The sequence below is a fragment of the Vibrio agarivorans genome (assembly GCF_030409635.1).
GTDB lineage: Bacteria > Pseudomonadota > Gammaproteobacteria > Enterobacterales > Vibrionaceae > Vibrio > Vibrio agarivorans.
The window spans coordinates 576,715-807,400 of record NZ_JAUFQF010000001.1; the positions used below are offsets into that span (position 1 = coordinate 576,715).

Consider the following 230,686-nt stretch of genomic DNA (forward strand, 5'->3'; position numbering starts at 1 on the left):
TCACTTTCGAGTTTTGAATCAATACGCCCAACAAGGTGTAGATTATCCATGATCTGTGTTGAACCCTCTAAACCCATCGTCAAAGGGCTTAATCCGCTGCGCGCTTCGATATAGTTGTAGCTAAAATTGTTTTGCGCGACAGCAGCAGAAGATGCAGCAATGAGACTCGCAGCCACGATTACGGCTTTTGGCTTAAAGTTGAACATGGTTTAAAGTCACTCCTATGGACAATATTTTGACGAACTTGATAAATCAAAAGAATGCAAATTATACGCCAGTAAACCATAATGAAAACCAATTAATTGTCATCGCTAGGTTATCAAGCCTAACAATGGTGATAGACTATTGATAAAACGTACATATTCACCTTTAACGGACTAAACATGACCAACCAAACTGCTGATTCAAGCCACTATTCCTGTCTAATGGTACAGGGAACCACATCTGATGCTGGAAAAAGTGTTCTTGTGGCAGGACTTTGCCGAGTGCTTAAACGTCAAGAAATAAATGTTGCGCCGTTTAAGCCACAAAATATGGCACTCAACAGCGCAGTGACTCCCGAAGGCGGCGAAATAGGTCGTGCACAAGCGGTTCAAGCCAAAGCGGCACAATTAGAACCACATGTTGATATGAACCCGATACTGCTAAAACCTTGCACTGATACCGGAGCTCAGGTGATTGTCCAAGGCAAAGCGGTAGGCAGTATGCAAGCGATTGGTTTTAAAGATTACAAAGCATTCACCTTGCCTAAAGTGCTAGAGTCGTTTAACCGTTTAAAGCAAAGCTATGATTGTGTGGTCGTGGAGGGCGCTGGTAGCCCTGCAGAAGTGAATCTGCGTGAAAATGACATTGCGAATATGGGTTTTGCAGAAGAAGCTGATGTGCCGGTCATTATCATCGCTGACATTGATAAGGGTGGGGTGTTTGCCCATTTATACGGTACGCTTGCGTTATTGTCTGAATCAGAACAAGCACGCGTTAAAGGTTTCGTGATCAATCGGTTTAGAGGTGATATCGGTTTGCTTGAACCAGGGTTAGACTGGTTAGAGGAAAAGACCGGCAAGCCAATATTGGGTGTGCTTCCTTATATTCACGGTTTTAATTTAGAAGCGGAAGATGCGATCGTCACTCAGCCTGACACAAAACAGAAACAACGAATCAAAGTTGTCGTGCCGGTTTTTCCCCGTATAAGCAACCACACCGACTTCGACCCATTAAGACTGCACCCTGATATCGATTTTCAATATGTCGGTAAGGGTGAATCGCTCCAAGGGGCTGACTTGATCATCTTGCCCGGTACAAAATCTGTTCGTTCTGACCTCAGCTATCTAAAACAACAAGGTTGGGAGTCCGACATCAAACGCCATCTACGTTATGGTGGTAAGGTCATTGGAATTTGCGGTGGCTATCAAATGCTAGGGCAATCGATTGACGATCCGTTTGGCATTGAAGGTGAAGCTGGCGAGAGTCAAGCGCTTGGTTTGCTTGAACAATCAACCGAACTCAAGCAAGAAAAGACACTTACCAATGTGAAAGGTCAATTAGAGCTTAACGGTGACAGTGTCACTGTGTCGGGGTATGAAATCCATGTCGGAGATACATCAGAATTAAACTCTGCACCAATTGTGCTCGACGACGGCAGACGAGATGGTGCGATTAGTCAAGATAACCAAGTTTTCGGAACCTACTTACACGGTCTATTTGATCAGCCTAAAGTTACCGAAACCCTAATCAAGTGGGCAACGGGGGAGTCAATCACCTCAGTTGACCATCAATCAGTGCAAGAGCATGCCATTAATCAAATAGCCGACGCGATTGAAGCGCACCTCGACTTATCAATCATCTGGCCTCACCTGAGTGCGAAAACAAGCACCACAGACAAGGAGAACAGTGTTGCTGACAGAATATGAAGTTCAGGCGCTAATCCTTAGCCTCAAAGTCGCAAGTTACGCATTAGTTTGGTTAATTCCTATTGGGATTAGTCTTGCATGGATGTTGAGCCGCAAGCAGTTTTTCGGCAAAGCGATTGTTGATAGCATTATCCATTTACCGTTAGTTCTGCCACCCGTTGTGATTGGATATTTACTGCTAATTACTATGGGACGGCAAGGCGCAGTCGGGGGATGGCTACTCAAGCATTTCAATATTGTGTTCAGTTTTGATTGGAAAGGTGCGGTATTGGCGTGTATCGTGGTTGCGTTGCCGTTGATGGTTCGCTCTATCCGCCTCAGCCTCGACAATATCGATAGAAAAATTGAGTTTGCAGCGGCAACACTCGGCGCATCGCCGTTTAAGGTCTTTTTTACTATCACAATGCCGTTAATGCTTCCGGGTATTATTACCGGTTCGATGTTGGCTTTTGCCCGCAGCCTCGGTGAGTTTGGTGCCACCATCAGTTTTGTCTCTAACATTCCTGGAGAAACACAAACACTGCCTTTAGCCATGTATAGCTTTATTGAAACCCCCGGTGCAGAAGTAGAAGCTGCACGTCTGTGTGCCATTTCCATTGCTATCGCATTGCTCTCTTTGTTGATTTCTGAGTTCATGCAACGCTATTCGTCAAAAAGGCTCGGGGTTTAGAGTATGAGTAACTTCATCATTAGCGCTCAAAAGTCCCTAGGTGACACCTATTTCGATATCGATTTGGCGCTGCCTAATCGCGGTATCACTGCCATATTTGGACGCTCAGGTGCGGGTAAAACTACCTTGATCAATATGATTGCAGGCCTCGTCAAACCGGAACAAGGTCATATTGCGATTAATGACAAGGTGCTGTTTGATCATCAAACCCAAACTCACCTACCGATTCACAAACGAAGAGTAGGGTATGTATTTCAAGACTCTAGGTTATTCCCGCACTATACAGTGCAAGGTAATTTAAAATATGGCGCTCAAGCTATTTCAGCGGCTGAACTCGAAGAGGTTTGTCAGCTACTTGATATCAAGCACTTACTGAAGCGTTATCCGAGAGAGTTATCTGGAGGCGAAAAACAACGCGTTGCGATCGGTAGAGCGTTGCTTTCACAGCCGGATTTACTACTCATGGATGAACCGCTCGCTTCTCTTGACCTACCAAGAAAACGTGAGGTCATGCCTTATCTTGAGCAACTAGCCGATAAAGTCGATATCCCAATACTATATGTGACTCATAGTCTGTCAGAAATCGTTCGTTTAGCGCAGCATATTGTGATGCTCGATAATGGCAGTGTTATCGAAAGTGGTGAGTTGACCCAAGTGTGGCAGTCTCATGCGATGCGTCCATGGCAGTCCTTTACTGAGCAAAGTTCTTTGTTTGAAGCGCAAGTCGTTGAACATAACCCGCGTTATGGCTTAACTCAAGTATTGCTCGGCGACAACTACACGCTGTGGACGCAACACTACGACGCTAAGCCAGGTTCTAAATTGAGAGTACAGATTCGTGCTAGCGACGTATCTCTAACGCTCTCGCAGCCGACCGACTCTTCAATACGTAATATTCTCAAAACGTTTGTTGTATCCATTGAACACTGTCAACAAGCGCCTGACCGTCAGAGTGTGATTGTAGAGTTGGGAATAGGGCCTAATCAGACATTAAGTGCCAGCATTACGCGTTGGGCATTAGATGAGCTAGAGCTAAAGCAGGGGATGGAAGTGTTCGCGCAAATAAAAGGGGTAAGTATCAGTCAGCGAGATATCTCGCACTCACACTTACCCCAATAGAATACAATAACAACAGTTATTGGCACTGGTTAAACCAAAGAGGGTTATTCTCTTTTTGGTTTAATTAGCGTGCAAAAACTTCTTTAAAGTCTTTCTTTAGAAGTGGGTCACGGCGCGCTTTCTTCATCTGCTTGCACATATCTTTAACACACTTCATTAGTACATCGTTTAGCAGTTCAGCACGGTAAGCTTCTTGCTGCTCTTCAGTCATATCTTTAGGAAGGTCGAGTGTTGGGAACTCTTCCATCAGGTTAACACCCGCGAATGCTTGGCTTACCGATACCAATGCGTGAAACTGCTCGAAATTATCGACAATATTTTGCGCACTTGCTGGTAACTCATTCCATGATTCACGTACTGCTTCTTCAGACACTTCGTGAATAGACACCACCATGTTGTGCATGCCTTCTGGCACTTCATCGAATTCGATAACTTGACGAAGTTCCGCTGAAACAGTGGAAAGATCAACTTTAGGTACTTCTTGCTCGTTAGTTTGAGTATCAGACATATTCATACTTCTATATCGGTTTAAATCATCGCTCATCCTATGTGTTCAAGGGAAAAAGTCAACAAATAGCCGCATTAAGTTGGATATTGAAAATATCTTTCATATACTCGTTACAAAGTGGAGTAATTTATTGCTAAATCGTTCATTTGCTTAATGTATCCACCGACCAGTCAATAGTGAGTAGTTTGTATGATGGAAAACAACGCTTCAATGCGGATCTTATTAGTTGATGACGTTCAGCTTGACCGAATGCAACTCGCCATTCGCCTTAAGCAACAAGGTCACAACGTTGAAGCGGTATCTAGTGGACGAGAAGCGCTGCAGGTCTTTTGTGATTTCGACCCTGAATTGATACTTCTAGATATCACCATGCCCGAGATGGATGGGTTTGAAGTGGCTAGACGTATTCGAGAGCAGGACAATGATTGGCGACCTATCATTTTCTTGAGCAGCCACGAAGAGCCTCACTTTATTGCAAAAGCCATCGATGCAGGAGGGGATGACTACCTGATCAAACCTGTAGATCGGGTCGTTCTTAATGCCAAACTCACCGCGATGCAAAGAATAGCCATGATGCGTCGTGAGCTTCAATCAACTTCCTCTGAGCTTGAAAGAGTGAATTACCGGCTGTTAAAACAGGTCAATGAAGATGGATTAACCAAGCTATTTAACCGTCGATTTATGGACGAACAGCTGCAAAAAGTGGTCAATTTTCATGGCCGTCATGATATTCCATTTGCGTTGATATTGTTTGATGTTGACCATTTTAAACCTTTCAACGATAACTATGGCCACATTGAGGGCGATAAGTGTCTTATTCGTATCTCTGATGCGATTAACAACCTATTCACTCGTACCGAGGAATACGTGGGCCGATATGGTGGCGAAGAATTTGTGGTGCTATTAGCGAATACTGATGTACCGAAGCTTGCCAGGGCGTGTGAGAGAATACACCAGGCCATTTCTGGTTTAGATATCGCAAATAATGGCAGTTTAGTCAGTGATAGAGTGACAGTGTCACAGGGTGCGTTCTCATTCGCTCCAAGTGGTGATGAGACGATTGACTCACTCTACGAACGTGCCGATAAGTTACTGTATCAAGCTAAAAAAACGGGCCGTGCTCGCTACGTTATTGAGACTTTAGAAAATCAACTCGTAGAAGTGAAATAGGCACCTCGGTATAAGTAGGTCACGAAACAGGAGGCTTGGCGATTTCGACGCGGTTACGACCCTTTTTCTTAGCCTTATATAGCGCCTCATCTGCAGCTTTGATCACGTCAACGGGTTTTCTCGCACACGTAGAGTCTGCAACACCAATACTAATGGTAACTTTTACCATATCAGACTTGGCCTTTTTCGACTTTCTCTGTTTAGAGCCTACCTTATCATCCGTCGGGCGACTGTCTGCATCGCGAAGTTTCATTTCATAGTTAGCAATGTCTTCGCGCAGATCATCTAGATACTCATAGGTTTGATTGGCATACTTGCGATTGTAGAGTACGGTAAACTCCTCACCGCCATAGCGATACACCTTGGCGTTACCTTTCACACGCGTCATACGACTCGCTACCAGTTTAAGTACATCATCACCTGTGTCGTGGCCATAAGTATCATTAAAGGATTTAAAATGATCGATATCGAGCATCGCAATGGAGTAGCGGCGACCGAGCTGCTTCATGTCCATCTCGAGCGCATGACGCCCCGGGATGCCAGTTAGACCATCATTAAAGGCCAGTTGATAACTCGAAGAAGCAATGTAAAACAGAAGGAAGATACCAGCAATTGAAAACAATGTGCTAGAGATATAAGGCACGTGGAAAAAAATAAACGCTGCACTTGTCATTAAAATAGAGCTGTAAACAATCGCATCAACATTACGGTTATTATGTATAACTAGCATGGCTGTCGAGCCGATCAACGCCAATTGGTACATTAACAACAAGAACGGTAATCGAGAAAGTTGGTCGACAGAAAAAAGAAACTCTTCGCTGATGTCTTCAAAGCCACCCTCATAGAAGTGGGTTAAGATTAAATAACACCAGAATACAAACATACTTACAAGGCCAGCGTAAACCATGAATGAAACACTGGTTACGCGTGAATCTGAGAATACGTAAATCATTAAGCATGCAACAGGTAACAAGAAACTCAATAAAGAGAGTTCCAAAAGCGTAGTTCCTGACGTTAATGGTGATTGCAGCCGAACTTGTATCACGTAATAAGCCACTAGCATCGCGGTAGCGATCATCGCACTTCGACTCTGTTTGAAAGCGTGCGCAATAGCAATAGCAGAAATGAACAAGACGTAGGGTAAGTTGATAGCGACGTCAAGGTTTGCGCTGGTTGCTTGAATGATGCTGCTCATAGAAAATGAAACAAGCGTCAAGAAAAAGATTGGCAACCCAATCTTAAACCAGCTCGACGAAATAAAAGAGGACGACATAAATGTACTACTTTGCCAACAACTTAACGACATAATTCGAACGGGATAGGATACGGATATTTACTAATATGCCAAGTGATTTCATTAATTTATGGTACTTAGGTAATCAATTATTGAAGCTCTCTATACTTAACGACTGCAATTTAAGTTACATTAATCAAAATAATCATAATTTTAGCTTTTATATCACGGCTCAACCTCACTAAATTATATCGTACGGCGTAATAAGGATATCTCATGAAAATCAGTGTTGATGTACATAACTATATGGAAACCTTGGTTGGGAAAGCGTTTGTTCAAATGGAGTTAGACCAACGATTTAATGACGACCAGCTGGCTGACATCGCTTGTATCGCATTAGGTCAGCTCAAGCCACTCTACATTCGCCATGATATCGATTTTTTGTCTGCACTAGCAGAAGAGCGCTTGCTTGCTTTAACTACGAGTACACAAGTGGCGATTAATAACGCAATCGAGTTCATTATCAATGATCGCCGTCTAGAAAGAGACGCTTCAGATCTACCTGTGCAATACGTTTCGCGTTATGCTGATGACGAACAAGAACTCGAATGGTTTGAAAAACCGATATGGTCTCAAGCCAAAGTAAAAGCGTAGGAGCAGTATTGTGGGATTTTTTTCTCGTTTGTTTGGCGGCAAGTCTTCGTCTGAAGAGCCTGTTGCTGTAGAAGCCTTTGAATATAAGGGATTCAACATTTATCAAGAGCCAGTGAAAGAAAGTGGTCAATACCGTATCGCAGGTCGTATTACCAAAGATTTTGACGGCGAAATCAAAGAGCATCGTTTCATCCGTTCAGACGTTGTCGCAAGCAAAGATGACGCTAATGAGTTGATGCTGAACAAAGCAAAAATGTTCATCGATCAAATGGGCGATAACATTTTTAGCTAGACTCGATAACCTTTGATTATTATCAATTTAAAAAAGAGCTATCAGCCGTTATGCTGATAGCTCTTTTTCTTTCTGCATGAGTAAACCATTGTCAGCACAAGGTATTTTAATTCTGTGGTTAGACCTCTAACTTTAACACTTTTGGTTATAAAGGTTTCATCACTATCGATTATGATGCTTATGATGTTAAAAATCGTGTAGTAGATAGATTGAATAGAGCTCCACCAAGGATTTGTAAGAGCAGATCATCTATCCGACTTTTCGCTGTTGAGTCGTTGGTAGAGTTCACAACAATAATGCAATAAGTTAAGGAATAGCTAAATGCAGATAGGTGTACCTAGAGAAACACTCGCGGGCGAGTCGCGAGTCGCTGCTTCACCTAAGTCGGTGGAACAGTTGATCAAACTAGGCTTTGATGTCGTGGTAGAGTCTGGAGCAGGTGTGTTAGCCAGCTTTGAAGATTCGGCATTTGAAGCGTCAGGCGCTAGCATCTCTTCTAAAGAGAATGTCTGGAACTCGGAGATCATTCTCAAAGTCAACGCTCCAATCGTTGATGCTGAGCGAGATATTGATGAATTTTCTCAACTTAATGAGGGAGCGACCCTCATCAGTTTTATTTGGCCGGCACAAAACCCAGAGTTAATGGAACAACTTGCGAGCAAGAACATTAACGTATTGGCAATGGATTCAGTGCCTCGTATCTCCCGTGCTCAAGCGCTCGACGCGCTCTCTTCAATGGCTAACATAGCAGGTTATCGCGCTGTTGTTGAAGCCGCGCACGAGTTTGGTCGCTTCTTCACTGGTCAAATAACCGCTGCTGGTAAAGTACCACCCGCAAAAGTGTTCGTTGCTGGTGCGGGTGTCGCAGGCCTCGCCGCCATTGGTGCCGCTGGTAGCCTCGGTGCTATCGTTCGAGCTTTTGATGTTCGCCCAGAAGTGGCCGAGCAAGTGGAGTCGATGGGCGCTGAGTTTCTTACGCTAGACTACCAAGAAAATTCAGGTTCTGGTGACGGCTACGCTAAAGAGATGTCTGACGAGTTCAATAAGAAAGCAGCTGAGCTTTACGCTGAACAAGCGAAAGATGTCGACATCATCATTACTACTGCACTGATACCGGGTAAACCAGCTCCAAAGCTTGTCACCAAAGAGATGGTCGATAGTATGAAAGCGGGTAGTGTTATTGTCGATCTCGCTGCTGCAAACGGCGGTAACTGTGAGTACACCGTTGCTGACCAGGTGATAACCACTGAAAACGGCGTCAAAATCATCGGTTACACCGATATGGTTGGACGACTACCAACTCAATCTTCACAGCTCTATGCAACGAACTTGGTTAACCTACTTAAACTATTGTGCAAAGAGAAAGATGGCAACATCAATATCGACTTTGAAGACGTTGTACAACGTGGCGTGACAGTGGTTAAAGAAGGTGAAATCACCTGGCCAGCGCCACCAATTCAAGTATCAGCGCAACCAGAAGTAAAAGCAGAACCTGTACAGCCAAAAGCCGAAGCGAAAACTGAAGAACCAACATCCCCAGTCAAAAAACTGGTCGCTATTGGTGCAGGTTTAGCGGCATTCGGTTGGATTGCTTCCGTAGCACCAGCTGCTTTCCTTACCCATTTCACGGTCTTTGTTCTTGCGTGCATCATCGGTTACTACGTGGTTTGGAATGTGACTCACGCACTACATACTCCACTGATGTCAGTAACCAACGCCATATCAGGCATCATCATTGTTGGTGCGCTGCTACAAATCGGGCAGGGGAATGGTGTCGTGTCTTTCTTAGCCTTTATCGCGGTTCTTATCGCCAGTATCAACATCTTCGGTGGCTTCACCGTGACCAAGCGTATGCTTGAGATGTTCCGTAAAGATCAATAAGTGGGGAGCAAAAAATGTCTGCAGGACTAGTACAAGCGGCATATTTAGTTGCCGCGATATGTTTCATTTGGAGTTTGAAGGGACTTTCAAACCAGGAATCAGCACGCCAAGGTAACTACTTCGGCATTGCAGGTATGGCGATCGCATTGATCGCAACGATCTTTAGCCCTGATGCACAAGGCTTTGGGTGGATCATCGTCGCAATGGTGATCGGTGGTGCGATCGGTATCTTCTATGCGCGTAAAGTTGAAATGACTGAAATGCCAGAGTTGGTCGCGATTCTTCACAGCTTTGTTGGTATGGCCGCGGTTTTGGTGGGTTACAACAGCTACATCGAGCCACCAGCGCCAATTTCACTTGATTTAGCGGAACAACACGCTGAGCACGTGATCCACTTAGTTGAGGTTTTCCTTGGCGTATTCATTGGTGCAGTCACATTCACAGGTTCAGTCGTTGCGTTTGGTAAGTTACGTGGTGTGATCTCTTCATCACCATTAAACCTGCCACATAAACACAAAATGAACCTTGCTGCGATCGTTGTTTCAACGCTTCTAATGATCTACTTCGTTAAAGCAGATGGTAGCATGTTTGCGCTATTGGTAATGACCGCGATTGCACTGGTATTCGGCTACCACTTGGTTGCGTCTATTGGCGGTGCTGATATGCCAGTCGTAGTGTCTATGCTGAACTCGTATTCAGGTTGGGCGGCTGCCGCAGCAGGCTTTATGCTTGCTAACGACCTACTGATCGTAACCGGTGCGCTGGTTGGTTCATCAGGTGCGATTCTGTCTTACATCATGTGTAAAGCCATGAACCGTTCTTTTGTCAGTGTTATCGCGGGTGGCTTTGGTCAAGAAGTCCAAGTGTCTTCAGACGTTGAGTATGGTGAGCACACTGAGATTACAGCAGAAGAAGTTGCTGAAATGTTGAAAGACTCGAAGTCGGTTATCATCACTCCAGGGTATGGTATGGCGGTTGCACAAGCGCAATACCCAGTACATGAAATCACTGAAAAGCTGCGTGCAAAAGGGGTTGATGTTCGCTTCGGTATTCACCCAGTAGCGGGGCGTCTGCCAGGTCATATGAACGTGCTGCTTGCTGAGGCAAAAGTGCCATACGATATCGTGTTGGAAATGGATGAGCTAAACGATGACTTCCCTGAAACGGATACTGTTTTGGTTATCGGTGCAAATGACACCGTAAACCCAGCAGCGTTGGAAGATCCAAACAGCCCAATCGCTGGCATGCCGGTACTTGAAGTTTGGAATGCGAAAAACGTTATCGTATTCAAGCGTTCTATGAACACGGGCTACGCAGGGGTGCAAAACCCACTGTTCTTTAAAGAGAACACATCAATGCTATTTGGTGATGCGAAAGACAGTGTAGACGCTATTTCTAAAGCGATTTAATCCAAATTAGATGCGCGTTAAACAAACAGCCCGCTATATTCAGCGGGCTGTTATATTATTTACAGATTGAGTTAGAAAATACCTTTCTTCTTCACTTTTTTTACATTACTCATTCTCTCACTCACGCCAGGTGACGGTTTAATTTCTGTCACTGACGCCGTTTGCTCGTTGGTAACAGTAATTTTTGATTCAGCAATCAACGTTTCAATAAGCTGAGTCTGTTGTTCCACTAAGCTTCGTAGAGCACTGAGCTCTGCTTCCATCGCGACTTGTTGGGGTGCGATAGAGTCTGCAACAGTCTGAATAAATCCTTGGCCATCAAACTGTGGTTGACTACTAACGTTTGAGTTAGCTGTACAAAAGCTATCTAACTTCTCTATCGCCATAGCCAAACGGTCACTATCCCCAGTATCAACAGAGGCGCTTGACGGACAAGGGCGCTTAATGACCTGATGCGCTTCAAGTATAGAGTTAAGCGTTTTGTTGTTGATAGTATCTTTGCTCAAACCAGACGCGAGCGCCTTTGCGAGTTCAGGTTTCAATTGGTGCAGATAAAGGCCACTAAGATAAATATCTTTATGGATATGGATCTGATTATGCAGTTGAACAGCAGCGCTTGGGTCTTGAGCAAATTGCTTTTGCTGCTTAGCCCATTTCTGCATGATTTTATAAGCAAAATAATCAGACTCGTTCTGCGTTGGGTCTAGAAAGACAGAATAACTGACTTTCTTTAACGTACTATCCATTGACTACATCTGCCGCGTCCAATGGCTGGTCTTCATCAGCAAAGTATAGGCAAAGCTCTTCAGCCAAAGCAGCTTGCGCTTGCTCTACTAATACAACGCGTTCACCTAGTGTTTCGTAAGCACTTTTCAGTGCAGGGTAGATCAACGGCGCACCGCCACCGACAACGTAAACACGGTTAGGGTTTTTGGCAAACTTCTTAGCTTCGTTGGCAACTTGTGCACCGAGCTCTTCAATTTTAGCCTCGATTTTCTCTTTTACGGTGCCAATTTTGCTTTCGTCATTGACGACATCACAGATAAACTGATCATCGTTACGACGTTTAATCAGCTCATTTGCTACAAGATAACTTGAGTCACTGTCTGCAAAGGATAAAGCTTTACGCGCTGAGTCAGTGACCATGGATACGCCAATTTCATTGTTTCCATAAATAGCAGAAACATCATCAAACTCGCCGACAACAACTCCCATATCAAGGGTTGTGCCACCAATATCGATGACCAAAGAACGAGTAAACTCATTGCAGTTTGAGTTTACAAGTGTGGACAACACTGCCGGCAAGCTCTCTGGCATGACTTCTACATCAACAATCTCGAACGTCTCACCCTTGTTCAGGGTAATATCACGCATTAAGTGCTGACGCTTACGTTCGATGTTGATTTCGTTCTTTTGACAGTCCTCCGGGTTGTAGTATTCGGTAATCGGCAACGTGACGACTAATGTGACTGCCTGCGGTTTAATGTCTGTTTGTAGAAGCGCATGATGCACGGCTAATAAGTTGAGATCGTCATACTGGTAATCAACATGCGTGGTTTCAAGCGCCTTATCTGATGTCGCATCGTAAGTGTATTTTGTTTCACCAATACTGTAGTTAAAGATCTTTTTGTCTTTACGCAGTGCAGCGCTTTTCCAGTTTTTACGAAATGAGTTTGGTGACACAATGGTTTTTATTTCACCATCCTGAAGCCATGCCACTTTGACATTGGTCGAACCATCATCAACGGCAATCTTCAATTTACGCATAGTCATTTTGAACCTTTGTACATTCGGTTAATCACAATCTTTCTGTGATTCAAAACCAACTATTTGCACAAAGCAAAAGACCTGTAAGAAAATGGGCTCAAGATTAAAAACACAAAATAAAGGTATATAAACATTTAAGTTTTGCAAAATGCCATTTGCTATCAGGGAGTTAATTGAACGCAACACGGTGAGTGCAATACACAAAAATGCTTTACACTCTTAACCTAGGAGAAGAGTGGATTCTCTTTTAAATTGACATACATTTCACACGCAAAAGTGTATTAATCTGCTGAAAGCCGATATAGTTACGTCACTTAAACTCAATTTATTATGCCGTGCTGTTACGAACTATTACCTTAATTATCGCTAGCGTTGTTAGCTTCAACGCGTTCTCTAACTCGCTACCAGAGCGATTAGAAGAGTTTACTGCGATGTTCGACCTCAGCCAAACTGCTGCTTCTTATGACATTCGAATCATTCAAAGTGAATTTCCTAATCGTTTGATTGATCCGGATTATATGTTGCCCCAAACATCCTCATATCCGTTAAAAGACATTCAAAAGCTTTACCGACTCTCTGAGTCTTGCCGCGGGCCTTTACCATTAAGCCCGCTCGTTACAGAACCGTTAGTCTTTGTTCGTGCATTGTGTAAAGGCAATCAGCTGAGTGAACGCTGGTTTGCACGCTCTAGCTTGATTCACCCTGGTGGTGGCAGCTACGCATTTCGTTACTCTAAAGAGTACCCAGAGTATTACTTACAGCTAGAACGTTATATGCATATCAAAGAGCGTCCACTCGCGCATCCAGATACGCTCCTTGGTCGCATCCAAGCCATGAATCATACAGTGGTTCACGCGTTAATTCGTGGTGCCTCTATGATGGTGGAAGAAGATGAACTTTGGCTAAAAAAAGGGGACATTTATTATGTCTTTGAGCCAGCACTCTGGAAGGCAAATGCTGAAAAGGTGGGACTAACCCATAAAGTGACTGATGGTCGCGGCGAGTGCTTAGTTCAGCGCGGTAACATCTGTTGGGAGCAAAAAGACCATAGCGATATCTTACGTGGAGTCATGATTGGCCTTGGTATCGCTAACATCCTCCTGGTACTAGGGTGGTTATATTACCGTTGGGACAGTAAGCGGAAAGAGATGCGCAGTCGCATGCTTATTTTGCAAATCCTAACACATGAACTAAGAACACCAATCGCAAGCCTTTCACTGACAGTAGAGGGCTTTAGACGTGAATTTGAGAACTTACCTGAGTCGGTCTATGATGAGTTTCGCCGCTTATGCCAAGACTCTCGACGCTTACGCCAACTTGCCGAGGCGAGTAAAGATTATCTGCAATCAGACTATCAACCGCTGGCGACAGAGTGGGTGCCTTCTGTCGAAGAGTGGTTGACGTACAAGCTCGAAGAGGAGTTCTCACAACCTATTGAACTTACGCTCAACCAAGACGTAGCTGCTAAACTGAACGTATATTGGCTTGGAAGCTGTATTGATAATTTGATACGCAACGCACTGAAGTATGGTGTGGCGCCTGTTAGGCTAGATGTAGAGTCGACCGATTTGGGGCTCACCATCCGAGTGATTGACCAAGGTCAACTCTCTAGCAAAGACTGGAGCCATGTCAGAAAACCGTTTGTTAGCCAGGCAGGTCTTGGCTTGGGGCTGACAATTGTTGAGTCCATGGTGGCTAGAATGGGCGGTTCTATGAAGCTAATCGGTCCACCGACGACATTTATACTGGAGATACCTTGTGAAACAGACACTGCTTCTCGTTGAAGATGATAAAAACCTAGCTGACGGTCTTTTAGTTAGCCTAGAGCAGGCGGGGTATGATTGCCTTCACTCTGAAACGATCGCAGACGTTGCCCCTTTGTGGGAGCAAGCCGATCTGGTTATCCTTGACCGTCAATTACCTGATGGTGATTCTATCTCGATGCTTCCGGAGTGGAAGCAGATAAAGAATGTTCCTGTCATTGCCCTTACGGCACTAGTGACAGTGAAAGATAAAGTAACGGGCCTTGATGCTGGTGCTGATGACTATCTGACGAAACCTTTTGCCGAAGCCGAGTTATTTGCTCGTATTCGCGCTCAGCTGCGTGCTCCAGACTCTTCGGGTCAAGACGACAGCATCGTCACCACTGAATGCTTGAGCATCGATAAAAACACCCGTGAAGTGACGTACAAAAACGAACTGATTACCTTAACTCGTACCGAATTTGATCTTCTGTTGTTCTTGGCAAGCAATATCGGCCGAGTGTTCACTCGTGATGAACTTCTTGACCATGTTTGGGGTTATAACCATTTCCCAACAACACGAACCGTTGATACCCACGTCCTGCAGCTTCGACAAAAGCTACCTGGCTTGGAAATAGAGACGCTTCGCGGCGTAGGGTACAAGCTAAAAGCATGATCCGACCGCTGATTTTGATAGGGGCGCTAGCAACCGCGCCCATTTCACAAGCAAATAACTGGTTTGAAGAAACGACTCCGCTAAGTCAGGCACACCAACACCTACTCAAAGGCTCGCTTCCAGAGATGTACGCCGTCATGGTTGAGGTGTTACAGCGTAACCAGAGCCCGGCCACTAAAGAGCATATTAATGACCTCTTAGTTCAATCGTTTGATACAGACTGTGGCCAATCACTGCAAAACGACCCATTACCTAACTGGTTACGTAACGTTTCTATAAAACGTACCAGTATTCAAAGCCCGGGCCGAGAGTCTTATCGCTTGTTTGTGGATGTAGCATCCACTCAACCGTTGAAAGATATTTCACTCGAACGATGGATTAACTCAAACATTGCGGCCGATACCGTGTTCAATGAGATTAATGACAAAAAACAGCGCAGCTCACAAACCGTTGATTATCGAAAAACATACAACCTAAACAGCCGCTTACCAATGGGGCTCTACCACCTAAATGTGCTGACCAAAGACAATCAAAGCTATTCAACATGGGTCATCATCGAAGAATACAAAGCGAAACAGATCGTACGTTGGTCAGCCAAAGATCAATGGAGTATTGAAAAGAACGAACTACTTAATAAATTTTGCCCATTGCCAAAGCTTTCAGTGCGTGTCTACAACTATCAAGAAGAACAATATAAAGAGATTTGGGGGCGAACTTACCAAGCAAATTATCCAACCAAACTGGATAAAATGAGTATCCCACCTGATCGCTACGTACTCTCAGTAGCGTTAGATAGCCAGCGCTGGCAAGGTCCGATAATGATTGAACAATCTCAGATTATCACCAAAACCTATGACGTTTCTGGCGATGAGGAGCAAATTGAAGAAGAGTAGGTGACTAAAGCGATATTTTTCTAAAGGTCTGTTTCTTCAAGCCGATACATTCCGTGTATTAATATATTCAACGGAAATGACCTATGAAAACGTCAACACTGCGCCTACTTCCCATCTCATTATTGATTGCGTCTGCAACAACCTCTGCGGGGAACTTCGCTATTGATGCGAGAGGCGACGCCATGGGCGGCGTGGGTGTTGTTTCGGGTGATTTTCTAACGGCACCATTTTATAACCCTGCTTTAACCGCCATCTATCGACGAAATGATAACGTGGGCATGTTGCTTCCTAGTGTTGGCATTACCTACAACGACCAACACAACATGCTTGACGATATAGATCGAGCCGCTTCCGCACTTAAAAACAACGACCTGACGGAAGCAGGAATCGTAGCGCAAGATCTAAAAGACGATAACGCGAGTGTCACGATTGGCGCGGCTGCCGCGTTTGCGATCCCAAATCGTTACGTTTCAATGAATGCCTACGCAAAACTATACACAGAAAGCTTTGCTGAAGCCTTTGTTCCTGATCGCGCAAATAGTTTGGTGCAACTAAGGGACACCGAAATCAAAGGTGCGGCTCTTGGCGTTGCTGAAGGTGGTTTGTCAATTGCAAAATACATGACCATTCTTGGACATCACTGGTCATTTGGCGCAACACCAAAGCTGCAGCGAATCTATACGTACAGCTATAGCGCTTCAGTGGAAGACTTTAGTTTCTCCGATATAAGAGACGATGGCTCTGCAGAAAACCAGTTCAACTTTGACTTAGGCGCACTTTGGTTTTATGGACCACTGCGTGTAGGTGTGACTGGAAAGAATATGATTTCAAACGACTACACCACTAGCGATGGTGCATTTACTTATAAAATGCGCCCACAATACACGCTTGGAACAGGATTGATCGCTGATTTTTGGCAAGTAAGCGTAGACTATGATCTCAATGAAGCGGAAAAATTTGATGCGGTAAACGACAACACGCAAATGGTTCGTTTGGGTGCGGAAGTCGATCTTATGCGTCAATTTAAGTTTCGTGGTGGTTATTACAAAAACTTAGCTTCCAGTGAAGATGAGGGCACTTTGACTGCGGGTCTTGGTATTTCGCCTTTAAACATCACACAAATGGACATCGGTGTGAGTTATACAAACGAAAATGCAATGGGTGTTTACCTAAACTTTTTGAGCTCGTACTAGCGTGACAATGTCACACTAATATCAGCCATTTATTTTACTGTAATTATCGCTATAATGCCTCGTATTCAGATACGGGGCATTTTTTATGTTTGATCAATTACCTCCATTAAGTCACGAAGACCAACAGAAAGCAGTCGAGAAAATCCAAAAGCTCATGGAGCAGGGGATTAGTACTGCACAGGCGATTAAAATCGTTGCTGATGAAATTCGTCAAGAGTTTGAAAATAGCAAAGGCGAGTAAACACAAGGTAGCGTGCATCTAGTAAGCACTCACTAGAAACCAGCTATTAAGCTGGTTTTTTTTGTGTCCCAAACCAACTTAATTGCTTGCGAAAAATATCTTACATCATGTTTTTTGTTATAGTAATTTCAAGAAACAACCAATAAAAACAACAACTTAGTTAAGATTTATATTCTATCAACATTAGGTGTTGTGAACGCTTGTAATTTAATTACATCACGTAAATCACCTTGTCACGTTCGGTTGGCATGATCTAGCACAATGCTCTGTTATGCAACGTTGTCACCAACATAGCCTTCACAGACATGTGCAGAAATAACTTAACTTGTTATCGGTAGTTACCACGTCACGTACAAGTCAGTAGATATGACGAGATATGTTTGAGATCACACTTATTTGATATGAGTTTGAGTGGCTAAAGGTGGTATTGTATTATTATTAAACTTGATTTTAATAATTTAACTAATTTGATAAGGCTCTTTATGGACATCTGGATGCGTTATGCGCGAGCAATTTTTGCTATCTATGTGATCCTAATGGGGTCAGCCCTCACCATCATGTTAAGTGATGATGAAAGCAATGAAGCTCGTATCGAGTTGCCATCTCAAACTGAAAACTATGTCGTTCGTGACACCAATGGCTATATTGTTCACGCAAACTAGTGGCTGAAGTCCCAAGAAAGCACAGGGCCGTGCTGATTCACATCGTACAGAAAAGAAAAAACCAGCCACGAAAGGTTTGTGGCTGGGACTTATAAGTGTGAACAATGATATTCACAAACAACGTCAGTTGGCTAGGTGACCCTCGGCTTATTAAGGGTCAGTTATGTGACTGCACGTAGTGTGCCAGAACTGTCTATTCCTTTTTTATCAAACACTTAATTCCTCATTGTGCTTAGAAATGCCGCTACAACCTCAGTTGCACATAAACAAGGCGCATTTTCTTCTGAAAATTATACTCACATTGCGAATTCTCTCGCAAAATGCAACAAAATAAACATATGGGTAAGGATTACAAAGCGCAAAGCCGACTAAACACAGCTGCTAAATCCCCAAACAGTATGCAACCTTAGTGCGTATTATATGTGTTATGTTAAATGACTTATTTCTGATACATAGGTTGATACTGATGTACTACTCGTCTCCACTATCACACTATTAAATCTACTCGAAACACACACCATTAAACATAATGGCTATTTACCATAAAATAGCTAATATTTACTTAATTATCAGTAGATTAATTAAGCCAACATTAGCTCTGCTACAAACAAAAATGCAGCGTCTGAACTTCAGTACGCTGCATTTTTTAAGCTGTTACTGATTAACCGCCGGCTAATTTAACTTTCATGCCTTTCTTTTCAAGGTGAGCTTTAATCTTGTCGCGGTTGTCGCCCTGGATTTCAATGTTGCCATCTTTAATTGCGCCACCACAGCCACACACTTTTTTAAGCTCTGCAGCTAGAAGCTTGAGTGGCGCATCATCAAGGTCTAAGCCTGTTACGATGCACACGCCTTTGCCTTTACGGCCTTTTGTTTCTCGTTGAATTCTTACAACGCCATCACCTTTAGGACGCTCTACTTTTTTTTCTTCTGGTTTAATACGGCCAGTTTCCGTTGAATACACTAGAGTCATATCTATTTCTTTGTTTGCAGTGCAGCTTGCTGTTTCTTCAGCGCCAGCATTGTCGTTTCAATATGTTTTTGGATTGCAGATTTGCCACCTTTTAATAAGCGGCCGTTAAACATGCAATACCACGCGTTAGGTTCACCCGTGTCGTTTTGAATTTTGAACCCGTGAAAGTTTTCAATCATGCCTTTGCCTGCTTGACGCTTGGATTCAAACGAAGCAAACTCTGAAGGTTCAATGATTGAAGCCGTTTCGCAAAACCAATCAACACTCTTTCTTATACCCGTTAAGCTACCATTTAAAACTCGATTCTTAATTTGAACCTGCCACTGGTCTTTTTCACGACTTACAAGCTTAAGGTTAAAGCCTCTATAATTGTTCAACGCCATACTGTACCGCTTTATTATTATGGGTCACTCGAAATGCACGACAATTATTGCCAGTTTCGAGTTTTAATTAACTTCTCAGAAGCCTTATACCAATCTCAATGGCTAATGTGAAGCCCCAAGCAACATAAATATGAGGTAGATGTTACGCTGATGAGACTAAAACAATAATTAATAATGACAGGTTATTAAGAATCAATCGTTTATATATTCGGTGCTAAGTCAGACTCAATACAGCTTGTTAAAAAGTCTGAGAATGCGACACCTGAATGTTCCACCATTTTAGGGAACATCGATATAGGCGTCATTCCCGGGAATGTGTTCACTTCGTTAAGGTAGATCTCGTTGTCTTCTGTTAGGAAGAAATCGATTCGAGATAAATGGCGAAGGCCCATATGAGTAAACACTGTCGCAGAATAAGCTTTGATAGCGTCAATTTGCTCTTGCGTTAGATCTTTTGCTTCTACTTCTGTGGTTGAGTGGCTATCAGAGCCATATTTCTCTTCGTAAGTATAGAAGACGTCACTTGGCGCGATAACTTCACCCGGTGTTGTGATCACAAGCTCACCTTTATATTGGTAAGCAGCAACTTCAAGCTCACGAGGTGTTACCGCCTTTTCAACTAATACCTGGTTAGAATAGCCGAAGGCATCCGTTACTGCTTTTGTTACGTCACCTTTGGTCGTGACTTTATAACAGCCGATTGATGACCCTTGGCATGCTGCTTTAACAAATACCTTGCCCCATTTATCGAAAGCTTCTTCAGCACGTTGAACAGACAGAGCATTGTTTTCAGTAAGAAATACGTAAGGCGTGTTAGGTACACCCAGCGCGTCATACCATAACTTAGACGTGATTTTATTAAAGCTGTTTGTACTCGCCTCAGCGCCACATCCTAAGAAAGGAATGTTGGCCATAGAAAGTAGTGATTGAATGTCTCCGGTTTCTCCAGGGTATCCATGGATACATGGAACGACATAATCAACATCCCAGCATTGATTCTCGCCAACAAGCGTCTTGTTCGCGGTATCAAGATAGACTACATCGCCTGCTTCGTTTAGCCAAACGCCATCCTTGATTTCAACCGTGCAGATCTTGTAACGACCCGCTTGAGCAAGTTGAGATTTCAAGTAACCTGCTGATACTAGCGATACCTCGTGCTCTGATGAATCTCCACCACACAGGAGTAAAATTGTTTTCTGTTCAGTCATAGTTTTATAGGTTCGATGCTATTGTGAATTCATAATAATAGGATTTGTATCCAAACGGTATGTCAGACTAAGTTAAATCTACAATGAACTGCGTTAAGCGGTCAGATGTTCACCACCCTCACCTACTTTTCTAGTCCACCGTTGAAACAACAAAGGGCCCTTAGGCCCTTTGTAAAAAGTCTTCGACGACTAGTTTAATTTGTTCAGTGTCGGATAAGCAGAGTTCTTTATCTCATCGATGCTCTTAACAAATGGTTTTAGAGAACGAATATTGCTTGGTAACTGGCTCACTGCTTGAGCGGCCTCTTTTCGCGATGCGTAATCACCATACAACACTGTGTACCATTTTGTACCATTGACAACTTTATAGTTCTCCCAAACTGGCTGACCAGAGGTTGGTAGTTGACGTGCGAACTCATCTACCTTGGCTTGTGTGCCGACAGCTGCAACTTGAATAGTAAAGCCATATCGTGGGTTCATCGCTTTTTGTTTTTCACTAGGTGGTGCGATGACAACCGGTTTCTTTTGTTGTTCCGGCTGCATTTTAACGACTTTTTTCTGCTCTTGTTGTGCAGGAGACATTTTCACGACGCGTTCTTCTTGTACTGTCGCTTCAACCTCAGCAATCGTGGCTTCTTTTGATACTGTGTAATCCTCTTTGAATGACTCAGACTTCACATCGGTCACGTAACTGTCTGATGCACACGCCGCCAATAAAGAGGTCAAACAAATAAGAAGAATTTTTTTCATGGGAGAACTCGAGTTTATATCCTTTAAAGTGTCCTAATCATGCCCCTGTAAAGAGAGAGAATCAAGGAAACTATCTTATTAAATAACAATAGATTGTGAACTAAGACACATTGCCAGCTGCAAGCATAGCAGCCTTACTCGTTAACGCTTATTCTTCATACAAGCTACAGGTTCTGACTGAGGTTATTATGCGTTCGATCGACTGTTTATTGCGACCACAAACGATTGCGGTAATTGGAGCTTCAAATACTCCGGGACGCGCGGGTTATATCGTGATGAGTAACCTGTTGTCCTCTGGATTTAAAGGGGTGATATTGCCTGTTTCCAATAAGCACAAATCTGTTCAAGGTGTGCTTGCTTACCGCTCTGTGGATGACCTTCCGTTTGAGCCTGACCTTGCCATTATGTGCACCAATAACAAAACTAATCTCCAACTTGTGCCAAGCCTCGCAACCAAAGGTACTAAGTGCATGGTGATCTTAGCAACTAGTTTTGATGATAACGATTCTGAACTCACTGCCTCACTTAAAGCACAGACGCAGCAACATGGTATTCGCGTACTTGGCCCAAATAGCCTCGGTATCATCATGCCTTGGCTGGGAGTGAATGCCTCGTTTTCGCCTATTCCAGCTCAGCGCGGGTCTATCGCGTTTATTTCACAGTCAGCTGGTATTTGTACCACGATTTTGGACTGGGCAAATGCACAGTCTATTGGGTTTTCTGCCTTTATTTCATTAGGTAATGGGTCTGATATTGGCTTTGATGAACTCCTCGATGCGTTATCCATTGATAGTAAAACACAAGCCATTATTCTCTATATCGACTCTATCTCTGATGCCCGTCGGTTTATCTCTGCGGCACGAGCTGCATCAAGAAACCGTAGAATTCTAGTGTTAAAAGGTGGCAAAACACCGCAAGGTCTTGAAATAGCGAAAGCCCACAATCAGGGGCATATATCTTTAGATATCATCTACGATTCGGCAATAAAGCGTTCTGGCATGTTAAGAGTGAATAGTACTCACGAACTCTTTGCTGCGGTAGAAACTCTCACTCATCCTACACCACTGCGCGGCGAACGCTTGATGATCGTCACTAATGGTGGCGGCCCATCAATTATGGCCACTGACAAGTTAATACAGCTAGGTGGAAAACTTGCAGCGATCACTGACAATGAGATCGTTAATCGTATAAAAGCAATTGTTCCCGGCTGGGAAGGTTCAAATCCTATTGATATCCATGGTGATGCAACAATCAACCGCTATAAAGGCGTTATCGAAGTTCTGATTGATAGCAAAGAAATTGATGCACTACTGATCATGCACAGCCCTTCTGCTGTATCAGACAGTCAAGAAACCGCAAAAGCCATCATTGACTTACTACAAAGCAATAAACAGAAAATCCAACGGCTCAACATTTTCACTAACTGGACAGGCGAGTTAACTGCAAAGCCGGCGAGAGCTCTATTCAGTCAAGCAAAAATACCGACCTACCGAACGCCTGAGAGCGCAGTGACTGCTTTCATGCACTTGGTGGAGTATCGGCGTAATCAAAAGCAGTTGATGGAAACGCCCACATCAATTGAGATGCGCAGCAATGTCTCTTTGCAACAAGCGCGTGAGTGGTTCACTCAAAAGATTGGCGACAAACAGCAAATCGCACTTGATAGTTACCATTTAGGTTCGCTATTTGGCTATTACAACCTCTCGATGCTGGATACCTGGATAGCCTCGGATCCGAGTGAAGCCACACATATTGCCGAGAAAATTGGCTACCCGGTAGCAGTCAAACTTCATTCGCCCGATATTCCACATAAATCTGATGTACAAGGTGTGATGCTGTCTTTGAGAACTGCCGAAGAGGTATATAGCGCCACAAATGCAATACTCGATCGGGTTCAACTCTCCTTCCCTTCAGCGCGAGTTGATGGCGTACTCGTCCAAGCAATGGCCAACTCGGCTGGCGTTGAAGAGATAAGAGTAAAAGTACATACTGATAAAGTATTTGGCCCCGTATTACTCATGGGCCAAGGCGGTTCAGAATGGGATCCGACCACAGACTCAGTATGTGCGTTACCTCCTCTAAATAGTGCTCTCGCACGCTACTTCATCATTCGAGCTATCAAGGCAGGGGTTGTTCGGCTACAAAAACGACCTGAACCGTTTGATATTATGGCGTTCGCAAACTTTCTAGCGACACTCTCACAAATGGTGGTAGACAACCCAGAGCTACATGCACTGGATATTCATCCAGTAATGGTAAAAGGAAGCACTATCACAATAGTTGATGCCGATATAGTACTGAAACAAAATAGCGAGTTAGCTTCACAAAGACTCGCTATCACACCTTACCCGACACAGCTCGAAAAAATGATCACCTTAAAAGATGGGCGAAAAGTCCTAATGCGTCCTATCAAACCAGAAGATGAACCTAAACACGCAGCGTTTATCCATAAAGTTTCAAAAGAAGATCTTTATAAGCGCTTTTTCACCGATGTCGGTGAGTTTAACCATGAATCTCTGGCTGCATTTACTCAAATAGATTACGACCGAGAGATGGCGTTTGTCGTTGAAGAGCCAAACGGCGATATTCTGGGGGTTGCAAGAGCAATGATCACGCCGGATAACAGTGACGCAGAGTTTGCGGTGCTTATCCGATCAGACCAAAAAGGTTTGGGCCTGGGTAAAGTGCTCATGACCAACATCATTAACTATTGTCGCCAAAGAAACACAAAACAAATCAGTGGTATGACGATGCCAACCAATCAAGGTATGCTCAATTTAGCAAAGCGACTTGGTTTTGCCATCTCCATTGATTTTGAAGATGGCACGGCTGATATGGTATTAATACTGGAATAAGCTACTTCATATTCCAGTTCTTGCTCATATATTTGATTACCCAAGATTTCGCTTTACCAAGCTGATTTCTACGCCAAGCCATCACGATATCGAGCGGTTGCGAGGCTGCTCCATCAATCATTTTTAACTTCCCTTGCGCCACTAAATCTCGAGCAATGTGCTCAGGTAGCGTACCTATCCCTAAACCCGCGTTCAGTGCTTCCACCTTACCGGCGAAGTTGGTCACTGTTAAGCGTGATTGCTTGTCCAGCACGTTGATACTCATTGTTGGCTGATCCCGCGCCGTGTCAGAGATCGCGATCACTCTATGTTTTAGGCGTGTTTCTTCGTTAAATTCGGTCGTGCGTTTATGGATTGAATGATTTGGAGCGGCAACCCAAATCATAGACATTTGACCAATTTTCTCGACTTTTAAATCATGAGAAGTTGTGTCTACTTGAGGGCATATTAGGATGTCACAACGATCCGCATTTAAAGATTCCCAACACCCAGCCAAGATCTCTTCCTGCAGCTTAATTCTCGTTTGACTCTCTTTCTCAAGGGCTTCAACCAATGGAAAGAAGGTAGATACGGGAATGATGCCATCAAATGCGATGGTTAAATCTAATTCCCAGCCATTGGCGATAATATTCGCTTCTTCAACCATGCTGCCAGCGAGCTCCAACATAAGGCGACCACGGTTTAGGATCAGTTTACCCGCCTGAGTAAACGCCGCTTTATGGCCCGAACGATCGAATATCGTGATATCAAGATCTTGTTCCAGCTTTTGGATCTGATAACTCAATGATGATGGCGCACGATCAAGCTCATTGGCTGCCGCGGCAAAGCTGCCACGACGATCAATCGCATCTAAAATACTCAGTGCTTCTAATGTAATTGGGCTACTCAATCTGAATTCCTTTTTTGCTTAAGCGAGAAACACACTACTTGCTATCTAACTCTGGGCGTACCCAAACATTTGAAAAATCGAACCAACCTAACGCATTACACTGCGCATTTTGCAATGAGCCACACTGCTCTTGATTCACACCGAGCCAACAGTGAAAGAGAGGGACGATTTGATTTTGTTCAATCAACGCTTTGCCAAGTTGATGCGCAGGGAAAGCAGATTTACTATCAAGACGCCAGGTTGATACAAGTGCTTTCCATTCAGAAAAACGTTCATCGCTACTCAATCGCTGTATATCACCAGAATCTAACAACCAACCTGCCAGCGCATCATCTCGATGGTTTGCTATGCCCATGGGTTTAATCCAGATATCGATACTTTCTATATTGTCAGGCTCAATATCATAAGCAATAAACTCGACCCTTAACCCATCCTGTTTTAGTCGACTCTCAAGCGCTTTGACTAAGTCAGGATACGTTGGGTGCCTATTGTGATAAGCAATTGTGACGGTTTGATAGTTGGGTTGCGTTATTGAGTCATCGCAATTGGTATGGTGAAGCCAACCTGGCTTTAAGCCATGAGCTGGAAGAATACCTAGCTTTGTGACAATGTCACTTGGAAGTTCTCGAAACAAACTCAACGCATTAAATTTATTGGAAAAATAATTTGCCCACTGCGGGTCTTTTGCTAAACCCGAGCGTTGGTTCAACAACAGATATATACAGCCAGGGTCAAGTTCAACGCCCTGCTCCATTTGACCTGTCTGGGGTTGCATTGGGTTAGAAACACTTGGGTAAATCAAGCTTGAGTGCGCTTCATCAATCACCCAAACTTCAACCACATCTACAAGCGCTCGGTACCCAAAATAACCATCAAAGGCATGTAGAACTAGCTTTTGGTCATCATTTCTAACCACTTTGTATGGTCCTGTTCCAACCGGGACAAGATCGAATTGTTCTTCGCGTTCAGATTTGGTCGGAAGGATCTTCGCGCAAGTCTCTGCTAGTAGTAAAGGCAGGCGTCGGTCAGCAAAGTTGAGAATAATATCGACGACCAGTGGTGATGGCGATTCAATTCGCTCAATAGTGTCGAATAGCGGACGTTGCTTTAAGTTTTCGAGGCTATCTATGACATGCTGCGCGGATAAGACGGTGCCATTGTGAAAACGGACATTTGGCCGAAGGTAAAAACGCCACACTCGCTCATCAATCATCTCCCATGTGTGAGATAAGTCTGGGCTGAGCTGATCTTTATCATCTAACTTAGTAAGGCCACTAAAAATCTGATGAGCGATGTGCTGCTCAGAGCGACGCATTGGCATTCGTGGGTTAAGCATAGACAAGGGACGATAGTACGGTAAACGAATGACCTGTTCACCCTCTCGATGCTGAACACCAAGATAACCCTCAATTACCTGCGCAAGTTTTGCTGAATCATTGTTCATCGCCCCAAGGGCATGTTCAAACTTACCTTCTTCAAGATACCTCAAGGCCATGTTTTGACTGACGTCGCTGCGACTACGCTTAAAGTTAAGTTGAGATAGCTTTCCTCGCCCCGGCGCCGGCTGCCACTCAATCCAGCCTTCTTCGTCCATACGATTTAGCACGATGCGCGCGTTGCGCCGAGTACAAAATAAGATCTCAGTGATATCTTCGATACGTACCTGAGTGTCTTGACCATCAAAATGCTCAAATAGGGTTTCAAATTGCACTCTTAAACGGGGGCTACTCATCTTATTTGTCTGTTCTTCTTCTGATGGTCTAATTTCGGTGTTTAACCGCGATGGTTAATCGACTCGTGCAGATCAAGCGCTGCTGTTCGTCAACTATTTTGATGTCCCAAACCTGTGTAGTACGCCCCAAGTGAATTGGACTTGCCGTGCCAGTGACGACACCTTGACGTTTCGCGCGAACATGATTGGCATTGATATCTAAGCCTACACAATAACTTGGCTCTTCAACACAAAAATTAGCAGCTAATGAACCTAAGGTTTCGGCAAGCACGACTGATGCGCCGCCATGTAACATACCTAATGGCTGGTGGGTAAAGGCGCACACGGGCATTGTCGCGCTGATCGAGTTCTCCGTTACCTCGGTGTAAACAATTTGAAGATGCTCAATCAAAGTGTTTTTAGAGGATTGATTAAGTGTATCTAGGCTAATCGGCCTTTTCCAAATTGTTGCTGGCGAGTCATCACTCGCTAGGTGTTTGATTGGCATAGAACTTGTCCATTTATCTACCATTAGCCATAATGTTAAGAGAAGTTATTACCATATATCAATACGGAGATTGATAATGTCGAACTGGGGTCGCCTTTCTGTTGTTGCGTCTGGCTTAATTCTCGCCGCTTGTAGCTCGTCACCTACAGGCCGTAACCAACTCATTCTTTTTTCTGATTCTGACATGAGCTCGCTTGGTGCTCAGTCTTTCGAGCAAATGAAACAAGAGCAAAAAGTGAGTACGGACAAAGCCGTCAATGCTTATGTCCAATGTGTATCTGACGCTGTTACTGCTCAAGTTCCACCTCAGCCTGATTTCGATGAATGGGAAGTGGTGGTATTTGATAGTGATCAGGTGAACGCCTTTGCGCTACCTGGTGGTAAAATTGGTGTTTATACTGGTTTGCTTAATGTCGCCATCGACCAAGACCAACTGGCAACCGTCATCGGGCATGAAATAGCCCACGTTTTGGCCGATCACAGTAATGAACGTTTGTCTCAGGCACAGCTTGCTAATGTGGGGATGCAAGTGACAGACATTGCGTTAGCTTCGTCGGGTGCCGCTCAATATCGCTCGGCTGCGATGGCAGCACTAGGTCTCGGTGTACAATATGGGGTGATCTTGCCTTATGGTCGAACCCAAGAATCTGAAGCTGACATTCTCGGTTTAGATCTAATGGCCCAAGCGGGGTTCAATCCCAATGCCAGTGTCGCACTCTGGATGAATATGGCCGCGGCTTCGAATGGTGCTCAGCCTCCTGAGTTACTCTCGACTCACCCTTCTCACGATACACGCATTAACGATCTTGAGGAGCAGATCCCACGAGTTCCGAAAGCGAAGGCAGCGAGACCAAATTGTAAAGCACCTAGTTAAGACACTTTTCGTTACATCTAAGTTAAGGCGCTGTAATGGAACAGGTTAAATCACAGTGACAGCGTCACTAACAGCCCATTTTCCAGCAAGGAAACGACAACTTTCCTCGGCAAAACCCCTTAATGTCAGCTATAATCCCTGCCTAAATTGAATGTTAGGTAAATTGAATATGTCTATTGAAGCAACTCTACTAGAACGCTGCGATTCTAAATGTGAACTTTGCGCAGCAGAAACCTCTCTAACGGCATACGCTGTGCCACCTGAGTCATTGGTGACAGTAGACTATGCAGCAATGCTATGTGATAAGTGCTTGGCTGAGATTGAAGATCCAAAAGATATCAATCACTGGCGTTGTCTAACAGACAGCATGTGGAGCCAAGTGCCTCAAGTACAAGTGCTTGCATGGCGTCAACTGACTCGCCTGAACGCTGAATCTTGGGCTCAAGATGCTCTAGACATGATGTACATGGAAGAAGACACCCAGACTTGGGCAATGAAAGGCATGTCTGCAGATGACAAACCGTTCGACTGTAACGGCGTTGAACTTAAGAAAGGTGACGACGTAACAGTAATCAAAGATCTTCCAGTAAAAGGTACAAACCAAGTTATCAAACAAGGTACAGTTATCCGTGGCATTAGCATCGGCAGCGACCCTAAACTGGTTTCAGGCAAAGCTAACGGCGGTCAATCTATGTATGTTATCGCTGAGTACTGTCGTAAGAAGTAAACACACCTGTTAACGCTGAATAACACAACCGCAAGTTTGTAACGCCCTCTACAGGGGTAAGCGCTCTTGTAAAAAGCCCCGATATGTCTATTGATATATCGGGGCTTTTGTTTTGAACCCGCAGACAGATAATAATCCAAGACCGCTAAAAACTAAAAAGCCAGCCTTAGAATAACTAAGGCTGGCTTTCAGCAATTCGTATGATGCGATTAACGGTATAAACCGATATCTTTTTGCATGTGGCTAGACATGTCGCTCGAGTAGTAAGTACGAGGCGTATTGTCTACAAACAAAATATCAAGTAAGTGTGCAATCAATCCTTTGAAGCTAACCGAGTAGGTTTTTTTGTCCATAGAGGTTGGTACTACGATAGTGTCGATGTGCATTGCCTGTGCCATAACTAATCTCTCTATATTTAAATTCGGTAACTTTGTTAACACGAATAATAGGTGATTAATTGCACTGATTAAAATGACAAAAATTCGACTTTCAGATTAGTTTAACTAATGTTTTTATATTGTTAACTAGCATTGTGCACACTAAGCATTGAAGGGTGTTATTTATGCAAATAGACCTAATTATTACGAATAAAGAATCTAGTTTACGGGTTTAGCACAGCCACTTTAACAAGTTAGCAACCGTGATTTTTATGGCACTTTTGTGCTATTGCGTTAGTTTAGTTAACCTATAAACAAAAAAACCTGTGCATTTTAAGCACTGGTTTTCCCTAATCACGTGTGTGATGTATCAAGATTCTTGTTCAGCATACACCTTACACTGCTTGATCGCTTTGTCTAACAACTCAAGAGCGGTTTGATCGCACTTAGGCAACTGCGCATCAGTGGTAGCAAGTGGTATAACGCGCTCCCCCCACTTCACGACTCCTGCTCCCCAGGTTAAACCGGCTCCAAACGCCGCTAAAAGTAGCGTATTGTTCGGTTGCACTTTACCCTGCTCTACTGCTTCACACAGTGCGATAGGAATCGTAGCTGCAGAAGTGTTGCCATAACGGTGAATGTTTACGAATGCTTTTTCCTGCGGAATTCCTGACAAATCACATAAGGTTTGAATAATACGAACGTTGGCTTGGTGCGGTATGACAACGTCGATATCATCTTTGGTCATCCCAGAAGTGCCAAGAACTTCTGTAGCTGCAGCGCCCATTCCTTTTACCGCTCGTTTGAAAATTTCTTTACCGACAAACTCAAAACTCCAATGGCCGTTATCCGCGGAAAAGCGATCCATTGACGTACCAAATTTAGGTACCGCCAAAATGTCACGCCCTTTGGCATCACAACCAATCTTGGCCTTCTGTAAACCGACGCAATTATCCGTTTTGGAAACCACGACTGCACCGGCGCCATCACCAAATAAAACAGCGGTATCGCGCTTGGTCCAATCGATAAAGAAGGATAGACGTTCAGCACCAATGATAACGGCATGGTTATAGTTACCTGCTTGAATCATTCGAGTAGCGGTTTCTAAGCCATACAGAAAGCCTGTGCAGGCAGCATTAAGGTCAAACGCTGCAGCAGTCGGAATTGATAGGTTTTGTGCCACTCTCGACGCGGTATTTGGAATCAGTGAGTCAGGAGAGCAAGTGGCCACAATGATTAAGTCGACATCTTGTGCGCTAATACCTGCGCACGCAAGGGCTTGCTGCGCTGCGACTGTCGCAAGGTCTGATGTGTTTACGTGACTGATTCGACGAGACTCAATGCCAGTTCGGCTGCGGATCCACTCATCGGAAGTTTCCATAAAGGTGCTTAAATCGTCATTTGATAAAGCGGCGGGTGGCAGACATTTACCCCACCCAGTGATCTCTGCATACTGCATAATCCAATAGTTCCTGCTTATTGTTCTAATCGATTATTTCAATCGTTAGCTCATTGATTATTTGCTTAAAATCTCTAGGCTATAAGCTAACTGGTATGAACGTACTCAAGTCGTTCTCCGTTAAAGATAAGTATATACACAACAAAGAATAAATTGCATGACGTATCCTCTGTTTTAAACGAGCAGAGACGTTTACTGCACAATAAGAGAGAAAGCTATGTCAACGTTCAACACTCGATGCCCTCACTGTAATGGCGTTAACCGCGTACCTGAAGAAAAACTCAACGCGCAAGCAAAGTGCGGCCGCTGCCAACAACCTCTGCTTGACGGTCGCCCTATCGAAGGGACAAGCGATAACTTTGATGCACTGTTAAAAAGTGAACAAACCGTCGTAGTCGACTTCTGGGCACCTTGGTGCGGTCCATGTGTTAACTTCGCTCCAGTCTTCGAAAAAGTTGCTAATGAACAGGGCTCTCAAGCTCGCTTCATTAAAGTCGATACCGAAGCCCAAAAAGCTCTCGCAGCGCAGTACGGAATACGCAGCATCCCAACCATTATGGTATTTAGAAATGGGGAAAGAGTGAATATGATCAATGGTGCATTGCCAAAGGTTCAGTTTGAACAATGGCTTGCTCAGTCATAATCGGCATAGAGCGAGTGATGTCACGCAGGCAAAAATCGTGATGATAAGCAGTCGAAAGGCTGCTTTTTACGTTCTAGGTTTCCTAAAGACACCGGCTTTCAAACACGAAAAAGCCCCAGCAAGAATGCTGAGGCTTCAAATAGAATGGAGGCGCGTCCCGGAGTCGAACCGAGGTCCACGGATTTGCAATCCGCTGCATAGCCACTCTGCCAACACGCCTTTGTGATTAACATGAGTTAATACGAATTGTTGATGGTGCCCCGGGCCGGACTTGAACCGGCACAACGCGAACGTCGAGGGATTTTAAATCCCTTGTGTCTACCAATTCCACCACCAGGGCAACGCAAAACTTGTTTGCGATGGTTAACACCATCTTTGATACCGACCTTTAATGAGTCACTATCATAAAACTTGTGGCGACACTTTTGATTCTCTTGATATACAAAAGAAGGTGTCTCCTGAACCTGAATAAGGTTTCACTATATCAACTGAATCTCAGTTGAAAATGGAGGCGCGTCCCGGAGTCGAACCGAGGTCCACGGATTTGCAATCCGCTGCATAGCCACTCTGCCAACACGCCTTCGTGATTAACTTGAGCTAATCAAATTGTTGATGGTGCCCCGGGCCGGACTTGAACCGGCACAACGCGAACGTCGAGGGATTTTAAATCCCTTGTGTCTACCAATTCCACCACCAGGGCAACGCAATAATGCGATGGTAACACCACCTGTCTCGACGACCTTTGCCGTGAGAACGAGGCGTACTTTAACGGATTGAGTTTACACGTCAACAATAAATTTTAAATAATAGAATCAAGTGATTGAAAGCACATCAATCTGATCGTTATCCCCGCACTTTGGTGCTTTTTAACGCTTATTCATGTAGTAAGTCTTAATGAAATTTATCTGTCATCTAGAATTCATAGACTGGATCTAACAATTAATCATCTCAATAAGTCAATGAAACCACTCAAGCGCTATCAGTATGAACGCTACGCCGTGCTCTGCAATCTTGCTTATCCACGAGTTTTTAAGCAAACACGTTATGGCTTTGACCCAAATGGCCAACGGATCATTAAAAACCAATTTGGTAAGACTATGGTTCGTGTGTTGTGGAGTAAACAGAGTAATGAGGTGGTTGTCGTAATTAAAGGTTCGCATAGCATTACTGATTGGCTATTGAATTTCGCGCTCTGGACAAGAAGTTGTCACAACATAGGTTTGAACTATCGTATTCATGCCGGATTCTATCATCTACTCTTTCAAGAAAGCGCGCCCTCAAGAAATGAAGATAAATTGGGTGCTACCGTATTTGAGCGATTAGAAACCTGCCTTGTGCCACTCATAGAACAAGGTAAACGGATAGCAATCACTGGACACTCTTCAGGCGGCGCTATTGGCTGTGTGTTTGCTGACTATTTCGAACAAAGATACCCAAAATCGATAAAACGCATCGTGACTTTTGGCCAACCTGCGATTGGTAACTGGCAATTCAAACATCGCTATAGGCTCGGGCACAAGACTTATCGTATTTGTTGCGACTTAGACATTGTCACCTTCATGCCCCCACTGCCCTTGGTATATTGGCATACAGGTAAAATGCTTTGGCTTTACAACGGCAAAATATATGAAAACACACCGGGTGTCATACGATTTTGGCGTTCATTAATGAGTTGGATCATTCGTCCTTTTTCGTATCACTTAATGAGTAAATACATAAGAAACAAAGATTTTTTTGATGAAAGGTAGAGCTTACGTTTTAAAAACACGTTTACAATGAATGTAGATAAGAGCTGGAAAGAAATTCCAAAAGAATGGAGGCGCGTCCCGGAGTCGAACCGAGGTCCACGGATTTGCAATCCGCTGCATAGCCACTCTGCCAACACGCCTCATTTGATTTGCCATCGCTCTCCGCATTGAACTAAATGTTCATTGCCTCTTGCGATGGCGCACACTTTACCTTGCTGAAGTTTTCAGTCAATGGTTTTTTTGTCGATTTTGTTTAGATGCCTAAATACGAAACAATGTGCGACAAAATCCACCAATATTGATTCGTATCACACCAAATTTTCTCTTCGTTACGTTAATGACGCTTGGTGAAGCGCTCTAACATGGATGGTGAATAGTGCCAACAGTGGTCAAACATTTCGGTCAGCTCTGGGTTTCCATACTTCGACACACAAACGGCATGGAATCGATATTGACGACCCTTCAATTCATCCACTTGCTTTTGCAACTCTTTCGATTGCGTTGGCGAAATAAAGTCAGAGAGTACGAGAACATCGGCATTGCGGTAACGCTCTGTCTGAAGCATTTCCATAGAACTGATTAACGCCTGCTCTAAGTCTGTGCCTCCGAAAAAGGTATAACTGAGAAAGTCAGCGACTTCTTGCAAACCATCTTGCTTGGTAAGTTCGTAAGTAATCTGTTCAGTCGAGTAAAGCATGACAAAACAATCGCGACCTTCAGCAAGCGCAATCTGCATCAGTGCATAAGCCATCGCTTTTACGCTCTTCTCGGGAAAGCCTTTCATAGAACCCGATGCATCGACACATAAAATGAATGGCCCTTTCTCAATCTCACCAGACTTGTGCTCTGGCTTCTGTGCAACCACTTTACGGATCGTGCGTGATTTACCTTTAACTCGATAATTCATTAAACGCTTGTCGACTAAGTGCTTGTAGAACACGACTTCCAACTCAGGATGTGCTAAAAACATCGTTTCGTTTGGCAACATGCGGTTAAGATCATTACTCTGGTGGATACCTACAATGTCATCTGCAACTTCGTCACTGTTCTCTTCCACCACCTGAAGCTGTTCATCTGGCACCTTAGTTAAGCTTGGATCATCCACTTCACCCGCCATTCGGCCGAGCTGTGTGGCAATCTCTTGGATCTTTGGATGCTTCTTAAGAAACTCCGCATAACTCTTTAGGTGAGTAACATCACTACGCTTCAAGCGAGCCGAGGCCATATCCCATAAACGGCCCATACTTTCCTCATCGCCCTCTTGAGTAATGCCGTCCATTTCTTGAATCGTCTCGATACGATGATAGAGGTCATTCAGTACTTTTTCTTTGTTCGTTTCAAGCTCGGTAACTTGAGCCTGCTTTATCGAAGTTTTTAAATGTTGATACCATTGATCACAGAAGAAATGGGGAAACATCGGGTTATGCTGGCTTTTGTTGTCATTCAGCATTTTGCGTGCTTTAACGTAAAATGCCGAGTGCCACTCAAGTTTCTTAACAATATCTTCAATGTGTTCAAAGAAGTAGGCTTCGTCCCAATGAATGACTTCTTGATACAAAGCCAACTCTTGCTTGAATCGGTCGGTCTCGCACACACGGGTGATGCGTTTTTTAACCGTACCGCGCCACTTCAAAAGATGATTTTTGACTGAGGTGGAAACCCCACGGTTTTCCGCCATCATCATGACTTGGGAGCGTGCCATTAAATCGTTGATCGCGGTGTCGATTATTCCCGATTCCGCGACAGCTATTGCGAGGTTTACACTGTCTGCTCCTAGCATACTGCCACCTTAACTGAAGTATTCTTTAAGTGCATTGACTCGAGCCACTGTGTTCTCACACTCATGACTAAAGGCTTCTGCTTGCTCGGTTATCGTCTGAAGACCGGACTCCATACCCAGTAAGATATCTTGGTCTAAGAAGTTATGAGGTAACGCGCCATGGAAATCAGAGCTTACTCGACGTAAGTGATGTTCCATGTCTTTGACCTGCTGACTGATTTCAGCACTACGTTCCACCCAGTTTTCATAACTCTCTTGTTTCAATGCAGAATCGGTCGCTAGACCAACAAGTACTGAGCGGTTCGCCAAATCTTTGATCACCAAACGTTCGTCTGCATCAAGATCAAATCGCAATTTCGTCACCTGCGACTTCTGATTTACATAACCAAATATGTCCCCAGAGCCCTCTTTAACCAGTTTCTCTAGATCATTTTTCGGCACATATACCCACTTGGTATCGCCCTTGTCTACATCTGACACTGACATATTGCTTTGTAGCAGAACCAGTTTCACTAAGTTGCCAATGACACCAACTTTATACAGTTTTGCGTCACGCAGGTTGTACGACATACCCGCTTTTTTAAGCAAACCCGAAGCCGCTTCGTGATTTAACGTCATGCTAAGTTGTTCATTCACTGCCGTTTGAATTTCATCAAGATCTTCACGACAACTTGTAATCTGTAGCTCAACTTCGCGCTGATCAAACGTGTTGTTTAACGCAAAATCTCGAATGATCTGACGAACAACATCACGAGAGCCGGGACTGTTCCACAAACAGTCTTCGAGTAACAGCAGATCAAGCGGGTTAATAGAGTCACGCCCGTTAAAGAAAGCACTGGCTTTAAGCAGTTTTACCGCTTTTTTCCAACGACGATCAGAGACATACATCTCTTCATCACCCAGTTTTTGTGCCTCAGGTGACTCTTCAATCATTGTTTTAAGCGCGTATAGCTTGTCAAAGGTACGTTCATCAAGTGGAATGTCTTCAAGTGCCGATAACCATGAGTGGTACTCTTCATCGGTAATCGCCAGGCCCTCTGGTAACTTAACTTCTTGAGGCGTTCCTACCGTTAGCATTGAACGAAAATTGTGTTTGTTCTGAATTCGGTCTACAAAGATGCGCACTAACATACGGTCGTAGAGAGCATCGAGTCCGCTGTCTTCGTCTGGGAGTTCGTTTGAAGCAGAAATTAGCAGGCGCATTGGTACGCGTTCAACTTCACTGCCATTCTTGAAAGTCTTTTCATTCACTACCGTCAATAGTGTATTAAGAATGGCAGGGCCCGCTTTCCAAATTTCATCAAGGAATACTACTTGGGACGTCGGAAGGTAGCCTTGAGTCAACCGGACGTATTTACCGTTGTCTTTTAACTCTTGGATGCTTAGAGGACCAAACACCTCTTCGGGTGTAGAGAAACGCGTCATGAGATATTCAAAGTAGCTTGAATCTTCGAATGCTTGAATTAGTCGTTTAGCAATAAGACTTTTTGCGATGCCTGGGGGGCCTAAAAGGAACACGCTCTCGCCTGATAATGCAGCGAGCAAACACATTTTGATCGTGCGCTCGCGCTCATAAACACCGTCCGAAAGTGCTTTAGCAAGCTTATTGATTCGCTCTGACAGCAATGCCTTGTTTGCATGAGATGTAGATACTGACTTCAACATCTAGGTTCCTTTTTAAGGTTCTGTTTTCACTTTAATTATAGTTAACATTATATATACATTTGCAACCAAGTAATTACAACTTTAGTGTTAGCTTCAGACAAGTGTGAAGAGGAGTAAGAATAGATCCGTGAGGCACGAACAAAACTGACGTCTCAAAGCACGGTAATACTTGGCGTACAAAGGCAATACCTGTCTGTGTTATAGCATTGTGCTGCCGTTTGTGTGCTAGTAAAACTTTGATTGAGAAAATGAAAGGTTGATATTGCTGATATTGAACGTAATTGTTGAATTAATCGTCATTTGATATTCAAATGATTGATGAAAGGTAGGTTTCTCACTTTTGCGCTTTTCTCCATTGTCATTAGAGGATAGATTGAACACGTCATCATAGCAGTAAGAGTTCATACGGACATGAGTCAACTCATTCATCAGTGGAAATCGATTCGATTAGAAGAAGAGAAAGTTACTCTTCCCAACGGTAAGACGATCACTCACACGACTATTCAGCATCCTGGTGCGGCAGTCATTTTGCCTATCACCCCTTCTGGTGAGATCGTTTTGGTCGATCAATACCGACCTTCATTAAAAAAATGGTTACTGGAATTGCCTGCAGGCACACTCGAGATTGGAGAGTGTCCACTTGAATGTGCCGAACGCGAGCTGAAAGAAGAGACGGGGTATGTCGCTAAGAAGTTAGTCGAACTCGGGCAAGTCACGCCATTGGCTGGCTTTTGTGATGAGATTCAACATCTGTTTGTCGCGATCGATGTTGAGAAGAAAAGTGATGCCGATTTAGATGATGATGAGGTTATAAGTGTTACAGTCAAATCGCTCCAAGAGATTCAAACTGCGATAGTCGCTAACGAACTGTCGGATGCCAAAACCATAGCGTGTATTAGTAAAGCGCAGTTGTGTGGGTATCTTTCTTAGTCATCTCTTTGAATTTACATGAAAACGCCCGCTAAATGCGGGCGTTTGCTCAATCGATGGTGACGAATTAGAACGTCACGTTTAGACCGATGAAGTGGATGCGGCCGTCGAATTGGCCTTTAACAGACACAATACCCGCCACTTGCCGATCTATATCAGTCGTACCTAAGTCTGCATATTCATAGAACATATCAAAATCGTAGCCGTTCCAATGTGTCGCTGCACCCACAGAATATCGCCACTGCTCTCCTACTGGTACATCAACCCATTGCAGAGATGCATCGTTTTGTGGTGAGCTCTCATAGGAAACCCCCGCTTTTAGGCGCCAGTCAGAGTTAAGCCGATAATCAGCACCAAAGGCCAGTTTCCACACATCACTCCAATCACGCTGAATACTTTGGTTTAGTTCGGCATTACAATCCACTCTAGGGCAGTTATCAACCTTGATATCAAGTGGTAATTTGTCCCACTCACTCCAACGGTGCCATTGGAAGCTCGCTAACAAATCAAGATCATTTTGAACTCCCCAACGCGCGCTCAAATCAATAATTGCTGGCATTGCAACTTCTGTATTGACACCCGTTATGCGTGAAACATCACTAATCTTTGAACTAGCATCGGCATTCAAATCGTGCTCTACTTTCGAACGGAAACTAAAACCAAAGTCCAGGTCTTCACTATGGCGGTACATCACACCCATATTAAAACCAAGTGCCCAGTCAGACTCTTGATCGATAGACAACGCTGAAGTTTCTTGCTCAAACGTTACGTAGTTAATCTGAGCACCCATACCCCAAGACCACTGGTCGTTAACCTTGAAAGAAAGCGCAGGGTTAATCTGAAGCATCATCAGCGTTGTGCTCTCTAGTAAACCTGATGCCGCCCAGCTCGGTCCATAATCGAGACTAGAGCCGCCAGCCGCGCCAAAGCCAACACCAAAAAACACATCTTCATTTAACTGACGAGTATGAAAAGCTGCTAGTGATGGTTGATATGATTGTGTTGAGCCATTATCTGAACCTTCAAGATCTTCATAGGCCAATTTCAAGTCAAAACCTAGCGCATTGATCGTGGTTTTGCTTTCTCCCATGAACGACATAGTCGCTGGGTTAGTCCACATCGCAGCAGCAGAACGAGTATGTACGCCATCACCTGCACCGGTTGTACCCGCATTCGCGACAACCGCTTCTTGTAGAAGAATACCACTAGCCTGCACAGGCGCAGCCATAGCAATCGCTAAAGCCAGAGTTGAGAGAGTGCAAAGTTTAGAAGGAGAGAAAGATGGATGAGCTGCACTTTTAGAATTTTGATTTCGCATATATCGACCTGTTTGACGAACGTTACCTTGATACCTTTCCCTGTGTGTCTAAAGCAACCGAATCGTTATTCACATTAATTTGAGTCGGATTATGCATTATCTAATTATTCCATATGGAATAGTTACTATTCCTTTTGTACGAATTACTTGTAAGCGTTGTCCCAAAAACCCATAACTCCTTTAGCTACAGATAACATAAACGGCTCATGTACGGGTCATTATTTTGGCATATGTTTGTTATTTGACTTTCGGCGCTTAAACTCTCGTTTTTAACGGTCTGTTACCTTCTTTATTATCTATTTGTCGACAATAGCGTACTTTTTAGTAGTATCTGACAAAAGGGAATTTAACATTATTCAATCCCAAATACCTAAGTTTGGGACATTCCTCCATAAGTTTATTGACGTCAGAGCTCATTTATTTTGAAAAATCAAATACTCACAATATTGACTATCGGTTTTATCAGCTGCTTTTATAGCGTGCAACCTGCGCAAGCCTCTGCCGAGGAAGTCGCTTCAGCAAATACTGAGCTAAATGGCAATACCCTCACACTAGGCGCTATCACAAATAACCCCAAGAAATATTTTGATAGGCTTCATCCACTGAGCCAATACTTAGAAAGTAAACTCGATGGCAGTGGCATCGAACAGGTCTCTATTTTACTCGCTCCTGATTTACCCACGATGCAAACCTATCTAAACAATGGACAAGTTGATGTCATAAGTGAATCGATTTTAAGCGCAATTAAGCTAGATAATGTCGATATGTCACTCCTGCGTTGGAAAAGTGGCATGCGAGAGTATCGTCCGCTACTGATTAGTCACAAAGACTCTGGGATTGAAAGCATTCACGATCTTGTCGGTGAAAGTATTGCGTTTGAAGATCCTAAATCCACCAGTGCTTATCTGATTCCCATGCTGTACTTTACAGAGCATGGCTTTGATATGGTGGAGAAGGAAAATATTCATCAAGGTAATTTGCCAGGCCACATAAACTACCTATTTGCCACTGAGGCTTACTCGACTTCAGAGCAAAATTTGGCAATCTGGTCTTCTAGACAACTTGTTGGAGTCGCAGCCATTGCCAATAAAGATTGGGTCAACAACAAAAAGTTTCCTAAGCATATTCGAGATGATCTGCACATTATCTATGAGTTTGAGCCGATTCCACGCGCCCTCACCCTACTTCGTTCAGATCTCGATTCGGATGTTAAACAGCGATTAACCCAAATATTGATGGAAGCTAAAGATGATCCAGCAAGTTTTGAGGCATTGAGAGCCTTCAAAAAGACGTCTCAGTTTTCTCTGCTATCTACTCAAGAACGTCAAATGATTGAACACATCCAGCATCAATATGAAGCACTGCCAGAGACGCAGGAGGATGAGCATGAGAATTAATATCTTCACAAAACTCCTGTCGATATTATTCCTGTCGATATCAATGGTTGTTGGCATGTTTATTTTTGTCGCACATTCGTTAAACAATGACTTTATCAATCGAGTGTATGATGAAGTGGAATTTGTACTAACGGAAAACTCGACAGACTTTCTTCTCACTCATGCAGAAAAAAACATGGAATACCTGCAAGGTGAGATCATCAATTATATGTATTTCTCTGACGCTGACAGAATATTAGGTGAAGTAACAAAGTTTATCAGCGACTCCTCGACTGACGCGATTTATGTCAGAGACGCCAATGGTGACCTGCTCGCAAAGATGAGTAAGTACGAAGATAAAAATGAATTGCGCATTTTTGAAGAAGCCGATGAGCTACTCGCGATTCATAACGACGCATATATCCAAATTGATAAGAAAATCGCTTTAGCTCAACGCTTTTTCATTTATGACGAACCTGTAGGGTCAGTCATCATCGTTTCAAATCAAGAATACTATGCGAGTGAAATTGGCACTTCACTTGAGATTATTCAGTCGCTATCATCAATGCAACGCGATAAACACCTTTATCAGTTTGCCGTTGTAATCCTACTATCTACCGTATTATTTCTCTTTTGCGCTGGCGCATTGCTGACTCGACTTCTTGACCCTATTCGCCGCCTGCGTCAAGACATTAATAATTTTGGAGAAAAGACCGACAACTCGGCTCCTTTTGAAGATTACCCCAATGATGAGATTGGCGACCTAGCACACAGCTTTAAGATGATGCGTGATAAAGTAAGCAAACGCGAAAATGAAATTGTTCGTCTTGCTCAGTTTGATCCTCTTACCAACTTATACAATCGTAACTTTCTAATCAGTCACTTTGAGAGTCTAATTACTGATACCGACTGTCAGGTGATCTGTCTTTACATGGATCTGGATAATTTTAAAGAGATCAACGACACCTTTGGGCATGACGAAGGGGATTTGCTAATACAAGAAGTCGCTGGCCACCTTGCTATGCTTCGGATCAAGGAATATGATGACCCGACGCTGGCGAAGTGCTTTAAAGAGTGTATGACACTCTCCCGTCTCGGCGGCGACGAGTTTGTTCTACTTATTCAGATTGATGACATGGGCATTGGTGCCTACTCCCTCGGTTTTCAAATTGCACAACAGGTGACCAGTTTATTTAGAAATAAGCTATTGAGTTACAATGTAACATCATCTATGGGTCTATCACTCTTCCCAATGGACGGTAACTCCGTTGATGAACTATTAAAGAAAGCCGATATCGCTATGTATAGCGCGAAGGCAAAAGGAAAAGGTCGTTTTGAGTTCTTTAATGAAGAGATGAGCAGCGCACTTGCTCGTGAAAAAACCGTAGAGCAACTCTTAATTAAAGCGCTAGAGGAAGAAGGCACACCTCAATTTCACATGGTCTATCAGCCTCAATATCATTTACGTTCTGATAAACTGGTGGGCGTGGAATCTTTGGTTCGTTGGGTACACCCACAACAAGGCTTCATTTCTCCTGCTGAGTTCATACCTATTGCAGAGCGTAAAGGCCTAATTGAGAAACTCGGTAAGGTCACCGTTAGATTAATCATGCAAGACATGAAGCAGTGGCGTCAATTTGGCTGGGCTCTGCCGGTTTCATGGAACCTCTCAACTGTCGAGTTACTTAAAACCGATATCGTTGATTTCCTTATTGAGCAACTTAATTCAGCCGATATTCCTAGAGACCTGTTTAATATTGAGATCACTGAAACTGCATTGGTTACAGATTTAGAGCGAGCAAAAACTCAGATTGATATGCTGAGAAACAATCAGTTTAAAGTCTGGTTAGACGATTTTGGTACTGGCTACTCTTCCCTATCGATTCTTGGTGAGGTTGAGATTGATGGTTTGAAGATTGACCGCTCATTTGTCAGTGCTATAGGAGAAGGTGAAACCAGTAAGACGCTGGTGGTGGATGCGTTGGTGCAACTGACTAATACCTTTGATATCTATATTGTTGCGGAAGGTATCGAGACGCAATATCAGCTCGACTATTTGAAAGCGACACGCTGTCATTTTGGCCAGGGCTACCTCTATTCAAAACCCGTCACTGCTGACATTATTCTTAATCAATACACTGACCAAGCCGCTAAACTTAAATCGCACGCTTGTTAATATTTAGACAAACACAAAAATGGCCTCAAACGAGGCCATTTTTTAGCGATTCAACTTGTTTTCCATTCAATCAATGAACCAATAACTAAGCTCATGAGAAAACACTAACCATTCGGATAAATAAACTTAATCTCAACACGACGGTTGCACTGCTTACCCGCAGATGACGCGTTACTACAACGAGGCATGCTCTCACCGAATGCTCGGGTATATATCGCCTGTTGTTCAACTTTCTGCCCCAACAGCGCCTTCTCTACTGATTCTGCTCGGCGCTGTGCAAGTTGATCGTTATAACCACTGACACCTTGGTTATCTGTGTGGCCATCAATCACCACTTCAATCTCTGGGCTGCCTGCAAGGTAACGGCCTAGGCTATCAAGCCAGCGACGCGACTCCGCATCAATGCGCGAAGAATCTGTATCAAACTGGATCACTGGCTCAAGTTGAATCAAAGAGTAATCACCCGGAATAACACGGTATTGGATGCCCATTTGGCGGAGAAATGTCTCTAACTCTAAAGCATGTGGCATCGACGCTTGTGGTTGAGCAGGCACATTAGAATAAGTCGCAACGAGTCTTCTCGGTGGATCACCCCACTCCGGATGCTTAACCTCGAGATCATTTTGTGGTGCTGTATCCAGCATGTTGCCCCCTATATACATAGGGTCAGAAGTGAAGCTACCACATCCAGTTAATGCGAATGCGCACAATATCGCGATCTTTTTCATTCAGCCACCAGCTCAACGTTATCCAATGTCTAACCATACCATTTACCGTTATCCTAAATAGTATCGACCAAAACCGTTTATACTTAAGTAGAAATTGCTATTTAATTCCCGTGCACCTTTGCTGTGGTACGGTGTATGATATGAACGCTTCAAAATCAAACTATTAGAGCAAAACTATGACCCTAAAAACGATTAAGTTAAGTCTGATCACCCTACTTTCATCTGTGCTTGTCCTTACAGGTTGCAGCGAAGAAGTTTCCACCCCAACCGCTGGAAAAGAATACCAAGAACTCGCAGAGCCATTAGAAGGTCTAGCGCCTGTCACCGAGATCTTTTCACTTACTTGCGGCCACTGTCGTTCAATTGAACAGTTTATTCCAGAGCTTGAGCAAGCGACAGAACAAAGCATTGGTAAAGTTCACGTAACTTTTAACGAAAGTGCCCAAATTGCAGCAATGATTTACTACACCGCTGTTATGCAAAGTGATGAACCACTCTCACATGAGACAATGGATTCACTGTTCGCTGCAGTGCAAATGATGGGACAAGTCTCTCAAGAAGAGCAAAAAGCGGCCATAGAAGCTGTTTTTACAGACAACAGCTGGTCTAGCCCGTACCAAATCGACGATCAGCAGCAAAGCGAAATGCTAGAACTTTTCCAAGAAGCAGACGACATTAGCATTAAAGGCCGTATCAACAGCGTTCCTACTTTTATCGTTAACGGTCAGTACCAAGTGAACGTTTCTGCGCATGAAGACATTCAAAGCATCGCAAACACTATTAACTATCTATTAAATAAGGAGTAATCTCACAATGTCGAAAACGATTATTGCGGTCATTATCCTCGGTATTAGCCTTTTTCTTTTATACCGCAACATGCAGAACTCAAAAGCGGCTGATTTGAATCAAGCCAAAGGACAAGCGTTCCTTGAGACAAACAAACAGAAAGACGGAGTCTTAACTACAGAGTCCGGCTTACAATACGAAATTGTTCATAAGAGTGAATCTGGTGAAAAGCCAACACCCGACAAGCGTGTGAAAGTGCATTACCACGGTACATTGATTGATGGTACTGTATTTGATAGTTCAATAGATCGAGGCACACCGATCGATTTCGGTGTAACACAAGTCATCAAGGGCTGGCAAGAAGGTCTGCAGCTAATGGATAAAGGCGATAAATACCGCTTTTATATTCCTGCTCAACTGGGTTACGGAAACAGAGGGACAGGTCCTATCCCTGCTGCGTCAGTACTAATTTTCGATGTTGAGCTTATTGATATTCTTTAATCACTAAACTCGAAATCAAATCATGGGGCGGGATGAAAACTCACTCGCTCCCCTTCCACCATATAGCAATCCATACCTGCGGCATGCGCAGCCTGTTTACCCAACTCAGTATCTTCAAACACCACACAACGCGTTGGCTCACAATTTAGATTTTGTGCTGCAAGAATAAAGGTATCGGGGTTCGGCTTGTGACGCTCTACATCATTTGCAGTGACGACAGTTTCAAACAAATGTTCTAGGCCTGCTGCGCTAACTAAAGCATCCGCATTAATGCGTTGACTACCAGTGCCTATCGCCAATGGACGTTTGCCATGTAGAGCATTAACGATATCCAAGGTCACTTTAATTGGCGTGCCCTTATCTTCTATCGCACGGAAACTGTCCATCTTGAAGCCAGATACTTCTGTAGGGTCAAGTTTCAAGTTTTGTGTTTTGTTGATTTCTACTACGATCTTAGGGCTAGGCATACCGCCTAACGAGTGGAACCAAGCTTGATCGAATTCAAAGTTGAATGTTTTTGCAGTCAACCCCCATGCTTCTAGATGGGCAGGCATGGTATCTAATAAAGTACCGTCCATATCAAAAATCAGACCTTGGTACTTTTCGAGTTCTTTATAAATACTAATCATTGTGTGTCTTTATCACTTACTTTCATGAAATCAAGTCAACCTATCATGACGATATTACGCTTTAACTATATGAGCAATTTTTCGTAGCTTTATAGGCTATTTAATCTGCTTTTTGTTTCGACACTGCTCGAGTGTAAATATATAATTACAGCATATTGTAAACTGTGCTTGACCTTTACCTGGTTTGTGCCAAAATTGCGCCCTAATTTTAATACACGCTGTATCGTATTTTTTACAATGACTCATTCTCGACTTTTAGGCAGTAGCCTAATCATTGCTGGCACAACGATTGGTGCTGGTATGCTCGCTCTCCCCCTAGCTTCCGCTGCAATTGGTTTTCAATACTCACTATTGCTTATGATCTTCTTTTGGGCACTGATGACCTATAGCGCTTTATTGCTCGTTGAGGCTCACCAATACGCCGATCATGATGCGACCCTACATACACTAGCAACCAAGTTACTGGGCAAAAATGCGAAATGGTTGGTTGGCTTTTTTATGTGTTTTCTGTTTTATGCACTGTGTTCCGCCTATGTCGCAGGAGGCGGGAGCCAACTCAATGAGCGCATTCAGCAATGGTTTGGCCTTACACTCTCTAATGGTGCAACCAGCCTAATCTTTACACTTATCATCAGCAGTATTGTTTATCTCGGTACGATTGCGGTCGACAAGGTAAACCGTGTGCTATTCACCGCCAAGATCATTGCACTGATTGCGGTACTATTTCTTCTCTCGCCAAGCGTGAGCCGAACCTTTCTCGCAAGCCAGCCATTAGAAACTGGATTACTGCTTGCTGCGATGCCAGTCGTTTTCACCTCATTCGGCTTTCACGGCTCTATTCCAGCATTAGTTCGCTATCTAAATGGTGATACAAAAACACTGAAACATGCCATTATCGTTGGCTCATCAATTCCGTTACTCATTTATGTCTTCTGGCAACTCGTGACGCTAGGAAATCTTGAACAAGAAGTGATGGTTGCAAACCCTTCACTTGGTGCGTTGCTGCAATCCCTTTCTCTGCTAGTACAAAGCCCTGCTTTAGCGCAGATTGTCGGTGTATTTGCCGATCTTGCACTCGCGACTTCATTTTTGGGTGTCAGCTTGGGGTTGTTTGAATTTGTCGGTGATGCAACCCGTCGTAATCAAAGCGAGCAACATCGCGCAATCATTGGAGCAATGACTTTTGTGCCGCCCCTGCTATTTGCTGTGTTCTATCCGCAAGGCTTTATCATGGCGTTGGGCTATGCGGCGCTTGCCCTAGCTGCACTGGCGTTGTTTATACCAGTTCTTCTCGTCATTAAGGCACGCAAGACTTCGACAGAGCCTGGTTTCTATCAAGTTAGTGGTGGTAATACGGGTTTGGTGGCCGTTACTTTATCTGGCCTAATGATCGTCGGTGTGCAACTCAGCATCACTCTTGGATTGCTGCCAAGCGTAGGTTAAGGTCAAGGCTTTTTGCGGTAAAATGCTAAACCCCATTTCCCTCAGCAAAGAGCCTCAATCTATCATTGTGTATCTTTCACGATATCTATATTCTAGCTATTTACATTTCCTTACTTAATAAGTTGTTATTTCGATGAATTTTGCGGTTTTAAGTGTGTTCATTCCCACCTTCTTTTTTGTTTCTGTAACGCCGGGTATGTGTATGACACTCGCACTAACGCTCGGAATGAGTATTGGCTATCGTCGTACTCTATGGATGATGGTTGGAGAGCTCATTGGCGTTGCCTTGGTTTCTATCGCAGCCGTGCTAGGTATAGCCGCGATTATGCTCAACTATCCGTGGCTATTCGTTGGCTTTAAATTTATTGGTGGGACGTATCTGGCCTATCTTGGTGTGCAAATGTGGCGCTCCAAAGGCAAGTTAGCACTCTCTGCCGATGCAAAAGAAATCGAAGCAGGAAATGATTGGGACTTGGTTGTTCAAGGCTTTGTCACCGCAATTGCAAACCCAAAAGGTTGGGCATTCATGATCTCCCTACTCCCTCCGTTTGTTGATCAGTCTTCTCCTTTGACGCCACAACTTATTGTATTGGTCTCAATCATCTTGGTTTGTGAGTTTGCCTGTATGACGCTATATGCGACAGGCGGTAAAGGGCTGAAACGATTATTAGGAAAAAGGGAAAACGTCAAACTGCTTAACCGAATTGCGGGTAGTTTAATGATGGGTGTCGGTATCTGGCTATACCTAACTTAGTTTGAATAGAACTGGTCTGTATAGAGCTAGTCTATATAGAAGTAAGCGAACGAAATGAAAAATGCCCGAATCTATAGTCGATTCGGGCATTTTATCGTTATGTACAATTAAGGCGTGTTAAGCGTCTGGATAACCATTCGGGTTATTAGACTGCCAGCGCCAAGTGTCTGCTGTCATCTCTTCGAGTGTACGTTCTGCTTTCCACTCTAGTTCAAGCATCGCTTTGGCTGGATCGGCCCAACACTCGGCAATATCACCAGGGCGACGCTCTACCAACTTGTAAGGGATCGCTTTCTGACTTGCTGCTTCGAACGCTTTAACCATTTCTAGAACACTTGAACCATTACCTGTACCTAGGTTGTAAACGTGTAGACCTTGCTTGCGACCTACTTTCTGAAGGGCAGCAATATGGCCATCAGATAAATCCATCACGTGGATATAATCACGAACACCCGTACCATCTTTCGTTGGGTAATCACTACCAAATACTGAAAGGAACTCACGACGACCAACCGCCACTTGTGACACAAACGGCATCAAGTTATTTGGGATACCCTGCGGATCTTCACCTAACTCACCTGTTGGGTGTGAGCCGACAGGGTTGAAGTAACGCAGCAATGTGATACTCCAATCAGGATTCGCTGCTTGGAAGTCCGTTAAACACTCTTCCACCATCAGCTTGCTGCGGCCATATGGGTTGGTTGCACTGGTTGGGAAGTCTTCAGTAATTGGCACAGAGGCAGGATCGCCATAAACCGTCGCTGAAGAACTAAATACAATGCTCTTTACGCCCGCTTCACGCATCGCGTCCACTAGCACCAATGTACCATTTACGTTGTTGTCGTAATACTCTAGAGGTTTTGCTACCGACTCTCCAACCGCTTTAAGGCCAGCAAAATGAATCACGGCTTCAACATCATGCGCTTTTATTGTCTCAACAAGCAGCGCTTTATCACGGATATCACCGTGAACAAACGTTGGCTTTACACCTGCCACTTTTTCGATGCGTTCGAGAACAGAAGACTTACTGTTGTATAGATTATCAACAATCACTGGCGTCATGCCGGCTTCAATCATTTGAATACAGGTGTGGCTACCGATATAGCCCATACCACCCGTTACTAAAACATTCATTTATCCTAGCCTCTAGATGTTTTTCATTGTTAGGGCAAAAGTTTAAACCATTGTCTAATCAATGTCTTTAGCCGGGGGGTCTATAATTGTAAAGCAGCCTTTGCCTGCACTTTTCGCCTGATACATTGCCGTATCGGCAAGCTTCATTACCTCGTTAGAAGTGACTTGAGGTGTATTAGACCAATACCCGCCAATACTCACCCCAACCTGCAAAGTACTGCCTTTATAACTCACTGGCTCAGAGAGATGATCTATCAGTTTTTCTGCTCGTTTAACGAGTTGTTCACGAAGACAAGAGCGCAACACAATAATAAACTCATCACCCGCTAAACGTACCACAAGATCTTCACTGCGAACTTGGCTCTGAAGCCGCTTAGCTACGACTTTCAACACTTCATCACCAGCATCATGACCAAATTGGTCATTCACCTCTTTAAACCCATCTAGGTCAGCGTACAAAAGTGCATAGGGTTTAAACTCACTCTCACCCTGCAACTGTTCAAGCGCTGTGTATAAGCTTGCGCGATTGGCAAGACCCGTCAGAACATCATGGTGCGCAAGATAGCTTAAACGCTCCATCTCTTTGGTCTCCGACAAATCCGTAATCATCACCAACCATTCCGATTCTTGATTCGATTGCTCACTGTAGATTTTGGCAACTTTAACCAATAAGGGCATGTCACGCCCATCTTTGTGCGCCTCAATCACTTCACCATGCCAGTGTCCTTGACGCTCCACTGCAACACGAATCGTCTTAGCTAAGTCATAATAGGTGTTTTTACTCACCAAATTGTTAAGGGGAATTCCGATTAGCTCAGTGACAGTGTAACCAAGAGTCTTCTCAATCGCAGGGTTAGCGGTCTTGATATTGAAGTCTTCATCCAGTACTAAGATCGCATCTTTGATGTTTTCAAAGACACCAGCCGCCAACTTGAGTTGCTTCATTGCAGATTCAAACTCGGTAACATCCTCAATTGCAAGAAGCACCTGACCTGGCTTAGTGAGGCGGCGACTCGATACTTGGACTAAGATAGGTTCGCCTTGAGCATTGGTCGCTTGAAAGTGGCGATCATCGATTTGTGTCCCATTTTCAATAAGCTCCATCAGCGTTGACTCTTGCCAAATACGAATCACGGAGAACAGAGACTGACCGACGACTGATGATTGTTCGACTTTGAATACACTGACACACTCTTGATTGTGCAAAATCACTTTACCTTCTTGGCTCACCACGATGAGTGCATGCTGCACCGTTTGGATCACCTCATTAGCAAAGTACTTCTCATGCTCAAGTCGGTCTAAAGTATGCGCGACTTGCTCATCACGTCGGCCTAACCGATAGATCATGGTATTAAACGCAGAAACCAACTGACCAAGCTCATCATTTGAAGGCACTTTTAGCCGCGCAACTGTCATGCGCTCCTCGATATGATCTTGAATCGACTGGTTTAATGCCGTAATCGGCGTCACGATTCGTCGTTCGATGAACTTATAGAAAATAAACCCACATATCACGAGCATAACCAGTTCAAAAAGGCCCTTGTTAAGTGCTTTCCTATTGAGCTCGCCGATATAACTTTTCGCTGCAATGACATGCAGTCGTCCCAGTACCTCATCGCCAGACGTCACGGGAACAAAAACATGAATGTGATGAGAATCTGCAATCGTCCCTGCTTGTTGTTGAAGACTATGTTCATGGATCATAGCGGCGTTAAGGTGGCGTTCCTCTTTTTCATACTGAGCAAAGACAAGCCCATTCACATCGCTTAACTGAGCAATGTCAACATCAGAGTCAGCATTAAAGGCACTTAGCGTTTCATCGGCAGAAATACGATCATCAAACGCCATTGCCGCTGACAAGTTAAAGGCAACGCCCTTGGAGAAGACCGTAACGCGCTCAATAAGATTTTGTTCGTAGCTATTGTAGTTTAGGTATAGATCGTACAAACGTGCGATAGAAAATAGTACGCCCAAAAAAAGGATGACGGGCAGCAATAATTTACCTTGTAGAGATCGATATAGCTTCATTTTCGACCTCCTTCAATATCTGAGATTCGTAACAGCTGCGATGAGATAGTGTAGTCTCCCAGGTTGTCTAGATTGACCTTTGGACGAATCGCACCATTCTTTAGCGGCAATGCAATTGCACCACCCTGCTGCAGAAACACACCATGACTGCCAATAGTAACGGTTCTATCAGTAAGGTTAGAGAAATCTGCTTCATTGTCAAAATAGGCTATATCGCACTGCTCACTGGTTTCGCTACCTAATCGAATGCTAGTGACAGTCGTAGCAACTTGCTCTAACGCTTGGTAAATATTGCTATTATCAATGACACAAAACAGCAAATTAGGTTCTAGTGGCGGCTCATTCCAGTAGATAAAATTGGCAATTCTATACAGGTAAACCGCTTTTAGTTCATCACTACTGACCGCAGCTTCTGCCGACTCACTCAAGACTAACCCACCGATTAACATGCAGGCTAACAATGAAAGTCTGTACATACGTTGTAGCTTAGAACTCATGTGACACCCTCACATACAGCAGCTCTTCATTGACATGTTCATAGTATTGGAACTCACTCGATTTGTACCCTTGGTCCTTTCCTATATTTTGAGCGACGAATTCGATGGTTGGCGCGTGAGCATGTTTTTGCCACGCTAAACGAACATCAACTGCCGCGAAGTCTGGTATCTCCCAATGATAATCGCCATAGAGAGATTCGGCGTTATCGACATAAGTGATGCTTTGGGCTTTGACTATCGAATCTAACTGCCATTGTGAGTTTATGTTCCATAATAGTTGGATATTCCCATGATGCTGCGCATCTAACTGGCTATAGATATCTGACTCACCTTGCTCGTTCTCAGCCGACACAGAGAGGTAAGTATAAGCGCCATAAATTGATAGGTTATCAAATATTGCATAGCGAGCACCCAATTCCACACCATGCGTGTCTGCCGTGTAATTATCATTAATTTGATAGTAGGCAATTTGGTCGTAGCAGGTTTGACTTAAACACGCATAACCGCGAGCATTGTCATAACGGCTGAAAAATACCGTCCCATCAAATTCAACGGCTTGGTTTACATATCGATAGCCGACTTCACCAGTCCAAACACTTTCTGTATCTAAGTCGCCATTTGGAAGCGAGATATCGGCGACATAGTCGCCTTGATACTCATAACTGTTGATATATGCGGTATAGGTATCCATATACGATGGCGAAACAACCGCTCTTCCGACACCCGCCCATACCGACTGTTGACTATCAATGGTATAAATCCCACGAGCTTGTGGCGAAAGCTCGAAGCTATCGGTGTGTTGAAAATACTCGGCTTTCACACCCACTACGCTGGTAAGCGAAGGAGTCCAGTGAAATTGAGATTGAACATAAGCGTTGAAGATACTGTCTCTGTCAGACTTTACCGTTGATACACGTAAATACTCAGGCAATGCGGTGGGATCAAGTTCGGAGAGCAAGTAGTCAAACTCCACTTGTACCGCTCGATAACCACCACCAAACATAATGTTGTGCTGTTCATTCATTTGATAGCTGAAAGCGGCATCCAAATCCAAACTCTGGTAATCACCAGGGGCATCAAGCGCCTCGTCACTGTTTGTTTGCCCCCAGACTTTATATTTGGCTTCTAATTGCTGGTTAATTTGAGTCGCATAATCGAACTGTACATAGGCCGTGTACGCGTCAATCTCGATGGGGGTTTGGGATACACTATCTGGGAATCCATCAGGTGTGAGATGAAAAGTCGTAAATGACTGATCGAAACTGCGCTGTGTGCCGCCAAAGTGGAACTGCCAAGTATCTGAGCTCGCGGTTGTGCCTTGAAGTTTAATTCCCGCGGTATACTGATCGACTTGATGGTCGGTATTACCAACTAAAGGACTGGTTCGGCGATTTTTATAGAACGCGCGACCAGTAACGTCATCATTGAGCCTTAAACCTTGTCTAACCGCGATATTATAGTCATCACCTCGAGCGTAAGTTCCTGATAGCAAGGTTCCTTGGGTTTCTTCACTGTCTTTGGTGATGATGTTGACAACGGCATTGACCGCATTGCCACCCCAAATAGCACCGCCGGGGCCACGCAGGACTTCGATGCGCTCGATGTCTTCTAATACATAATCGATATCAGGCCAATAAACACCGCCGTAGGTTGGACTAAATAAGCTACGCCCATCCATCATAACCAGCATTTTATTGTGCAAGCCATGATGGAAACCCCTAGCCGAAACGATGATCTCTGACTCGCTAAATTTGGTCACATTGATGCCTGGCGCCAATGCAAGCGCCTCCGCAATGGTTCTAACACCACTGCGAATAATTCTCTCATTATCGATTACGTAGATACTTGCGGGCACATCATTCAATTGTTGAGCGAACTTGGATGCAGTTTCGACCTCAACCTGAACCAATGACAGCTCTTCCAAAGAGAGCTGCATGAGGTGCTCAAGACTGCTCGCTTTGGCTATAACCTCTCCTGAGAGAGCTGACAAACTAAAGACCCCTAACCAAAAGGACTTCATACCACTTCCTTGTCGTGACTTTGAACTGAAGTTCCATTCCAAAAACGCAACGCACATCTCATTTATGAGACAAATAAATCATACATATCGGTACATTTTGGAACACAGTTCATGTTTTTATAGTATATGGTTCTGGATTTTACGGCGTATTTACTATGAAAACACAATCACTCACCTATCTGGTGAAGTAGATCACTGTTTTTTAACTTTCAAGATCCTTTCCAAAGATCTTTGCATAGATCACACTTATGCGATAGTTACATGGTATAAATTGAGTCTACGTTCGACTGCATTCACGCAGTAATAATGAAAAGGATGAGCAGCGATGGAAAGCAACAAGTTACTCTTAAATTGCGATATGGGTGAGAGTTTCGGGTTATGGACAATGGGGCAAGACGCACAAGTGATGCCTTACATTGATCTTACTAACATCGCCTGCGGCTTCCACGCCTCTGATCCTCAAGTCATGGTAAGCACCATTCAGTTAGCGCTGCAGTATGAGGTTAAGATTGGAGCACACCCAAGTTATCCCGATTTACAGGGTTTTGGCCGCCGTTCAATTCCGATGTCTATCGATGAGATTATTAACCTGACCATCTATCAAATAGGCGCATTGCAGGCTCTTGCCCAATCCCAAGGCACGAAAATACATTATGTGAAGCCACATGGCGCACTTTATAACGATATGATGCGTGATATGTCTATTTTCGAAGGGCTGTGCGAAGCGGTTTCTCAGTTTCACGTCCCCTTGATGGTTTTAGCCGTTCCTGACAGAGATAGGCTTCTTGATATTGCCGATGAATACGACGTGCCACTGCTCTTTGAAGCTTTCATCGACCGAAGCTATCTCGCAAATGGCTCACTAGCCGCGCGAAGTGTCAAAGGGGCTGTTCTAAAAAACAGTGAAGATGTCATTCATCAAGCAAAGCAAATCATTCGCTACCAAAAAGTCACCACGTTAGATGGCGAAACACTGCCCATCGAGGCTGACACTCTGTGTATCCATGGAGACAACCCTATCGCTGTCGAAATCGCGCAGCAACTTCATTCACTTCTTGCTAAATAGGCCAAGATCATGACTAAAACTATTGAGTTTGATTGGCAACTTGTATCAGAGACATCGCTACATATTCACTTTGATGCGCCTTTATCAAGAACGCTGTCACAAACCATTGGTACCATCGCACAAGTTCTGCTTTCTCAACATAACGACAGCATCATGAATGTGACGCCATCGCATAATACGTTACTCATTGACTATCTGCCCTATCGAATTTCCCCTAAGGTTCTGATCTTGTCTATCGACTCTGCGATTCGCCATACATCAAGCACTCAAACTTACAAAACCCATGAAGTGGTTCTTCCTGCCTACTACCACCCAGAAGTGGGGTTAGACATTCATCAATATGAAGACAAAGGGCTATCGCTTACTCAGTTGATCGAAAGTCATACTCAAGCTTCTTATTACGTTTCTGCGCTTGGGTTCGCTCCTGGCTTTGCTTTTCTTGCTGGTTTACCTAAAGAGCTAACATTACCAAGACTCGCAACACCGCGCGTTCACGTGCCAAAAGGCGCTATTGCTATCGCTGATCAATATAGCGCCGTGTACCCAGATGACAGCCCTGGTGGCTGGAATCTGATTGGCCGCTGTCCGTTGGCAATGTTTCAACCTCAAGCACAACCTATCACTCCATTTAGTATTGGTGGCCAAGTTCGATTTACATCGATTTCAAGAAAGCAATTCTTGGATCTAGGAGGAGCACTCTCTTCCGATACTCCCCATTCAAATTCGCAGTGTTAGAAGGACATTTCAATGAGTCTATTGGTCAAAAAAGCCCACCAAGGCGTTCTGCTACAAGATTTCGGGCGTTTCGGGCTAACGCACTGGGGGATCACGACTGGAGGACCGGTCGATGCGTATGCTTACAGCTGGGTCAATCGACTGTTAAACAATCGCGCAAACAGTTCAGTAATAGAAATCACGCTCGGTCAAACAGAGATCTTTGTTCAACATTCCGCTTGGTTTGCGATTGGTGGGGGCAATCTCGATGCGCAGCTAGATGGGCACCATATCGAAAACTGGTCGAGCTTTTATGCTCGTCGCGGACAAACCCTAAGATTTAATCGACCTAAGAACGGGCTCAGAGCGTACTTGGGTGTAACGGGTGGATTTGAAGTACCACAGACACTATCGAGTTGCTCAACGGTAAGCCGAGATAGATTGGGAGGGCTAAACGGAGACGGTCAACATTTGAAAAGTGGAGATACGCTCAACTTCGCTTACCCGAATAGTCAACAAAGCTCGCAGCGTCAGTTTGTCTCTTTTCGTTTTATACCCGACTATGAGCGTCCTATCTTCCTAAGGGTTATCCAAGGTTATCAATCTAACCAGTTTGAAAAATCGGCTATGAGTGAATTCTATAATAATGAATACACGGTAAGTAAAGACAGCAATCGAATGGGATATCGTTTTGAAGGTGCAGAGATCGCTTCCCCGAGCCAAGGTATATTAAGTGAAGGGCTCGCGATTGGATCGATTCAGATTACGCCTAAAGGGCTTCCTATCGTGATGATGGCAGATCACCAAACCATTGGTGGGTATCCCAAAATCGGTTGTGTATCGCAGGTGGATTTACCAAGGCTTGCACAGGCGAAACCCGGTCAAAAGGTCTACTTTCAACCGGGTAATTTACAAGAGTTGCAGGACGCGTGGTGTCGTTGGGCGCTATTTTTTGGCTACTAGCACGAACTAAAGCATGCTAAGAAAATTTACAAGGATTGACCGAAATACTGCGCAAGAGCTTGTGGGTAATTTCGTTCAGATGCTACCTGCATTGCTTTTGCTTCGATGTCTTTGGCTTGCAAAGATAAAGTAACTGGATGAAGTTCTTCAATCGTTTTGCTCTGATAGGTATCTACATCAGCCACTAAACTCCATTCAGAGACAAGTGCAACCACACCTTCTAACGCAGATGACCCTTTCACGATCTCCATGCGAGCATAATTATCACCAGCAAAACTCACATCTGCTGCCCTCAGTGTGTCATCGTTACCCGGGATCTGCTGCGCACCGAATAATGGAGTCCCCTCGCACGTTGCCTGAGAAAAGGTAGGAACCATTTTTGCGACATACTCTATCGCACTCGATGTTCTGGTTTCCATCACGTCTTTTTCCCAGCCTTTGTCTAATTTATTCGCAAGCTGTTGCGGTAACTGTGGCTGTGACGAATCAGAAGTGGAAGACACTAAACCGCCCTCAAACAACGTGATCGACTTCGTCATTCCATGCAATTGAAAAACATTGTCTGCATAAGGGGTTAGCTGTGCCATACCGTTTGGTGTGCCACGTTCACCATGAAAAATAACTTCAGGCCAAGTGTATTGGTTACTTTCCCAGCGTGTCACGTAAGCGGCTTTAAACTCAACTAAACGCTCTCTCGGTGCTTGCACCATATCGTCGATGTCGCCAGTCTTATAACCCGATGCATTTATCAAATATTCTGCTTTCACTTCATGTAAAGCGCCGTCTTTATTGTACTGAACTACCCAGCCGCAATCTGCTTTGTATAAATCAACAACTTCGCTGTTCAAATCCATCTTACAGTGGTCTAACTTTTCTAGCGCTAACATCGCCGTAGCCCCTAAACGAAACACACTCCAACCGTGTTCTTGCACTGCAACAATAGGATACTTAACATCATCTAGGTTGACTGAGTTAGCAAACGGAATAAGCCACTCATCAAAAGAGTTGAGATTTGTTGACTGCGTTTTTCCAACCAACTTGAGTAAATCGGCTTTTTCATACAACTTGTAATAGTCACGCGGCTCACCAAGCACTTGGTTTTTATCATCGAGATCCACTAATGACTGATAGGCAGACTGAATTTGCTCTAGGCGAGGGATAAGATCGTCAGGTGTACCCGGATCGCTGTGAGGAATCGCGATAACAGTCGGTCGATGGTTTAAGGTGTGTGGAAATAGTCGAACGGTGTCGATAGATTGCTTAAGAAGCTCTATGCACTGCTCTGTTGATATTTCTCTGTACAAATTTCCACCAGCGTGTAAATGACAGATTGGAGGCCCACTGACCAAGCTCGGCCCTTTTTCGATCAAGGTCACATTTACGCCGATTTCTGCTAAATGCAATGCAGCAGTTGAGCCCGCGACACCACCACCGATTATGGCTACTGATTTACCAGTCATTTAATGCCCTATGTTTATTCTATTGGTGCACCGCAATCGTGCACCTAAGGTACTGAAGTGACGAGATTATACCGTCACTTTCCTATCAAAAAAAACAACAAATAATGCTTGACTACTTAATTGCGGTTTTATGATTTTTTCATGTTGTGAGTATCTTAAAACGCTGTGTGTCCGATGATAAAACCGCTCGGTTACATTTTAAGTTATTCACAGGCTGAGTTATCCAAAACTTTATCCACCGTTTTTGTGGATAACTACCCTTTGCGCAACGGGACAAGAATTCGTCGCATGCCGCCCTGCACCACAATAGCTAAAGTCAGCATGGTCAACAGCGGCAGTGTCAACCACACCCAATAGTGAATTTGCGGAGACAGGTTGAAACCAAAATTCATTACGCCCGCTACCACCGATTCTGCCCCTATTGTCGCGACTAAGCTCGCTACCAATGCCATCACGCCATACTCAATCCAGAGCGTGTTTTTTAAACGCTTACCACTTGCGCCCAGTGTACGATATAGCTTCATTTCTGACTGTCGTTCCACCAAACTTAGGTTGAGTAGTGTATAAATGAGCAACAACCCTGCCACTCCCGCTAGCCCCGCTAATAAAGTAATGGCCCACACTATCTGACCAACAAGAGATTGGATCTTTTCTCCCATCACTCGTATGTCCATCAAGCTCACTGTAGGATGGTTACGCGACAACTCTGTAAACAGATCATCATCTTGATCACTCAAACGGAAACTGACTAGGTATGTTGAGGGAATGGACGCCATGACGTCAGGTGTAAAGATAAAATAGAAGTTCGGTTTCATATCACGCCACTCGACATGACGAATCGAGTTAACGGTTGCCGTAAAGGTGTGCGAGTTAATCACAAAAGTCAGTTCATCACCTATTTGAATCGACAATGCCTCGGCGACTTGTTCTTCTACAGAAACACCCTTTGACTCTGTCCACTCGCCTTCCAATACATCGTTATAATCCGGCAGCGCCTCAGCCCAAGTGAAGTTGAGCTCACGACGAACGGCATCCGTATCGCTGCCCTGTTTTTGAACTTCCTTGGCATCCACGTCATTGACTAAAGAGAGACGACCACGAATGATTGGAAACGCTTCAGAGCGGTCAATTCCAGCTGCATCCAACGTGCCTAGATAAGTCGCCTTTTCATACTCCGCAATATTTAATGCGAACGCATTGGGCGCATCTGCCGGTAGCGTTCTCTGCCAATCAGACAAAAGGTCTGTGCGAACCAACCATAGTATCGCGAGCAACATCACCGAAAAAGCCAAACACCCAAACTGCAAGCCGGTAGCTATCTTATTGCGGTTAATGCGACTGAGTGCCAACTTATACGCTGGTTTTGCAGATAAGCCCTGTGCAATAGCCACCAGACCGACACTCACAAGCCCGAGCAGTACCACGAGCCCTACCAAGCCTAACAGGATAAACCACACGAGTTTATTACCAGAATATGCCATCAAAAACGGAACGATTGGAACAAACACTAACAGCCAACGACTCGCTTTATCTGATTCAGCAGTCTGAGCGATCACTTGGCTAGCTTTGGTATCAAGTAAACGAAGTAGCGGTATACCCATCGCAGGAATAGCGATAAGCGTACAAGTTAAAAAGGCGGTGATAAATGGTCTAAGGCCATAACTTGGTAATGGCGACGGTAGTAACTCTGCTAAGGAGAATCGTAGCCCGTACTCTAATAGCATCCCAAGCCCTGTACCAAACAAAAGTGAGAGCAGCGCAAGAATGGCTATTTGAATCCCCAGCCAACGACGTAACCACTGCTTGGTCGCCCCCATACTTTTGAGCATCGACACAAGCTGTTGTCGGGTGCTCACGTAATGCTGACAGGTAAGAACCAATGTGGTTGCTGCCATTAATATCACCACAACAACAGTGAGTGACAGAAACTGCTCAGTATTGGCGAAGACATCATTGGTGCGACTACCAGAGTCAACAGTACGCCAACGCTCACTAGGTGTCAGTTCAACCGATGCCTGCAACTCATCCAAAACGGTTGTTGGCGCATCAATAAACAGTTTGTAACGGACACGACTTCCCGGTTGAATGGCTCCAGTTTCTTCAATGCCATCTGCATGCATTAACGCCGCTGGCATTTGCTGGAAAGGATTGAAACTAAGCCCAGGAAACTCTGTAATTCGTCCAGAGACGGAAAGCTCACTGTCGCCTATCGCCAGTAAATCGCCCTCTTTGATGTCTAGCAAAGCAAAAAGACGTTCATCCAACCACAGCTCACCTGGCTTGACTTGATTTGTCACGCCCTGCTGAGAAGTTAGTGTCAAACTACCCTGCAGTGGATAGCCATCGCCAACAGCGTTAACTGAAACAAGCTGCATTTGAGAATCACTGAACGCCATTGTTGCAAAGCGTGTCAATTTCGCAGTAGTTACGTTTGATTGTGCTTGCAGAGACTTCGTTACATCCTCCGGTAAAGGGTTGGATGATTCAAATACAAGATCAGCGGTCAGTGCATCTTTACCTTGTTTAATGATCACTTGTTCGAGTCGCGAACTTAGGGCGGTAAGCGCAAAAACACTCGCGAAAATTAGCGTCAGTGCCAGAGCGATGATCCACAGCTGTCCACTTCTCACTTCACGCCAACACCATTGGGCAATACGTTGCTGAGCCGCTCTCGGCTGCACAGATCTGTGTCCGGTGTTAGGCATGGTTTTCTCCTACCACTTTTCCTGCCGCAAGCTGAATGGTTCGATCACAACGAGCAGCCAGTGATGGATCATGCGTCACCATCACCAAGGTCGTACCGTGTTTACTGTTAAGCTCAAAAAGGAGTTCAACGACACGCTCTGCCGTGACTTGGTCTAGGTTGCCTGTCGGTTCATCAGCAAACAATACTTCTGGCTCAATCATAAAGGCTCTTGCCAACGCAACGCGCTGTTGCTCTCCACCTGAGAGTTCATTCGGCGTATGGTGGGTACGATTTGCTAATCCTACTTGCTCTAGCAGCGTTCTTGCACGTTGTTCGTCCACATCCATACCTTTAAGCAAGCAAGGTAGAGTAACGTTCTCTAATGCAGTCATACTTGGAATAAGAAGAAAGCTCTGAAAAACGAAGCCAACAGAGTGGCTGCGTAAAGCTGCTCGCTGCTCTTCATCTAAATCCTCTAGCGTTTTTCCTAGTAACTCTATCGAGCCCGACGTTGGCGTATCAAGGCCAGCAAGCAAGCTCATCAAGGTCGATTTCCCTGCGCCACTGGATCCAATGATGGCAACCGACTCCCCCTTGTTGATCGTCAATGAGACATCATCAAGAATTGTTAATTGCTCTTGTTTAGTTGAAACGATATGGTTGAGTGAATTGGCTTTAATTACGGACAATGACATGATTAAACGGTTTTCCTTGTTGTTTTCACTACTGCTTTCTTTCTCGGTTTCGGCTCAGACTTTATTAGTATTGGGAGATAGCCTCAGTGCAGGATACCAAATGTCTGCTGAAGAAGCTTGGCCTTCTCTTATTCCAGACGAATTTGCTAAGCGCGAACAAACCGTTACGGTTATCAATGCCAGCGTTTCAGGCGATACCTCCGGAAACGGCTTAGCCAAGCTCCCGGCTCTCTTACAAGAGCACCAACCAACCAGTGTGCTTATCGAGTTGGGTGCCAATGACGGCCTAAGAGGCTTTCCACCTAACGTTCTCAAAACTAATCTGAGCCAAATGATTGCTCAGATTGAAGCGTCTGGCGCGAAAGCTATCGTGATGCAAATCCGCGTACCACCGAATTATGGCAAGCGCTACCAAACCCTGTTTGAAGATGTCTATCCACAAATCACTAAGGAGACAGGTACACCCCTGATTCCATTTTTCCTTGAGCAAGTGATCCTCAACCAAGACTGGATGATGTCTGATGGACTGCATCCAAAGCCTGTCGCACAACCGTGGATAGCCGAGTTTGTTGCCACGCAACTAGAGCCCTTTTTTCCACTTTAATGCCCTAGCTCAAAAAAAAGCGGTTTTGACTGCGTTACAGTGGAGGAGTTTACTTCGCACAACAAAGGAAGTGCTCTAAATGATTATTGAACCAACGATTCAAGGGGTTGTCGCACGTTCAGCTCACCCTTACGGCTGCGAACAGTCTGTTCTACAGCAGATTGAGTACGTAAAGAAAGCCTCTCCGATCAAAACAGATGCTAAACGCGTTCTGATTTTAGGAGCGTCTTCTGGCTTTGGTCTTGCCGCTCGCATCGCGTTGGCTTTTGGAGGTCCACAGGCAGATACCATTGGCGTGTCTTTTGAACGTGGCCCTTCAGAGAAAGGCACAGGCAGTGCTGGATGGTATAACAACCACTACTTCAAGCAGCACGCCGAAAATGAAGGTAGAATCGCCATCAACATTACTGGTGACGCTTTCTCCCCTGATGTACGTTTACAGGTAATTGAAGCGATAGAAACCTACTTTGAGGGCGAAGTCGATTTGATCATCTACAGCCTCGCAACTGGTGTCCGTCCAGATTACTCAAGTGATGAGCCGAGCCAGTGGCGCAGCGTTATTAAACCTATCGGCCAATCGGTAGAGGGAGCGATCGTTTCTCTTGAAACTGATGAATGGCAACCTCAAACTCTTGAGCCTGCAAGCGATCAAGAAGCGGCAGACACCATTAAAGTAATGGGCGGTGAAGATTGGGAAAGCTGGATTGATACGCTGATCAACGCAGAATCTATCGCTCAAGGTTGTCAAACGATAGCGTTCTCTTACGTTGGTTCGGAACTCACGCACCCTATTTATCTCGATGGTACACTTGGCCAAGCTAAGATCGACCTTCATCAAACTAGCCACGCTTTGAACCTAAAACTCGCAAACTTTGATGGTCATGCCTATGCGACAGTGTGTAAGGCACTCGTGACAAAAGCCAGTGTCTTTATTCCTGCCTTCACGCCATACATCCTCGCTCTCTATAAAGTGATGAAAGAAAAAGACATGCATGAAGGTTGTATTGAGCAGATGCACCGATTATTTACTGAGCAACTGTTCTCTCCGACAGGCACCCATGTTGACGGTGAACGCTTAGTTCGAATCGATGATCGAGAGCTTGATCCTCAAGTGCAAAAAGAAGTGGCAGCACTGATAGAACAAATGAATGCTGATAACTTCCAGCAGCTGGGTGATTACTCTGGCTACAAACAGGAGTTTCTTCAACTCAACGGATTTGGCTTCCCACATGTGGATTACAGCCAAGACGTCGATTTTGCTCAATTTTCAACAGAGTCAGAAGTTGCGTAAGTGTGATACGCAATTATAAACCTACCCAATGGCGCTCTCTCGAAGCGCCATTTTTGTATCTGCACGATTTTCAGTTCATTAAGTATTTAAGTTTGTGGCCCAAATCTTCGTCTAAACCTGTGTCTCATTTATGGTATTAATTTTATAAATCGTAAGAAGTGCGCAAATATCACAGAGCGTACCGAGCAAACAAACTACAATAACAACAATATATTAGCGGTCGTGTTAAGGACATACACCCCTTCAACCCAAGGATGAGTTCATGTCAAAGGTCAATACATCAGAGTTGGTTATTCCACTCAATATTCAGTCTAATTGGCAAAATATCGTCAATCTAGCCGCTGAGATGATGGGAGTACCATCTGCATTAATCATGCGGATTCACCCTGACAATATTGAAGTATTTTCTGCCAACGACAACAAGGTTCACTCGTACAGCAAAGGCGACTCAGAATCACTTGGCCAAGGGCTATATTGTGAGAATGTCATCGATACTCAGCAGCCTTTACTGGTACCGAACTGTTTCAAAGATGCCTTTTGGAGCAACAATCCGGATATTGCTTTAGGCATGGTTGCCTATTTCGGGCTGCCGATCAACTGGCCTAACGGTGACCCCTTCGGCACCTTGTGTGTACTAGACACCAAAGAGAATCCGCTTACAGATGTCTATCAACGTCTACTGAGCGCTTTTAAAGACTGCGTTGAATCTCAGCTAGCCACACTCTTTCAGCATCAGGCGTTGAAATCCACGCATCAAGCACTTCAAACCCGGGTCTCGAATCGAGCCCAGAACATTGCCGATTTAAACTATTCTCTCAGTATTGAGATTAGCAAAAGACAACAAGCCGAGCGTCAAGTTGAATACCAAAAACTGCATGACATTGGGACCGGCTTTCTTAATAGAAAAGCATTGGAACAGCGACTAAACAACGCGCTATCGACTCAAGAAGAGAACCGCGAGTCGATGCTTGCTGTGGTGCATATCGCCTTTGGTAATGGACGACGTTTACAAACTAAATATGGATATGCTCCGTGGGATGATGCGCTTATCGAATTCAGGCAACGCTTGAATGAGCTTTCATCACATGTCACCGTTACTGGGCGCCCCACTTCGAGTGAACTAGTGATCATCATTAAAGATGTCCATAACGAAAGTGAGTTGCAGAGGTTAAGTCAGCATATTGCTGATATAAGTATGCAAAAAGCCATCATCGGTGAAGAGTCAGTCCACCTGCATGCGCACATCGGTGTTGCGACATCACGAGAAACACTCACTGCTTCAGAACTTCTCACCTTTGCCTCTGAAGCGGCGCTTTCAAGTCGCGATTCTGGGCATAAATTCAGTTTCTACCAAAGCTCACATTCTGAGCCTGCCTTATATCTCAACAAGCAAGAGAGTTATCTATTACAGGCCGTCAGAAATGACGACCTACTGCTCTACTTTCAACCCAAGGTTGATCCTGAAACAAGGCGCTGGACTGGCGCTGAAGCACTGTTAAGATGGAAGCACCCTGTGCTTGGTGATATTTCGAACGAAGGGTTAATTAAGCTAGCAGAACAAAATGGACTGATATTTGAAGTAGGTAATTTTGTCTTGCGAACCGCCATCGAAAAAGCGGCACATTGGGCAAGCCTAGTTGACGACTTTTCTATTGCAATTAACGTGTCATCGGTGCAACTTAAAAACCCCAATTTTTCCCAGCAGGTTGAAGATCTGATTGAGTGTTATAACGTTCCCCCGCAATGTATAGAACTAGAAATCACCGAAGGCGGACTCATATCAGACGAAGTGCTTGCACAAGAAACGTTATACAAACTCAAACAGATTGGCGTGACATTGTCACTTGATGATTTCGGGACAGGCTACGCATCCTTTAGTTATCTGAAGAAATACCCGTTTGATGGCATCAAAGTCGACAAAGTATTCCTTCATCAAATTGACGAGAACCAACAAGACAAAGAGATTGTGCGCTCTATTATTCATGTAGCCAAAAAACTCGAACTCACCGTCACCGTGGAAGGCGTTGAAACACTGGCGCACGAAGAGTTTGTGACGACTGAGGGCGGTGATATTGGCCAAGGTTATTTTTATGGAAAGCCAATGCCGTGTGATGAATTTGAGTTTTATTTGACGAATCAGAGCCCTACTCCTAACAATCCCCGACAAATCGAGCTCTGACCCTTTACTCAACGCGCGGTGGTTCCTATAATCGCGCCTCTATTTTTCAAGCGAATATTCAGTTATGGACCAGTTAACGGCAACACTAAAGAAAATTGAGCGTCAGAATTACCGAGCGTATCAGCAAATTAAAGGCGACTACGACTTTAAAGACTTCACGCTGCACATTGACCATGTACAAGGTGATTCTCACGCGTCAGCGTCTCGAGTGCGTGCCATTCGTCCTTGGTCGGTAACTGGCCTTGAGGATTTGCGTGACAAGCCACAGAGCTATCAGATTGCGGCTCGCGACTTCATAGCGCGTCAATTTGCTTACTATGCAAAGCAAGAGAACGACATCGATATCGCCCTAACGGGTCAAACCGTTCTCGACTCTACTGCTGTTCTGTTTACCGATGAAGGTATAGAACTGCGCTTTCGTGTCAACTTACCTGCTGAAGGCCGCACGATTCTCGGTAAACGTGCAATCAACATGCTGACATTCCACCTGCCTAAGTTCATTCGTAAAGCCACGCTAGAGCGTGAACTTGAAATGGATAAGCTTCACCAGCACTGTCAGGTGATTGAAGACCAAGAAGCGATTCGTGCGCAACTGAAAGAGAAAGGCTTAATTGCCTTTGTTGCAAATGGTAGTGTGCTTCCTCGCTTTGCGGGTAACAGCGACCTGCCTATGCGTGATGCTGTCGAATTTAAAGCGCCAGCATCATTAGAAGTTACACTCAACTCACCACACAAAGGTGATATTGTCGGTTTAGGCATTCCAAAGGGGATCACACTGATTGTCGGTGGTGGTTTCCACGGTAAATCTACTCTACTCAATGCGGTAGAGCGCTCTATCTACAACCATATCTTGGGTGATGGCCGTGAATATGTCGTGACTGATCGTGACGCAGTTAAGATCAAAGCAGAAGATGGTCGCTGCGTTCATAACTTGAACCTATCCAACTACATTAACCATTTGCCAATGGGCAAAGATACTGCAGACTTTTCCACTCAAGATGCATCAGGCTCAACATCGCAAGCCGCATGGCTTCAAGAGTCTATTGAGGCGGGAGCATCTGCAATGTTGATTGATGAAGACACCTCAGCGACTAACTTCTTGATCCGTGACGAACGTATGCAAGCGTTGGTAAGCAAAGGCGATGAGCCGATTACCCCATTGGTAGACCGTATCGGTCAACTTAGTGAGTCGCTCGGCATTTCATCAATTATTGTTATGGGGGGCTCGGGTGATTACCTCGATGTTGCCGATACTGTTATTCAGATGCATGACTATCAAGCACAAGACTTAACAGAAAAAGCACAGCAAGTCATTGCTCAACACCCAAGTCAACGTGTCAACGAAAGCGAGTCTGAACTTGCGACCTTCAAACCACGTAGCTGTAGTCGTCTGGCACTGCAAAAAACGCTTGCGGATGGAAAATATCGTATTACTGCAAAAGGCACTGACAGCTTGCGCTTTGGCAAAGAGTTTATCGATATTACTGCACTAGAGCAACTTGAGTCTGGCAATGAAGTAAACGCGATTGGTTGGTTGATGATGCAACTCGCTCAACTTCCTGGTTGGTCAAACCTACCAGCAAAAGAGATGGCTGATGCCCTGCAAGGCGATTGGTATAAAGCCATGCCGATTCAAGGCGATATTGCAAAACCACGTATCGTTGATGCAATGGCGACGTTAAACCGTCTGCGCAAGGCACAATTTAAAGCGTAACTCTGCACCTAGCGTGTCCAAAACTCCATTAGAAATAAAGCGGCTCAATGCCGCTTTATTTATGCCATTATTTACGCCACCCTAAGCCCTAAGAATGTTCCAAGCCTCACACAGCGTTCGGAAGGTATCAGCATCGCCCCTTTCCCTGTCGGGGTGCCACTTCAACGCTAACGATCGCCAACGTTTTCTGATCATATGTGGCGTCGCTTGATCATCTAAGTCGAACAATCTTAACGCGTGCTGCCTATTCTCTACTGACGCCACTTTTTCATTGCCAATATATCGACTATATCGACGCCAAAACTCATTCAATAAACGCTTAACTTCCCCTTCTTCCGCTTCGTAATGTGACCAATCGGTATAATATTCACGCAAGGGATCCGCTGTATCGATGACACACTCACTAGTGACAATTGTTAGTTGAATATCCATCGCTTGAACTTGAAGCCATTTCTCAGGATACAAAATTGCCTGCAACTGGTAGAGTGCGTTCATCATGAGAAAATTACGCTTAAAAAGATCTTTCTCACTACACTCATCAAGCACAGGCATGAGTGCCTGTTGCTGTAACTCTCCCGCCAGCGTATGCACCTTCCAATCCTGTGGTTTGTTCTTAAGGATCTCGAAGATAGGCCAAATCAGCGGGTTCTCGATGTCAGGGCTGTTCTGCAGTAAAGCGTCATTCGTCAAAATCCATCTCTCTTACTAGTTATATTTACGTACTCGTTATCTCTACTTAGTATCCATCTCAATTTAGTCTTTGACAAAAAGCTAGCAAACAATTCGGTTCTTTGACTATAAGTATAGGAAAAATAATATGTTGGTCACTCATTATGTGTGTCTTCAATCTTTATCTACCTCATACAAAATATGGATTTACATAGAATTTAGAAAGAAACATTTGATTTTGAACAGTGTACAAAATACAATTCTGCTCAGAAAGACATCACATTCATGGAGTTGAGAATGCAAAGTAAATTTCCGACAACACTCAAATTGTTAACCTTCCTATACTCATTCGTCTTTATCTTCAGTGCTTGGGAGCCTGCTTCGCGTGCGGTATGGGTAGCTGAAATCATCCCAGTGGTTGCCGTGCTTGCTATCGTATGGTTGATATCAAAAAACACACCCTTGAGTAAGACTGCTTATGTCTTCCTGTTCATTTGGATGTTCATGCATACCATCGGATCCAAATACACATTCGCAGAGGTCCCATTCGATTGGTTTAATAACCTCATTGGATCAGAACGAAATCATTTTGACCGTGTCGCTCACTTCTCGATTGGCTTCTTCGCCTATCCTATTGCAGAGCTCCTGATCCGCAAGCGAGTTTGCGCGCCATTTTGGGCAGGACTATTTGGTCTACTCGCCATGATCAGTGTGGCTGGATTGTATGAAATCATTGAATGGTGGTATGCCGAATTGGCAGGCGGTGATGAAGGTATCGCTTTTCTCGGATCACAAGGTGATATATGGGATGCGCAAAAAGACATGCTCATGGACACACTAGGTGCCCTGTTCTCACTCGGTGTGATGGCTATTCAGCGCCCTGAGTTTGTGCGTCAAGCCAGACTAAATAGGGGTTAAGGCCGTCTACAAAAGATACCATCACGATCTGAGGTACATCGTAGTTGTGCTGCTGGAGGATCGCCGCCTCTACTTTGTCGTAGAGTGCTAGGCGCGTTTTAATGATCAACAAGGACTCTTTATCATTACAAATCTCGTCTTGCCAAACATAATGGCTATCAATGGCCAGCACTTGAATACATCCTGCAAGTTGCTGGGTGAGTAAATTATCGATGATAACCTGCTCATCACCCGGAGCAACGGTGGTGAGCACCATGCCATACTCACTACTCATCTTTACAACTCCACATCCGTCACTTGAATGCCTTGAGCCTGTAACTTTGCAGATAAGCTCATAACAAAATCATTGATATTGACTTGAGAATCACAAGAAACATCAGAAATTAAACAGCCATCCTCAGTTTTTGTTACTAACGCTGCCGCGACTGGTGCCCCATCTGCAAAAGCAAGATAGAGTTCACAAGGTGATGAATAGATGATTTGAGATAGAAATTCTAAGATAAGATCTTGGTCGTCTTGAGAAGGCCAACGTTTCGCCTGTAATAGTGAAAACATGACGGTCAAACGATGAAAATCGACAACAAAGATGTCATCTGCACTCATCGTTACGGCACCCTCTATTTCATCGAGTGCATAAACCACAGCGTTATTATAACGACTGAAGTACAGTTCGCAGCCTTTAAGACTCTCTTTGGTAGGGTAATCCACCTCGACTTGGTTATGTAACCAGTCATTCTTTGTCACGACAATCGCTGGGACGGTGTCCATTCTATTGATGGTCCTTGTATTGTTCTAGTTGCCATAAAGGATACTCATCAAACCGCCGTGCCTCAAGGCAATTTGGTGTAAACGTTACAAAACATAGGCTACACTGAAGAAAAACAGGTAACGGAACGTAACTTAATGAAAAATTTAGTAGTTATTTTAACCGTTATATTGGAATTTAACTTCGGTTGAGCGCTTTACCAAGAAGAAGGAACAACAATGAAAAAACGACTTTTGGCCATAGGATTCGCCGCACTACTCGCGGGGTGTGGTGGTGACAACGTAGGTGATGTATCGCTAGGCATCTTTACACTTAAAGACATAAAAATTAGTTCACTTCAGGATGAAGTTGTGACCGGCGTGACCTGTCATATTGCTTCAATTGAAGCAAATCTTAGCTTGTCAGATCCAAGTGATAGCTCCATATCTTGTCGTCAAACTGGTGATATCACACCTGAGATGATTGCTAAGATTGATAAAACCTCCTCAGGCGAAGTAGTGTTTAAAAAGTCAAAAAGTATCTTCTTTAAAACCATGAAAGTTCGACGCATCTACGATCCGAAGAATCAAACGCTGCTCTACCTTTCATACACAACAAAAGAAACAGAAGGCAGTTTCAAGCACAGCTTGTCAACTGTCCCTTTATGGGGCACGCAAGCCTACGGTGCAGTAAACGAAGAAACGAAGTAATCTTTTCGCTCGGAATAGTCTAAACTTTACTCTATTCCGAGTGTTACCTTGCAAATTTTGCAACGCGCTCAAATATTTTGTGATATTATTCACAACCCGTTTTCTACTACCTCCTGTATTATGAAATTCCCAGGCCAACGCAAATCAAAGCACTACTTCCCTACTCAAGCTCGCGATCCACTCATGAGTCAAATGCATGATGACAAAGCGAAGCTACACCGCCCTACCATTGTCGGTGTTGGGCAAACCATCGTAGATATTGAAGCGCAAGTGGATGACTCTTTCCTCGACAAATACAACTTGAGTAAAGGCCACTCGCTGGTCGTAAAACAGGAAGTTGCAGACGCTCTTTATAAAGAGCTAGTAGATCGCGAACTGATTACACACCAATTCCCTGGTGACACTATCGGTAACACACTGCACAACTACTCTGTACTAGCCGATAGCAAGTCCGTTCTGCTCGGTGTCATGTCTAAAAACATTGAAGTAGGCTCATACGCATACCGTTATTTATGTCGCACCTCTTCGCGTATGAACCTCAACCACCTGCAAACCGTTGATGGCCCGATCGGCCGATGCTACACACTGATCACTTCTTGTGGTGAACGTACGTTTGCTATCAGTGAAGGCCATATGAACCAACTTGAGCCATCAAGCGTTCCTGAATCTGTGTTTGAAAAAGCATCAGCACTTGTTGTGTCTTCTTACCTAATGCGCGGTAAACCAGAAGACCCAATGCCAAAAGCTGTGGCACGTGCAGTAGAACTAGCAAAATCTTACAACGTTCCTGTTGTTCTTACCCTCGGTACTAAGTATGTTATTGAAGGTAATGAAGAGTTCTGGCAAAACTACATTCGTGACAATGTCACTATTCTTGCTATGAATGAAGAAGAAGGTGAAGCGCTCACTGGTGAGAAAGATCCTCTTCTTGCTGCTGATAAAGCACTTGAGTGGGTTGACCTTGTACTCTGCACTGCTGGCCCAGTAGGCTTGTATATGGCAGGTTACACTGATGAAGTACATAAGCGCGAAACCGATCACCCACTGCTTCCGGGTAAAATTGCTGAATTCAACAAGTTCGAGTTCAGTCGTGCTATGCGTAAATCTGATTGTAAGAAGCCAATGAAAGCTTATTCGCATATTGGCCCTTATTTGGGCGGCCCATTAGAGATTAAGAATACCAATGGCGCGGGTGATGCTGCTTTATCTGCTCTTTTGCATGATATGGCTGCAAACTCTTACCACCTTAACAATGTGCCAAACTCTTCAAAACATGAAGCACCGTTTTTGACCTACTCTTCGCTGTCACAGATTTGTAAATACGCAAACCGTGTAAGCTACGAGGTGTTAACACAGCACTCTCCACGCTTAACTCGCAACCTTCCAGAGCGAGAGGACAGCTTAGAAGAAGCTTACTGGGATCGTTAATAATGAAAACTGAATTTCAATACCCGATTGGTGTCTCTGGACAGCCTTGGGGTGATGAAGAGAAAAAAGCGTGGCTAGATAGCCGCGCTGTTCAACGTTTATACCAAGAAGAAGTCGTACCAAAGATTCAAGCGTTGGCCGACCAATTCGAAATCAACCAATATGGTGCTCTGAGCTATGACGCAGATCGCTTTCCTCTGTTTTGCTTAAAGAGTAAAAACTGGGATGAAGCTAAGCCAATCGTGGTTGTCACTGGCGGCGTGCATGGATACGAGACTAGTGGTGTACATGGCGCGCTCCTCTTTGCTGAGCAACACGCTGCAGTCTATGAAGATAAGTTTAATTTCATCATTGCGCCATGTGTGAGCCCTTGGGGCTATGAAGTAATCAATCGCTGGAATCCTAATGCGATTGACCCTAACCGTTCTTTCTACCAAGACTCTCCTGCCGAAGAATCTGCAGCGCTAAGATCCTTGGTAAAAGATCTCGATGTGTTAGCACACTTTGACCTGCACGAAACGACAGACTCAGATGAAACTGAGTTTCGTCCTGCACTTGCGGCACGTGACGGTAAAGCTTACATCGAAGGCATGATTCCAGATGGTTTCTACACTGTGGGGGATACTCTTAACCCGCAACCTGAATTCCAAAAAGCAATCATCGATTCGGTACGTAAGGTAACTCACATCGCACCTGCAGACGATAATGGTCAAATCATTGGTGCAGACGTTGTACAAGATGGTGTGATTCTTTACCCAATGGTCGAGCTAGGTCTGTGTGGTGGTGTTACAAACTGCCAATACGGTACAACAACGGAAGTCTACCCTGACAGCGCAAAAGTGACTGACGACGAGTGCAATCGTGCACAGGTTGCTGCGATTGTTGGTGGTTTGGATTATCTACTGAACCTATAGTATTTCCTATTGTAGGGTTCTCGATAATATGTACGTGAACTCATAATTGAACGGCTTAGCCTCCTTTGCTAAGCCGTTAGTTTAATCATCTATCCATTATCTGTTCATCACAACAGCCGTAAACTAAGCAACAATAGCTCGTCAGTTCCTCCGAACGTCGAATCATCGTACAGTTCACTGTAAACGAGAGCGTAATGTTGTTTTCAAGTTAGTTGGAAAATGGCTTATTTCACTCAAATTTCAACTGATAGATCTCTTCCCTTGTTTCAATAATGCTATCTAAAATGAGCTCTTTAACGTAGGTTAAGCGATGGTCAAACTTGCTCCATAGCGCAAAAGGAATACGGAAATCATCTTTAAGATTTGATACTTCGACTAGTTGAATGTTGGTTGCATCTTTATACAAATAGTTGACCGTTTTCGGCAATATCCCCCATCCTAAACCATCATTGATTAATTGAATCATTAGCTCCATGTCATTTATAACTTCGTAGTTTGATGAATAGAGCAACTTGCTTTTATTCACACCATCTAGGTGCTCCTTGTAGATAAACTGACGCATATTGCGCAATGCTTCAAAGCGTTGTTTCGGCTCAATTTTGAACAACGTATGGTGTCTTGAAGCCATAATATGAAAGTTCAAATGAGTCAAAAAAACACGCTCGAGCCTGCCTACAGCCTCTCTTTCGTCAACATCTACAATTGCAAATTGTACAATGTCTTGCTCAAGCATCTTGCTCACTTGTTGAGTATCAACACGCTCAAAGTTAACCAACAACTGAGGATCGTAGCTTTCTATTTGAACGCGCAGTTTACTTAAGACGACTTTAGGCAATAACCCACTGTATGCAATAGTAATGCGATTTAACTCATTAAACGTTAAAGAACGTGCGACATGTTCAAAAGACTTCGCCTGCTCTACCGTTTGTTTTGCATAAAAATAAAGCTGCTTTGCCTGCTCTGTTTGAATGAGTTGTCTGTTTGCTCGCTCAAACAGCAACAGACCGAGTGTCTCCTCCAAAAATGCGATTATTTGCGCTACTGAGGTCCTATGTTTACCTAATTCTTTACTCGCGGCACTAAACGAATTGTGATGACACACTGAAATAAAAGTTTGGAGCTGTTCTATCGTAATCTTCATTGTCGGTCCTATAACGAGTAAAAAATGCTAGTCCTGTGGCCAGAGTTTACTGGGTGATTTTAATCAGTAGTATAACCGACAGTTAACCCAACAAATGTAACAAAAGATTTCGACAGTATGGGATTTAGTACATTTAGACACAGTTGAGCAGATGATAATAAATCATAAATTATTGAATTTTAGACAATCTCCCTCAACCTCGACTAAATGTATGTATGGGTAACGCATACCTAGCCGATGTCTTACCTTGTTTTGTTTTGTTTATTATTTATACCAACTCAACAAACAAGGCTAAAAAAAATGAAAGTATCAACTATCACAACCGCTGTAGTATCTATCACTGCCGGACTTGCTACGCATGCTTTTGCCGAAAATACAAACCCACAAGATATGTTAAAACAATACCTCTCGGTACCAGGAGCTACGGTAACGATGCCAGTTTCTGCTACCAAAGATGGCTTCAGTCATGATTTTGCGTTCGATGCTCACAAAAAATTTAATAACTTTCATTATCAAATGGGGGGCGATCACGCGCTCTATTACAACGCAAGACTGAGCGAGTTTTTGGGCACTGCTATCGCTGAACCATCTTCTAATACCAAGAATCTTGAAGTCGACATCAATAGCGATATTGGTGATGTCACCTTTAACACTATAAATAGTGGCGTACTCAAACTTGATGATTACGTACAGCATGAACATCATCGCGTGCAAGGCGTAATGATGATACACCATGGTAAGATCGTATATCAGGCATACCCAGGTATGAACCCTAACGATAACCATGTTTGGATGTCAGCGGCAAAATCTACCGTCGGCCTGGTGATTGCTCAGCTAGTAGATGAAGGGAAAGTTAATCTAGATACTTCAATCGTCGAGTATGTTCCCGAACTGAAAGGCACTAACTGGGATCAAGTCAGCGTTAAAAATGCCCTCAACATGGCAACAGGCCTGAAACTCGAAGAAACACTCGATTCAATACTAGACCCACAGTCTATCATCGTTCGCTTTTTCTCTGCTGAGTTCGGCCAACCCGTACCAGGCGGAACTGATGTTGAAGGTTGGCTAGATGTTGTGAAAGATGCTGAAAAAATCGAAGGTGAAAAACCGGGTGAGGTTAACCGTTATAGCTCAGCAACTACTACAGTTTTGAACTACATGGTTGAAAAAATCGAGAATAAGCCATGGACAGACGTATTTGAAGATAGAGTGTGGAGTCACCTTGGTGCGAGTCATGGTATCCAATTTCACTTAACTCCAGAGGGTACTGCCGTTGCTCATGGCCTTGTGTCATCTACTCTAGAAGACATGGCCAAGTTTGGCACCCTATTTACACCGAGTTGGAACAAAGTCGCTGATGAACAGGTAGTCACTCCAACACAGCTTGAAATTATGTATCAAAACGCGAATCCGGTAGAGGTTTTCCAGAAAGGCTCAAAAGCAGAAGGTTTTAAAGCCGACTTTGTTGACAGTCCTTTAAGCAATACCTTCCAATTTGACGCGGTATTTGGAGATGGCGCTTTGTATAAACATGGAAATCTTGGCCAAGGTATATACATTGACCCTAAACGTGATTTCGTTGGCGTTTACTTCTCAAGCAATCCTTATGTTGCGCCTTACGGTGAGGACAAAATGATGGGCTATATCCGTGAAGCCGCTAAAGTCGCTGCTGGAAAATAAGCTTCTCTTTCGCTAAGCGAGTTCTTTACTGTTTATGCACACAGGGCACCCCAAGGGTGCCCATTTTCGTTGATAACACCACAAAAACTAACAAGCTAATACTCAACGAGCTCCCTCTTTCGAATTAAACCTTTGTAGTGGCATAGTTAATTTGGCCACCTGATTAGAGGTGTTAGAATGCACCTCGTACACAACAGGTGAAACTATGACAAAACGTACAAGAAGAACTTTTAGTCCCGAATTTAAGCTAGAGGCCGCTCAGTTAGTCACTGACCAGGGCTATACCGTTGTTGAAGCAGCGAATGCGATGAACGTAAGCAAGTCAGCTATGGACAAGTGGGTGAGACAACTCAAGCAAGAGAGGCAAGGTGTCACGCCAAAAGCTTCACCGCTCACCCCCGAACAGATCGAGATCCGTGAGCTTAAAAAGCGGATTGCTGAGCTGGAAGAGCACAATGAAATCATAAAAAAGGCTACTGCTCTGTTGATGTCGGACTCACTGAACAATTCTCGATAATCGAGAAACTCAAACAGAGCTACAGCGTAGCCAAGCTGTGTAAAGTGTTCGGTATCCATCGAAGCAGTTTTAAGTATTGGTGTAAGAAGCCCAAGACTCAATCTGAAGAAGATGTTCGTCTACGAGCCCTAGTTCAAGAAGCTCACAGCGTTAGTAACGGCTCAGCCGGTGCTAGAACTATTGCGAGTATCATAACGAACTCGGGCATCAAGTTCTCTCGCTACAGAGCCACTAAACTGATGAAAAAGCTTGGGCTAGTTAGCCGACAACTTCCCAAACACCGCTACAGCAAAGCAGCTCAGGAGCACATTGAAATCCCAAATCATTTAGATAGACAGTTCGCTGTGACTGCGCCTAATCAGGTCTGGGTTGGTGACGTGACCTATGTGTGGGCTGGAAATCGTTGGAGTTATCTTGCCGTTGTAATCGACCTCTTTGCACGTAAGCCAATCGGTTGGGCGATGTCATTTTCACCCGATAGCCAACTGACAGGAAAAGCACTTAAGATGGCCTATGAGTCACGCGGTAAGCCCTCTAATGTGTTATTTCACAGCGATCAAGGCAGTCACTATACGAGTCGTAAGTACCGCCAAACGCTCTGGCGATATCAGATAAAACAGAGTCTATCTCGACGAGGAAATTGCTGGGATAACAGTCCAATGGAGCGCTTCTTTAGAAGCCTAAAAACTGAGTGGGTGCCAGCTTGTGGCTACAGTAGTTTATCCGAAGCTTGGAAGAGCATTGTTGGCTACATCATTAGATATTACAGCCAAATCAGACCGCACCAGTACAATGGTGGCCTAACACCGAATGAATCGGAGAGGCAGTGCTGGGAAACTTATAAAGCGGTGGCCAATTTTAGTTGACCACTACACAACGCCTACTGCTACCTATGTGCAAAAGACAGAGCTTACAATGGGCTAATTTATTTGACACTAGATAAGGTGTTACACACAACTTAGTATCTTTTTCAGATAGATAAGAGTGCCCTCTCGAGTTCTCTATTTATAGAAATAGAGAACTCGAAACTAAATTGCTAAGGACGTAATTATGAAGTGGTTTATAGCTAGTCTCTACGCTATCCTACTTTGGCTATTGCTTGTTCGTTTTGCAATCGTTTTATAACAATACAATTTGTCGTTTTTATAGCGACTACTTAGTCTGTTATCTGATTACCTTGCAGTATCAATCGCCATTTTAATATAAATATCACGCAGCTTAGTGGCTAGCGTGCCAGGTTTGCCCGAGCCAATCGTTTTGCCATCGATACTCACCACCGGCCAAATGAAGGTAGTTGCTGAGCTCACGAACGCCTCTTTCGCTTCGTAGGCTTCTTCGATAGTAAACTCGCGCTCTTCAATTTCAATATCAAAATCCTTCGCGAGTTGAAGTAACGATGCGCGGGTAATCCCATGGAGAATATCATTGCTCAGCGGACGGGTAACGACCTTATCATCAGCAGTTACAATGTAAGCATTACTTGATCCGCCTTCGGTAACCAATCCATTTTCTAGCAGCCACACATCATCACAGCCAGATTGCTTGGCGATTTGTTTCGCCAAACATGCAGGTAACAAACTGGTGGTCTTTATATCTCTGCGCTTCCAACGTAAGTCATCCATTGAAAGGATCTTAATTCCTTTCTGAGCATAGCTACTGTTGATTAAAGCGCGTTCTTGTGTGAAAAGTACTAGTGTTGGTTCAATATCGTCACTGTATGAAAAATCACGGTCGCCTTCACACCCTCGCGTCAACTGTAGATACACACCACCTTCGATAAGGCTGTTTTTCTCAATCAGAGTCTTTTGAATCTCGGTTAACTCTTCTGACGTAACAGGTAGCTTAATCCCAAGCTCACGACATGAACGCTCTAAACGCTCTAAGTGACCATGGTTATCAATCAATAATCCTTCCAATACCGCAGTCACTTCATAGACAGCATCAGCGAACAAAAAGCCTCGGTCAAAGACTGAAATTTTTGCCTCACTCTCAGAGACATACTCTCCGTTAATATAAACAGTTCTTTCCATTTTTTATCCCCAAAGGTTACTAGTGAAAGGCAACATTTCGTTGTCAGTAAATACAAATCCATCTTCAATGTCTTCACTAAGAAGCAACGGGCCATCAAGATCAACAATGTCGACCCCTTGCGCCACGACAAACGCCGGAGCCATGCTTAAAGATGAGGAGAGCATACAACCCACCATTACTTTAAGCCCGCTTTGCTCCGCTTGCTCTTTCAATAACAGGCCTTCTGTTAATCCGCCTGTTTTATCAATTTTTATGTTAATCATGTCATACCGGCCGGCAATCTTTGAAAGTGTCTCTCTGTCGTGGCATGACTCATCTGCACAGATTGGTATCGGCCTCGGTAAAATTGACAACGCCTCATCGTCATTCGCTGGGAAAGGTTGTTCTATCATCGCGATATCGAGCTCAATCAATTCAGGTAATATCCGCTGATACAGTTCAGGTGTCCAAGCTTCGTTAGCATCAATGATGATTTTCGAGTCAGGCGCTCCCTTGCGAACGGCTTTTAGCCTTTCGATATCATCCTCACCACCTAGTTTAACCTTGAGTAATGGACGGAATGCATTTTGTGATGCGGCTTTTTCCATCGCCTTAGGAGAATCAATTGAGATAGTAAACGCAGTTTCTACCGGTTTTGGTGTGATATCGAGTAGTTGCCAAACTGAACAACCTTTTAGCTTGCACTCTAAGTCCCACATCGCACAATCTATAGCATTTCTGGCAGCAGCGGAAGGCAGAACTTTCTGTAATTCATCGCGACTCATTCCAGACTCAAGCTTCGGTATTAGCTCAGTCAGTTCCGCTTCTACACTTTCTACTGATTCACCATAACGAGCATAGGGTACACACTCACCTCGCCCAACAAACCCTTCTGATTCCAGTTCAACAACCACGGTATCCGCCTGAGTTTTACTGCCACGTGAGATAGTAAAACTCCCTCGAATAGGCCAAGAATTCCTATAGACCTGTGCTTTCATTATTCACCCTTCAATTGCTCAACCAATCGTGAAACGCCTTGACGGAATGGATCGACAACCGGCAAGTTAACTTCAGTTTCCAGCATATCCATGTATGACATCGCTTCTTGCTCATCCATCGCGCTAGTGTTGACAGAGATACCAATACAGCAGACATCAGGGTTTGTTAAGCGAGCGGCAGTTAAATTTGCGTCAATACATGTCTGAATATCAGGAAGTGAATAAGTCGGCAGGCCACGCATGTGCTCTCTTGTAGGCTCGTGACACAATACCAGTGCATCCGGTTGTGACCCATGAATAAGTCCCATCGTTACACCAGCAAAAGAAGCATGAAATAGAGAGCCCTGCCCTTCAATCACGTCCCAATGTTCCGGACTGTTATCAGGTGAGATTTCTTCGATTGCACCTGCTATAAAGTCAGCGACAACACAATCAACACTAACTCCATCACCTGTTATCAAGATGCCAGTTTGCCCTGTTGCTCTGAAGTCTGCATCAATTCCTTGGCTTTGCATCTCTTTTTCTATTGCAAGTGAGGTATACATTTTTCCGACCGAACAGTCAGTACCAACAGTGAGTAGACGTTTTCCTAAACGCTTAACACCACTCGCAACAGGGTATTGTTGTGTTGGGTAGCGCACATCAAATAGTGAACAGTCATTCTTTTCAGCAGCCGCAACAAGTGCTGGCACGTCAACGAGTTTATTGTGCAGACCGGAGGCGATATCCATCCCAGCGTCTAAAGCTTCCAATAGAACATCAATCCACGCCTCAGAGATAATTCCCCCGCGGTTTGCTACACCAATTACCAAAGTCTTTGCACCAAGCTCCACAGCCTGCTTGATGGATAGATCTTTCAGTCCTGTGTCAGCGTTACAGTTTTCTAATCTAAACTGCCCTAAACAGAACTCAGGACGCCAAGTTTTAATTCCTTGCGCAACTTTTGCCGCTAGTGGATCTGCAGCATCGCCAAGAAAAAGCAAATAAGGTTGTTCCATTTTCATAAGTTAGTCCTTTAGTCCAATTTGTTCCTTACATGGTTAGCAAGAATAGTGACAACTTTATATTTCTACGTGGTTTTTTATGTCACTTAGGCGCGTATCACCTCATCTGTCATCTATGAAATATTGAAAATTGACGAACTTATTACCATAGAAAAAACAAATCACAGTTTATCTAACTCACAACGCATAGGAATGAATAAAAATTAAACACATTATCTCGTTACATATTGAAACAAATCACAAATAACTTCATGGGATATTTAACTAGATGACACTTACTTATTGGACACTACAACCACATAAGTGAAGTTTATAACGAATATTTGACCATTTAAGCGCAACATGCTGGTGCAATATGCCCCAAAATCTACCAACGATTACTGTTAAGTTGCCTAAATAGTACATCAATCAACATATGCAGTTGATTAATAGAGCTTTTAACTAGATAACTTACTTAGCATACTTTTTGCTAGCTGGTTCCTATACGATGATATTGATAACAGGACGCTATCATGCAAACCCCAACGGCACGGATCAATCTAAATGCAATCAAGCATAATTATTCAGTACTCAAGGAACTCAGTGGCAATCAAAAACTCATTGCTGTTATTAAAGGTAATGCCTATGGACATGACGCAAATGAAGTTGCACATGCCCTTCCCAATGCAGATGCTTTCGCCGTGGCACGAATAGAAGAAGCCATTAATTTGAGACGTTCGGGAATAGAGCAACCAATTCTGCTATTAGAGGGATGCTTCTGTCATAAAGAACTACTCAAAGCTTCTCAATTTAATCTAGACACGGTTGTTCACAGCCATAATCAATTAGAAGATATAGAGCGTTTTCCTTTACCTAGTCCAATCAAGGTATGGCTAAAGGTAGATACCGGTATGCATCGACTCGGTGTTCAACCTCAAGATGTTGAACACTATATGCGACGTTTAGAAGCTTTTGATTACGTGGCTGAAGATATCCATTTTCTTAGTCATTTGAGCTGTGCTGACAACCCGTCAAGTGACAAAACAGCATCCCAGATATCCGTATTTAGTTCAGCATTAGAAAACGTTAATGGCCTAAAAAGCCTGGCTAATTCGGCTGGTATTTTACTTTGGCCAAATTCTCAGTTCGATGTGGCTCGTGCCGGAATCGCCCTTTTCGGCATCTCTCCCCAAATAACGCGTACAGGTAAAGATTTTGGCTTAATACCTGCGATGACCTTTGAAACCTCATTGATCTCTAAACGTGACCATCAAAAGGGTCAAGCCGTGGGCTATGGTGAAACATGGGTGGCATCACAAGATACAACGCTCGGTGTTATCGCTGTAGGGTATGGTGATGGTTATCCTAGGTCTGGTTCAAATAACGCTTATGTATACATTAACGGAAGATTAGCGCCAGTCGTTGGCCGAGTTTCAATGGATATGATTGTTGTTGATTTAGGCCCTAAGTCCAAAGATCAGTGCGGTGATATCGTCGAGTTATGGGGCAACAACCTCCCTATCGAGCACGTTGCTAAATCTGCTCAAGCGATACCATATGAACTGACCATACAACTCACGTCACGAGTGAGTAAAGAACACTGCTTTGAGTCAATATACTAAGATTTGATGTGAGCTTCATTTACACTCAGAGGGGATATGTGATGATTCAACGAAAATTCAATGTCTTAAATATGGTAATCACACACAACTTCCGCCACGTCACTCAACCAATACGTTAACATTATGCGCCTCGGTGAGTATCAATAATGAAGGCATGACTTTGATTACAAATGAAGAAATTCAATACTGCACAAAATGCAATGATCAAACAAAACATATCGTGGTGTTAGTTCGTGATGAACCAAAACTAAAGCATAAGCTACTAGACTTCTTTATCGGTTTTGTTCGCAGCAGCGCTGTTGGCGGCTTTCACGCGTCAATGGACGACTTTTCTCGACATGCGGTTTGCGAAAAGTGTGGCAATAAAGTCATCAATGACAACATGACTTAGGTTTTCGTTTAAGCTAGCCAACATGCTATATTACACCGCGATAGATCTACCAAGACCAGTGATGTTCCCTCACTGGTCTTGGGCAGGTAAACGCGTACGGTAGTACCATGTATCGATCTTAAACCGAGACTATGAGCTTGTTGCTTCGATACATTCACAACCTAAAAATCAGATTGCCACCAAATCTCTTACATCTACCCAACGGTCATTTTTACGAATAATATCAATAATTAATTGATAGCGACATCCATCCTCAAAGGTTTGGTAGGGTTCAACCTCGACACCATTAAGATCGTTAACCAATTGAGTTGCTAAGTGTGTCCAGCTTCGTTGTGTTTCACACTCAATATTGGGCAGTTGATCATCTATCTCTTTGGGCAAAGCGACCTCTGTCCACTCACCACCTTTCCATACTGACAAAGGCCCACTGCCATAGTGGCCTTTAATATAAATTGAACCTTGAGTCCCATGAAAAACAATATGGTCATCAGAGAAACGGGGAGTTAGACCACCATGCTTGAATAGAACTGAGACAGGTTGAGCTGCAGGTGTTCTACTTTCTATTTGCGCGAGTACAGTATAAGACCATTCAACATCGCAATCACGCCACTCCAGTGAAGGGTCATCAATATCCTTTGGAATGAAGTTTCGGCGCTCGGTAAAATTATGAATGCCCTCAACAACCGGCGCTTTTGGCATATCGTTACGGACTTCACCATTGATCGAAAGAATGTTATCGCCAACCACTGAAGTAACAATAGACAACAGGTGAGTAAAGTTATTGTTCAGTCGGCCACCGCCCGCTTCTGAACGATGAGACCACCCAAACGGGATATTGCGGTCGAGGTTAAAGTGAGAAATGCACTCAACCTCTGTAGGTTCACCTATCACGCCTTCAGCAACCAACTTCTTCGCATGCATTATCTCTGGCATGTAGCGGAAACTCGAAGCAAAGGCAGTTTTGATTCCTCTCTCTTTCGCAAGTTGGTAGATCTCTTGTGCCGTTTCCCCACTTTCGGTCAATGGTTTATCACAAAAAACATGACAACCAAATTGAATAGCCTGCTTGATCGCCTCTACGTGAGCACCACCAGGCGTGGCAATAGAGACAATATCAGGTTTGCACAACTCCAGCGCAAGCTCCCAATCGGTCCCACTGTAGGGTATTGCCATCTTGTCAGCGACTTCTTTAACTACATGCTCGGTTCGACCAACAATCCCAACGACTTCCGCGCCAGCATCTCTAAATGCCTTTGCATGACCTTGGCCTGCGAAGCCGGTGCCAAATACTAATACTGTTTTCTTCATGTCGAGTTCCAAATCTAATTTTTTCAATACGTTATGGTTCTTCAGTTTTTAACTGATATAGATGTTTATATTCACACTATTACCAATGCCAAAGCGTGCCATCTTCTAAACGACTTACCGGAAGGTATGAGCGTTTGTAGGTATATTGTTCCGCTGCTTTTTCATCAAACTCGACACCAAGCCCTGGCGCATCGCTGACGAGAATCATGCCATTTTCGAGTTTCATGTCATGTTTGAAGATTGACTGGCACGCCTCATTACCAAACCCAACAAATTCTTGAATACCAAAATTGTGTGTTGAGATATTGAGGTGCATGTGAGCAGCAAAGCAGATTGGTGACAAATCAGGAGCCCCATGAGGTGCAGTACGGACGTTATAGACCGCAGCAAAATCAGCGATTTTCTTCATGCCGGTAATACCACCCGCGTGCGTTGCAGCGGTACGTACATAGTCAATCCACTGATTTTGAATAAGATCTTTACAATCCCAAATCGTGTTATAAGTTTCACCTAACGCGAGCGGCGTCGTCGTATGATGGCGAATCAGTTTGTAGTTTTCTTGATTTTCTGCGATTGAAGCATCCTCTAGGAACAGTAGATTGTAAGGTTCAAGCATCTTTCCTAGTTTTGCAGACTCGATCGGAGTCAGTCGGCTATGGGTGTCGTGTAAAAACTCAGCTCTGTCACCAAAACGTGCTTTCGCTTGTGCAAATAGCTCTGGAACCAACTTAAAGTACTTGCTGGTTGACCATTGCTGCTCTGGCGGTAGTGGTCGATTACCCTGTAACTCGAAGTAATCCTTTTTATCACCAAGCACACCATAAGTTTCTGATAGCCCAGGGATAGCAGATTGAAGACGCACCGCCTTAAACCCCTGCTCAATACACTGCTCAGCCTTGTCTAATGTATCTTCAATCGTTTCACCATTGGCGTGCGCATACAAACCAACCCCGTCACGACATTTTCCGCCAAGAAGTTGATACACCGGAAGCCCTGCGACTTTGCCCTTGATATCCCAGAGTGCCATATCAATAGCGGCAATCGCTGCCATCGTAATCGGTCCACGACGCCAATACACGCCCATGTAGAGGTATTGCCAAATGTCTTCGATACCGTGAGCATCACGTCCTATCAAACAAGGTTTTACATGCTCCTCTAAATACGTCGCAACCGCCAGCTCTCTGCCATTGACTGTGGCATCCCCTAACCCATACACACCTTGATCTGTGATGACTTTTACCGTCACAAAGTTTCGGCCTGGGTTGGTTACAAAGATTTTGATGTCTTCAATTTTCATGGTTTTTCTCTCAAATTAGTTTGTCACCAAATCGAATACTAAAACGGCTTTAGTAAATCGATTTGGTAAATCGGTTTACTTGCTATATTCTAGCTCTACCGATACAATGTCAACGATCCAAATTTGATCCTGTTAACATTTTTAAGAAGCCTGAATGAAGAAAGTAAGAATTGTCGATGTGGCGACACTCGCGGGAGTTTCAAAAAGTACCGTTTCTCAATACCTAAACGGACGTTTTGGCCATATGTCTGCTGATACAAAACAAAAAATCAAATCAGCGATCGAGACACTTAACTATGTGCCTAACCCTATCGCTCGAAGCTTAAAAGTAGAAAAAACCAAAACAATTGGCGTTGTGGTTCGTGATGTGGCCGGATATAACACCAGTCGCGTTCTGCGTGGAATCGATGATTACTGTAAAAAACACAACTACAACGTATTGATCCACAATAGTGATTTTGATGCCGAAGCCGAAAAACGTGCCCTTCTCTCTTTAAAGCAGATGTGTGTTGATGGCATCATCATCACCTCATCAGGGCTCAACGGTGAATTGATCAATCAGTTAGTACAAGAAAAATTGCCTGTGGTTCAATTCCAGTTGGAGTACCCCGACTGCCAAAGCCATCTGGTATTGTCTGACTATCACCAAGCCTCTTATGAGGCTACAGAGTACTTGATCAAGCTTGGCCACCGAAAAATCGCCTTCTTCACACAAGATTTTGGCTCAAGCAATTCGCGCAAAGCCCGCTATCAGGGCTATGCTGATGCACTCACACAGCATGGTATCAAACTCGACGACCATCTCATCCAACTCTGGGACAGAGAGAACGGTTTCCAGCAATCACCTGTTGACCTTATTCGTAGTGATAATGCACCCACGGCAATATTCACCCAGCACTTAGCCATTACAACTGAACTACTGTTGGCCTTTAACACAGAAAAGGTGCAAATTCCCAATGAAGTTTCCGTGTTAGGCTTCGATGAAATCCCTATGGTTGAATTGTTCAAAGTGCCAGTAACGACAATAAGGCAAGATGCCTATCAAATTGGCTCATCAACTGCACAACTCGCCTTGGAAGCGATTAATGGTAAACATTCTGAATTGCAGCGAGTGATCGTACCGTGCTCGCTCGTTGAGAGGGACTCTTGCGCGAAAGTTTGAAATTTTGCAACGGTACAATGAGAGCTGTACCTAAGGGGGGCGCTTAAAGTAAAAAATGCCTGATAACGCAGCTCTGCTAACGTTAGGCAGTGCCAACTGTGAAAGTTCTGGATAATTGTGAGTTACAATCTAGAGATAATTCTGGCTTTTCGAATTACTTCTAGTATTGCAACCATACTGCCAATCCACATGTTTCTGGCCAAATTCCCATACCCACTATAGGCAACAACGTGTGTTGCTAGTACTTTTATTTTTTCAGTCCTGATTTGTCGTTGAACGCCCGCGTTACCAGATTATCAATTTCACGGCATCGTTTTACCTCTGGGTAATGTTGGGCTAGGATAGCAACGGCAGAGACTAGCGAGCATATAGATATAAATAATAATACGTACATTGTTTACACCTTATTGGGAGGCTAAGTGGCCAATGAGGTTAATAAATCAGCCACCTTTTCGGCAACAAAGCCCTAGCCAAAAGAAGAACAACCCCGAAGGGATGGTTTTAAATTAAGAATACGACAGCCAGTATTAAAAAAGACCAAGGCAGGCACAAAGCACTGCGTCGTTTTACTTCAACATTACAACAAACGATTCTTATACTGCTCTGGCGTTTGTCCGGAATACTTTTTAAACATACTTATAAACGGGCTTGCCTGGTTATAGCCCAGAGTGAGAGCCACCTCTTTGACCGAGTGCCCTTTTCGTAATAATTCCATCGAATACAGATAACGCACACGTAAGCGCCACTCAGTAAAACTCATTCCGAGTTCGGTTTGGCAGTGTCTTGCTAAGGTACGCTCTGTGGTATGCACTTTGTCAGCCCATTGAGCGAGTGACGTGTCATCGGTTGGATTCTCTTCGACGTGCGCTAAAATTTTCGCCAAATACTTATGGTCAGTGCTTGGAAGGAAGTGATGCTCAACATCGCTCGATGCGAGTTGATCTAATAGCACTTGAACCAAGCGTTGATCTTGTTCTGATTCAGCTATGTTGATACCACGTTGACGAAAGTCTTCAATTATCGCCGACACAATTGGAGTCACTTTCAATAGGCTGGTTTGCTCAGGCAAAACCTCTGCGAGCATTGGCGATATATTAAGAGAGCAATATTCAAGAGGCTTACGATTATAACTGCAATGACGAACACCAGCCGGTACCCAAATAGCAAGATGGGGCGGAGCGAGAAAACGCGTGTCCTCAGCATCCATTTCGAGGATACCACCACTAATGAGCTGGATTTGCCCCCAAGCGTGGGAATGCACGCGCGTTTCCGTATTAGACAGAAACGCTTCGAAGTTCATAAAGACATCGGAGGGTGCCTCATCAATTCCTAAAGAGGGATGAAGGTTTCGTGCATTCTTTTTCATTTCAGTCCTTGGCGTAAGGCATTATCGCTAATCCAGTACGCAAGATAACGCTTCTTATCGTCTTTGATAAGAAAAAACCATACACTCTCTATTGTTTGCTTACTCTGTCACCGCCTGTGTTGCGCGCTTTTTATTACGATTGACGCGAATTGCAATACCGATAAACGCGGCAAACATCAGTGCCATACTCGACATCAGAAAGTACTTCGTAATCACTTCTTGATATTCAGCCACCATCGGGCGCTGCATAACCCAACTACCCACACACAACAGGGTAAGAATCCACGTAAACGCGCTCGTCAGGCTGATGATCGCCGTACGCATCATACTGAGCTTTGAAACCCCCATTAGCATTGGTGTCACAATACGAACAAACGGAATGAAACGCGAAACAAACAAAGATAGGAATCCGTAACGTTCAAGCAGCTCGGTTGCTCTTGGTAGAGTATCATCCGGTAGGGTTGATTCTACTTTTGACATAAAGCGCGTACCGCTCAGCCAGCGACCTTGGAAATAGGCTATCACACTGCCAGAGCCCGCAGCTACGGACAGCACCACCAGCGCCATATTGAAGTCAATCGCACCGATACCGACAAGTCCACCAACAAATAGTACTAGACCATCACCAGGCAAAGGCAAGAATACAAAGCTAGATTCTAAAAACAAGATAAGCGCTAACAACAACAATATTGCATGCAACGAATCGAATTCCAAAAGTGTATCGAAGTCTTGGACTAAGATGGCCGTTAACATATCTAACACTGTGTATCTCCCAGAATAAACGTGTAACTTAGGGGCAAGTTGAATACCTAATGTCTACACGAGGCTGCCATATCACGACAGAATGATGTGTGGTTATCATAGAGAAAAACCGTGAGTAGCACGTTTGTTAATTTGTAACTAGCTGTGATTTATGGTGAGTAAGGCTTACAAAGCGCAATTTCTTATGCTTTCAACCAGTTCCAACACACCAAACGGTAAATTGTCTGACTAAAACGCACCACGTCTGATTGGAGATACCTGTATTTATTAAGACCTGACAGACTAGCGCCATAATTCAGTCAACAACGTCTTTCGTGGTGGTGCCTTAATGATTTACTTTCTCCCTCTCATCACAGTTTTAATTTGGGGCGGTAATTCTATCGTCAACAAACTTGCAGCCTCTGCTATTGAGCCGAGCGCCATGAGCTTTTATCGCTGGTTTGTAGCGATGCTGATCCTAACGCCATTTTGCCTACCGCAGGTCATCAAACAGTGGTCTGTTATTCGCACAAATTTACCTAAGCTCGCTACACTCGCCTTTTTGGGCATGGTATTAAATCAGTCATTAGGGTACTACGCGGGATTAACCACCACCGCTTCAAACATGGCGTTAATCACCTCTCTTGTGCCGCTGATTAGTGTTTTCCTGAGCTTACCCTTATTGGGCAAGCCTGTTTCGCCACTGAGTGTCATTGGTGGGGTTCTATCACTATTTGGGTTGGCGTTTATGCTCGGTGAGGGTGACGTGTTGTTTTTTACTACACAAGCAGTCACACAAGGTGATGCTTTGATGGTATTAGCTGCGGTGGTTTATGGCACATACTGCGTATTGCTTAAACGCTGGCAGATGCCATTCAGTAACTGGACCATGATCTACACACAAGGTGTATTAGCGGTATTCATGCTAACGCCACTCTGGCTTTCAAGTGAACAACTGCTGCCCACCAAAGCATCACTGCCTCTGATCGCCTACGCAGGTATTCTGGCCTCTATTTTTACGCCGTGGATGTGGGTCAAATCGATCAATCGTATTGGGGCGGATTCAACCGCTATGTTTATGAACTTATTGCCTGTTTTTGCCATGATCTTAGCGGCGACATTTTTGGGAGAAAAGATCCATCACTTCCATATAATGGGGGGCACGCTTGTGATTGGTGGTGTATTGCTAGCACAAGTTAAACCCAATCGCTGGCTCACCGCTTATCGTCAGCGCAGCCAGCGAATCATTTAGCTCTCGTCTAGCTCATAATCTCAATGTCCGTCTCTGGCACGCAGCAGCATGCCAGAGCATACCCTTGCTCTTTCTCATGTTCAGTAATGGCAGGTGCATTGGGTTGTTTTACTTCTCCAGAAGTCACTTTCACCTTACACGCACCACATAAACCCGAGCGACAACTACTGCGCATCTTCACACCTTGAGCTTCTGCTTGATTCAGTAAAGGCTCTTGGTTGTTCCCCTGAATCTCAACACCGTCAACGATAAGAGTGACTGACTTACTTTCAACGGTCTGTTTCTCTTGGTCTACATAGAAGTGTGGCTCTTGATGCTCTAATACCTCAATCACACTCCCCGCTTCAATCACGCCTTCATTCAGTGCACGAACATTTTGACCAAAAAACACTTGCCCAAACTCATTAGCTCTAAATTTCGCCAGCGTATTCAATGGCTCACGATTTTCACGCTTCTTGCCCGTGGTGGTTTCAACCGTTGTCAGGATACAGCGCTCACACGGTTTCATGATCTCAAATTCGACCTCACCAATTTTAAAGCGCTTCCAACTGTCTTCTGCAAACGGCTCTGTGCCTGATACAACAATGTTTGGCCTAAACTGTGCCATTTTGTGTCGCTCGGTACTTCTGCCATTCAGCTCGTCAAGTGACGCCTGTGAAATAATCAGTAGCGGATAGCCATCAGCAAAGCTAACGCTATGACCTAACTTTTCTCGCATTCGATTAGAATCTTCACCCGTAAATAGAAGCTCAACATCCATATCTAACAGTTCACTAAACCACTCATCTGCCCCCTCGTCTACCGTATAGGCAGTAAACGAGTCACTCCATACTACTGCTTCTGTCGGCGTCATTTTGAATTGGCTATAGTCTAGGTGAAAACTTGGTTTACCCGGGTAGCTCAACACTAACCCTTTTGCCGTTAACGCCGCCTTAACCAGCACCAATTGAGGAAACTTTCTCGCAGTCACCATCACCCCATCAGAAGACGCGAGCATCAAACGTCGATCAAAAGCTAAGCCTTGCTTTTCTACCCAAGCACTTGATAACTCAATGCCTCGGATAGACTTGATCGGATAAACATGAATGCCAGAAAGCGTCGCTGTGGTTTGCTGTTGAGTGGTCATAGTAGTTCCATTGATTACAGTGTTTTACAAACGCTAACACCAACCTATGACTATCTCAATACAAGTCAATAATATCTATGCCAATTGCTTGAACTATAGTCAGACTGTTGCTAAGCCTTTATAGAAGATTACTTTTATGGAGCTTTGGAATGGAAAACAATAAGTTACTCATGATCATCATCTGTGTCTTGCTGCCGCCACTTGGCGTGTTTATCAAGTTTGGTTTAGGCAGTCAGTTTATTATTAATCTCATCTTAACCTTGCTGTTCTTCGTTCCGGGTATGGTGCATGCACTTTGGCTGGTTCTAAAATAACCGTTAGTTCTAAATCGTTGGGTTTGGTTTGAAAATAAGCATTTAGACATGAATTGTTTGTCTCTTTAGCGCTTTTCCTCTATCATCCTGTCGCCTAAACGTAACCGTTTGCGTTTGGGCGCTAAACCAACTTATATGCGGTGGGAGCGCTTTATGACTACGATTACGATTACACGTCCAGATGACTGGCATGTTCACCTACGTGACGGTGAAGTATTAAAAGATACGGTTCGCGATATCAGCCGCTACAATGGCCGCGCACTGATTATGCCAAACACTATCCCACCAGTAACTGACACTGAAATGGCACTTGCTTACCGTGAGCGCATCATGGCAGAGCAACCAAGTGAACAGTTCGAGCCACTTATGGCGCTTTACCTAACTGACAACACGACACCTGATGAAATTCGCAAAGCGAAAGCAACAGGCAAAGTGGTTGCAGCTAAACTTTATCCTGCAGGTGCGACGACTAACTCTGATTCAGGCGTTACGTCAGCGCAAAAAATCTACCCTGTTCTTCAAGCAATGCAAGAAGTGGGTATGCTTCTACTTGTACACGGTGAAGTAACGACACACGATGTTGATATCTTTGACCGTGAAAAGCAGTTCCTTGATACGGTTCTAGCGCCAATCGTTAACGACTTCCCTAACCTGAAGATCGTACTTGAGCACATTACAACAGCAGACGCTGCTGAGTTTGTAAACAATGCGAATGAGAATGTCGCGGCAACGATTACTGCGCACCACTTGATGTATAACCGCAACCACATGCTGGTTGGCGGCATCAAGCCTCACTTCTACTGCCTACCTATCCTTAAGCGTAACACCCACCAGCAAGCGCTTGTTGCGGCAGCAACGAGTGGAAGCAAGAAGTTCTTCTTAGGAACGGATTCTGCACCACACGCTAAAGGTATGAAAGAAGCCGCTTGTGGTTGTGCAGGTTCATACACTGCGCACGCAGCACTAGAGCTTTACGCTGAAGTGTTCGAGCAAGAAGGTAAAATTGAAAACCTAGAAGCCTTCGCGAGCCACAACGGCCCTGACTTCTACGGCATTGAGCGAAACAGTGACACGGTAACACTTACTAAGCAAGCTTGGCCAGTAGCTGAGTCTATGCCTTTTGGTAATGATGTTGTCGTTCCAATCCGTGCAGGTGAAGAGATTCAGTGGACGGTTAAGTAATCGCTATAACGTTTACAATTAATAGAGTCAAAAGGCTAAGAATTTCTTAGCCTTTTTTTATGCGATTTATTCAATAAATAAAAGCGCTTAACAAAAAAAGAGTGACCTAAAAAGGTCACTCTTACGGGAATCTATTCAATTCACTCTATATCGGAATATCGGCCTCGTTAACGCCAAACACCCCATTCGCCAGTCGTGCCAGGCTCCTCACCTTGAGTCCACCACTGCGCTGTCCAGCTTTGGCCATTGTAGTTCACTTTATCACCTTGGATGTAAGTCGCTGATGGATTCCAGTCACCTTCTGCTGGTGGTGGTGTCACGCTGCCTTCACCTTCTACTGTAAAGGTGTAAACCGTTGATGCGCTACCTTCACTGTTGAATACGCTTAAGCGGAACGTCAGTTCATGGTCTTGTTGAGCACTCAATTGCTCAGTATCAATGAACAATTCGTTGTAGTTACCCACCGAGTACTCAACATGCTCACCGCTCAATTGAACCCATTCAACAGAATTGAAGTCGCCCTTTGAGTTATTAGGGTGAAGAACAATCAGTTCACCATGTTCAATCTTAGCTTCAACTAAATTAGCGAGCGTCATGGCAGAGACAACCGGCTCTAAATCGTTAGGTGCTTCATCTTTGATGATAGAAAACTCACCATAACCTACACCGTCGCGAGAGTTAAAGTAGTTCGAGTGAAGTTCATCTCGGAAGAACATATAGTGAGACATCTCTTCATGCCAGTCACCGATATATACATCATTATCATGAACCGCTTCATAGTAACCATTAATATCACCAGCAAGTAATCTATGCCATGCATCTGCATTATCTTCAGATACCGTTACTGAAAAGGTGTTATGAAGATGGCCTTCAGAGCTAAACACATCGTATTTTACCGTGTCGCCAATCTCTGGAGTCGTTAACTCTACATCTAAAGGTACGAATCGCGCACCTTTTACCAAATAAGGCTCATCTGGGTCTACTGGTGGAGGTGTACCACCATCACCAGTGATTGTAATATCACTACAATTATAGAACCCTTCACCAGCTGGGTCATCTCTCTGCCATCGTGTATACAAAATAGCATCACCTGAACGGTCCGATGGAATCGTTACATTCATACGATAGAAATCTTGATCATCAGCCAAAATATTGCCCGCTTCAGCGATCAGCTCTAAGTCACTCCATTTCAAAGGCTGACTGACATCCACACCCTCTTTGGTAAGGTAAATCTCCCAAAATGATGGATTGTGCTTAGCCGTTGCTTTGAACACATATTCAAAACTACCTGGATTCAGTTCGGTACGTGTCCATTCAGTATGCCCGATGTCTAAGCCACGTTTCTGGTTGTCGTTAGCCGAACAAAGTGTTCCATCAGGAATCGACTCTTTTACCACTTCAAAGTCGTTATACAAAGGGGCAGGAATATTGATCGCAACCTCATGATATTGCGTCATTGGGTACCCACCAGAAATATTGTATACCTCTTCACACGCTTCACTTTCGTGGTTCCCCCCCCAAAAAGTACCGTTATTACAGATACTTTGACGTGCTTCAGGGTAATACGCATAGCCGTGAGCATGGGCTACATTTGGAGCGATCATCCAAACTGCTGTGATGAATGCTGAAAGATGAGTTTTCTTCATTTTTATTATGTCCTACAAAGAGTATTGACCATGCTAGTTGTTAGCTGGTCACTTCAAAGAGGCTAGATTTAATAGTTATTTCTTAAGGAGTTAAACCCCTTGTTCGTGATATGCGTTCCACAATGTTGCAAGCATATGTGAGCTGTGCCACGTAAATTTTCGATTAATTGAATCCACCTAGGTTATAAAACAAACAGACGTATTAACAAAGTGATATCACCGCTTAAAAACCATACGTCTATTATTTGAAGTCCTTTTCTATGAAATTAAATTATACAATCAAAAAAGGGCTCATTAATGAGCCCTTGCTTTTGTTCAACTTAGATTAAAAATCCCATGTTGAGTTAATGAATATCCGTCTTCCAGGTTCGACAAAATAGTCAATGTAGTTGTCAGATTCATCCGGTAAGTAGACATCAAACATGTTGCTGATCCCAACATTGATTCGCCACTGTGAATTAATTTGATGATTACTGGTTAAATCAACCACAGAGTAACCAGGTAAAGATTGTGCAGAAGTCTGGCCACGAGCAGTACGCTCTTGTTCTCCGATATAACGCCAGCTTGGAACTAACTCCCATTTCTCTGTCGCCTCCCAACGCACTGTGGCGTTGGTGGTCCAGCGAGGCCGCTCCTCTAAACGAGTATCCTGAGTTTTGTCTTTGGCATCGAGGAAAGTTGTATTACCGCTGATTGATAATGTCGGCATGATTTGCCAGTTCACATTGGCTTCAATGCCTTGCATGCGCGCCTCATCAATGTTTTGATATTGATGTACCGCCCTATTCTCTCCACTACAGTTTTCAATACATGACAGTTCAATCAAGTTAGTCACATCATTGTGGAATGCTGTCACACCGACGCTCCAGGTGTCTGCGATATATTGACCCGAGATTTCGAATGCTGCGTTCTCTTCTGGTTTTAGATCGCTGTTTCCTCGGACGACCTGAGGATGGCCAGGATCATCATTAACAAAGTTATCTGACATTTGAGTGAGGTTTGGTGCACTAAAGCCCTCTCCGTAGCCACCTTTAAATACCCAATTGTTATTTGGTTGAAACACCAGATATGCACGAGGAGTAAAATGTGTACCAAAAGTCTCGTGATGGTCAATTCGGCCACCAAGTAACAAGTCCCAATGCTGGTTAAGTGCTATTTCATCCTGAGCAAACACTGCCCCTTGAGAAGCATCTTCAGAACTGTTTGAACCAAAGCCAGGTGTTGTCAGCTTCTGATGCATAAATGAACCACCGATCACCAACTCGTGCATACCCATACCCGTGCGAACGAAAGCATCAACAATGGTCTCTTCAAGGTCATGCGGGTTACCTGGGGTCCCAACATCTCTTACGTTCTGTTGACTAAAGTTATTGTGGTACGCTTTGATTTCCGTGGAGCCCCATAAAAACTCTCCTTTGTGACCTAGACTAACACGGTAATCTTCTACATGGTTTTCCATCCACATGGGAACACTTTCGCCATTAATAGTTCGGAATACCAACTGACCCGTTTCTAATTTTTTACCTTCAAAGCCCACTTGCAAAGAGTGTTGCTCATTTACATCGTAACGCAGGTTCGCCCGGACATTATTTGCTTCAGTTGCTGCTTGGTCTGAACGTCCACCTTCACGGCGAGATTCAACCTCATCAAATTTTTGGTGTGACACGCTCAAATCTAGATAAAGGACATCTTCAACAATTGCGCCAGAGGTACTTACTTGCCCATTGTAGTTGTCACCACCAGAACGAGTTAAACTGCCCGCTCCGAGGTTCACTTGCGTTTGCCATTCGTTGGTTGGCTGCTTAGTAATAACATTCACCACACCACCTAATGCATTAGAGCCATACAAAGCGGACAGCGGGCCTTTTATCACTTCTATACGTTCGATATTACCGACAGGTATACCTTGGAGTGAATAGTTGCCGTGGTTAATCAAATTATCAGAACTACTCGCTCTCTTACCATCGACCAAAATAAGGGTTTGCGAACTATCTAGACCGCGAATGCTCACCCCTTTGTTTCCAATACCTAGGTCTGTGATGTATACACCAGCAAGGCCATCCAACACACTGGTTAGGTCTCGGTATGCGGTTAATTCAAGATCTTTTGCTTCCAACACCTCAATCGTTGCAGGTGCGAGATCAGCACTTTCACTGTGACCGCTCGCCGTCACGACAAGGGTTTCATCATAATTTTGAGTGTCTGAAGTGTTAGCGTAAGCGCCAAAAGTCATTAGACCCAAAATTGCGGGCGTGATTTTATTTAATTTCATATTAATTAGGTTTGTACTTATACAGATAAATAGGAAGGCATGACCAACTGGTCATAATTGTAATGTTATAACATTACAACAATTGCTTTTAGCGCCTTTGAACAAACCATGCAAATTTGTCACTAAATGACCTAACTTTACGCTCTGATACCTAAAATATCCGTTGATTGAGCACACCTTACAACGCAATAGAAGAGCATCGTTTCAAAAACACTTTTCGTCCACTTACTTATCTAGATTCTGCTTTCGATACTGCAATGGCGAAACACCATAAATTCGCTTAAACGAGCGGGTAAAGTGCGCTCCGTCAGAATAACCATATCGGATGGCGATCTGGGTGATCGCATCATCTGTCTCAATGATACTCTTTGAAACCTCTTTGAATACGAGGTCCTCGATAAACTGTTTATAAATTATATTTTCAGCGGCCAACTTACGCTGCAGCGTGCGCACGTTCATACGTAATATCTCAGCCGCAATTTTTATCGGCAGTTTCCCCATGGACAAATAAGGAGTGATCGCCAAAGTAAATTGTTGTGTAAAACTTAACGAATCTACCGGTTGCTCTTGCCTTGCGTTATCCAATGCACCCATTGGCCTTGAAACACTGACTGGTAAAGCGAGGGTTGCTCGGTTAATTTCCACAGCTGTCATTGGCCGTTCGAGAAAGAATTGCGCTAACTCCATTGAAGGTAGTTTTGTAAACTCATCTATGCACGGGCTTTGAATGCCCACCCGTTCTGGACGCCACTTATCATTGGTTAACCCTCGAATAAGCTCGCACATGAAGATGACTGAAAACATCTCAGCATACTTAAACCATGCCTCATCAACACCGTTTTTTTCTCGAACAAACCACCAAGTCTCACCGGCATATTGCAAAGAGGTTTTCGCACCAGTGGATTCGTGGTTAAGTTGCTGACAAAAGCGCTCTATCGCGTGTTTTACTGTCGAGCACCCACTCAACTTGTTAACAAAGCGTGGGATATACTTCTCTTTGCAAGCGCGTAAAAAAAGCCAGCCTAATGTTTGGTTTGATAGCTTACCTGCTAATAAATCCAGAGTATTCTTTAAACTTGACTCGGGGAGAAAGCGGTAGTCTGTCTCTGTATCGATATCATTGGGAATTGTAGCTTGGCGAAGCAACCCGTAGATGTCACTGTCGACTTCTTTCAACATTGAAGCGAAGAGTATGACACTCTCTCGCGAAACTAGGTGGATGTCCATATCTTTCATGTCACTCACTGAGCGCTGTATATTCCAAACTTACTCTGAATGTCAGACATTTACGTGCTTTGGTCAAATTTATTTCCTCAGCTTGGGGCTCAATGGCGAGAACTTATTACTCAATTCTCAAATAATTATTGACAAAAACTCAAATAATACCGCGTTTACCTTTGTCAATTCAGTCACTATCATTTGCTCATCGATTACGCAGACACGATTGATTTGAGTATTGTTAAATGACATTTGAGAGTGACTCAAAAATTCATCAATAATCAACGGTACTTTATGGCCTATCGTTTTTATGTAGTCGCACTGATTTGAGAACAACCTTCTCTTTCCGCCTCAACACACAGGATGAATACTATGAAAAACGTAAAGTCATTAATTGCTATGAGCACAGCCCTAATGCTAAACACCGCATACGCTGCAGACATTGAGATTGTCGCAGAGCTTGACGGTACCCGCCCTGGCAATATCACCGTGACAGAGCAAGGTCGCACCTTCCTTTCTATGCAACCTCTCGATGCTCCTACTCTGCGCGTAGTTGAACTCATGAACGATGGTTCAGTTAAACCTTTCCCAACACAAGATTGGGCAGACGGCCCTGAGTCAGGTGAAGTGGGACTAACTTCAGTGATTGGCATCGATAGCACACCAGGTGGCGTTGTTTGGCTATTGGATATGGGCAGCGCCGATACCCCAACCCAAATTATCGCGTGGGACACCATCAACGATAAGCTGTTTAAGCAAATTGAAATCAGGAAAGACGTTCAAGTTGGTAACTCTTTCCTACAAGATTTTGCAATCGATACAGAGCGTAATCAAATGTATATTGCTGATACAAGTCTAGGTAATCTCTATGGCGACCCGGCTCCCGCTTTTGTTGTTGTCGACCTCGAAACAGGCGAGTCGCGTCGTTTGTTAGAGTCACATAAGTCACTACTTTCACCTGGGCATGAAGTGATGATTGACCAAGCGCCAATGGCAACCAAGCGTGAAGATGGCAGTGTTGATGCGCTGTATCTTGGGCTGAACCCAATTACCATCGATGCGAATAATGAATGGGTATACTTTGGCTCGGTTAACGGCAGCGCAATCTACCGCATCCCGGCAAAAGCACTGGCGGACACCAAGCTAGATGAGAAAACCATTGCTGAAAAGATAGAGTTTTTCAGTGAGAAACGCCCAAGTGACGGCATGATCATCTCAGGCAAGGGTGACATTTATGTGGGTGATATTGAGAAAAACGCAGTTGGCGTTGCCAATGAACAGGGCTACAAAATCTTCGCACAAGACGACAAACTACTGTCTTGGGCAGATGGTTTTTCCATTCAAGGTGGGTACTTGTACGTCACGCAAAACTCACTTCATTTACACCCAGCATTTAACCGTGGTGTTGAAGGATCTAAAAAACCATATCACGTGTTACGTATCAAACTTGACGATTAACATCGGTTTGCAATCAAACGTTATCGCCTAATCGGTGAATCCAAACACCAATATAAAAGGGGCTATCATCGCGATAGCCCCTTTTTAATGCGTTCTGATTGTTCTAGTAACAAAGATTAATGAACAGGTGTTGCCGTCTTAGCGTAGAACTTACCAAAATACTGCTCTAGTACTTCTGGTGTCAGTTTGCCTTCTGCTTCAAGTTGCTTTAACTCTGCAGCAATGGCTTTTTGCTCTTCAAGTGATGGCAATTTTTGCTCAGGCTCTTCGCCCATCTCTTGAGACATCATTTCTAGTTCTTTTTCAAAATCACTCATAACGGTAACTCTATTAATACATAAATTCTGCGCCGTAGTTTATCAGCTTATCTGCGCTTGTGCACACACACGTCACCAATAGTCACTAAATCAATATTTAAATTGAACTTTTTCCTATTCTGGCACTCTGTAAATTTTGACATTAAATTTTCAATTTAACCCCTTGAAACCCGAGTCAACCTATCGCATATTTTCGCTCGACGTTCAGAAACAAAATAACAAGGCATTCAGGATGATTGCGCAGCAATTCCATACACTTCAAAACTATCTCGAATCTCAAGTCATCGGCCAACAGGAGCTAGTTAAGCAACTCCTTGTCGCTTTATTAGCCGACGGACACATATTAGTAGAAGGTCCTCCTGGGCTGGCTAAAACCCGCGCAGTGAAATGTTTAGCAGACTGCATAGAAGGCGAGTTCCATCGTGTTCAGTTTACACCAGACTTATTGCCAGCCGATCTGACAGGTACAGACATCTTCCGCCCAGAAACCGGCGACTTTGCCTTCCAAGCTGGCCCTATTTTTAATTCACTGGTTCTGGCAGATGAAATCAACCGCGCGCCTGCTAAAGTGCAGGCAGCGATGCTCGAAGCCATGGCAGAAAAGCAGATCTCTGTCGGCAAAACCACGTACGCGCTGCCAGAGCTATTTTTGGTGATGGCAACACAAAACCCGATTGAGCAGGAAGGCACCTACCCACTGCCAGAAGCGCAGCTAGACCGTTTCTTGCTGCACCTCAATGTTGACTACCCGAATGAAGATGCCGAGCTGGATATTCTTCGTCTAAACCGTGGGGAGGCACAGGGCCTTGAAGCCGTCGACAAACCGACACTGACTCAACAGACTATTTTCGATGCGCGTAAAGCAGCACTCGATATTCATATGGCAGAAGGCGTAGAGCGCTACATCGTTCGCTTGGTGCTAGCGACCCGTAATCCAGAAAAATACAGTAGTGAACTCACAGGACAATTGGAAATGGGCGTGAGCCCACGTGCCACTATCGCCCTTGATCGCTGTGCCCGTGCACATGCTTGGCTCGCCGGACGTGACTATGTCACGCCAGAAGATGTGCAGACAATGGCTTACCCTGTTTTGCGTCATCGCTTGCTGTTGTCGTATAGCGCACAAGCACAAGGCATTAAGCCTGACACCATCATTGATGCACTGCTGTCTATGGTAGGTAGTGCATAATCATGTCTGTTTCGCTTCCTCCATTTGCAGATGGGGTTAACTTGAATCTGGATGAGCTGCTTTATTATAAGCAGCACACCGTTCACTGGCTTCCGCCTGCAAAAAGCTTATGGTCGCAGCAACTCGGTCAGCATCAAAGTCGCCAACTTGGTCGTGGGATGGACTTCTCAGAAGTACGCCAATATCAAGCGGGTGATGATGTTCGCTCTATTGACTGGCGAGTGACGGCGAGAACAGGCAAAGTCCACACCAAGCTCTTCACTGAAGAAAAAGAGCGTCCGGTTTATATCTACTTGGATCTCTCTTCAAGTATGAACTTCGGCTCAACCCTAATGCTTAAATCGGTGCTGGCAGCGCATTTTACCGCCCTTGTGGCGTGGTTAGCCGCCAAAGGTAAAGACCGTGTCGGGGCCATAGTTGATACCGGAGAGGCACTCTTTGAATGTAAAGCAACGGCATCATCGCGTGGTGTATTACACCTGCTGAATCTGATCACACAACACCACGACTACCGTAGAAACGTGACAACGCAACAAAACTTTAAGCCTACACTTGAAACGCTGCGACGCCTATGCCCAAAAGGCAGTGAAATCTTGATGATCAGCGACTTTTCACGACTGACTGAACAAGACAAAGATCGCTTGGCACACCTAAGAGTGCATAACTCGGTGCGACTCATCCATGTTCACGATCCACTAGAGCAAGGAATGACGCAATATCGTGGTGTTGAACAAGTTACCAGTCAAACTCGCAGCTTATGGTTAGACTTTTCATCATCACGTGCGCGTGACGCAATGAAAGCACACTTCAAACGCAGCACTGACGAGCTTGAACATTTTGCGCAACAACATGGGATGACGTTTTTATCGCTTTCAAACGATCGTCCCCTGCTTTCTCAACTGACGAGATCATAACATGCAACAACCGTCGGAAACGTTGCCTCTAAAAGGCTTACATCTTCCTGAAGCCCCTTCATGGTTTCCATTGTCACCCGCTTGGTGGGCCTCTTTTGCTGCACTTGCTATGGTGACGGCTTTCACTATTTGGTTAGTCAAACGCCATCGTGCACATCGTGTTGCGAAAAATGCAGCATTAAAACTTATCGTAAAACAAACCACACCATCCCAAGCGATGGAGGTTGTGCGCCAAGTTGCCTTTAGTTATTACGACCGAAAACAACTCGCGTCCCTGACCGGAGAGGCTTGGTATCAATTTCTCGATAAAGAGTTGGGTAACACGCGCTTTGAGCCAAACTCAGAGTCATGGCAATCTGCGCTGTATACCGGTAAGCCTCTTCCAAAAGAGATAGATTTTATCGCAGATTGTGAATATTGGATTCGTCATGCACTACCACCGAAGAAACGAGGGCAAGTGAGTGACTGATTTTGAGTTCGGGTGGGTATGGATACTACTCCTACTACCTTTACCTTGGATTGTTCGCAAACTGTTGCCTGCTATAAAAACGCAGGCTGCCGTTTATATTCCGAATGTGCCAAACCATATACAAAACGCACAACCGAAATACAAAGTCGCACAAATCCTATCTTGGCTAATTTGGGGACTGCTTGTGATTGCAACTGCACGCCCAATTCACTATGGCGACCCCGTCGTATTGCCAACAGAGCACCGAGACTTGATGCTAGTGGTGGATCTCTCCTATTCCATGAACCAAGAAGACATGCACGATGGCAGTGACTACATCGACCGATTGACAGCGGTGAAGAATGTGCTGACAGATTTCACTAAGCAACGCCAAGGCGATCGCTTAGGTCTTGTTGTCTATGCAGACCACGCTTATTTGCAATCACCGCTTACATTGGATACTCACTCTATCATTGAGCAAGTGAACCAAATGGTGTTGAAGTTAATTGGTACACAGACAGCGATTGGTGATGGAATTGGGATTGCGACCAAAACCTTCATCGAAAGCGATGCCCCGCAACGTGTGATGATCTTACTCAGTGATGGTTCTAACAACTCGGGTGTACTTGATCCAATGGAAGCCGCTCAAATCGCCAAGCAAAATAATACGACCATCTATACCGTTGGCGTCGGCGCCGGAGAAATGGTGGTTCAAGACTTCTTCATGTCTCGTACCGTCAATACCGCTCATGATCTTGATGAAACGTTATTGCAGGATATTGCTGACCTAACTGGCGGCCAATATTTCCGCGCACGTGATAACAAAGATCTAGAGAATATCTACAGCACAATTAACGAGCTTGAGCCAATTTCACTTGCGACCGAAGCGTGGAGACCACAAACCGAGTGGTATCCCCTGCCACTAGGCGCTGCTTTTCTGCTTTCTATTGGCCTCGTATTTTATAGAAGGGAGCAACTTTAATGACCTTCCTATACCCACAATGGTTTTGGGCGGTAATCCCATGCGTATTGATTACCCTATACCTCACTAAACGCTGTAAACAACAAACGCTGATTGCGCCGCATATCGCCAAAGCGATGGGGTTAGAAGCCAGCAAAAACAGTATAGCTATCAAGTTATTTACTGCGGCTTGGCTCATCGCTATCTTTAGCCTATCTGGCCCTAGCATCAATGATGTGACACGCCCTTCAGTTCAAGCCAACGATGCACGAGTGGTGGTTATGGACATGTCACTGTCGATGTACGCCAGGGATGTGTCACCAAGTCGCCTTGAGCAAGCTCGATATAAAGTGACGGATATGCTCAACCAATGGCAAGACGGACAAACGGGTCTTGTGGTCTATGCCGGTGATGCCTACTCTGTAGCGCCTCTCACGCGCGATAGCCAGTCACTGCTTAATCATCTGCCTCTGCTAAGCCCCGCGATCATGCCCTACCCTGGCGCGCGTGCCGAAAAAGGCGTTGAACAAGCTATCGACATGCTTACTAACGCGGGTTTTCAATCCGGACAGATCATTTTAGTGATTGACGATCTCTCTGCAAAAGAGAAGCAAGCGATTGAGGCTCTTATTGATAACCGCTGGCAGTTGGCAATACTTGCTGTTGCAACAGAAAATGGCGCTCCTATTCCCCTTCCTGAGGGCGGAATGCTACAAACAAGCAACGGCACAACCGTGGTCGCCACCAGCCAGTTTGGTAATATGAATTCACTGGCACGCAATGTCAGTGGGTTGTTCATTCCTATCCAGCACAACAACAGTGATGTCGACACCATCACATCGATGTCTGAACTGTTGGCAAACACCTCACAAGACACGGATAGCAAACGAGAGATCGAGACATGGCAAAATAAAGGCTATTGGCTGACTCTACCACTACTAGCCTTTGCATTGTTGATGTTTCGACGCGGTGTTTTATTTTCTCTGATGTTAGGCCTGACGCTGACCACCACACCAAAAGTCCAAGCAAACCCTTGGTTCAATCACGATCAAAAAGCGTATCAGTCATTTCAAAGTGGTGACTTTCAAGCCGCGCAAAATACCTTTAATGATAAAGAGTGGCAAGGCATCAGCGCCTATGAAAATGGGGACTATCAAATGGCTATTGAGGCGCTAAGTGGCATTGAATCAACCCGTGCCGAATATAATCTTGGTAATGCCTATGCTCAGTCAGGTGACTTGGAGAAAGCGATAGAGCAATATCAGCGTGTACTCGCTCAAGAGCCAAGCCATCAAGATGCTCAAGACAACCTTTCGCTGGTGGAGCAACTTCGTGATCAGCAGCAACAGCAGTCACAAGGCGAGGATTCTTCTGAATCACAGCAATCTGAACAAGACTCGCAGCAGCAAGATTCTGGGCAAAAAGGCTCATCTGATCAAGAACAGGAAAGCAGCGATAGCTCTTCTCAATCAGAACCACACGAGAGCGATTCACAACCGTCGGACTCTTCTTCACAAAGCGATGCTGAGGAGAGTCAAGAGACGCAGCCACAAGAAGACGGTCAATCACCCTCAGAGCTATCCAGCGAGCAACAAGATTCTGCGCAGGATGCCGTAGAACCAAAGCCTTCTGAGCAAAGCCAAGAACAAAGCTCCGAACAATCAGCACTTGAATCACAACAGCAAGGCCAGGAGTCACCTACTAGTGAATCTCCAATGTCTGCTCAAGAGTTGAGCGAGCAAGAGCAACAAAAACAACGCGACCTTCAAACCCTTGATAGAGTCGAAGCGGCAAGAGATCCAAGCCGCCTTATACGTGCCCAATTACAACTTCAGGCTCAACAAAAACCGAAGCCACAAGTTACGGAGAAAAACTGGTAGATGAACAGTCAACTTTTCAACCAGCCACTGCGCCTTACTTTTTTGCTGATACTTGGCATGTTTGCGAGTTCTGTTAGTGCAGCATCGCTACAAGCCACTGTGAGCAAGCGAGATTTAGTCACCAACGAAGTCTTTCAACTGCGAATCATTGCGGATACGCGCGCCTCTAGTGACGATATCGATCTCTCTTTCTTAGAAGAGGACTTTTTCATGGGCAGGCCAAACTTTGGCACGTCAGTGAATATCGTTAATAGCCAACGATCAAGCCGCAGTGAGTGGAATGTTTCCCTAGCGCCACAACGTATTGGACGCGTAACGATTCCCTCCTTTGAACTCAATGGCGCCAAAACCGAACCAATCCAAATCAATGTCACGAAAGATGAGCTAGAGCCCAAGCCGAGCGATTTTGTTGAGATCACCAATCAACTGCAGAAAGAGGTGCTCTACCCTCAAGAGAGCACAGAGTTACTTAGCCGTGTGATCATAAAGACAGATCCAAGACGCCTGCAAAACCCTAATATCTCACAGCCTAAAATTCAAGGAATGACGATAAATGCACTCGGGGATGCTAAGCAATACCAAAGTGTATTAGACGGCGTTGAAGTTACTGTGGTCGAGCAGCGTTACAAACTGACAGCTGACAATGCTGGTGATTTTACCCTGACCGGTGTTGGGTTTGAAGGTACCGTTATATATGGCGACAGCTTGCGTGGAAGCACACGTCTTATCGCGACTAACATCGAGCCAGAGCAAGTCTCCATCACAGTCAAATCGCCACCACAAGATTACCAAGGAAACTGGCTTCCGACTCAACAGCTCTCGATTGAGCAAGTGTATTTATCAGAAAGTGGCGAGCCCGTTGCTGGTCAATCAATGATTGAGCTCAACGTTGGCCAGTCATTAACTCGTCAAATTATTCTTGATATTCACGGGCTTGACTCAGACCGCTTCCCTACTCTTGACCTACCTGTACCGGATGTATTTCGTGTCTATAGCGAAAAACCAACATTCCAAAGCCTCAGCAATGGCATTACAAGAATGATCGTCAAACAGGTATTGATCGCACAAAGAGAAGATCAAGTGAGTATTGATTTACCCTCGCTAGATTGGTGGAACAGCCGTGACAATATCGCGGAACAAACTGATAGTATAAATACTCAGTTCGACATCAAACAAGGAGAGCAAACTTTATACAGCATTGATACCAGTGCGCTGATTAATAATAACTCAACTCAGCAAATTTCCGGTGTCTCTATCTACTGGCAATATGCCACTTTCATCTGTCTATTTATCATTGTTCTATTATTGTCGTTTATTATTTGGACAAAGAATAATGATCGACCGAAGAAAACGATCGAAAATAAAGATCATTCTAGCCATGATGATCAAGACTTGGTTGAGATCATCCGATGCGACGACAACAGTCTCATCAACTACCACGTCAACAAGTGGTTAGCCGAGAACCCACACTTAGACAACGTATTACGCCAATCAATTAATGAACAATTGACGATGATGAATCGCTATCAATATTCTAATAATACGTCTAATTGGGATAACACTACTTTAATAGATTTAATAATTAAGTCGAAAAAGTCGTCGTATCAAAATTCTTCTCACTATAATTTGCCAAACTTGTAAAGTGTACTTATAATTTAACGCGAGATTCGTTCAGGTTATTGTCATTGTAATATTAACTTGATTGAATCTTGCGTTTTTTGACTAGGCACTCTGTGAGTTTGGATTAGTAGGACCAACTCATCGGGTTATACTTCAACAACTTTAATATGCACTGACACACTCAGTGAAAGTTGTATGAGTAAAACACTATTGGAAAGTGATTATTACTATGGCGGCTCTACTTAAACTTTGTGAAGATACTCAATTTGTCATTCGTTACTTCGATGGCAAATCAATGGCAACGATTACTATCGAAGCGAGTTCACGTGAAGAAGCGATTGAACAATTTAAGCTACACGGTTACCTTCCGTGTGATATTTTTTCGATAGATTAATGTCATCAGCCTCTTAACTAACAGGCAGGTGCTAAACTACCTATCCCGGGTAGCAGTCTCATATTCGCTCAAAATCACGCTCCCAGCTTAAAATTCGTGGAATTTCATCTCTTGATGTAGGCAACTCGTCGGTCATGCCTTAAACTATCGTTTGTCTCTTTTAATTAGCTAACGACCAAATTCATGTACAAACTCGTTCTCATTCTTTTCGCTTCAATCGCTTTATCTGCTCAAGCGCAGCAAAGCCCAGAGAACCCGACTCCCATGACGTCTGACGCTGATAACTCGATAATCGCACCCAAATCAACTTACCCAACCTATGAACCACCAGAACAAACAACCACGCTGACTAAAGCTGACTGGGTTCACGTTAAGAAGTCTCAAAGACGCATGTTTTTAATGTTCGGTGATGATGTTATTACCGAGTACCGCATCGCACTGGGCAGCAGCCCTCGAGGACATAAAGTTGAACAGGGTGACCAAAAAACGCCTGAAGGTCACTACCGCCTCTCTTTCATCATGGAAGAGTCGGCATTCCATCGCTCAATGCACATTACTTATCCAAACTATAAAGACCAGGCACACGCCGATCGTCTCGGTATAGACCCTGGTGGCGACATCAAAATTCATGGTATTAAAAACGATGATGTTCGCGACCCTCAGTTTATCCAAAGCTTTGATTGGACTAACGGCTGCATCGCGATATCAAATGAAGAGATGGACGAATTTCTCGCCCTAGTTGAAGTGGGCACGCCAATTTTTATTGAGTGGTAACACATAGTTTGAAAAGGCGACTAACCCTGTCGCCTCCCATATTAAGTCAATATTAATCGCGCCTTGGAGACCGCATTGGTGACTTTTCTAGCGTTAAGTCATAGGTCTTCCTTTCTCGCTCAATATGGCTAGGAGCTTCGACTTCTGTAACCTCACCACCAGCAACACATCGAGCAAAGTTTTCAAACCTGACGGCATCACCTTGTGGGCCTTTGCCATCAGGATAATCACGCCCTGAATACACTTTCGGGTCACTGCGCTGCGCGCCAGCACCATGTACATCAAGCCATTCATTGTGCATTTTGCCCATAGAGCGGCCAAAGGCGATATACGCGGCTTGCTTGGCATTCTGCAGGTTTACGTGGGTTGTACTACTCCAATAGTTAGGAAAGTCTCGTTTTCCGGCCTCGTTAGTAATTGCGGTCGAATAAAAACTTGGGTCTATAGCGGCACTCTTTGTGGTCACCGGCGAACGCACGTAACTCACAATAGAATGTAGCTCTTTGATATTGGGAAGTCGCCAATCGGTTCGACCCGCAAGCTTTAGCGTTTCACAATACTCAAGCGCTTCTCCCCAATTCATCCCCTTTTCACTGTCTGACTTTTGCCAAGTTAATCCCGTTGCCCTGTCGTGTATAGTGCCATTACCAGAAATCGAATAGTTATTAATGCCATAGTCGCTATTTCCCCTCACAGCTAAAACGTAGAATGTCTTTTCTCCGCCCCTGCGAGCGCGAGTTCCATACCCTTTAATTCTGCCATCAATAAAATTGACACCAAACACGGTCTCATCACCTCTCATGGTCATCGCAACATATTTGGTGCTACTCACATATTGAGAGTCAATCAAACGCTCTCCAGCACTCAAGTCACCCGATTCAAAACCAAATACTGTTTGGTCGATAAACGGACGAACCGTAGCACTACTTTTGCCTCGCAAGCCGCTAGGGTCTTCACCATCAAACATCATCAATGAATAGAGCTCTTTGATTGAAGGAACACGCCAATCCACATAACCGCCTAAACGTAAGTTGGCCGCATAAACCATTGCTTGGTCATACGTCATTTTATCCGCTACGGTAATACGCCCATCACCGTTAGTATCGATGGCTTGTGCCCACAAAAGACCCGTATGGTTGTCTCTTACCGTGCCGTTATCATTGACGGTATAATTCGGCATGCGCCCGATGTATTGGGCATCTTGTCCATAATAAGCACTACCTTTCTCCGGGCACTCATCGACAAGGGTTTGACTGTTTGAACACTGGGTTTGAAACGTATCGACAATTGGGTAAGTAAATTCTCGTGCCTGAGCCGTGTGAGCAAAAAACAAATGACTAACCACACTTACGATGGTTACAGAGAACATTCGGGAAACACCTGTCGGGGATACTACGCGCAACATAATATGAAAACTCCAAGCAATGACGCAGACAATAACAGTGAAAGCCGTGTAATCAACGTCTCTAATATCTAACTTAGTTCATAAATCTACAAAACAAACTTGCAGCAATTATGGAGACGCACTTTGCTCTTATTATCAGGTGTCCTACTCACTATTATCGACGCAACGAAAAGCTATAAACCCATTAGGTTCAGAGTCAAATGCTATTCAAGTGAAGCAAGCGTTACAAATCAAAACGGTAACCGACACCATAAATCGAATGAATCCAATCGGCTTCTTGACTCACCTCTTGAAGCTTTTTGCGTAGGTTCTTGATGTGGCTGTCGATTGTTCTGTCTGTGACGACTCGACCGTCGTTGTAGATCTTATCCATCAATTGATTACGATTGAACACGATACCCTTGTGCTGGTAAAAATGCTCTAGCAGCTGAAATTCAGCCGGTGTCAGTGACACTTCTTGTCCATCTACCCACACGCGCATTTGTGAGCTTTCAATGCGCAGTGGCATCTTCTCAGGCTCGACGCTGTGCGTCACTTTATAGCGACGTAAGACATTCTTTACTCGGGCAACCACTTCTCTTGGCGAATAGGGCTTACACACATAATCGTCTGCCCCAAGCTCTAGGCCAACTAATCTATCGATTTCATCTACCTTGGCGGTTGCCATCATCACAGGCACATCGCTAAAGGTGCGCAATTCCCGATAGATATCTAATCCATCGCGATTCGGTAGCATGAGATCAAGAATGATAAGTGTCGGTGTATGCGCTTTTACCCAATCAATGACAAGGTCACCATCCTCGATGATATGGGTATCAAAATGATGATGCTGCAGATAATCCGCCAATAATTGAGCCAAATGAGGCTCATCTTCCACGATCAAGATCATGCTATGTCCTTGTTATTGGATAGAGTCACCGTGACTGTTAAACCACCTAACTCTGAATGTGTCGCAGTTATGGTCCCGTTATGAGCTTTGACAATATTTTCGCAAATCGAGAGACCAAGCCCTGCCCCCCCACTCGCTCGAGAACGCGACTTATCGACACGATACAATCTCTCAAATAACTTTGCCAATGCTTCATTAGGGACACTAGGCGCACTATCTTCCACAATGATTTGTACACCGTCTTTCGATTCCACACCAATCACCTTCACCATTCCTTGCTCATTAGTATAGCGGTAGCTATTTTCTAATAAATTGGTGATCAACCTAGAAATGGCATCTTGGTCTCCCAAAAACGATATTGGTGCCGGCATTTCAACCTGCAAGCTCAGCTGTTTGGTGTCAAAGCGGTTGGCAAAGCGGTGTGCGACCTCATTTAGCAAATCATCAAGTTGAAACTCTATAAACTCTTGCTCAGCCAAGGTGTTCACGTCAGACAGTGCAAGTTGATGTAAGTCTTCAACCAGTTTCGCTAAGGTCATTACCTGTCCGTGCAAAGAACGAATGTTGTCTTGATTAGGTTGCCGAATGCCATCTTCAATCGCTTCAATCTCCCCTCGCAACACGGCTAAAGGTGTTCGCAACTCATGAGAGATGTCAGAAATCCACTGCTCACGTATTTGCTTTTGTTGGCCTAAGGTTTCCGATAAGCGGTTAAATGTGTCAATCAGTTGGCCCAGTTCATCTTCACTATGCTGTGGGATTCTGTAGGTCAAATCGCCTTGTGACACCTTCTTTGCACCAATATTTAGTGCCTGCAGTGGCTTGAGTAAGTACCCGACAAATATTGAAGCCACCAGCAGAGTGACAATCAATGCTGCAACAACGATCATCACCACATTTTTAAGCTGCGCATCTAAAAAAGCCTCTGCCAGCGCATTGGGTGTCTGCTTACTCTGTAAAATGACAATATTTCCCACTAACTGATCGCGATACATGACCGGCACCGATGTCGTGTCACTAAGATCAACCGAATCCAATTTCGGGTCACCTAATACTCGCCTATCACTGACATCCCGAAGCTGAAGTCGAGCTGAGAGAGGAATAAATGACGTATGTCTTTCTAACTCGGCTTGTGTATGGTGAGACTGCCCAGGAGGTGGACGACGAGGCTGTCTCGGCGGTGGCGCTTCACCATATTGACGCAAAAGTGAGCTCCATATATGCGGAGACTCTTTCATTCTCTGCCAACCATAAGCCTCTGAATAGTAACTCGAGAGTTGATTGGCAATCAGCTCCACTTTTGCAACTTCATCCTGATTGATATAGTCCTGAAGCCCCTTCTTGAAAGAGAAGTTAATCACAATCGCCATTCCGGATAGGAGTAAAACGCTGGTGATCAGGAGTGACAGAAACAGCTTTTGGAAAAGAGATAAATGTCGAACGGTGTGGCGCATAGATTAGGAATGTCCCTGCTTCTAATAAGCTAAGCGAATGAGTTAATTATACAAATATCATTCATCTTCGCTGACAAAAGTGCAGAAACTATGAAGAAAGGCTATTTCTGATTATCAATACTAAAACCATTGAGGTTCAAGTTCGATATAGAAATAGCCTTAGTCAATACATCTTAATGGATATGAGTCACACTCGCGCTACCCTGCTGCTCTACCCAAGCTTCATACTTCACTCTTAATGTCACAGTGATCCAGCCGTAAGTAAGACCGATGCCGCAATAGAGTAATTCAATAAACCCTGCGTGAGCATAGGTTGCACCAGAGACATACGACATAAACCCAAAGAACGTACCTGCGCCGACAAATAACGCTGGAACAAAGTCAAAGGGCGGAAGACGCTCTAAGCAAATACATGGTACAACGACAAAGAAAATAGCGACAGGCACAGCAAAGAATCCAAGCGACGATAGCACACCACCAAACTCCATAATGGCGACTGATGCGATGATCCCGGCAATATAACCGAAGATCACTTTTTTACCACCGTCTAACGTACAGCCCGCCATAAAGTACATAGCCCAAGCGATAAACCCTATCCAACCAAAGCCAACATTCTCAATCGGCAGCATCGGTGAGATAATCTGATCGACAATTTGAATAGTGAACGCTAGAAACGCCACTATGATAGGTATAACTATAAACTGTTGAAATTTCATATAAACCACCTTTAAGCCATTTGGCTTTGTTCCGTAAGATAGAGATCGTAACCTTGTTCAGGGGTGAGCTTTTCATGTACCACACCATTAATCGCTTTGAGCATTCCAATCGGGCAGTCTGACTGGAATACATTGCGCCCCATATCGACACCTGCCGCACCTGAATCAATAGCTCGATACGCCATCGTTAGTGCTTCAAGCTCTCCGACTTTCTTGCCACCTGCAACCACAATGGGAACAGGACAAGCGGCCACCACTTTTTCAAAATCATCGCAGTAATACGTTTTGACAATATGTGCGCCAAGCTCAGCAACAACACGGGTTGCCAGCATAAAGTATCGAGTTGTTCTTTCCATCTCCTTACCCACAGCAGTGACACCTAGGGTTGGAATACCGACACGCTCTCCGGCATCAATGGTACGAACCAGATTATTCAAGCTTGAACACTCACCGTTTGCACCGACGAAGACTTGGATCGCAAGACATGACGCATTGATACGAATCGCATCTTCGATATCGACGCCAATCACTTCATGACTCATATCGTCTTTGAGTACTGTGCTACCCGCACTTGCACGCAAGATCACCGGCTTGTTGTGGTGAGGGCTGATGCAGGTTCGCATAGCACCTCGAGTCGCCATTAACGCATCAGCGTACGGTGCCAAAGGCTCGATACTCAGATCTAAACGCTCCAAACCCGCAGTCGCGCCCATAATATAACCGTGGTCGAATGCCAACATCACCGTATTACCACTGGATGGGCGAAAGATACGGCTTAAGCGATCTTTCATTCCCCAATCCACATGATCCATCCCTTTCACATGAAAACTTTGACTTTGTTTGGGGGTGTCGAGACCATAGTCTTTCGCCAGAGCATTGCCATCTTTATCAGCCATCACACAACTCCTCTTCTTCGGCTCGCTCTTTAATAAAGTACAAGCCAAACGATTCAAATAGCATCGCCATACTGGCTGCACCTGGGTCAATATAACCTCTACTGTTCTCACCCATGTTTTTCGCTCTGCCGCGAGATGCTTTCATGCCTATTGTCTCTTCAGCACCAAGTTGTGCCGCTTCTGCCGCTTTAAAGCACATATCTGAAGCAGTCCCTCCATCTAAAGCAGCACACTCCATTGCTTCAACAGCTGGAATCAAAGCATCAAGCATGGTTTTATCACCGCGCTTAGCACCACTAAAATGCTGTACCCGTTGTAAACCTAAGCGGAAGGCTTTAGCCGTTTCATTGGGGGTTAAAATCGGCTGGGTCAAACCTTGAGAAAGGCCAATATAGAAGTTGCCGATTAGCATTCCTGCTGAGCCACCATCTTGACTCATAATCAGCCAACCGAGGTCGTCATACTGTTTGGCCCAGTTCTCTTCAGGTTTTGCTAATGTTGCTTCAATGCAATGACACACTCTCAGCAACGTTGTACCATGATCGCCATCACCTGTGTGACTATCTAAATCATTAAAGTAACTGACTTTATTAATGATTCTTCCAGCCGCATAGAGCAACATGTGATTCATCGTTTCTTGATTAAACATAATCATATTCGCTCTCCTTAACGCAACCTTAAGCCGCAAAGAGTCACACTCATCCTAGTGGTTACAGCGTATTGATACGGCCATAGTGTTAAGTGCAGAAATTATTGCTCACCGATGGTGCCAGTGAGCCTGATAGTGCCTTACTGCTGAGTCCAGTAAGGCGTGCTACAAGGTTTATCCCATAGTGATAGCGTACCGCTGTCGAATTTAGCAATGCACATCTGGAAGCCTGCCATTTCTTGAACGGTAAGCACCTCTTCCACTTTTGAGCGTGCGACTGTCACGTCTTTATCATCCAGAGCTAAGTGACAAGCTCTTGCGACAACCAACATCTCCATCAAGGTAGTGGCACCCGAGCCATTGATCATCAACATCAAATGATCGCCAGACTGAACATCGATTGCCTTGCATAGTTGGTTCAACATGATGTTTGCCGTGTCGTCGGCAGTTTGCAGCTTCATACGACCACCACCGCCTTCACCATGTTGGCCCATACCGATTTCCATCTCGTCATCGGCCAAATCACCGATTTTCATCCCGGACTGTGGATGGGTCGCATTGCTCATTGCGACGGCTAGTGTCGCCATCTGTTGGTTAAATCTATCAGCGACTTTATAGACTTCATCTAAAGACATACCCATTTCGGCAGCCGCACCAGCCAGTTTATACACCGGTACACAGCCAGCCAGTCCACGTCTGTCTTTTACATCCGCATCCAAACCTGCACTGATGTCTTCGTGTGTGAGCAGCATTTTTACATTGATGCCTTCGCGCTTGGCCATTTCCATCGCCATATTCGCCGCCATGACATCACCTTCATGATTGAGCACGACTAATAGTACGCCTGCAGGTCTATCAGCGAGTTTTAACGCTTCAAATACTTTTGGCGCACCCGGCGCAGCAAAAATATCACCGACCACGGAGTAGTCCAACATGCCTTCGCCTACATAGCCACTCAATGCCGGCTCATGGCCCGCGCCACCAAGCGTCACTATGGCCACCTTATTTGGATCTTTGGGAGTCACACGAGCGACAATTTTTTCACTGACAATTTTGACTTTATTCGAAAATGTCATTGCAAGACCTTGCAACAACTCAACAGTGAGGTTTTCTGGATTATTAATAAATTTTTTCATGACCAATATCCTTCTGTTTAAGTATCAAGTTTGTCTACTCAGTAACGTACTGCATCAATTCCACAGGCGCTTCATCTTCCATAACAAACGCAATTTTCAGTTTGTCATTGGCATAGAAAGGTTCAATTAGTACTTTTTTGCCTTTCATTTCAGCTTCTAGGTCATCGACCTCATATGCCACATGGGCCGTATTTTTCAGTTCTTCAGGCATTGGGCTATCTTCCAAAAAGCGAAGCCACTCGATCTTATTTTCGCTTTGCTGAAAATCCGTCGTGTAGACACCGATATCAGGGTTGAGGGTTTCATTGGTGTGTTTTTGTGTTGTCGGAATCCCGACATGATTAAATTTTTTCATCACATCTGCCTTTTGTTTATCCGTATATCCAACTTCCATATTCACTATAGCGACTGATTCACCGAATAAATGCGAAATAGATCACCCACCCAAACAACAGTTAAGATGTTGATTGTATTAAATTTAATTCAAGCATCAGAACAACCAAACAGCAAGTGCAACAGAGATAGTCACTTTATTCCAACAAGCAAGTGCAACAAACTGATGACTTACTTTGCCATGTTTAAAGGTAAGATTAGTGGCAAGTGCAACAGGCGAGATTTGCCTACTATTCAAAACCAGAAAGCAAGTGCAACAGGTGACACAAAGCCCAATTTTAACTATTTTCTTCTAGTAATTGCTGTACTTCTTGAATTTCTAGCTCGGGATAAAATTGAACTAAGAACTTTTCACACTGCGCGGTATTCCAACCAATATTTTTTAGCTGCTTAACCAGCTCTTCATACTGCCGCTCAATAATTTGAGTGTGAAACTGCTTTCGATATTGAGCCAATTGTTGAGCCATGTGCGGCTCATAGCCATAGGGCCCAGAATTGCGAGTCAGCTCTCTCGATATAGTCGAACGATGGACATTCAATAGATGGGCTATATCAGATTGAGATTTGCCTTCTTTTTTTAGGGCCCAGATTCGAATTCTTTGTGCTTCTGTCAATTGCTTGTACATACTGCTCTACCCCAATTTACGTTTAACCGCATTGAATAAAGCATACAAATAATTAGACGATAAAACCGTGATAAAAAGACCAGAGTAAAAGAATAGTGTAAACCGCAAAAATCCCGATATAGATACGCATGATTAATCCATTAACTGAAAAGTGGCAACCTGCTTACTGCTCTGTCAAATAACCTCTACAGAAAAGGAAGAGTTAGGTTATAAATAACGATATAGCAGTGAGTTACTCAGGTTGCCTAAACTGTAAACGGATTATCGGTTCTAGAACGCATATCTGAAAATACAACTTGTAAGGGAAACACTTACAAGCTGCATACATAGTGACATCTAGAGGGAGATTTGCTTCTGTGCACTACCTTATAACAGATAGTGACAAGCCGTTTTTTCTATTATTTTTATCGCCTTTGAAATTTCACGCTGCTCTTCTGATATTAAACCAAAATACACACTCACGGCTTGCATATGTGTTTGAGTGAGATGGCGATAATTTACCGAAACCAATTCACCGTTTGATAACCAAGGCTCAGCTTCCTGATCAGAGAGAATAATCCACCCATCATTCTTGATTAACTCAATAGCTAGTCGAACACTGGTAACCGCATGACGTTGATTGCCAATTTCATAGTAGCCTAAATCTGCTTCTTTCGAATTTGCTAACAAATACTGAGGTGAAAGCTCTAAATCAGAAAGAATGACTGTTCCTTTCTTTGCAAGATCAGAGTCTGGATGACAATAGCCATTCATTGTCAGACTACCCAGGTTATATGACTTGAGCTTTCCAGTGACAGTTCGTTTTGTCTCTGCTGACATCAATGCCACGTGACATCTTTGCTCCTCAATCGCTCGATACGCACTATCCCTATCTGATATAGCACACTCAATTTCAATATGAGGCAAAGCCACTTGAATTGAACTGATAATATCGCTTAGCCAACGACTTGGAATTAAGTTGTCGTGCCAAATTATGATTTTAGAAAGAGGCTCTTGATAAAGAGTCATTGCCGCATGACTAAAATCTTCAGCGTGTTTAGAAAGGTTTTTTGAACGTACAATAAGCTTTTCAGCGTTTTTCGTCGGAATCGCTTTGCGGCCCTCTATGGCAAACAACTTTACACCCAATGTGTCTTCAAGTGCCAAAATATGCTCACGAATCGTACTCCGCTCTTTGTTTGCTGCACGAGCTGCGGCACTATACGACCCTTGCTCATACACGTGAGTAAAAGTCTGAACTTGCTCTAGTGATATCATTTCTATCCTAAAATGTTAATTTTTTAATGTCTGCACACTAATTGACAAGACTATCACATACATATTGAAAATGAATGAATTGAACAAAACCCATTTAGATCGGAGCCAGTCACTCCGTTTTGGCTCTGACCCCATCAGCCTGTAGCACGGCAAACGATTGCGTTAACCTGTTGCATGTCATGACATTTCTCTGATATAACTAAAAAGCATTACACGCAGCTAGACTATTTCCAGAAAATTTCAATAGCTAGTATAAAAAAATGAGAACCAATGAAAGGATTCATGATGAAAAAACTATTCCGCAACGTTGCGGCAATCGTGCTTGCTTCGACTGCTGCCATCGGCACAGCTTCTGCTAACACTACCCTTCTTCAAGAAATCGCTAAAGATGGCGAGCTTCGTGTCTGTTTTGACGCGGGCTACATGCCATTTGAGATGACAGCGAAGAATGGTCAATACATTGGTTTTGATATTGATTTAGGACGCCAAATGGCGCGTGCAATGGGTGTAAAATACACGCCAGTAAACACAGCTTGGGATGGCATCATTCCAACTCTTCTTACTGGTAAGTGTCACATGATCATGGGTGGCATGACTATCACACCACAACGTAACATGCAGGTGAACTTCGCTGACCCATACGTTGTTATCGGTCAATCAATTCTAGTTAGTCCTAAACTAGAAGGTAAAGTAACAAGCTACCGTGACCTAAACGACGAGCAGTACACGGTTGTAACTAAGCTTGGTACGACTGGCGAAGGCGCAATCAAACGTTACCTACCAAAAGCGAAAGTAAACCTTTACGAAACGCAATCAGAAGCAGTACTAGAAGTAATCAATGGTAAAGCAGATGCCTTCATCTACGACCTGCCATACAACGCAATCTACAGTGCTGAAAACAAAGGCCAACTGGTTCACCTAGACCAACCATTCACGTTTGAGCCTCTAGGTTGGGCAATTCGTCAAGGCGATCCTGATTTCCTTAACTTCCTAAACGGTTACCTACGCCAAATTAAAGGCGATGGTACTTATGACCGTATCTACGACAAGTGGTTCAAGAGCGATGCTTGGCTAAGCCAAGTGCAATAATTAACGCGCGCTCCTAAAAACCCCAAGGCAGCTTGCACTCGCAAGCTGCTTACTGCTACCAAGTTGCCTTTTGGTCGTAGCCTATCTCCTAGCTGTATTGAGAGTTAAACATGCAAAAACGCGAAAGACCCATTTTATGGAATGGTGTTTTCTTACTAATCATTTCCTTGCTTTGTGGTCTGATATACCTATCAGGCAAGCGCATCGACTATAACTGGAACTGGGAACGTGTCGTTCCTTATATCGTCGACAATTCTGCATCGGCTATTACCGCCCCTGAAGACGGCAACATTGTCAGTGATGCTGACGGTAATCTCATCTTGGAGTCTATCTCCGGAGAAAAACTTCTGTCACTCGCAGAGTATGAGAGCCTCACCGTCTATGAAGGTGATTTAATATTTGAAGGCGATCAACTGGCAGAAGCCACCGAGTGGCGTATTGGTCCACTGACTGAGGGCTTAATTGTCACCATCAAGATCTCCTTGTGGTCACTGCTTTTCGCTATCGTTATTGGCCTCATCATTGGTCTGATGCGAATCTCATCCAATATCGCGTTGAAAAAGCTCGCGATCACCTATGTTGAGTTAATTCGTGGTACACCACTGCTAGTCCAGATCTTCATCGTCTACTTCTTTATCGGCACCGTACTCGACCTAGACCGCTTTACGTCTGGTGTTATCGCACTTTCTGTATTCACCGCAGCGTATGTTGCTGAGATCATCCGTGCCGGTATCCAAGCGATTCCGAAAGGTCAGATGGAAGCGGCTCGCTCTTTAGGTATGAACTACGTTCAAGCGATGGTATACGTGATCTTGCCTCAGGCATTTAAACGTACCCTGCCTCCCCTAGCTGGCCAGTTTATTAACTTAATCAAAGACTCATCGCTGGTATCGGTTATTTCAATTACCGACCTAACCAAAGCTGGCCGTGAAGTGGTGAGCGGAAGCTTTGCCCCATTTGAGGTGTGGTTTACCGTTGCCGCGCTCTACCTAATCCTGACCAGTAGCCTGTCTTGGGCGATTCAAACACTAGAAAAGAGGTTATCTGCCAGTGACTAGAGATTATCAAGGCGAAGAGATGATCATCGCTGAAAACATCAACAAGATTTACCCAAATGGCTGCCACGCACTGAAAGATGTCTCCGCTACCGTTAAGCGCGGAGAAGTTGTGGTCGTGGTTGGTCCTTCGGGCTCAGGCAAGTCGACATTCTTGCGTGCGCTTAATCAGTTAGAAACCATCAGCAGCGGCTCCATCGTTGTTGACGGCACGAACATGTACGACAAGCAGACCAACATCAACACCCTGCGTGAAGAAGTTGGCATGGTGTTCCAAAGCTTTAACCTCTTCCCGCACAAAACGGCACTTGGCAACGTGATGCTGGCGCCCCTGAAAGTCGCTAAGCGGGATAAAGACGAAGTGGAAGCCGAGGCTAAGGAGCTGCTGAAAAAAGTTGGCCTTGCAGATCGCATGGAAAACTACCCTAACCACCTATCTGGTGGTCAGCAACAACGTGTGGCTATTGCCAGAGCACTTGCGATGCAACCAAACATCATGTTGTTTGATGAACCAACGTCAGCACTCGACCCTGAAATGGTCGGTGAAGTACTGGATGTAATGAAAAGCCTTGCAGCCGATGGTATGACCATGGTAGTCGTAACCCACGAAATGGGCTTTGCTAAAGAAGTCGCAGACCGCGTGATCTTCATGGAAGACGGTGAATTGTTGGTTTCAGACACACCTGAAGCCTTCTTTGAAAACCCAACTAACGAACGCTTGCAGAAATTCTTGTCAAAAGTGTTGTAACCCCTTCGTTGGGTTCATAGCCAAATCGACCAATTTGGCTATGAACCCAATGACTTTATTAGCCATAAATAAGCAACACACCCATACCAAGCTCATCACATTCCAACCAAGTGTCAATTTGATTCAATCAGACAACGTTCGATTTATGTAAACCACCCTAACTTTTAATACTTCGTACCTATAATTTGATTTTTGTTCGTGCTAGTCTCAACTGATTGATTTAAGGGAGGTAAGTATGGCTCGAATTACAAAAGCGAAGTGGGAAGAGAACTTCGCTAATTACAATGCAATTATTTTAAAGATTTTTTTAAACGAAGGTTGGGATCATGTTACTTACGATAGGTTAAGTAAGGAAACGGGCCTGAGGAAAAGTACGCTTCAAGGTTACTACCCTTCAAACAATGACTTCGAAGTCGCCATCAAAGGTAAAATTTTCCCTATTATTGCCTCACACTTAAAATTTGACTCAAAAGACGTACTGATTGAATCTTGGAAGACAGCTATGCAAGATACTCAGTTCAGAATGGTAATGCGCATGTTTGTTATGCATGCCTACAAAAAAGGCGCTGAAGGAAGTGGACGCAAAGGTATCCTAGGTCTAGGTCAAATAATCAGTGACAAGCTTCCAGACGATAACGCATTAGAAGTAATTCGCTTGCTATTTGGACTCACCGTGACCGAACTAATGGGTATCGATGAAGAAACCCTTTCTTAGTTAAAGTATGCTCCCTACCTTAGACATATAAAAAATATTCATTAGGGCAGAATAGAGCCTCTAAGTTGTGCCCTGATGAATAACACTCACAAATACAACGGCACCATCTGTCGCCAATAACGCCCTCTATGAGCGCGCCCATCCCACTCATGCATTTGATGCCCCACTCCTTTTTGATTGAGTAGTTCGCTGATGATGTGGTTGTTTTGTAAGAATGGATCTTCTTTGCCTATGGTGAAGACAATATCGCTGTGGCGAATGTGCTCTATCTGATCTGGGTTCGATAAATTCTGTAGAAAGTGCGTGGGCGTGTTGAAGTAGATATCTTGGTCGTAGTATCCATCAAATAGATCATTAAATGACTCTACACCCCACGTTAAATCATATCGCCCGGAAAATGCTGCTAGCTTTTGAAACAGATGCGGATGACGAAAGAAGATATTCGCTGCGTGATACGCACCAAGCGAGCAACCATGGGCTATGGTGCATGGATGCCAGTTTTTATTGGACATCAGCGGCATCACTTCTTGAAGAACATACTCTTCGTATTGCTTATGGCGTTGGATTCGTCCGTGTGGGTGTGCCCAATAGCAATACATGCTTTCAGCATCAATGCTGTCGAGACAATAGAGCTGTAACTGCCCTGCGTTGATTTTGTCTGCGATGGAATTGACTAGGCCGAGGTTTTCGTACTCGTAAAAACGGCCGCCTCGGGTTGGGAATACGAGTACTTTAGCGCCAGAATGGCCAAAAATGAGTAGCTCCATGTCTCGGTTTAAGTTTGGGCTCCACCAGCGATGATATTCACGATGCATGACTTGCTCCCAACGGCTGCAAGAACATTTCTACTTCCTTTCTCATCATTTTTTTCTGTTTGTTCTCATCTGGGTAATCAAAATGGCCAGCATCTAAGACATAGAGCTCTTTGTCTTTTGGGCAGGCATTGTAGGCGCTGAACTGGCCAGGTGGTGCAACAAAAGGATCAAATCTCGCTAACCCCCAAAGTGTGGGGTATGAGAGATATTTGGCTGCAATTGAGGTATCAAAATACGGCAGTGTGGCTTTTAAGGCAGCTTGGTCCTTAAACTCGATCAATGCTTGAGTGCTGCCTACACACGGCATGTTTAGCCTTAGCTCAGTGTTGCCAAATGTTGGAACATGAAAGTGACTCAATGAGAGGCGTGAATCGAAGGCACTGGCTAGTACACCTAAGCCGCCACCTAGGCTTTCTCCAACAAAACCAATATGGTTTTTTGTCTGCGGGAAAAGTGTCAGCAATGCTGAAACGCCGCACCACAAGTCTTGAACGCAGCCGGCGATGATGTACTGCTGCTTATCTTGGACATGGTGCAAGACATGCCAATATGGATCTGATGAAACAGAGTGTTGTGGGCTGCGGCCTATCCCACGCACGCAAGGCATGAGTATCGCAGTGTTATCTAACTTCCAGCTCGTATCTGGTGCGGTTAAACCACCGTATCCGTGTGCATACACCATCGCCCCATACACGGGCTGCTTTTCTGGTAGCAGAAGCCAACCACCAATCCGCATGCCTTTTGTCGAATCATAATAACAGTCAAAGACTCGCCAACCGTTTTCCACTCGGCCAGTATCTTGCAAACTCAGGTGTGTTTGAACATGTGTTGCTCGGCGATATTTCCTACGCCAGAAGGTGACAAAGTCTTGCGGCTCTTCTGCTGCGCCAACTTGCATGAGCTGATTTAGGTTGTATCCGTATGTTGGATCAAACGCGAAATCATGCTTAAAGGGTTTTCTCATATCATCCATGATATTAGGTTGTTTTCCAGTATGTTATGCAACCCATATTACATGGTGATTAAGTTGGTGAAAAGTTGGGGTCAGAGCCAATTGGGCTTAATTGGCTCTGACCCCTATTTTTTGGTACAGTCGCAGCCCATATTTAACAGTCGAAGTGACTTAATAGGATCCCCTGTGACTAACAACGAAATTTTGCGTCGTATTCAACACGCTCTTAACCTCAAAAATGCTCAAATCATCAAAGCTTATGAACAGGCGGATGTCACTGTTGCTCACGACCAAGTGAATAACTGGCTCAAAGACGAAGGCGAAAAGTCTTTCTCAAAGATGAAAGACAAAGACTTGGCTGTGTTCCTTAATGGTTTCATTAACCTTAAACGCGGCAAAAAAGAGGGTGAACAGCCTAAACCTGAAGTTGAGTTAACCAATAACATGATTTTCATGAAACTGCGCATTGCGTTGAACATGAAAGCAGAAGATGTGTTGGACGTGCTTGAAGTTATGGGGATTAGCCTAAGCAAATACGAAATTGGTGCATACTTCCGTAAGCCAAACAACAAGAACTACAAAGCTTGTGACGATCAGCTACTGTGTGATTTTCTCAATGGGGTGCAATTCTCTAACCGCCCTGACTCAGAAGAGTATTCTGCTTAGTCTCCACTTCAATAAAAAAGGTGCTTCCAAGAATTTGGAAGCACCAAACGCTAGCAATTAGCGGGGCTGAGAATCTTATTGTTGTGTCGCCGTAACGCACACATTCGACGCTTTCTTCTTTTTCGAGTAGCGAGCAATAATTCCCACCAGCATCACCACTCCACATAGGCCGTAGACCTGCATGAAGGTTGAGTCATCAGAAACAAAACCTACGCTGCTGAACATGATGTAAGCGCCCAATACCATGTATAAAATTATGGCTGAGGCTTCAAAGCGGAACTCCCAAGGGGTTATGTCCATTGATTCGTTCACTGGCATTTCATACGCTTCTGCACGTGGTGCGAAGTGGCCAATAACAAACATCAGTGCTGTACACACAACAAACAAAATCGCTAACTGGTGTAAGAAGTGGATTGGTGTTTTGAAGATCAACTGCATTGAAGCATAAGAGGCGACGAAGACGACCAGTGCAACTTTTGCCGCGATTGCTGGTACACGTTTAGAGATGTAGCCAACAAACACGATGGTGAAGATTGGCACACTAAAGAAGCCTGCCACCATTTGTAGGTATTGGAACAAACCTTCTGGTGCGTACATGATGAATGGTGCAATGCAGATTGCTACGATAGCGATAATGACACCGAACACGCGCCCTTTGGCAACTAGCTCTTGATCAGATAGTCCTTGTTTAGCAAAAATAGGTTTGTAGACATTCAGAGCAAACAGGGTTGTTGAGCTGTTTAGCACGCCGTTAAATGTCGATAGGATGGCACCAAACATTACCGCGACAAAGAAACCCACCAGCGGTTTAGGCAAGACTTCGTTCACCAAGCGAGTGTACATGGTGTCTGGGTTACCAGCGTCTGCGCCAAACATGTGGAACGCGATAATACCTGGGATGATAAGAAATAGCGGTGAGATAACCTTGATGGCACCCGCCCAAATAACGCCTTTTTGGCCTTCACGTAAGTTCTTAGCACCCAGCGCACGTTGGATAATCGACTGGTCTGTCCCCCAGTAGTAGAGGTTTACTAACAGTAGGCCGGTAAATAAGGTTGAGAACGGAAGTGGATCGCTTGACGTACCGACAGATTGCAGTTTCTCTGGCGCTGCGTGCAATAGAATATCTAAACCACCACCGAAGCTGCCCCCACCTAGTGCGAATAGGCCAAATACTGGGATCATCAATCCACCGATGATCAAACCGACACCGTTGATGGTATCAGCTATAACCACTGCTTTTAAGCCACCATAGATGGCGTAGAAGAAGCCCAGTAAACCGATGGTTGCACTAATAAGCGCAATCGCTTGAAACTCACTAATGCCCAATAAGCCTTCTATGTCGAAGATGCCTGTCAGTACCACAGCGCCAGCATAAAGTGTTGTCGGTAGAATGTTAATCACGTATTGGCACAAGAATAACAGCGTCACAAACTTCTTCACGCCCAGATCATAACGGCTCTCTAAGAAGTCTGGCACCGTTGTGATGCCTTGCTTGAGATAGCGCGGTACAAGATACAGCGCAATCAACACTAGCGTGATACCACTAGCAACTTCCCACCCCATGACCGACATATTGTGGGTGTACGACTGTGCAGACATGCCAACAAAGCTGGTGGCACTTAGGTTAGTAAGAATGAGTGAAGATGCGATAAGACCGCCGGTTAATGAACGCCCTCCTAAAAAGAAGCCGTCGTGGGAGTCATTTTTTGAGTGTTTTACTTTGCTATATGTAAACCAGACGACAAATCCAGTGAACAGCAAGAATGAAATGATGGTAGTGGCCATTTCTTAATACCTTTTGTTTAAGGTGCACGAACCCCCACCGCTATGAGTGTCTGACTGTCACTTAAGGGTTACAGGCTATTTTTACCTGTAAGCATCTAGTGTTCGTCGGGGTTTAGTGTCACCGTGTCCGTTATTGGTTGAGTGTTATAAATTTTTTGTAATGTGTAGGACCAGAGCACTCTCTGGGTCGAGGATCGGCAGTGTTAAACCGATTTCTCTCAGATTATCGCCACTCAAGCGGATCGTTTTGCCTATCCATTCTGGCCGATGTTTCATCAACTGAAATGATGTATTAGGCATCTCTACGATACGAACAGAGTACGACGCTTTCGGGTCGACACAACTAATTCGCACAGGCGCAGGAAGTGCATGTGATGGCATCGCCAATTGGCATACTGTCACGAGCATCTCTTGATCATTTTCAACGCCATAGATGAACTGTCTTTCGTCTGCAGCATCTAGGCGGAAATTGCGCCCTGAGTGAATCAAATCACGATGCGTTTTGTGCAGTTCAATGTATTTAGCGAAGGCTTGTTTCTCTTCGGAGGATTCTTTTACTGGGTCTAGCTCTACCCCCATGTGTCCTTGCAGCGCAGTCACACCTCGCATATTGATGCCGTGTTTACGCTTGGTTGAGTGACATTCCGCAGGGCCGATGTGTGCGCCCATCACTTCTGGAGGGAAGAAGTAGCTCATGCCACGTTGGATAGTTTGACGCTCTAGCGCATCATTACAATCTGATGCCCAAAAGCGATGTGTACGCTTTAAGATTTCAAAGTCGATACGGCCGCCGCCTGATGAGCACGACTCTATCTCCACGTCTGGATGCTGTTCACGTAGAGCATCAAGCAAACGATATAACGCTTGGGTTTGGCCGTTGACTGCGGCTTTGTCTAAGTGTGCCGGCTGAACAAGCTCTCGGTTCATGTCCCATTTCAGATAGCCAATTTTGTATTGGCTTAATAGATCATTGAGTCGGCCGAACAGGTAAGCAAAACAATCTGGATTTTGTAAGTCGAGAACATATTGCCAGCGGCCTGACGGCTGCTCATAGCCGTTAACGCCTAATACCCATTCTGGATGTTCGCGATAAAGAATCGACTCTTGGCTGACCATTTCCGGCTCAACCCACAAACCAAACTCCATACCTTGCTGGTTAACATGCTCAATCACTGGCTCAAGACCATTAGGGTATTTTTTCTCATCTAGATACCAGTCACCAAGTGCAGTACGCTCGCCGTCTCGGCCAATAAACCAGCCGTCATCAATAATAAAGCGCTCTACTCCCATTTTTGCTGCTTCGGTGGCCATCTGCATGATGTAGTCTGGGTTGTGGTCGAAGTAGATCCCTTCCCACGTATTTAGGTGGACAGGGCGCTGAGCCAACTTGGGGAAACGGATAATATGTTCGCGGACAAATTGATGAAATCGCGCAGAGATCCCGTTTAAGCCGTCAGCACTGAACGTCGAGTAAAGTGTTGGTGATGAGTAGCTTTCTTGAGGCTGTAAACTCGCTTCACCAGAAAGGAGCAATTCGCCCGCTTGGACAAAGCGACGGCCATCACTGCGTACATCAGCGCGCAGACGGTGGTTGCCACTCCAGCCTAAATGGAAGCCCCATACTTGCCCACTTTGCTCACTGAACCCTTGCGAGCCAACAAACAGGCCAGGGAAATTTTCATGAGATGTGCGACCACGGCGGTTCTCTTGAACGAATCCACCATGCTCAAAACCGATACGCTGGGTTTGAAACTCTTGGCACCACCGGCCGTGAAATGTCATCAACTCTTTAGCGTGATATGGCAATGGCATAGTATTGGTAAGCTTATCGAGTTGATAAGACTGTGAGCCAATGTTTTTGATCGACAATTTTTGCTGCAGAACATCACTTTCAAAATCTAATATAAAGTCGACGTCAAGCTGTAGCCCTGCGACTGAATCCACTAAACCAAAGGTGACATTCCCCTGCCCTTCGATCACTGATTCAAGTTGAAACACGGGCGCAAAATCTGCACCTTGACGATGACCTTCTAGGCCTGGGGAGTTAAAGTGACCTGCACCAAGTTCAGGGCAGACACTCAATGGTACATCTACATCGAGACGCGCTTGGCTGATTGGGCGCTCGGTGGCGAGAAAAAGTCCCTCGTCGATGGTTGCCACTTTGTTACCCCAATGAATAATTTCGGGAATACGACCGATTTTAAATACTAGGCTTAAATTTTTGCTTTGTAGGTGAAGTAATTCTGCCATCTTGTTTTCCGTTGTTTTCGATAACATTTCGAAGTCAAACTAACCAATAAAGTATGGATTACAAACTCAACAGCGGCCAAAACGTGATCAATAGCGCAGCACAGGGCTAAAAAGTGAGCCCTCGATCACTTTATGTTTTCGATAACATCAATGTATACCGAAAACATTTCCCTTGTCGTGCTAACATTACATGCATTGAGAATAAGGGGATGTCGATGGCAGTAACATTTAAGGAAGTCGCTGAACTCGCAGGGGTTTCTACTCAAACCGTATCGCGTGTGACCAACGGAGCAGAAAGTGTCTCTGCAACCACGCGTAACAGGGTGTTGAAAGCGATTGATCAACTGGGCTATGTACCGAATAAAGCGGCTCAAGCTCTTAAAGCAAATACCAAGATTATCGGTGTTGTCTCGCTTAGTATGGCGTTTCACGGCGCTGCGATGATTGCCAATGGCATTCGATTAAGAGCACACGAGCTTGGCTACGCAACTGCCATTTCTGCGGTTGATAATGTTTGCGAAAACCAAATCGAAGATGCTATTCGCGAATTGCTTGGACAAAAAGTTGAGTCGATTATTGTTATCACCCCAGTGAGTACTGAGTTTGCTATACGACTAACGGAGAAGTACGCCAAGTTTCAACTGTTATTTATCGATGTCCCACCCCACTCGCCCGTTCATCATGTATGTAGCGCTAATGACCAAGGCGCACGACTTGGAGCTAAACACCTGCTTGAACTTGGTCGTTCTCGGTTTGTGCTTATTACCGGGCCAGAGGAATCCTCCTCCTCATTAGTTCGCTTAGATGCGTGGAAAGAGGAAATTAAAGCGGCTAACGCCAAGATAAGTGCTCAAAAAAAAGGTGATTGGCTTACGCCGAGTGGCTACCTTGCCATGACGAGTGTGTTAACCCAAACTCGTGATTTTGACGCGGTGTTGGTCGCTAACGATCAGATGGCGCTCGGTGTTATGCGAGCACTACACGAACAGGGAATCAACGTCCCTAAAGATGTCTCGGTAGTCGGTTTCGATGGCACTGAAGACAGTGAATTTTTCCATCCACCGCTCACTACGATTAAACAGAACTTTACTGAACATGGTCACATTGCGGTAGACCAACTGCTTGATATGAAAGAAGGCTCGGACGTTCTAGAGCTTATCTTGGACGTTTCTTTAATCGATCGTGAAAGCTCAAGTCGCGTCGATGCATCGGTTTCTGATACCGAGCAAGTAAAACAGCTTCTTGACCAAGCGATGCGCTTACTCAACTGATCTCCCCATTGGGGTTAGAGCCAAATCGTCCATTTTGGCTCTGACCCCAATTTAGTTTTCGGCACTAAATGACCTATTAACTTTATGCATTTCGTTTCAATCTGCTATTTCTCCTCCCTGTAAATAGGCAAAACAATGAAGTTAAACCGTCAGTTGGAACAAGAACAGGCCTCTTACGTCAATCACTCTTATCTTATTGATTGCTCACTAGGCTCTAACCCATTTGGCTGCCCTGATATCAGCCCCGAAGCCACGCATAGCTTTATCGAGGGTATCGATCAATATTACAGTTTCCACCACTACGCTGAGATTGCCTATCTCACCTCTTGCTATCTCGGTGTTGATAGTCGTCACCTTACCTTCACTAATGGTTCGCTAGGCGCATTGGAGTTGATCTTCAATAAACTGATCGATTCGAAAAGTCGCAGTATGATTGGTATTGGCCCTCAGTTTGTCGAAGGGGTTTCAGAATTTATTCAAATTGGTGGCCATTATCAGGCGATAGATATGTTTCGCTACCCTTGTGAACACTCACTGTTCGCCGCGCTTGAAGCTAAGGTTCAAAAAGAGAAACCTTCGTTGGTGTACATAGATAACCCAAATAATCCAACTGGGCGTATTTATGATAAGTCACACTTAATAAGCTTATGCCAAGTGTGTGAGAAAGCCGGAAGCGTTTTGATCGTTGATGAAGCTTATGGTGAGTTTCTACAGCCTGAACAATCCATGAGCAGCGAAACTTTGTGGTATTCAAATCTGCTTGTTCTGAGGAGTTTTTCTAAAGGGCTTGGGTTGGCTGGTGTTCGACTGGGTTATATTCTTTCATCTCCTAAGCTTACGCCGTTTGTTCAATCTGCCGTGACCGTATTTGCGCCTTCTTTACCTGCACTGAAAATTGCTTGTCATATATTACCGAAGGCTCAAGCTTTTGTTGCAGAGAACCTTGTGAACACTGAACGGTTTAAGAAGCAAATGGTTAAGCTTTGCAAGCAGTGTGGGTTTGACGTTGTGCCAAGCTCAGATCACACACCAATTATGCTGCTGCATATGCCGATGATTGATGTGGCGAAACGCTTGGAAGAGCTCAACATAAGAACATGTAGTGGTGAACACTTTTCAATTACGTGCCAACAGGTGGATGAACAATATGCGCGAGTCAGGATTGTGGGTAACGAAAGGGATTTAGACCAAATCCGCCTGAGATTAGAGAGCTTATAGCTCGAGAATAAAAAGAGGTGCGACAAGAATGCGGGGCAATGGTTAGTTGCCAATAAGAAGTAGTAAGTCACACCTCTTGGTTCAGTTTAGATTGTTTTGCCCTTCCAGTTCTCTTCACCTGGGACTTTACCGCCGCGGCGTTTGCATTCGGTAATCGCGATAGTGCCTTCATACTCCCCATTAATATAGCACGGTACAGATGGAACGCCGCCTCGGCCGCCACCATAGCCAGCATAGACGGACACTGAAGTCGACAGCAAAAATATAAATGCGATAAGTGTCTTCATGGTTTTATCTCCTTTTGCCCTTTTGTACGTCAAAAGAAGCGAATGGGCTCAGAGCAAAATCAACGAAATTGACTCTGACCCCAATGGTTGAGATACTCCGCGCGAATACTCCAACCCAAATGGTTCATTATGAAACTTCTTGTTCGTAACCTTGCTCGTACTACTACGGAGCAAGAGCTTCGTGTTCTTTTCTCTGAACATGGTTCAGTAACGGTTTGCAACTTAGTACTTGACCAAGAAACTGGTCTTTCAAAGGGTTTTGCCTTTGTTGAAATGCCAAATGACGAAGAAGCGAAAGCGGCACTTGAAGCGCTGAACATGACGTCAGTCGCAAAAAGTAAGATTCGCGTGAAAATCGCCGACAAGTAATGTCATAGGGTCAGAGCCGGATCGATGGAATTGGCTCTGACCCTGGTTTGATTATTGCAGGGAGTTTGATTCGAGTTGCAGTAACATTTCGATTACGCACTGAAGTGCAACCTGAACATCTTCTGTCATAACGGCCTCTTTCGGGTTATGGCTAATGCCCTTTTCACAGCGCATAAACAGCATCCCTACGTCCGTTAAGTGCTGCATTGCAAGCGCATCATGCCCTGCACCACTTGGTAGGAAATATGGTGAAGATTGAGTAACAACTTCGACCGCATTACCCCATAAGCTTTGCAATGACTGAGCGCATTTCACCGCGTCGGCCTGATAAATTTGCTCACACCCCAAATCGACATTGCGATATTTGGCGATGGATTCCAGTTGCTCTAGCAAATGCTCGCAAGCCGATTCCAGTTTCGTTTGCTCTAGGCTGCGAATGTCGATAGTAAAGCTAACGTCACCAGGAATCACATTAACTGCGCCGCCTTTTACATCACACTTACCGACTGTGGCAACAATATCGTTCTCTTTGGCATACGTCTCGATTGTGCTGATCATCTCGGCGACAGCACACAAAGCATCGTGACGCAGCGGTAGCGGCACTGTACCAGCATGTCCTGCCACACCAGAAACATAGAGTTTAAAGCGCTTCGCGCCAGCAATTCCAGTGACGACACCAACAGCAAGATCTTGCGCCTCTAGCACTGGGCCTTGCTCGATGTGGACTTCTAAATACGCTAACGTCTCTTTTGGGTCACGACAGTCGAGTCCTGCTTTACTTGGTAATAGGCCAAAGTCCTGCATGGCTTGCGCCATTGTGATGCCTTTAGAGTCTTTTATATCAAACCACTGTGCGTTGAATTGGCCAGCAACAGCGCTTGAGCCAATGAGGGTGGTGTCAAATCTCAAGCCCTCTTCATCAGCAAACGCAACGACATCAATATTAAAGGGAAACTCATGGTGAGATAGCTGTTTCAACGTCTCAATACCAAGTAAAATCCCCAGATTTCCGTCGTATTTACCCGCGTTAGTTACCGTGTCACTATGAGAGCCAATAATGACCGTTGGCGCATCCGAATTTGAAGCCGCTTTTCTACCCCACTGATTACCGACACTGTCTTCCCAGGTCGTTAGCCCAGCTTCTTCCATCCAAATTGCTAACTGCTGGTGAGCGGCTTTGTGCTCTTTCGTTAAATATCCGCGAGTCAGAGCGCCTTCATCGCTAGAAAAGTGCGCGAGTGTATCGGCTTTGTCCATAATACTCTGTGCGTGACATTTCGTTGTCTTCAACATACTGGCTCCTAGGCGTAATACTCAATGGCCGCTGCAACCGCTTGGCCTGGGTTAATGTTCGCGCGGTGCTTAATGAGGACAGCCTCTAGTGCCGCTAGCGTGGTCAAAACACACTCTTGGCGAGCGTTGTATCCCATGGTGCCGATACGCCAGATCTTTCCGTGTAACGGGCCAAATGATGTGCCAATCTCTATACCGAATCGGGATAGCAACTCACCTCTAACCGCATCGCCATCAACATTGGCTGGAATGTACACGCCTACAACGTTATTCATCTTGTAGGTTTGGTTTCCAAACAGTTCTAGATTCATGGCGACAAGGCCTGCTGCTAATGCATCGCCCGCTTGTTTATGACGCGCAATCACTGTGTCTGGGCCTTCCTCTAGGAACAGTCGTGCACATTCACGCGCTGCATAAAGCATACTTGTGGCTTCGGTATGGTGATTGAGACGTTCAGGGCCCCAGTAATCCATGATCATAGCAAGATCGAAATAGTTCGATTGGATCATTTTACCTTGACCGTTGATATGGTGGTCGGCGCGAATACCCGCCTCGATGTGTTTGCGTTGGTTTATCACCGCTGCACACTGGTCACTAAGCGTGATTGGTGCTGAACCAGATGGCCCGCCTAAACATTTTTGTAGACCAGCCGATACCGCATCTAAATGCCATTCATCAACCTTAAGCTTATTGCCTGCAATTGAAGCCGTCGCGTCACAGTAGTACAACACACCGTATTTTTTACACACTTCACCGATTTCGGCCAGCGGCTGATTCATGGTTGTGGAAGTATCACCTTGAACGGTCGCCACCAGTTTCGGTTGGAATGACTTGATCGCAGCCTCGACTTGGTCAGGCATACACACCTCACCCCATTCGATATCAATAGTTTTTACTTGTGCACCAACGCGATTGGCAATTTCACACAGCAGATGACCAAAACGCCCAATCACTGGAATAAGCACTTTGTCGCCTGGCTCTAGTACAGAAACCAACACTGCTTCAATGCCTGAGCGTGCAGTACCATCAACGAGCATGGTTTGTTGGTTTTGAGTATGAAACACACCACGATAGAGTGATTGAACTTGGTTCATGTAACCTGTCATCACAGGATCGTACTGACCAATCAACGACTGCGACAAAGCTTGGTGCACGCGTGGGTAAGCGTTAATTGGTCCCGGCCCCATCAGCATTCTTTGTGGTGGGTTTAGGGTTTCAAAGGTGTCCATTGGGTTTGTCATGTGTCACTCCATTTCATCACTGCGTTGTGGTGACTGTGCACCACAACGTCAAATCTTGTTTATTCGTTCATTTTTAACGTGGGATTCAAGCGACAAATTTTTGCGCGGTTTGAATCACTTGATGCTCTTTATGAGCTTGCCCCATCAATGAGAAGCCACACGGCCCTTCGCTCAAACAGGCGATAGGAATATGCAGCTGCGGTAACCCACTGAGACCAGCGATACTGGTCAGTCCCATTAAGACTGAGCGATACTGCGCGAGATACTCTTCTTCACTATCGAGTTTTGGTGGCCCTGATGGCGTGGTTGGAATCATCCAATAGCCGTTATGTTTTGCCATCTGCTGCTGGAGCTGTTGCTGAAACGTGTCTTGCTGCTCTAGTGCCCGAGTATACTCAGACTCCGTAATCGTTCTTGCCCAATCGACGCGCAATGTAATGCTTTCATCTAAGCTGTCGATATTGTTATCAAGCCATTGGCCATGCTTTTGAATGATCTCGTAGCCCTGAATAGTTCGAAATAACTCACTCAACCCTGTCAGTGTCCATCCGTTATCTTGCAGGTGATGACCTTCAATCACCTCAACATCTGCGTTGCTTAGCATGGCATTAAGCGCTGTATAGCGCTCCTCGCTCATTTGTTGGCACAGGAGACTATCAAGGTAGACAACCGCTTTTGATAAACTAGAAGCTTCAGTCTTTGATAGCGTCTCCCATACCTGCTGCATCACCGTTAGATCACGAGTAAAAATACCCGCGGTATCAAAGCTCTTCGACAGCTCAAAACAGTGATCTAAACTAAGACTTCCAAGCGTTGGCCTTAAGCCATATAAACCACAATAGCTCGCTGGTACACGGACAGAGCCGCCGGTATCGGTACCGATTGAGAAATCACAATCTCCCATTGCCACCGCTACCGCGCTGCCGCTTGAAGATCCACCTGGGATGCAATCATTGGCGATAGGATTGATTGGCGTTCCATAATGTTTGTTCTGCCCATTGAGGCTGTATGCAAGCTCGTCGGTTTGAACTCTACCCACACACATAACCCCAGCACTAAGCAGCTTTTTAATCAGTGGTGACGTCCGCTCTGCTTTCGAGTGGGAAGCAAGCCAACGTGGGTTCCCCGCCCCCGTTTTATAGCCTTTTACGTCAAAGAGATCTTTAAAGACAAAGCTCAATCCGGATAGCTTTCCTTCTGTAATAGGAGCCAGCAATTCAGGGCCTTGCTCACAATAGATGCGTTTATCTTTTTGCATCAAAAATCCTTTTATTCCAACTCATTTAATTGGCTGTAACTCGCGGCAATTGCCTGACTCGATGTCGTCGCTTGCTGACCAAGTACCCGATACACTTTGTTAACCAGAAATGAAATCAAGCTCATTGGCACCGCGTAGCTGTCTAGCGGGGACTCATTGTTCATATGACAAATGATGACCTGATCCATTTTATCTGCGTATTTTTGCCCTGATTGATCAGTGATCAACAAGCAGCGCTTGCCTTTTAGGTGCTCTACAATGTGCTCGAATTGCGCCACTCTTCGGCGTATGCCAAACAGGACAACAAAATCATCTTCTTCAATCGAGACCAGATCTTCACCTATGGTTTGCCCAGGTAAAGGCAACAAATCAACCCCCGTGCGACACTGCATCAACTGTTGACGAAAATGCATCGCCAAGGGATAGCCGTTTCGATAACCAATCACCTTAATGCGCTTGGCGTTGATCAACGACTCCACCATCTTTTGCGTATCCATGCTCGCAAGCTGAGCCCAAAGCTGCTCTAGCGCCTGCATGTCACTTTGAATATCACTGTCGCTGATATCGCTTGTCATTACTGGAAGCCCGCTGTCACGTTCTTCCATGAGTTCATTTCTTAATGCGAGATGATCATCATAGCCAAGCTGTCGAATGAAACGACTGACGCTGGTTTTGGATACAGAACAAGCATCGGCGATTTCAGCAGTCGACAGAATCAACACTTTTTCAGGGTTGAGCTGCAGAAAGTCCGCAACACGACGACTGGTTTGCGTTAACTGGGCATACTGCTCAGTGATACGCGAACTAAGTGAATGGTGGGGCATTAACGTCATATTAACTCGCCTCTATCGAACCGCTGATAAGAAGCTTTGCAACTCTTCCGTTTGCGGCGCGGCAAACACTTCTTCACTTGGTCCAGTTTCCCATACTTTCCCTTGGTTCATGAAGACCACTCGATCACCAACATCTCGTGCAAAGTTCATTTCATGGGTAACCAAGATAAGCGTCATACCTTCGGCTTTTAGTTGCTCGAGCACTTTTAGCACTTCACCAACCAATTCTGGGTCAAGTGCAGAAGTGATTTCATCACACAACAAGACTTTAGGATTCATTGCCAGAGAGCGAGCAATCGCAACACGTTGCTGCTGACCACCAGAAAGATTCGTTGGGTAAGCATCAAACTTATCTGCCAAACCGACCTTTTCTAGCAACTCTTCCGTCATTGCTCGGCACTCTTCTGGTGTTTTCTTTAAGACCAGCTTAGGTGCTAGCATGACGTTTTCACCGACCGTCATGTGGGGGAACAGGTTAAAACTTTGGAACACCATTCCGACACTGCGACTTAACAAGCGAAGTTTATAGTCATCCTTTTCAACCGATTGACTATCAACGATAATCACTCCTTCTTGATAGTCTTCTAATCCATTCATGCAGCGAAGTAGCGTGCTTTTACCTGAGCCACTACGGCCAATAATTGACACAACTTCGCCAGGTTTGATCTTAAGATCAACACCCTTAAGGACGTGGTTTTCGCCATAGAATTTATGGACTTTTTCTACACTAACGAGTGACATTATGGCGAGCCTCCAAGTGACGAGCTAAAGAAGAAAGTGGAAAACAGATAACAAAGTAAAGTAGAGCGACAAGTGCAAACACTTTGAATGGCTGGAAGGTCGCGTTGTTAAGCATCGTGCCCGCTTTGGTGATTTCAACAAAGCCGATGATGGATGCTAACGCTGTGCCCTTCACGATTTGCACTGAAAAGCCCACGGTTGGAGCGATCGACAAGCGTGCAGCTTGTGGAGCAATGATGTAACGCATGGTTTGCAGGTAAGTGAGACCAAGAGTGCGACAGGCTTCCCACTGCCCTTTTGGCAGTGATTCAATACAGCCACGCCAAATATCATGAAAGTAAGCAGAGCTGTACAGAGTGAGTGACAATATAGCCGCCGTCCAAGGACTAACATCAATACCGAACAGTGATAAACCAAAGAACGCCAGAAAGAGCTGCATTAAAAGAGGGGTTCCTTGGAAGATCTCAACATAGATCTTAATCAGTTGAATAAAGGCGACATTCTTAGTGCTGCGCAGCAATGTGAGTAGCAGCCCGACTAAACCACCACCGATAAAGGCAATAATCGAGAGCAGTACCGTCCAGCGTGCCGCTAATACCAAGTTACTGAAAATGTCCCAGTTTGAAAATTCAATCATCATAATTTGGTCACTCCTATAAAGCTGGGTTCTTAAACGCTACGCGGCGCAACAGTTCAAACATTTGACGCATCACCATCGCTAGCACCAAGTAGATAACGGCGGTCAGAATGTAGGATTCAAAGCTTAAGAAGCTGCGAGATTGAACAAAGTTGGCGGCAAATGTTAGATCTTCAACTGAAATTTGCGATACAACGGCGGAGCCCAACATCACGATAATGCTTTGACTGACAAGCGCAGGATAAACACGCTGATAAGCAGGTGGTAACACAATGCGCGTGAATATCTGCATGCGGGTCAGACCCAGTGTTTTCCCTGCTTCCCACTGCCCTTTTGGAGTCGCTTCGATGCCTGCACGGATAATTTCTGCAGAGTAAGCACCGAGGTTGATTACCATAGCAATCGCACCGGCTTGCCATGCTGATAGCTTGATACCCAACGCCGGTAGACCAAAGAAGATGAAGAACAACTGAACAATAAACGGGGTGTTTCGAATCACTTCCACATAGCAGCGACATATAATACGCAGCCAACGCACTTGGCTAGTTTTCGCACCAGCGCATACAGTGCCAAGGAATAGACCAAGGAAGGTCGTGATCAACGTGAGCTCAACGGTTACCCATAAACCTGCCACAAACTGTGGCAGGTATGGCATCAGCTCAGAGAATGATAACTGATAGTTCATTCAATGCTCCTACTTAAGCATCTTCAAGGTCAGCTGGGAATGGCGCTTTCAGCCATTTTTGTGACATTTCTTCTAGCACACCCGCCTGTTTTGCTTCAGTGATTAGACGGTTGATCTCTTCAACTAGCGCTTCTTCTCCTTTCTTCACGCCAACAAAACACGGCGAGTTTTTCAGTAAGAACTTAGTCTCAGGCGCCTTGCTTGGATAACGTGTCGCAATTTCTGTCACAACAAGGTTACCCGTTGCAATAAGACTAACTTGACCAGAAAGGTAAGAAGAAAGTGTGGCATTGTTGTCTTCGAAGCGACGAATAGTGGTATCTTTTGGTGCGATATCCGTTAGGTTCAAGTCCTCTACTGAGCCGCGTGTAACACCAATCGTTTTACCGCTTAGGTCTTCCGCTGAGCTAACCACTTCACCTTCCGCGCCGAAGACACCAAGATAAAACGGTGCATACGCTTGTGTGAAGTCAATAGCACGCTCACGCTCGGGGTTCTTACCCATGCTTGAGATAACTAAATCGACTTTACCTGTTTGCAGATAAGGGATTCGGTTAGCACTGGTTACAGGTACAAGCTCTAGCTTAACGTTTAGCTCTTTCGCTAAATGTTCCGCCATGTCGATGTCATAGCCTTGCGGCTTAAGATCGCGGCCTACAGAGCCAAACGGTGGAAAATCTTGAGGTACAGCAACTTTAAGAACACCATTTTTTTGCACAGATTCAAGCTGGTTTGCTTCTGCATTCGATGCACCCAATGACAAGCCCAGTGAAAGAATAACGGCGGATACTGCTGAGAATAATTTCATAGTATATCTCCCTATAAATAATGAAACGTTTGAAACAACTGAATCTAGTGCTGCAACGAACGCGCCAACTATTCAGGAAATTTATAATCGTTTTATATCAACACCTTAAGGTAAAATTTGAATGACTGGCGAGATTAAACCGCACCAAAGGTGAGTCTAAATGGTGCAATTGAACCAAAGATGGTGCGCCAAAGAAACGAACGTAACAAAATGTAACCAAACAAAAAAGGGGTCAGAGCCAATTCGGGCGAATTGGCTCTGACCCCTTTTTATAAAACAGATTAATTAGCTGTGAGCACGCCTAAGTTGCTCTAGGTATTTAATCCAGCTCTGAGACTGATTAGTCACTTTGATGCTATCGGCTTTCTTGGCCTGAATGATGGCTTCTTCAAGGTTGTTTAGCTTGTAATAGGCACGCGTCTTGGCGAGTGCCACCTGCTCTGCTCGACCTGGAACTTTGTCTAGCGTTCGAAGTGTCTGCTGATATCTTTGCTGTTGAAGTAAGATCTGAGCAGCATTCCAGTGGTAATCTGGTTCATATTTCGCTGCGGCTAACCAGATGTGTACTGATTTATCCCACTCTTTTGCCTGTTGCCAATAACTGGCTTGCTCACGAAGCAGTTTCACATCGGTGTTTGCCCCTTCAAGCTGAGCGATCAGGCGCGCAGCCTTTTCTGGCACACCACGTTTGGCATAGAGTTGAGCTAATAAGTGTAACTCTTTTTGAGTCAAATCCAGTCGTTGATGCTTGGCCAGAGCAAGCGTCGCTAGTGCACCCTTTTCATCTTTAACTCTCAGCTGAAGTCCTGCTAACTGACGCCACCACTTCACTTCTTTCGGCTCTAGATCAATCAGATGCTCTAGAGTTGGAATCGCTGATTTCCAGCGCTCAAGTTGAAGCTCAGCGCCAAGTCTCAGTGATAAGGTGCTGACATCGGGTTTCTGCAGCTTATGCAACTCAGTCAGTGCTGTGAGTGTCGGCTTCCAGTCTTGATCTTGATAGTGTGACTGTGCAATACGTAGATAAATATCTTGCTTCGCGGCACTGTCCGGCGCGCTCTCACTCAATGTGTAGTAATGCTTTAATGCTTGCTTGTAGTCTTCGTTGCTCAGAAGCAAGTCTGCGAGCATCTTTTCAGTGCTCCACGCTTGGTCATCTTTGAGCAAACCTGAGTCTACTGCATAGCTAATTTGCTTGATGGCATTATCTGATTGGCCATCTTGCCAATAGAATACACCGAGCATTCGAGCGATAAAGGCTTTGTCGTAATCTCTCGAGCTATCAATACTCTCGAGAAGCGTTATCGCCTCATTCAACTTCTCATCTTGAGACAGCTCATTGGCACGCATAACACGTGTCGCTGAGTATTGAGATAACTCTTGAGCCACCGAAACTTGAGTGATCGCTTGCGTTGCTGCTAGCAAACCAACGATTAGGATTCGTTTGATCATTGCTCTAACTGAAACTCCAATTTAACCGTCTGCCCTGGTTGTGAGACTGCGGTGCCATTCTCAACTTTTGGTTGATACTTCCAATTATTCAAGGCTCGTATAGCTTCACGCTCAAATACTCGTCTTGGCTCTGCTTCAACTACTTCGATGTCTGTCGGTTTACCCGTTGGATCAATCGTAAACTTCATGACAACGTAACCTTCCATTTTACGACGCAAAGCTTGAGCTGGATAACGGGGTTCAACACGATACAGAGGCATCACCTGTTGGTTGACTGAAAAATCACCAAACGATGGTGCGCTGATCGCTAGGCCTGACACACTCGTGTCTAGGTTAAGTGATGGCTGCTCCATTGCGTTTAGATTTGAGACCAAATCATCGGCTTGTGCCATTGGTGTCTCTTCAGGCATCTCTGGTGTTTCTGGTTTTTCCGGCGCTGAACGTTTACGGCGCTGCACATCTTGGTCGTTTTCTACCATCACCATGTTAAAGCTCACCCCCTCAGAGGCCTCTGGGCTTTTACGATGGCTGGTATCCACCATCCATGACATAAACATGAAAATGCTTAATGTTATTAGCAGAGCCGGAGGGCCAGCCAATATCAGACGTCCCATTACGGATTCTCCGCAGCCAGTGCAATATTTGCTACGCCAGCACCTTTTGCTGCATCCATGACCTTAACCACAGTGCCGTTATAGGCGTGCTCATCGGCCTGAATCACGAGCGATGCATCTGGCTTATCAAGTAGCAAGTGCTCTAACGTCGCTTCAACACGCTCAACATCTACCATGCGTTTATCGATATAGATATCGTTTGAAGAGGTAATCGCGACGAAGATACCCGCATCTTTTTGACTCACGACATTTGACGCTTGTGGTCTGTTGACCTCGACACCTGACTCTCGTACAAACGAGCTTGTCACGATGAAGAAGATCAACATGATAAATACAATATCCAGCATCGAGGTCAAATCAACTTGTGCCTCGTCTTGCCTTGTTTGTCGTCTTCCAAGTCTCATTGACGACTCCTTAATGATTTTTCTAGTTTAATTTCGCGTTTTTGGCAGGCTTTGAATAAACGTGCGTGAAGGAACATTCCGGTTAATGCCGCTACCATTCCAGCCATGGTTGGCAATGTGGCCAAAGAGATACCGGATGCCATCAATTTAGGATCGCTGCTGCCCTGAGTCGCCATCACATCAAACACTGAGATCATACCGGTCACGGTTCCAAGCAAACCCAACATTGGGCAGATCGCCACCAACACTTTGATGAAGTTCAAGTTTTGATAAATTTTGCTGTGCGCTTCGGCGAGCCAACCATCTCTTATTGAGCGTGCATACCAAGAGTGCTGGTCACTACGCTTATGCCACTCTTCTATCCAGTGTGCTCGTTGCTTGGGAAAGCTCGCGACAAGATACAGGACACGTTCAGTCACCAGTAGTACGTTGATGGCGACAATGGCCGCCAACCACCAAAGTATTTGCCCGCCCTGTTGCATGAAGCTAAGCAGCGATACAGTCATATCGCTGTTTAACAATGCTTGTGGCAACAGAGTTAGAAGCCATTCCATTATGCCGCGCGCTCCACCACTGGTTTCACAACACAGTCATTTTCAGCTTGTGCCGCTACAAGGCCAATACCTTGCTTCTCAAGTATATTGCGAATAGTTTCAGCTTGAGAGCTCAGAACATTGTGAGCCAATAGCAATGGCATCGCTGCAATAAGACCTAGAACGGTTGTCACAAGTGCCATCGAAATACCACCTGCCATCACTTTAGGATCGCCATTACCAAACTGGGTGATCACTTGGAACGTCTCAATCATACCGGTTACTGTACCCAGTAGACCCAACATTGGCGCTAAAGCAGCAAGCAGTTTCAGCATCGACAGGCCACGCTCTAGGCTGGTTTGTTCATCAACGATTGTTTCAAGTAAACGAAGTTCAAGCGCTTCCACTGTGTGCTCTTTGCCTTGTTGATAAACCGCTAGTACGCGACCAAGTGGATTATCTTGAGGTTGCTGCGGATTCTTCAGCTGAGCTTGGATCTTCTGACGTGTTATGAGCAAGCTTGCACCGCGTACTAATGCGATAATCAAACCAATCGCTAGTAGACCAAGAATAATCTTACCTACCACGCCACCCGCTGCCAGTCGGTCCGACAACTCAGGAGTCAGAGCTAACTGGTCAAGCAACACGCCACGAGAAGGGTCGACAATCATCGTAACCGATTCGCCTGACGAAAGTTGCTGTGCGGCTGCTAGCGTTGGCACTTGGCTCGGCTGTTTGACATAACTACGCGTTTCAGAACGGGCTCCGTCCCACTTTACGTAACCACTCTCATCAACCAGACCCATCGCACCGATACGTGCAACAGGCTTCTCTACAACTTGACCGTCACCATCAATATAACGTGCTGTCGATTGTGTAACTTGACCGCTAGCTTGGATCTGCTCTTCTAGCGCTTTCCACAGGCCATTAAGCTGCGCCATGGAAGGAAGACGCGTTGCTGCGGTGATCTCTGCAACAACGGATTTTTCAGTTTGTGCATCAACACCGGTGACTGAACTGTCTAGTTCAGCTTCAAGCTCTTTCGCGGTTTGACGCACAACACCAAACACTTCACCTAGGCTACCTGTTTCCAGTCGTAGCTGCTCTTCTAGACGAGCAAGCTTATCTTCGTTTTCACTAAACGTTTGGGTCAGCTGGTTATTCTCTTTCTCAATCGAGCTTTTTTCAGCATTGAGCTTCGCTCTTAATTCCGTTAGCTCTTTTTCGGTCAGCTTGAACACTGACTCACGGCTACGATCATGCTGCGCTTGCTCAATCGCATGTGTTTTTGCTGTGCCAACAAGCTCAGTGTTTGCACTGGCTGTAAATGCTGTTAACGACAGGGCCAACATTGATACTACTGGAGTCCATTTCATGTTACTTCGTCTCCACTTTCGTCAGCGACACAGGTAAGGTTAAAAGTGTTGGGGCAATTTGTTGATCTGCAAGGCGGAAGGCTTGCTCTAGATCATTATGCATTTTGCTTTCAGCAAGCAACCACTCTTGGTTCGCCTGATTCCATGACCAGTAACGTGCACCGTTAGCACTCTTTGCAATCAGTGACACGCGACCTAAATACAGCATATCTACTTCAAGAGCTTGGCCTTCAAATTCGATTTGACCTTGGTATGTACCCAGCTTAATGCCGTAATCGAGTTCAATTAAGTAGGCCTCTAAAATGCGACGATATTTTTCAGCATCACTGACATCCGCACGAGACATCATACTTTCCAATCTCTCAACGCGATCTTGGCGTGCTTCATGACGGATAGGTAAGTCGGTCGCGACATGCTCTTTAAGAGCGGCGATCATTTGATACATCAATGGCACCACGCCTTGACGTGTATCTTGAATTTCATCGATTTGCGCTTCTAGGCTTAGCGACTCTTCTTCTTGGTTCGCAACCACTGAACGCAAGTGCTCGCGATAGATTTCAAGATTACGGATCTCTTGCTGTAGCTGTTCCACTTCAAATTGAAGCGCTAGTGTTGCTTCAGAGCTTTTATCGATACGCTTTTGAGATGCGGCAGATTTCTCATTGGCATTAGCAGTAATGGCAGTGGCGTCTTCTAGGCCCGAGGCCCCCGCCTGACTCGCAATGCTAAGGACTAGCAGTGCAAGTGAAGATTTAATCAGTTTCATAGTCAACATTCGGGCTTAATAGCAAATGATAAAGGTTCTCATTATTAATCGCAGATAATACCCGAAGTTATTATGAATTCAAACCAAGATTTTACTTTTTACTGTTTTAGATCAACGCGACTTGCAGAGAACTAACAGACCTAGACGTGGGTTTACATTCTCAGTCTTTAAAACGTTCTTTTATCTCTAAGATTTGCTCTCGCAACGACAGAAACAGTGCTGCTAGATTTGGGTCAAAGTGTTCTCCCGCTTCTTCTTCAATTAATCCAAATGCTCTGTCGTCAGACCAAGCTTGCTTGTATGGACGCTCTGAAGTTAATGCATCAAACACATCGGCAATTGCAGCAATCCGTCCCACTAGCGGGATATCCTCTCCCGCTAAGCCCTTTGGATACCCCTGCCCATTAAATTTCTCATGGTGCGACATGGCTATGGTATACGCCATTTTGAGCAATTCTGAATGACTATGATTGCGAAGAATGTCTCCCCCAATCTCGACATGGGTTTTCATCACCGCCCACTCTTCACTCGTGAGCTTGCCTTCTTTAAGCAAAATGCCATCTGGGATACCAATTTTACCAATATCATGCATGGGTGCAGCATTTTTGAGTCTGGTTGCCTGCTCTTCATTCATACCGCTAGCAATAGCAAGCAAGTAACAGTAGTGCGCCATGCGTTTAACGTGCATACCTGTTTCATTGTCTTTATATTCTGCAGCGCGGCCGAGTCGCTCTATCATCTCGAGCTTACTTTGACGGATTTCCTGGGTTTGTTCTTCAACTTGGATATAGAGTTCACGCTTTCGATTTGCCAGCGCCAGATGTGTTTTAACCCTTTGCAAGGCAACAATCGGTGTGATTGGCTTGGTAATATAATCGACAGCGCCAAGCTGCAATCCTCGAATTTCATCTTCAGGGGAAATTTTAGCGGTAACAAAAATAATGGGTATATGCGCAGTATTAGGTTGACTCTTAAGTATCTCACACACCTCATAGCCATCCATATCCGGCATCATTATATCGAGCAAAATAAGATCGGGAGCGGGTTGCATCTGAGCAATTTTAATCGCGACATGCCCATTGTTTGCCGCTTTAATCCGATACTCTTTTCCCAGGGCACCGGCGAGAACTTCAATGTTTTCCGGCGTGTCATCCACAACGAGTACGGTTAGCTTTTCTTCCATCGTGCCCCCAAATAGCAGTTAAGTGCGCCGGTTCAGTTACTTAGCTCTTATTAGTCTAGGAGTTGTATAGAAACTTTTTCCATTATTTTGGGTAAATCGTTTGGGGTCAGAGCCAAATCAGCAGATTTGGCTCTGACCCCGTTGATTAACTGAAGCGTATTTTCATTGCTTCAGGATTAATTGACTTGTGTACGGGGTAGCCCATCGAAGCCACCAGCATGGAAATGTATGGGTCTGCGTGTTGGTAGAACTTTTTCCAACCAGCGCAAAGGTAGTTAAGGCCAGGCTCGCCTTGTAATGTTTTTAGGAATCGATTTTTCGGGCATTCACCAAAGCAAGCAAACTGATATTCACACTGGCGGCACTGGGTTGGCAGGCTACCCTCTTTGGCTTTACCAAAGTGTTCTTGTTGCGGTGAAAATTGCATCTCTTCTAGTGTTTTGTCGTTAATATTGCCTAGCTTATATTCAGGATAGACATAATGGTCACAGGCGAACACATCACCATTGTGTTCAATCGCTAGTCCTTTCCCACACATCGGGCTATGCGTACATAACGGGTTCACTCGCCCCATCCAAGACTCGATCCAAGCTTCAAAGTATGGGACATGTACTTGACCGACGTCGTTGTTAAACCACTCATCAAAGACTTCAATTAAAAAATCTCCCCACTGATTGGCAGAAACGCACCAAGGTTCAACAATAGAGCTAGGATGATTAGGTTCTGTTTCTGGCATACCTTGAAAGAGTTGCTCTCTTTCCAGCCAGCGCTGTGGGGCTATCTCTCTAAAGCTTTTCGGTTCGACGATTGGAATAAACTGCATTTGTGGAGAGCGTACTTCATCACGCAAAAAGCGATAGACCTCCAATGGGCTCGCACCTGATACATTATTGACGCAGGTAAGCGTCGCGAAATTCACCTTATGCTTATGAAGAACCTTTATGCCTTTCATTGTCTGCTTGAACGTCCCACGACCGGTTCGATTCGTTCGGTGCGCATTGTGAATAAGCTCTGGGCCATCGATACTAATCCCAACTAAGAAGTTGTTCTTATGTAGAAACTTGCCCCATTCATCATTTAAAAGAATACCGTTGGTTTGAAGGTTATTTTCTATCGTGACGCCTTTAGGGCAGTATTTCTTTTGTAATCGCACCACATCACGAAAGAATTTTACGCCGAGTAATGTGGGTTCTCCGCCCTGCCAGTGAAAGATGATTTCTGGGAAGTTGTGCTGCTCGATATACGACTGGATATAGTGCTCAAGCATCTCTTCTGAGAATCGATTATCGTGCAGTTTTGAGTGCCCCAGCAAGTCTTGCTTACTCAAGTAATAACAATAAGTGCAGTCAATATTACATTTAGACCCGATAGGTTTAGTCATTATATTCAGGCGCTGTATTGGTTTGTTCACTGGCTTTACTTCAGACATTACATCACTTCCCTTGTGGTGTTTTAATAACCACTTTATTGCAAGGGTTTAACCGAAGCAAGTTAATGGGGTCGGAGCCAAATCAGCTGAATTGACTCTGACCCCATTTGTGTGAACTGCGACATATTTCTGTCAGTTTTGGTAAAGAGGCTTTCATTTTTGAGCTAAATCTGAATAAAATACACTGTACAAAATATAACTAGAGTCAGAGCTGAATCTTTGGTTTTTACTCTGACCCCAATTAACTTGCAGACATGGAAAAGCAGTATCACATGAACAAGAGCAACAAATTCATTCTAGTCACCGCCCTTTCGCTTCCACTTTTACTTTCAGGCTGTCAGACAACTCGTCAAAACGCGGCGACCGGTGAGCAAGAAACTAACCGTACAACTTCAGGTGCACTTCTTGGCTGCGCAGGTGGTGCGATTGCTGGTGCAATCATTAATAAAGGTAAAGGCGCTGCGATTGGCTGTGCTGCTGGCGGAGCAACAGGCGCCCTCGTCGGTTCCAATATGGACAAGCAAGAAGCTGAGCTTCGCCAAGAGCTTCTGAACTCTGGCGTTCAAATTGAGCGTAATGGTGAAAGAATTGAGTTGATTATCGCAAGTGATATCAGCTTTAACTCAGGCGGCTACGATCTACAACCTTCTATCAAACCAACTCTTGATAGCATTGCGAAAGTCATGAATCGCTACCCTGATTCTAATCTACTAATTGAGGGTCACACAGATTCTACGGGCTCTCTTGAGCTGAACGAACTGCTTGCAAAAGCACGTGCTAATAGCGTGCAAACAGCGCTAACGTCTTCTGGCCTAGAATACAACCGTACTCGTACGCAAGGCTTTGGCCCTCACAAACCAATGTGTGACAACGCAACGCCTGAAGGTCGTGCTTGTAACCGCCGTGTTGAGCTGACAATCATCAATTAATTACGACTAAAAACGTTGTAATTAGACTTACCTAAGAGGCTAACCATTATGATTAGCCTCTCAACCATTATTCAAGCTAGGTGTAACGTTTAATAACGGCTGTGCATCCCCATCCGGTGAGAAAAGTCGTCATGCATCCTTCCGCCTTTCCACCCTCCGTTACCCAATAGATTCAAAACATCACGGGCGTTGTACTCTTTCGCTAAGAAAAAATCGAAGGATACATCGTCACGCAACAACTTCAGTCCTGTGTTATTTTCTAAATCAAGATCATTTGGATCTGCATACAATGCAAAGGCAATCAGCTTTTGACGCTTACAGAGTGACTCTGCACTTACTTGAACTTGTCCAATGGTAAAGTAATCACGACTTCCATAGCTTTTGATTAATACGGGAGATAGTGACTTGATGACCTTTTTTATTCTTCGGCGCTGGATATATCGAAACATTGCATAAACCTTCGTATCTGTTCCATCGATAATAATGGACGATACAGAGAAATACAGCCTGCTAACTAGGTTAAATGGTGTCAAACCTCACACACTCCCACCTCGATATTGCGATTTGATTATAAAAAAAAGCCAGCAGTTACGCTGGCTGTAAAACAACTAGGAAAAATGTAGTCATACAATGCAAATGACATCAAGTCGGAATATCAAGCAACATGCTTGGAATAGCATAGAGCTTAGATTATCCAACCCTCTCAACTTAATCTAATCAAACATTTTTACCCTCAAGACAAAACAAAATCTGAGCATCTAAACACCATTGGGGTCAAAGCCAAACCGGCTACTTTGGCTCTGAAAGCACATTACATAGCACCAACTAAAATACTGACTTTTAGATAATAAACTTAATTTGCGGCACAGTTCACAGCACCCAGAAAGTAGATTGAACCGACATCACACTTCACTACTTTCTTAACTGCCAATTTTTACTATCTAATAAAAGAAGAATAACAAAGGGCGTCCCTGCCCTGATGACTGACTCATTTTTAGGTCATCATACATAAGGAAAATCGCTGTGAAAAAAACACCTATTGCACTGGTTTTAACTAGTGTATGTTCTTTGCCTGTTATGGCGCAAAGTTACGAATGTTCAGATCTGTCACTTTGGCAACCAGATAGCATTTACCTTGGCGGTGATGCGGTTCAACATGAGAGTATCGTGTATCAAGCAAACTGGTGGACCCAGAATCAAGCGCCCGATCTGCACTCCGGTCAGTGGCAAGAATGGTCGGTCGTCGGTGAATGTGGTGATGGTCAGCCACAGCCTCCTGTAATTGAAATTACATCGCCACAACAAGGCGGCCAGTTCACTGTTTCTCATCCAATCTTGCTTGCTGCTAACGTTGAAAGTAAACACTCTACAATCACTTTAGTCGAGTTCATCGTTGATAAACAAACCGTTGGCCAAACCAGTCAAGCCCCATTTTCTGTCGAGTGGACACCACAATCGATAGGCAACAAAATCGTTACCATAAAAGCAACTAACGCTGATGGCATGACAGAGCAATCAAGCGTCTCAATTTCGGTTATTGACTCTGATGTTGATTTACCACCTGAAGTAACACTGACGTCACCATCGAATGGAGATCAGTTTAACGAAGGTGATAGAGTTACCTTAACCGCTGATGCCAGTAGCCAAGAGAATGGTATTGAGCGGGTTGAGTTTTATATCAACGATACTCTTGTTGGTAGTGATAGTAACGAGCCTTTCGAATACCAATGGACAGCTGTTCAGGGCGCTCAACAAGTTTACGCTCAAGCGGTCGATTTCAATGAACTGACAGCCAAATCCGCAACGGTGAATTTCCTTGTTGAAGGACAACAACCGGGGGGGAGCTGTAAAACCCTGCCTCAATATCAGGTAGGTGGTCACTACGCACAGGGTGATATTGTCGTTAATAACGATCATCAATACCGCTGTAACATCGCTGGTTGGTGCTCATCAGATGCTGCGTGGGCGTATGAGCCTGGAGAAGGTCTACATTGGCAAGAAGCTTGGGAAGACGCAGGTGACTGTGGGACGGCCCCAGAAATACGCTTCATCTCTCCTGGCGCGGGTGAAACCTTACTTAGCGGCGTTGGAACGCAAGTGATCATCGACGCAATCGCGGGTGATTTTGCTATCGAATCTGTGAAGTTCTATGCCAACGAACAACTCATCGGCGATGGGACTTTAGTTGATGAGCAATATCATGTGGATTGGACACCATTTGATTTAGGTGCAATCACACTCTCTGCTATCGCGACAGACAGCGAAGGCACAACTGCAACGGCTGCGCAGTCGGTCTCTGTGACTGACCAGTCATTAGTTGTAGAACTCATTAAGCCCGTTGCTGGTTCAAACCATGTGCTTGGGAAAGCAGTGGCAATGGAAGCTAATGCCGACTCATTTAACACCGAGATAAGCCGTGTCGATTTCATGGTAAATGGCGTGGTTGTGGCTAGTGATAACCAAGAACCTTTCCAAGCGAACTGGACATCAGAAGCGGCAGGTACATACCAAGTACAAGCAAAAGCGATCGATGCCAATAACGAGGAGCAAGTGACTAACTCAGTATCGATCAGTGTAACGCTAACTGATGACAATCCTCATAAACTCGTAGGCTACTGGCATAACTTTGTTAACGGCTCTACTTGTCCAATGAATCTAAGCGATATTCCAACTGAATGGGATGTCATTGATATCGCTTTTGCTGATACCAACCCAGCATCTCCAGGCACTAACTACTTCAACCTGTTTTCGGGTGATGCAGGCTGTCCCGCTATCGACCCTAACCGCTTCAAACAAGACATCCAAGATCTGCAAGCGCAGGGTCGTAAGATTGTGCTGTCGTTAGGTGGTGCACTGGGTACGATTACGCTGAATGATGATGCCTCTCAACAAGCGTTTGTCTCTAGCTTAACCGACATTATTGTTGAATGGGGTTTTGATGGTCTAGACGTGGATTACGAAAGTGGTTCAAACCTAGTTAACGGCTCAGAAATCCAAAAACGTCTTCCTGTTGCGTTACGTGAAATTCAAGACAATCTTGGTCGTGATCTTTATCTGACTATGGCTCCTGAGCATCCATATGTTCAGGGTGGCTACGTGAGTAACGCTGAAGGAACCGTTTGGGGCGCTTACCTACCAATCATCGATGAAACACGCGATATGCTAGACCTGCTTCATGTTCAGCTCTACAACAATGGCGGTCTTGAACACCCATACGGCGGTACAGCTCCTGCAGGCTCCATCGATATGATGGTTGCTGCACAAAAAATGTTGGTCGAAGGCTTTGATATTGCTTATGGCACCACAGGTCAATACTTCGCTCCGCTTCCGGATAGTCAAGTCTCTATTGGTCTACCATCAGGAGCGAAAGCCGCAGGTAGTGGTCAAGCAACGGTTGCTGACACCAATAGTGCTCTTAATTGTCTGATTTTAGGTACAAGCTGTGACACGGTTGTTCCATCATCAAAATATGAAAACTTTGGTGGTGTCATGTACTGGTCTATCAACTGGGATGAATACTACGACCGCGAATTCTCGCTCGGTGTGGGTGCACACTTGAAAGCACTAAACGAGCGTTAAGCGAGCGTTCAAGATCTCATTAAAATCGTTGGTAAAGGCTCATAGACCCTTGGGTTCTATGAGCCTTTTTCTATGCTTCAAGTATTACTTACTCAGCTCTGACTTCATAAATGAACGTAACATGCTGAAGCTGATAATGGCTGTCGCCGCTTCTGCAAATAATATGCTGCCCCAAATACCGTAAGTAGGAAATGGGATAGGTAGAATCAATACGCCTAGTGCGACAAACACAAACCCTCTCCCCAGTGAGATCACTGTTGCTTGCTTTGGTCGGGCAATCGCTTGGAACAGGTTTGCAACGACCATGTTAAAGCCCATTAGGGGTACACCAAGGAAAAAGAAGCTCAGTGCAATTGAAGCCAGTTCAATCAACTCTTGGGCATCACCTAAATATGCACCTGCGATGGTGTTTGAAAATAGCCACACTGCGGTCAAAAACACAACACCACTGCCTATTGCAGCCTTAAGGCCTAAGCTCAATATTTCATCAATACGATCGTGTTTATTGGCTCCGTAATTGAAGCTGATGATTGGCTGACACGCTTGGGAAATCCCGACCATCACGAACAGAGCTAACACACCTACATTGGTGGTTAGGCCATAGGCGATGATATAGCTCTCACCAAATTGGGTTAACAACACGTAGTTGAACAAGATGATGGTCATTGCCGATGTAAGCTCGATAAAGAAGATTGGTGTTCCCATCTTCAAAATTTCAGGTGCTTTATTTAAACCTAAGCCTGTAAAGCTGAGTTTTAGCTCACCTTTTTTCTGCACAAAGTGGCTCAATAGAATACCAACAATGACGATTTGGCTGATGGCCGTCGCCCAACCAGCGCCTTTCATCCCCATATCCATCTGAATAATGAAGATGTAGTCCAAGACTAGGTTGGTTATTGCGCCAGTAGACATTGCCCAAGTCGCAAGCTTTGGATTGGTATCATTGCGAACAAAGCACGAAAGTACCCAAGCCAGTGAATAAATAACAAAAAATGGCAATAAAACTGACAGATAATCATGCGCCAGCTGCGCCATATATCCAGTCGCCCCCATTAGCGCAATCAACTCCTCAAGCCAAATTAACGCTAGGCTAACCGCTGTCGTGGACAGAATCGCCGTCAATAGCATGGACTGACTAAACCACATTTGGCTAGTTTTTAGGTTCCCATTCCCAACCTCAATCGACATTTTCGCCGCACCACCGATACCAATCATCATGGCTATCGCAGTAAAGATTGAAAATGAAGGGATAATCAGTGAAATAGCACCCAGACCATCAGGTCCTACACCTTGGCCAATAAAGAAGGCATCACCAATAATAAATAGTGATTTAATCACCATACCAGTCAAGGCTGGCCATAGATATTGGTAAAATGACTTAGAGATAGGATCTGTTTTTAAGTTTATCGCCATGAGAAATGCAAAGGCCCTATAAAGTGAAACAAGTGGCGGGTATTATCATCACAACCTCAGGGCCTAGAAAGGGATTATCTGCTTATAGTGTTGTACTATCTACACATCGCAATCGAAACTCGGCAGGTGACTCGTTCATCTTACTTCGATAAAAGCGGCTAAAGTAAGCGGGATCCTCAAAGCCTAATTCAAACGCTATGGTTTTGATGGTCTTAGTAGAAAAGACCAAGTCTCTGTTCGCTTCGAGCATAATCCGATCATGAATAAGCTGGGAGACTGTCTTGCCTAAATCCGCTTTCACTATCTCGTTGATACGCTTATTGGTTAACGCAAGAGAGTCTGCATAGAACTGGCACTTCTTCTCTTTGGTGTAGTGCTTTTCAATCAAATCTATTACTAAAGCGACTCGCGGATCTCGCTCTTCTCCCTTCTCATCCGTTTGAATGGCAAACTTAAGCATATAACGTAAAAAGCTATTAATCAGTGACTCCACCAGCGGCCAGTCGCACATTTCTTTTCGCGCGCATTCATCTTTTATCATATTGAAAATAGACACTAAATAGTGCTCGCTCTCTTCGCCGATATCCAAGTATGGTAACTGCTGTTTGTGCGTAGAGAAGACGCGATCAACAAGTTGTGTGCTGCGTGTATTTGTCTCGACAAAGCCATGGGCGAAGACCAACAAGCGAACATTGCTCCCCACGGCATCTGACTTGTGTACTTGCCCAGGGGAGATAGTAAAGAAGCGACCTTTCTTGTTATCGTAATCGACAAAATCGATACTTTGGTGACCACTGTCATCCAGACACCAAACCACTTCCCAGTACTCATGTCGGTGTGGATCTAAAAACGGCTCTTCTTGAACCAAAGGAGGCTCTATCGCTCGACATGGTTCACCCAAAATAAGTCGGACTGGCTTTATTGATTTACTCATCGTTAGTTTCGCTTCACTTGACTGTGTTTAGTGTGCGTAACTGTGGGGTTAGAGTCAATTGTGCTGTTTTGGCTCTGACCCCAAGGTTTGAGAGCCACTTGATGGATCTCACCCTGCAAAAGAGAGTCGTAATTATTTGAGTAAGTTCTTATGTTAGTGCCTCTTCATCAGTGAGGTTATAACGTGAAAACTACTCATAAATGCACTGCGGCACTTTTAGCAGCCCTCCCTATGGCAGGTGTGGCGAATCCTATCGTTAACGAGTCTTTTACTCCGGCAGAAATCTATCGAGTACACGATTTCTTTCAGCACGAGGGGAATCGAGTCAAAATACAGTTTCCTGATGTAGAGTCGATCTACGCGTGGCAAAACATGAGCCGTTTTTTTCCGACCGCGCAAATTACCCGTGATGGTCAAGTGCACGTTCTGCCTTACGCTCTGGATGAGAATATTGGTCAGTTAACCGCAACTGTTCATGGCGAAACTAAAACACTCGATGAGCACCTAGATAGCTACCCTGTTGATGGCTTTCTGGTTATTAAGGATGGCAACATCATTTTCGAACGCTATAACACCATGCGCAAGACCGACAAACACAATTGGTTTTCTAATGGTAAAATCACGTCTGGATTAGAATTAGCGCGTTTAGTGGCAGAAGGAAAGGTTGACCCTCACAAGCCCGTTTCCGATTATTTACCTCAGTTGAAGGACACAGTGTGGGATACAGTCTCGGTGCTTGAGACCGCAAACATGGCAACTGGCCTTAACGCTACCGAGCACGATGAACCCAACCACGATTCTCGCACCAATCCAGAGCAGCCTTGGTTTAAATGGGCAGTATCAATTGGTTTGTTTGAAGGTCAATCTGAGCAAACACCACTTCAAACCATCTCAGAGATGCATCGTCGCTTCCCTGGTGGAGAGCGATTCGAATATAACTCTATCAATACGTTTATTGTCAGCCGTATTGTTGAGTCTGCTACTCATATGCCGATGAATGAAACCGTCGCGCAAAATATGTGGCAACGTATGGGTGCCAACAACGATGCTTTTGTTGCTGTCTCACCTACAGGGGGCTACCCTCTTCATTTCTTCTCAATGAACTCAACTCTTGAAGATATGGCGAAATACGGAATGATGCTAACGCCATCTGCTAGTCAATTGCCTGCGGGTAAAAAGATCGATAACAAAGTCATTGAGTTGATCCAACATTCAGGTAACCCGGAAGCCTACAGCAAAGGCTTTGCTGGTCAGAAATTTATCCACTCATTTTACGACGATAAAGTGCTAAAAAATGCTTATCAGTTTGATGCAATTTTTGAAGATGGTGACTTGTTTAAATCTGGCGTGGGTGGACAGGGGTTGTATATCTCCCCTAGCAAAGACCTGGTGGTAGCCTTCTTCTCCTCAGGTGACGGCCAAAACCAAGAAGAGACCTATGCTCGTAAAATTGCGAAGTCTTTTGCCAAATAGCCGCTGAATAAACAGTGGGGTCAGAGTCAACAAAGGTGAGTGCCTTTGTGAATGGCTCATGACTCTGGCCCCCTATTGTTGGGACTCTTGGTTCAATAACTTTGAACTATGCCTACGTCAAAAAAAGGCTCCTTCAATAACCGAAGGAGCCTATTCCCTAAACACAATGTCAGAGGTGACGTAGTTTAAATATTAGAAGCTGTATTTTAGACCTAGACGCGTTCTTAGCTGACGCTCATCATCCGTTGAACCGCCTGCTTTTACTGACCAAAGCTCAACATACGGACGGAAGTCACCCATTTGATAACCAACAATCACACCTGCATCCCAGTCATAATCTTTGTTGTTATCTAGACGAACTTCGTCGTAGTTTTTGTTATAGTTGATTTCGTAGCCCAGTTTCAGTTTTTGCCACTCTTTGTCTTTGAACTTGTATGAACCTGTTAGTGTCCATTTTCCTTGTTCTACTGTCTTACCTGCGACACTAACACTAGTACCATCTGTCAGCGTTTTATTGCCAGCATCATCTGTATACACTTGGAACTCATGACGGTAACGTAGAGCTGTCGTTAAGCCAAATGAAGACTTGTAGCCAACGCGAAGCTGAGGTTTATAAGTGGTTTTTTCGCTGTTGTCAGCAAACGTAATTGGCATACCTGGTTGTAGGTACCACTGGTCGTTGAGAGCATAACGTACGTCCCAAGAAAACTCTGAGTCCCCTGCCGACACCTGATCCCAGAAATTAGTTTGATCTAAACTTTGGAACTTCTGCTCTACACCAAAGTTGAGTTTTACTGTATCGCTAAGTTTTTTACCGCCACTGATCTTGATTCGGTGTGCATATTTTTCATCATCGTGTTTGTATTCTGCACGGTAGTCTAATGTCGCTGCAGAAGCTGCACCTGCTAGTAGAGTTGCACTTACAATTGCCGCGATGGTAGTCACTGCTTTCATGTTGTTTCTCGCTGTTTTAAGAGTGCTCCATGCACCCATGAAAGTTAAAATTAATTCCACGCAATGGGGTTATTGCGCTTAGTTTCAATAAAAAGGATGACTGGCAAGATAGTGATGTGATGGGCCCTCACCCATCACACCCTTGCAATCAGAGTTAAAATAATTCTGAATCTAAGTCATCAAAGTAGGTATATGTGCCGGTTGAGCTAGTATCACCGTTGTATACTGCGAATAGTGTTGGTGCACCGGTGTCATTCTCGGCTTTCAGTGGAACCGCCGTGCCTTCATCGTCATAGCTTGTATACTCAGTGCCATCGATAGAGACGGTTACATCGTATGTGTCATCACTTGAAGAAGGTGCCCAAGCAAGAGTGACATCAACCCAAGTATCTTGCGCATATTTTGCGAGTACTTTTTGACTGCCACTTTCGTTGCGGAATTTAATTTCAGAGGAACCAAACGCTACTTCGGTAAAGCGTTTGCTAGATGAACCGCTCTCAGATGTTCCTAAATATAAGTAGGTTGATTTTACGTAACCGTCAGCAGGAATATAAACTGATGTAGTCACTGAGCCACTTTCAGCTGCACCATCAGCAAAGGCTCGAGAAACCACGCCCTTACCTTCTGTGCTGTCATCTTTGACGTAGAGTGAGTTGTCACCCGATTTAGCTTGAGCATCACTGACTTGTGCAATAGTTGTCGTACCGTCAACACCATCGGCAACATAAGCTGAATTTGCTTGATCAATCTGTGTGCCAGCAGAATAGCTATCAAAGTTATCAGTTACATCTGATGGCTCTTCCGGATTATCACCACCACCTTCAACAATCACTGTCGCTTCATTGGTACTGCTATTGTAGGTAGAAGCAAGGTTATAACCATCCGAATAGCTATCGAAGTTTTCTTCTAGAACTAGTGTCTCTTCGCCAGAATCATTTGAGTAAACTTTTAGATTATCACCAAGGAATTCAAAGTTCGTGGTATTGCCGTTGTCGCCTAGACGTAATGATATATAAGTAACCGCTGTACCATCAGCAACAGCTAAACCAGAACCGTACTCTATTCCGTTAACAGAGAATGAGAACGTATCCGCCGCCCAGGTCACTTCTACACTTAGATCGTCACCTAGTTCAAACGTACCGTCAGTTTCAGTAAGTGAGCCTGAAGCATCACGGTATTTAATCTTGCCATTTTCAAAAGCGACTTCACCGTGAAGGTTTGAGTTAGAAGTTTTTGCTGCGTAGAAGGAGATGTATGCATTATCACCAGAACCATCGGCTTCTTGTTCCGTTGCTTCGTGATTTTGGTAGATAACATCTACGGTTAGCTTACCTGAAGCAATCTCTGACACTGACGTTGAATCTGCTAGTTTAATACGCAGTTCTCCGGTGTCTTCAAGCGTTCCACCAACGTTAGTATCAAGGATTTGAACGTACCCGTTTACGCCAGCTTCCTGGTTTGCTTCTGTTACTGCCTCTTTGACAGATTCATCTTCTGACTGATCGTCGGCAGAGAGAGCACCAATTTCAGTACCACTAATAGTTAGAGCTCCATCTTCAACACTGTATGAACCTGTCAGTTCAGTAGTGCTCTCGACATCTGACGTATCATAGTACGTAAAAGTAATGGTTTGGTTATCAATGTCTTCAGTAAAAGTTGAAGTGTAAATGGTGTAAGTACCGAAATTATCATCATCGTTGTAGTACTTTTGTGTCGTACCATCAAACACATACACGTTAGGTAAATCTAGCTCATCGCCACTTGCATAGGCGCTAGATTCCGTCATTTCCCAGTATCCACCGCTTAGTTCAGACTCTGGTGTAGGATCCGGAGTCACCGTTTCTTCATAATCTCGTAAATCAGTATTACATCCAGCGAGGAGACCTGTAGTAAGAGCGACCGCTGCAGCAACCTTTGTAATTTTTAACATGGGAATGTCCTTATCATTATGTTTCTGTTTCGCGTTTTTGTTATGTCATATTGTTAGACAAAAGGACTTTTGCGAGCAACGTCAAACCTAGGAGATAATGATCTCTCTCACATTCAGTTACATTTTAAGGGGATAATTGATAGCTAGATCACAAAGTATTACTAAGCGTAAGTAAGTGTTAACCGCGCAGCTGCTATGGATTATTACTGGTTCATATACAACTAAGTGCAAATTAGAAAACGTTGTTTATTCTAATACGAAGGTAATTGTTGCTTTACAGAAAATTGCTCGAAACCAAGATGCCTCAATAGCCATTTAACTTGCTAATAATCAGCTATTTAAGTAACAAATGCATAGGTAGCCGCAGTCTTCTCCTCAGAACAAGATCCCTTATTATAAATAATAATATGAAGCTATTTTCATTTAATAAATAAGATAAAGACAGTGGAGAGAAATAAAACATAATGAGGGGTTATTTAATAACCATCGGAGCAATTATCAACTATCTTTAAGTGATTTAGGTAACTGTAATTGTATAAACAGCGACAAAAAGTATGCGCTCGATCTCGTTTCTATACAACTCACCTTTCTTGTAATACAAGAATATGTAACATGATGTAACAGGTATTACAGAGAGCCTTCTTTGAAATTCAAATAGCATCTTAGGCATGACAGTCAGTCACTCTAGCTGTCTAGTTAAAACGGTTAGGATGTATTGCGAACAAAAACCTACGTTTAACGTAGGTTGAGAAGGTAGTAATTAAGTAAAATAATTTAGAGTATCAGTATCAATTCAAACGCTGCATAAGTCCGTTGTGTTCGCTCTTGTCTGTACTGATACTCTAATCCTCTTCAAGCAGGCAAGGCTCAAAGTTCGTTTTCGCCGGCCGGCTGTGGGTCTTGGATAAACTGCTGTGCATCGATTTTCTGCAGTAACATGTCGCGTTTGAACGGCTTTGGAAGATAGTCGTCCATCCCACATTCAAAGCAACGTTTAACATCGTCATCTAGCACAGAGGCTGTCAAAGCAATAATGTGTGTTGCTGTTAGCTGCAGATCTTCTTCATGCCGTCTAATTTTCTCAGTTGCTTCAAAACCATCGACATTGGGCATCATGCAGTCCATCAGCACGAGACCTATCTCTTGATGATGCTCTCGGTATAAATCAATGGCCTCTTGCCCGTCATTCGCAATCCAATATTCAACCCCAAGCTTGTCCAAATTGACACACACCACCTTCTGATTAACGCGGTTATCTTCAACAACCAATACTTTCTTGTGTAGGTTGCCGTTTGCACCTTCCGGTTTGGAGTTTTGGACTCTTTCAAATAGTGAATTCAGTACACTGCTTAGGCGAGACCCAAGCATAGGAAGGGTGACATACCCAGAGACAAAGTCGCACTCTTTCACTGGGTCGCTAAGGTTATCTTTGACCATAATTATTTTGGTCTCAGGCGCTTGGTGATGTAGTGCTTTCGCTTGCTCAATATCCTCCATAAAGGCGATATCAGGAAGTACTTGTTCTGTGAATTGTACTTGCGAAGACTCTAGGCGTGGTGAGTAACCAAATCTGAATAAATCATCGAGCAACAGTTTTGATGGCGAGCTCGAATAGTACACAACGCTTGCTGTTCTTTTTTGACTCTCAGCATGCTCAGATTGCACCACAGTCAATTGGAAACTGAAGCAACTGCCAACACCTTTCTCTGATTCGACACCTATTGTCCCACCCATGATCTCTACCATGCGTGACGAAATGCTGAGCCCTAAACCAGTGCCGACAGTGTTCGAAAAAGTGTTCGCTTCCTCTTGGCAAAACTCTTTGAAAATGTGCTCATACTGATCTTCAGCGATGCCGATGCCAGTGTCACGAACAGAGAACTCCACAACGCACTCTTTATCAAGTGGAGAACACCGCTTTGCAGCAAATACGATTGAGCCCTGGTGAGTAAACTTGACCGCATTTGACGCAAAGTTCATCAAAACTTGGCGTATCTTATTCTCATCGACATAAATACACTCCGGGAGCTCGTCATCAACCTCTACAGCAAGCTTGATTTGCTTTTGATAAGCTTTGGACGAAATCAGAGTCGCGCTATCGAACAGTAGCTCCCTTAAATCAGTCGTGTGAGGATTAATTTCTAGCTTACCTGATTCAATCTTAGACAAGTCGAGAACATCGTTAATCAACATAAGCAGCGTTTGTGATGAAGCACTGATCGTTCCAAGGCAATCTTTCTGCTCAGGTGACAATTTGGTCTCTGCCAATATTTCTGACATACCTATCACGCCATTCAGAGGCGTGCGTATCTCATGAGACATATTGGCAAGAAACGCACTCTTTGCGCGGTTTGCTTGTCGCTCTTTCTCTTGTGAAACCAGTAATTCAGATTCAAGACGGCTAGCTCGCCACACGATGTAGAACAGTACCAGTAGTGTGATCCCACCTAATGCACCCGTAGAGATATGTCGATACAGTTCTACCTGCTGTAAGTTCATAGCAATCTGTTTCGGGGTTTCAGTAAAGAGTAGGTTTAGCTCATCTTCGACAAGATAGATACTACTTGTCAGCTCACCCTTAAGGCCAGTATCAGAGGTATATCCTACGCTTTTTAATGCGCGTTGCAGGCGCCAAAAATGACGTTTGAAGTTATTGAACGACGCCTTTGCTGTAATTGTGCGTGCATTCTCGTCTATTTCATGTTGAATATTAAATAACGACTCAACGATTTGATCCAGCGTCTGCTGTTCAAAGCCAGTAAAAAACTGATACATCAAGTCATGCGACTCAATCGTCAACTCTTCAAGCCTCTCATTATTCACTTCATTAACAATACGTTCGAGCGTCACCGTTGCATTTTTAAGTTTCTCAATGAGACCAGTCTGATCCCCTCGCCCATGTATGCTTACTAGCTCCAGCGCGAGTAATGAAAAAGCGGTATGGTATTCATCCAGACATTCAATGACTTTCGCGTAGTCGAAAGAAACGTCAAGACCACTTTGCACCACCTTTTCATCAATTTCTGTCAACTGATGAATCAGTTCGGTACGTTTGAGATCAAGTGATTCCTGCAGCGTTTCTTCTCTAGTAGAAATAAACTGCTGCTCCTGCCTTCTAAGCGAAAGCATCACACCATAGGCTTGTGAGAGACTCAGTTGAAGATCCACCATCTCTCTTTCTTTATTTTTAAGAAGATGGCTCGCATAGAGGTAGAAACACAGAAACAGCACGATCGCCAATGAGCCCCGTGAAATGATCGCCTTAATGCTCTGTTTGTTTCTCTGGTTCTTTTCCATGTAAAGCCCTGAAATCACACCTCTATATTTAGTTTTAGGCCATTTTGTGGATTTAACGAACATTAATTGCTCTATTTTTTTCAAAGTGCGAGCAAAAAAGGGTTGTGATAAAGAAGCTGCATCACAACCCTTGGGTTCATACTTTACGAAAACACGCTGTGCCTTAATATATAAAGCACATTTAGTTGCCTCTTAGCTTCTATTCAACTGTAATAACAACTGGTGACTCTGCTTGCATACCACCAGCAATTGGGTAGACATTCGCGGTTCCAGTTGAAATAGCAATCACATTCTCTGTGCCTGCTTGTGCCCTTACGACATCTGTGCCTTCAATATAATATCCATCAATTTTGTCAATGCTGACAAAGCCTTGACCAATAATGTATCCCTGAACACTAGGTTTAAACGCATTACCAACCGCAAGGGTTGTTGAGCTTGGGGTTGCAATTACTAGATCATAAATTGGACCAGACGCATCAGAAACATCGATGCGAATTTGATTTGAAGATACGCTCTCCGTTCGAGTTGAGACCATGCCCCACCCCTCATTTAGTGCGGTAATCTCTCCACTATTACTAATCTCAAATGCGTTATTTTCAGCTGCGTAACTCCAATCTACCGACTCTGTCACCTCAATCTTTTGACCGTCAGATAAGGTAGCAAATACTCTTGCTTGAACAACATCTCCAACCGTTAAGTTACGGTTTGCTAGTTCAAGCTCCAGTTCATCGATGGTGGCTTCACCGACGGTGACAGTTGCTGGGTTGGTCGACTCATGCCCATCCAACGTCGCATAAATTTGTCCAAGACCTACTGATGATCCAAAAACCACACCGTCACGAGTAACTGGCACTGTCTCAGGATTTGAACTATGCCACTCCACCTTTTCGGTCACTACTTCATAACGATCTCCATAAAACCCACGAGCATTCATCTGGTGAGTTTGTCCTTCATCTAACGTAATCCCGTAAGGCGTCACAAAAACCTCTAGTAGCGATGTAGAGTCTTCTAACGCGATAGCTGAAGATGCAAATGCCAAGCTGCTGGCTAATGTAGATAGAATTAACTTTGTTTTAACACTCATTTTTGATCCCAAGTCTAATGTTTATGTACTGTGGACTTCGATTGTTGAAATCCCCTCGATGAGAAACATACTTAAGACACTGAAATTAAACTAATAAAACAAAGTCAAACTAACTCAAGCCCATAAAGTTCTACTTTTATACTTTGGTTGTTGATTGGAACAATTTAGATATTTTTTCTCCAAATTACTTACTGAAAACTTGAACAATGACAGCGATGACAATTGGACTAACATCACGTTATCTTTATAAATCGATTCTTTTCCGTACTGAGCAGGAGATTTTTCGACCACAAATGTAATTGCTCAATCTATCGCTCTTTTCACACGCTACACCCGATACAACACAATCGGCCGATCAAAAACATCCGCTGTATGAACATAGAGTTTACTCGCGACGATATAGTCGCTTCGAACTTCTATGCTCAATGGTATTGTTGAATACTGCCCACAGGAGCCACCGACCGTTTTGGCTTGATATATGTTATCGTCAATATGCTCAAACTCGATCAGACAATCATCTATACTGCGTTGTTCTCTCCCTTCAATGTGATGAACCGCTGAATAACGTGCACTATTTCCATCGATTTTTATCGATATCGTCGCATTGCCATACCCGTCATACATCATTGCCCCATAGTAAAAACCATTTAGTGTTCCTTTGCTCCCTGTTAAAGGCAGTGCAAATACAGTAGTCAAAACAACGATGAGCGCGGAAACTAGGTACATGATTCTTAACTTCACCTCACTTTACCTCACTCTTTGAAAATGCAGTCTGTCTACATATCGTTATCATTTTCTCTTTATTCAATTGACAACGGTAAGAATCTCCACGGTCTTCGAGCTCTATCGCTTGGCCGTCTATCACATTGATGCTCAACGTTGGATTTATATGTTCTCGAAGAACCTTTGAAGTTAGATACCATTCAACAAGGCCAAAAGTCATTAGCACCACGATTAGTATCAAGACTAACGCTAGCTTTGCCTTTTTAAATACTGAATGTGCATCGTTATCCTCTAAAACCTGTTGGTCTCCTTCATCTAGAGCTAACAGGTCGACACCGTTCATCCTATAGCCTTTACAGGGCTCATATATCAAAACCCGCTTTTTGCTATCGCCTATGAGTTTCCGCGTACGACTGACTATCTGAGCAACACACTCTTTTGACACTTCTTTATTTGGCCAAAGACTCTCTTTCAACTGTGTGGGAGTCACATGCTGTTCTTGTAGTGACGCTTGTGACAACACTTTTATACAGTCCATGACTTTTGGAGCGATATAATCTGACTGGCTGCCATACGTCAAATAGCCTGTAGCCAAACACACCTGCATATCATTATGTTCAAATACAATAATCATTGATTTCGCTGTCCGTCTTTATCCCTATTTACGACTAGTAATTAAAAACGGCACGATTATACATAGCGGGCAAGTTTGCTGACGTTAATGCCCTTGAAATTGCCTCAAGATCACATAACAAAAGGGGTCAGAGCCAAATTAGAACAATTGGCTCTGACCCCTTTTTGTATTAGCTTTAGTCTTGTTTGTTAGTCAGCGTCAAATTCTGCAAAATCAGACTTACGAATTTTTGCGTGAATCCCTTTAGTTTTGTCCACGACCTGAGATACAGCGAAGTCGGTGTTTGCGCTTAGATACGCCAACGCAATCTCTTCACTGATACCGTAGTGGTTAACTAAGAAACGGATTGATTCACGAGTTGCGTTTTGCATCGCAATGTTTAAATCTTCATCAAGACCAACAGGAATCCAAAATTCCGCCGTTTCACCGAGGGGGGTATCAATGAAGGCACCAGGAATAGAGTCGGCACCTTCTTTAAGAACTGTTAATCTGAAGGTTGCACGAACAGAGGCTTCAAGAGCGGTCAAGGCTACTTCGCCATCACCTTGTGTAAAGTGACTATCGCCAGTAAAGAACATGCCGCCATCAACGTTAACGCGATAGTAAGCAGTTGATCCTTCAACCAGATCTTTTACATCAAGGTTACCGCCAAAATATTGTGGTGGCACTGAGTGAATAGGAAACTCTTTATCTGGGGCAACACCCATGATGCCCATGAATGGGTTCAACGGGAAGACGATATTCTTATCGCCAGAAGCTAACTTTCCGAAGTACTTATCACCTTCTTTAAAAATTGGAGAAAGAATAGATACGTTGCCATAACGCTCAGGGAACTCAGCACTTGGATTTGGCTGCTGCTTTCTTCGTGGATATTCTCCGACTAATGCACCTTTGCCATGACGGTTTGAAATCACGCCGTAAGGTACGCGTGGCTCCAATTTTACAATATCGACTTTGAGTACATCGCCTTTCTTAGCGCCATTGATCTTAACTGGCCCAGTAACAATGTGTGGGCCATCTTTGAAGAAGTCATGTTCAAGATCAGAGGCCGTTATATCTACCGCATCTTGAAGGACAAATTCTTCAGAATAACCATAGTTGCCAAAGTACTTCAATGGATCACGACCTTGGTCTTCTAAAATACCCTCGTGTGAAACCGTATCAAACACCACAACATCACCAGAATCTATTGCGGCTACGGGTGGCGTAAGTTTATTCGGTAGATATCCCCATAAAATGGTATCTACTGTAGAAGGAATATATAAACTGTCTGCATATTTCCCTGATTCAATATAAGTAGGTTCATCATACAGCGGCTGAAGCACCTCAACGCCATCCATCACCGCTGCACTTACTGAGAACGACCCAACCAACAAGGCCAATATTGACTTTCTTATCATTACAAGTTCCTTTATTGTCATATAAATCAATAAATTAGTTGCAATGAATATGCCAGCATTATGATTACGTATGAAACCTGTATGAATGGTTATTCAACGTTTACGATACTAATTTGGCGGGCAGCGTACGCATTGTTCACAAGCAATACGCACCACCTTAGTGCATATAGATTGTTAACTATATAAACGATTTACAAACAACCTTGTCAGACTGAATAATAACACTGTGTGATCTCTGCGCGTTCATTGTCTAACGCAATTATCTTTGCTTGAAGCATAAAAAAGCCCCGCACATAACGTTCGGGGCTTTGAATTCGAGAGGGTCTAAACCGCTTTCAGCAAATTACAGTTCAATAGTAACCGTTTCGCCGTCAACAGTTAGCTCTAGCGTGTTGCCTACAAGTTTGTGAGACACTTCTACTTGCTCGCCTTCGTTCTTGTTTGGAACTAGAAGAGTAAGGATGTTGTGCTCTTTCGATGGCTTGAATTCAACTTCAACGTGACGGTGAATTTCAAGATCTTTGTACTCGTATGGGTCAACTTCGCCGAAGCCTTCAACGTTCTTAACAGATTCAATGTTGTCTGCAGACTCGTTGATGAAGTTCACGTCTAGGTGCGCTACTTCGCCACGGATAGTGAATGACTTGTCAGCCACTTCGTTAGCGAATGTAGTGTGCATTAGCCAAGTCATGTCTTTCTCTTCAGATAGAGCAGCCTTGTCTTGCATTACGAATACTTTACCCTTCACAAACCAGATCTTACGCTTGTAAGATTCGATTTCTGGAACGAAGTATTTGTAAGATGCTGTTGCATCACCTTCAACCATTTTAACTTCTGATTCAGTATCGAAGTCAGTGATGTTACCGCCCGCTTCAATACAGAAACGATCTTGGTGACCTTCGTAGCCCGTGTTCTTGTTCTCACCGTACTGACCTTTACCGCCGAATAGAGGAAGGTTTTTAGAGAACGTTTGACGACGCCATTTAGTGTGCATGTCTACACCGAAACCACCGTAGTAGCCAGTGATCGCTGCTAGCGTTTCACCGAATGCGTGTAGAGTGAACGCGTTTTGGTCACCGTGTGAGTGAGAGATAGAACCAAATGGTGAACACTTGAATACCATGTGGATGTGGTTATCACGCTCAGTCATCTTGTTGTGGAAGGCAGCCCAACCTGTGATTGGGAATACTTTCAACAGTGGATCGTTTGAAGGCGCTTGCTCTTCTGGTGCATCCCAAAGGATGTTGAAGCGTAGGTCGTCGTAGCCGAAGTCCCACCAACCGAAGTTGTAGAATTTCGTGTGCGCTTCAGTATCACGGCCTTTAAGCTGGTTGTAGTACCAAACGTACTCAGGCTTCTGGTTAACACCTGCGTAGTGCTTGATGTTGTAAGCCAGTTTTAGACCTGGGAAGTCACCGATTGATGACTGGTCACAGAAGCTCGCACGCTTAGAGTGAACAGGCATACAGTATAGTGGGAAGTCACCTGTGTTTTCGTAGAATGTCTTGTTGAACATGTCTACGCCACAGTATGCTTTCAATAGGTCGAATGCTTCGCCTAGGAATGCAGTTTGCGTGTTCCAGTAGTCAGGACCTTCAGCCCAACCGCCGTCTTCACCGCCCCATGGTGGGTAGTGTACTGCGTAGTATTCTAGAGCGTATGCGATGTACTCGCCTGCTTTCGGGTGATCGTGGTAAAGCGCGATACACGTTGGGATGATAGCAGAAGAGATTGAACGTACACCGTGGCTGTTTAGAGGGTTGTTCAGTAGATCAACCGTCACGCGTAGGTGGTGCATGATTTCGTCTAGACGCTCGATAAGTGCGTCTTGAACTTGCTGACGCTCTTCATCAGTGAAGTAAGCGTGTAGCCAGTCGTAACCCCAAGCCATTGCTGCGATTACACGGAAAGCTGCTTCGTCATTGTAACCACGTGAAGTAACACCTTCAGCGTCGTAAGTAGACAGTTTTAGAGTCCAAGCTTTTGCTTTCGCGATTAGCTCTTCGTCTTCTTTCACGATACCAGCGATTGCTAGGTTACGTGTAGCGTTAAGAGCCATTTGGCAATCAACGTACATTTGACGCCAGTAAGGACGCCATAGAGAAGCTTTACCTACAGTCTCTTCTGGGTAAGGTTGAGGCTCTTCAAATGGAGCTGTCTCAAGGAACTTAACCGTTGAGTTGTTGTAGAAGTCATCGAACATGCAGTGAGATTCATCTGCGCGTACAGCCGCTTTGAACGTTTCCAGATCAGCAGACTGAACAAGAAGACGCGGGCGCGCTTCGCTCAGGTTGTCTAGGAAAGAAAGGTCAAAGTCACGCTTTTGTACTTCGATTGGGAGTAGGTCTACAAGGTTACCTGCTGAAGTATCGTTCTCCAGCTTCATCTTCCTGATCGCATCAAGAGATTTTTGGTTGCTCATGCTAACTCTCTTATTTCAAATTGAGTGAAAGGGTATGGGATACAATATACGTCTTATTGTAATACAATTAAATGACTTTCGTCATAAAATTGTATTTTTAATAGTTTTTCGTGACCTAGGTCAGATGTTTGGACGAATCGTTGATGATAACAACAAGAGTCACATTCAATTGAATCATATGTTTCTCTTTAATCATCGAGTGTACGCAACATCATCAGTGTCTATAGTATGAGGATAAGAATAGACGATTGGATAGAAAAAAAGCACCATTTTGTTACAAATGGTGCTTTTTGTAGATTTCATCGTGCGTTCAGTTAGAACTCTCAATTAGTGATCGCTTAAGTTAACCTTTTTTTAAGCTAAAACTATGATTCTCATTCGGCTGATTGAACGCCAGAAAATTAGACCTACACAGCAACACGACCAATAAAAGCCAACACAAATAACGACTGTTTATTGCAGCCCCTTGACGCTCCACGGTCGTTGTATCAGTCTCGCGAGCTTCAATATATTCAACCGTGGCACCAAAGATTGGCATCAACTTCACCGCGACAACATATTCTGTTTCCGACCCTTCTCCGCAGGTGGCGAAATGTGAACTATCATCGTAGCTACTTTCACATTTAATCGCTGTGGCAGAGATAACGCCCGCGTCATTAATGTCACTAGCCGAGATGATGCGGTAGTGGTTGTTGTCATCGCTATAAACGCCACCATGTGTCAGATCATCTAGCCACCAAGCTTGACTGTTAAAGCGCGCTACACGCTCTGAGTCACTCCCTTCGGTATCATGCGGGTAAATAAACCCTCGACGACGACGTGAGGTGCCATCCATCTCCGCCAACTCTTCAGCATCGACTTCACCCACTATCTCGTTATATTTGTTGATAGCGCCCAGTTCACCACCAGCACCGCTAAAGAAAATAGCCTGCCCTAATGAAGAGAAATAGGTGGCGGATGGTGATGCGACTGACGCATCAGAGACAAACATCCGATTTGCTGCCGCGTTGTTTTCTGGAATGTCACCGTCTCGCTTCGCTTCCCCAATCACTATCAAGTTTTCATTGATGTCTTTGGCAACTGAGTTGGTGTAATAGTAGGTATCATCGCTTTCCAGTTTTGCTCCGGAAATGAACACCGTCTCCCAGGCTTCACTCTCAACACTGAACGTGTCGCTCGCGCTCGGTCTGAAAATTGCGGCTTGCATTAACATGTAGTCATCATCATTCAGCTCTGTGTTATAACCAACCAGAACTGGTAGGCCATCATATTCGCTGTCTGTACGATTGATTACAGCTGCGCCTCTTACACTTGCTTGGGCACTGGCCTCATCATAATTATCATAATCACTGTCCCAATCTGAGACGGAAAAACGGGTGCTGCCTTCGTCCGATACAGACCAAACAAACGCTTTGGTGGCAAACCCGAAGTTTTGACACTGCGCTAGGTTTGCTGGCGTGTCACTATCGACACAGTCAGAAACATCACGTGAGTCATAATCCTTATCGTCATCGGTGTAGTCGAATGTCGAAACGGCAGCGCTGCCTACAATGTATTGATTGCCTGAACCAGAAGGATACTCAAAGCTATCGAACGCGAGCGTAGTACCCATATCTTCAATGATATTGGCTTCGCCCTCTTCATCAGCATAGGTCAGAGTTGTATCAGCTTGAGGTAACAAAGTGACGTAATTACTACCATCAAAATAGAAACCTCGACGACGATATTGCTGAATATAATTGCCGTAGTAATCAAAGTAACCGCTAGTGGCATTGCCTACTGCCCATCCCTCATTCGCAATCGCCTCAACAACACTATCTTGGCTCCCTTCCACCAATGACGAATCTGTACTGTATTTCTCTGCTCTATTGTCACTGTAAGTAAGCTGACCAAAAGCTTCCAAAAAACCCAAATAGATCGGCGAATACGAGGCGTAATAATACGCCTCACGCTCTTGCTCTAGCCCACCTGTGCTAGTTTCATAGTCTCCGTACCAACGAGTACTGGCCCAAGAATCACACGTCGCATAACCCAATTCGTTATAGCAGTAGGTTTCTAGATCATCATAGTTGTTATAGTAGAAATAGTTATCCACCCCAAACGCGACCTCATGGTTAAACGGAACGCCCTGCGAGCCTTGCTGACCATAGCCTGCTAAAGTGAAGTCGTCTGATAAGCATGAAGTTGTAAAACATGACTCTATCGTGTCGTCATTTGATATCGCCGTCGCATAATAATCTAACGTGTCCGTGTCTAAGGTCGCTTCTACTTCAATCACTCGATAAAGAGCACTTTGAGCTGCAAAGGGAAAGCACATCACCATCAGGCATGTGCGAGAAAAAGCGTCATTCATTGGTTAATCCATTCTTTTTGAACCTCGACAAAAAGTACTGAAATAAACCGACGACAATATGTGTCAAATGTGGAGATATTGAGGAGATGAATGGCCAGTTGAAATCTTAGTTTTCAGTTTACCACTAGAGACAATTAAAACAAACTGGCGTAAAAAGATAAGCCTTTTGGAACTATTGAGCATAAGCTCGGTCTATTACAGTTCGTTATAGCGAGATTTTATCATGAACCAGTTACATAAACCGATTGAAGAACTTTTAGCTAACGTTTCTAATCAAGACAAAGGACGCCTAAGCTTAAAGGACCTTCTTGATGCTGAAGCCAAATATCTGCGCACAATCGAGCGATTCTTAAACTATCGTTTTCCACAAAGCAGTGTGACGTTCTCTGCTAGCGATATCGATAGAGATCGAATGATCAGTATTGGGTTAGTGAACTCAAACAGTGAAGAAACGACTTCGGTTCGCCAACGTATATCAGAACAACTAATTCAAGAAGCCTCGCAAGGGCTGAAAGAAAGTATCGACACTTTGAAAAGTCATATTGACGCGCTGTGTAAGAGTGCAACGCTGAAAGGTATATGTGTCTCTTAAAACCCCCTCCCCAAAAATATCGCTATAAAAGTATTTCTATCGCTTCTTTAGCAACAGGGAAAACTGAGACAACTAACAACAATGACATTGCAACATTAAAGCGCTTTCGACTTTCAGTAGTGGTGAGCGCACTTTGGAGCATCGAGCCAAACAACAACCAAACGGCGACACAAGGGAATGACACGACAAAAAATGTCCCTGCTATCGTCATAACCTGTGATAGGAAGTTCTCTGAACCACTAGTAAAGGCCGCAATTGCCCCTGTTGCGACGATCCACGCTTTCGCGTTCACCCATTGAAATAGCGCGCCCTTGATAAATGATAAAGGTTTGCCCTTTTCATCCTGCTCAACACCTTGCTGAGAATGGGCAATTAACCAAGCTAGATACAATAGATACGCAACGCCAACGCACTTGATGATCAAATGTAAACTTGGAAACTGTTCAAACAGCGTTGAAAAGCCTAAGCCGACGAGCAATAGCATCAGAGTGAAACCAATACAGATCCCAGTTAGGAGCGGTAGTGTACGCTTGGCGCCAAAGTTGGCCCCTGATGTCATCACCATTATATTGTTGGGCCCCGGCGTAATGCTTGCTGATATGGCAAAAAGTATAATTGAGAAAAAGTGTTCCATATCAGTATCCTTACCTATCTAGTGCACTGATTCAATGGGCTAATGTTTGTGGATTGTTCACTTGCGAGCTCTCGATCCCATCGACAAAAGAAACCGACCTGGCACCGATACTTTCGTGGTTGTTCTGATACCACGACTTCAATGAAAGCAAGTCTGCTGACAGGTTCACTTCAAGTTTGGGTGTAGAGCAAATATAGTGTCTCCAACCGGTACGCATACTTAGCAAGTTCTTTAGACAATACTGCATAATCTTGGTAAACATCTGCGACTCTTTTTCCGAAGAGACATTCATCTTCAAAGGCCAGTACAAATGCCCGCCAATTACGGCTTTATCTGAACCAAATGCAAGAATGTTCTGCTCTTGACTGTCAAGTGTGATGCTCGGTAGACACTCATAAACCTTGCCGTCACTCTCTAGTCGAATTCTCTGCTTGGTTACTTCAATTTTCACTAATGGCATAGATTAATCCTTCCTTTACTTGGCCGATACTCAGGCCATTGCCATCTCACCTTTGTATGCCTTCAATCAACTCAATAAGCAACTAAACACACAAAGTACAACTAAGGTAGCATAACAATGCATAACTACAGAAATATTAATAGCATCACAGCAAGTCAATTTTAGACTCAGGCTTCACACGCCCGACAAAACCATCAACTATTTGACGGTGATATTCTTTTCTTTTGTGCTTAACTCACTATATTATCAGTGTTAGTGCTATCAATAGCTCGATGATATTTGCAGGATGCATAACTCATGAAGACAATCGAACAGCAACTTTCTCGCCTTGATTTGAACCTTCTGGTGTCACTGAGTGTTTTGATCAAAGAAAAAAACGTTACGCGCGCTGCGCAGGTCCTTTACCTATCGCAACCCGCGATGAGTCGCACACTGGGGCGACTGCGTGCGCTGTTTGATGACCCACTGTTTTATCGCGAGTCTAGTGGCCTTGTACCAACGCAAAAGGCATTAGAACTGCAAGCACCGTTAGAGGAGCTGCTTCGAGCTATGCAGCATCTCATTACTAGCACCTCCTTTGACCCAGCGACGACAGAGCACGCCTTCGCAATCTCATTACCTCCACTAATGAGCCAGTTCATGTTAGCGCCACTTGCCAAAGCCTTTGTTTCTGAGGCGCCAAACGGCAGTTTAGTCGAGTTCCCGGCCCAACGAGACCCGATGAAACAGCTCGCTGATCGTGATGTCGACTTTACAATTCACATCGAAAAACCAAGCGTATCTAGTGACTTCTTATGCGAAAAAATTACCTCAACCTACCCTTTGTTTTATGTCGCGCCAAATCACCCGCTAGCCAGCAAGAAAAAAGTCAGTCTAAATAATTGCCTCACCTACCCTTTTGTTGATTTTTCACTCAACATTCAATCCCACACCGTGCTTGAAAACCCGATTGATAACTACCTTAACGAAGAGGGACTTGAGCGTAATGTGGTATTTAAAAGTGGTCATCTACTCACGCTGGTAGATGTGATGCAAAGCTCTGATACTATCCTAGTTTCATCGCATAAATTGGCAACGGTCGAAGAGTTAAACCAGAAATTAGTACCTGTTTTAGCCCTCAACAATGACAAACGTCTCCGCTTTGATATTTATTTAATCGAGCATAAAAGGACAATGGAAAGTGCCCCCCATCAGTGGTTAAAGCAACTGATTTTCAACACACTTACCACCAGAGAGGGTGATGATCGAGTTAATGCGAGAAACGCTTGGCAATCGCCACTGGCACCCCAGCGTTGCACGAATTCAGTCAAATAATGATACTCACATCTATCACTGTTTTGACACGAGTATCCAGTTTTATCACAGTCAGCCCAGCTCAGGGTTATGGTTTCCATTAGAGCTTTTAGACCAACCTAGCCGCTCAAACGCCGATCAGCAATGGCAAGCAAATAAGCTGGAGAATGAAATCAGTGGTGGCAGTATCAGCCAAATTTTCAGCGCATTGCGACCTTACGTGTTAGAACTGGATTTTAGCTTAGATAGAGCCGCAGACATTGCGAACATTAAGAAACGAACACTGCAGCGTCGTCTTAATCAACATGGTCTGACTTTCAGAAGTTTGCGCGACAATCTCATTGCAGATATTGCGCTAGAGCAGTTACAAAATGGAAGCAGTGTATCGCATGTGGCCATGAACCTCGGCTATGCCAGCATTTCACAATTTTCACGCGCATTTAAGCGTATTACGGGGATTGCGCCCTCGAAGGTGACGTCAGCATATTGATCAAAAAAGGAGTGCTCACTGAGCACTCCTCTATTCATTCACAACACGTCACTTCTTATAAAGCGTAGTTATAGCTTCATCGTTTGATTATTTGACATAGCAGCGAGTGCCGCGTCAGCAAGTGTCAATGCAATCTCTCCATCAATACCAGTACAACAAGGCTTCTCGCCATTCAATACATCAACAAAATGTTGCCACTCAGCCACATACGCCTGCTGATAACGCTCAAGGAAGAAGTATTGCGGTGTTGCCTGAGTTTGTCCGGCTTGAGCACTGATGCTGACCAAGTTTTCCGTAGCATTAGCCACTTGGAGCATACCTTTTTCACCATGTACTTCAATTCGCTGATCATAACCATAGCCAGAGCGACGACTGTTATGAATGGTTGCCATTGCGCCTGAAGGGAAATGCAACACCACGACACTGGTATCAATGTCGCCTGCTTTTCCAATCTCTGGGTCAACCATGCAACTGCCATGTGCTGTGACAGACACCGGCTCTTCACCGAGTATAAATCGAGCCATATCTAAATCATGAATTGTCATGTCTCTGAACATGCCACCGGAAGTTTTTGAGTACTTAGCCGGTGGTGGCGACGGATCACGCGAGGTAATAATCACACTTGCCGTTGTCCCTATCGCCCCCTCAGTTAACGCCTTCTTAAGCGCGTTAAATTGTGGATCAAAACGGCGATTAAAGCCTAACAGAAACGGGACCTTATGCTGCTCTACTACGCCAAGGCAGTCACGCACACGGCTTAAATCAAGATCGATCGGCTTCTCACAAAAGATGGCTTTTCCTGCCCGTGCTGCCATTTCAATGTAATCGGCATGAGTGTCTGTCGCAGAGCAAATGGCGACTGCATCCACTTTAGAATCATTAAACGCCTCTTCGACAGTTTGGCGAATAACACCGGGGTATTGCTCACAAAACTGCTCTGCAAACACATCGTAAGACTCGACAAGTGAATACAAACAAGTATTGGGGTGACTAGCAATGTTAGTCGCATGCACTTGACCAATACGGCCAGCACCAAACAGTGCAATATTAAACATGGGAGACTCCTTAAAGAGAGTACTTAAGGCGTTACTCACTACAGTTTGTCAGCAGTGATAACGCCCTAAGGGGAGGTGAGAGATCAGTAATCAGTGTCTAAAAGAGACGCTTCATACCAGCAAGCATATCGCTGGCGATATCGTGATAATCCCCTTCCCATAACTGGTCATTGAGGTACTCGCCTGAATAGAAGCCTTCATAGCCAGTCTGACGGATTGCATCTACCCACTCTTTTAACGGAATATCACCCTGGCCGATGATGTGACCGCGTAACTCTCTTTCATCAGGCCACGCTTCCAATTCAGCAGGTCGCCCACCATCGGAAATGTGGACGTTGTAGATAAGTGACGGATCAATCGCGGCCATTTGCTCTAACGTTGCGCCTCGACATGCCCACAAATGCCAAGTATCAAGAACGAAACCGAAGTTGTCGCGCCCAACCGCATCGTGTAAACGATAGTAATCTTCCAGTTTGGCAATAGGCGTCCAAGCCGCTCCTTCATACTGGAAGCGAATGCCGTAATTTTTACCGATATCGGCAATTTGACGAATGTTCTGTGCCGTGAGCTCAATATTCTGTTGCTTAGTTAAGCCATTGAGCCCCTCAAATGCGTTCAACTGTATCGTCGGGGCACCGATCTCTTTGGCAAAGCGACACAATATTTCCGTATCTGAGAACAGCTTGGCTTTACGCTCTTTATCCGTCACCTCTATCGCCCCAATAATATCAATAGCTGTCGGTTCAATACCAAACTCATCCATTCTCAATTTCAGCTGAGATGCGGTAAGACCAGCGTTAATATAACGCCACAGTTTTTCAGTGTGAATTTCAAGACCTTGATAACCAGTCTCTTTTGCTAGACGTACATCAGAAAGAATATTGCTGTGCAGTGAGCACATTCCGTGGAGTGCGAAACGCATGGGGATAACCTCTTTGTTTACCCTCTCTACATTCAAACATTAATAAGGTGAATTAATTATTTAAATGTATTGTCGGGCTTAATTGTACAAATTAAAGCCGAACGAATCCGCAGTACTATTTTCAAATAGCCCTGGCTAACTGATTAATTGGGAAAGTCATTGGCAACACTATTGCTAACAACTCGATGTCTAACCCTACTGGTTTCGTTCAGATACGGTTTACTTTACTTCTTGGCAAATAAGACTAACGGCTAGAGTTTGCGCCAGATACATTGAAGCACTTAAAGAGCGGAAGCCCATTAACTCACCCTCTTCAACCTCAAAGCACACTTCCATCTTACTGCCGTGTGGAGTCATCTGATTATCGGTGATACAAACAATAGGGACATTCTTTTTGCAGGCATCATCAATCAGCTCACTCGTCTCTTGAGCGTAGGGTGCATAGGTAATGGCAAATAGCACATCATCTTCATTCATACGTCTCGTCAAAGGCGATAACATACCACCATGATCATCGAGAAGAACCACATCTTTATCTGATTTCATCAATGCGTACCACAGATAAAAAGCGACTGGGTAAGCACGACGTGTGCCTTGGATATAGATGGTCTTTGCTTTATCCATGATGCTCACTGCACGCTCTAGTTTCTGCGGAGAAACTGACAGCTGAAGTTGCTCTAAAGCTTCAATATTGGCGTGGCCAAAGTCTTGGAAGATCGCCTGTGGTGCATCTTGAGGCACATCTTCCATCTCACGAGCCTTGCGAACTCGCTCTTTGTAATCTCTTGGCCTATTAAGATACTGCTCACGGAACAGGGCCTGCATGGAAGAGAATCCATCAAAGCCCATAGCGTTGGAGAAACGGCTTAATGTGGACAGCGGCACATTCGCTTGATTTGCAATGGTCGCCATCGTTTCTACCGCCACCAACATAGGTTGCTCAGTAACGAAATTGGCGACTTGTTGTAGACGACTACTTAATCCATCGTAGCGCTTAGAAATTAACTCTTTTAGAGTGTCTAAGTCTTGCGGTGCACCCACTTCTAAATCCATCATTTAAACTGCTCTCCTTTATATTACCGAATGCAGCGAATAAATAAACTGTCCCCAATCAAAGCGTTGGGGACTTTATTTTAAAATAGCAGTTCGAAATTACGAATTGCTTCTTGTTTTACATGTGGCATGGCCTTGCGCATGAAGTAGATACGATCAAACTTGTCCGTCTCTTCATTCATATAATCGCGTAAGTTATGACCTAATGCCTGACGCAAACAGGTACCAATATTGAACTTAGATACGCGGCTTAACTTCAACTTAGCAATATCTTCATCCTTGATACCACTTGTGCCGTGAATCACCAAAGGCGTAGACACTTCATTGGCAATACGATCAAGACGACCAAAATCAATTGTACTTGTAGGCTCTGTTAATCGATGTACGTTCCCGACTGAGATTGCGACACCATCAACACCCGTTTCTTGTGCAAAGCGAGCGGCATCTTCTGGCTCAGTAAATATGGACTTGATATGGTCACGCCCTTCTTCATACGGCACTGATCCGATCTCACCTTCGACTGATGCCCCTAACGCGTGCGCAACTTCAACCACTTTACGTGTACGAGCAATATTCTCGTCAAGGGTAAGCTGTGAGCCATCGAACATCACTGAGCTAAAACCTGCTTTTAGCGCGCGATAGACGACTTCCTCTTCATAGGTATGGTCGAGGTGTAAGCAAACAGGTACAGACGCGTTATTCGCTAGGTTTAAGAACATCGCAGCCGCGGTTTCCACACCATAAAAATCTGCAACATCCTTGTTGCAAGCGAGGATAACCGGTTTGTTTACTTCCTCTGCAGCTTCTACGACTGCTCGGGCATCTTCGTAACCAAACACATTGAAACACGGTACAGCGTAATTTGACCTAGCGGCTTGAGGCAGCAACTCTTTTAATGAAACTAGCATAGCAATCCCCTATTTAAACTTAGCAATCATGTCTTTGATGCCAGGGATCGTTTCGACTTGGTATTCATGGTGCGGGTCGAAATGCTGAATCAAAGATTTCTCTGTTTTGCCGACAATAATAGTGAAGTAGTACATCTCGTAGCCTGGTGCCGCAACGCTTGGGTGATAACCTTTATCAATGGCAATCACTGAACCTGTTTTGACATGGTAAACCGGACCTAAATCATCTTCATGTTCATACAAGAACTGCGCACCGAAGCCAAACTCAGGATTGAAGCGGAACTGATACACCTCTTCATATAAGGTTTCTTTGCTGCCATCTTCTTTGATGCGGTTTTCATCGTGCTTATGTGGCGGGAAGCCAGACCAACCGCCAGCACCAACAGTAAACAGCTCACTCACCAATAAACGACCGCGCTTCTCAGAGTTTGACTGACCAAGAACATGCTTGATCTTACGGTGCGTTTTGGTGTCATCAGAGCCATACTGCACAATATCAACGGTGTCTTCGCGCACACAGAAAGGTTCTAACGAAGCTTCGAACTTACCGCCGGCAATCATGATGTCAGCGTTATCACTGACACAAGAAATCTCCGCTGTGTATCCGAGTGGAACGTAAACTGCTTCAGGATTACCATCCCATACTGACTTACGCTTACCGATGTTGTCGAATGTTTCGCTTGTGCCATCTTTTGAGACAGTGATACAACAGGTTCCACCTGCAAGAACGATCACGGTTTCGTATCCTTCAACACTGTGGTCAAATTTTTCGTTTTGTTTTAAGAAGACTTGGTTGAAATAGCACAATGGCGTGACTTCGTCATTTGCGCCAACGATAGCTTCATTCTTGTTGTCAAAAGGTGGAATATGTTTACCCATTTTTGTTTTCCTCACTAGAGCCTTAAACTAAGGCTGCAAATCCTTCACTAACCTGCTTGGTATAAAAAACCGGGCCACGATGGTGTGTAAATCATTATCAGTTCCCCTCAAACGATATACCGGCCCGGGAGACATAAGATTGAGGCGTCAGTGCCGGACACACTGACTGACCTCTTAACTTCTCGTCTCAATAAAGTCGAATAACTGCTCTTTGGTTGGCATCGCTTCAGTACAGCTGTCACCACTCACATTGATTGCGGCTGCGGCTGTGCCGTTACGTACACCCTCTTCAAGCGAACCACCTGTTGTTAACGTCCAAACAAGCCCTCCAGCAAATGAATCACCTGACCCAAATGGCTTATTCGCTTCTACGCGGAAGATACCTTGCTCAAACCTGTGACCATCACGGCAGTAAACTTTTGAGCCAAACTCGCCCGCTTTGATGACGACAATCTGCGTGTTCTCACACAGGAAGCGCTCTGCTGTTTGATCATCATCGGTATTGCCCGGAGCCAGTACTGTTTCCATCATGTCGAACTCTTCGCGGTTACCAATCACGATGTCGGATAAGCCTGCTGCAATGCCGTAGTAGATAGAGGCATCGGTATCCGTACGCCATGAGTAAGGGCGGTAGTCAACATCCAATACAACCAATGTATTGCTGCGACGAGCGTGTTGCATCGCAATCAAGGTTGCTTCACGACTTGGGCTTTCCGAAAGCGCGGTACCGGTGACTACCAGCACTTTTGATTTCGCGATGTACTCAGGGTCAATCTCTTCTGGTTGGATGGTTAAATCAGACGCATTGTTGCGGTAGATGATCACCGTGCAGTCTTTTGGCTTCATCTCTGTAAACGCAACCGATGTGCGAGAGCCAGAACCATCCGATTTCATGCCATCAAGGTTAATACCCTGCCCTGACATATACTGCTTAACGTAGTCACCAAACGAGTCTTCAGCGACACAACCGATGAAACCAACGTTACCACCTAGCTTGCTTACCGCGACTGCGATGTTAGCAGCAGATCCACCGACAAACTTGTTAAAGCCAGAGATGTCTGCCATGTCCGTTTTTGACTCACGAGCGTAGAGATCTACGCCCGCACGTCCTAAAACGATGGCATCCAACGGTCTATTTTGTTGAAGTGCAATTATAGTCATCGTCTTTCCTATTACTTGTATTCAACCCAAGCCGCACCTTGATCGGCTGACTCAACACATTTCTCACATAGACGCACGCCTTCAATACCTGCATCAATGCCTGGGAACCAAATGTCCGCTAGTGCTGCTTGGTCATCTCGGTTCGCCGCATCAAACGCCATCGCAAAGCGGTGGTATAAGTTTGCCCAAGACTCGAAGTAACCTTCAGCGTGACCACCACCAACGCGGTTTGATGCAACGCCTTCCGCGTCTTGATACAGGTAACCCATGCCGCGCTCTAATACGCGAGGCGCTTCACCTTGTACTTCAAAACGAAGTTGGTTTGGATACTCATCCCACCATTCGATTGACGCTTTTGAGCCTACGATGCGGATTTTTTGTTGGTGCATAGAACCTGCGTTCACCGCAGATGCCCAAAGTGTGCCTACCGCGCCACCTTTAAATTGCAGCATGATGTGCGCGTTATCTTCTAGCGGTGCACGTGATGCAATAAAGCTCTGACGCATACACGCTAGACGGTCGATTTCTAGGCCTGTCATCACTTCACTTAGGTAGAAGGCGTGTGTACCGATATCACCAAGTACATAAGTAGGACCCGAAACTTCTGGGCTTACACGCCACTTCAAGCCTGGATCATTTTTTTCGTACTCTTCATTGTGGAAACCGTGCGCGAACTGCATGTTCACAACGCGAATCTCACCGAGATCACCACGTTTCACCATTTCACGTGCCTGCTGCACCATTGGGAAACCTGTGTAGCCATACATCACGCCAATCACTCGATTGCGCTCTGCTGCAATCACTTTTAGCTCTTCCGCTTCTTCTGTAGTGAACGTAATTGGCTTTTCACACACAACATGCAAATTCGCTTCAAGCGCTGCTTTGCAAATCTCATAGTGTGTTGAGTTTGGTGTCGCAATCGAAACCGCTTGAATACCATCTTCACGCTGCGCTTCTTGCTCAAACATCTCTTTGTAGCTTGCGTAGCAGCGGTCGCCATCAACACCTAAGTTTTCACCGAAATCGCGGCAACGCTGTGGGTCTAAATCAAACGCACCCGCAACAAGCTTGAACAAGCCATCACGCGTCGCTGCGTTGCGGTGTGAGTAACCGATTTGGCTGCCACGGCCACCACCGACCATAGCCCAGCGAATAGGTTGTTCAAAATGACGCTCTTCATTAAACATGTCAGACTCCTTGGTGGGCTCTTGCGAGCCCTATTCGTATTTGGTTTAAATCTTTAAGAAAAATCGGTTTTAGACGCCAGCACGTTGAGTCGAGCGGCCTTCTTCCCAATCCGCGACTTTCTGCGCGGTGGTGTCATTGCGAGTCACTTCAGGTAGACCCACTTCCCACCAACAATCACACTTAGACCATGCAGCAGGTGATACTGGGTCAATGTCCAATACAATCACGTAGGTACGGTCAGCTTCTTTAGCGCGTAGGAATGCGGCATCCAGTTCATCAACAGAAGTGAGTTTTTCACTGATCGCCCCTTGAGCTTCTGCGTGTTTTGCGAAGTCGACTCGTGCAACTTCACCATCTGGGCGGCGACAATCTTCTAGTAGGTTGTTAAATGATTCATTACCCGTGTTGTTCTGAAGCTTGTTGATCACCGCAAAACCGCCGTTATCACATACCACAACAATCATCTTGTGGCCGGTTAATACCGAAGAGTAGATGTCTGAGTTTTGAATCAGGTAAGAGCCATCACCTACAAGTACCACGACATCATTATCTGGATTCGCCACTTTAGCGCCCCAACCGCCCGCAATCTCGTAGCCCATGCATGAGAAACCAAACTCAACGTCAAATTTACCGATTTGGTAGTTCTGCCAGTTCATTGCCAACTCGGCAGGTAAACCACCCGCAGCGGTCAGTACGGTATCTCCTGGCTCCATTGCCTTGTTTAACTTGCCAATCACTTCGGCATAAGAAGTCAGACCCGGGAGTAACTCACCTTCTTGCGGATTAGTGCGACGGTGTACCAACGCCTTCCACTCATCAGCTTGCGCTTTCGCTGTTGCTGCCCAGTCATCGCCACTGCGGAAATCACCAAGTAGGTTAGAAAGCTCAACCAAGCCACGTTTTGCATCCGCTTTAACTGGGATTGCGCGGTGCTTAATCGCATCAAAACGCGCAGTATTGATGGTGACCAGCTTCATATTAGGGTTCTTAAATACACTCCAAGAGCCTGTTGTGAAATCTTGCAAGCGAGTGCCGATAGCAAGAACAACATCAGCGTGTGCTGCCATGTAGTTGGCTGAATCTGAACCTGTCACACCAATTGGTCCTGCGTTTAGCGGGTTGTCTTGCAGCATAGTAGCGCGACCCGCAATCGTCTCAACGACTGGAATATTGTGCTTTTTAGCGAATGCTGCTAGCTCATCAGTTGCCAATGAGTAATGCACACCACCACCAGAAATAACGAGTGGCTTCTCTGCGCTAAGTAGCGCTGCTTTTGCGTCTTCTAAATCTGCCTGCTCAGGCTCTGGGCGGCGAATACGGTGTACTTTTTCTGCAAAGAAGACTTCAGGGAAGTCGTAAGCCACGCCTTGGATATCTTGTGGTAAGCCGATAAATGCTGGGCCACATGTTTCTGGGTCTAGCATGGTATCAATTGCTTGAGGCAGTGAATGCATCAACTGTGTAGGTGAAATGATGCGGTCCCAGTAACGAGTCAATGGCTTAAATGTGTCATTACATGTAATCGATGGATCGTAAAAGTTCTCTGGCTGTTGAAGCACCGGGTCAGGCAAACGGCTGACATACGCATCACCAGCAATAAGTAACACCGGAAGACGGTTAGTATGAGCAATACCGGCTGCAGTCACCATGTTGGTTGCACCTGGGCCGATTGAGCTTGTTGCTATACCAATACGCTGGCGTCTATTAGCTTTAGCGTAAGCAATAGCCGCAGTCGCCATCGACTGCTCATTCTGCCCACGCCAAGTTGGAATTTTGTCTTCAATGTTTTTCAGTTGCTGTCCAAAACAAGTCACATTGCCGTGACCAAAGATGGCGAATGCAGCACCGAAAAGCTGCTCTTTTTTACCATCTACTTCAATCATTTGCGCTGCGAGGTATTGTGCTAATGCTTCGGCAACAGTTAAGCGTACAGTATTCATTGTCTTCCCCGGTATCATTATTATTTATTACTCATCAGCTACAGGTAATAAGGGTGTCAGTAGCTTGAGAAGTTGGGGGGACAGGCCCCCCAGTTGTGTCTTATAGGCCGTACTTTTTCGCGTAACCTGTAATGTTCTCGTAAGCGGTTTTCGCGTAAGTCAGAGGGTGTGCTTTCGCTGGATCTTGCTCTGCTTCCACTAGCAACCAACCTGAGTAGTTGCGTGCTTTCAGTGCAGCGAAGACATCATCGTAGTCAACATCGCCAGTGCCCGGTACGGTGAACACACCGTCTAACACAGCGTTAAGGAACGATTTATCTGCGTCACGTGCTGTTTTCATAACGTCTAGACGTAAGTCTTTAAAATGCATGTGGCCGATACGATGACCCCAACGCTCAATCATCGTTACTGGATTACCGCCACCGTAAGTGATGTGGCCTGTATCAAGTGTTAGGTGAACCGCGTCGCCAGAGAACTCCATCAGCAAGTTGATGTCATCTTCTGTTTCACAAATTGTGCCCACGTGATGGTGGAAAGAGAGCTTGATGTCATGCTCGTTAAGTAAGTACTCAGCGACGGTTGTTAGCTTTTCACCGTATGTTTTCCACTGATCCATAGTAAGAATCACACGCTGAGAAAGTGGAGTGTTGATATCACCGTGAACCGTGTTACTCACCTCACCATATACCATCGCTTTACAGCCGGCTGCTTTTAGTAGCTTGATGTGCTCTTGCATCGATGCAATCTCTTCTTCTGCAGATAGCGTCATAAGATTGCCGCTGTACCAACCTGATGCTAGAACCAAACCGTGTTTTTCTAATAACGGGATCAGTACTTCAGGCTCGCGAGGGTATTTAGTGCCAAGTTCAGTACCTGTAAAGCCAGCTTCTGCCATTTCACTTAGACACGTTTCCAATGGGATATCACCGCCAAGTTCTGGCATGTCGTCGTTTGTCCAAGTCAGTGGGCTAATTCCGTATTGCACGTTGCTCATTTTTATTCTCCAACGAAGGTGTTTTATTTAGGGAGGTGAAATAAAAGTGTTAGTTATTGTGGAGCACTTTCTTTTCACAAATTGTGTTTCACTGGAAATTACATTAACCAAAAAAAACCGAATTGAAAAATATTTTTCATTCTTAATTTCATTTGTGAATTTTATGTTAGAAAGTAAAAAACCCCTTATATAACGGGGCTTAAAGAGTCAGTTTGACACAGATCTCATATTTTTAAATACATTAAAATCAATAGGTTATGCAAATTGTATGATTTGAAAAATGTTTTCCATACTTTGATAGAGATAACACTTTTCAGTATTAGATCCATTACACCTCTAGTCTTACACACCATCTACACCTATGATGATTATCGCCAACGCAATGAAAAATAATTTCCACACTGATAAATCTATAAATGCGTGGCTATATAGATATCCAATACACGTACCCTACAAACGCGGTATTGGCCATTACCCAACTGGCGCTGATTCGATGGTTAAGCAAAAGTTCGGGGAATCTAATAAAGGAAAATATAATGGAAGCAACCTCCAATGCCGAAGTACGAAAACACAATATCGCCTATATCGTCAGAATCTGTTGTATCGCAGCCCTCGGTGGGATACTCCTAGGTTATGACACAGCGGTAATTTCGGGAGCTATCGGACCAATCCGGGAGTACTTTGGACTTTCTGCCGCTCAAACCGGTTGGGCAGTATCCAGTGTCGTTTTAGGTAGTATCATTGGCGCTGTCAGCGCTGGTTGGGCCGCATTAAAATACGGTCGTCGCAACACCCTCTTCATCGCAGCAATGCTCTTTATCATTTCAGCCATTGGCTCTGCCTTTGCTCCAACGTTTACGTTTTATGTCATGCTGCGCATCGTCGGTGGTGTTGCTGTCGGCCTTGCTTGTGTGGTTTCGCCAATGTATATGTCTGAAGTCGCACCAAAAGACTTCCGCGGGCGAGCAGTTAGTATGTTCCAACAGTCCGCGGTTATTGGTCAAACCGGGGTTTTCTATGTGAACTACCTTATTGCAAAAGGCATGTCTGAAGCATGGCTGGTTGACCTAGGTTGGCGTTGGATGTTGGGTTCAGAAGTAATACCTGCAGCCATTTTTGCAGCCCTTTTGTTTATTATTCCTGAATCTCCTCGCTGGTTGGTACTAAAAGGTCGCGTAGCTGAAGCAAAAGCAACCCTATCACGCATCTCTAACCCTAAACACGCTGATCGCCTAATCTCTGAAATCCAAGATTCACTCAAAGAAGCCGCTGGCTCAAAAGGCAAAAAAGTTAGCCTTCGCTCGCCGCTGTTGTTTGCCATTCTGGTTATCGGTACGTTCGTTGCGGCGGCTCAGCAATTAACGGGTATCAACGTTATCATGTACTACACACCAGAAATCCTAAGACCTATTACCGGTTCTACTGAAAATGCACTGTTCCAAACAACGTTTGTCGGCTTAGTGTTTATTGGTGGTAACGCTCTTGGTATGTACCTCATCGATAAAGTCGGCCGTCTTCCACTGATGAAATACGGTACACTTGGCTGTGCACTTGGTATGTTTGTTGTGGGTCACGTACTCTACAATCAAACGGAAGGCTACGCGGCACTATTTGCATTGTGTCTATACGTTGTGTCTTACGCGACATCGTGGGGCTGTGCATGCTGGACGATGATCTCTGAAATATTCCCGAACAGCATTCGCTCAAGAGCGATGGCCATTGCAGTCGGCGCACAATGGTTCACAGGCTTCCTAGTCACTCAATCGTTCCCAATGATTAATGATAACGCGTACTTACAAGAGAACTTTAACGGCGCATTTGCTTTCTGGCTCTTCGCTATCCTATCTCTGATTTGTATGTTTATCGTTGTGAAATACGTGCCTGAAACGAAGGGCGTTGCACTTGAGAAAATGGAAGAAGCAATGGCGGAAAAATTAGGCAAAAAAGCACCAGAAAAACATTCTGAAGCTCACGCTTAATCTCCATTTTTAACTAAAAAAGGAACAGAGCTCCCTACCTCTGTTCCTTTTTTGCTTTTAGTAAGACTTATACGAGGAAAGTAGTATGCTCGATAAAATGGCATTTTTCGTTCATGTGATCCGCTCTGGCTCAATCTCATCTGCTGCACGCCTATCGAATATTTCTGTTTCTGCCGGTAGCCGTTGGCTACAAGACTTAGAGCAACACTTTGATACCACACTCTGTCGCCGTTCAAACCGCTTACTTGAAGCCACTCAAGCGGGTCAAACCCTATATGAGGAATTTTCTCCCTTAGTCGACTCAGCAGAGCGCATTAGCCGCAAACTTGAAGGGTTCCAAGACCATGAAAAAGGCCACATCACCATTGCCTGCACCCCTGTCTATGCAAACCACTTCTTGATGGATAAAATCGCTGAGTATTCCAAGCTCAATCCTTTAGTCACATTCAATATCAACGTGACACCTTGGGCACTGGATCACGCCAGTACGTGTGACTTAATGATCAGCGCTAATGCTCATTTTCAAGGCTATCGCGAAAAAGACCTGCTACTCGTTAAGCGCGAACTCATGCAATGCCCTTTCGTTGTGGTCGCTTCTCCAAATTACCTTGAGCTACGCTCACGTCCTTCCGAACCTCAGCAGTTGAGTGAACACTCTTGCCTGATGGCCACCACACTGACTGGAAGCAATGACTGGATCTTTCGTAAAGGTCTCGAAAACATGATGCTAAAGGTACCGAAAACCATAGAGGTGAATGACAGTGATCTGTTGCTCAATGGCACGATAAGAGGCGCAGGTGTTGCTTACCTACCCGAGTTTGTGGTGCAGCAAGCCTTAAATGCACGTCAACTAGAGCTTCTGCTTGAAGACTATGAAACCAGTATTTGGAGCTTGAACCTCTATTATCACTCACAAAAGAATGCCTCTGCAGTCGCGACGCGCTTTAAGGACTTTTTGCTCAGTGATGTGACGCAAGCCAATCCTGCGGTTCGACAGCTAAGGGCGTAAGCTGGCTATTCAAAATAACTCAATATAGAACGCAAAAGGCGATACAATGTCGGCGCCGCGAAATCGCAGCACTGGTAACCACTCACAGAAACCATTAAGTAGCCTTATATGTCTAAAAATTTCAATTTCACTACTGAATACACCCTCAACAAGCCTTTTCTTGCTGAGTGTTATGATCAAACTAGCCAACCGACTCAGTTTCCGAAAGACTACGTAAAAGGCTTTCTCTTTCTCGTTTTTGGCGTCGCCTTGTTGGAGTTTGAATTGCTGCCGAACGGCTATGTGGGCTGGTTCTTTGTTGTGCTGAGTGTTGTTGAAGTAATGAGTGTTTACTTTAAGAGAACTTGGTGGCTCTGGCGACAAACGTTCAGTTCAAAATCCAGCAAAGTCACACTCCAAATTAACGCTCAGAGTGTGAATTACAAAAGTGGTAAAATTGATCGAAACATTACTTGGGCTGAAATAGACCAAATTGAGCAAACTGATTTAGGGCTTATCCTTCACCTAGGAAAACAGCGCCAATATGTCAGTAAGTCATGTTTGAATGATGACGCTATCTTGTTCATGTTAAAACAGCACGCCGATTCACATTCCGAGCAACAGTAATATACTTTCGCTAAATTGAGTGAAATCTTCAACGGTCTTCTTAGCCTGCCAATAACGAAGAAAACCCATCAATACTCAGCTTTGCTCCTGAAAGAAACAGGAATAGGTAGCAAAGCTGGTAGATGCGCTCTTGGCTCACTCGATGAAGCAAATATACCCCTAGCTTTACCCCAATAGGCGCGAGCGGCATTAATACTAAAGCTGTCATTAAGTTCGTTGAATCAAACTCTCCGAGTGCGATATAGGGGATCAGTTTTGCTACGTTAATAATACCGAACAAAACGGCCATCGTGGCGATCAACGTCACTTTAGGCAGCTTTAACGGCAATAGATAAATACTCGCTGGCCCACCGCCTGCGTGAATCGCTGTGCTAGAAAAACCGCTTAACGTACTCCAAACCCATGCTGAGAAGCGACTGGGTGTCCCGTCTAACTGTTGGTTGCTAAACCAGTATTGCAGGCAAAAAAACAGCGATAATAGCCCCACAGTAATTTTCAAACCCGCTTCGGGTGTGACACTCAAAAACAAACCCGCTAATAGAACCCCTAACATCGCGCCAGGCAACATCTGTTTGATAACTGTGTAATTGGCGTTTTTATAGTGATGACGAATGGCGAACCCATCCATAACCAAAAGGATCGGCAGAAGTATCGCGGCCGCTTGAGTCGGAGGAACTACCATCGCCATCAGCGGCACTGAAAGAATGCCAAGCGCGCCTCCTAGACCACCCTTGCCTATGGCATATATGAGCACGGAAGGGATCGCTAAGATATAAAACCAAGGATCGCTCAGCATCACTTGTACCTCACTTAAGCTATGGCTTGTGTCAGAAAATGACGACTACGCTTGAGATCGTTAGTTACAGCGCTTAGTTGGGCGTTACTATGCTCATGCTCCACCACCAGCCAGCCTTCATAATCGACTGACTTTAGCGCTTCTATCACTTTCTTGAGCTTCATGTCACCATCACCAAGCGGAGTAATCAAACCTTCGCTATAGGCATCGACCCACTCCAACTTGTTACGAATCGCCACTCGCAGCTTTTCAGTATTAACGTCTTTTAGGTGAACATGTTGGATTCGCTTTCCATACTGTAGAATCATTGATACAGGATCCATCCCATCGAGAAATACATGGCCGACATCCAAACATAACCCCAATCGACTCGCCGGGATCTGATGCATCACAAACTCTATCTCATCTTTATAGGAGATGTAGCCACCGATCCCCGGATGCAATAAACAACGCAGACCATACTGGCTGGCAATCTCTATGATGCAATTCAATTGTGACACCATTTGATGTTTTTTGTCTAATGACAATCGCGGTGCGGTAACGCTTTGTCCAATATGACGATATCTTTCGCTGTGTATTCCCTCCATGATTAGCAGTTTATCAACGCCTAATTCGGCAAGGTTTTTACACACGCGGTGTGTCTCCTTTAGAATACGTTCACTTTGAGTTACATCGGCAAAAGGAAGCTCTATCTTGCCTGCGCAAATCTGTAGGCCTCTTATGCGACACGCACTCTGTAGCAAACCGGTTTGGAGAGGAAAAAATCCATCTGGGCCTAACTCAATCCCTCTATACCCCGCTTCACTTGCCTCCATCAACACTTTACCCCAGCTTGGGTTCACCGCTTCAGACGCTTGTTCAATACCCCAGCAGCAAGGGGCGCACGCTACTCGATTCAGCATAATTTCATCTCCTAAGTTGATTTATCGAAACCTTAAATTTTCTTAGTGAGAAAATGTGTGATTTGTCCCTCGTATGGTGTTTGCATTTCTGCAAAGCGGCTTTGAAATTCTGCCTATATCGAACTTTTTCTCAGGTTCATACACTAGCTTCAATGACTATTTCACCGGAGTAACCCACATGGAAAGAATCTTTATTGTCGCAGCTAAACGAACCCCAATTGGGAACTTCAATGGCGCGTTTTCCTCATTATCTGCCGTTGACCTTGGTGTATGTGCGATAAAAGCGGTGCTTGAGTCTGCTGACCTTCCTGCTGACCAAATAGATGAAGTGATTGTTGGCAATGTTCTCACCGGAGGCACAGGCATGGGCCCTGGGCGCCAAGCTGCCATCAAGGCTGGCATTCCCGAGTCTGTTCCCGCGTATACCCTGAACATGATCTGTGGCAGTGGCATGAAAGCGATTATGGATGGTGCTAGTCATATTCGTGCTGGCGATGCAGAAATCGTATTAGCCGTAGGAATGGAAAGTATGTCAAATGCCGCCTATGTCTCTCCGGGACAGATACGCCGAGGCTATCGCATGGGGCATCAAACCATGGATGACAGCATCATCAAGGACGGCCTAACGGATGCTTTTCATCACTACCACATGGGAATCACGGCAGAAAACATCGCGAAACAGTTTTCATTGAGCCGTGAAGAACAGGATGCGTTTGCCCTACAGAGCCAACGTAAAGCCGCATCCGCTATTGAAGCGGGCTATTTTAGTGAAGAGATTACGCCGGTCTCTGTCAGGCTGCGTAAGCGCCAAGTTGAAGTCACTACAGACGAATACCCGAAGCTAGACTGTACATTTGACGCACTACAAGCCCTACGACCAGCATTTGAAAAAGAAGGCACGGTAACCGCAGGCAACGCGTCAGGGATAAACGATGGCGCTTCTGCACTCCTACTTGCCTCTGAAAGTGCGGTCAAAAGACATAACCTAAAGCCAGTAGCAGAGCTTATCGAGTATGGACAAGGCGCCCTCGCGCCTGAAGTTATGGGGTTGGGCCCGGTCTCTGCAATTGCTAACACGCTGACTAAAGCCGATATGTCGATTGATGAAATTGATCTCTTTGAGCTAAATGAAGCCTTCGCAGCTCAAGCACTAGGCGTCGTTCGTTCACTGACAGAGCAGCACAATATTGACGAAGCATGGCTACTTGCACGCTGCAATACCACCGGCGGCGCTATTGCATTGGGTCACCCTATTGGCGCATCTGGAAACCGCATCGTCACTACCCTCGTCCACCAGCTACAACGTACGCGCCAAGAATACGGCCTCGCTTCACTGTGTATTGGTGGGGGCATGGGAACGGCGCTGATTATTAAACGTTGTTAATGGAGAATCATCATGAAAAAAGCAGCAACTTCACAACAACTTGAAACACTACTTCATGATGGGATGACCATTATGATTGGCGGCTTTATGGCAACAGGTGCGCCCGAAAAACTGATCGACCTTTTGATTGAGAAAGACATTAAAGATATCACCTTAATCAGCACAGACACTGGCTCTCCAGGCAAAGGGGCGAGTCGCCTGATTGCCCAAAAGCGCGTCAAAAAGCTCTATGCCTCTCATATCGGTACTAACCCAGAAACGGGTAAGCAGATGAATGAAGGGACATTAGAAGTAGAGCTCGTACCACAGGGTACCCTAGCTGAGCGAATTCGCAGCGCTGGCGCTGGCTTAGGTGGTGTGCTCACACCAACAGGTTTAGGAACCATTTTGGCAGAAGGAAAACAGGTCATAGAGATTGATGGCCAATCCTTCTTACTCGAAAAACCACTAAAAGCAGACCTTGCCTTTATTCGCGGTTCTAAAGTCGATAAGCGTGGCAACGTGTTTTACAACAAAACCACGCAGAATTTTAACCCACTTATGGCTACCGCTGCGGATAAGGTGGTGGTTGAAGCAGAACAAATCGTCGAACTTGGTGACATTCAGCCTGAAGCAGTGCATACACCAAGCCTTTACGTAGACTACATCTTGATGGAGGCATAACTATGACTGCGCAATTAGAAGCGACTCAAGTCGCGAGTACTCAATTAGATAAAAATACTATACGTCGCCGAATCGCATGGCGTGTCGCCCAAGAGATGAACGATGGTGACATCGTGAATCTGGGTATAGGTCTGCCTACTTTAGTCGCTAATGAAGTGGATAAAGATGTCGAATTATTGCTGCAAGCAGAAAATGGATTGCTTGGGATTGATAGTTTAGCTTTGGAGCAACAAATTGACTTAGACCTTGTGAATGCTGGGGGGCAACACATTACAGCTATCGAAGGTGCTTGTTATTTTAACAGCGCTGATTCGTTTGCGATCATTCGTGGTGGCCATGTGGATGCGACGGTACTTGGGGCGCTCCAAGTGGATAAGTATGGCAATCTCGCGAACTGGATTATCCCGGGCAAGATGGTGCCTGGCATGGGCGGTGCGATGGATTTAGTCGTCGGAGCTAAAAGGGTTATTGTCGCAATGGAGCATACTGTAAAAGGGAAACCTAAGCTTCTCCAAAAGTGTACTTTACCGTTAACAGCTACTGGCCAAGTTGACCTGATCATCACTGAAATAGGTGTATTCAACATCACGCAACAGGGAATGGAGCTAACTGAGCTCGCACCAGAGTTTTCCATTGAAGAGGTGCAAATGGCGACAGAAGCGGATCTCATTATTTCGCCGCATCTAATTACGATGCCGACACCACATTAGCGATGACAATAAAATGGGGAGCATGGCTCCCCTCATTCTGTCTGTAACAAAGAAATTTAATGTCTAATTAAGACCTCTTTTTCTGCCTAGGCTCTGGCATCTCTTCTTGAGACAAAAAGCCATCTCCATCCACATCGAACTTGGCAAAATCGTCTTTCAATGGTCCTTTGACTTCGTCTTCACTCAGCAGTCCATCACCATTGGCATCTAACTCCTCAAATGTCGGCGGCTGTCGTGGCGGTTGGTTAGCAAAGGCCATTGAGCTTAATCCAACACCAGCAAAAACAACGATCATCACAGGCAATAACTTTTTCATCACTGTATCCTTCTATCTTTTTGGAGAACAGCCTTACTCTGACGTTACAATGTGTTTCAATTGTGGAGAAAGCATGGATTTTAACTTATGTATTCAATGAACAATGAATCCTCGATGCTATAACACATCGTACAACAGAACCCCTAAACTGAATCGATTGACCTTATGATCAAAGTCAATCAGGCTCTCCCCATAACCATAATAGTACTGAGCATACAGTTTGACCGCCTTAAATATGGGATAAGCCATATTGACTTCAACTGCCCCTTTGTTATTGCTGGTTAGGTTGTTACGCAGCAGCACACCATAGAAAGCCCCATCATGTCGATAACCTAAGGTGAGTTCTCCGTAGCCCATATAGTCCTGGATATTCGGGTTATCATCTTTGTTGTCTGGGTCTGGGATTCGATACCAAGGTTTTAGAGAGATCAAGTAATCATCTTTACTGAACACTAGATTCGCGTACACACGATTCCAACTACGAGATAACTCTTTGTCTTCTCCATTCGAGTGATGAATAAAGGCATAATCGGTTTGCACCAAATCAAAACCAAAAATTGAGATATTCGGATACGTGCTCAGCATTAACTCTGGGCTGTAATTGGTTTCTCTAAATGGTGCGGAATGAGTACCGTTATAAAGCTGCCACCATGAGGTTTGAGTATAGCCAAACCACAAATCCCAATCTTTATAGAGATCTTTCCACAATTTCAGTTTGCCACTGATTTGAAACTTCACTTCGATGCGGTCAAGTTCAGAGTCTGGGTTGGTTTCTTGCCAGTAAACATTGTTCGGTTTTTGGTTATATGAGAAAGGCAATATGTAGTTCGCTCGGTGAGGCGTGAGCTTAAAGATCTCGCGTGAATTGCCATAATCAACAATCTGCCCGAAACTCATAGTATCAAGATCTTTTTCCACGACTTGAACGTCAGCGGCTCTGTCTTCACCGTCATAGCAACTGAGACGCGCCATATCGTCTTTTATCGACTGGCATTCCTGAGAAGCAAACGCCAAACTGGGTAGCAAGGTACAAATCCAACCTATATGTTTCATTAACGCATCCTTTCGTTATTCGATTTGTCGGCGTTTTTGATGCCACAAAGCTATTTTTCAATGAGTTAAGTGTGCTTGTACTTCTTTAAGGTTGGGAAAGGATTTGGAAAAATTCAAATTAACTTGGGAACAAAATCGTTTAAAAATATGACAGTGAGGAGAATCCGTACCTATATCACGTTTTAACCTGGAAAGGCCCAGGCGACAGGGAACAATCGCCTGAACTTTATGGTTATTCTATTCACATAGCTAGGGCAATCTAGCCTTTACAGATATACCCGTACTCTTTGGCATCAACAAGATAACCTGGTTTGCCCATCTCATTTGTGCAAGCGTAGCGTGACTGGGTAATGTCACTACGGTAGCTAACACAAATGTGACCATATTCTTTACCATCGACCAACTGCCCTGCTTCACCAGACGAGGTGACACACTGCTGATAACCATGCATAGCGCCCACACCCTGCTCTGAACAGACGTAGCCATATTGCTTCGCATCAACCACTTTACCTAACTGCCCACTTGCCGTTGAGCAATACCCAGTAACGTTCTCCATAGAGCCAATATTTCCAGAATAGCCCGCATTAGCATGCCCTGCGAAAAAGACCGTGCCAGCGACTGCAATCCAAATACGTTTTTTCATGAGTTCTCTCCTCGTGAATACTAAAAAGGAGCCGAGCAAAGGGGTTTTAGAAAAGGTTGGCTCGACTCAAAAACGATCATGACACCTTGCTAGATGACATGATGTTCTACGATAAGAGACCGCCGAGTTAGCGTCTAAATTATGAGACATGTCAAACTAACTGCTAGGTTATTGAAGGAGCGTACAATTTATCCAATAGGGAAAGAACAACGGATCCGGCTTTAACACTTTGTGTCATCAAATCAGAGCTAGAATCGAATGAAAACAAACCTTCATCGGCGAGTGACAACTACTGATAGTGCCCCCCCAACCGACAATAGCAACCGCGAGAGTTCACCCTGGTGCTTGAAGTGTTTTTTTGCATCGAACTCCATTCCACCATCTTGAATCTGTAGCAAGATAGTATCTTGCATAATCGCTAAGCTGACTTTTAACAGCAAGCCCTCATTGCGTTGATTGTCGCTAGTTTGGGCCAGCCACAATAGATAACTGGTTTTGGTTCATGCGCACATTGCTAGCGAAACTTGACTGTTTGCAGAGAGGTTTTTGCGTGAGATGATATGACCAAATTCATCATAGATAGCGATCTGATAGCGATACTCTGCACCAGCCTCAAAAAAGTCGTTGATGGTTTCATAAATGGTCATGCACTTAATATAGATAGCATTCACCTCTTGACTATCCAGTCCCTCGGTAATACCAGTCAGTCTCAATAACGCGCTCATACTTGCCACCTAGTGTTTGAACTCTTGAGTTTACTGTACGCAATGAACGTGAATATAGGGACTAGCAAATCTACTAGTCGCGGTTGGAAAAACTTCTAAACAACACTGTTCACCACTATTGGAACGATGACAGTTGAATACTCTTAACTTGAAACGACAAAACCACAAGCCGTTAGCCTGTGGTTTTTATACTTATATCAATGTGGTGCTATACAGAATAGATGTAGTAAATCTGAGCCTTCATTCGGATAATGATCCCACGAATTGCATCAAGAAAAGACAGAAGATGGCTTGGTTTTTCACCGCTAATCCATGCAAGCCCAACCGCTCCGACCGGGATGTCATAGCCTTCTGGTTCGTTGAGTTTGAGTCGAACAAAATGGTACTTGTTTTTGACATTTTTTAGCGTGGTTTGAGAAACAGATAGCTCTCGTCCCATGCTTCCAGCTTCCGACTCTCCCGTCGCTTCAACAATACCCTGTACCTCTGCTGAGAAGATCTTTCCAGGATAAACCGGTGAAGCAAACTCTGCCAACTGCCCTGCTTTTACATTACGGATTGCTTGATGATTGACGCGCATCAGAACATATTTCTCATCAGTGTACATTTGCATGCGTGACAAAATTCCGACATATTGCCCTTCACGAAGAATGAAGTTCGTAACAAACCCATCAGAAGGTGCATGTACCTTGGTCTCTTTGAGTTTCCACATGGCTTCAGCATGAACTTCACGCGCTGAGTTCATTTCGACTTTTGCATTCAGAACGTTAAGTCTAGATTTTTCAATCTGCACTTGTGCTTCAGTCACTGTAACTTCATTTCGCTTTATTTCATTCAAAAGCGATTCCACTTTATTGCTCGCCAGAGACACTTTTGTGCGTTGCTCATCCAGTAAACGTTCTGTGATTGTGTATTTTACCTTGGCGTTCTGCGCATTGTAGCGCTTCAATGTATTCCCTTGTAATTTCAAGTCATCTTGAGCGGAATGCAGGTTACTCTTCAAGATCTCTAAATTAATCAAGGTGGTTTCTAAGTTAGTTTGGGTCAACTCTACTTCTTCAATGGCAACCTGATAAGCGACTTCTGCCGCTCTCTTCTTAGTGAGCGCTTGGTCAGCTTGAATGTGATAGATTTCATTGTCCAATTCAAATATCAACTGCCCTTGTTTCACTTTTGAGTTTGGTTCGATATGAATTTTGTGAACTTTACCTTTTATCTGCGTATTTCCTGGTCTTAATTGAACATGCGGAGCCTGAACTACTGACCCTCCAGACAAATCCATTGGCGTATAATTAATTAAACCAATCCAAACAAAACCAAGCCATAATCCACCACCAAGATAGGCGAACATTTTAAATGGCTTATTCCAAGGAATTCCGAGTAGGCGTAATATATAAATAAATAGTGCCCAAATAGCGAGACCTTCTAACATAACTCATCTCCTTTATTCACTGTTGTTTCTTCTGATGAATGCTGACTATCTGCTATACCATGACGCCAAATATCGCGTACTCGGATAATTGCCTGTTCAACATCTAAGAATGCAACGATTATCGCAAGCACCCATACCCAGTGCCATACAAACCCGATCCAAGTTAGCATGGTTATCAAGCCTATTTGACGATGTTCACTAGCATGTGCTTTGTGTATAGGCAGTTCATGCAGCTTCCAAAACGCAAACGCAACCGCGCAAATAGACACAATTAATACAATCGCAGCAACCACATGAAGCCCGGTATCAGTTGCTGTTTCTACAAATGGTACACTGACTAAACTCATTGTTTGTCTCCTTAACTCACTTATTGGTTGATAGACATAGGTTGCTACAACCTTGATTAACACTGACATATTAATCATAAGGTTTTAGGATAAATTTATAGCTCGAAAATTTACTAGCTATCCGTTTAACTAATACTAGTCATTTAAATTTCACCATAGCTAGTAATTTAACGAGTATTAATTAGTGCATAACTAGATAACAATCTCTTCAAATTAATCATCATTCAAACATCAGATTAATAAGTAGGTCATCTATGCAAATTAATAGTCAAGAGGTTCTCTTTTTCGCCAAAATTGCTTCATTCCAGAGTTTCAGTGACGCGGCCTTTAGCCTAAACATTCCCCAGCCCACAATTAGCCGTAAGATTTTGGACTTAGAAGCGAAGCTCAATCAAAAGTTGTTTATCCGTTCAAGGAGAGGCATTACCCTTTCTGAGTTTGGCGAACGATTCCTGCAAGGGAGTGATACGCTGCAACAGGAACTCGATAACTTAAAAGCCTTAGCCGCCGGGCATAGTCGTTGGAATAAAACCGTTGTTGTAGAGGCCTTGCAATCATTGTCACATCTACTTATCTGTGATTTTTTACCGTATTTTCGAACACACTTTCCGGACATCGTAGTGGACGTTCGTACAATCCATAATAGGCAGCAAGGGCAAAGGTTGGGCGATCACCTTCGACTACAAACCAACACCTTCGATCACTCAACACGCACGTTTATTCACTATATGAGTGCATCTAGAAGTTTTTACGTTCATCCAGCCCTAATAACAAGCGACCAACAAGATCAGTTAAGATCTCCGGAGGATATACAGCGTCATCACCTTCCTTGCATCTCCATTCACCAAGCTGAAAATGCGTCCGTTCGCTGGCAATACTGGCGTGACGATAAACTGAGAGAGTTGACTGTTAAGCCTTTATTGGTTGTAGACGATGCATTAAAAGCACGAGATGCGGTATTAAATCGTTTGGGTGTTTCTTGGAACTATGATGTGTTGATGCAAAGCGCAATAAGAACAGGCCAAGCAATTTCGCTATTTCGTCAAAATAACTCCAGCAGAGAGCACGCGTATATTGCTTATAACAACGGTAAGGTTTTATCTGAGCATGAAACCAAGTTCATTAATGCGCTTAAAGGGTACTACTTAGACAAAGTGTCTGAGTCAATCATACTAGGCCATTCTTGATCGCAAAAGGAACCAACTCGTTCGCACTTTTGAGTTTCAATACTTCAACCATTTTGTACTTATGGAATTCAACGGTGCGGCTGGATACGTTGAGAATATTCGCAATCTCTTTGGCGGAGTGGCTTTCCGCTAAAAGTTGCAGTACCTGTCTTTGTCGTGCGGTGAGAATGTCGAGAGGATCTTCTGGTTGCCCCTGCTTATTTTTATAAGCATCCATAATGTCTGCAGCTAATGTAGGCGTGATATACGTTTTAGAGGACAGCACGGTTTTTATCGCAATCAAAAGCTCCTCGGGCGCAGCATGCTTTAGCAAGTATCCCTGAACACCAATATCAAGTGCTTTCATTGCGTACTTAAGCTCAGGGTGCATGGTGAGCAAAATGATCTTTACCTCTTTGTTGACGGCTAGAATCTTTTCAGCTGCATTAATTCCGTTCATGATGGGCATTGAGATATCAGAAACAATCACATCGGGCTTAAGCTCTCTCGCCTTTTGCACTAGCACATTGCCATCTTCAACGATACCGACAATGTCATACTCCTCTTTGAGCAAATTTTTTAACCCTTCAGCGACCATGACATGATCATCAGCCAACAGCACTGTTTTTTGTTTCATTTTTACTTCCTATAACATGATTGATTGCTTTGAAAGCACCAATCCTTCCTTGTGTTTGACTTACGTTGTAAAACTAGCTTTATTCCGAAAAAATAACAAGTTGTAAACAAAACAGATCCAATAACAAGCACCAATTTTATGGTGGTTATGATTCATACGTTCGAACTAGTAAATTTGCGAGTTATCAATTTATAGTGTCAGTGCGACACTTTCCTCATGATAATTTTAGGATAGTCGACCATGAAGGTGCATTTTTTAGGCGATGAACGTGTATACCATGCCATTCATTCGCTATTCAAGCACAACAACCTTAATATCGAATTAAGTTTTCAGCAGCAATGTTGTTGTGGTGAGGAGAAAGTGGCGGTCACAATGGTTGATAGCCGATGGTTCAAAGACTTTCTTCAAACCCCATGTAGCAAAAGCAGCAACTATGTGATTGTCATCGGCGCCTATACAGACAGCTTAACAAAGCAAGCTTTTGAGGCTAATCATCAATACCGGTATATCGCCTACAGTGAGCTTGAGTCAAAACTGCTTAATGTCATCAACGAGGTTCTTCTGACAATAACGGACTAGACGTAACAGCTATGACACACTCGGTTCTCACCTTGCGCTTTGCCATTTAGAGAAGTTTATCTATATTGTGAACGAGCTTTTCAACTGAAAATTCGCCGTTACAGCACTTGCTGCGCCTCATTGTAACCGACTCGGGGGGGCAAGGCAGATCAACCCTTCACCTCCCTTGCGCACGACAGCAGTTCCCAATGGCTCTATAACTGGAGTTGACGGTATGGGATTTGACGCAGAGCGAGCCGACCTCATCAATGGAAAATTGCAACTCCATCTACAAAAAAATAAAGGCACAACCATCGAACTGCAGGTAACCATCTCGTATTTCGAAAGCTACATGGCTTGCAAATCATTTAACTCGATACTTTCTAATGCAGCATTAAGCTCTCGATTGTTTCGCAACTGGTCCCGCCCTTCCTGGATCAATGAATCGACAACATCATGATCAAGCGTTAAGTCGGTCGGCACTTGATTAAAAAGCAGTCGCTTCTCTAAATCAGGTGTATGAACAAAAGCAACCTGAACAAAATGTGGGTGCACGGTTGTGCTCCCTGTCGATGCTTCTTGCGCCCATTGAGTCAATGACTTCATAAATAGTGACTTGGTAGCATCATTGTAACGGTGCAACTGGATATCGGTAATCGAGTTGAGGGTTTGTGATACCGATGGCACGCCTGCGCTCTTACCTATTCCCAGCTCTGGCTCTGTTGATGCATCAACCGAAATCACAATGACATGATGGTTTATCGCTTGTTTATTGAAATAATGTGAGCCGTGATAATCACCAAGCTCAAGCAGATCATAGATCGCCAGTAACCCCAAGTTATCAGTGATACCACCATCGACTAAATGAATATATTGGTTCTTCTCTTTGTCACTGTACTCTTGAATATCGCGCACGGTTTGCTTGGACTGAAAAGAGAGGTCTCGTTGTCCTGATACCGCCGTTTGAATCATTTCTGTAGACGCACAGTCATCATGGTTCTCCAACACTACAGGCTCAAATAAAACAGGAACAGCAGCCGAGGCAGCGACGGCATTTGAAATTGGGTAATCACTGATATCAGAACAAAGCAGATCAAAATAAGGCTGAACGAAGGAAAACCTTAACCCTGTCGTAATATCTGAAGCGTTGATAATAATGGATGGTCCATCGTTATCGAAGTCACCAAACGTTGCATCTCCAAAGATATTGTCTTGATAATATTTGGTAGCAACACCTGTTCTACCCCAGGTAGAAAACCAATGTATTGGGCTTAATATCGTCGAGACCAAGTCATCTTTAACATCTCGGTAAAGAAAATCATCTCGATAATCAGTGAAAATTTTGTCTTGATAAAGGCCGTAATATGCCGAAGTGAAGCTACCGCCTGATACAGAACTAATGACATCCACTTCATCGAGTAATCGCTTCTGTTCACCGTTGATCACTATGTTTGTCTCTTTAAGTTGTTCGAGTACCCCATAAGACAAGGCTGCAGCCCGCGTACCGCCACCTGAGAAGGCAAGAATCACCGTGACCTGGTTGTTATCTTGATTCGCTTCAACGCGTGAAATCTTGGTGCTTATCTCCTCCTGGGGCGTATTGAGGGGACGGTTAATCGTAGAACATCCCGATAAGACGCCAATCAAAATCAACAGCATGCTCAAACGATTAACCATCACAATTTCCTTTCTCGTTGCTTACATTAGACTCATAAAATATGGAATAATTAATGCGTTCGCTAAATCAATAAAGAACGCACACACCAATGGAACAATAATAAATGCTTGCGCTGAGTAGCCGTACTTCTGGCTGACCGCCGACATGTTCGCCATCGCGGTAGGCGTCGAGCCTAGTGAGATACCACCAAAGCCTGCACATACAACAGCTGCATCATAAGTTTTACCCATAGCCGGGAATACCACAAAAATATTTATCACAACAGCGAGTAGTAACTGCATACCTAGTATCGCGAAGATAGGACCAGCAAGGTCAATTAACGTCCACAATTGCATACTCATTAGTGACATTGCCAAAAATGTACCTAGAGAGATGTCAGCGATAAGGTCAACAGCGAGTGTACGTGTTGGCCACTTTGTCCCTGAGATACGTGGGTATGAGTCAGGAATGAGGTTAGTAATTACAATACCTGCAAACAGACAAGAGACGAACAGCGGTAACTGAAGTCCTGTTTGACTGATTGCCGCATCAAGCAAGACACCGACTATCACACAAATATGAATCGCAAGCACTGCGTCGAGAAATTGAAACGCGGTCATCGACTCTACCGATTTTTTATTTTCCGCCACTTCAGCTTGCTTATTCGTGGTCGCTGGAGCTAAATTGTGCTTTTTGATCAGGTATTTCGCAATCGGCCCTCCCATTAAACTCGCCAGTATCAAGCCAAAGGTCGCACTCGCTATCCCTATTTCCATCGCGCTTTCTAGGCCAAACTGCTCTGCAACTCTCGGTGCCCAAGCGATTGCAGTTCCATGACCACCAATCAAAGAGATACTGCCACTTAACAAACCAAAGACGGGCTCTAAGCCAAACATCGAGGCAACAGACACCCCAACCACATTTTGCATCACCATAAAGAAGATCGTTATTGCCAATAACACAATTAATGGCTTACCACCCTTCATCAGATCTTTTAGGCTTGCGTTTATACCAATCGTTGTGAAGAAATAGACCAGTAGGACATCTCGAGCCATTAAATCAAACTCGACTTCAATCGATGTTGTTGCATACAAAATGGCCAATAGTGTTGAAACCAGAATGCCGCCTGAAACAGGCTCTGGAATACTAAACTCTTTCAAAAAGCCAATCACTTGATTCAATCTGCGACCAACAAACAGAACCACGATTCCCATCGTTACAGCAAAGAATGATCCTAAATGTAAAATGTTGTTTTCAAATTCCACGATAAACTCTTTAGCCCTATTTTGGGCGCTAGACGGTCAGGCTGGCGAAACAACCTGACCTCGTTAATTACTGTTGGTTAGACTCTAATGAAACAGGCACTTCTAAAATCTCAGGTTGTACTTCCCAGTTACCACCGAGTGCTTTGTGCAAGCCGACAATCACTTGTGACGTCTGAAGGCTTGCCGAGACCTGACGGTCTTTAATCAAGTTCTGTTGACGCTGCGCATCCAAAACCGTCATGTAGTCCACCAGCCCTGCTTTATACAGCGAGTTAGCTTTAGCAAATGTGTTATCAGCCTGAACGCGGGTATCTGCTGTCAAAGTCTGCAGCTCTTGGCTACTGCCATACGCATAGAGTAACGTTTCAACTTCAGTAATCGCGGTATTCACTGATTGCTCATAAGAAAGTGCAGCAGTTTGGAAGCGGCTTTCTTGAATCTCGATCATGGCATCAGAGCGGCCACCATCAAAAATCGTCCAGTTCACACCGACACTCGCCACCCATGCCGCTGAATCACTGCTGAACAAGTCACTAAAGTCTCCCGCGAGGAGGCCTGGTGAGCCTGTTAGGTAAAACTTAGGGTATTTGTTCGCAATTGCCGCTCCAACATCCGCGTTAATCGCTGCCATTTCACGTTCAGCAAGCTGAATGTCTGGGCGGTTTTTCAACACATCCGAAGGCATCCCAACCGGCACAACGCCACTAAAGTCAGGAAGAACTGCCGTCTCTTTTAACTCGTCATTCATCTCTGCGGATGTGCGACCCAGTAGAATAGCAAGGCGTTGTTTATGAACACTTTTTGCTATATCTAGCTGTGGCAATACTGAACGAGTTGCTGAGAGAGCCGCTTTCGCCTGTGCCAAGTCCAACTCTGAACCGTAACCACTGCGAACTACACTTTGCACTAGCTTTAGAGTTTGCTCTTGAGACTCAATCGTCTCTTGCGCAATCGCGCGGCGTTTTTCAGCACCGCGATACTGTAAATAGTTGTGGATCACATCGGCTGTAATCAGAGTTGTCATACCTTCTTTTACAATCTGAGCTTGCTCTGCACGAATCTGTGCAGATTCAGCTTGATAACCAAGGCGGTTAAACACATCCGCCTCCCATGTGATATTTGCGCTTACCGTACCGAACTCATACTGGTTGTCCATCAACGCTTCACCATCCGTAATTTGACCAATCTGAGGGCCCAGGCCACCAGGTGTGACTAGTGGGCCGGCCAGTGGATCGTTTTCACTGATTTGATAGCTTGTTGCGCCAGCAGAAAGACTGATTGTTGGCACTTTAAATGACTCAATCGCCTTCTGGTAAGCTTGCGCTGATTTGATACGCTCGCCTGCAATCATTAAAGAGATATTCTGTTTCTGCGCCTCTTCAACCAGTTGGTTTAGTGTCTCGTCACCAAACGCCAACCACCATTGAGACTGCACAACTTGGTCGCTATGCTCGACACCTTGTACGTTGCTGTACAAGAAGTCGTTACCCACCACGTCTTGTGGCGCTTCATAGTCAGGGCCTACCGCACAACCAGCTAGGATAAGAGAGAGCAGTACTGGGCTGAGTTTACGTAGTTTCATCATCTTGTCCTCGGTTATGCTTGTTCAGTCACTGAGTTAATGGTTTCACTTTGCTCTTCTGAGCTAGTTGATACTCGGTCTTGCTGTTCCTGTTGCTCTTCACCTTGGTAAAAAAGCTTGTAGAGTGCCGGCATAACAAACAGTGATAGTAGTGTTGCTACTGCCAGGCCTCCGATAATACTTGCAGCCATTAAGTCAAACAGCAGGTCTGTCATCAGTGGGATCATGCCCAACATTGTTGTAAGTGCGCCCATAGAAATTGCCATTGTTCGGTTGAGTGTTGCTTCTTTGATTGCATCTGACAGTGTTGCGCCATTTGCACGTTCCAGTTCTATTTGGTCCATCAGAACGATGCCGTTCTTGATAATCATGCCCGACAGACAAATCACACCCACCAATGCCATGAAACCGAATGGTTTGCCTGATAGAAGTAGCATGCCTACCACTCCTGTCATTGCGAGAGGCAATGTGCCGAAGATGATGATTGGTTGCTTAAAGCCGTTAAACATTGCCACCATGATAATAATCATGACCAGTAGTGCTGTTGGTAAGTTAGACAAGGTGTCCCAAATCGTTTTTTGCTCGTCGAAATACTCACCGCCCCACTTCATGGTATAGCCATCTGGAAGTTCAATTGATTCAATAGCTTCTCGGCTATATTCTCGCGCTATAGCAACAGTTGCACCCTGAACACCCGCTTGAGCCGTAATGGTTGGCACTCGGTCACGTCGCCAAATCATTGAATCTTCAAATTCAAACTCAAACCCATCTACAACTTGACCTAAAGGTACGGTGTGAACACCGAGTAGCGACTGCACTGGGATTGAATCTAAATCACCTAGTGTCACATCCACGCTGCGTACTTGAATCGGTATTAGCTCATCTTTGATTTTAAGTTGGCTAATTGGTAGACCTTCAGAAGCACGTTTTAGTGCGAGCGCGATGTCTGTACGGTTAATCCCTGCTCGACGAGCTTGCTCTTCGTTGATAATCGGCTTCAGCACTTTACTTTGTTGACGCCAGTCATCACGGATGTATTTGGTGTATGGGTTCTCCTCAAAAATCGCCTGGGCTTGCAGTGATAACTCTTTCAAAACTTCTGTGTCAGGGCCACTGAAGCGTGCTTCGAGGCTGAACTTGTCTTTTGTTGCGAGTTTTAGTTTTCTAAAACGTGGTTCAGCTTGTGGAAATTCCGCTTTTAACCAAGCATCTCCGCGTTCAATGAGTGACTCAATCGATTCAAAGTCAACGGTATTAATCAGAATCTGACCGTATGCTGGGTCAAACGGCTCTGGTTCTACTGTCACTGAGAAGCGAGGAGCACTGGCACCTACAAATGTTGTAAAGTCTTTCACCTCTGGTTGCGCTAGTAGCCACTGTTCAATGTCGCGCATCTCTTCTGATGTCTGCTCAATTTGCGAACCGTTCGGTAGCCAGTAATCCAAGAACACAAGCGCACGGTCAGATGTCGGCATGAACACAACTGATAGTTGTGGAATCAATACTACCGTCAGAGCAATTACCGGAATTAGGGTTGAAAGACCTTTCTTAGGGTTATCAACCATCCAGCTTACCCCTGTACGATAGCCTTTCATGAATGCTGACTCTTTTTGCTCTTCTGATGTAGCTTGTGGCTTAATCCAGAACCAGCACATTAGAACCGTAACCGTTACTGCCACTAGCCATGAGAACAGTAGTGAAGACATCATGATTTGTGGTACTGACAATGCGAACTCACCTGCATCTGTCGTCGACATAAAGACAGGCAGTGTCCCCATCGATGCAATCACTGTTGCGCCAAGTAGCGGAATAGACGTCTCTTTTACTGCTTCGATACCAGCTTTGGTGCGTTCAATACCTTTGTTGAGTTTTACGATAAACAAATCAACAATCACGATGGCGTTATCTACCAGCATACCAAGAGCCAAGATGAACGAACCCAGAGAAACACGTTGCAACGAAATGTCCATTGCGTTCATGAAAATCAGCGTACATAGGATAGTGATAACTAAGCTTGAGCCAACAATCAGAGCACTCTTAACACCCATGAAGACCCAAAGTACGACGACAACAATCAAGACACTCTCTAGCAGGTTACTCACAAAGTTGTTGATTGATTTGGTTACTTCATAAGGCTGAAAAGCAATATCTTCAATCTCAACACCCATAGGCAGTGTTTGTTTATATTCTGCAATTGTTGAGCGAAGCTCATCACCCAGCGACACAACATTCACACCATCAACAGGGCTCACCGCAAGAGTAATGGCATTAGTACCGTTATAGCGACTGATGCTCATTGCTGGCTCTAAGTACTCTAGAGTAATGTTAGCAATATCGCCCAGACGGATAAGGCCAGTACCAAGTTCACCTACACCGCCTTTTATGACAAAGTTTTCAATATCTTCAACCGATTGAAACTCACTATTCTCTTCGATACGAATACGCTCGGTACCCGCTTTAAATCGACCTGCATCATAAATTGCATTTTGGCTTTGTAACTGTGAAATAACCTGTGCGGCAGACATTTGGTATTGTGCTAGACGCTCTTCAGGTAATTCAATGTTTACAACTTGTTGTTGAACACCGTGAAGTTCAATCTTTTTGATACCTTTGATGGCTTTTAAGCGACGTTGCAACTCTTGAGCGTTGTCTTTCAGCTCTGCCATTGGAATGCCATCACTGGTCATCGCGAACATCATGCCGTAGACTTCTGAGAATTCATCTTGCACCACGCTAATTTGAGCGGTTGCAGGAAGTTGCAGCTTCACATCGCTAACTTTACGACGCAGTAAGTCCCATTCTTGTGGTAGGTCTGCGGTTGTCAGGTCTTCACGCAAATCAACAAAGATCATCGACATGCCAGGCTTGGATAGCGAACGCAGCTCTTTCAAGGTTGCCATCTCTTGCAGTTTTGTTTCCACTTTATCGGTTACGTGATCTTCCACCTCTTTGGCTGAAGCTCCAGGGTAAATGGTTACAACTACTGCACTTTTAACGGTAAAGGTTGGGTCTTCAAGTTTTCCTAATTCAAAGTAAGAGGCGATACCAGCAATAATGCATAGCACGGTAAAAAAGGCGACAAAAGTTCGTTGTCTAATGGCAAATTCAGCAAGGTTCATAATTGCCTCCTACTTCGCTTGAGCGGTGATAATCTCACCTACCGCTTGGCCTGATTTCATCGTTCCAACACCCGATATAATCACTTGGTCACCAGCATCTAGTGCGCCAGTAACACAAATGTCATCACCTAATAGATGTTGTACTTCGACGGTTTTTAAAACTGCTTTGCCGTTATCCACGACAAAAACATTCTGAAAATCATTTCGTTTAGTCATAGACGAGTAAGGCAAGCAATAAACACCAGATGGGTTCGCGAACTCGGCTTCAACAATGACCGCTTTACCCGGAAGAACCGAAGCATCGTTGCTAGCTAATTCAAACACCACGGAATAAGTCTGTTTGATTGGATGAGGAACCGTACTAATTTCCGATGTTTTTGCCGAAATTTTGTCTTCTGCACCATGCCATGAGATTTGTGCGTTTTGGCCATAACCAAAACGATTAATCAAGCTTTCTGGTACATCAACAACCGCTTGTAGCTTAGAAGGTTTGTGAATTTGAAAAACAGGAACACCCGGAAGAACCTGTTCAAACTGTTCAGTATTCTGTTGACCAACAACACCATCAAACGGCGAAACAAGCGTGGTATAACGTATTGCATCTTCCGCTTTCTTAATGTTTTGCTTAACCACGTCTACAGCGGCTTTGCTACGCTCATAACCGCTGCGAGCGCGGTCTAAGTTCACTTTAGCAATGGCGTTTTCTGAAATAGCTTGCTTAACACGGCGCAGCTCTGAATTGGCTAGACGAAATGCTGATTCAGCCTCCGACAAGCGCGCTTGCAGCTCCATCAATGCGACCTGATAGTCATGAGAGTCTAGCTGTGCGAGCTTGTCACCTTTGCTAACAACATCGCCTGTTGCAACATAGATTTCTTCTACTGTGCCTGGTACACGGAAAGCGACATTGGCTTCATCAACCGACTCTAGTCGGCCCGCAAAATACTGTTGATATGAGTTGTCGTGGTGGCCTAGTTCAATAACGTTTACTGGACGCGGCGTTTTGTCAGCTGCAGTCACCGCTTCATCACTACATCCAACAAGGATGCCTGCGACAGCGATAGCAACTAGGGTGTTCTTTGATTGGCTTTTCATAGTCTTCCCTTCGTAGTTCTTTGCACCGTGAAGCTTGTATCTTGAGGTGCCGTTAAATACATGGAATGTATGTAAGAGAACTTGGCTTTGGAGCCGATGGGTTGGCTCAAACATCATTCCGTAATTGATGATGTAAGTTTGCGGTAAGGGGGACGTTTTAAATACTGTCAGAGTTACTAGTAGGCACTGTAAATTTTACTAGTCGGGAAGCAAAAACCTTACTAGTCGAGCGACAGTGGGAGTAGCTAGACACGATGGAAAGCGGCTCGAAAGCCGCTTTCCATCGTGCAAAAATAAATGAGAGAAGACTTAGAGAAACGCTTGATTTAGATGGGATCTGTCAGCGCAATACCGATACCGAATCGACGCTGTGAATGATTGTAATCAATCAGTGATTCACCATAGCCATCGGTGTATTGGATATAGCCTCTTAGGCGCTTCCAGATGGGAAAGGTGACACCCAATTCAACAAAGCCTTTGTGGGTTGAGAAGTTGTTCCTGACAGTGCCGAAAAACTTCACACTTTCATATTGATAAGCCGCTGTCGCCTCGAAGTTACCCATGTAGTCTTCAATGTCTGGATTATCGTCATCTGCATCATCTTCGCTGATACGAACCCAAGGACGAATAGCAAACGCCGTATTTTCTTTTTCCCAAAAGCCAAGTAAATACGCGCGGTTCCAACTTCTTGAAAGAGGCTCACTGCGCCCGTTCGATTGATGCTCAATACCGACGCCCCAACCAAAGTTATGCCCAAAATGCTGCCACTCTGTCGGTGCCACGTAAAACAACTCCGGTTGATAATTGGTTTCTCTAAAAGGTGCGGAGATGTCGTCTGAATAAATTTGCCACCAAGACTGAGCCGTAAACCCAAAATAGAGGGCATCATCTGGGGCGAATAGATCACCATAGTTAAGGGGGACTTTGATACTCAGTTGGATTTTCGCTTCTTGATCATCAAAGTTCTCTTGCCAATCCGGACGACTATCGTAAGCGGCACGGTTAATCGAGTCAGTTTTGGTGTAAGGCAATATGTAGTTCATCTTGTGGGGCGTCAAAACAAATGGGTTATCTTGAGTATCTTTCTCTTGCTGTATTCTCCGCTCTGCCATCGATAACTCTTTTTTTTCTGGCTCTACGTCATGCTCATGACTTTCATGGGCTAACACCGCTGTGCTCGTCGGTAGTAATACCAGTGTATGCAGTAGGCATTGATGTAATTTGTTCATCTTTATTCCTTCCCTCTTTATTGTTACGACACGAGAATTTATCCCGTACTCATATTCGAAGACTTAATATGAACAATAATTAGACACCGCAAATCTAACAACTCGTAATTTTACCAATACTACCTACAATTACCCACCCTCACTAACTGACTTTATATAAGTCAACGTTTAACTTACCAAATTCAAACCAAAATAAACCGTAAGTGTTTTTTTGCTTCTCGACTAGTAAATTTCACAGTATGACCAATTTAATAAATTAGCCATTATGTACCTAAGCCAAGCAACATTGCTTCTGATTTGGTTTAAATACTTTGAAAAACATTTTAAAAAATCACATTGACTATTAGGAAACAGACTATGAAAAAGCTAACTACAATTGCACCACTTCTAGCAACAGCACTTATCGCGGCACCAACAATTGCAGCTGATATGGATGTCGATTGGTTCGTGGGTGCGGGTGTCGGCTACCAAAATGATGACGTGAGTGGTAGCAATGCAACAAACGGTGAAGATGCCTCGTACGAGCTTCGTGGTGGTGCCATCCTCAACGAAAACCACCGTGTAATGGGCACTGTTGGTTATATGGACAAGTTAGAGCAAACTAAATTTATCGCTTCTTATGACTATCTCTACTCTGTTTATGACAACATTAACCTGTTTGCAGGTGTCTCTATCGGTGCTGCTGACAGCGAAGTGGCTAACGAGAGTTCCACTGAGTTTGTTTGGGGTGGACAAGTCGGCGCAATGTATGAGTTTAATGACAACTGGACAACTGAATTGTCGTACCGCTATTTAGCTCTGGACTTTGAAGAGAAAGGTGTGGAAATTGATAACACGCAGCAAGTAGTTGTGTCAGTCGATTACCGATTCTAATTAATTTGATATTTATAAATATTAATTAAACATCTATAAAGAGCAGGCCTAGCCTGCTCTTTTTTATTTGAAAGGCTATTAGTAATTCCTCACCCTATCACTGGTAATTCTACGAGTGAATATTTATCCACATCAGTAATAAAATAAGAGCGTAAATTAAACTCATTCTATAAAGGACTACGCTATGAATATGAACATCACCAGTTCAGTGTTCCCCAAGAACCATTTCACTTTTTCCACACGTAATTTAGACTTAATACACGATATGGGAATCAGAGTGACAACGGGTTGCAGTCTGTGCTTACTTGGAATGCTAGCTATCGCAAAACCCTTACTGACTGAAATCGGGTTTGCAGTTTCACTCTCGATTTTGTTTGCTTGTTGTGCGTTAGCCCTGACTTTTTTGACAACAAAACAACCGCATAGCGTTACTTCACTTATCCAAGCAAAAGGCATTAGAACCGTTGCTCTATCTGTTATCTCATTGCTCACGGCATCCCTACTCATCAGTCAACATACACAGACCACGCTCACTTACCTAACAGGGGCAAGCGTACTCTTTTTCTTAGTTAGAGAAAGTGCTGCGATATTAAAAGCAGTACTCCGTGATGAAAAAGCGAAATTTGCCCAACATTCGCTCGACTTTACCCTGACTATCGCAGCTCTATTGATGTTTATTACAGGATGGCAAGTGAATGGAGAATATGTGTTAACGAGTGTTCTCGGTATGAAGTTCGTCTTTGCTGGGTGTGATTGGGTATTGCTAATGCGTGAAGAAAAAGGGAGTTGTAATTAGTTTGTCGTTTACTTAGGCTCTGCGGCCTAATTTAACTTAAGAGTGAACGCTAGCCAAATCGTTCACATTTTAAGCAATATCGTGAGTTTTGGGCATACCTATCCCAGTTAGTTTGTTGAGTGCTTTAGTCATGGCGTCAGTCTCAGCGACTTATGGGTTGTAATTTTGAATTGAGCGTGAAGCACCTAGTCGTTGTTTTACACGATACATAGCGGTCTCCGACAATGACCGCTTATGGTAACGATACTTCTGTTTACGCTTACTGTTTGAGCCATGAGCTTTTAGCAGCCAACTGCCAGATTACGTGGATGCCCCTTTCCCAGAATGCTGCCCCTCACGCCGAGAGACTAGAGGTCTCGCTTTCTTTGCCCTAATCACCCTGTGACATTCTCTTGTCTCGTATGCACTATTTGCCGAGATTTCCTTGATGGTTCGGCGTGTTTGGCTAAGTAAGTTGGGGAGTACTTTCGCATCGATTACACCCGATAGTGTCAGCTCACCGGCTTATACTTCTCCAGTACAAGCTCAATGGTAGTGCCTTTATTTTCTTCTGATGAGATATCTAGTTGCCCTCCAATCAGACGAGAGCGTTCCATCATACTTTTGAGACCAAGCCCAGGGGAAACACGAGCGGATTTAACGTCAAACCCCATACCATCATCCGTTATTTGCAGTACCACGTTATTACGAACTATGGCGATACTGATCTCAACCTTCGATGCTTCAGAGTATTTTGACACATTTCTCAACGCCTCCTGAACGATCCTAAATACAACCAACTCTGAATCATTCGGCAGTTCGATTTTCTTGGCCGAACAAAAGAATGCTACCTCTATCTCTTCTCTACGTCTAAAGTTATCTATTTCTGAACGGAGGGCCTCAATGAGACCCAGATCATCTAAAATTGAGGGATGCAAACGACGGGATAATCCGTGAGTATCTTCTGCAATACCGACTAAACCCTTTTTTATCTCTTTCAGCGTGTTCTTGGTTGCTACATCCTCAATATCCCTTTCAAGGGTTCCAGCCTGAATCGATAGAACGGCAAGGCGCTGACTTAAATCATCGTGCAACTCTCTCGCAACGCGCTTACGCTCTTCCTCTTGTACGCTAAGAAGTTTTGAAGCCAATTCTCTCAATTCATGTTGCTGTTCAATCAAGGATTGCTGGTTTCTCTTAAATAAGCTGATGTCTTGAATAATTGCTGAGCCACCAGCCAACTTTCCATTCTCACTAAACTTACATTCTGCAATTTCATTTACCCACTTAAACCCTTCAGATTGTTCGAGCCGATACTCAATATTGACCAAACCTGTTGTGAGCGCCTTTGCCCACGCAGAGAGATAAACCTCTCGGTCTTCAGGGTAAATCAATTGCACAAAATCAAGGCGAGATAACGAACGCCCCTTTGCCACGCCAATAATATGAGCGGCCTCGTGAGATAAGCTATGCAAATGATTCTCGCTGTCAAAATCTAGACTGCCCAATTTAGCGACTCGTTGGGCATTACCAAGTTGCGTACTTGTCTTTTGCAACACCGCCAGTGTTTTTCTCCGGTTGTAATAAGCCGCCGTGACAGTGACAGAGATAAACAATAAACCAAGCCCTAAGGCCCATAACAAATATGGTTGCCAACGATTTTTCTCTACGACAGTAACGTTACTCCATTTTTCTGTCAGTAATGCCATCTGCTCGGAACCAATGGATGCAATCACTTTGTTAAACAAACTAACTAACTCGGGTTTAGATGGATGAACACCAATAGCAATCTCCAGTGAATACTCTGTCTGCCCTGATTCCTTGATATTGTTGATCCCCATTGTTTGAGAAAGGTACCTAACAACCAACGGGCTCTCTACAACGGCATCAACTTCCCCATTGGATAGTGCTCTTAGGCTATCTTGGAGGTTGCTATACTCTTCAACGTTAATCTCCGGGTATCCCGCTTTTATTTTTTCGACGATACCACTACCTTTTGCACCACCGATCTTCTTGCCTTTCAGATCAGAAATGTTGGCAAGTAATTGCTTATCTAGCTGAGTATGTATCGAATAACTAAGTCTATGAGTTGGATGAGTAAAGAGTAATTGCTTCTTACGCTCTGGAGTAATGTTCATCGTCATTACGAAATCTAAATCTCCGGCCAACAATGCGTTATATGTATCCGTCCAGCTTCGATACTTTTCTAGGTGAGACTGTAAATCATAGTGCGCTTCAAACCGTTCGATAATATCAACAGCTGCTCCCCCAAGTTCACCATTCGTATCAATGTACCCGAAAGGGGCTGCACGTAGGGCCGAGCTAAACGCGAGACGAGGGTGACGCTCTAACCACTTCTTTTCTTCAGGGCTCAATGTATCTATCAAGTCATTTCGTTCGCGAGTAATTGTCATCCACTTATCACGTAACTCTCGCAACTCTTCTCGGGTAATGGAGTCGATGGCCTTATTTATAGAAGAAGTAAGTAGAGGCCAATCCCCCCGAACGGCTAATCTCGCTTTATTTGCCAAATTGCCTGATTCAGACCTTAAATATCCTTTAATTTCAACATTAGAAATAAAGTTTTTATACAAGTGAGTATTACAGGTTATTACTTCACATAAGTAATAGTCAACCTCACCACGCAGTACAGCATTGATCCCTTCTCCTGGGGTACTATAGGCTTTAACATTGAGTTCTGAATGGTTTTCACTTAGATAACGTTGCTCTAAATAGCCCCTAGTTACGGCAATCACTTGCTCGTTAACTTCGTAGATAGATTTAATTGGTGCCGTGCCTTCCCGACCAAAAAATGCCGTTTCAGAGCCTTCAAAATAAGAAGATGTAAAGTCCATATACTGATCAATATCTTCTCGGTACCGAACAAATTGCAAAACATCCAGATTTTTATCTTTCGCCATATCAAGCTGTTGGGCCCAGTCCTTACTCGAACCATAGGAAAACTCGATACCTAGGCGATTAGCTATTAAGTTTAGGTAGTCTATTGAGTACCCTTTTAATCGCCCATTTTTCTCATACACAAAAGGAGCAAAATCATCATATGTAGAGACGCGAATCTTTGGCGCCTTCAACAACCATGAACGTTCATTCTTAGTGAGGCCAAGGTCGACAGAATTGGTTTGAAAATCGATGAACCACTTTTGTCTTAACGAATCTAAGACAGAAGGGTCAAGGCGCAGGCGAGCTTGCTCAAATTTGTTTATCAATTCTTCAGGAACGGCCTTGCTATACATTACATGTATTGGCTGAAAGAAAGGCTGAATAAACTTCGGTGCTGGGGAAACACGTAAATTAGGTATCAGTTCCGCTCGCTGTATATGTAAGCCTATCGATATGTCTATGAAGGTAACGTCGGCATCTCCAGAAGCAACCATCTGTAACGCTTCTTTTAGGTTTTTCGTTTCCACGATGTTCACATCTGGAAAACTGGCCTTGAAACTTTCGGTAATGCTAAAACCAACCGGGCTGGCTATGGTTAATTCACGTAACGATTCTGATGTCAATTGCTCGAGGTTGTCTTTTCTTCCATCTCGCCAAAACGTACCAACATACCTCTGAAGAAGAACATCGCCAAAAACAAAGTCATCATTGAAACGATCTACTTTCGCCCCTTCCGTTATATAGCCTTCAAGGCTGGTTACAGCATGCTCAACAACCTTTTTACGATTCGGAAAAATCTCCCACTCAAGCTGTACATTCGCTTCATCAGCGACAAGCTTATAGTACTCACTAAAGTATCCCGTCGGTTCACCGTCCTTGACGTAAGTATAAGGGGCAACACTTCCTTCAGGAACGACGATTTTAATTGTCTCAGTAGCCTGCACTTCGTTCATTGACGAAAGTGAGAGAAACAACACAAGAAACATAGGCAGTAGGTAAATTTTCGCTTTCATATGCATCCTTGCAAACGACTGAATTAACAATCCAATAACAACACCAAGATATCATTTTCCACCCTGCTCGACTAGGAGATAGCATGGTAATATTAACCAACACCAAAATTTTCAGGGTAGCGGTCATCATTTGCTTACTTATCAAGCAGCTTATCTTTCTGGATTCAGATGAGCTTCACCCACTGGCTCACAGTTCCTTATATCACTTAACCATCGTTCAGGGTTTAGCTATTTTGTAGCGAGTAATACCTCAGCATGACGCTTCACGATCTCTTTATCTTGCCCATTGTGACGCTGTGAAGGCGTGACCTAGTTTAGCTTACTGTGTGTTGTTGGTTGTACCAGCGCACGTAGGCTTCAACCCAACGTCGACGGCTGTTGAGAGTTTCAAAGCCCTTTATCGGCCAGTTTCACCACCAACATGAAAAGTAATGTCTTGAGCTTGAATTTTGAACGTAAAAAAACGCAATAAAGCGTTTGTTTTTTTTAATATTTAGATTGGATTTACAACAGATAGGAGTTGGAGCGTGCAGCGGGAATCGAACCCGCATCATCAGCTTGGAAGCATTACACCCACTCAATTTTTTATTGGATGAAAACACTAATAAAATTAAATTTCAATAGCTTATCAAACTACCCCCTATCAAATTTCAATCCCATTTTTCACCATTTTTGATCGATTTTTTTAACTTTGAGTCGCAAACAATGTACACTTATTGTACATTTTGTGACTTAAACGAGCGTTTGAAATGTCTCATATTTTATCAAATCGTTCAAAAAATCGATTAGAATTTTCGATTCATCGAGCTGCCCTCCCCGCCTTTTCGTTCTTTCATACTCGGCAGTTTTGGGTGGATAAAGCGGTTATGCAGCAGTCGTCTTTAGATGAGATTAATGTCGGTCTCACACTTCAGGCCGTGCGCATATCAAACAACAAAATCGCCATTATATCCGGATTTGAATCCTTCAGTTTTTCATTAACATCACTGAAGCTCATCGACTGCGAAGTGCTTATTCACGATGAGATGAATGATGTTGAAGTCGAGAAAAGAGCATGGTTGGCCGTGTTACGCACCATGCTTTCCTCAATCGACAACAAATCAGCAGAGGACTTTCGTCGAGCACTTAACCAACAGGCGCCAAACACCATCATTAAGTCTCTTTTTGATAAGAATAAATTGAGCCAAAAACAGCTCTCCGCCATAACACATTCTTCTAGAAGCTCTCTCGCTCAGCAAAACGCCAAAGCACAACTCCAAGAAACGCCGTCCAATGAAGAACCTTCCATTTTTGAGCGACTGTTACAGGAGAAAAAACGAGATGTTTGAGGGCGTACAAGAGCGGTTTAAACATAAGAATATCGAGCGTTTTCTAACGCAGCTCTTCCCATTCGACGAGAGTCACAATGCTCTTATCGCAACTGAAGTCATTCGGCTATGTGCCGTCATCAGAGAAGAATATAGAAACGAATTCCCTGAAATCCCCTTTCTTGTTTCAGAAGCCCATAGAGTACAACGCCCGCCAGCTTCGGCAAATTTGCACGATATAGTCATCTCAATTTCGAATAGTAAAAATCTTGGTGTCCACTATCTACCTGCTTTCTTGTCATCCAACCTTTTACTGACCTCCTATGACCGAAACAAATTCGACCAATATAAAGCGCTGACTTTTTTATCCGTGGCGCGCCTTTCATTTATTGGCACGCATCAATCAAAAATCAAAGACATCTGTAATGACGTGAGGTTATTTGCCAATGGTAAACGAGAAACAATGGCCGCTTACTTACCAGACATTGAGCAACTCAATTTTCACCAGCTTGTAGAAGCGTTTCAAACTCTTGTTGATGAAGAGAATGATGATCGTCCCCCAAACCAAGTGGTCGACAAACTTAATCACTATCGCCGACCCTATGAGTCCACTTTAAACTACTCGGACGGCTACACTCGTAATGTTACTAGTAATGAATTCAAAAAAAGTGGTCGCCTTGAGCAAGGTGAACTCAAAACACTCGATGACGATGGTGAAGAAGGGTTATTTGAGCTAACACAGTTCAACGAAGGCCCCAAATCAACGAGTCATAGCTGGCAAAAAGAAGACCACCACGGTGAGAGCAGTCGAACGACAAGTATAGTCAGCAGCTATACCGATAATCAACCGAGCTATGCAGCTGGGGCATTGCATGCTCGCGCCATTCAAGCTCGTATTGAAAAGCGAGACATGAGCTTGGCTTGCGATATAGACAGTGCGACTATTTATGAAATAGGAGCCTTGGTTCGCTATTGCATGGAACAAATCGGCACCAATTCAAACACTTTGATGGCAGCCAAGTTATTGCTTGTTATGCTATTTAGCGGCAGTACCTACACCCAAGCAAAAAAACTGAAAAGTAAACGCTCCTCGCGCCGAAAGCTCGTAGGCTTTTGCCGAAAGCACAGGCTGCCTTCTCAAAAGCAGCGTACTGAGCTCCTGCCTCTTCTGACAAAAACCACGGAAGAGTTTTGGTTGCCTTTACCGCAGATTGTCTGTCAGAGCTTGAGTAGCCTTACTTTCAGAGATGTGGAAGAAGCGGAGCTGAAAGGATTGCTCAGTTACATTAACAAACGGCATGATACACATCTAACACTGAGAAAAGTAACATCCTATCTCAGACAGAAGCTGTCGCATGAAAATGTTGACTCGACCATTATTGCTTTGCTTACAGGTGAGGTAATAAACACCATACCTGCTGTGTTTTACCTCCAGCTTTGTCATGGATACTTACTTCAAACATACAACCGTTACTTGGACTTCCTATCACACTTAACTCTAGAACCCTCCGCGTTCACTCTGTTCGATGAAATTCCCAACCCTTCATCGCTTGGTTCACCCCTGTATATTGAAACGGATGTATTGTCTTCCTTGTTTTCCCACCTTCAGTCAAAGCTGAACTCAAAGCAGCCAAAAGATGAATGCTTCCATAACAACATCACAATTTACACTCAGCTTGTTCTTGCGATTGCATCAGGCTATCGCCCCGTCACCGGTTGGTTTGGAAAAATCACGCACTTATCACTGCAAACAAGAGACTATTGGATTTCGGACAAAGAGTCCGGTTTTGGTGATAATAGCCGCGTCATCAAGCTTCCAGAAATCGCGATTAAAATCCTCAACAACTATTTGAGCTACTGCAAGCGACGTGTACTACAGCTCGACAACACTCAACCGGAGTTATCACTCGAATATCAACGCTTACTCGCAGGGGAGACACATCTCTTTTTCTACTTAAGAGAAAGTCGGTATGAACCGTGTACACCATCAAACTACACATTTTTCATTGACGCAGTCTTCCCTCTCCAAGCCAACTGGGCACGACATCACACACGCTCCCTATTAACTGCAAAGGGCGTTGACACCTCAGTCATTAACGCTTGGATGGGGCATATGAATCAATCGAAGCGCAGTTTTCACGAGTTTAGTACGCTCACCCGCCAACATATGGTGACGATCTCAAACATCCTTAACGAACACCTGTTAGATATTGGCGTAGAGGCCACCTATGACTGAGATTGGTGTCGAAGCTCGCCGTAAAAATCGACTGAACCAGATAGAGCGAGTCAATCAAAAAGCACAGCAAGTATTCGAGAAATATTTCCCGAACCCAGTCATAGTGCCGAAGCCTGAACGTTTTTATAAAGACTGGGCGAAGTTCATCGATGACATCACCCACATATTTGGGCGAATTGGCGATTACCGACGTGCCTTTAACGTCGGTGTAAAAAACGTCCTCAGTTATCAAAAACTCTATAACTGGAAGGTCAGCCCTCCAAGTTACATTGTCACCAAAAAGTCACCTAAACCACTGCGCACGCTCGATTGGATGCAGAATGCTTGGAAAGGCTATGAGTTCTATCAGCATTGGTACTTCGGTGAGCTACTGAAGTCGCCCGCTCCATCCAAAGAGCAAGCTTTTCGGAATCTCATCCTTTCGCTCATCTATCATAGCGGTCAAGCGAACCCTGATGTTGTAGACGCCTTCCAACAATTGATTGTTAACTCAAGCGTCAAAGTGAATCATTGGAATCACTCGCCTTTTATTAGCGTGACCATCGACTCAAAGCGGTTTAATACCAATGTTGATATCGCGGGAAATAAATTCACTCAATTTCAATGCTATCTTCATCCAATTACACTTGGCTTGTTGCGTATGTGGAAACGGTGGCAGCGTCATAGCTGGCAAGCGCCTAAAGATAGAGGTGAACTGAGCGCAATATTAACAAACAACCAATGCGCCCTGACTTTCAGCCAGCTTTGCCAAACCTCTGTGTACGTGGCAGAAAACCAATCTGACTTAGCAATCAGCCAGGCGCTCATTGAATACCAGGTGAGTAAAACAAAATCTTACGGGCTTCCGACGAGCAACCTTGCCCGCTTGATTCACCCAATGGTCTATCCATTGACGGATATCAACTTTACCTCCGGTTCGGCTTCCTCAGACTCAAAGGTCAGTGCAAAGAAAGCGAAGCCAAAATCACAACACCTTGGACTCTTTGACAAACTAAAAGGTTGTTTTCGCCCAAAGGGAACCCTCAAACCAGTGAGCAAAGCAACACTCAAGCAAAGCCTAGAATCGTTGATAGGAGGAATATCGAGTGAAGAAGCAATAAACCAACGCTTACTCATCCAATGGTATCGCCATAAGCTAGACACCTGCAGTGTTGGTACATTAAAAGCGTACCATTCCAGTCTGACACGAAAGTGGCTTTACCTGTGCGAAAGGTATCCACTGAATGCACTCAACGGTGAAGCATTAGAGCAAATCTATAAGCAAACCATCGACAGCCACACGTCAGACAAGTCGAAGAAGTACTTTGCAGGTCGGCTCAAAGACTTACACGCTTTTGCTGTGGAAGCCAATGTACTTACGCCTATTTCGAGTGATTATTTACACACAGACCCGACTCAAGCCCATACTCGCGCCGCATTTGTCGATGAAGCCCTATTCACAGGCCTACTTAACGGCATCTCTTCTATTGAGGGGCTAAATGAAGCCGATGAGCTGTGCCTTAAATCAATGTGTATCCTCTCCTATCGATGCGGTCTAAGGCTCAATGAGTTGGCCAAGTTACGAATCAAGGACATTGAGCATTCCAAAACTGGCTGGCTATCCGTTCGAGATAATCACCTTGGCCAAAACAAAACCGCGGCGAGTTTACGGAAAGTACCTCTCTACCCAATGTTGCTTAAGTATGAAACCCAAATCATCAACGACTATTACCATATCAAGCAGGAACAACCACTTGGACAAAAGCACCCGTTCTTTTCGCTTGGCGCCGACGCAAAGCTTCCGGTCGATAACTTTCGAGTTTCTATGCTCGTTGGGGAACTACTCAAGACCCTTTCCCAGTTGAACTATTTTGTGTTTCACCACCTTCGCCATAGCTGCTTAAGCAGACTGCAACTTATCTTGGAAATAGATGACTTAAGCTCACTACCCCAACAGTTATCTCCATACGATAGAAACCAGCTCAAGCAAATCAAAAGCATCGTGTTTGGAAAATCGGCTATGAACGGCTACGATGTCATTGCCTCTATGGCGGGTCATGAGTCGCCACGGATGACATTTGAGCATTATTTCCATTTTTCTGACTGGATCGTTGCTCAAAAACTGAAAAATATCGACTTTGCGCTTCCTCAAGGCACGATGAGCCAAGTGGGCTTATTGCCTCAAAAGGTTCCTGTGGAGAAAAGACTCAAACGATATGTCCTACCCTATTTGATGAAAAAGCTCGCTATTCAAGAGCTATCAACCAACATAGACAATGGCATTGTGCCCACGCTCCATATTAAAGATGATAAAGAAATCCGTTCCTTTCCGATTTGCCAGAGTGCTTTAGAGCTATATCAGCAAGGTTTTAGTCATGACGACATTTGTTCGAGGCTAAGAATCACCGAGGCAACTCTAGACAAGTGGGTCAGCAATGCCAAGCACATCAAAACATTTTCCACTGAGTCGGCTGGTCAGCAATACTCACGTCATTTTTCTAATGCCCGCTCGACGAAACTTCTGCCCTCAGCACTCAAAACTTCCATTGAGATGAAAACGCAAAATCAATACATAAAAGATTTAAAAGAGCACTACCAGCAACATCAGGAAGCTATCGTCGATACCATTACGTATGCCCTTAAGCACGCCAGTGTTTCTCGCTCAGGTATCCATTTCAATTCGCCCATTGAATTGAACAAGTTTCTGGAGACCACCCACTTATTTATCCCCAAGGCTCACTGGCGCGCAGCAACGCAGTACCTCGATAGCAGCGTAAAAAAAACGGAGTGGGTCGATGCCCTCAAAGGTATTAAAACGTACAAGGAGAGGAAACCATCAGGTCGTAGTAAAAAAGCACAGGGGGCGGTTAGATTGGAATTAATACACCCTAGTTCACGAATGAACAACAAGCCAAAAACTAAGCAATCATCCCCACTTTTGCTGCATTTATTCCATATGATGGGCATTATGATGATGAATCCAAATAGTGGGGATATGTCTACAAATTAAACACTAAGGATTGAACAATCTCTGAAACATTTTTGGACATAACCTTGTTGAACGAAGCCGCTCTGCGGCAGAGAATATAAAAGCGCTCGGTATTCTTTACCGAGCGCTTTGCGTTTCAGACATTTTGTCTTTGTTTTTTCTGCATCTTTTCTAGATAGTCAAGACGCTTGATTGAAAGCCTTCCAAACAAAGGTAGTTTGCCACTGAGAAGCTCAATGTAACATTGAAAAGTAAGGTAACGCGCCCGCTATAGTTTGAGAGACTGTGTGTCGATGGCTCAACTCCTTCAGGCTGAGAAGTAACTTAATACTAAATCAGCCTAAACGCATACCTAACGTCAGAAGTGCAACTACAGTAAGTGCTTCCACTAATAAGTTATAGATTCAGGACCACCAAAATTGACAAACATGAAAGCACTAACGAACTTCAGGAAAAACTTGTCTGCAGAGTTTCACCTAGTCTTCGGTAATAAACTCTAAGTTCTCGCCACCAAGTGACAATCAGACAATGTATATTCGAAACGTTGTTCTCTTTCATTCCTTAAAATACAAACTTTGATAGTATCCCCTACCCAATTAGCACTCTTAAGTAAGGTCATCTGCTTCGAGCTCAAGTCATGTAAGACGACTGCTCTTAGCTTTGTGCTATTCGAACGGATCAGAGAATATGCAAGGTCCGAGGTTGCTGGATTATCTGGCGCATACCCAGTCAACACATCTACATCACCATCAGTGATCACATGCTGAAGATAGTCCGCTTGCCCTTCAATCTTATAGCCTTGTGTAAAGCTGCGTTGAGCTTCAACTAAGTGTGTCTCCATCATGCGGGCTAATGCACCGTCAAGAGGGTTATCAATGGCAACACGCTGTTCATTATCTTTATGCTTGCCACGGACATGATAAGTCAAATCCAACTTCTGCCGGTGAGGGTTATCTATCACATTGAGCTCAAGTGCTAAATCGCCAAACCACAGCATAGTGCGACGGAACGCAACCTCTTTGTATGCTGCAGAATCCCACTGAACAATGGTATGGCTATCGACCGATGCTTCAGGTTGCGACCAATCAGCGAGTGTATCCACCAAGGTAAAATCATCTCCTTGTTGATAGCTCAACAACGTTGGATCGATCGGTGGTTGGTTTTGCTGGTTCACAACCAACGTATTGTGTGTCGCGGTATTCTTGTAGTAGCCGTAATGCAGCTCAGCACCGTAACCTGTCGTACCCAAGTCAGGCAGGATCTCTTGACCATCACGAGTTAAAATAAGCCCTAGGCGATCGTAATGATCGTGCTCACCACCATATGGGGCGTGTTTAAGCAGCATGGCATTATTGCGAGCTTTGTCGATCTCAATCGTGATACCCACTTCTGGGCAATGGGTTGACTGGCATTTAAGTGGCTGCGCATGAGGCAACTCATCGACACCATAAAGCAGCGCATCGATATTGTCTCGACTGATATTTTGATAAATGCTTGCTAGCGCACTTGCAAACTCATCACAAGGATGCTGCTTGTAGGCGAATTCGAACAAATGTGCATGAGTCAGCTTCTCTTGTCCTGCGATGCAGTCATTCAAGCGTGGGAAATCCCCTGTGTTAAGTACCAGCTGTAGCGGGTACTTCATCATCTTCAGATAATTAGGATTCGATGCCACTGAGTATGGCGTGTTACACGCCATTTTTTCGAAGTTTTGTAACGCTTGCAGTGCGTAGTAGTGGTAGTGAATAGAGCCCTCAAACCACATGCCATCGCCAATAGCGCCATGGTTAAGTTGGTAGTGAATTCCGTAATCTGTGTTTAGGGCAAAATCTAAATACTGTTGCTCATCCAAAATCAAACCGATCACACCAATGGTCGCATTGATCTTCATTTCATGGTTATGCAGCTGGTCGGTACGGTGTTCAATAAGGAAATCTGCACCTTCACGCAACAGACATACCTCGATTTTTTCTTGCTCTTCTGCTGTGAGTGCTGATTTGATGAAATCGTACCCACGAGCGAGATCGATATGGCAATTAGCCTCACACAGCGTCTGAGCATTGGCTTTACCCGGGCCATTGTAAGGAATGCCGCCATGCACTTCATAATCAGGGTAGTAAGTGGCGTAAGCTAACAGGATCTCACGAACTCTTTCGAGATAAACAGGTTCATCGGTCAAGTGCCAAAGCAGACCAAGGTCATAACACGCTTTTGCGTTAAGACCATTCAACCAGCGCCACCAAGCGCCGTCATACGGCTCTCCAGTGAACTCTTTACCATCCACCGGGCAGCAATGAGATTCTGGTTTGTCTCTATCCCAAGTCAAACGCACGCCGTGCTCAGGGCAGAAGTAATAAAGGTTCCACGTCGCTCGCCCATCAACAGGAACCAGCACGTCGTTGTTTAGGACAACTTCATTATTTTTTATGAGTGCTTCAATGGTTGAGCGGCTTGCTTTTTGTTTAATCGCCGCCATTTCTTGGGCTGTAAACTGTAACATCTTGATTAACTCCCTAATTAGGCGATTTGATTGAAGTTGAAATAGCGCTCTGCATTTTTGTAGCAGATGTTCTCAATGGTTTGCTTGAGTAGGGTCTCATCGTGCGGGATCTCACCCTCTTCCACCCATTTGGCCAACAAATTGCACAGCACTCGACGGAAATACTCATGGCGACTGAATGAGAAGACATTGCGTGAATCTGTCAGCATGCCGACGAAACGGCCCAACGCACCCAAGTTTTTCAGCGTAGTCAATTGGGCTTCCATGCCATCCTTGTGATCGTTAAACCACCAAGCTGCGCCAAATTGGATTTTACCCGCAGAGCCATCGCTATCTTGGAACGCACCTGCCATACAGCTTAAGATGGCATTATGATTCGGATTTAAGTTGTAAAGAACCGTATTAGGTAGTGCCTCTTGCTCATCCAGGGCACTCAATAACTGAGCTAAATTCTCTGCAATCAGGCGATCATTGATAACACTGAAACCCGTACCGCCACCTAAGGCTTGCTTACGACGTTCATTAACATTAACTAGCACACCGATGTGGACTTGCATGCTCCAATCATATTTGTGATAACAACGACCTAACTCGATAAATAAGCGGGTTTTAAGTTGGGTAACTTCGTGCTCAGTCAGAGACTCATCTTGTAACGCTTTGAAAAAAAGTCGTTCTGCTTCTTGTTCATTACACGCGGCAAAGTCTACGGTGGTTAGACCTAAATCAGACAAGCGACAACCTAAGCGGTGGAAGTTTTCTATACGTGCTTCAATAGCTGTAACAAAGTTTTTAAATGTTGTTGCAGGTATTGTCGTTAAGGTATGCAATCTATCGATCAACTCATTGAGTGCTCGTGAGTTGTTGAAAACAAACAACTCATCAGCACGAAATGTCGGCAACACTTGAACATCAAAATCTGATTCAGCCAAAGCAGCATGGTACTGCAAATGACTCAATGGTGAATCTGTTGTGCATAGAGTCTTAACCTTTAAGCTTTTTAATACTTCACGAGTGCTATTTCGCCCTTGCTCAAGCTGTGCATTACATTGCTGCCAAATTTCTTTGCAATTATCTGGGTTTAACAACAAATCACAGTTAAAGAACCGCTTCAACTCTAAATGCGACCATTGATAAAGCGGGTTACCCAATAAGTAAGGCATCGACTCACACCACTGAGCAAATTTATCATTGTCCGGGGCATTACCAGTAATAAAGTGCTCATTGATGCCATTGCTACGCATTGCTCGCCAAACATAGTGGTCACTGTGTAACCAAGCTTCTGAGAGATTTGCATGCTGAGTATCTTGCCAAATATCTTTTGCATCCAAATGATTGTGATAGTCAATAATTGGCAGATCTGCAGCGTATGTATGAAACAGCTTCTGTGCTAAGTCAGAGGTCAGTAAGAAGTTGTCGTGAATATAACTTTTTTGTTCCATTATGCGTTTCTCGAGAGTACTTAGGCAGGCGTTGATCTCGCCTGACTAATCACTCTATTTGATACTAAGGCCACCCAAAACTGAGTGGCCAATTCATATTTAATAGTGGTTAGCTTTGAGCTTGTGTTTTAAGCTTAGAGGTCACATTAGCACTCTTAAGAAGCAGAGCTCCAACGGTTAGAACAACACCGCCACAGAAAACAAAGGCCATACGTCCCCAGAATGGATTAGGAATAAGAACCATAGCCATAACCAGAGCACCGAAGACAAGAATCAAACGGCCCAGCATACTGCGTTGTTGACGGTCGAACTCATCTTGACCTTCTTCTTCAATAACTGGAGTCGCAACATCTGTCCAAAACTCAGTAATCTCTTCAGCACGCTCTCCTTGTGGCTCTTTGTAGAACTTCGTTGTTAGACAGAAGAAACCACCAGTAATAAACAAGTGGCCAATAATGCCGTTCATTACAAGAAGATCTGATGCCTCACGAGAAGTAAATCCACCTTCCAGGCCAATCATATTTGCAATAGCATCTGGAGTTATAACGAAACTCACTAAGTAAGAAACACCGATACCAACAACTAACGTTGCCCAAGCAGCCCAATCCGGTGTTTTCTTAATAAACATGCCAAAGAATAGTGGAACAAGGATAGGCATCTGTAGGAGAGTACTTACGAACATCATTGCATCGAACAGGCTCAAATCACGTAGTGAGTTGATGAACAACGCTACCATAATGATAAGTACACCAAATACTGAAGTAACCAGTTGACTCACACGCATCAATTTTTTCTCTGATGCGTTTTTGTTGATGATCGGGCTATAGAAGTTGCGAACAAAAACACCGGCGTTACGGTTCAGGCCAGAGTCCATCGATGACATCGTAGCTGCAAAAACAGCAGACATAAGTAGACCTACCATACCTACTGGCATCGCACGCTCTACAAACACGAGATATACCGCATCAGCTGCTTTACCACCCAAAGCGTCTGCGTGCGCAGAGATTGCGTCTGGGTAAATGATTGCTGATACCCAAGGTGGCGCAAACCAAATAGCAGGACCAATTAACATAAGAGCAAATGCTAATAGTGCCGCCTTACGCGCATTAACAGAATCTTTAGCAGTTAGGAATCGGTAAGAATCCTGCATGTTATTGATATTTTGAAGCTGCTTAACAAACATGAAGATGAACCATGCAACAAACAGCAACGGATAATTCATCTCTGGTCCCATGATCGAATCGGCTGGGAACTGCTCAATAAGGTTGCTTGGACCACCAATTTTTACGATAGCAGCAACTGCACACACTACCGTAACTGCCATAATCACAACCATCTGAACGAAGTCTGAAGCAACAACGCCCCACGAACCACCAATAACAGAGATGAATAGAACAATAAGACCAGTCACCACGATGGTCAGTTCGATATCAATCTTAAATACTGCGCTCACAAATAGTGCTAGACCGTTTAACCAAATACCTGTGTACACGATACTGGTTGGCATCGTTGCCCAGGTAAACACCTGTTCATTTGTCGCACCAAATCGGCGACGCACACCTTCAACTGGAGTGACTACACGCATTTGGCGGAAGCGGTATGAGAAAAACAACCAAGAAAGTAGGAAGCCAAACGCATTCGCTACAAAGATGGTCATTATTGGAAAGCCGTCCGTGAAAGCTTTACCCGCGGCACCAGTAAACGTCCATGCACTGAACTGCGTCATGAATGCTGTTGCACCCACCATCCACCAAAGCATCTTACCGCCACCACGGAAGTAGTCGCTAGTAGAGTTTCCAGCAAAACGTTTGAATATCAATCCAACCGCGATCATGAAAACAAAGTAGACTCCAACTACGAGTATATCTATGTTCATTGTTTTACCTCAGGCGTATTTAAAATAATAGTTAGGTTTTTACAAACCAATGGTTCAATAATAATTTTACAGTACAAAAATACCATCCACTGACACATAAAATGTGACCAATGAAACGATGCTTTACATATTTCTGTTTGAATTTTTAGCTTACATGACTGATGCACTTACCAAGCATCTAGTGGAGTTTAGGCGCAAAAAAAGCACCAACCTAAAAGGAAGGTGCAAATCAGTTTCCCAATAAACTGTAGAGCCAAACCTCGTAGCAATAAAGCCATTTACACTGCTACAAGGTGTTGTAAATTAGTCGATTAGTGACTTAACATACTCTGCAATTTCTGCTACTTGACAGTTAGCGAAGAAACATTCTTGGAATTGTGCACTACCAACCGCTTGCTTAACTAGCTCTTGATCGATTGCTTGTAGAGAAGCAACAACATCTTTACATACACCAGCTTTTACTTCATTTAGGATCTTGGCGTTAGCTTGCTGAGGAACAACACGCTCAACTGGGTACCCTTCTCCACGATTGCCAGTAAATGCTTTTTCGAAGATGTAACGAACGTTTAGTTCACCAGCCCAACCAAAGCCTTTAGCGAAAGCTAGAGAAAGTGCGTTACCGTTATTGATTTGGTTGAATAGGAATGCATCAGATGCCTCTAGGCAGTAACCACAAACAACACCAGGGTGAAGGTTGCTTGCCATTAATGCACCTTGACCAGTACCACAACCTGTTACGATAAAGTCAACAGCTTTAGAGTTAAGTAGAAGACTAGCCTGGATACCAAGGTGGATGTACGTTAGATGATGATCGTTCTCATCAGTCATACCAACGTTAAATACTTCATGGCCTAAACCACCAGCAACTGTATTTAGCTCAGCTGCAACCATAGCATTCTTAGCTGCTTGGCTGTTTTCCATAGTTAGTGCAATTTTCATTTGATACTCCTGCAGTTTCCTGCAATTAGTTAATTCTTAAAGTGTAAAATTTTAAACAAAGTCTTTACGCATTGGCGTAAAGTTGTCGATCAGAATACCCGCTTCTAGGCAAACGCAACCATGTTCAATGTTTGGTTCTTTGTACATTGTATCGCCGGCTTCAACGACTTTTGTTTCATCACCAATAGTGAATTCAAACTTACCCGACAATACATAAGTCAATTGCTCATGCGGGTGGCTGTGCATAGCGCCAATTGCGCCTGATTCAAAATGCACTTCTACAGCCATCATGTTGTCGTTATGAGCTAATACTTTGCGTGAAATACCCTCACCCAAGTCTTCTAGTTTGATGTTTTTGTTGTATACAAACATGGTTCAATATTCTCTAATTGCTGAGCTGTCGCTTGCGCTTTTTTCTGATCAATAATCAATCGGAATGTGGTACTCAAATTAACGCTAATCAGCATCATTTCAAGTAGAGTACCGCCAATAGATCCTACAATAATGTTATTGATCAACCAGCAGCATGCGCCAACTAAAAAGCCTATTCTCATCTTAATACCGTTGAGACAGAACACACTATACGTGCCTATCGCGGTACCCAATAACGGCCAAATGTCGTGGTAGGACTCGATTAGGTAAAATCCACCAACCGCGCTCAAAGCGATAAATCCAAAGGCTACAACTAGTGACGATACATAAATCGCTGTCGCTGTTCTCAAAACTGATAAAGCGGAGCTGGCAACAGATACTAATGAGCCTAATAGGAAATAGTGAATAAGGTGGTTAATGTGGAATACCATCATCAGGATCTTCAGTTTACGATCATCCTTTTGACAAAAAGTCGCCACACCCAACGCTAGGCTAACAAAACCCAATATTTGAGCGATGACCACACTCTCCATAACCACCTCTTACAAACTTCTTAAGAAGGATTAACGTGACAACCAACCGCCATCAACCGCTACCGTGTAACCATTGATGTAGTTTGATGCACTTGATGCTAGGAATACACATGGGCCCGCTAGATCTTCTGGTGTTCCCCAACGTGCCGCAGGAATACGGTCTACAATCTCTTTATTACGTTGCTCATCTGCGCGCAATGCAGCTGTGTTATTAGTTGCCATGTAACCTGGTGCGATCGCATTGACGTTAATACCATGGCTTGCCCACTCGTTCGCCATTAGGCGAGTTACACCCATTACACCACTCTTAGAAGCTGTGTAAGAAGGTACGCGAATACCACCTTGGAATGAAAGCATAGATGCGATATTGATGATCTTGCCACCTTCACCCTGAGCAATCATTTGCTTCGCAACTGCTTGAGACATGAAGAACACAGACTTAACATTGATGTTCATTACGTCATCCCAGTCTTGCTCAGAGAAATCAATTGCATCGTTACGACGAATGATACCGGCATTGTTAACAAGAACATCGATACGGCCCAGTTCAGTCACCGCCTGGTCAACAATTGATGGAATGTCATCAAGCTTCATTAGGTTTGCACGGATATCGATAAACTTGCGACCTGTTTCTTTCATTTTTTCAATGGTTTCAGTTGGCTCTACAATGTTCACGCCAACAATGTCACAACCTGCATTGGCTAGACCTAGCGCCATGCCTTGACCAAGACCAGTGTCACAACCAGTAACAATCGCAACTTTACCTTCTAGATTAAATGAATCAAGAATCATGTTCGTTCCTTTAAAAGCTAATATTTCGTGTTTGCTTATGATGGCAACCCATCCCATGAAACGAACTATATATTTTTTAAAACTGCATTTCAATTATTTATAAAACACCTTTTCATTTTGTTGATCAAGATCTCTCTTTTGTCCGACAAGAGCGGGATGGGTTTCAAATTTTTGAAAACCTTTTTTAAAATACGTGGAAGCGTGTTAGCTGATGGGTATAATGCCAACATCGCGAATTTGAATAATGGTAATTTAATGGAAAAGTCTACGCAGCCAGAAGCCGTTTCATCGGTTCTTAAGGTATTCAACATTCTGCAAGCCCTTGGTGAGCAAAAGGAAATTGGTGTATCTGAACTGTCTCAGCGCCTGATGATGTCTAAAGCAACGACCTACCGTTTTCTGCAAACAATGAAAACGTTAGGTTATGTCACACAGGAAGGCGAAGCAGACAAATACTCTCTCACCCTGAAACTATTTGAGCTCGGCGCTAAATCTTTAGAGTATGTCGATCTGATTGAACTGGCAGATAAAGAAATGAAAGTCATTTCGGAGCTAACAAATGAGACCGTTCACCTAGGTTCACTTGATGAAGACTCTATCATTTATATCCACAAAATAGATTCAAACTATAGCCTTCGTATGCATTCACGAGTGGGTCGTCGTAACCCTCTTTATACTACGGCTATTGGTAAAGTACTACTTGCAGAACGAGAAGACTCTTTTGTAAGAAATACTTTATCTCGTATTGAGTTTGTAAAGAGTACTGATCGCACTCATGAAAATGCGGAGCAGCTAATCGCCGAGCTGAAATTGGTTAAAGAGCAGCACTTCGGTGAAGACAACGAAGAGCAAGAGCCTGGATTAAGATGTCTGGCTGCACCTGTCTATGACCGTTTTGGTACGGTTATAGCGGGAGTTTCCATTTCATTTCCTACAATTCGTTTCGATGAAAAGCGTATGTCTTATTACATCGATCTTCTTCATAAAGCAGGCCGCAACATCTCTGAGCAATTAGGATACAAAAACTATCCTGTTCAATAAGATGAACTATTTGTAAGAGCAGCATTCTTTGCTGCTTTTTTTGAAACCAAACCTATTAGTGAAACAGTGTTTTATTTTGGAGTATGTATGGGCTCTTCTATCACCCCCAATGTTCGCGACTTTCTCACAAGACTAGATCCATTTGATAAACTTCCCTTGTCATTAGTCGAATCCCTGTCAAACTCCGTGGTGGTAAAATACCTAGCAAAGGATGAAGTGATCACATTCAGTGCCCTATGTAAAAAACGTTATCTGTATATTGTTAGAACGGGTGCGATAGAACAGAGGAGTCGCGATGGTTCACTTCGGGCGCGCTTAGGCATTGACGACCAGTTTGGTTTTACCTTTCTTGATCCGTTAGAAAATGCCGAAGATGGATACGAAGCACAAGCCATTGAAGATTCTCTTCTCTATCTACTACCTCACCATGAACTAACAAGAATCTGTCAACAACATCCAGAGTTTGCCGACTATTTTGCTTCTCAAGCAACTACTCGCCTATCTTCGGCTGTGAAGCATGCGGTACGAAAAGAAGATAAAGGACTATTCTTTCGCCAAATCAGTGAGGTAGCGAGTAAGAACATTGCAATTGTAGATCACACCAATTCAATAAAGTCAGTCGCCAAAATAATGTGTGGAGATCAAAGAAGTTCTTGTGCTGTTGTCATGCACGACGAGGATATTGTTGGAATGGTCACAGATCGCGACATGACAAGAAGTGTTGTAGCACAAGAAATATCGACCGATTTACCTATATCCAGTGTTATGAACGCCAAGCCCATTTTGGTCAATAGCGAAGATAAGGTGATACAAGCTATCTCGCTGATGCTTCAATATAACGTTCGTTGTTTACCGGTTGTCAAAAAGGGTAAAGTGTCAGGACTTCTTACCACCACCCATCTTGTACATAACCATAAAACACAGTCGCTATTTCTGATAGAAAAAATCAAGTATGCCGACTCCATAGACGCCCTATCAGCTCTAAGAGAAGAAAAACAGACGATATTCCAAGCGCTGGTTGAAAGTGGCATTAGCGCTGAGATCCAAGGGCAAGTCATGTCCATGATTATGGATGCTTTTACACGCCGAATCATTCAGCTTACAGAAAAGTCACTAGGTGATCCTCCTTGCGAGTACGCATGGCTAGTCGCTGGCTCCCATGCTCGTAATGAAGTCCATATGCTATCAGATCAAGACAGTGCAATCGTCATATCTGATGACGTGAAAGAGCATAACTATCATTACTTTAACTACCTCGCAATGAAGGTCTGTAATGGACTTGCAGCGTGCGGTTACCCCCTTTGTGACGGAAAATATATGGCGGCAAACAAAAAGTGGTGCCAACCTGTTTCTCGCTGGAAGGAGTACTATCACAAATGGGTACTGAGCCCTGAGTACAACAAGTTGCTAAGCGTCAGCGTATTCTTGGAAGTTCGAGCTATCCATGGTAATGCTGAATTTATTGATACTGTTCAATCACATATGCATGATTGCATTCAAAAGAACCCTCGTTTCATTCCAGCACTCACTCGAGATGCTATAGAGACTCAACCGCCACTTGGTATCTTTAATAGTCTTGTCCTAGAAAAAGGGGGGAAGAACAGCAACACTCTCAATATAAAAAAGTATGCGCTCAACCTAATCATTGATCTTGCGCGTATTTTCAGCTTAGCCGCAGGTGGCTCTTTAACTGGAACGGAAGAGCGTTTTCGTTATGCTGCCAAGCATGGCACAATGTCATTAGACACATGCGAAAACATCATTGGCGCATTTCGCTTTATCACTCACGTTCGTTTTCGCCACCAGCTCAATGCCATTTTGAATGGCAAAACACCAGATAATCACATTGCACCTGACCAGTTCAGCAGTTTTGAGCGCAAACACCTCAAGGAAGCATTTAAAATCATTAGCGAGCTACAGGACGTAGCCAAACTTCGTTTTGTAAAAGGCAGTTAATCATGTTCAATCGTTGGTTCGGAAAGTCCTCTACACAGTGTCAAGAGGCATTAAGACAATCTATCGCACCCAACTCGTCATACAGTTTTGCGTTAGATAACTATCTACGCCACCCACAGCCCTCCCTTTCTGAGGACCTAATTAGCCAACAATTTGTCGCACTAGACTTTGAAATGACCGGGCTTGAAGCTGAGCGTGACAAAATACTCTCTATCGGGCTCGTCCACTTAAATTGCAATGAAATCAATCTATGCAGTAGCCATGAAATTTATCTCGACCACGGAGACTATGTTAAAAAAGAAAGTGCCGAGATAAATGAAATTGTTCCACAACAATTAGTCAATGCTACTGAGCCCACTGCGGCACTTGACGAACTGCTAACGCATTTAAAAGGTAAAATCGTTGTCGCCCACAGTGCATGTATTGAGCGTAGCTTTCTCAATGCGCAAGTAAAAGCGGCCTATGGATTAGAGTGTCTACCTTGCCATTTTGTTGACACTCTACAGCTGGAAAAAAAATACAGCTATGCTGGCTTGTCCAAGAGTCATCAAAGCTATCAACTCAACGACCTTCGTCGTCACTATAATTTACCTGACTACTACGCTCACTCAGCGGCAAGCGATGCTTTCGCTTGTGCCGAATTATTTCTCGTGCAACTAAGTAAGTTAAAACTGAAGTTTGAGAGCAAAATTTCTGACGTCATCATCGGCTAACTATACCCGTGATCATTGAAGATGCTTGATTTTTCCTTAAAGCAGGATCATGCTACGCACCATGAAAATAATACTGACTCCTCAACAGAAACAACAACTCGAAGAGATGCACGATTCAACTCGTGATGGTCGAGTGCGTGACCGCATAAAAGCGGTTTTACTCGCGTCTGAAGGGTGGAGTCAGACGATGATTTCTCAAGCTCTTCGTATTCACGAATCGACGGTCGCTCGTCACCTCAGTGATTATGTTCTCTCTGAAAAACTTAAGCCTGAAAATGGTGGTAGCCAGAGCCGACTTTCTGCTAAGCAAACTATGCAGCTTATCGAACATCTGGCAGAGAAAACGTACTTCCATACCCACCAAATTGTTGGTTATGTACAAGCTGAGTTTGGTATCCGTTATACCGTTGCTGGCATGAACAAGTGGCTGCATCACCACGGCTTCTCATATAAGAAGCCGAAAGGTGTACCGCACAAGTTTAATCCAGAGATGCAGCAAGCCTTTATCGTATATTACAACGAGACGCTAAGAAAGAGCGAAGACCCTGTGTTGTTCATGGATGCCGTTCATCCTACACAGTCAACAAAACTGAGTTATGGCTGGATACGCAAGGGCCAAGACAAAGTGATTGAGACAACAGGCAGTCGAACTCGTCTTAATATTATCGGTGCGTTACCGCTTCAAAATATTGGCGCAACGGTGACAGACACGTATGACACGAGGCTTTGTTGCGTAATTCGGACAGGAAACCAAACCGCCTGAAATTGAGTAATTCCTATACAACATACTGAGTTTCAGGCACACCAAGCCCTGTAAGCTTGTTCAGCGCTTTAATCATCGCGTAAGTCTCGCCAACCTGAGCATTGTAACTTCTTAAGCTTAATTTCCCACCTAGTAGCTGTTTTACTCGGTACATTGCTGTCTCTGATAGCGAGCGCTTATGATAGCCATACCGCTTTTTCCACTTCTTGTTGGAGCCGTAGAGCTTTTGGCAACCTACCGCTAAGTTACGAGGATGCCCTTGTTCCCAGAAGGCTGCTCCCTCTCTTGGCGGGATGAGCGCAACAGCTCGCTTGATCCGTATGGCATCATGGCAATTCCTTGTGTCATAAGCACCATCGCCTGATATCTCAATGATTTTACGACGTGTCTGCTTAAG

204 protein-coding genes, 5 tRNA genes and 2 pseudogenes (2 of these 211 running past the window's edge) are annotated in these 230,686 nt (G+C 44.4%); 85 read left to right on the plus strand and 126 right to left on the minus strand.

The features are described from left to right. Nucleotides 1-206, minus strand: the beginning of a protein-coding gene (locus tag QWZ05_RS02380) for a hypothetical protein (RefSeq protein WP_264876264.1). The gene continues 319 nt to the left of window position 1, outside the view; the window shows 206 of its 525 coding nt (coding positions 1-206); its start codon is at nt 204-206; its stop codon lies beyond the left edge, outside the window. Between the two features lie 177 nt (nt 207-383). On the opposite strand from QWZ05_RS02380, the gene QWZ05_RS02385 reads away from it, so the two are divergent. The 3 genes from QWZ05_RS02385 to modC are packed head-to-tail and all read left to right on the plus strand — an operon-like array spanning nt 384 to nt 3,699. After that, nucleotides 384-1,910 (plus strand): cobyric acid synthase, encoded by a 1,527-nt coding sequence (locus QWZ05_RS02385; RefSeq protein WP_290296299.1) that lies wholly within the window; start codon nt 384-386, stop codon nt 1,908-1,910. Continuing rightward, nucleotides 1,897-2,580 carry a molybdate ABC transporter permease subunit gene (modB, locus tag QWZ05_RS02390; RefSeq protein ID WP_290297107.1) on the plus strand — a complete coding sequence of 228 codons (684 nt, stop codon included), beginning with the start codon at nt 1,897-1,899 and terminating at the stop codon, nt 2,578-2,580. The genes QWZ05_RS02385 and modB overlap by 14 nt, the downstream gene beginning before the upstream one ends. Before the next feature lie 3 nt (nt 2,581-2,583). Continuing rightward, a complete protein-coding gene (gene modC, locus QWZ05_RS02395; protein ID WP_290296301.1) occupies nt 2,584-3,699 on the plus strand; it encodes a molybdenum ABC transporter ATP-binding protein ModC in 1,116 nt (371 codons plus the stop codon). A gap of 64 nt (nt 3,700-3,763) precedes the next feature. Here modC and QWZ05_RS02400 read toward each other — a convergent pair whose 3' ends face one another. Next, nucleotides 3,764-4,207 carry a DUF3069 domain-containing protein gene (locus QWZ05_RS02400; RefSeq protein ID WP_264876269.1) on the minus strand — a complete coding sequence of 148 codons (444 nt, stop codon included), beginning with the start codon at nt 4,205-4,207 and terminating at the stop codon, nt 3,764-3,766. 189 nt (nt 4,208-4,396) lie between these two features. On the opposite strand from QWZ05_RS02400, the gene QWZ05_RS02405 reads away from it, so the two are divergent. Then, nucleotides 4,397-5,377, plus strand: coding sequence for a GGDEF domain-containing response regulator (locus QWZ05_RS02405; RefSeq protein WP_264876270.1), 981 nt, complete (start codon nt 4,397-4,399; stop codon nt 5,375-5,377). A gap of 19 nt (nt 5,378-5,396) precedes the next feature. Here QWZ05_RS02405 and QWZ05_RS02410 read toward each other — a convergent pair whose 3' ends face one another. Then, entirely contained in the window at nt 5,397-6,650 is a 1,254-nt protein-coding gene (locus QWZ05_RS02410; protein ID WP_264876271.1) for a GGDEF domain-containing protein, read from the minus strand. 237 nt (nt 6,651-6,887) lie between these two features. Between QWZ05_RS02410 and QWZ05_RS02415 the strand changes: the two genes are divergently transcribed. The 4 genes from QWZ05_RS02415 (at nt 6,888) to pntB (ending at nt 10,847) form a co-directional block, all read left to right on the plus strand. Then, the gene (locus QWZ05_RS02415; protein WP_290296304.1) at nt 6,888-7,265 is read left to right on the plus strand and encodes a late competence development ComFB family protein; all 378 of its coding nucleotides are present in this window, start codon (nt 6,888-6,890) and stop codon (nt 7,263-7,265) included. 10 nt (nt 7,266-7,275) lie between these two features. Beyond that, on the plus strand, nt 7,276-7,557 hold the full coding sequence (locus QWZ05_RS02420; protein ID WP_290296306.1) for an HlyU family transcriptional regulator: 282 nt from the start codon (nt 7,276-7,278) through the stop codon (nt 7,555-7,557). A 321-nt stretch (nt 7,558-7,878) separates the two neighbouring features. Beyond that, nucleotides 7,879-9,438: a Re/Si-specific NAD(P)(+) transhydrogenase subunit alpha gene (locus QWZ05_RS02425; protein WP_264876274.1), complete on the plus strand. Its 1,560-nt coding sequence runs from the start codon at nt 7,879-7,881 to the stop codon at nt 9,436-9,438. Nucleotides 9,439-9,452: 14 nt separating this feature from the next. After that, nucleotides 9,453-10,847, plus strand: a complete 1,395-nt coding sequence (pntB, locus tag QWZ05_RS02430; protein ID WP_264876275.1) for a Re/Si-specific NAD(P)(+) transhydrogenase subunit beta — start codon at nt 9,453-9,455, stop codon at nt 10,845-10,847. 71 nt (nt 10,848-10,918) lie between these two features. On the opposite strand, the gene QWZ05_RS02435 is transcribed toward pntB, so the two are convergent. Further along, nucleotides 10,919-11,593, minus strand: a complete 675-nt coding sequence (locus QWZ05_RS02435; protein ID WP_290296308.1) for a hypothetical protein — start codon at nt 11,591-11,593, stop codon at nt 10,919-10,921. Continuing rightward, the gene (parM, locus tag QWZ05_RS02440; RefSeq protein ID WP_290296310.1) at nt 11,586-12,620 is read right to left on the minus strand and encodes a plasmid segregation protein ParM domain-containing protein; all 1,035 of its coding nucleotides are present in this window, start codon (nt 12,618-12,620) and stop codon (nt 11,586-11,588) included. Before parM ends, QWZ05_RS02435 begins: the two co-directional genes overlap by 8 nt. Before the next feature lie 332 nt (nt 12,621-12,952). On the opposite strand from parM, the gene vxrA reads away from it, so the two are divergent. The 6 genes from vxrA to QWZ05_RS02470 all read left to right on the plus strand — a co-directional run bounded on the left by vxrA (nt 12,953) and on the right by QWZ05_RS02470 (nt 18,021). Continuing rightward, nucleotides 12,953-14,398 (plus strand): sensor histidine kinase VxrA, encoded by a 1,446-nt coding sequence (vxrA, locus tag QWZ05_RS02445; protein ID WP_373875559.1) that lies wholly within the window; start codon nt 12,953-12,955, stop codon nt 14,396-14,398. Further along, nucleotides 14,373-15,032: a response regulator transcription factor VxrB gene (vxrB, locus tag QWZ05_RS02450; RefSeq protein ID WP_264876279.1), complete on the plus strand. Its 660-nt coding sequence runs from the start codon at nt 14,373-14,375 to the stop codon at nt 15,030-15,032. Before vxrA ends, vxrB begins: the two co-directional genes overlap by 26 nt. Beyond that, nucleotides 15,029-15,925: a DUF2861 family protein gene (locus QWZ05_RS02455; protein WP_290296311.1), complete on the plus strand. Its 897-nt coding sequence runs from the start codon at nt 15,029-15,031 to the stop codon at nt 15,923-15,925. Before vxrB ends, QWZ05_RS02455 begins: the two co-directional genes overlap by 4 nt. 83 nt (nt 15,926-16,008) lie before the next feature. Continuing rightward, nucleotides 16,009-17,118: a conjugal transfer protein TraF gene (locus tag QWZ05_RS02460; RefSeq protein WP_290296312.1), complete on the plus strand. Its 1,110-nt coding sequence runs from the start codon at nt 16,009-16,011 to the stop codon at nt 17,116-17,118. Nucleotides 17,119-17,203: 85 nt separating this feature from the next. Then, nucleotides 17,204-17,359 carry a YoaH family protein gene (locus QWZ05_RS02465; RefSeq protein WP_264876282.1) on the plus strand — a complete coding sequence of 52 codons (156 nt, stop codon included), beginning with the start codon at nt 17,204-17,206 and terminating at the stop codon, nt 17,357-17,359. Between the two features lie 482 nt (nt 17,360-17,841). Further along, a complete protein-coding gene (locus QWZ05_RS02470; RefSeq protein ID WP_264876283.1) occupies nt 17,842-18,021 on the plus strand; it encodes a hypothetical protein in 180 nt (59 codons plus the stop codon). A gap of 661 nt (nt 18,022-18,682) precedes the next feature. Here QWZ05_RS02470 and yciH read toward each other — a convergent pair. From yciH to QWZ05_RS02490, 4 genes are all read right to left on the minus strand, one after another. Continuing rightward, the gene (gene yciH / locus QWZ05_RS02475) at nt 18,683-18,994 is read right to left on the minus strand and encodes a stress response translation initiation inhibitor YciH (RefSeq protein ID WP_264876303.1); all 312 of its coding nucleotides are present in this window, start codon (nt 18,992-18,994) and stop codon (nt 18,683-18,685) included. Nucleotides 18,995-18,996: 2 nt separating this feature from the next. Next, nucleotides 18,997-19,377 carry a DUF3319 domain-containing protein gene (locus QWZ05_RS02480; protein ID WP_264876304.1) on the minus strand — a complete coding sequence of 127 codons (381 nt, stop codon included), beginning with the start codon at nt 19,375-19,377 and terminating at the stop codon, nt 18,997-18,999. A gap of 200 nt (nt 19,378-19,577) precedes the next feature. Further along, nucleotides 19,578-20,585, minus strand: coding sequence for a D-alanine--D-alanine ligase (locus QWZ05_RS02485; protein ID WP_290296314.1), 1,008 nt, complete (start codon nt 20,583-20,585; stop codon nt 19,578-19,580). A gap of 189 nt (nt 20,586-20,774) precedes the next feature. Beyond that, nucleotides 20,775-21,335, minus strand: a complete 561-nt coding sequence (locus QWZ05_RS02490) for an SPOR domain-containing protein (RefSeq protein WP_264876306.1) — start codon at nt 21,333-21,335, stop codon at nt 20,775-20,777. Nucleotides 21,336-21,523: 188 nt separating this feature from the next. Between QWZ05_RS02490 and QWZ05_RS02495 the strand changes: the two genes are divergently transcribed. Beyond that, nucleotides 21,524-24,190, plus strand: coding sequence for a bifunctional acetate--CoA ligase family protein/GNAT family N-acetyltransferase (locus QWZ05_RS02495; RefSeq protein WP_290296316.1), 2,667 nt, complete (start codon nt 21,524-21,526; stop codon nt 24,188-24,190). Between the two features lies 1 nt (nt 24,191). Here the strand turns inward: QWZ05_RS02495 and QWZ05_RS02500 are convergent, their stop codons facing one another. Genes QWZ05_RS02500 through QWZ05_RS02510 form a run of 3 tightly spaced genes read right to left on the minus strand, consistent with a single transcriptional unit; the run spans nt 24,192 to nt 27,298 of the window. Next, nucleotides 24,192-25,079 (minus strand): LysR family transcriptional regulator, encoded by an 888-nt coding sequence (locus QWZ05_RS02500; protein WP_264876308.1) that lies wholly within the window; start codon nt 25,077-25,079, stop codon nt 24,192-24,194. Between the two features lie 34 nt (nt 25,080-25,113). Next, entirely contained in the window at nt 25,114-26,811 is a 1,698-nt protein-coding gene (locus tag QWZ05_RS02505; RefSeq protein ID WP_290296319.1) for an SgrR family transcriptional regulator, read from the minus strand. Between the two features lie 28 nt (nt 26,812-26,839). Beyond that, on the minus strand, nt 26,840-27,298 hold the full coding sequence (locus QWZ05_RS02510; protein WP_264876310.1) for a hotdog fold thioesterase: 459 nt from the start codon (nt 27,296-27,298) through the stop codon (nt 26,840-26,842). Nucleotides 27,299-27,374: 76 nt separating this feature from the next. Between QWZ05_RS02510 and QWZ05_RS02515 the strand changes: the two genes are divergently transcribed. Continuing rightward, complete coding sequence (locus QWZ05_RS02515; protein WP_290296323.1) at nt 27,375-28,172, plus strand: M48 family metallopeptidase; 798 nt, start codon at nt 27,375-27,377, stop codon at nt 28,170-28,172. 169 nt (nt 28,173-28,341) lie between these two features. Further along, a complete protein-coding gene (locus tag QWZ05_RS02520; RefSeq protein WP_264876313.1) occupies nt 28,342-28,899 on the plus strand; it encodes an alkylphosphonate utilization protein in 558 nt (185 codons plus the stop codon). Between the two features lie 209 nt (nt 28,900-29,108). On the opposite strand, the gene QWZ05_RS02525 is transcribed toward QWZ05_RS02520, so the two are convergent. After that, a complete protein-coding gene (locus tag QWZ05_RS02525; protein WP_264876314.1) occupies nt 29,109-29,297 on the minus strand; it encodes a hypothetical protein in 189 nt (62 codons plus the stop codon). Between the two features lie 349 nt (nt 29,298-29,646). Then, on the minus strand, nt 29,647-30,735 hold the full coding sequence (locus QWZ05_RS02530) for a ketoacyl-ACP synthase III (protein WP_264876315.1): 1,089 nt from the start codon (nt 30,733-30,735) through the stop codon (nt 29,647-29,649). Nucleotides 30,736-30,952: 217 nt separating this feature from the next. On the opposite strand from QWZ05_RS02530, the gene trxC reads away from it, so the two are divergent. Continuing rightward, nucleotides 30,953-31,378: a thioredoxin TrxC gene (gene trxC, locus QWZ05_RS02535; protein WP_264876316.1), complete on the plus strand. Its 426-nt coding sequence runs from the start codon at nt 30,953-30,955 to the stop codon at nt 31,376-31,378. Nucleotides 31,379-31,523: 145 nt separating this feature from the next. Here the strand turns inward: trxC and QWZ05_RS02540 are convergent. The 4 genes from QWZ05_RS02540 to QWZ05_RS02555 form a co-directional block, all read right to left on the minus strand. Next, a tRNA-Cys gene (locus QWZ05_RS02540) sits at nt 31,524-31,597 on the minus strand. 34 nt (nt 31,598-31,631) lie between these two features. Beyond that, nucleotides 31,632-31,718: transfer RNA gene (locus tag QWZ05_RS02545), tRNA-Leu, on the minus strand. Nucleotides 31,719-31,884: 166 nt separating this feature from the next. Further along, nucleotides 31,885-31,958 (minus strand) — tRNA-Cys (locus tag QWZ05_RS02550). Between the two features lie 33 nt (nt 31,959-31,991). Continuing rightward, nucleotides 31,992-32,078 (minus strand) — tRNA-Leu (locus QWZ05_RS02555). Between the two features lie 259 nt (nt 32,079-32,337). Here QWZ05_RS02555 and QWZ05_RS02560 point away from each other — a divergent pair. Beyond that, nucleotides 32,338-33,126 carry a lipase family protein gene (locus tag QWZ05_RS02560; RefSeq protein ID WP_264876318.1) on the plus strand — a complete coding sequence of 263 codons (789 nt, stop codon included), beginning with the start codon at nt 32,338-32,340 and terminating at the stop codon, nt 33,124-33,126. A 66-nt stretch (nt 33,127-33,192) separates the two neighbouring features. Here QWZ05_RS02560 and QWZ05_RS02565 read toward each other — a convergent pair. From QWZ05_RS02565 to QWZ05_RS02575, 3 genes are all read right to left on the minus strand, one after another. Further along, nucleotides 33,193-33,266, minus strand: a tRNA-Cys gene (locus QWZ05_RS02565). 194 nt (nt 33,267-33,460) lie between these two features. Then, nucleotides 33,461-34,906, minus strand: a complete 1,446-nt coding sequence (viaA, locus tag QWZ05_RS02570; RefSeq protein ID WP_264876319.1) for an ATPase RavA stimulator ViaA — start codon at nt 34,904-34,906, stop codon at nt 33,461-33,463. A 9-nt stretch (nt 34,907-34,915) separates the two neighbouring features. Beyond that, on the minus strand, nt 34,916-36,571 hold the full coding sequence (locus QWZ05_RS02575; protein ID WP_290296326.1) for an ATPase RavA domain-containing protein: 1,656 nt from the start codon (nt 36,569-36,571) through the stop codon (nt 34,916-34,918). Nucleotides 36,572-36,982: 411 nt separating this feature from the next. Between QWZ05_RS02575 and QWZ05_RS02580 the strand changes: the two genes are divergently transcribed. Next, a complete protein-coding gene (locus QWZ05_RS02580) occupies nt 36,983-37,501 on the plus strand; it encodes an NUDIX hydrolase (protein WP_264876321.1) in 519 nt (172 codons plus the stop codon). Between the two features lie 67 nt (nt 37,502-37,568). Here QWZ05_RS02580 and QWZ05_RS02585 read toward each other — a convergent pair whose 3' ends face one another. After that, on the minus strand, nt 37,569-38,819 hold the full coding sequence (locus QWZ05_RS02585; RefSeq protein ID WP_290296329.1) for an OmpP1/FadL family transporter: 1,251 nt from the start codon (nt 38,817-38,819) through the stop codon (nt 37,569-37,571). A 422-nt stretch (nt 38,820-39,241) separates the two neighbouring features. On the opposite strand from QWZ05_RS02585, the gene QWZ05_RS02590 reads away from it, so the two are divergent. Both QWZ05_RS02590 and QWZ05_RS02595 read left to right on the plus strand, forming a co-directional pair. Beyond that, nucleotides 39,242-40,216, plus strand: coding sequence for a phosphate/phosphite/phosphonate ABC transporter substrate-binding protein (locus QWZ05_RS02590; RefSeq protein WP_290296330.1), 975 nt, complete (start codon nt 39,242-39,244; stop codon nt 40,214-40,216). After that, complete coding sequence (locus QWZ05_RS02595; RefSeq protein WP_290296332.1) at nt 40,206-42,371, plus strand: putative bifunctional diguanylate cyclase/phosphodiesterase; 2,166 nt, start codon at nt 40,206-40,208, stop codon at nt 42,369-42,371. The genes QWZ05_RS02590 and QWZ05_RS02595 overlap by 11 nt, the downstream gene beginning before the upstream one ends. A gap of 104 nt (nt 42,372-42,475) precedes the next feature. On the opposite strand, the gene QWZ05_RS02600 is transcribed toward QWZ05_RS02595, so the two are convergent. Continuing rightward, entirely contained in the window at nt 42,476-43,099 is a 624-nt protein-coding gene (locus QWZ05_RS02600; protein WP_264876325.1) for an OmpA family protein, read from the minus strand. Nucleotides 43,100-43,275: 176 nt separating this feature from the next. On the opposite strand from QWZ05_RS02600, the gene QWZ05_RS02605 reads away from it, so the two are divergent. Together QWZ05_RS02605 and bamJ are read left to right on the plus strand one after the other, a co-directional pair. After that, nucleotides 43,276-43,905 carry a thiol:disulfide interchange protein DsbA/DsbL gene (locus QWZ05_RS02605; protein WP_290296336.1) on the plus strand — a complete coding sequence of 210 codons (630 nt, stop codon included), beginning with the start codon at nt 43,276-43,278 and terminating at the stop codon, nt 43,903-43,905. Between the two features lie 7 nt (nt 43,906-43,912). Next, nucleotides 43,913-44,386 carry a BamJ family beta-barrel-assembly machinery protein gene (bamJ, locus tag QWZ05_RS02610; protein WP_264876327.1) on the plus strand — a complete coding sequence of 158 codons (474 nt, stop codon included), beginning with the start codon at nt 43,913-43,915 and terminating at the stop codon, nt 44,384-44,386. Nucleotides 44,387-44,406: 20 nt separating this feature from the next. Here bamJ and QWZ05_RS02615 read toward each other — a convergent pair whose 3' ends face one another. After that, nucleotides 44,407-45,006 carry a beta-phosphoglucomutase family hydrolase gene (locus QWZ05_RS02615; RefSeq protein WP_290297109.1) on the minus strand — a complete coding sequence of 200 codons (600 nt, stop codon included), beginning with the start codon at nt 45,004-45,006 and terminating at the stop codon, nt 44,407-44,409. A gap of 246 nt (nt 45,007-45,252) precedes the next feature. Here QWZ05_RS02615 and QWZ05_RS02620 point away from each other — a divergent pair, with 246 nt between their 5' ends. Both QWZ05_RS02620 and QWZ05_RS02625 read left to right on the plus strand, forming a co-directional pair. Then, nucleotides 45,253-46,458 (plus strand): aromatic amino acid transport family protein, encoded by a 1,206-nt coding sequence (locus QWZ05_RS02620; RefSeq protein ID WP_264876328.1) that lies wholly within the window; start codon nt 45,253-45,255, stop codon nt 46,456-46,458. A 133-nt stretch (nt 46,459-46,591) separates the two neighbouring features. After that, on the plus strand, nt 46,592-47,212 hold the full coding sequence (locus QWZ05_RS02625) for a LysE family translocator (RefSeq protein ID WP_264876329.1): 621 nt from the start codon (nt 46,592-46,594) through the stop codon (nt 47,210-47,212). Between the two features lie 117 nt (nt 47,213-47,329). On the opposite strand, the gene galE is transcribed toward QWZ05_RS02625, so the two are convergent. Genes galE through QWZ05_RS02645 form a run of 4 tightly spaced genes read right to left on the minus strand, consistent with a single transcriptional unit; the run spans nt 47,330 to nt 52,891 of the window. Next, complete coding sequence (gene galE / locus QWZ05_RS02630; protein ID WP_264876330.1) at nt 47,330-48,346, minus strand: UDP-glucose 4-epimerase GalE; 1,017 nt, start codon at nt 48,344-48,346, stop codon at nt 47,330-47,332. Nucleotides 48,347-48,400: 54 nt separating this feature from the next. Next, a complete protein-coding gene (locus QWZ05_RS02635) occupies nt 48,401-50,374 on the minus strand; it encodes a diguanylate cyclase domain-containing protein (RefSeq protein WP_290296339.1) in 1,974 nt (657 codons plus the stop codon). Further along, nucleotides 50,371-50,871, minus strand: coding sequence for a YfiR family protein (locus QWZ05_RS02640; protein WP_264876332.1), 501 nt, complete (start codon nt 50,869-50,871; stop codon nt 50,371-50,373). The genes QWZ05_RS02635 and QWZ05_RS02640 overlap by 4 nt, the downstream gene beginning before the upstream one ends. Beyond that, nucleotides 50,861-52,891, minus strand: coding sequence for a TonB-dependent receptor plug domain-containing protein (locus QWZ05_RS02645; protein WP_290296340.1), 2,031 nt, complete (start codon nt 52,889-52,891; stop codon nt 50,861-50,863). Before QWZ05_RS02645 ends, QWZ05_RS02640 begins: the two co-directional genes overlap by 11 nt. Nucleotides 52,892-53,216: 325 nt before the next feature. Here QWZ05_RS02645 and QWZ05_RS02650 point away from each other — a divergent pair, with 325 nt between their 5' ends. From QWZ05_RS02650 to QWZ05_RS02660, 3 genes are read left to right on the plus strand one after another with little or no spacing between them, the layout of a single operon-like run. After that, nucleotides 53,217-53,957, plus strand: a complete 741-nt coding sequence (locus tag QWZ05_RS02650) for a 5-oxoprolinase subunit PxpA (RefSeq protein WP_290296341.1) — start codon at nt 53,217-53,219, stop codon at nt 53,955-53,957. Nucleotides 53,958-53,966: 9 nt separating this feature from the next. Beyond that, nucleotides 53,967-54,692 (plus strand): 5-oxoprolinase subunit B family protein, encoded by a 726-nt coding sequence (locus tag QWZ05_RS02655; RefSeq protein WP_290296343.1) that lies wholly within the window; start codon nt 53,967-53,969, stop codon nt 54,690-54,692. A 6-nt stretch (nt 54,693-54,698) separates the two neighbouring features. After that, nucleotides 54,699-55,634 (plus strand): 5-oxoprolinase subunit C family protein, encoded by a 936-nt coding sequence (locus tag QWZ05_RS02660; RefSeq protein ID WP_390216743.1) that lies wholly within the window; start codon nt 54,699-54,701, stop codon nt 55,632-55,634. Nucleotides 55,635-55,660: 26 nt separating this feature from the next. Here the strand turns inward: QWZ05_RS02660 and QWZ05_RS02665 are convergent, their stop codons facing one another. The 3 genes from QWZ05_RS02665 to QWZ05_RS02675 all read right to left on the minus strand — a co-directional run bounded on the left by QWZ05_RS02665 (nt 55,661) and on the right by QWZ05_RS02675 (nt 60,475). After that, a complete protein-coding gene (locus QWZ05_RS02665; RefSeq protein ID WP_290296347.1) occupies nt 55,661-57,094 on the minus strand; it encodes an FAD-dependent oxidoreductase in 1,434 nt (477 codons plus the stop codon). 254 nt (nt 57,095-57,348) lie between these two features. Next, nucleotides 57,349-59,799 carry an ABC transporter permease gene (locus QWZ05_RS02670; protein WP_290296349.1) on the minus strand — a complete coding sequence of 817 codons (2,451 nt, stop codon included), beginning with the start codon at nt 59,797-59,799 and terminating at the stop codon, nt 57,349-57,351. Next, nucleotides 59,792-60,475, minus strand: coding sequence for an ABC transporter ATP-binding protein (locus tag QWZ05_RS02675; protein WP_264876339.1), 684 nt, complete (start codon nt 60,473-60,475; stop codon nt 59,792-59,794). The genes QWZ05_RS02670 and QWZ05_RS02675 overlap by 8 nt, the downstream gene beginning before the upstream one ends. Between QWZ05_RS02675 and QWZ05_RS02680 the strand changes: the two genes are divergently transcribed. The 4 genes from QWZ05_RS02680 to QWZ05_RS02695 all read left to right on the plus strand — a co-directional run bounded on the left by QWZ05_RS02680 (nt 60,474) and on the right by QWZ05_RS02695 (nt 66,263). Continuing rightward, the gene (locus QWZ05_RS02680; RefSeq protein ID WP_290296352.1) at nt 60,474-61,079 is read left to right on the plus strand and encodes an arylesterase; all 606 of its coding nucleotides are present in this window, start codon (nt 60,474-60,476) and stop codon (nt 61,077-61,079) included. The two genes, QWZ05_RS02675 and QWZ05_RS02680, sit on opposite strands and share 2 nt — an antisense overlap. A gap of 79 nt (nt 61,080-61,158) precedes the next feature. Beyond that, the gene (fabV, locus tag QWZ05_RS02685) at nt 61,159-62,370 is read left to right on the plus strand and encodes an enoyl-ACP reductase FabV (protein ID WP_264876341.1); all 1,212 of its coding nucleotides are present in this window, start codon (nt 61,159-61,161) and stop codon (nt 62,368-62,370) included. A gap of 262 nt (nt 62,371-62,632) precedes the next feature. Continuing rightward, nucleotides 62,633-64,549: a sensor domain-containing phosphodiesterase gene (locus QWZ05_RS02690; RefSeq protein WP_290296354.1), complete on the plus strand. Its 1,917-nt coding sequence runs from the start codon at nt 62,633-62,635 to the stop codon at nt 64,547-64,549. A gap of 64 nt (nt 64,550-64,613) precedes the next feature. Continuing rightward, a complete protein-coding gene (locus QWZ05_RS02695; protein ID WP_290296356.1) occupies nt 64,614-66,263 on the plus strand; it encodes an ABC-ATPase domain-containing protein in 1,650 nt (549 codons plus the stop codon). An 81-nt stretch (nt 66,264-66,344) separates the two neighbouring features. Here the strand turns inward: QWZ05_RS02695 and QWZ05_RS02700 are convergent, their stop codons facing one another. After that, nucleotides 66,345-66,956, minus strand: a complete 612-nt coding sequence (locus QWZ05_RS02700; protein ID WP_290297112.1) for a DNA-J related domain-containing protein — start codon at nt 66,954-66,956, stop codon at nt 66,345-66,347. A 273-nt stretch (nt 66,957-67,229) separates the two neighbouring features. On the opposite strand from QWZ05_RS02700, the gene QWZ05_RS02705 reads away from it, so the two are divergent. Beyond that, complete coding sequence (locus QWZ05_RS02705) at nt 67,230-67,850, plus strand: DUF2238 domain-containing protein (protein WP_290296358.1); 621 nt, start codon at nt 67,230-67,232, stop codon at nt 67,848-67,850. Here QWZ05_RS02705 and cutA read toward each other — a convergent pair. Both cutA and QWZ05_RS02715 read right to left on the minus strand, forming a co-directional pair. Beyond that, the gene (gene cutA, locus QWZ05_RS02710; RefSeq protein WP_264876346.1) at nt 67,801-68,124 is read right to left on the minus strand and encodes a divalent-cation tolerance protein CutA; all 324 of its coding nucleotides are present in this window, start codon (nt 68,122-68,124) and stop codon (nt 67,801-67,803) included. The two genes, QWZ05_RS02705 and cutA, sit on opposite strands and share 50 nt — an antisense overlap. Nucleotides 68,125-68,126: 2 nt before the next feature. Beyond that, nucleotides 68,127-68,618: a flavodoxin gene (locus QWZ05_RS02715; RefSeq protein ID WP_290296361.1), complete on the minus strand. Its 492-nt coding sequence runs from the start codon at nt 68,616-68,618 to the stop codon at nt 68,127-68,129. Nucleotides 68,619-68,834: 216 nt separating this feature from the next. On the opposite strand from QWZ05_RS02715, the gene QWZ05_RS02720 reads away from it, so the two are divergent. The 3 genes from QWZ05_RS02720 to QWZ05_RS02730 all read left to right on the plus strand — a co-directional run bounded on the left by QWZ05_RS02720 (nt 68,835) and on the right by QWZ05_RS02730 (nt 71,647). Then, nucleotides 68,835-69,305, plus strand: a complete 471-nt coding sequence (locus QWZ05_RS02720; protein ID WP_264876348.1) for a CreA family protein — start codon at nt 68,835-68,837, stop codon at nt 69,303-69,305. A 120-nt stretch (nt 69,306-69,425) separates the two neighbouring features. After that, the gene (locus QWZ05_RS02725) at nt 69,426-70,733 is read left to right on the plus strand and encodes an inosine/guanosine kinase (protein ID WP_264876349.1); all 1,308 of its coding nucleotides are present in this window, start codon (nt 69,426-69,428) and stop codon (nt 70,731-70,733) included. 2 nt (nt 70,734-70,735) lie between these two features. Next, nucleotides 70,736-71,647 carry a M14 family metallopeptidase gene (locus QWZ05_RS02730; protein ID WP_264876350.1) on the plus strand — a complete coding sequence of 304 codons (912 nt, stop codon included), beginning with the start codon at nt 70,736-70,738 and terminating at the stop codon, nt 71,645-71,647. A 229-nt stretch (nt 71,648-71,876) separates the two neighbouring features. Here the strand turns inward: QWZ05_RS02730 and QWZ05_RS02735 are convergent, their stop codons facing one another. After that, a complete protein-coding gene (locus QWZ05_RS02735) occupies nt 71,877-72,788 on the minus strand; it encodes a LysR family transcriptional regulator (protein ID WP_264876351.1) in 912 nt (303 codons plus the stop codon). A gap of 300 nt (nt 72,789-73,088) precedes the next feature. Between QWZ05_RS02735 and QWZ05_RS02740 the strand changes: the two genes are divergently transcribed. Then, the gene (locus QWZ05_RS02740; protein WP_290296363.1) at nt 73,089-74,468 is read left to right on the plus strand and encodes a serine hydrolase domain-containing protein; all 1,380 of its coding nucleotides are present in this window, start codon (nt 73,089-73,091) and stop codon (nt 74,466-74,468) included. 205 nt (nt 74,469-74,673) lie between these two features. Next, nucleotides 74,674-75,851 (plus strand): IS3 family transposase gene (locus QWZ05_RS02745; protein WP_435433657.1). Its coding sequence is split into 2 segments (ribosomal slippage): nt 74,674-74,941 and nt 74,941-75,851, totalling 1,179 coding nucleotides; the frame shifts between segments, so codons are not numbered across the junction. A 306-nt stretch (nt 75,852-76,157) separates the two neighbouring features. Here the strand turns inward: QWZ05_RS02745 and QWZ05_RS02750 are convergent. The 3 genes from QWZ05_RS02750 to dgcN are packed head-to-tail and all read right to left on the minus strand — an operon-like array spanning nt 76,158 to nt 78,997. Further along, nucleotides 76,158-77,015 (minus strand): D-amino-acid transaminase, encoded by an 858-nt coding sequence (locus QWZ05_RS02750; protein ID WP_290296367.1) that lies wholly within the window; start codon nt 77,013-77,015, stop codon nt 76,158-76,160. A gap of 3 nt (nt 77,016-77,018) precedes the next feature. Further along, nucleotides 77,019-77,993, minus strand: coding sequence for an N-acetyl-D-Glu racemase DgcA (gene dgcA / locus QWZ05_RS02755; RefSeq protein WP_290296368.1), 975 nt, complete (start codon nt 77,991-77,993; stop codon nt 77,019-77,021). Beyond that, nucleotides 77,993-78,997 carry an N-acetyltransferase DgcN gene (dgcN, locus tag QWZ05_RS02760; RefSeq protein ID WP_290296370.1) on the minus strand — a complete coding sequence of 335 codons (1,005 nt, stop codon included), beginning with the start codon at nt 78,995-78,997 and terminating at the stop codon, nt 77,993-77,995. Before dgcN ends, dgcA begins: the two co-directional genes overlap by 1 nt. Before the next feature lie 512 nt (nt 78,998-79,509). Between dgcN and alr the strand changes: the two genes are divergently transcribed. Both alr and QWZ05_RS02770 read left to right on the plus strand, forming a co-directional pair. Further along, nucleotides 79,510-80,598, plus strand: coding sequence for an alanine racemase (gene alr, locus QWZ05_RS02765; protein WP_264876362.1), 1,089 nt, complete (start codon nt 79,510-79,512; stop codon nt 80,596-80,598). A gap of 154 nt (nt 80,599-80,752) precedes the next feature. Continuing rightward, nucleotides 80,753-80,989: a hypothetical protein gene (locus tag QWZ05_RS02770; RefSeq protein ID WP_290296373.1), complete on the plus strand. Its 237-nt coding sequence runs from the start codon at nt 80,753-80,755 to the stop codon at nt 80,987-80,989. Nucleotides 80,990-81,157: 168 nt separating this feature from the next. Here QWZ05_RS02770 and QWZ05_RS02775 read toward each other — a convergent pair whose 3' ends face one another. Next, complete coding sequence (locus QWZ05_RS02775) at nt 81,158-82,297, minus strand: Gfo/Idh/MocA family protein (RefSeq protein WP_290296374.1); 1,140 nt, start codon at nt 82,295-82,297, stop codon at nt 81,158-81,160. 79 nt (nt 82,298-82,376) lie between these two features. Further along, nucleotides 82,377-83,594, minus strand: a complete 1,218-nt coding sequence (manD, locus tag QWZ05_RS02780; protein ID WP_264876366.1) for a D-mannonate dehydratase ManD — start codon at nt 83,592-83,594, stop codon at nt 82,377-82,379. 154 nt (nt 83,595-83,748) lie between these two features. On the opposite strand from manD, the gene QWZ05_RS02785 reads away from it, so the two are divergent. After that, nucleotides 83,749-84,756, plus strand: a complete 1,008-nt coding sequence (locus QWZ05_RS02785) for a LacI family DNA-binding transcriptional regulator (protein WP_264876368.1) — start codon at nt 83,749-83,751, stop codon at nt 84,754-84,756. 577 nt (nt 84,757-85,333) lie between these two features. Here QWZ05_RS02785 and QWZ05_RS02790 read toward each other — a convergent pair. Together QWZ05_RS02790 and QWZ05_RS02795 are read right to left on the minus strand one after the other, a co-directional pair. After that, nucleotides 85,334-86,122 (minus strand): AraC family transcriptional regulator, encoded by a 789-nt coding sequence (locus QWZ05_RS02790; RefSeq protein ID WP_264876369.1) that lies wholly within the window; start codon nt 86,120-86,122, stop codon nt 85,334-85,336. A 99-nt stretch (nt 86,123-86,221) separates the two neighbouring features. After that, on the minus strand, nt 86,222-86,875 hold the full coding sequence (locus QWZ05_RS02795; protein ID WP_301334068.1) for a DedA family protein: 654 nt from the start codon (nt 86,873-86,875) through the stop codon (nt 86,222-86,224). 337 nt (nt 86,876-87,212) lie between these two features. On the opposite strand from QWZ05_RS02795, the gene QWZ05_RS02800 reads away from it, so the two are divergent. Beyond that, nucleotides 87,213-88,115 carry a DMT family transporter gene (locus QWZ05_RS02800; RefSeq protein ID WP_290296376.1) on the plus strand — a complete coding sequence of 301 codons (903 nt, stop codon included), beginning with the start codon at nt 87,213-87,215 and terminating at the stop codon, nt 88,113-88,115. A gap of 7 nt (nt 88,116-88,122) precedes the next feature. Here QWZ05_RS02800 and QWZ05_RS02805 read toward each other — a convergent pair whose 3' ends face one another. After that, entirely contained in the window at nt 88,123-89,241 is a 1,119-nt protein-coding gene (locus tag QWZ05_RS02805; protein WP_264876373.1) for a YcbX family protein, read from the minus strand. A gap of 149 nt (nt 89,242-89,390) precedes the next feature. Between QWZ05_RS02805 and QWZ05_RS02810 the strand changes: the two genes are divergently transcribed. Both QWZ05_RS02810 and pyrC read left to right on the plus strand, forming a co-directional pair. Beyond that, nucleotides 89,391-89,555 (plus strand): YqaE/Pmp3 family membrane protein, encoded by a 165-nt coding sequence (locus QWZ05_RS02810; RefSeq protein WP_264876374.1) that lies wholly within the window; start codon nt 89,391-89,393, stop codon nt 89,553-89,555. A 153-nt stretch (nt 89,556-89,708) separates the two neighbouring features. Beyond that, the gene (pyrC, locus tag QWZ05_RS02815; RefSeq protein WP_264876375.1) at nt 89,709-90,737 is read left to right on the plus strand and encodes a dihydroorotase; all 1,029 of its coding nucleotides are present in this window, start codon (nt 89,709-89,711) and stop codon (nt 90,735-90,737) included. A 167-nt stretch (nt 90,738-90,904) separates the two neighbouring features. Here the strand turns inward: pyrC and QWZ05_RS02820 are convergent, their stop codons facing one another. The 3 genes from QWZ05_RS02820 to QWZ05_RS02830 all read right to left on the minus strand — a co-directional run bounded on the left by QWZ05_RS02820 (nt 90,905) and on the right by QWZ05_RS02830 (nt 95,891). After that, on the minus strand, nt 90,905-92,383 hold the full coding sequence (locus QWZ05_RS02820) for a lytic polysaccharide monooxygenase (protein ID WP_264876376.1): 1,479 nt from the start codon (nt 92,381-92,383) through the stop codon (nt 90,905-90,907). 325 nt (nt 92,384-92,708) lie between these two features. After that, nucleotides 92,709-94,655, minus strand: a complete 1,947-nt coding sequence (locus tag QWZ05_RS02825) for a TonB-dependent receptor plug domain-containing protein (RefSeq protein ID WP_290296377.1) — start codon at nt 94,653-94,655, stop codon at nt 92,709-92,711. 225 nt (nt 94,656-94,880) lie between these two features. Next, nucleotides 94,881-95,891 (minus strand): helix-turn-helix transcriptional regulator, encoded by a 1,011-nt coding sequence (locus QWZ05_RS02830; protein ID WP_290296378.1) that lies wholly within the window; start codon nt 95,889-95,891, stop codon nt 94,881-94,883. 354 nt (nt 95,892-96,245) lie between these two features. On the opposite strand from QWZ05_RS02830, the gene QWZ05_RS02835 reads away from it, so the two are divergent. Then, nucleotides 96,246-97,331 carry an L-dopachrome tautomerase-related protein gene (locus QWZ05_RS02835; protein WP_290296379.1) on the plus strand — a complete coding sequence of 362 codons (1,086 nt, stop codon included), beginning with the start codon at nt 96,246-96,248 and terminating at the stop codon, nt 97,329-97,331. Nucleotides 97,332-97,447: 116 nt separating this feature from the next. Here QWZ05_RS02835 and QWZ05_RS02840 read toward each other — a convergent pair whose 3' ends face one another. Then, on the minus strand, nt 97,448-97,648 hold the full coding sequence (locus tag QWZ05_RS02840) for a restriction endonuclease subunit S (RefSeq protein WP_264876380.1): 201 nt from the start codon (nt 97,646-97,648) through the stop codon (nt 97,448-97,450). 232 nt (nt 97,649-97,880) lie between these two features. Here QWZ05_RS02840 and QWZ05_RS02845 point away from each other — a divergent pair, with 232 nt between their 5' ends. From QWZ05_RS02845 to QWZ05_RS02880, 8 genes are all read left to right on the plus strand, one after another. Further along, nucleotides 97,881-98,837 (plus strand): AAA family ATPase, encoded by a 957-nt coding sequence (locus QWZ05_RS02845; RefSeq protein WP_290296380.1) that lies wholly within the window; start codon nt 97,881-97,883, stop codon nt 98,835-98,837. Between the two features lie 2 nt (nt 98,838-98,839). Then, complete coding sequence (locus tag QWZ05_RS02850; RefSeq protein WP_290296381.1) at nt 98,840-99,751, plus strand: DUF58 domain-containing protein; 912 nt, start codon at nt 98,840-98,842, stop codon at nt 99,749-99,751. A 1-nt stretch (nt 99,752) separates the two neighbouring features. Next, complete coding sequence (locus QWZ05_RS02855; protein ID WP_290296382.1) at nt 99,753-100,220, plus strand: DUF4381 domain-containing protein; 468 nt, start codon at nt 99,753-99,755, stop codon at nt 100,218-100,220. Beyond that, a complete protein-coding gene (locus QWZ05_RS02860; RefSeq protein ID WP_290296384.1) occupies nt 100,213-101,181 on the plus strand; it encodes a VWA domain-containing protein in 969 nt (322 codons plus the stop codon). The genes QWZ05_RS02855 and QWZ05_RS02860 overlap by 8 nt, the downstream gene beginning before the upstream one ends. After that, on the plus strand, nt 101,181-103,040 hold the full coding sequence (locus QWZ05_RS02865; RefSeq protein ID WP_290296386.1) for a VWA domain-containing protein: 1,860 nt from the start codon (nt 101,181-101,183) through the stop codon (nt 103,038-103,040). The genes QWZ05_RS02860 and QWZ05_RS02865 overlap by 1 nt, the downstream gene beginning before the upstream one ends. Further along, nucleotides 103,041-104,681, plus strand: a complete 1,641-nt coding sequence (locus tag QWZ05_RS02870; protein WP_290296388.1) for a BatD family protein — start codon at nt 103,041-103,043, stop codon at nt 104,679-104,681. A gap of 208 nt (nt 104,682-104,889) precedes the next feature. Continuing rightward, complete coding sequence (locus QWZ05_RS02875) at nt 104,890-105,054, plus strand: hypothetical protein (protein WP_264876387.1); 165 nt, start codon at nt 104,890-104,892, stop codon at nt 105,052-105,054. Between the two features lie 183 nt (nt 105,055-105,237). Beyond that, entirely contained in the window at nt 105,238-105,828 is a 591-nt protein-coding gene (locus tag QWZ05_RS02880; protein ID WP_264876388.1) for a L,D-transpeptidase family protein, read from the plus strand. Nucleotides 105,829-105,880: 52 nt separating this feature from the next. Here the strand turns inward: QWZ05_RS02880 and QWZ05_RS02885 are convergent, their stop codons facing one another. The 10 genes from QWZ05_RS02885 to QWZ05_RS02930 form a co-directional block, all read right to left on the minus strand. Then, nucleotides 105,881-107,233 carry an Lcl C-terminal domain-containing protein gene (locus QWZ05_RS02885; protein WP_290296390.1) on the minus strand — a complete coding sequence of 451 codons (1,353 nt, stop codon included), beginning with the start codon at nt 107,231-107,233 and terminating at the stop codon, nt 105,881-105,883. A gap of 223 nt (nt 107,234-107,456) precedes the next feature. After that, the gene (locus QWZ05_RS02890; RefSeq protein ID WP_264876391.1) at nt 107,457-108,122 is read right to left on the minus strand and encodes a response regulator; all 666 of its coding nucleotides are present in this window, start codon (nt 108,120-108,122) and stop codon (nt 107,457-107,459) included. Beyond that, nucleotides 108,119-109,576: an ATP-binding protein gene (locus QWZ05_RS02895; RefSeq protein ID WP_290296393.1), complete on the minus strand. Its 1,458-nt coding sequence runs from the start codon at nt 109,574-109,576 to the stop codon at nt 108,119-108,121. The genes QWZ05_RS02890 and QWZ05_RS02895 overlap by 4 nt, the downstream gene beginning before the upstream one ends. Nucleotides 109,577-109,749: 173 nt before the next feature. Further along, the gene (locus QWZ05_RS02900; RefSeq protein ID WP_290296396.1) at nt 109,750-110,292 is read right to left on the minus strand and encodes a DUF1097 domain-containing protein; all 543 of its coding nucleotides are present in this window, start codon (nt 110,290-110,292) and stop codon (nt 109,750-109,752) included. Nucleotides 110,293-110,303: 11 nt separating this feature from the next. Continuing rightward, the gene (gene lsrF / locus QWZ05_RS02905) at nt 110,304-111,188 is read right to left on the minus strand and encodes a 3-hydroxy-5-phosphonooxypentane-2,4-dione thiolase (RefSeq protein ID WP_264876396.1); all 885 of its coding nucleotides are present in this window, start codon (nt 111,186-111,188) and stop codon (nt 110,304-110,306) included. Then, nucleotides 111,181-111,843, minus strand: coding sequence for a DAK2 domain-containing protein (locus QWZ05_RS02910; protein WP_264876398.1), 663 nt, complete (start codon nt 111,841-111,843; stop codon nt 111,181-111,183). Before QWZ05_RS02910 ends, lsrF begins: the two co-directional genes overlap by 8 nt. A gap of 134 nt (nt 111,844-111,977) precedes the next feature. After that, nucleotides 111,978-112,973: a dihydroxyacetone kinase subunit DhaK gene (locus tag QWZ05_RS02915; RefSeq protein ID WP_264876400.1), complete on the minus strand. Its 996-nt coding sequence runs from the start codon at nt 112,971-112,973 to the stop codon at nt 111,978-111,980. Between the two features lie 34 nt (nt 112,974-113,007). Continuing rightward, complete coding sequence (locus tag QWZ05_RS02920; protein WP_264876401.1) at nt 113,008-113,328, minus strand: VOC family protein; 321 nt, start codon at nt 113,326-113,328, stop codon at nt 113,008-113,010. A 316-nt stretch (nt 113,329-113,644) separates the two neighbouring features. Next, the gene (locus QWZ05_RS02925) at nt 113,645-113,992 is read right to left on the minus strand and encodes a helix-turn-helix domain-containing protein (RefSeq protein ID WP_264876402.1); all 348 of its coding nucleotides are present in this window, start codon (nt 113,990-113,992) and stop codon (nt 113,645-113,647) included. A gap of 366 nt (nt 113,993-114,358) precedes the next feature. Continuing rightward, the gene (locus QWZ05_RS02930; protein ID WP_264876403.1) at nt 114,359-115,249 is read right to left on the minus strand and encodes a LysR family transcriptional regulator; all 891 of its coding nucleotides are present in this window, start codon (nt 115,247-115,249) and stop codon (nt 114,359-114,361) included. Nucleotides 115,250-115,534: 285 nt separating this feature from the next. On the opposite strand from QWZ05_RS02930, the gene QWZ05_RS02935 reads away from it, so the two are divergent. The 4 genes from QWZ05_RS02935 to QWZ05_RS02950 all read left to right on the plus strand — a co-directional run bounded on the left by QWZ05_RS02935 (nt 115,535) and on the right by QWZ05_RS02950 (nt 118,856). Continuing rightward, nucleotides 115,535-116,338: a transporter substrate-binding domain-containing protein gene (locus tag QWZ05_RS02935; RefSeq protein ID WP_264876404.1), complete on the plus strand. Its 804-nt coding sequence runs from the start codon at nt 115,535-115,537 to the stop codon at nt 116,336-116,338. Between the two features lie 110 nt (nt 116,339-116,448). Further along, nucleotides 116,449-117,396, plus strand: coding sequence for an amino acid ABC transporter permease (locus QWZ05_RS02940; RefSeq protein ID WP_264876405.1), 948 nt, complete (start codon nt 116,449-116,451; stop codon nt 117,394-117,396). Nucleotides 117,397-117,415: 19 nt separating this feature from the next. After that, complete coding sequence (locus QWZ05_RS02945) at nt 117,416-118,141, plus strand: amino acid ABC transporter ATP-binding protein (RefSeq protein ID WP_290297114.1); 726 nt, start codon at nt 117,416-117,418, stop codon at nt 118,139-118,141. A 235-nt stretch (nt 118,142-118,376) separates the two neighbouring features. Then, a complete protein-coding gene (locus QWZ05_RS02950) occupies nt 118,377-118,856 on the plus strand; it encodes a hypothetical protein (protein ID WP_290296403.1) in 480 nt (159 codons plus the stop codon). An 86-nt stretch (nt 118,857-118,942) separates the two neighbouring features. On the opposite strand, the gene QWZ05_RS02955 is transcribed toward QWZ05_RS02950, so the two are convergent. Further along, nucleotides 118,943-119,671 carry an esterase family protein gene (locus QWZ05_RS02955; protein ID WP_264876408.1) on the minus strand — a complete coding sequence of 243 codons (729 nt, stop codon included), beginning with the start codon at nt 119,669-119,671 and terminating at the stop codon, nt 118,943-118,945. Next, on the minus strand, nt 119,661-120,635 hold the full coding sequence (locus QWZ05_RS02960; protein WP_290296405.1) for an acetylxylan esterase: 975 nt from the start codon (nt 120,633-120,635) through the stop codon (nt 119,661-119,663). The genes QWZ05_RS02955 and QWZ05_RS02960 overlap by 11 nt, the downstream gene beginning before the upstream one ends. A gap of 174 nt (nt 120,636-120,809) precedes the next feature. Here QWZ05_RS02960 and QWZ05_RS02965 point away from each other — a divergent pair, with 174 nt between their 5' ends. Next, nucleotides 120,810-121,289, plus strand: coding sequence for a YehS family protein (locus QWZ05_RS02965; RefSeq protein WP_264876411.1), 480 nt, complete (start codon nt 120,810-120,812; stop codon nt 121,287-121,289). A 75-nt stretch (nt 121,290-121,364) separates the two neighbouring features. On the opposite strand, the gene QWZ05_RS02970 is transcribed toward QWZ05_RS02965, so the two are convergent. Together QWZ05_RS02970 and QWZ05_RS02975 are read right to left on the minus strand one after the other, a co-directional pair. Continuing rightward, entirely contained in the window at nt 121,365-123,077 is a 1,713-nt protein-coding gene (locus QWZ05_RS02970; protein WP_290296407.1) for a solute:sodium symporter family transporter, read from the minus strand. Nucleotides 123,078-123,221: 144 nt separating this feature from the next. Next, a complete protein-coding gene (locus QWZ05_RS02975; protein WP_290296409.1) occupies nt 123,222-125,327 on the minus strand; it encodes an alpha-galactosidase in 2,106 nt (701 codons plus the stop codon). 215 nt (nt 125,328-125,542) lie between these two features. Between QWZ05_RS02975 and QWZ05_RS02980 the strand changes: the two genes are divergently transcribed. Together QWZ05_RS02980 and QWZ05_RS02985 are read left to right on the plus strand one after the other, a co-directional pair. Continuing rightward, nucleotides 125,543-126,598 carry a LacI family DNA-binding transcriptional regulator gene (locus QWZ05_RS02980; RefSeq protein ID WP_290296411.1) on the plus strand — a complete coding sequence of 352 codons (1,056 nt, stop codon included), beginning with the start codon at nt 125,543-125,545 and terminating at the stop codon, nt 126,596-126,598. Between the two features lie 135 nt (nt 126,599-126,733). Further along, on the plus strand, nt 126,734-127,816 hold the full coding sequence (locus tag QWZ05_RS02985) for an aminotransferase class I/II-fold pyridoxal phosphate-dependent enzyme (protein WP_290296413.1): 1,083 nt from the start codon (nt 126,734-126,736) through the stop codon (nt 127,814-127,816). 86 nt (nt 127,817-127,902) lie between these two features. On the opposite strand, the gene QWZ05_RS02990 is transcribed toward QWZ05_RS02985, so the two are convergent. Next, nucleotides 127,903-128,103, minus strand: coding sequence for a hypothetical protein (locus QWZ05_RS02990; RefSeq protein WP_264876418.1), 201 nt, complete (start codon nt 128,101-128,103; stop codon nt 127,903-127,905). A 129-nt stretch (nt 128,104-128,232) separates the two neighbouring features. Between QWZ05_RS02990 and QWZ05_RS02995 the strand changes: the two genes are divergently transcribed. Next, a complete protein-coding gene (locus QWZ05_RS02995) occupies nt 128,233-128,472 on the plus strand; it encodes an RNA recognition motif domain-containing protein (RefSeq protein WP_264876419.1) in 240 nt (79 codons plus the stop codon). Between the two features lie 51 nt (nt 128,473-128,523). Here the strand turns inward: QWZ05_RS02995 and QWZ05_RS03000 are convergent, their stop codons facing one another. From QWZ05_RS03000 to QWZ05_RS03075, 16 genes are all read right to left on the minus strand, one after another. Next, complete coding sequence (locus QWZ05_RS03000; protein ID WP_290296416.1) at nt 128,524-129,765, minus strand: allantoate amidohydrolase; 1,242 nt, start codon at nt 129,763-129,765, stop codon at nt 128,524-128,526. A gap of 8 nt (nt 129,766-129,773) precedes the next feature. Then, entirely contained in the window at nt 129,774-131,006 is a 1,233-nt protein-coding gene (locus QWZ05_RS03005) for a pyridoxal-phosphate-dependent aminotransferase family protein (protein WP_290296418.1), read from the minus strand. A gap of 85 nt (nt 131,007-131,091) precedes the next feature. After that, entirely contained in the window at nt 131,092-132,264 is a 1,173-nt protein-coding gene (locus QWZ05_RS03010) for an amidase (RefSeq protein WP_290296420.1), read from the minus strand. Between the two features lie 11 nt (nt 132,265-132,275). Further along, nucleotides 132,276-133,097: a MurR/RpiR family transcriptional regulator gene (locus QWZ05_RS03015; RefSeq protein ID WP_264876423.1), complete on the minus strand. Its 822-nt coding sequence runs from the start codon at nt 133,095-133,097 to the stop codon at nt 132,276-132,278. A gap of 12 nt (nt 133,098-133,109) precedes the next feature. Continuing rightward, nucleotides 133,110-133,838, minus strand: a complete 729-nt coding sequence (locus QWZ05_RS03020) for an amino acid ABC transporter ATP-binding protein (protein ID WP_264876424.1) — start codon at nt 133,836-133,838, stop codon at nt 133,110-133,112. Continuing rightward, on the minus strand, nt 133,825-134,478 hold the full coding sequence (locus QWZ05_RS03025; protein WP_264876426.1) for an amino acid ABC transporter permease: 654 nt from the start codon (nt 134,476-134,478) through the stop codon (nt 133,825-133,827). The genes QWZ05_RS03020 and QWZ05_RS03025 overlap by 14 nt, the downstream gene beginning before the upstream one ends. A gap of 13 nt (nt 134,479-134,491) precedes the next feature. Continuing rightward, complete coding sequence (locus tag QWZ05_RS03030; RefSeq protein ID WP_290296424.1) at nt 134,492-135,160, minus strand: amino acid ABC transporter permease; 669 nt, start codon at nt 135,158-135,160, stop codon at nt 134,492-134,494. A 13-nt stretch (nt 135,161-135,173) separates the two neighbouring features. Continuing rightward, complete coding sequence (locus tag QWZ05_RS03035) at nt 135,174-135,968, minus strand: transporter substrate-binding domain-containing protein (RefSeq protein ID WP_290296426.1); 795 nt, start codon at nt 135,966-135,968, stop codon at nt 135,174-135,176. A gap of 285 nt (nt 135,969-136,253) precedes the next feature. After that, nucleotides 136,254-137,420, minus strand: coding sequence for a tetratricopeptide repeat protein (locus QWZ05_RS03040; RefSeq protein WP_264876429.1), 1,167 nt, complete (start codon nt 137,418-137,420; stop codon nt 136,254-136,256). Further along, a complete protein-coding gene (locus QWZ05_RS03045; protein WP_264876430.1) occupies nt 137,417-138,034 on the minus strand; it encodes an energy transducer TonB in 618 nt (205 codons plus the stop codon). The genes QWZ05_RS03040 and QWZ05_RS03045 overlap by 4 nt, the downstream gene beginning before the upstream one ends. Beyond that, entirely contained in the window at nt 138,034-138,438 is a 405-nt protein-coding gene (locus QWZ05_RS03050; protein WP_264876431.1) for an ExbD/TolR family protein, read from the minus strand. Before QWZ05_RS03050 ends, QWZ05_RS03045 begins: the two co-directional genes overlap by 1 nt. After that, on the minus strand, nt 138,435-138,992 hold the full coding sequence (locus tag QWZ05_RS03055) for a MotA/TolQ/ExbB proton channel family protein (RefSeq protein ID WP_264876432.1): 558 nt from the start codon (nt 138,990-138,992) through the stop codon (nt 138,435-138,437). The genes QWZ05_RS03050 and QWZ05_RS03055 overlap by 4 nt, the downstream gene beginning before the upstream one ends. Next, nucleotides 138,992-140,347 (minus strand): MotA/TolQ/ExbB proton channel family protein, encoded by a 1,356-nt coding sequence (locus QWZ05_RS03060; protein ID WP_290296432.1) that lies wholly within the window; start codon nt 140,345-140,347, stop codon nt 138,992-138,994. Before QWZ05_RS03060 ends, QWZ05_RS03055 begins: the two co-directional genes overlap by 1 nt. Before the next feature lies 1 nt (nt 140,348). Then, complete coding sequence (locus tag QWZ05_RS03065; RefSeq protein ID WP_264876434.1) at nt 140,349-141,113, minus strand: DUF3450 domain-containing protein; 765 nt, start codon at nt 141,111-141,113, stop codon at nt 140,349-140,351. 160 nt (nt 141,114-141,273) lie between these two features. Continuing rightward, complete coding sequence (locus QWZ05_RS03070; protein ID WP_264876435.1) at nt 141,274-142,296, minus strand: HD-GYP domain-containing protein; 1,023 nt, start codon at nt 142,294-142,296, stop codon at nt 141,274-141,276. Between the two features lie 145 nt (nt 142,297-142,441). Further along, nucleotides 142,442-143,725, minus strand: coding sequence for an anaerobic sulfatase maturase (locus tag QWZ05_RS03075; RefSeq protein WP_290296434.1), 1,284 nt, complete (start codon nt 143,723-143,725; stop codon nt 142,442-142,444). Nucleotides 143,726-143,997: 272 nt separating this feature from the next. On the opposite strand from QWZ05_RS03075, the gene QWZ05_RS03080 reads away from it, so the two are divergent. Further along, nucleotides 143,998-144,654 (plus strand): YiaD family glycine zipper/OmpA-like lipoprotein, encoded by a 657-nt coding sequence (locus QWZ05_RS03080; protein ID WP_264876437.1) that lies wholly within the window; start codon nt 143,998-144,000, stop codon nt 144,652-144,654. An 89-nt stretch (nt 144,655-144,743) separates the two neighbouring features. Here the strand turns inward: QWZ05_RS03080 and QWZ05_RS03085 are convergent, their stop codons facing one another. Beyond that, nucleotides 144,744-145,103, minus strand: coding sequence for a DUF6559 family protein (locus QWZ05_RS03085; protein ID WP_290296436.1), 360 nt, complete (start codon nt 145,101-145,103; stop codon nt 144,744-144,746). A gap of 574 nt (nt 145,104-145,677) precedes the next feature. Here QWZ05_RS03085 and QWZ05_RS03090 point away from each other — a divergent pair. Continuing rightward, on the plus strand, nt 145,678-148,233 hold the full coding sequence (locus QWZ05_RS03090) for an Ig-like domain-containing protein (RefSeq protein WP_290296437.1): 2,556 nt from the start codon (nt 145,678-145,680) through the stop codon (nt 148,231-148,233). Between the two features lie 84 nt (nt 148,234-148,317). Here the strand turns inward: QWZ05_RS03090 and QWZ05_RS03095 are convergent, their stop codons facing one another. Both QWZ05_RS03095 and QWZ05_RS03100 read right to left on the minus strand, forming a co-directional pair. After that, nucleotides 148,318-149,646: an MATE family efflux transporter gene (locus tag QWZ05_RS03095; protein ID WP_264876440.1), complete on the minus strand. Its 1,329-nt coding sequence runs from the start codon at nt 149,644-149,646 to the stop codon at nt 148,318-148,320. An 82-nt stretch (nt 149,647-149,728) separates the two neighbouring features. Further along, a complete protein-coding gene (locus tag QWZ05_RS03100) occupies nt 149,729-150,580 on the minus strand; it encodes a helix-turn-helix domain-containing protein (protein ID WP_290296440.1) in 852 nt (283 codons plus the stop codon). A 231-nt stretch (nt 150,581-150,811) separates the two neighbouring features. On the opposite strand from QWZ05_RS03100, the gene QWZ05_RS03105 reads away from it, so the two are divergent. After that, nucleotides 150,812-152,053: a serine hydrolase domain-containing protein gene (locus QWZ05_RS03105; protein WP_390216810.1), complete on the plus strand. Its 1,242-nt coding sequence runs from the start codon at nt 150,812-150,814 to the stop codon at nt 152,051-152,053. A 192-nt stretch (nt 152,054-152,245) separates the two neighbouring features. Here the strand turns inward: QWZ05_RS03105 and QWZ05_RS03110 are convergent, their stop codons facing one another. From QWZ05_RS03110 to QWZ05_RS03150, 9 genes are all read right to left on the minus strand, one after another. Then, a complete protein-coding gene (locus tag QWZ05_RS03110; RefSeq protein ID WP_264876443.1) occupies nt 152,246-153,007 on the minus strand; it encodes an oligogalacturonate-specific porin KdgM family protein in 762 nt (253 codons plus the stop codon). 154 nt (nt 153,008-153,161) lie between these two features. Next, on the minus strand, nt 153,162-154,937 hold the full coding sequence (locus tag QWZ05_RS03115; RefSeq protein WP_264876444.1) for a hypothetical protein: 1,776 nt from the start codon (nt 154,935-154,937) through the stop codon (nt 153,162-153,164). Nucleotides 154,938-155,804: 867 nt separating this feature from the next. Next, entirely contained in the window at nt 155,805-158,234 is a 2,430-nt protein-coding gene (locus tag QWZ05_RS03120; protein WP_290296446.1) for a hybrid sensor histidine kinase/response regulator, read from the minus strand. Between the two features lie 199 nt (nt 158,235-158,433). Continuing rightward, a complete protein-coding gene (locus QWZ05_RS03125; protein ID WP_290296448.1) occupies nt 158,434-159,318 on the minus strand; it encodes an Ig-like domain-containing protein in 885 nt (294 codons plus the stop codon). A gap of 327 nt (nt 159,319-159,645) precedes the next feature. Further along, entirely contained in the window at nt 159,646-160,059 is a 414-nt protein-coding gene (locus QWZ05_RS03130; protein ID WP_290296450.1) for a hypothetical protein, read from the minus strand. Nucleotide 160,060: 1 nt separating this feature from the next. Beyond that, the gene (locus QWZ05_RS03135) at nt 160,061-160,675 is read right to left on the minus strand and encodes a winged helix-turn-helix domain-containing protein (protein WP_290296452.1); all 615 of its coding nucleotides are present in this window, start codon (nt 160,673-160,675) and stop codon (nt 160,061-160,063) included. A gap of 188 nt (nt 160,676-160,863) precedes the next feature. Next, nucleotides 160,864-162,075, minus strand: coding sequence for an acetamidase/formamidase family protein (locus QWZ05_RS03140; RefSeq protein WP_290296453.1), 1,212 nt, complete (start codon nt 162,073-162,075; stop codon nt 160,864-160,866). 343 nt (nt 162,076-162,418) lie between these two features. Next, nucleotides 162,419-164,497, minus strand: coding sequence for a DUF4962 domain-containing protein (locus QWZ05_RS03145; RefSeq protein ID WP_264876446.1), 2,079 nt, complete (start codon nt 164,495-164,497; stop codon nt 162,419-162,421). Between the two features lie 343 nt (nt 164,498-164,840). Beyond that, a complete protein-coding gene (locus tag QWZ05_RS03150) occupies nt 164,841-166,850 on the minus strand; it encodes a DUF3466 family protein (RefSeq protein WP_290296456.1) in 2,010 nt (669 codons plus the stop codon). Between the two features lie 223 nt (nt 166,851-167,073). Between QWZ05_RS03150 and QWZ05_RS03155 the strand changes: the two genes are divergently transcribed. Next, nucleotides 167,074-167,442 (plus strand): hypothetical protein, encoded by a 369-nt coding sequence (locus QWZ05_RS03155; protein WP_264876448.1) that lies wholly within the window; start codon nt 167,074-167,076, stop codon nt 167,440-167,442. 22 nt (nt 167,443-167,464) lie between these two features. On the opposite strand, the gene QWZ05_RS03160 is transcribed toward QWZ05_RS03155, so the two are convergent. Both QWZ05_RS03160 and QWZ05_RS03165 read right to left on the minus strand, forming a co-directional pair. Further along, nucleotides 167,465-168,076: a LysE family translocator gene (locus tag QWZ05_RS03160; protein ID WP_290296458.1), complete on the minus strand. Its 612-nt coding sequence runs from the start codon at nt 168,074-168,076 to the stop codon at nt 167,465-167,467. A gap of 31 nt (nt 168,077-168,107) precedes the next feature. Further along, nucleotides 168,108-168,536, minus strand: a complete 429-nt coding sequence (locus tag QWZ05_RS03165; RefSeq protein WP_264876450.1) for a hypothetical protein — start codon at nt 168,534-168,536, stop codon at nt 168,108-168,110. A gap of 297 nt (nt 168,537-168,833) precedes the next feature. Here QWZ05_RS03165 and QWZ05_RS03170 point away from each other — a divergent pair, with 297 nt between their 5' ends. Both QWZ05_RS03170 and QWZ05_RS03175 read left to right on the plus strand, forming a co-directional pair. After that, complete coding sequence (locus QWZ05_RS03170; RefSeq protein WP_290296461.1) at nt 168,834-169,850, plus strand: LysR family transcriptional regulator; 1,017 nt, start codon at nt 168,834-168,836, stop codon at nt 169,848-169,850. Continuing rightward, nucleotides 169,777-170,319: a helix-turn-helix domain-containing protein gene (locus tag QWZ05_RS03175; RefSeq protein WP_290296463.1), complete on the plus strand. Its 543-nt coding sequence runs from the start codon at nt 169,777-169,779 to the stop codon at nt 170,317-170,319. Before QWZ05_RS03170 ends, QWZ05_RS03175 begins: the two co-directional genes overlap by 74 nt. Before the next feature lie 68 nt (nt 170,320-170,387). On the opposite strand, the gene iolG is transcribed toward QWZ05_RS03175, so the two are convergent. From iolG to iolE, 9 genes are all read right to left on the minus strand, one after another. Further along, on the minus strand, nt 170,388-171,374 hold the full coding sequence (iolG, locus tag QWZ05_RS03180; protein WP_290296465.1) for an inositol 2-dehydrogenase: 987 nt from the start codon (nt 171,372-171,374) through the stop codon (nt 170,388-170,390). 97 nt (nt 171,375-171,471) lie between these two features. After that, complete coding sequence (locus QWZ05_RS03185; protein WP_290296467.1) at nt 171,472-172,296, minus strand: sugar phosphate isomerase/epimerase family protein; 825 nt, start codon at nt 172,294-172,296, stop codon at nt 171,472-171,474. Between the two features lie 219 nt (nt 172,297-172,515). Continuing rightward, a complete protein-coding gene (locus tag QWZ05_RS03190) occupies nt 172,516-173,349 on the minus strand; it encodes a MurR/RpiR family transcriptional regulator (RefSeq protein WP_307726632.1) in 834 nt (277 codons plus the stop codon). A gap of 80 nt (nt 173,350-173,429) precedes the next feature. Then, a complete protein-coding gene (locus tag QWZ05_RS03195; protein WP_290296469.1) occupies nt 173,430-174,257 on the minus strand; it encodes a class II fructose-bisphosphate aldolase in 828 nt (275 codons plus the stop codon). A 9-nt stretch (nt 174,258-174,266) separates the two neighbouring features. Next, on the minus strand, nt 174,267-175,136 hold the full coding sequence (locus QWZ05_RS03200) for a 5-deoxy-glucuronate isomerase (RefSeq protein WP_290296471.1): 870 nt from the start codon (nt 175,134-175,136) through the stop codon (nt 174,267-174,269). A gap of 174 nt (nt 175,137-175,310) precedes the next feature. After that, nucleotides 175,311-176,297: a 5-dehydro-2-deoxygluconokinase gene (gene iolC, locus QWZ05_RS03205; protein WP_290296473.1), complete on the minus strand. Its 987-nt coding sequence runs from the start codon at nt 176,295-176,297 to the stop codon at nt 175,311-175,313. 11 nt (nt 176,298-176,308) lie between these two features. Further along, a complete protein-coding gene (locus tag QWZ05_RS03210; RefSeq protein WP_264876459.1) occupies nt 176,309-177,484 on the minus strand; it encodes a Gfo/Idh/MocA family protein in 1,176 nt (391 codons plus the stop codon). A gap of 69 nt (nt 177,485-177,553) precedes the next feature. Then, nucleotides 177,554-179,425 (minus strand): 3D-(3,5/4)-trihydroxycyclohexane-1,2-dione acylhydrolase (decyclizing), encoded by a 1,872-nt coding sequence (gene iolD, locus QWZ05_RS03215; RefSeq protein WP_264876460.1) that lies wholly within the window; start codon nt 179,423-179,425, stop codon nt 177,554-177,556. Between the two features lie 100 nt (nt 179,426-179,525). Beyond that, nucleotides 179,526-180,419, minus strand: coding sequence for a myo-inosose-2 dehydratase (iolE, locus tag QWZ05_RS03220; protein WP_264876461.1), 894 nt, complete (start codon nt 180,417-180,419; stop codon nt 179,526-179,528). Between the two features lie 536 nt (nt 180,420-180,955). Here iolE and QWZ05_RS03225 point away from each other — a divergent pair. The 3 genes from QWZ05_RS03225 (at nt 180,956) to QWZ05_RS03235 (ending at nt 184,013) form a co-directional block, all read left to right on the plus strand. Continuing rightward, a complete protein-coding gene (locus QWZ05_RS03225) occupies nt 180,956-182,398 on the plus strand; it encodes a sugar porter family MFS transporter (protein WP_290296477.1) in 1,443 nt (480 codons plus the stop codon). 85 nt (nt 182,399-182,483) lie between these two features. After that, nucleotides 182,484-183,407: a LysR family transcriptional regulator gene (locus QWZ05_RS03230; protein ID WP_290296479.1), complete on the plus strand. Its 924-nt coding sequence runs from the start codon at nt 182,484-182,486 to the stop codon at nt 183,405-183,407. A 108-nt stretch (nt 183,408-183,515) separates the two neighbouring features. Continuing rightward, nucleotides 183,516-184,013, plus strand: a complete 498-nt coding sequence (locus tag QWZ05_RS03235) for a YcxB family protein (protein WP_290296481.1) — start codon at nt 183,516-183,518, stop codon at nt 184,011-184,013. A 40-nt stretch (nt 184,014-184,053) separates the two neighbouring features. Here the strand turns inward: QWZ05_RS03235 and QWZ05_RS03240 are convergent, their stop codons facing one another. Next, nucleotides 184,054-184,809, minus strand: a complete 756-nt coding sequence (locus QWZ05_RS03240; protein WP_264876465.1) for a sulfite exporter TauE/SafE family protein — start codon at nt 184,807-184,809, stop codon at nt 184,054-184,056. 14 nt (nt 184,810-184,823) lie between these two features. Next, entirely contained in the window at nt 184,824-185,711 is an 888-nt protein-coding gene (locus QWZ05_RS03245) for a sugar phosphate isomerase/epimerase family protein (protein ID WP_290296484.1), read from the minus strand. Nucleotides 185,712-185,889: 178 nt separating this feature from the next. Between QWZ05_RS03245 and QWZ05_RS03250 the strand changes: the two genes are divergently transcribed. The 3 genes from QWZ05_RS03250 to QWZ05_RS03260 are packed head-to-tail and all read left to right on the plus strand — an operon-like array spanning nt 185,890 to nt 188,468. Beyond that, nucleotides 185,890-187,095, plus strand: a complete 1,206-nt coding sequence (locus QWZ05_RS03250) for an acetyl-CoA C-acetyltransferase (RefSeq protein ID WP_290296486.1) — start codon at nt 185,890-185,892, stop codon at nt 187,093-187,095. A 12-nt stretch (nt 187,096-187,107) separates the two neighbouring features. After that, a complete protein-coding gene (locus tag QWZ05_RS03255; protein ID WP_290296488.1) occupies nt 187,108-187,758 on the plus strand; it encodes a CoA transferase subunit A in 651 nt (216 codons plus the stop codon). 2 nt (nt 187,759-187,760) lie between these two features. Then, nucleotides 187,761-188,468: a 3-oxoacid CoA-transferase subunit B gene (locus QWZ05_RS03260; RefSeq protein ID WP_290296490.1), complete on the plus strand. Its 708-nt coding sequence runs from the start codon at nt 187,761-187,763 to the stop codon at nt 188,466-188,468. Between the two features lie 67 nt (nt 188,469-188,535). Here QWZ05_RS03260 and QWZ05_RS03265 read toward each other — a convergent pair whose 3' ends face one another. The 6 genes from QWZ05_RS03265 to QWZ05_RS03290 form a co-directional block, all read right to left on the minus strand. After that, nucleotides 188,536-188,784 carry an EF-hand domain-containing protein gene (locus QWZ05_RS03265; RefSeq protein ID WP_290296491.1) on the minus strand — a complete coding sequence of 83 codons (249 nt, stop codon included), beginning with the start codon at nt 188,782-188,784 and terminating at the stop codon, nt 188,536-188,538. A 117-nt stretch (nt 188,785-188,901) separates the two neighbouring features. Next, on the minus strand, nt 188,902-189,837 hold the full coding sequence (locus QWZ05_RS03270) for a phospholipase A (RefSeq protein WP_290296492.1): 936 nt from the start codon (nt 189,835-189,837) through the stop codon (nt 188,902-188,904). A gap of 259 nt (nt 189,838-190,096) precedes the next feature. Beyond that, the gene (locus tag QWZ05_RS03275) at nt 190,097-190,480 is read right to left on the minus strand and encodes a hypothetical protein (RefSeq protein ID WP_290296493.1); all 384 of its coding nucleotides are present in this window, start codon (nt 190,478-190,480) and stop codon (nt 190,097-190,099) included. Between the two features lie 500 nt (nt 190,481-190,980). Then, the gene (locus tag QWZ05_RS03280; protein ID WP_290296494.1) at nt 190,981-191,205 is read right to left on the minus strand and encodes a hypothetical protein; all 225 of its coding nucleotides are present in this window, start codon (nt 191,203-191,205) and stop codon (nt 190,981-190,983) included. A 208-nt stretch (nt 191,206-191,413) separates the two neighbouring features. Next, the gene (locus QWZ05_RS03285) at nt 191,414-192,637 is read right to left on the minus strand and encodes an HlyD family secretion protein (RefSeq protein WP_290296496.1); all 1,224 of its coding nucleotides are present in this window, start codon (nt 192,635-192,637) and stop codon (nt 191,414-191,416) included. Beyond that, a complete protein-coding gene (locus QWZ05_RS03290; protein WP_290296497.1) occupies nt 192,631-192,984 on the minus strand; it encodes an MFS transporter in 354 nt (117 codons plus the stop codon). Before QWZ05_RS03290 ends, QWZ05_RS03285 begins: the two co-directional genes overlap by 7 nt. Before the next feature lie 254 nt (nt 192,985-193,238). On the opposite strand from QWZ05_RS03290, the gene QWZ05_RS03295 reads away from it, so the two are divergent. Beyond that, a complete protein-coding gene (locus tag QWZ05_RS03295) occupies nt 193,239-194,171 on the plus strand; it encodes a LysR family transcriptional regulator (protein ID WP_290296499.1) in 933 nt (310 codons plus the stop codon). On the opposite strand, the gene QWZ05_RS03300 is transcribed toward QWZ05_RS03295, so the two are convergent. Next, the gene (locus QWZ05_RS03300; RefSeq protein WP_290296501.1) at nt 194,152-194,787 is read right to left on the minus strand and encodes a response regulator; all 636 of its coding nucleotides are present in this window, start codon (nt 194,785-194,787) and stop codon (nt 194,152-194,154) included. The two genes, QWZ05_RS03295 and QWZ05_RS03300, sit on opposite strands and share 20 nt — an antisense overlap. A gap of 240 nt (nt 194,788-195,027) precedes the next feature. On the opposite strand from QWZ05_RS03300, the gene QWZ05_RS03305 reads away from it, so the two are divergent. Beyond that, the gene (locus QWZ05_RS03305; protein WP_290296503.1) at nt 195,028-195,366 is read left to right on the plus strand and encodes a hypothetical protein; all 339 of its coding nucleotides are present in this window, start codon (nt 195,028-195,030) and stop codon (nt 195,364-195,366) included. A gap of 327 nt (nt 195,367-195,693) precedes the next feature. Here QWZ05_RS03305 and QWZ05_RS03310 read toward each other — a convergent pair whose 3' ends face one another. From QWZ05_RS03310 to QWZ05_RS03335, 6 genes are all read right to left on the minus strand, one after another. Next, nucleotides 195,694-197,022, minus strand: coding sequence for a patatin-like phospholipase family protein (locus QWZ05_RS03310; protein ID WP_290296506.1), 1,329 nt, complete (start codon nt 197,020-197,022; stop codon nt 195,694-195,696). Nucleotides 197,023-197,043: 21 nt separating this feature from the next. Continuing rightward, a complete protein-coding gene (gene gltS / locus QWZ05_RS03315) occupies nt 197,044-198,267 on the minus strand; it encodes a sodium/glutamate symporter (RefSeq protein WP_290296508.1) in 1,224 nt (407 codons plus the stop codon). 67 nt (nt 198,268-198,334) lie between these two features. Continuing rightward, nucleotides 198,335-199,849 (minus strand): efflux transporter outer membrane subunit, encoded by a 1,515-nt coding sequence (locus QWZ05_RS03320; RefSeq protein ID WP_290297116.1) that lies wholly within the window; start codon nt 199,847-199,849, stop codon nt 198,335-198,337. Between the two features lie 14 nt (nt 199,850-199,863). Next, nucleotides 199,864-202,968 (minus strand): efflux RND transporter permease subunit, encoded by a 3,105-nt coding sequence (locus QWZ05_RS03325; protein WP_290296511.1) that lies wholly within the window; start codon nt 202,966-202,968, stop codon nt 199,864-199,866. A gap of 9 nt (nt 202,969-202,977) precedes the next feature. Further along, the gene (locus QWZ05_RS03330) at nt 202,978-204,063 is read right to left on the minus strand and encodes an efflux RND transporter periplasmic adaptor subunit (RefSeq protein WP_290296513.1); all 1,086 of its coding nucleotides are present in this window, start codon (nt 204,061-204,063) and stop codon (nt 202,978-202,980) included. Nucleotides 204,064-204,389: 326 nt separating this feature from the next. Next, nucleotides 204,390-205,292, minus strand: coding sequence for a phospholipase A (locus QWZ05_RS03335; protein ID WP_290296515.1), 903 nt, complete (start codon nt 205,290-205,292; stop codon nt 204,390-204,392). 357 nt (nt 205,293-205,649) lie between these two features. Between QWZ05_RS03335 and QWZ05_RS03340 the strand changes: the two genes are divergently transcribed. Beyond that, nucleotides 205,650-206,165, plus strand: a complete 516-nt coding sequence (locus QWZ05_RS03340) for a porin family protein (protein ID WP_290296517.1) — start codon at nt 205,650-205,652, stop codon at nt 206,163-206,165. Nucleotides 206,166-206,349: 184 nt separating this feature from the next. Further along, nucleotides 206,350-206,961 carry a hypothetical protein gene (locus QWZ05_RS03345; protein ID WP_290296519.1) on the plus strand — a complete coding sequence of 204 codons (612 nt, stop codon included), beginning with the start codon at nt 206,350-206,352 and terminating at the stop codon, nt 206,959-206,961. A 69-nt stretch (nt 206,962-207,030) separates the two neighbouring features. Here the strand turns inward: QWZ05_RS03345 and QWZ05_RS03350 are convergent. Further along, nucleotides 207,031-207,465 (minus strand): annotated as a pseudogene (locus tag QWZ05_RS03350) (transposase); the annotation flags it as partial. Then, entirely contained in the window at nt 207,453-210,860 is a 3,408-nt protein-coding gene (locus tag QWZ05_RS03355) for a transporter substrate-binding domain-containing protein (protein WP_435433658.1), read from the minus strand. The gene QWZ05_RS03355 and the pseudogene QWZ05_RS03350, both read right to left, overlap by 13 nt. A 743-nt stretch (nt 210,861-211,603) precedes the next feature. On the opposite strand from QWZ05_RS03355, the gene QWZ05_RS03360 reads away from it, so the two are divergent. From QWZ05_RS03360 to QWZ05_RS03370, 3 genes are read left to right on the plus strand one after another with little or no spacing between them, the layout of a single operon-like run. Then, complete coding sequence (locus tag QWZ05_RS03360; RefSeq protein WP_290296520.1) at nt 211,604-212,182, plus strand: hypothetical protein; 579 nt, start codon at nt 211,604-211,606, stop codon at nt 212,180-212,182. After that, nucleotides 212,175-214,397, plus strand: coding sequence for a hypothetical protein (locus QWZ05_RS03365; protein ID WP_290296522.1), 2,223 nt, complete (start codon nt 212,175-212,177; stop codon nt 214,395-214,397). The genes QWZ05_RS03360 and QWZ05_RS03365 overlap by 8 nt, the downstream gene beginning before the upstream one ends. After that, nucleotides 214,390-217,386, plus strand: a complete 2,997-nt coding sequence (locus tag QWZ05_RS03370; protein ID WP_290296523.1) for a tyrosine-type recombinase/integrase — start codon at nt 214,390-214,392, stop codon at nt 217,384-217,386. Before QWZ05_RS03365 ends, QWZ05_RS03370 begins: the two co-directional genes overlap by 8 nt. A 475-nt stretch (nt 217,387-217,861) precedes the next feature. On the opposite strand, the gene QWZ05_RS03375 is transcribed toward QWZ05_RS03370, so the two are convergent. From QWZ05_RS03375 to kduD, 7 genes are all read right to left on the minus strand, one after another. Continuing rightward, nucleotides 217,862-219,865: a heparinase II/III domain-containing protein gene (locus QWZ05_RS03375; RefSeq protein ID WP_290296525.1), complete on the minus strand. Its 2,004-nt coding sequence runs from the start codon at nt 219,863-219,865 to the stop codon at nt 217,862-217,864. 17 nt (nt 219,866-219,882) lie between these two features. Next, nucleotides 219,883-221,304 (minus strand): glucuronate isomerase, encoded by a 1,422-nt coding sequence (gene uxaC / locus QWZ05_RS03380; protein ID WP_290296527.1) that lies wholly within the window; start codon nt 221,302-221,304, stop codon nt 219,883-219,885. A 109-nt stretch (nt 221,305-221,413) separates the two neighbouring features. Continuing rightward, nucleotides 221,414-223,180 (minus strand): sodium:solute symporter family protein, encoded by a 1,767-nt coding sequence (locus QWZ05_RS03385; protein ID WP_290296529.1) that lies wholly within the window; start codon nt 223,178-223,180, stop codon nt 221,414-221,416. Nucleotides 223,181-223,483: 303 nt separating this feature from the next. After that, the gene (locus QWZ05_RS03390; protein ID WP_290296531.1) at nt 223,484-224,119 is read right to left on the minus strand and encodes an RpiB/LacA/LacB family sugar-phosphate isomerase; all 636 of its coding nucleotides are present in this window, start codon (nt 224,117-224,119) and stop codon (nt 223,484-223,486) included. A 51-nt stretch (nt 224,120-224,170) separates the two neighbouring features. Continuing rightward, entirely contained in the window at nt 224,171-224,491 is a 321-nt protein-coding gene (locus tag QWZ05_RS03395; protein WP_290296534.1) for a cupin domain-containing protein, read from the minus strand. Continuing rightward, the gene (locus QWZ05_RS03400; RefSeq protein WP_290296536.1) at nt 224,461-225,024 is read right to left on the minus strand and encodes a YgjV family protein; all 564 of its coding nucleotides are present in this window, start codon (nt 225,022-225,024) and stop codon (nt 224,461-224,463) included. Before QWZ05_RS03400 ends, QWZ05_RS03395 begins: the two co-directional genes overlap by 31 nt. 30 nt (nt 225,025-225,054) lie before the next feature. Beyond that, nucleotides 225,055-225,816: a 2-dehydro-3-deoxy-D-gluconate 5-dehydrogenase KduD gene (gene kduD / locus QWZ05_RS03405; RefSeq protein ID WP_290296537.1), complete on the minus strand. Its 762-nt coding sequence runs from the start codon at nt 225,814-225,816 to the stop codon at nt 225,055-225,057. A gap of 255 nt (nt 225,817-226,071) precedes the next feature. On the opposite strand from kduD, the gene kdgR reads away from it, so the two are divergent. The 4 genes and pseudogenes from kdgR to QWZ05_RS03425 form a co-directional block, all read left to right on the plus strand. Further along, entirely contained in the window at nt 226,072-226,857 is a 786-nt protein-coding gene (kdgR, locus tag QWZ05_RS03410) for a DNA-binding transcriptional regulator KdgR (RefSeq protein ID WP_290296539.1), read from the plus strand. Nucleotides 226,858-226,944: 87 nt separating this feature from the next. Next, nucleotides 226,945-228,813, plus strand: coding sequence for a DUF294 nucleotidyltransferase-like domain-containing protein (locus QWZ05_RS03415; RefSeq protein WP_290296541.1), 1,869 nt, complete (start codon nt 226,945-226,947; stop codon nt 228,811-228,813). Nucleotides 228,814-228,815: 2 nt separating this feature from the next. After that, nucleotides 228,816-229,526, plus strand: coding sequence for an exonuclease domain-containing protein (locus QWZ05_RS03420; RefSeq protein ID WP_290296543.1), 711 nt, complete (start codon nt 228,816-228,818; stop codon nt 229,524-229,526). Between the two features lie 61 nt (nt 229,527-229,587). Continuing rightward, nucleotides 229,588-230,247: pseudogene (locus tag QWZ05_RS03425) on the plus strand (IS630 family transposase); the annotation flags it as partial. A gap of 55 nt (nt 230,248-230,302) precedes the next feature. On the opposite strand, the gene QWZ05_RS03430 reads toward QWZ05_RS03425, so the two are convergent. Then, nucleotides 230,303-230,686 carry the 3' portion of an IS5 family transposase gene (locus tag QWZ05_RS03430; RefSeq protein ID WP_290296545.1) on the minus strand. The gene runs 537 nt beyond the window's last position, so the window shows 384 of its 921 coding nt (coding positions 538-921); the start codon falls outside the window, past its right edge — the gene reads right to left on this strand; its stop codon occupies nt 230,303-230,305.

Coding starts and splice junctions, on each gene's coding strand:
- QWZ05_RS03280 (WP_290296494.1), bottom strand. CDS start 191,205: ATGAGCGCGTTATTGAGACTGACTGGTATTACCGAGGGACTGGATAGT.
- iolE (WP_264876461.1), bottom strand. CDS start 180,419: ATGAGCAACGTGCAATACGGAATTAGCCCACTGACTTGGACAAACGAC.
- iolG (WP_290296465.1), bottom strand. CDS start 171,374: ATGTTTAATATTGCACTGTTTGGTGCTGGCCGTATTGGTCAAGTGCAT.
- QWZ05_RS02955 (WP_264876408.1), bottom strand. CDS start 119,671: ATGCATCGTGAATATCATCGCTGGTGGAGCCCAAACTTAAACCGAGAC.
- QWZ05_RS03165 (WP_264876450.1), bottom strand. CDS start 168,536: ATGCCATTAGTGAAAATTGAAGTAACCAAGCAGAGAATTCGACTAGAG.
- fabV (WP_264876341.1), top strand. CDS start 61,159: ATGATTATTGAACCAACGATTCAAGGGGTTGTCGCACGTTCAGCTCAC.
- manD (WP_264876366.1), bottom strand. CDS start 83,594: ATGAAAATTGAAGACATCAAAATCTTTGTAACCAACCCAGGCCGAAAC.
- QWZ05_RS02560 (WP_264876318.1), top strand. CDS start 32,338: ATGAAACCACTCAAGCGCTATCAGTATGAACGCTACGCCGTGCTCTGC.
- QWZ05_RS03115 (WP_264876444.1), bottom strand. CDS start 154,937: ATGTTAAAAATTACAAAGGTTGCTGCAGCGGTCGCTCTTACTACAGGT.
- QWZ05_RS02525 (WP_264876314.1), bottom strand. CDS start 29,297: ATGGCACAGGCAATGCACATCGACACTATCGTAGTACCAACCTCTATG.
- QWZ05_RS02835 (WP_290296379.1), top strand. CDS start 96,246: ATGAAAAACGTAAAGTCATTAATTGCTATGAGCACAGCCCTAATGCTA.
- iolC (WP_290296473.1), bottom strand. CDS start 176,297: ATGACTATAATTGCACTTCAACAAAATAGACCGTTGGATGCCATCGTT.
- QWZ05_RS02990 (WP_264876418.1), bottom strand. CDS start 128,103: ATGAAGACACTTATCGCATTTATATTTTTGCTGTCGACTTCAGTGTCC.
- QWZ05_RS02670 (WP_290296349.1), bottom strand. CDS start 59,799: ATGCCTAACACCGGACACAGATCTGTGCAGCCGAGAGCGGCTCAGCAA.
- QWZ05_RS03010 (WP_290296420.1), bottom strand. CDS start 132,264: ATGCAAAAAGATAAACGCATCTATTGTGAGCAAGGCCCTGAATTGCTG.
- QWZ05_RS03000 (WP_290296416.1), bottom strand. CDS start 129,765: ATGTTGAAGACAACGAAATGTCACGCACAGAGTATTATGGACAAAGCC.
- cutA (WP_264876346.1), bottom strand. CDS start 68,124: ATGAGTAGTGAGTATGGCATGGTGCTCACCACCGTTGCTCCGGGTGAT.
- QWZ05_RS02480 (WP_264876304.1), bottom strand. CDS start 19,377: ATGGCGTTGAACAATTATAGAGGCTTTAACCTTAAGCTTGTAAGTCGT.
- QWZ05_RS02995 (WP_264876419.1), top strand. CDS start 128,233: ATGAAACTTCTTGTTCGTAACCTTGCTCGTACTACTACGGAGCAAGAG.
- QWZ05_RS02675 (WP_264876339.1), bottom strand. CDS start 60,475: ATGTCATTGTCCGTAATTAAAGCCAATTCACTCAACCATATCGTTTCA.
- QWZ05_RS03250 (WP_290296486.1), top strand. CDS start 185,890: ATGGAAAGAATCTTTATTGTCGCAGCTAAACGAACCCCAATTGGGAAC.
- parM (WP_290296310.1), bottom strand. CDS start 12,620: ATGACTATGCGTAAATTGAAGATTGCCGTTGATGATGGTTCGACCAAT.
- QWZ05_RS02805 (WP_264876373.1), bottom strand. CDS start 89,241: ATGACCACTCAACAGCAAACCACAGCGACGCTTTCTGGCATTCATGTT.
- QWZ05_RS02520 (WP_264876313.1), top strand. CDS start 28,342: ATGTCTATTGAAGCAACTCTACTAGAACGCTGCGATTCTAAATGTGAA.
- QWZ05_RS02620 (WP_264876328.1), top strand. CDS start 45,253: ATGACTCATTCTCGACTTTTAGGCAGTAGCCTAATCATTGCTGGCACA.
- QWZ05_RS02495 (WP_290296316.1), top strand. CDS start 21,524: ATGCGTTCGATCGACTGTTTATTGCGACCACAAACGATTGCGGTAATT.
- QWZ05_RS03300 (WP_290296501.1), bottom strand. CDS start 194,787: ATGAAACAAAAAACAGTGCTGTTGGCTGATGATCATGTCATGGTCGCT.
- QWZ05_RS02645 (WP_290296340.1), bottom strand. CDS start 52,891: ATGAAGTCCTTTTGGTTAGGGGTCTTTAGTTTGTCAGCTCTCTCAGGA.
- QWZ05_RS02870 (WP_290296388.1), top strand. CDS start 103,041: ATGAACAGTCAACTTTTCAACCAGCCACTGCGCCTTACTTTTTTGCTG.
- QWZ05_RS03145 (WP_264876446.1), bottom strand. CDS start 164,497: ATGAGCAACCAAAAATCTCTTGATGCGATCAGGAAGATGAAGCTGGAG.
- QWZ05_RS02695 (WP_290296356.1), top strand. CDS start 64,614: ATGGACCAGTTAACGGCAACACTAAAGAAAATTGAGCGTCAGAATTAC.
- QWZ05_RS02930 (WP_264876403.1), bottom strand. CDS start 115,249: ATGATATCACTAGAGCAAGTTCAGACTTTTACTCACGTGTATGAGCAA.
- QWZ05_RS02950 (WP_290296403.1), top strand. CDS start 118,377: ATGGCTCGAATTACAAAAGCGAAGTGGGAAGAGAACTTCGCTAATTAC.
- QWZ05_RS03105 (WP_390216810.1), top strand. CDS start 150,812: ATGGCAGGTGTGGCGAATCCTATCGTTAACGAGTCTTTTACTCCGGCA.
- QWZ05_RS02880 (WP_264876388.1), top strand. CDS start 105,238: ATGTACAAACTCGTTCTCATTCTTTTCGCTTCAATCGCTTTATCTGCT.
- QWZ05_RS03245 (WP_290296484.1), bottom strand. CDS start 185,711: ATGCTGAATCGAGTAGCGTGCGCCCCTTGCTGCTGGGGTATTGAACAA.
- QWZ05_RS02460 (WP_290296312.1), top strand. CDS start 16,009: ATGAAAACGTCAACACTGCGCCTACTTCCCATCTCATTATTGATTGCG.
- QWZ05_RS03420 (WP_290296543.1), top strand. CDS start 228,816: ATGTTCAATCGTTGGTTCGGAAAGTCCTCTACACAGTGTCAAGAGGCA.
- pntB (WP_264876275.1), top strand. CDS start 9,453: ATGTCTGCAGGACTAGTACAAGCGGCATATTTAGTTGCCGCGATATGT.
- QWZ05_RS03335 (WP_290296515.1), bottom strand. CDS start 205,292: ATGAACAAATTACATCAATGCCTACTGCATACACTGGTATTACTACCG.
- QWZ05_RS03285 (WP_290296496.1), bottom strand. CDS start 192,637: ATGTTAGAAGGTCTCGCTATTTGGGCACTATTTATTTATATATTACGC.
- QWZ05_RS03005 (WP_290296418.1), bottom strand. CDS start 131,006: ATGACAAACCCAATGGACACCTTTGAAACCCTAAACCCACCACAAAGA.
- QWZ05_RS02925 (WP_264876402.1), bottom strand. CDS start 113,992: ATGTACAAGCAATTGACAGAAGCACAAAGAATTCGAATCTGGGCCCTA.
- QWZ05_RS02400 (WP_264876269.1), bottom strand. CDS start 4,207: ATGTCTGATACTCAAACTAACGAGCAAGAAGTACCTAAAGTTGATCTT.
- QWZ05_RS03125 (WP_290296448.1), bottom strand. CDS start 159,318: ATGAGTGTTAAAACAAAGTTAATTCTATCTACATTAGCCAGCAGCTTG.
- QWZ05_RS03080 (WP_264876437.1), top strand. CDS start 143,998: ATGAACAAGAGCAACAAATTCATTCTAGTCACCGCCCTTTCGCTTCCA.
- QWZ05_RS02915 (WP_264876400.1), bottom strand. CDS start 112,973: ATGAAAAAATTTATTAATAATCCAGAAAACCTCACTGTTGAGTTGTTG.
- QWZ05_RS03395 (WP_290296534.1), bottom strand. CDS start 224,491: ATGTTTGTATACAACAAAAACATCAAACTAGAAGACTTGGGTGAGGGT.
- QWZ05_RS02690 (WP_290296354.1), top strand. CDS start 62,633: ATGTCAAAGGTCAATACATCAGAGTTGGTTATTCCACTCAATATTCAG.
- QWZ05_RS03025 (WP_264876426.1), bottom strand. CDS start 134,478: ATGATGATTGAATTTTCAAACTGGGACATTTTCAGTAACTTGGTATTA.
- QWZ05_RS02935 (WP_264876404.1), top strand. CDS start 115,535: ATGAAAAAACTATTCCGCAACGTTGCGGCAATCGTGCTTGCTTCGACT.
- QWZ05_RS02655 (WP_290296343.1), top strand. CDS start 53,967: ATGACTAAAACTATTGAGTTTGATTGGCAACTTGTATCAGAGACATCG.
- QWZ05_RS03020 (WP_264876424.1), bottom strand. CDS start 133,838: ATGTCACTCGTTAGTGTAGAAAAAGTCCATAAATTCTATGGCGAAAAC.
- QWZ05_RS02600 (WP_264876325.1), bottom strand. CDS start 43,099: ATGAAAAAGATCGCGATATTGTGCGCATTCGCATTAACTGGATGTGGT.
- QWZ05_RS02455 (WP_290296311.1), top strand. CDS start 15,029: ATGATCCGACCGCTGATTTTGATAGGGGCGCTAGCAACCGCGCCCATT.
- kdgR (WP_290296539.1), top strand. CDS start 226,072: ATGGAAAAGTCTACGCAGCCAGAAGCCGTTTCATCGGTTCTTAAGGTA.
- QWZ05_RS02625 (WP_264876329.1), top strand. CDS start 46,592: ATGAATTTTGCGGTTTTAAGTGTGTTCATTCCCACCTTCTTTTTTGTT.
- QWZ05_RS02415 (WP_290296304.1), top strand. CDS start 6,888: ATGAAAATCAGTGTTGATGTACATAACTATATGGAAACCTTGGTTGGG.
- QWZ05_RS02865 (WP_290296386.1), top strand. CDS start 101,181: ATGACCTTCCTATACCCACAATGGTTTTGGGCGGTAATCCCATGCGTA.
- QWZ05_RS02875 (WP_264876387.1), top strand. CDS start 104,890: ATGGCGGCTCTACTTAAACTTTGTGAAGATACTCAATTTGTCATTCGT.
- QWZ05_RS03200 (WP_290296471.1), bottom strand. CDS start 175,136: ATGGGTAAACATATTCCACCTTTTGACAACAAGAATGAAGCTATCGTT.
- QWZ05_RS03290 (WP_290296497.1), bottom strand. CDS start 192,984: ATGAGTTTAGTCAGTGTACCATTTGTAGAAACAGCAACTGATACCGGG.
- QWZ05_RS02975 (WP_290296409.1), bottom strand. CDS start 125,327: ATGGCAGAATTACTTCACCTACAAAGCAAAAATTTAAGCCTAGTATTT.
- QWZ05_RS03295 (WP_290296499.1), top strand. CDS start 193,239: ATGCAAATTAATAGTCAAGAGGTTCTCTTTTTCGCCAAAATTGCTTCA.
- QWZ05_RS03270 (WP_290296492.1), bottom strand. CDS start 189,837: ATGAAACATATAGGTTGGATTTGTACCTTGCTACCCAGTTTGGCGTTT.
- QWZ05_RS02585 (WP_290296329.1), bottom strand. CDS start 38,819: ATGCGAAATCAAAATTCTAAAAGTGCAGCTCATCCATCTTTCTCTCCT.
- QWZ05_RS02855 (WP_290296382.1), top strand. CDS start 99,753: ATGCAACAACCGTCGGAAACGTTGCCTCTAAAAGGCTTACATCTTCCT.
- QWZ05_RS03310 (WP_290296506.1), bottom strand. CDS start 197,022: ATGGTTAATCGTTTGAGCATGCTGTTGATTTTGATTGGCGTCTTATCG.
- QWZ05_RS02490 (WP_264876306.1), bottom strand. CDS start 21,335: ATGAAAAAAATTCTTCTTATTTGTTTGACCTCTTTATTGGCGGCGTGT.
- QWZ05_RS03065 (WP_264876434.1), bottom strand. CDS start 141,113: ATGAAACTGATTAAATCTTCACTTGCACTGCTAGTCCTTAGCATTGCG.
- QWZ05_RS02580 (WP_264876321.1), top strand. CDS start 36,983: ATGAGTCAACTCATTCATCAGTGGAAATCGATTCGATTAGAAGAAGAG.
- QWZ05_RS02910 (WP_264876398.1), bottom strand. CDS start 111,843: ATGATTATGTTTAATCAAGAAACGATGAATCACATGTTGCTCTATGCG.
- QWZ05_RS02770 (WP_290296373.1), top strand. CDS start 80,753: ATGACTTTGATTACAAATGAAGAAATTCAATACTGCACAAAATGCAAT.
- QWZ05_RS03320 (WP_290297116.1), bottom strand. CDS start 199,849: ATGAAACTACGTAAACTCAGCCCAGTACTGCTCTCTCTTATCCTAGCT.
- iolD (WP_264876460.1), bottom strand. CDS start 179,425: ATGAATACTGTACGCTTAACTGTTGCCGAAGCATTAGCACAATACCTC.
- QWZ05_RS03275 (WP_290296493.1), bottom strand. CDS start 190,480: ATGAAAAAACGTATTTGGATTGCAGTCGCTGGCACGGTCTTTTTCGCA.
- QWZ05_RS03060 (WP_290296432.1), bottom strand. CDS start 140,347: ATGAAATGGACTCCAGTAGTATCAATGTTGGCCCTGTCGTTAACAGCA.
- QWZ05_RS02890 (WP_264876391.1), bottom strand. CDS start 108,122: ATGATCTTGATCGTGGAAGATGAGCCTCATTTGGCTCAATTATTGGCG.
- QWZ05_RS02810 (WP_264876374.1), top strand. CDS start 89,391: ATGGAAAACAATAAGTTACTCATGATCATCATCTGTGTCTTGCTGCCG.
- dgcA (WP_290296368.1), bottom strand. CDS start 77,993: ATGAAAGCACAGGTCTATAGGAATTCTTGGCCTATTCGAGGGAGTTTT.
- QWZ05_RS03235 (WP_290296481.1), top strand. CDS start 183,516: ATGTCTAAAAATTTCAATTTCACTACTGAATACACCCTCAACAAGCCT.
- QWZ05_RS02960 (WP_290296405.1), bottom strand. CDS start 120,635: ATGAGAAAACCCTTTAAGCATGATTTCGCGTTTGATCCAACATACGGA.
- QWZ05_RS03160 (WP_290296458.1), bottom strand. CDS start 168,076: ATGGAACACTTTTTCTCAATTATACTTTTTGCCATATCAGCAAGCATT.
- QWZ05_RS03210 (WP_264876459.1), bottom strand. CDS start 177,484: ATGTTTAATGAAGAGCGTCATTTTGAACAACCTATTCGCTGGGCTATG.
- QWZ05_RS03185 (WP_290296467.1), bottom strand. CDS start 172,296: ATGCGTTTCGCACTCCACGGAATGTGCTCACTGCACAGCAATATTCTT.
- QWZ05_RS03120 (WP_290296446.1), bottom strand. CDS start 158,234: ATGGAAAAGAACCAGAGAAACAAACAGAGCATTAAGGCGATCATTTCA.
- QWZ05_RS02530 (WP_264876315.1), bottom strand. CDS start 30,735: ATGCAGTATGCAGAGATCACTGGGTGGGGTAAATGTCTGCCACCCGCC.
- QWZ05_RS03055 (WP_264876432.1), bottom strand. CDS start 138,992: ATGGAATGGCTTCTAACTCTGTTGCCACAAGCATTGTTAAACAGCGAT.
- QWZ05_RS02635 (WP_290296339.1), bottom strand. CDS start 50,374: ATGAAGCTATATCGATCTCTACAAGGTAAATTATTGCTGCCCGTCATC.
- QWZ05_RS02775 (WP_290296374.1), bottom strand. CDS start 82,297: ATGAAGAAAACAGTATTAGTATTTGGCACCGGCTTCGCAGGCCAAGGT.
- QWZ05_RS03345 (WP_290296519.1), top strand. CDS start 206,350: ATGAATATGAACATCACCAGTTCAGTGTTCCCCAAGAACCATTTCACT.
- QWZ05_RS02825 (WP_290296377.1), bottom strand. CDS start 94,655: ATGAAATTAAATAAAATCACGCCCGCAATTTTGGGTCTAATGACTTTT.
- QWZ05_RS02940 (WP_264876405.1), top strand. CDS start 116,449: ATGCAAAAACGCGAAAGACCCATTTTATGGAATGGTGTTTTCTTACTA.
- QWZ05_RS02470 (WP_264876283.1), top strand. CDS start 17,842: ATGGACATCTGGATGCGTTATGCGCGAGCAATTTTTGCTATCTATGTG.
- QWZ05_RS02900 (WP_290296396.1), bottom strand. CDS start 110,292: ATGAAATTTCAACAGTTTATAGTTATACCTATCATAGTGGCGTTTCTA.
- QWZ05_RS03260 (WP_290296490.1), top strand. CDS start 187,761: ATGACTGCGCAATTAGAAGCGACTCAAGTCGCGAGTACTCAATTAGAT.
- QWZ05_RS02895 (WP_290296393.1), bottom strand. CDS start 109,576: ATGCGCCACACCGTTCGACATTTATCTCTTTTCCAAAAGCTGTTTCTG.
- QWZ05_RS03040 (WP_264876429.1), bottom strand. CDS start 137,420: ATGATCAAACGAATCCTAATCGTTGGTTTGCTAGCAGCAACGCAAGCG.
- QWZ05_RS03100 (WP_290296440.1), bottom strand. CDS start 150,580: ATGAGTAAATCAATAAAGCCAGTCCGACTTATTTTGGGTGAACCATGT.
- QWZ05_RS02665 (WP_290296347.1), bottom strand. CDS start 57,094: ATGACTGGTAAATCAGTAGCCATAATCGGTGGTGGTGTCGCGGGCTCA.
- QWZ05_RS02410 (WP_264876271.1), bottom strand. CDS start 6,650: ATGTCGTCCTCTTTTATTTCGTCGAGCTGGTTTAAGATTGGGTTGCCA.
- QWZ05_RS02715 (WP_290296361.1), bottom strand. CDS start 68,618: ATGGACACCGTCCCAGCGATTGTCGTGACAAAGAATGACTGGTTACAT.
- QWZ05_RS02465 (WP_264876282.1), top strand. CDS start 17,204: ATGTTTGATCAATTACCTCCATTAAGTCACGAAGACCAACAGAAAGCA.
- viaA (WP_264876319.1), bottom strand. CDS start 34,906: ATGCTAGGAGCAGACAGTGTAAACCTCGCAATAGCTGTCGCGGAATCG.
- QWZ05_RS03375 (WP_290296525.1), bottom strand. CDS start 219,865: ATGTTACAGTTTACAGCCCAAGAAATGGCGGCGATTAAACAAAAAGCA.
- pyrC (WP_264876375.1), top strand. CDS start 89,709: ATGACTACGATTACGATTACACGTCCAGATGACTGGCATGTTCACCTA.
- QWZ05_RS02785 (WP_264876368.1), top strand. CDS start 83,749: ATGAAGAAAGTAAGAATTGTCGATGTGGCGACACTCGCGGGAGTTTCA.
- QWZ05_RS02945 (WP_290297114.1), top strand. CDS start 117,416: ATGATCATCGCTGAAAACATCAACAAGATTTACCCAAATGGCTGCCAC.
- QWZ05_RS03360 (WP_290296520.1), top strand. CDS start 211,604: ATGTCTCATATTTTATCAAATCGTTCAAAAAATCGATTAGAATTTTCG.
- galE (WP_264876330.1), bottom strand. CDS start 48,346: ATGAATGTTTTAGTAACGGGTGGTATGGGCTATATCGGTAGCCACACC.
- QWZ05_RS02425 (WP_264876274.1), top strand. CDS start 7,879: ATGCAGATAGGTGTACCTAGAGAAACACTCGCGGGCGAGTCGCGAGTC.
- QWZ05_RS03015 (WP_264876423.1), bottom strand. CDS start 133,097: ATGACGTTAATGCCCCACCATTCACTTAGTTCGCGTATCACTGAGCAG.
- QWZ05_RS03240 (WP_264876465.1), bottom strand. CDS start 184,809: ATGCTGAGCGATCCTTGGTTTTATATCTTAGCGATCCCTTCCGTGCTC.
- QWZ05_RS03225 (WP_290296477.1), top strand. CDS start 180,956: ATGGAAGCAACCTCCAATGCCGAAGTACGAAAACACAATATCGCCTAT.
- QWZ05_RS02725 (WP_264876349.1), top strand. CDS start 69,426: ATGAAATTCCCAGGCCAACGCAAATCAAAGCACTACTTCCCTACTCAA.
- QWZ05_RS03175 (WP_290296463.1), top strand. CDS start 169,777: ATGATCGAGTTAATGCGAGAAACGCTTGGCAATCGCCACTGGCACCCC.
- QWZ05_RS03190 (WP_307726632.1), bottom strand. CDS start 173,349: ATGGATTTAGAAGTGGGTGCACCGCAAGACTTAGACACTCTAAAAGAG.
- QWZ05_RS03150 (WP_290296456.1), bottom strand. CDS start 166,850: ATGAATGACGCTTTTTCTCGCACATGCCTGATGGTGATGTGCTTTCCC.
- QWZ05_RS02840 (WP_264876380.1), bottom strand. CDS start 97,648: ATGAGTGATTTTGAAAAAGAACTAGAAATGATGTCTCAAGAGATGGGC.
- QWZ05_RS03070 (WP_264876435.1), bottom strand. CDS start 142,296: ATGGAAGAAAAGCTAACCGTACTCGTTGTGGATGACACGCCGGAAAAC.
- dgcN (WP_290296370.1), bottom strand. CDS start 78,997: ATGAAAATGGAACAACCTTATTTGCTTTTTCTTGGCGATGCTGCAGAT.
- QWZ05_RS02735 (WP_264876351.1), bottom strand. CDS start 72,788: ATGAAGATTACGATAGAACAGCTCCAAACTTTTATTTCAGTGTGTCAT.
- QWZ05_RS02595 (WP_290296332.1), top strand. CDS start 40,206: ATGAGAATTAATATCTTCACAAAACTCCTGTCGATATTATTCCTGTCG.
- QWZ05_RS02750 (WP_290296367.1), bottom strand. CDS start 77,015: ATGGAAAGAACTGTTTATATTAACGGAGAGTATGTCTCTGAGAGTGAG.
- QWZ05_RS02800 (WP_290296376.1), top strand. CDS start 87,213: ATGATTTACTTTCTCCCTCTCATCACAGTTTTAATTTGGGGCGGTAAT.
- bamJ (WP_264876327.1), top strand. CDS start 43,913: ATGTCGAAAACGATTATTGCGGTCATTATCCTCGGTATTAGCCTTTTT.
- QWZ05_RS03195 (WP_290296469.1), bottom strand. CDS start 174,257: ATGCTAGTTTCATTAAAAGAGTTGCTGCCTCAAGCCGCTAGGTCAAAT.
- QWZ05_RS03330 (WP_290296513.1), bottom strand. CDS start 204,063: ATGAAAAGCCAATCAAAGAACACCCTAGTTGCTATCGCTGTCGCAGGC.
- QWZ05_RS03155 (WP_264876448.1), top strand. CDS start 167,074: ATGAACCAGTTACATAAACCGATTGAAGAACTTTTAGCTAACGTTTCT.
- QWZ05_RS02650 (WP_290296341.1), top strand. CDS start 53,217: ATGGAAAGCAACAAGTTACTCTTAAATTGCGATATGGGTGAGAGTTTC.
- QWZ05_RS02845 (WP_290296380.1), top strand. CDS start 97,881: ATGATTGCGCAGCAATTCCATACACTTCAAAACTATCTCGAATCTCAA.
- QWZ05_RS03050 (WP_264876431.1), bottom strand. CDS start 138,438: ATGAGACTTGGAAGACGACAAACAAGGCAAGACGAGGCACAAGTTGAT.
- QWZ05_RS03135 (WP_290296452.1), bottom strand. CDS start 160,675: ATGATTATTGTATTTGAACATAATGATATGCAGGTGTGTTTGGCTACA.
- QWZ05_RS03045 (WP_264876430.1), bottom strand. CDS start 138,034: ATGGGACGTCTGATATTGGCTGGCCCTCCGGCTCTGCTAATAACATTA.
- modC (WP_290296301.1), top strand. CDS start 2,584: ATGAGTAACTTCATCATTAGCGCTCAAAAGTCCCTAGGTGACACCTAT.
- trxC (WP_264876316.1), top strand. CDS start 30,953: ATGTCAACGTTCAACACTCGATGCCCTCACTGTAATGGCGTTAACCGC.
- QWZ05_RS03385 (WP_290296529.1), bottom strand. CDS start 223,180: ATGAACATAGATATACTCGTAGTTGGAGTCTACTTTGTTTTCATGATC.
- lsrF (WP_264876396.1), bottom strand. CDS start 111,188: ATGGCTGATAAAGATGGCAATGCTCTGGCGAAAGACTATGGTCTCGAC.
- yciH (WP_264876303.1), bottom strand. CDS start 18,994: ATGACTCTAGTGTATTCAACGGAAACTGGCCGTATTAAACCAGAAGAA.
- QWZ05_RS02640 (WP_264876332.1), bottom strand. CDS start 50,871: ATGAGTTCTAAGCTACAACGTATGTACAGACTTTCATTGTTAGCCTGC.
- QWZ05_RS03170 (WP_290296461.1), top strand. CDS start 168,834: ATGAAGACAATCGAACAGCAACTTTCTCGCCTTGATTTGAACCTTCTG.
- QWZ05_RS03230 (WP_290296479.1), top strand. CDS start 182,484: ATGCTCGATAAAATGGCATTTTTCGTTCATGTGATCCGCTCTGGCTCA.
- QWZ05_RS02830 (WP_290296378.1), bottom strand. CDS start 95,891: ATGAAAGATATGGACATCCACCTAGTTTCGCGAGAGAGTGTCATACTC.
- QWZ05_RS02605 (WP_290296336.1), top strand. CDS start 43,276: ATGACCCTAAAAACGATTAAGTTAAGTCTGATCACCCTACTTTCATCT.
- QWZ05_RS03390 (WP_290296531.1), bottom strand. CDS start 224,119: ATGAAAATTGCACTAACTATGGAAAACAGCCAAGCAGCTAAGAATGCT.
- QWZ05_RS02385 (WP_290296299.1), top strand. CDS start 384: ATGACCAACCAAACTGCTGATTCAAGCCACTATTCCTGTCTAATGGTA.
- QWZ05_RS02985 (WP_290296413.1), top strand. CDS start 126,734: ATGAAGTTAAACCGTCAGTTGGAACAAGAACAGGCCTCTTACGTCAAT.
- QWZ05_RS02920 (WP_264876401.1), bottom strand. CDS start 113,328: ATGAAAAAATTTAATCATGTCGGGATTCCGACAACACAAAAACACACC.
- QWZ05_RS02970 (WP_290296407.1), bottom strand. CDS start 123,077: ATGGCCACTACCATCATTTCATTCTTGCTGTTCACTGGATTTGTCGTC.
- QWZ05_RS03355 (WP_435433658.1), bottom strand. CDS start 210,860: ATGCATATGAAAGCGAAAATTTACCTACTGCCTATGTTTCTTGTGTTG.
- QWZ05_RS02980 (WP_290296411.1), top strand. CDS start 125,543: ATGGCAGTAACATTTAAGGAAGTCGCTGAACTCGCAGGGGTTTCTACT.
- QWZ05_RS02680 (WP_290296352.1), top strand. CDS start 60,474: ATGATTAAACGGTTTTCCTTGTTGTTTTCACTACTGCTTTCTTTCTCG.
- QWZ05_RS03305 (WP_290296503.1), top strand. CDS start 195,028: ATGAAGGTGCATTTTTTAGGCGATGAACGTGTATACCATGCCATTCAT.
- QWZ05_RS02795 (WP_301334068.1), bottom strand. CDS start 86,875: ATGTTAACGGCCATCTTAGTCCAAGACTTCGATACACTTTTGGAATTC.
- QWZ05_RS02510 (WP_264876310.1), bottom strand. CDS start 27,298: ATGCCAATCAAACACCTAGCGAGTGATGACTCGCCAGCAACAATTTGG.
- kduD (WP_290296537.1), bottom strand. CDS start 225,816: ATGATTCTTGATTCATTTAATCTAGAAGGTAAAGTTGCGATTGTTACT.
- QWZ05_RS03265 (WP_290296491.1), bottom strand. CDS start 188,784: ATGAAAAAGTTATTGCCTGTGATGATCGTTGTTTTTGCTGGTGTTGGA.
- alr (WP_264876362.1), top strand. CDS start 79,510: ATGCAAACCCCAACGGCACGGATCAATCTAAATGCAATCAAGCATAAT.
- QWZ05_RS03415 (WP_290296541.1), top strand. CDS start 226,945: ATGGGCTCTTCTATCACCCCCAATGTTCGCGACTTTCTCACAAGACTA.
- QWZ05_RS02405 (WP_264876270.1), top strand. CDS start 4,397: ATGATGGAAAACAACGCTTCAATGCGGATCTTATTAGTTGATGACGTT.
- QWZ05_RS03370 (WP_290296523.1), top strand. CDS start 214,390: ATGACTGAGATTGGTGTCGAAGCTCGCCGTAAAAATCGACTGAACCAG.
- QWZ05_RS03340 (WP_290296517.1), top strand. CDS start 205,650: ATGAAAAAGCTAACTACAATTGCACCACTTCTAGCAACAGCACTTATC.
- QWZ05_RS03110 (WP_264876443.1), bottom strand. CDS start 153,007: ATGAAAGCAGTGACTACCATCGCGGCAATTGTAAGTGCAACTCTACTA.
- QWZ05_RS02885 (WP_290296390.1), bottom strand. CDS start 107,233: ATGTTGCGCGTAGTATCCCCGACAGGTGTTTCCCGAATGTTCTCTGTA.
- QWZ05_RS03030 (WP_290296424.1), bottom strand. CDS start 135,160: ATGAACTATCAGTTATCATTCTCTGAGCTGATGCCATACCTGCCACAG.
- QWZ05_RS02485 (WP_290296314.1), bottom strand. CDS start 20,585: ATGACTGAACAGAAAACAATTTTACTCCTGTGTGGTGGAGATTCATCA.
- uxaC (WP_290296527.1), bottom strand. CDS start 221,304: ATGGAACAAAAAAGTTATATTCACGACAACTTCTTACTGACCTCTGAC.
- QWZ05_RS02850 (WP_290296381.1), top strand. CDS start 98,840: ATGTCTGTTTCGCTTCCTCCATTTGCAGATGGGGTTAACTTGAATCTG.
- QWZ05_RS03035 (WP_290296426.1), bottom strand. CDS start 135,968: ATGAAATTATTCTCAGCAGTATCCGCCGTTATTCTTTCACTGGGCTTG.
- QWZ05_RS03075 (WP_290296434.1), bottom strand. CDS start 143,725: ATGTCTGAAGTAAAGCCAGTGAACAAACCAATACAGCGCCTGAATATA.
- QWZ05_RS02790 (WP_264876369.1), bottom strand. CDS start 86,122: ATGAAAAAGAATGCACGAAACCTTCATCCCTCTTTAGGAATTGATGAG.
- QWZ05_RS03400 (WP_290296536.1), bottom strand. CDS start 225,024: ATGGAGAGTGTGGTCATCGCTCAAATATTGGGTTTTGTTAGCCTAGCG.
- QWZ05_RS02505 (WP_290296319.1), bottom strand. CDS start 26,811: ATGAGTAGCCCCCGTTTAAGAGTGCAATTTGAAACCCTATTTGAGCAT.
- QWZ05_RS02435 (WP_290296308.1), bottom strand. CDS start 11,593: ATGGATAGTACGTTAAAGAAAGTCAGTTATTCTGTCTTTCTAGACCCA.
- QWZ05_RS03255 (WP_290296488.1), top strand. CDS start 187,108: ATGAAAAAAGCAGCAACTTCACAACAACTTGAAACACTACTTCATGAT.
- QWZ05_RS02575 (WP_290296326.1), bottom strand. CDS start 36,571: ATGTTGAAGTCAGTATCTACATCTCATGCAAACAAGGCATTGCTGTCA.
- QWZ05_RS03365 (WP_290296522.1), top strand. CDS start 212,175: ATGTTTGAGGGCGTACAAGAGCGGTTTAAACATAAGAATATCGAGCGT.
- QWZ05_RS02720 (WP_264876348.1), top strand. CDS start 68,835: ATGAAAAAACGACTTTTGGCCATAGGATTCGCCGCACTACTCGCGGGG.
- QWZ05_RS03140 (WP_290296453.1), bottom strand. CDS start 162,075: ATGATAAGAAAGTCAATATTGGCCTTGTTGGTTGGGTCGTTCTCAGTA.
- QWZ05_RS03085 (WP_290296436.1), bottom strand. CDS start 145,103: ATGTTTCGATATATCCAGCGCCGAAGAATAAAAAAGGTCATCAAGTCA.
- QWZ05_RS03095 (WP_264876440.1), bottom strand. CDS start 149,646: ATGGCGATAAACTTAAAAACAGATCCTATCTCTAAGTCATTTTACCAA.
- QWZ05_RS02730 (WP_264876350.1), top strand. CDS start 70,736: ATGAAAACTGAATTTCAATACCCGATTGGTGTCTCTGGACAGCCTTGG.
- QWZ05_RS02740 (WP_290296363.1), top strand. CDS start 73,089: ATGAAAGTATCAACTATCACAACCGCTGTAGTATCTATCACTGCCGGA.
- QWZ05_RS02820 (WP_264876376.1), bottom strand. CDS start 92,383: ATGAAGAAAACTCATCTTTCAGCATTCATCACAGCAGTTTGGATGATC.
- QWZ05_RS02515 (WP_290296323.1), top strand. CDS start 27,375: ATGTCGAACTGGGGTCGCCTTTCTGTTGTTGCGTCTGGCTTAATTCTC.
- QWZ05_RS03325 (WP_290296511.1), bottom strand. CDS start 202,968: ATGAACCTTGCTGAATTTGCCATTAGACAACGAACTTTTGTCGCCTTT.
- QWZ05_RS02705 (WP_290296358.1), top strand. CDS start 67,230: ATGCAAAGTAAATTTCCGACAACACTCAAATTGTTAACCTTCCTATAC.